Origin of the sequence: Pseudomonas sp. 18-147, from assembly GCF_051048045.1 — a bacterium.
In the GTDB taxonomy this organism is placed as follows: Bacteria; Pseudomonadota; Gammaproteobacteria; order Pseudomonadales; family Pseudomonadaceae; genus Pseudomonas; species Pseudomonas aeruginosa.
Map to the genome: position 1 here is coordinate 2165207 of NZ_CP182296.1, position 223920 is coordinate 2389126.

The following is a 223920-nucleotide window of genomic DNA, read 5'->3' on the forward strand; positions in this document are numbered from 1 at the left end:
TCGACGTCTCCGAATTCATCACCCATGCCGGTCCGTCCACCAGCCTGGAGCGCGAGGCGTTCTGGAAGGAGTGGGGGATCGATACTCGCCTGGAAGCTCGCGGCGGCATCGCCGGGGTCAAGGCCGAGGTGCATCCGGCGGCGCGCCAGGTGTTCCTCCTGCAACGCAAGAAGAGCAAGGTCGGCGACGGCCTCGGCAAGACCACCGGCTGGATCCATCGCGCCGGCCTGAAGAACAAGCAGGTGCAGATGGTGAATGCCGTGGAGTATCTCGGGATCGACGACGCCGGCCTGCATATCCGCGTTGCCGAGGGCGAGCCGCAGGTGCTGCCGGTGGATACCGTGATCGTCTGCGCCGGCCAGGACCCGCTGCGCGAGTTGCAGGACGGCCTGCTGGCGGCCGGCCAGAGCGTGCACCTGATCGGTGGCGCCGACGTCGCCGCCGAGCTGGATGCCAAGCGCGCCATCAACCAGGGTTCGCGCCTGGCCGCCGAACTCTGAGAGCCTTTCCGCGATCTGTTGCGTAGCGGAGAAACTGCGTTGAAAACGGCTTTTCTCCAGCTCGCACAGGTTCTGCGTATCGCCCCTGTCCGCCCTCGTCGGCGCGGCGGGGCGCTGTGCACCGGTTCGGTGAACGGTGGCGCTCTGCCACGGTGATCTCCGTCCGCTCAAAACCCGACCGCTTCACAATTTCTCCTACCGCTCGGCGGGCCGTCCGGCATCGCCCGGGTGTCTGCCAACCCAGTCACATTGCCCGCGACATTTTTTCCCCTAGACTTGCCCGAACAACGAGATAGCGCCTGTTTTTCAGGTGACATGCCAGATGGGTACTGCCGGATGCGGGCCGCCTCGCCAGGCGTTCGAGGGTTAGCGATGAGCATGCAGAAAAAGCCACAGATGGCGGAGGCCGTGCTGTTCTTCAACGACAGCGGCGTCTGCAAGGAAATGCTGTATCCCGAATTCGAGGCGCTGCTCGATGGCCTGGTGCGCATGCCGGAATACGCCGACCGGCAGATGCACCTGGCCTATGTGTTGATCAATCCGCGCCTGCAGGCGCGGGCGGCGGTGTTCTTCTATCTCGATTTCGACGAGCAGGGCGGCGCCGACACCGGCTGGAACCTGCCTCTGCGCAACCTCGCCGAACGCGCCGGACGCGGCCCCGACATGGGCGGCGGGCCGATCCGCCTGGCCTGTCGCAGCCAGTGCCCGGTGTCCTGGCACCAGATGCACCTCTGGGACCCGGAGAGCAGCGCCGGACGCAACCATTTCGTGCTCATCCGCGACGCGCTCAGGCGCAACCAGCTGGGCCTGCTGGTGGACGAAGAGCCTGCCGCGGTGGAGCCGCAGCGGCTGCAGATGGCCGCCGAAGAGCAATGGTACGCCGCCGGTCCCGCCGCCCCGAAGGCACCGCCCGCGGAGCCTCCGCGCAAGCAGGAGGACGAGCAGACGGCGCGCCTGGCGCAACTGGTCAAGCAGCAGCGACAACAGCTCGCCGCCCTGGCCCGGCAGCAGGAGCAGCGCCTGGCCGGGCTCGCCCGGCAGCACGAAGAGGAACTGGCCAGGCGCGAACAGGACGCCCGCGGGCAACTGGACATCCTGCGCAGCGAAGTGCTCAGCCTGCAACAGGCCCTGGAACGGCAGGCGCGGGAGAACGCCGAATTGCAGCAGCGTCTGCTGGAACAGGGCGAGCAGTTCCAGCGCAACCGCGAGGAACTGACCCGGCAACTGCGTTTCATCGAGAACCAGGGGCGCAACGAGACCGACCTGCTGCGCTCGGAGTTCGCCGACGAACTGGAGGCTCGGGTGGCGGCGGCGGTGGCCGGCTACAAGGAGCAGGTCTCGATCCGCGACGTCGAACTGGCCTACCGCAACGAGCTGGACCAGCAACTGGAGCAGGAACTGGCCGAGCTGCGCGCCGAGCGCGACCGTCTGGCCGCCCAGGGGCCGGAGCAACTGCTGGAGCGTCTATCCGGCCAGGGCGTGGTATTCGTCGCCTACCATCCCGGCGCCGGGCACCTGACCATCCCCTTGCAGGACATCCCGCGTTACCAGGACAATCCGCTGGCCTACGCGGCGGCCAAGTGCTTCGTCTCCGAGAGCCAGTACCGCCAGTGGCTGGACCACTTCCAGCAGCCGCGCTGCGAGGCGCTGCTGCCCGGCGGCGAACGCTGCAACCTGCCGCTCGACCGGGTCGACAACCCGGCGCGCTTCGTCGCCGGTGACACCAACTGCTGCGCCCGGCACAAGACCACGGGGCGCCTGCGCACCGTGAGCTGACTCCTTGCCGTTTCCCCACTGGTCACCGCATACACCCTTGCAGCGTCTCGAACTCGACTGGCTGCAACGGGCCGGGGTCGAACTGGCGCTGCTGCGCCTGGACCAGGCCGATCCGCTGATCTCCGGCAACAAGGGGTTCAAGCTCGCGCCACACCTGGCGCTGGCCCACGAGCAGGGGCTGGACGGCCTGATCAGCCTCGGCGGCGCCCATTCCAACCACCTGCACGCGCTGGCCGGCGCTGGCGCGCGTTTCGGTTTCCGTTGCGTCGGCCTGTTGCGCGGACACGAAGTCGATACGCCGACGGTGCGCGACCTGCGCAGTCTCGGCATGGAACTGCACTGGCTCGGCTACGGCGGCTATCGCCAGCGGCATGCCGCCGGCTTCTGGCTTCCCTGGCGGGAACGTTACCCAGGCTTGCTGCCGGTCGCCGAGGGCGGTGGCGGGCTGCTGGGCGCGCGCGGTTGCATCGGGCTGGTGGAGCGCATAGCGACCCAGTTGCCGACGCTCGGCTGGGACGATTACGACGCGATCTGGGTGGCCGCCGGTACCGGTACGACACTGGCCGGCCTGGTGCTCGGCGAGGCCGGGCGGCATCCCGTGGTGGGCGCGCTGGCGGTGCCGGAGGACCACGGCGTCGCCGCCCAGGTCGCGGCGACCCTTGCCGAGGCGGGCTGGGCCGATGCCGGCTATCGCCTGCTGGACGCCAGCCGTGGCGGTTTCGCCCGCCTCGATGGGAAATTGGCGCGGTTCATCGTCGAGTTCGAGACGGCCAGCGGCGTCGCCCTCGAACCGCTGTACACCGGCAAGCTGCTGCTCGCCCTGCGCGAGGCCGTGGAGAGCGGCGCGGTGGCTCGCGGCAGCCGGCTGGTGGCGCTGCACAGCGGAGGTCTGCAGGGCCGCCGGGCATTGCAGGAGCGTTTGCTGGCGTTGCTCTGATCAGGCATCCGCGGCCTGGCGCGCGCTACCCCACAAGCTGAGCCCCGGTGGCCAGTCGTCGCTGGCCAGGAACAGGCGCTCGGCCTCTACCCAGTAGCCGTCGCGCGGCACCACCCTTACCAGCATTTGCGGACGTGCCTCGTCGGCGAAGGCGATGTTCCAGCAGGCGCCGTCGCGCGGTGGGTCGAGCGGGTCCTGCCGCCGCATGGCCGGCGCCAGCCAGTGCTCGCGCGACAGATGCAGCCAATGCTGCCCGGTCTGCGGTCCGGCCAGGCTGGCCAGGTACGCCGGCCAGTCGCGCTGGCGGAGCCAGCGGCCACGCAGATGCCGTGGCTCGATGTCGGCGGGCAGGCTGCCCGGCCCGGGCCAGGGATGGAACAGGTAGCCGCTCAGCCATAATGCGGAAACGGCCGATTCGGCGCCATGGGCGGCCAGCACCTGGCGACCCTCGCGGGTCGCCGCCAGCGGCAACTGGTGTCGGCAGAGGTGTTCCAGCTTGCGTGACAGGCGGTCCTGGCCGCCGGGCCCGAGCCAGTCGCCGGGGCCGGACTGGGGCCCCAGGTAGAGTTTGATCGCCAGTTCCAGGTGGTGGATGCCGTCGTCGTCCCGCAGCAGCAGGTCGAGTTCGCCAAGGGTATGCCCGCCGTCGCGCACCGGCAGGTTGGCGGCGATCAGGCGCACGTCCGGGGCTTGTTCCAGGGCGAATTGCCAGAGATGTTCGTAGTACAGGCCGAGACGCTGCCGTGGCCACTGCGCGAGCCAGGCGGCGAGGTGCTGCGGCTGTCGCTCCTGTTCGCGCAACCAGGCGGCCAGGCGCTCCGGTTCCTGGCGCCAGCGGCTGGCGGCGAGCGGATGGCGCTGCGGCTCCGGAGTCCGGCGCAGCAACGGCGGGGCGAGCAGGGTCCAGGCCAGGTCGCGGACGGCCGGGTGGTGCAATTCGTCGAGCAGTTCGGTCAGCAGCGTCATACCCTGAGGTTAGCCGGGTTGCGCCACTCGCGGCGATTTCCCGTACATGCGCGGGTTTGCCGCTGTCCGCGGCTTTCGCCCATAATCCGCTCTATCCCGCCCGCCAGCTTTTCGCAGGAACCGCATGGAACCCTTTCGCAATATCGGCATCATCGGCCGCCTCGGCAGCACCCAGGTGCTGGACACCATTCGCCGGCTGAAGAAATTCCTGATCGATCGCCACCTGCATGTGATCCTCGAGGACACCATCGCCGAAGTCCTGCCCGGACACGGCCTGCAGACCTGCTCGCGGAAGATCATGGGCGAGATCTGCGACCTGGTGGTGGTGGTCGGCGGCGATGGCAGCATGCTCGGCGCGGCCCGCGCGCTGGCCCGGCACAAGGTGCCGGTGCTGGGGATCAACCGCGGCAGCCTGGGCTTCCTCACCGACATCCGCCCGGATGAACTGGAGGCCAAGGTCGGCGAGGTGCTGGACGGCCAGTACATCGTCGAGAGCCGCTTCCTCCTCGATGCCCAGGTGCGTCGCGGTATCGACTCGATGGGGCAGGGCGATGCGCTCAACGACGTGGTCCTGCACCCGGGCAAGTCGACCCGGATGATCGAGTTCGAGCTGTATATCGACGGCCAGTTCGTCTGCAGCCAGAAGGCCGACGGCCTGATCGTCGCCACGCCCACCGGTTCCACCGCCTACGCGCTGTCCGCCGGCGGTCCGATCATGCATCCGAAGCTGGATGCCATCGTCATCGTGCCGATGTACCCGCACATGCTTTCCAGCCGCCCGATCGTGGTGGACGGCAACAGCGAGCTGAAGATCGTCGTGTCGCCGAACATGCAGATCTACCCGCAGGTCTCCTGCGACGGGCAGAACCATTTCACCTGCGCCCCCGGCGATACCGTGACGATCAGCAAGAAGCCGCAGAAGCTGCGCCTGATCCACCCCATCGACCACAACTACTACGAGATCTGCCGGACCAAGCTCGGCTGGGGCAGCCGCCTGGGCGGAGGCGACTGATGCAACTCGACCCCGGACGTGGCTACGACCTGATCGGCGATGTCCACGGCTGCGCGCATACCCTGGACCGCCTCCTCGACCTGCTCGGCTACCGCCTGCAGGGCGGTGTCTGGCGCCATCCGCGGCGCCAGGCGCTGTTCCTCGGCGACATCGTCGACCGCGGCCCGCGCATCCGCGAGGCCCTGCACCGGGTGCACGCGATGGTCGACGCCGGCGAGGCGCTGTGCATCATGGGCAACCACGAATTCAACGCGCTCGGCTGGAGCACCCCGGCGGCGCCCGGCAGCGGCCGCCAGTACGTCCGCGAGCATACGCCGCGGCATGCCCGGCTGATCAAGGAGACCCTCGAGCAGTTCGAGGGCCACGACGCCGACTGGCGCGACTTCCTCGGCTGGTTCCAGCAACTGCCGCTGTTCCTCGATGCCGGGCGCTTCCGCATGGTCCATGCCTGCTGGGACGGCGAGCTGATCGCGACCCTGCGCCGGCAGTTCCCCGACGGGCGGATCAGCGAAGCCTTCCTGCAGGAGTCGGCGGAGCCCGGCAGCTTCGCCGACCTGGCCTGCAACCGTCTGCTGCGCGGCACCGACATGCGCCTGCCGCACGGTGCCACCCTGACCAGCAGCGATGGCTATACGCGCGCCTTCTTCCGCACCAAGTTCTGGGTCGAGGACGAGGCGCCGCGCACCTACGGCGATATCGTCTTCCAGCCCGACGCGTTGCCCGAAGCGATCGCCCGCGAGCCGCTCAGCGAGGAGCAGAAGTCCAGCCTGCTGACCTACGGCGCCGACGAACCGCTGTTGTTCGTCGGCCACTACTGGCGACGCGGCACGCCGGCGCCGATCCGGCCGAACCTGGCCTGCCTGGACTACAGCGCGGTGATGTACGGCAAGCTGGCGGCCTACCGCCTGGATGAGGAAACCCGCCTGGACCGGCACAAGTTCGTCTGGGTCGAAGTGAAGCGGCCGGAGGCTGACGAGTGAGCGCGGTGCAGGTCCTGAAGTTTCCCCTGTCGGTCGACCTGGCCGGCTTCGTCGGCCTGCTGCGGCGTCTGAACGTGCCGCACCGGGTCAGCGAGGAATCCGGCCAGCAGGTCCTCTGGGTGCCCGACGAGCGGCTCGCCGAGCAGGTCCGCGAGTTGTACCGGCGTTATCCCGAAGGCGATCCGCAGGCGACCCTGGAGGCCGCGCCGCGACCGGCGGGGCAGGGTTTCGTCCGGCAACTGCGGATGAGCCCGATGACCGCCGCGGTGTTGCTGCTGACCTTCGTCGTCGCCGCTGTCACCTACCTTGGCGACAACTTCGCGACGATGCGCTGGCTGACCTTCCAGGACTTCCGTATCCAGGGCCAGTACGCGCTGTTCACGCCGTTGGCCGAGAGCCTGGCGGCGGGTCAATGGTGGCGGCTGTTCACGCCGATGCTGATCCACTTCGGCTGGCTGCACCTGGCGATGAACGCCATGTGGTTCTGGGAGCTGGGCCGGCGCATCGAATTCCGCCAGGGCCGTCCGATGCTGCTCGGCCTGACCCTGCTGTTCGGCCTGGTGTCCAACGTGGTGCAGTACGCGGTGAGCGGCGCCAGCCTGTTCGGCGGGTTGTCCGGGGTGCTCTATGGCCTGCTCGGGCACTGCTGGATCTTCCAGTACCTGGCGCCGAACCAGGCCTATCGCCTGCCCAGGGGCGTCGTGGCGATGATGCTGATCTGGCTGCTGGTGTGCCTGTCCGGGGTGATCGACCTGCTCGGTTTCGGCTCCATCGCCAACGGCGCGCACGTTGGCGGGTTGCTGGTCGGGTGCCTCAGCGGTTTGCTGGGCGGCCTGCTGGCGCGGCGTCGCCGTTGAGCGAGGGGCTGCGGCAGCTTCGATGTGCGCCGCCGGCCCCGGCCCGGTAGAATGGCCGGTACGCCTTTTCACCGGAGCCGGCCATGTCGTCCTTCAACCAAGCGATCGAGAACATCACTCCAGAGATCTACCAGAACCTCAAGCTGGCCATCGAGATCGGCAAGTGGCCGGACGGCCGCAAGCTGACCCAGGAGCAGAAGGAACTCTGCCTGCAGGCGGTGATCGCCTGGGAGCTGCAGAACCTCCCCGAGGAGGAGCGCACCGGCTACATGGGCCCGCAGCACTGCTCCTCGCATTCCGACGAGCCGATCCCGAACATCCTGTTCAAGTCGGACTCCGTGCACTGATGGAAGAAATCGCCCGCGGCGCGCTGAGCAAGATGACGGCGCGCCTGGAAAGCAATGCTCCCGTGCAATACGCCTTCCGCCTCGACGACCGCGAAGTCGCGGTGAACCCGCTGATCGGCCGGCCGCTGCGCCTGGAGTACCTCGGCAGCATCTTCTGCACCCATTGCGGCCGCAAGACGAAGAAGAGTTTCAGCCAGGGCTATTGCTATCCCTGCTTCACCCGGCTGGCGCAGTGCGACAGTTGCATCGTCAGCCCGGAGAAGTGCCACTACGAGCAGGGCACCTGCCGCGAACCGGAGTGGGGCGAGCGGTTCTGCATGACCGATCACGTGGTGTACCTGGCCAACTCCTCCGGGGTGAAGGTCGGCATCACCCGCGCCAGCCAGATTCCCACCCGCTGGATCGACCAGGGCGCGCGCCAGGCGCTGCCGATCCTGCGCGTGGCCACCCGCCAGCAGTCCGGCCTGGTGGAAGACCTGCTGCGCAGCCAGGTCGCCGACCGCACCAATTGGCGGGCCATGCTCAAGGGCGAAGCCGAGCCGGTCGATCTGGCGGCAGTCCGCGAGCAGTTGTTCGACCAGTGCGCCGACGGCCTGCGCGAATTGCAGCAACGTTTCGGCCTGCAGGCGATCCAACCGGTTATCGACCTCGATCCGCTCGAGATCGCCTACCCGGTCGAGGCCTACCCGAGCAAGGTCGCCAGCCTCGACCTGGAAAAAACGCCTATCGTCGAAGGCACGCTTCGCGGTATCAAGGGCCAGTACCTGATCCTCGACACCGGGGTGATCAACATTCGCAAATACACGGCCTACCAGATCGCCGTGCATCACTGAGCAGAAGGGCCACAAGCCATGCGCACCGAGCAACCGAAAGTCATCCACCTCAAGGACTATCAGGCGCCGGACTACCTGATCGACGAGACCCACCTGAAGTTCGAACTGTTCGAAGACCACAGCCTGGTACACGCCGAGTTGAAGCTGCGGCGCAACCCCGAGCGCGGCGCCGGCCTGCCGCCGCTGTTGCTGCATGGCCAGCAACTGGAGCTGCTGGCGCTCGAACTGGACGGCCAGGCTCTCGGCGCGGACGACTACCAACTGGACGACGAGCAGCTCGGGGTGCAACCGCGGCAGGCCGAATTCGTCCTCAGGAGCACGGTGCGTATCCATCCGGAGAGCAACACCGCGCTGGAAGGCCTGTACAAGTCCGGCAAGATGTTCTGCACCCAGTGCGAGGCCGAGGGTTTCCGCAAGATCACCTATTACCTCGACCGTCCCGACGTGATGAGTCGCTTCACCACCACCGTCAGCGCCGAACAGCAGCGCTACCCGGTGCTGCTCTCCAACGGCAACCCGGTGGCCAGCGGTTCCGAAGGCAACGGCCGGCACTGGGCGACCTGGGAAGACCCGTTCAAGAAGCCGGCCTACCTGTTCGCCCTGGTTGCCGGCGACCTCTGGTGCGTCGAGGACAGCTTCCGCACCATGAGCCAGCGCGACGTGGCGTTGCGCATCTACGTCGAGCCGGAGAACATCGACAAGGTCCAGCACGCCATGGACAGCCTGAAGAAGTCGATGCGCTGGGACGAGGAGGTCTACGGCCGCGAGTACGACCTGGACATCTTCATGATCGTCGCGGTCAACGACTTCAACATGGGCGCGATGGAGAACAAGGGCCTCAACATCTTCAACTCCAGTTGCGTCCTGGCCCGCGCCGAAACCGCCACCGACGCCGCCCACCAGCGGGTCGAGGGCGTGGTGGCGCATGAGTATTTCCACAACTGGTCGGGCAACCGGGTCACCTGCCGCGACTGGTTCCAACTGTCGCTCAAGGAAGGCTTCACCGTATTCCGTGACTCGGAGTTCTCCGCCGACATGAACTCGCGCACGGTCAAGCGCGTCGAGGACGTCGCCTTCCTGCGCACCAACCAGTTCGCCGAGGACGCCGGGCCGATGGCGCATCCGGTGCGCCCCGACTCGTTCATCGAGATTTCCAACTTCTACACCCTGACCGTCTACGAGAAGGGCTCGGAAGTGGTGCGGATGATCCACACCCTGCTCGGCGCCGAAGGCTTCCGCAAGGGCTCGGACCTGTACTTCCAGCGCCACGACGGCCAGGCGGTGACCTGCGACGATTTCGTCAAGGCCATGGAAGACGCCAATGGCGTCGACCTGACCCAGTTCAAGCGCTGGTACAGCCAGTCCGGCACTCCGCGCCTGGCGGTGGAAGGCGAGTACGACGCCGCCGCCCGCCGCTACACCCTGACGGTGCGCCAGAGCTGCCCGCCGACTCCCGGCCAGCCGAGCAAGGAACCCTTCGTCATCCCGCTGGAGCTGGGCCTGCTCGACGGCCAGGGCCACGAACTCCCGCTGCGCCTGGAAGGCGAGGCCGCGGCCCAGGGCGGCAACCGCGTGCTGGCGGTGACCGAGGCCGAGCAGCGCTTCGTCTTCGTCGAGGTGCCGGAGCAGCCGCTGCCATCGCTGCTGCGCGGCTTCTCCGCGCCGGTGAAACTGAGCTTCCCCTACAGCCGCGACCAGTTGCTGTTCCTCATGCAGCACGACAGCGACGGCTTCAACCGCTGGGAGGCCGGCCAACAGCTTTCGGTGCAGGTCCTGCAGGAGCTGATCGGCCAGCACCAGCGCGGCGCGCAACTGGTACTCGACCCGCGCCTGATCGAGGCCTACCGCACCCTCCTGGCGGACGAGGCGCTGGACCAGGCGATGGTCGCCGAGATGCTCTCGCTGCCCAGCGAGGCCTATCTCACCGAGATCAGCGAAGTCGCCGATGTCGACGCGATCCATGCCGCCCGCGAATTCGCCCGCCAGCGTATCGGCGAAGCGCTGTTCGAGCCGCTGTGGCAGCGTTACCAGGCCAACCGCAAGATTTCCCGCGACACCGCCTACCTCGCCGAAGCCTCGCACATCGCCCGGCGCAGCCTGCAGAACATCGCGCTGTCCTACCTGTCGCTGTCGGGCCGGGAGGAAATCCTCGCCGCCTGCCTGGAGCAGTACGAAGGCTGCGACAACATGACCGAGCGCCTGACCGCCCTGGCGGTGCTGGTCAATTCCGGCTTCGAGGCGGAGAAGGGCAAGGCCCTGGCCATGTTCGCCGACTACTTCAAGGACGACCCGCTGGTGATGGACCAGTGGTTCAGCGTGCAGGCCGGCTCGCCGCTGCCGGGCGGGCTGGAGCGGGTCCAGGCGCTGATGCAGCACCCGGCCTTCACCCTGAAGAACCCGAACAAGGTGCGCGCGCTGATCGGCGCGTTCGCCAACCAGAACCTGGTCAACTTCCATCGTCCTGACGGCGCCGGCTATCGCTTCCTCGCCGACCAGGTGATCGTGCTCAACGCACTCAACCCGCAGATCGCCTCGCGCCTGCTGGTGCCGCTGACCCGCTGGCGCAAGTACGACGAGGCGCGGCAGGCGCTGATGCGCGGCGAGCTGGAACGTATCCTGGCCTCCGGCGAGCTGTCCAGCGACGTCTACGAAGTGGTGAGCAAGAGCCTGGCCTGATCCGCCAGCTTCTCCCGGAAGAGGGTGTTACTGGCCACTGGCTGGTAACGCCCTTTGTTACTTCTGGGAATCGCTTCACTGTTTTCCATTGATGGAGTCCGCTTAATCGTGTTTCGCGAACCTCCCTGCGCAGGCTCTGCGAAGGGACTTTTCGCGCCACCGGCGAAATTCGCCTGGCGCGTTTTGTCGGACACTTCCTGTTTTCTGGTCAGTGAATGAACAGTCATCCCGCAGGAAGTCCTGTTTTTTTCGCAATCCATTGAATTGCCTGGAGGATTCCGTTGAATTGGCATCCCGGTTGCACTGCCTCGTCGCGCGGTTCCCTTTCGTCGATGCGAGGCCGGTGACGCCGCGACCACCCATAACAAGGCCGCAGAGAAACGGCCGAACGGCGAACCGCCCGCAGTGGCGGCGCCCAACGCATGACCACATGGAGTGAGTTCCCGATGTACATCCCCAACCGCCAGCCCCGGCTGCGCTCCGCGCCGGCCCGGGCCGGCTTCGCCTTCGCCGGGCTGCTGCCGCTGCTGGGCGGCCAGGCCCAGGCCGTCGAATTCAGCTTCCTCGACAACGAGGTGTCCGGTTCGCTCGACACCACCCTGTCCTACGGCACCCTGTGGCGGGTGCAGGGGCAGGACAAGAGCAACAATGACATCAACACCAACGACGGCAACCGCAACTTCGATACCGGCCTGGTTTCCGAGGTCTACAAGATCACCTCGGACCTGGAGGCGACCTGGCGCAACTATGGCGTGTTCATCCGCGGCACGGCGTTCTATGACACCCAGATCATGGACAAGCGCAACGACTACTACAGCCACAACGATCCATCGCAGCCGAGCCAGAGCTATCCCCACGACGACCGTTTCACCAGCCAGACCCGCGACATCGCCGGGCACAAGGCGGAAATCCTCGACGCCTACGTCTACGGCAGCTGGGACATCGGCAACATGCCGCTGAGCGCGCGCTTCGGCCGCCAGGTGTTCAACTGGGGCGAGGGCATCTTCTACCGTGGCGGGGTCAACACCACCAACCCGGTGGACGCCGCCAAGTACCGCCTGCCCGGTTCCGAGCTCAAGGAAGTGCTGATGCCGGTGGAAGCGCTGAGCTTCAACATCGGCCTGACCGACAACCTGTCGATGGAAACCTTCTACCAGTGGAACTGGAAGGAAACCCGCCTCGACCCGGTCGGTACCTTCTTCTCCGAGACCGACCTGTTCGCCGACGGCGGCAACACCGGCTACAGCGACTTCACCGGTACCGCGCTGGACACCCCGGTGCCCGGCTTCGGCAACGTCATCGGCCTGTACCAGGCGCTGGGCAACAATCCGCTGCTCAGCGGCGCGCTGAAGAACACCGGCCTCTATGCCAACGGCGTGACCCCGGCCTACGGCAACGTGATGAAGGTGTCGTCCATCGGCAAGGACATCAACGCGCGCAACGACGGCCAGTTCGGCGTGGCCTTCCGCTACATCGCCGAGGAACTGAACAGCACCGAGTTCGGCTTCTACTTCGTCAACTACCACTCCAAGGAGCCGACCCTGTACGCCGACATCGGCGACTATGCCGGGGCCGACCTGGCGGCGCTGGCCAACACCCTGCGGCCGATCGCCGGTAACCTCGCCGAAGCCCTGGCCAACGGCCTGGTGACCGCCGACGTGATGGGCAACATCAATGCCCGCCGCGAGTTCGCCGAAGACATCCGCATGTACGGCTTCAGCTTCAACACCACGGTGGGCGACGCCTCGGTGTTCGGCGAGCTGGCCTATCGGCCGAACCTGCCGATCGGCATCGCCGCCACCAACGACCTGATCGGCGACCTCGCCCACGGTGCGGCGGAAGCCGCCAACGGCGGACAGATCAACGTCGGCGGGCAGATGGTCGGCCTCGGCGGGCAGATCCACAACTACGAGCGGGTCGAGGCGTTCAACACCTCCCTCGGGACCATCTACAACTTCGGCCCGTCGCTGAGCTTCGACTCGTTGACCGGCGTCGCCGAGCTGGCCTCGGAACACCTGCGTGGCAGCAGCCTGAAGTACACCGCCTACGACGGCAGCACCCGCTACTACGCCGGGCGCGGCAACAGCTCGTACGTTTCCGGCGGCGACCGTGGCGACCAGGTGAACCGCAACGCCTACGGCTACACCCTGCTGCTCAGCGGCACCTGGAACGACGTGTTCGCCGGGGTCAACGTGTCGCCCTACGTGGTCTACAAGGACGACTTCGAAGGCAACTCCTACCAGACCGGCAACTTCATCGAAGGTCGCAAGGCCTACACCCTGGGGATCAAGGCCACCTACCTGAACAGCCTGGAAGGCGAACTGCAGTACACCGAGTTCTACGGCGGCGGGCAGAACAACAACATCCGCGACCGCGACAACATCGGCCTGACCGTGAAGTACTCCTTCTGACCGAACCGATAACGACACGGGCGCCGCGAGCGCCCGGCACCTCACACGGAGAACCCTCATGTTGAACAAGCACCTGCTGATCGGCGCTTCCCTGGCGCTGGCACTGGGCAGCGGCGGCGCGCTGGCCGGCGTTTCCGCCGGCGAGGCGGCGCAACTGAAGTCGAGCCTCACCCCGCTGGGCGCGGAGAAGGCCGGCAACGCCGCCGGCAGCATTCCCGCCTGGACCGGCGGCATCACCCAGGCGCCGGCCGGCTACAAGCCGGGCCAGCACCACCCGGACCCGTTCGCCGCGGACAAGCCGCTGTTCACCATCGACAAGGCCAACCTGGAGCAGTACAGGGAACACCTGACCCCGGGCCAGCTGGCGCTGTTCAAGACCTACCCGGACAGCTTCCGGATGCCGGTCTACCCCAGTCGCCGTTCCGGTTCGGCGCCGCAGTGGCTGTACGACAACACCTTCGCCAATGCCACCAGCGCCAGGCTGCTGGACGGCGGCAACGGGTTCGCCGACGCCTATGGCGGGGTGCCGTTCCCGATTCCGAAGAGCGGCGTGGAGGCGCTGTGGAACCACGTCGCCCGCTACCGCGGCACCTATGTCGTGCGCCGCGCTTCGGAAGTCGCGGTACAGCGCAACGGTAGCTACTCGCTGGTGACCTCGCAGCAGGAAGCGCTGTTCAAGTACTACCTCAAGGGCGGCAGCTTCGCCGACCTGAACAACCTGATGTTCTACTACCTGTCGTTCACCAAGAGCCCGGCGCGCCTGGCCGGCGGCGCGGTGCTGGTGCACGAGACCCTCGACCAGGTCAAGGAGCCGCGCCAGGCCTGGGGCTACAACGCCGGCCAGCGCCGTGTGCGGCGTGCGCCGAACCTTGCCTACGACACGCCGATCGCCGCCGCCGACGGCCTGCGCACCGCCGACGACACCGACATGTTCAACGGCGCGCCGGACCGCTATGACTGGAAGCTGCTGGGCAAGAAGGAAATCTACATTCCCTACAACAACTACAAGGTCAGCAGCCCCGAGGTGAAGTACGAGGAACTGCTCAAGCCGGGCCACCTCGATCCGCAATACACCCGCTACGAGCTGCACCGCGTGTGGGTGGTGGAAGGTACCCTGAAGCCGGGCGCGCGGCATATCTACTCCAAGCGCACCCTGTACCTCGACGAGGACAGCTGGAGCGCGGCGGTGGTCGACCAGTACGACGGTCGCGGCGAACTGTGGCGGGTGTCGATGGCCTACCTGAAGAACTTCTACGACCTGCCGTACACCTGGAGCGCGCTGGATGTGTTCCACGACCTGCAGGCGCGTCGCTACCACGTGCAGAACCTGGACAACGAGGAGCCGGGTACCATCGACTTCACCCAGGCGATACCGGACGACTCCTACTTCAAGCCCTCGGCCCTGCGCCGCCGCGGCACCCGCTGATCGCTCCGCTCGCCGGCGCCGACCGCTTCCCTCCGGGGAGGAGGGCGGCGCCGATCCCCCGTTACAGACGGCTTACACGCTTAACAAAAGATAACGTGGCTTCAATTGTCTCCGTCGCCAAACGCTGGCTATATAACGCTCACCACGAACCACTAATAACAACAACGGGGACGGTATCCATGCGTGAGCCCATGACGTGGCGCACTTCGCCCGGCCAAACCGCGGACGCTTCGCGGCATCCGGCCATTCCTTCCAGATCGCCCCTGGCCAGCAGGGCCCTGTCGTTTCTCGGGGCACTTTCTCTTCTGACCTTCGCCGCCACCCCGGTCCTGGCCGAGTCGACGCCAACCGCCGCGCCGCCGCAATTCGCCGTGGAGTCGCCGAAGGCCGCCAGCAGCCTGCTGCTCAGCGTCGCCCATGCCGGCAAGCGGCTGGTCGCGGTCGGCGACCGTGGGCATATCCTGCTCTCCGACGACGACGGCAAGACCTGGACCCAGGCCAAGGTGCCGACCCGCCAGTTGCTCACCTCGGTGTTCTTCGTCAACGAGCGCAAGGGCTGGGCGGTCGGGCACGATGCGCAGATCCTCGTCAGCGACGACGCCGGCAGCACCTGGGCCAGGCAGTTCGAGGACCTCGGCCGCGAAGCGCCATTGCTGGACATCTGGTTCGCCGACGAACAGCACGGCCTGGCCGTCGGTGCCTATGGCGCGCTGCTGGAGACCCGCGACGGCGGCCAGCACTGGGAAGACGTCAGCGAGCGCCTGGACAACGAGGACCAGTTCCACCTCAACGCCATCGCCGCGGTCAAGGACAACGGCCTGCTGGTGGTCGGCGAAGCCGGCAGCCTGTTCCGCTCGAAGGACTGGGGCGCCACCTGGGAAAAACTCGAAGGCCCCTACGAGGGCTCGCTGTTCGGCGCCATCGGTACCGCCGATGCGGGCGGCGTGCTGGTCTACGGCCTGCGCGGCCACCTGTTCCGCTCCGCCGATTTCGGCGACAGCTGGGAAGAGATACCGCTGAAGGCGGCGTCCGGCGACCTGGAATTCGGTCTCTCCGACGGCGCGCTGCTGGCGGACGGGCGTATCGTCGTGGTCGGCCACGGCGGCAGTGTCCTCGAAAGCACCGACGGCGGGCGCAGCTTCAGCGTGTTCAACCGTCCCGACCGGCTGTCCCTGGCCGGCGTCAGCGCCACCGGCGACGGCCACCTGATCCTGGTCGGCCAGGGCGGCGTGCACCTCGCTGCGGCGAACGGTGCCGCGCTCGAACAACAACAATAAGGCGGGGGTCGCATGAGTGCCATGAACCAGCATCAGCAAAACAAGGCGAGCCTGCTCGAACGCCTGATCTTCAACAACCGGCCGGTGGTGATCTTCCTCTGCCTGCTGGTCAGCGTCTTCCTGTTCTACCAGGCCACCCAGGTGCGGCCGTCCACCAGCTTCGAGAAGATGATCCCGCTGGAGCACCCGTTCATCCAGAAAATGCTCGAGCACCGCAACGACCTGGCCAACCTCGGCAACACCGTGCGCATCTCGGTGGAGGCGGTGAACGGCGACATCTTCACCAAGGAGTACATGGAGACGCTCCGGCAGATCCATGACGAGGTGTTCTACATCCCCGGCGTCGACCGTTCCGGCCTGAAGTCGTTGTGGAGCCCCAGCGTGCGCTGGACCGAAGTGACCGAGGAAGGCTTCGCCGGCGGCGAGGTGATCCCGCAGACCTACGACGGTTCGCCGCGGGCGCTGGAGGAACTGCGCAACAACGTGCTCAAGTCCGGGCAGATCGGCCGCCTGGTGGCGAACAACTTCAAGTCGAGCATCGTCGACGTACCGCTGCTGGAGATGTACCCGAATCCGAAGAACCAGAGCGAACTGATCAAGCTCGACTACCGCCAGTTCTCCCATGAGCTGGAAGAGAAGATCCGCGACAAGTACCAGTTGCAGAATCCCAACGTGAAGGTGCACATCGTCGGCTTCGCGAAGAAGGTCGGCGACCTGATCGACGGGCTGGTGATGGTGGTCGGCTTCTTCGGTATCTGCCTGCTGATCACCCTGGTCCTGCTGTACTGGTTCACCAAGTGCATCCGCAGCACCATCGCCGTGCTGATCACCACCCTGGTCGCGGTGCTCTGGCAGCTCGGCCTGCTCAACCTGGTCGGTTTCGGCCTCGATCCCTATTCGATGCTGGTGCCGTTCCTGATCTTCGCCATCGGTATTTCCCACGGCGTGCAGAAGATCAATGGCATCGCCTTGCAGTCCAGCGGCGCCGACAATGCGCTGATGGCGGCGCGGCTGACCTTCCGCCAACTGTTCCTGCCGGGGATGATCGCGATCCTCGCCGACGCCGTCGGCTTCATCACCCTGCTGGTGATCGACATCGGGGTGATCCGCGAGCTGGCCATCGGCGCCTCGATCGGCGTGGCGGTGATCGTCTTCACCAACCTGATCCTGCTGCCCGTGGCGATCTCCTACATCGGCATCAGCAAGAAGGCGGTGCAGCGCAGCAAGGATGACGCGGTGCGCGAGCACCCGTTCTGGCGCCTGCTGTCGAACTTCGCCAGCCCGAAGGTGGCCCCGGTGTCCATCGCCATCGCCCTGCTGATGCTCGGCGGCGGCCTCTGGTATGGCAAGCACCTGAAGATCGGCGACCTCGACCAGGGTGCGCCGGAACTGCGTCCCGACTCGCGCTACAACCTCGACAACGACTTCATCATCCGCAACTACTCGACCAGTTCGGACGTGCTGGTGGTGATGGTCAAGACCTCCCCGGAAGGCTGCTCCACCCACCAGGCCCTGGCGGCCATGGACGAGCTGGCCTGGAAGCTGGAGAACACCGAGGGCGTGCAGTCGGCGATCTCGATGGTCACCGTGTCCAAGCAGGTGATCAAGGGGATGAACGAAGGCAACCTGAAATGGGAGACCCTGTCGCGCAACCAGGACGTGCTGAACAACTCCATCGCCCGTGCCGACGGTCTCTACAACACCGACTGCTCGCTGGCGCCGCTGCTGGTCTTCCTCAACGACCACAAGGCCGAGACCCTCGACCGCGCGGTGGCGGCGGTGCAGGCCTTCGCCGCGGAGAACGACAAGGACGACCTGCAGTTCCAGCTGGCCGCCGGCAATGCCGGGATCGAGGCCGCCACCAACGAGGTGATCAAGCAGTCCGAACTGATCATCCTGGTGCTGGTGTACATCTGCGTGGCGGCCATGTGCATGATCACCTTCCGTTCCTTCGCCGCGACCCTCTGCATCGTCCTGCCGCTGATCCTCACCTCGGTTCTCGGCAACGCGCTGATGGCGGCGCTGGGCATCGGCGTGAAGGTCGCGACCCTGCCGGTGATCGCCCTCGGCGTCGGCATCGGGGTGGACTACGGGATCTACATCTACACCCGCCTGGAGTCTTTCCTGCGCATGGGCCTGCCGTTGCAGGAGGCCTACTACGAGACCCTCCGCTCCACCGGCAAGGCGGTGCTGTTCACCGGCCTGTGCCTGGCGATCGGCGTGGCCACCTGGATCTTCTCGGCGATCAAGTTCCAGGCCGACATGGGCCTGATGCTGACCTTCATGCTGCTCTGGAACATGTTCGGCGCCCTCTGGCTGCTGCCGGCCCTGGCGCGTTTCCTGATCAACCCGGCCAAGCTGCAGGCCAGGAAGGCCTCGGTGTTCGCTCACTGAGTCGCGCCGAGCCTCGCCAAGACCGCGGCCCAGGCCGCGGTTTTTTTGTGCGGAGGAAGGCCGTCGCGCTTCAGTCCGGCGTGGCGGGGAACAGCAGCTCGCAGCGGAAGCGCTGCTCGTCGCTGCTGTAATGCAGGCGCCAGCCGCTCTTCTGGCACAGGCGCTGGACCAGGTCGAGGCCCAGGCCATAACCGAACGCCATCGACTCCTCCGTGCCCTGGGCCGCACCGATGGGGTTGCTGATCAGCAGGCTGCGGTCGCGCACGACGATTTCCACCACGCCCTCGTCGCTGTACTGCAGGGCGTTGCGCAGCAGGTTGCCGATGATGATCCGTGCGCGGGTCTGCGGCAGGCTGTGTGGCTCCACGTCGAGGTGGAAGGTCAGGCCGCGGCGCTGGCTCAGCGCCTGCTGTTCCTCGAGCAGTTCCTCCAGCAGGCGGCCGACCTCGATGTGTCCGTCGTCGCGCAGTTCGCCGCTCTCGCGGCTGAGCCAGAGCAAGGTCTCGGTCATCTGCTGCATGCCCAGCGCCGAGCGGCGGATGCGTTGCAAGGCATGCGGGGAGGGCGCGCGGCCGGGTTGGTCGAGCAGCTCCAGGTTCATGCCGATCACCGCCAGCGGGGTGCGCAGCTCATGGCTGGCGTAGCGCAGGAAGCGTTCCTCGCGCTGGCTGAAGTCCTTGATCCGGGTCACGCTGTTCCACAGGGTATCCGCCAGCACGTTGAGTTCGCGGTAGTTGAAGCGCGGCCGCTGGCTGTCCGGGGCGAGGTCGTCGAGGGTCATCGACCAGCGCGTCAGCTTGCGCAACGGCGCGACGATGAACCAGACCAGCAGGCCGACGGCGGCCAGCGAAGGCAGGGTGACCGATAGGGTGACGATCCAGGTCTGCCTGACGCGGGCGTCGATGATGGCGTCGGACAGCGGCGTGTCGATGCTGCCGGCGGCGTCGTTGTCGTAGAGGTAGAGCGTCTTGCCGTCGGCCAGTGGCTGGCGGACCACCACGTAGGCATCGTCGCTGGGCGCGTCGTCATCCTCCTCTTCGTCATCGTCGTCCCAGTTGCCGAGCAGTTGCATGGCGCCGATGCTCTTGTAGGGCGGGGTGTCGAGCATCTCCCTGAGTTTCGGCGGCAGCCCCGCGGTGCCGACGCTGCCCTTGAAGTAGTAGCTGTCCGGCGCCGGCGTAGCCGGGTCTTCCTGGTAGCGCTGGGCGAAGTACAGCCCTTCCTCTTCCATCATCATGCTGAGCAGGTAGAGGGCGCCGGTCTCGCCGTAGTCGCCGAGCATGCGCGTGTAGACCAGCAACACCCCGGCGAGGATCAGGGTGACGCCGCCGCCGACGATGGGGATCAGGCTCAGGCCGCGTTTCATTTGCGCTCCAGCTGGAAGCCGACGCTGTGCAGGGTATGGATCAGAGGGGTGGCGAACCCCTTGTCGACGGTGCTGCGCAGGTGGTGCATGTGCACGTTGAGGGTGTTGCTTTCCGGCGGTTCGTCGCCCCAGACGCTGCGCCCCAGCTGCTCGCGGGTGACCAGCGCGGGGCTGGCGCGCATCAGGCACTCAAGGATCTTCCAGGCGGTGGGGGACAGCGCCAGGGGCGTGCCGCCGCGGCTGGCCTGGCGGCTGTCGAGGTCCATCACCAGGTCGTCGACCTGCAGGCGCTGGGCCTGGCCGCTGCGGCGCCGGCTGAGGGCTTGCAGGCGGACCAGCAGCTCCGGCAGTTCGAAGGGCTTGAGCAGGTAGTCGTCGGCGCCGGCGTCGAAGCCGTCGAGCTTGTCCTGCAGGGTATCCAGGGCGGTGAGCATGAGTACCGGGGTCTGCAGGCCGGCTTCGCGTAGCTGGCGACAGACCTGCCGGCCGTTGATGCGCGGCAGCATGATGTCCAGCAGGATCACGTCGTAGCGGTTGGCGCGCGCCAGGTTGAGGCCGGCCTGGCCGTCGCGGGCGTGATCGCAGACCACCCCGGCGGCCTCGAGGTAGTCGATGACGGTGCCGGCGAGATCGAAGTTGTCTTCGACGACGAGTACGTGGATATGCATGGTATCTGTTCGCATGACGGATGGGACGCTGTGCCTGGTTCGCCGCGGGCGTTGCCCGCGCCTACTTGAGCACCTTGATCGGCTTCACCGGGGTGCCGTCGCTCCACTGGCCCATGCCGGTCTGCTCCGGCGTAGCGCCCAGGGCGTACTGGCGGTTGCGGTTGTAGAACGCCGCGTCGGTGAGGCCATCGAACAGCTTCCAGGTGCCGTACCAGTCGAGGGCGTCGATCACCAGCGGGTCGTGGCCGGTATAGCGGCCTTCGGCCTGCTGGACTTCGAGGCGCTTCTCGACGCGGTCGAGCAACCAGTCGCTGTCTTCTTCCTTCGGATACTGCGGGCCGAATACCGGCGCGGTGGGTGCCGCGTGGTTGGCCAGCAGCGGCGGAGCGCCGTGGCGATCGCTGCGCAGCAGCAGCAGGTTCTTGTCGCTGGGCGGAATGTGCCGGCTCTGGCGGTAGATGCGCTTGGCGTCGGTGCAGGCCACGTGGCTGTCCTCGTCGCCGCAGACCGCCAGCAGCAGGGTGCCCTTGGCCAGCCCCGACAGGCGTTCCTGGGCCACGCCGTCCCAGCGCTTGCCCTGGCTCTTGCCGGGCTCGACCACCATCAGCGCCTTCGCCGCCGGCAGCTTCAGGCGTTCGCTGGCGGCCGCCAGGTTGGCGGCGAGCAGTCCGCCGGCGGAGTGGCCGAGGTAGGCGACCTGGTTCAGCCGCGGGCGCACCCCCAGCTCGCCGGCCTGCAGGCGCCTGAGGGCGTCGCCGAGGGCGCCGGCGGCATTGTCGAGGAAGTCTGCGTTGGGCGTCTTCAGGTCCGGCTGGTAGCGTGGGTAGACCACCACCATGCCGCGGCGGACGATATGGTCGATCCAGGCGCGGTAGAGGTCCGGCTGCATCACGCTCCAGCCGTGCAGGAAGATCACCAGCGGAGCGTTGCCGGGGACCGGTTGCTCGGGGGTGAACACCCAGTATTCGCGAGCGCCTTCGCCGAAGTGCCACTGATGCACGCTGGCATGGCGATAGTCCGCGCCGCCCGGCCCTTCGGCCGGCTGCGTCGGCGGCGTGGGCGCGGTCGGCGGTTCGGCGGCCGTCGCGGCGTGGCCCAGGAGCAGGCCGCACAGGACGAGGTACAGGGTACGGAAGCGCATGCGGGCCCTCTTGCGGAATCGGAATGTCGTGCCAGTCCTAACCATAGCGCCGTTCAGCGCGGATAGAGCGGTGGCAGGCCGCCATTGTCGACCGCTCCCGCCGGCGCTTGTTCCGTGGTGGGCAGGGCGCGGATCGCCCGCCACAGGTCCTCGCCCTGCCAGGAATGGCCGCTCTCGCTGTACAGCGCGCCGTTGAGGCCATCCAGGGCGTCGGACAGCGGTACGAAGCGGGCCGCCATGTCGGCCAGGGTATCGGGTTGCTGACGGGCCCAGGCGTCCAGGGCCTGGCGGGTCGCCTGGGGATCGTTGGCCAGGCAGGCGCGGCGCAGCTCGTCGAGCAGGCTGCGGCTGCTCGGGCCGTTGGCCGCGGCGCGGATCACCGCCGGCAACTGGCGGGCGCGCCACCAGAGGCCGAAGCCGAGCAGGGTGGTCAGGGCCAGCACGGCGGTAGCCAGTTGCCAGGGCCAGAGCGTCGGCTCCAGGCGTTCGCCGAGCGGCAGCGCCGCCGCCGGCGGCTCCGCCTCGGCCTGCGGCGCGGCGGCCACTTCCAGGGTGCGCGGTGGCAGGCTGGTGCGCTCCAGGCGGTCTTCGCGGGTGTTCCACCAGACCACTTCGAGCGCCGGCAACTCGATGCGCCCGGCCTGCTCGGGCACCAGCGCCTCGCGCTCCTCGCGACTGCCGATGAGGCCCTGGTCGGTGCTCTGGTCGGCCAGCTGCGGTTGGTCCGGGTAGCGCCGCAGGCCTTGCACGTCGGGCAGCGGCAACGGCGGAAGCTGGGTGCCGGAAAGCCCCTCGACCTTCAGCAGCACGTTGCGCGTCAGCGATTCGCCGACCTGTGCCTGCTCCGGCTGCGGGCTCCAGCTTTCGCTGATGCTCAGCGCGCGGGCCGGCATCCAGGGCGCGTCGGCCGGATAGTCGGCGGGCTTGGGCCGGACCTGCAGCGGGATGCTCGGCGAAGTCACCCGCATCTGCCGGCCGGGGCGCGGGCCGAAGGGGTTGTAGTCGTCGCTGCCACGGTCGACCAGGGTCGCACTGAAGGCTTGCGCAGGAATCTCCAGGGTGCCGCTCTTCTGCGGGAAGATCGCGTAGCGCACCTCGATCACGCCGTGGCGGATGCCGTTGATCTCCTTCTCGTAGGTGCGCGCCTCGCCGAGCTGTTCGACCTTCGCGTCGTTCATCGCCAGCGGGGTCAGGCTGCTGTCGTCGTATAGCGACACCGAGTGGTAGATGCGCAGGGTGAGGATCGCCTGGGCCTGCACGTAGACTGTCTCCTGGTCGACGCTGGCATCGATGAAGACCGGCGCCAGCTTGCTGCTCTTGGCGCGGTCGCGCGCCTCCAGTACGTGCAGCCTGATCGGCTGGGTGCTGCTGGCGCCGAGGCTGATCGGCGGGATCGCCACGTAGCCGCTCTGCTTCGGCAGGAGGGTGACGATCCAGCGGGTGGTGGCCTGGGCCCGGCCGTTCTGCGTGGCGAGACGGTTGACCTGGCGCGTGCCGAGGACCTCGAAGAGGGCGTCCAGCGGGCTCAGGTCGGGTTTGCCGAAGAGGGTCGGGTCGTCCGATTCCAGCGTCAGTTCGACGCTTTCCCCTTCGGTCAGGCGGGCGCGGTCGACGCTGGCGCTGAAGCTGGCATGGGCGGAAACGCAGAGGAGCGCGAGAAGCAGGCTGCAGAACAGGCGGATCATGGCGTGGCTTCCTGGCGTTGCTGCTGTTGGTACCAGAACTTGCGCCGCAGCAATTCGGCGGGATCGTCGGGAATCTGTCGCAGCCATTGCTCGAGGGCCTGGCGACGTTCGTCGTCGAGTCCGTCGTCGGCTTCCTCGTCGCCCGTCCGCTCGTCCTCGGCGTTGGGCTGCGGCTGCGCTTGGCCGGGTGCTCCGGCGGTCTTCTCGCCTTCGTCTTCCGGCAGGCTGGTCGAGGGCGCCGCGGCCTGGGCCTTCTGCGCATCGACGGTCGCCGCGTCGCGCGGCGGCCGCTGGCTGCTTCCGGATGGCGGGCTCTGCTGGCTCGCTTCCTGGCGCTGTTCCTTGTTCTCGCCGGCCTGCTGCTGCGCCGCCTGTTCCTGGCGTTGGCGCAGCAGTTCCTCGACCAGGGCCTTGTTGCGTTGCGCGGCGACCAGTTGTGGCTGGCGCTCCAGGGCTTGTTCGTAGGCGTCGACGGCGGCTTCCAGTTCGCCCTGGCGGGCCAGGGCGTTGCCACGGTTGTAGTGATCGTCGGCCTGGTCGCCTTGGGCGAAGGCCTGGGCCGCGGCGGCGTAGTCGCGGGCCTGGTAGAGCGACAGGCCTTTCCAGCGGAAGTCCTCGAAGCGCTTCGCCGCCTCGTCCGCCTGGCCCCGTTGCAACAGGCGCTGGCCTTGCTGGTCCGGACGCAGCCAGAGGTCTTCGAACTGGAAGGCCATGGCCGGTTGCGGCAGGCTCAGCATCAACAGCGGCAGGCAGAACAGCCAGCCGCGCCGTCCGGCACAGGCGGCCAGCAGGAGCAGCGGCAGGAGCAGCCAGTAACCCTGGTCGGCCCAGCGCTGCAGGCGCAGCAGGGCGTTCTCGCGATCTTCCTCCAGCGTGCCGCCGCGGGCCAGCAGGCCGAGGCTGTCGAGGTCGCGGTCGTTCGGCCGCAGGCGCTGGTAGCCGGCGCCGATCTCCGCGGCGAAGCGGCGCAGCCCGCTTTCGTCGAGCCTGGGCAGGAGGATGCCGCCCTGGTCGTCCTTGAGGAAGCTGCCATCCTCCTGCTGCACCGGAGCGCCCTTCGGCGTGCCGACGCCGAGCACGGCGAGGCGCGCCGCCCGGTGCTCGAGGGCGCTGCGGATGCCCTGGCGCTCGGGTTCGCTCAGCTCGCTGGTCAGCAGCAGCAGGCGGCCGCGGCCCTGGGCGCCCTGTTCCAGCAGGTCGAGGGCCTGGCGCACGGCGAGGTCGGCGCGCTGGCCGGGCTCGGGCATGATCGAAGGTTTCAGGGCGTCGAGCAGGTTGCGCGCGGTGAGCTGGTCGTCCGACAGCGGCACCAGGGTATGCGCGCTGCCGGCGTAGACGACGATCGCGGTCTGCGCGTCGTTGCGCGTGCGAAGCAGGTCGAGCAGCTTGCGCCGGGCCTGCTCCAGGCGGGTCGGCGACAGGTCGCCGGCAAGCATCCCGGGAGTCAGCTGGAGGATCGCCACCAGCGGGTCGCTACGCTTCATCGAGGGCTGTTCCAGTTGCTGCCAACTGGGCCCGAGCAAGGCCAGCAGGGCCAGCAGCCAGGCGATGCCGAGGCAGATCCAGGGCATGCGGTTCTGCCGCCCGGCGCCGCCGACCAGCAGCCAGGGCTGGAAGGCCGTCGGCAACAGCAATTGCCAGCGTCCGGCACGACGCTGGCGATGCAGCAGCTTCCACAGCAACCAGCCAAGCAGCGGCGCCAGCAGCAGCCAGTAGGGGCGCAGCCAGTGCGGCCAGGCATCCAGCAACAGGTTCATGGTTGCCTCCCGGAACGGCGGCGCGGCCAGGTCCGGTTTTCCCGTGGCCAGAGTTCCAGCGCCACCAGCAGCACACTCAGGCCGAGGGCGGCGGCCAGCGGCCAACTGTACAGCGCCAGGGCCGGGCGCGCCCGGGTAGTCTGCTGGGCGACCGGTTCGAGGCGGTCGAGGGTCGCGGAAATGCTTTCCAGCTCGGCGCTGGATCGCGCGCGGAAGTATTCGCCGCCAGTGCTCTCGGCGATACCGCGCAGGGTCGGCTCGTCGAGATCGAGCCCCGGGTTGAAGCCGAACAGGCCGGGCACGCCGCCTTGCTGCGGGTCGGCGCCGATGCCGATGGTGTAGATCTTCACCTGTTGCTCGGCGGCCAGTTGCGCGGCGATCTGCGGGGCTATCTGTCCGCCGGTGTTGGCGCCGTCGGTGATCAGCACCAGCACCCGGCTTTCCGCAGGCCGCTGGCGCAGGCGCTTGACCGCCAGGCCGATGGCGTCGCCGATCGCCGTGTTCTTGCCGGCGATGCCGATCTGCGCCTCGTCCAGCCAGACCCGCACGGTGTGCCGGTCGAAGGTCAGCGGCGCCTGCAGGTAGGCCTGGCTGCCGAACAGGATCAGGCCGACGCGGTCGCCACGACGGTCTTCGATGAAGTCGCCGAAGAGTTTCTTGATCAGTTCCAGGCGGCTGATCTCGTCGTCCTGCCAGCGCATGTCGCGGTAGTCCATGGAACCGGAGACATCCACCGCGAGCAGCAGGTCGCGGCCGCTGGCGGGTAGCGGCAGGGGGTCGCCGACCCACTGCGGGCGGGCCGCGGCGAGCAGCAGGAGGAACCAGAGCAGGGCGAAGCGCACCTGCTGCCGCCAGGCCGGCAGGCGTGCGCGGGCACGACGCCCGGCGAGGCTTTCGAGTTCGTCGAGGAAGCTCACCTTGAGCGCCGCCTCGCCGCTGTCGGCGGCCGGCAGCACCAGGCGCAGCAGCCAGGGCAACGGGGCGAGGGCGAAGACCCAGGGCCAGGCGAACTCAAACATGCTTGCGAATCCAGGTGGCGACGGCGGCGTCGAGGCCGTCCACGGCCTTGTCGTCGAGGGTGCAGTCGGCGCGGTAGCCGCCTTCCACCAGGATCATCCAGCGGGTCAGGCCGGCGGCCGGGCAACGGTTGTCGAGGAACGCCAGCCAGGCGCGGCCGCTGAGGGCGTGGCTGCCGCTATCTGGCCAGCGCGCCCTGCAGACCCGCTTGAGCAGGCCGTTGATGGCTTGCAGCCAGGGTCCGGCGGAAGCCCTGCCGTAGGGCTTGGCAAGCGCGGCCAGTTCGGCCAGGGCCGCTTCGCGCAGCGGATCCAGCGGCGCTTCGCCGCGGGTGGCGATGGTGCGCCGCGGCAGGTGCCGGCGCAGTCGCCAGAGCCCCCAGCCGAGCAACGGCAGCAGGGCGGCCAGCAACCACCAGCCGGGCGCCGGCGGCCACCAGCCGACGGGCGGGGGGGCGATCAGCGGTTCCAGCCGGTCGAGCGGGTTCATGCGCGATACCCCGGCTGGTGTTGTTCCAGCAGGTCCCGCAACTGCTCCACCAGGTCTTCCTGGGTCGACAGCGGCAGCAGCGGCACGCCCAGTCGCTGGGCCAGCCGCTGCCAGCGCGCGCGGCGCGCCTCGGCCAGTTCGCGATAGGCCTGGCGCAGCTCGTCGGCGTGGGTGTCCAGCTCGAGGTCGGCGGCGCCTTCGCGGAAGCGCAGCAGTCCGGCGGCGGGAAGGGCATGGTCGAGCGGGTCGGACAGCGGCAGCAGCACCAGGTCGGTATGGCGTGCGATCAGGCTGAGTTGCTGCTCGGCGACGTCATTGAGGGTGCGCTCGTCGCACAGCACCAGGATCAGGCTGCCCGGGCGCAGCACTTCGCGGGCGCGGCGCAGGGCCAGGCCGAACAGTTCGCCAGGCCGCTCGGCCGGCGTCTCGCGCAGCTCGCGATTGGCCCGCAATAGCTGGTTGAACAGTTGCAGCAGGCTGTGCTTGCTGCGTCGCGGCTTGATTTCGTGGCAGTCGCGGTCGCTGAATACCAGGCCGCCGATACGGTCGTTGTGGGCCAGCGCCGACCAGCCGATGAAGGCCGCCGCGCGTGCCGCCAGCACCGCCTTGAAGCACAGGCCGGAGCCGAAGAACAGGCGCTGGCTCTGTTCGACCAGGACGAACACCGGTCGCTCGCGTTCCTCGTGGAACAGCTTGGTGTGCGGCTCGCGGGTGCGCGCGGTGACGCGCCAGTCGATGGTCCGTACGTCGTCGCCGGGCTGGTAGATGCGCACCTGGTCGAAGTCCACGCCGCGTCCGCGCAGGCGCGAGTGATGCAGGCCGACCAACGGGCTGCGGCGGTTCTGCGAGGAGAACAGGCGCGCTTCGTGGAGCCGGTGGCGCATTTCCAGAAGCTCGTCGAGGCCCAGTTCGACGCCCGGGGCGGCGCTCAGCATGGCGGCGGCCTCAGGCCACGGCGACCACGTCGAGGATGCGCTGCACGACCCGGTCCTGGTCGATGCCGGCGGCTTCCGCCTCGAAGGTCAGGATCAGGCGATGGCGCAGCACGTCGAACAGCACCGCCTGGATGTCCTCGGGGCTGACGAAGTCGCGTCCGCCCAGCCAGGCGTGGGCGCGCGCGCAGCGGTCGAGGGCGATGGAGCCGCGCGGGCTGGCGCCGTAGGAGATCCATTCGGCGAGTTCCGCGTCGTGCTTGGCCGGGGTGCGGGTGGCCATGATCAGTTGCACCAGGTATTCCTCCACCGCGTCGGCCATGTACAGGCCGAGGATTTCCTGGCGCGCGGCGAAGATGGTTTCCTGGGTCACCCGGCGCTCCGGCCGGGCCTCGCCGTTCAGTGCCTCGCCACGCGCCTGCTGGAGGATGCGGCGTTCCACCGAGGCCTCCGGGTAGCCGATCTTGACGTGCATGAGGAAGCGGTCGAGCTGGGCTTCCGGCAACGGGTAGGTACCTTCCTGCTCGATCGGGTTCTGTGTCGCCATCACCAGGAACAGCTGTGGCAGGTCGTAGGTGCTGCGGCCGACCGAAACCTGGCGCTCGGCCATGGCTTCGAGCAGCGCCGACTGCACCTTGGCCGGGGCGCGGTTGATCTCGTCGGCCAGCACCAGGTGATGGAAGATCGGGCCTTGCTGGAACACGAAGGTGCCGGTCTCCGGACGGTAGATCTCGGTGCCGGTGATGTCGGCGGGGAGCAGGTCGGGAGTGAACTGGATACGGTGGAACTCGGCTTCGAGGCCTTCGGCGAGGTCCTTGATGGCCTTGGTCTTGGCCAGTCCCGGCGCGCCTTCCACCAGCAGGTGGCCGTCGGCTAGCAGCGCGATCAGCAGGCGGTCGACGAGTTTTTCCTGGCCGAGGATCTGGCTCGACAGGTAGCCCTTCAGTCCCTGCAGGGCGCTCTTGTGCTGCGTGCTTTCTGGCTCGTTGCTCATTGTCTGGACTACCGGTTCCAAGGCCTGCTGGGGTGTCGCTCGGTGGCGCACGGCGAGGCCGGCGCGCGCGGGCGGGGAGAAGGCTCCGCTCTGCGGCGGATGACGCCCCCCGATCCCGCACATGTTAGCGCACGGCGACTGCCTAGCGTACTCTCCGACGCTCGTGCCGCGCCTATTCGTGAACCCGCGCGGGTATGCCGGTGAAAAGCCTCCGCCTCTCGCCGTGACCTGCCTCGCGAAGCGCGGCGGATCGACGCGCCCGGGGAACTTCGCCGGCGCAGGCGGGTCGGTTTCCGCGATGCGAACAGCGAATGGACAGAGCGTTTGTCAGGAGCGACATTGCCGGGGCTTGCCCGGCGCAAGGGGGAGGGCCGCGCCCGGCGTGGGTGGCGGCGCTGGGTCGGTGGGCTGCTGTTGCTGCTCGGCGCGCTCGCCAGCGGATGTTCGAACGCGCCGCGCAACGCCGCCGGCGAGGACACCAGCCAGGGTTCGATGCGCGCTGGCGAATTCCTCCAGACCGATGCCGATCGCATGGCCACCCTGGCCATGCGCGACAACCTGCAAAGCCTCTACCAGTTGCTCTGGAAGCTGTACAAGCGCAATCCCGCCGAATGGAAGAAGACCGGCCTGCCGAGCCAGGCCGACGCCGAGCTGGCGATCCGCCGGGCCATCGAGCAGAACCGCGAACTCAGCGACCTGGGCGGCCGCCGCGACATCGCCGCACTGTCCTACTCCCTCGATCCGGCGTTCAAGGGCGACCGCGTCGGTGCCTTCATATACTCCCTGGCCAGCATGCTGATCACCGCCCATGGCGGGCGCACCGAGTTCTACGTCTACCAGGGGATCGACGCGCAGTACGTCTACAACGCCGCGCGCAACGTCGAGGTCGCCACCTGGATGCTGGCTACCCGCAAGGACGACAAGGGTGCCCCGTTGCTGCTTTCCAACGCCCTCACCGACGACGCCAGCAACCTCAGCTACGCCCGCGAGTTCGCCAAGATCGTCGCGCGCCTGGACCTGCTCGCCGAGGTGCTCGGCGAACGCTACCGGCGGATCAGCGTGAACTACGCCCAGGGACTGCTGTTCATGCATTTCCTGCCGGTGCAGTGAGCCGATGCTCCCGGGGTGAACGAATATGTCGCAGCACGGTAAGTGTTTTGCCTTGCCGGCTCGTTAAGCTCTGTCGGATATGACCGGCGGGTCGCTCGCCGAAAAAGGGCGGTTCCCGGTCAGCCTTTGCTGTGCGCCTGCCTGCCTGGATTAATGCTCAGCTTCTGCTGAACTTCATGGACGCAGCGAGGGTCGGTCCGAAGGTGCGTTGCTCGCGACCTTTCCCGCGAACCGCTCGCCTCCATGAAATAACAAGCCAAGCGGAGTACAACCATGGCGTTCTTCACCGCGGCCAGCAAAGCCGATTTCCAGCATCAACTGCAGACGGCACTGGCGCAGCACCTCGGCGACAAGGCGTTACCACAAGTCACGCTGTTCGCCGAACAGTTCTTCAGCCTGATCTCCCTCGATGAACTGACCCAGCGTCGGCTTTCCGACCTGGTCGGTTGCACCCTTTCCGCCTGGCGCCTGCTAGAGCGCTTCGACCGCGACCAGCCCGAAGTCCGCGTATACAACCCCGACTACGAGAAGCACGGCTGGCAATCCACCCACACCGCGGTGGAAGTGCTGCACCCGGACCTGCCGTTCCTGGTCGACTCGGTGCGCATGGAACTGAACCGCCGCGGCTACAGCATCCATACCCTGCAGACCAACGTCCTCAGCGTGCGCCGCTCGGCCAAGGGCGAGCTGAAGGAAATCCTGCCCAAGGGTAGCCAGGGCAAGGACGTCAGCCAGGAATCGCTGATGTACCTGGAGATCGACCGCTGTGCCCACGCCGGCGAACTGCGGGCGCTGGAGAAGGCCCTCCTGGAGGTGCTCGGCGAAGTGCGCGTGACCGTCGCCGACTTCGAGCCGATGAAGGCCAAGGCCCTCGAGCTGCTGGCCTGGCTCGGCAAGGCCAAGCTGAAGGTGCCGGCGGAGGAGCTGAAGGAAGTGCGCAGCTATCTCGAATGGCTGCTGGACAACCACTTCACCTTCCTCGGCTACGAGGAATTCAGCGTCGCCGACGAGGCCGACGGCGGGCGCATGGTCTACGACGAGAAATCCTTCCTCGGCCTGACCCGTCTGCTGCGCGCCGGCCTGAGCAAGGATGACCTGCACATCGAGGACTATGCCGTCGCCTACCTGCGCGAACCGGTCCTGCTGTCCTTCGCCAAGGCTGCCCATCCGAGCCGTGTGCACCGCCCGGCCTACCCGGACTACGTGTCGATCCGCGAGCTGGACGGCAAGGGCCGGGTGATCCGCGAGTGCCGCTTCATGGGCCTGTTCACCTCCTCGGTGTACAACGAGAGCGTCAACGACATCCCCTTCATCCGCGGCAAGGTCGCCGAAGTGATGCGGCGCTCCGGTTTCGACACCAAGGCCCACCTCGGCAAGGAACTGGCCCAGGTGCTGGAAGTACTGCCGCGCGACGACCTGTTCCAGACCCCGGTGGACGAGCTGTTCAGCACCGCCCTGGCGATCGTCCGCATCCAGGAGCGCAACAAGATCCGCGTGTTCCTGCGCAAGGACCCCTACGGTCGCTTCTGCTACTGCCTGGCCTACGTGCCGCGCGACGTGTATTCCACCGAGACGCGCCTGAAGATCCAGCAGGTCCTGATGGAGCGCCTGCAGGCCAGCGACTGCGAGTTCTGGACCTTCTTCTCCGAGTCGGTGCTGGCCCGCGTGCAGTTCATCCTCCGCGTCGACCCGAAGTCGCGCATCGACATCGACCCGGCGCGCCTGGAGGAAGAAGTGATCCAGGCCTGCCGTTCCTGGCAGGACGACTACAGCAGCCTGGTGGTGGAAAACCTCGGCGAGGCCAAGGGCACCAACGTCCTGGCCGACTTCCCGAAAGGCTTCCCGGCCGGCTACCGCGAGCGCTTCGCCCCGCACTTCGCGGTGGTCGACCTGCAGCACCTGCTCAGCCTCTCCGAGCAGCGCCCGCTGGTGATGAGCTTCTACCAGCCGCTGGCGCAGGGCGAGCAGCAACTGCACTGCAAGCTGTACCACGCCGACACCCCGCTGGCCCTGTCCGACGTCCTGCCGATCCTGGAGAACCTCGGCCTGCGCGTGCTCGGCGAATTCCCCTACCGCCTGCGCCACCAGAACGGCCGTGAATACTGGATCCACGACTTCGCCTTCACCTACGCCGAAGGGCTGGACGTGGACATCCAGCAGCTCAACGAGATCCTCCAGGACGCCTTCGTCCACATCGTCAGCGGCGACGCCGAGAACGACGCCTTCAACCGCCTGGTGCTGACCGCCAACCTGCCGTGGCGCGACGTCGCCCTGCTGCGTGCCTACGCGCGTTACCTGAAGCAGATCCGCCTGGGCTTCGACCTCGGCTACATCGCCAGTGCGCTGAATGCCCACACCGACATCGCCCGCGAGCTGGTGCGGCTGTTCAAGACCCGCTTCTACCTGGCGCGCAAACTCACCGCGGAAGACCTGGAAGACAAGCAACAGAAGCTGGAGCAGGCGATCCTCGGTGCCCTCGACGAAGTCCAGGTGCTCAACGAGGACCGCATCCTGCGGCGCTACCTCGACCTGATCAAGGCGACCCTGCGGACCAACTTCTACCAGCCCGACGGCAACGGCCAGAACAAGAGCTACTTCAGCTTCAAGTTCAACCCGAAGGCCATTCCGGAGCTGCCCAGGCCGGTGCCCAAGTACGAGATCTTCGTCTACTCGCCGCGCGTCGAGGGCGTGCACCTGCGCGGCGGCAAGGTGGCTCGCGGCGGCTTGCGCTGGTCGGACCGCGAGGAAGACTTCCGCACCGAGGTGCTCGGCCTGGTCAAGGCCCAGCAGGTGAAGAACGCGGTGATCGTGCCGGTCGGCGCCAAGGGCGGCTTCGTCCCGCGCCGCCTGCCGCTTGGCGGTAGCCGCGACGAGATCCAGGCCGAGGCGATCGCCTGCTACCGGATCTTCATTTCCGGCCTGCTCGATATCACCGACAACCTCAAGGAAGGCGAAGTGGTGCCGCCGGCCAACGTGGTCCGCCACGACGAGGACGATCCCTACCTGGTGGTCGCCGCGGACAAGGGCACGGCGACCTTCTCCGACATCGCCAACGGCATCGCCGCCGAGTACGGCTTCTGGCTCGGCGACGCCTTCGCCTCGGGCGGCTCCGCCGGCTACGACCACAAGGGCATGGGGATTACCGCCAAGGGCGCCTGGGTCAGCGTGCAACGGCACTTCCGCGAACGCGGTATCGACGTGCAGAAGGACAACATCAGCGTCATCGGCATCGGCGACATGGCCGGCGACGTGTTCGGCAACGGCCTGCTGATGTCGGACAAGCTGCAACTGGTGGCCGCCTTCAACCACATGCATATCTTCATCGACCCGAACCCGGACGCCGCCAGCAGCTTCGTCGAGCGCCAGCGCCTGTTCAACCTGCCGCGTTCGAGCTGGGCCGACTACGACGCCAAGCTGATCTCCGCCGGCGGCGGGATCTTCCTGCGCAGCGCCAAGAGCATCGCCATCACCCCGGAAATGAAGGCGCGCTTCGACATCCAGGCCGACAGGCTGGCGCCCACCGAGCTGATCCATGCGCTGCTCAAGGCGCCGGTCGACCTGCTCTGGAACGGCGGGATCGGCACTTACGTGAAGTCGAGCAAGGAAACCCACGCCGATGTCGGCGACAAGGCCAACGATGGTCTGCGCGTCGACGGCCGCGAGCTGCGCGCGAAGGTGGTGGGCGAGGGCGGCAACCTGGGCATGACCCAACTGGCGCGGGTCGAGTTCGGCCTGCACGGCGGTGCCAACAACACCGACTTCATCGACAACGCCGGTGGCGTGGACTGCTCCGACCATGAGGTCAACATCAAGATCCTGCTCAACGAAGTGGTGCAGGCCGGCGACATGACCGAGAAGCAGCGCAACGCGCTGCTGGTGAAGATGACCGACGCGGTCGGCGCCCTGGTGCTGGGCAACAACTACAAGCAGACCCAGGCGCTGTCCCTGGCGCAACGTCGCGCCCGCGAGCGGATCGCCGAGTACAAGCGGCTGATGGGCGACCTCGAGGCGCGTGGCAAGCTCGATCGCGCCCTGGAGTTCCTGCCTTCCGACGAGGAGCTGGCGGAACGCATCAGTGCCGGCCAGGGGCTGACCCGCGCCGAGCTGTCGGTGCTGATCTCCTACAGCAAGATCGACCTCAAGGAATCGCTGCTGAAATCGCTGGTGCCGGACGATGACTACCTGACCCGCGACATGGAGACCGCCTTCCCGGCATTGCTGGCGGAGAAGTTCGGCGACGCCATGCGCCGCCATCGCCTGAAGCGCGAGATCGTCAGCACGCAGATCGCCAACGACCTGGTCAACCACATGGGCATCACCTTCGTGCAGCGCCTGAAGGAGTCCACCGGCATGAGCGCGGCCAACGTCGCCGGGGCCTACGTGATCGTCCGCGACGTATTCCACCTGCCGCACTGGTTCCGCCAGATCGAGAATCTCGACTACCAGGTGCCCGCTGATATCCAGCTGACCCTGATGGACGAACTGATGCGCCTCGGCCGCCGCGCCACCCGCTGGTTCCTCCGCAGCCGCCGCAACGAGCTGGACGCGGCGCGCGACGTGGCCCACTTCGGCCCGCGCATCGCCGCCCTCGGCCTGAAGCTCAACGAGCTGCTCGAAGGGCCGACCCGCGAGCTGTGGCAGGCGCGCTACCAGACCTACGTCGACGCCGGCGTGCCGGAACTGCTGGCACGCATGGTGGCCGGTACCAGCCACTTGTACACGCTGCTGCCGATCATCGAGGCGTCCGACGTGACCGGCCAGGACACCGCGGAAGTGGCCAAGGCCTATTTCGCCGTGGGCAGCGCGCTGGACCTGACCTGGTACCTGCAACAGATCACCAACCTGCCGGTGGAGAACAACTGGCAGGCGCTGGCCCGCGAGGCGTTCCGCGACGACCTCGACTGGCAGCAGCGGGCGATCACCGTCTCGGTGTTGCAGATGCAGGACGGACCGAAGGAGGTCGAGGCTCGCGTCGGCCTGTGGCTGGAACAGCACCTGCCGCTGGTCGAGCGCTGGCGGGCGATGCTGGTCGAACTGCGTGCCGCGTCGGGTACCGACTACGCCATGTACGCCGTGGCCAACCGCGAGCTGATGGACCTGGCGCAGAGCAGCCAGCACGGTGTCTGCATCCCCTGATGCGACCGGACTGACGGCAAGCAAGAGCCCCGCCCTAGTGCGGGGCTCTTTCATTTCAGCTGTCGTGCCGTCGGTCGGGTCCCATGGCGGGCGGCGTTGGATGTGTTATTTTGCTATTAAAATATAGCTATGATTATGTAGATAAATATGCCCACCAACCAGGATCTCCAACTGGCAGCGCATCTGCGCAGCCAGGTCACCACCCTGACCCGCCGCCTGCGTCGCGAGGCGCAGGCCGATCCGGTGCAATTCTCGCAACTGGTCGTGCTTGGCGCGATCGACCGCCTTGGCGGCGACGTCACACCTTCCGAGCTGGCCGCCGCCGAGCGGATGCGCTCGTCGAATCTGGCCGCGCTGCTGCGCGAACTGGAACGCGGAGGGCTGATCGTCCGTCACGCCGATCCGCAAGATGGGCGCAGAACCCGCGTGTCGCTGAGCTCGGAGGGCCGGCGAAATCTCTACGGCAACCGCGCCAAGCGCGAAGAATGGCTGGTGCGTGCCATGCACGCCTGTCTCGACGAGAGCGAGCGCGCCCTGCTGGCGGCGGCCGGTCCGTTGCTGACACGCCTGGCGCAATTCGAGGAGCCCTGAATCCAGGGCTTTGGGTTCCGGCAGATGGAAGAGGAGTTCCCGATGAACACAGCACTGATCGGTCTCGACTACATCGTCGATATCATGCATCCCGACGGTAGGATTGCCCGCTGTGCAGAACAGGCCGCCTTGCGTGGCGTGGTCGCGCGTTTCAACCGCGCTCTCGCCGTCGCCGAGCAGCGTGGCTGGCTGCGGATCGCGGTGAGGGTGGGCTTCGAGCCCGGCTATCCGGACCTGCCGGAACATTCGCCGATCTTCGCTGCCGCGCAGGCACTCGGCGCTCTCGACCTCTGCGGGCGCGGTTGCGCATTTCATCCTGACCTGAAGCGGGATGCCGTGCAGATGGAAGTGCTCAAGCCGCGCATCAGCGCCTTCTATGCCACGCGCCTGGAGGCCGTGTTGCGGGCGAGGCGGATCGAGCGCCTGGTGCTCGCCGGTGTCAGTACGACCTGGGCTGTGCAGGCCGCCGCGCGCGATGCGCACGATCGCGACTACCAAGTGCTGGTGTTGGAGGAGGCCTGCGCGGCGGCCAGCGACGAGGAGCACCGGCGCTCCATCGAGGTCCTGGGCGGCATCGCGCGGATCGTCACGCTCGACCAGTTGGCAGCGCTCTAGGCGGCGCGTCGTGTGTGCGCCTCGCTGACACGCCTGTTCGACGGCCGCGCCATGGGGCGCGCGCTCGCCGTGTCGCTGCCGCTGTTCGTGCTCTACAGCGCCAGCGGCGATGCCAACTGGCTGCTGGCGAATATCGCGACGATCTCCGTGGCGGTCGTCGTCGAGCGGGTCGGTAGCGCACCGCTCGCGGCGCTCGGCCAGGGGGTGGCGATCATCCTCGGCTTTCTCGGCCTGTCGTTCGCGCTCGCCTGGGGAGCGGCGTTTGCCATCGCTTGCGCAGCGCTCGCCGCTGCTGCTGTCGCGCTATCCGGCCTGGATACGCGCTTGCGCACGCTGGGCAATTTCGTCTTTATTCCTGTGCTCTATCTGGCCTGCGAGGTTGCCGCGACGCACCGCGCTGCGCTGTCCCTGGTGCCGTATCTCGTCGTCGCGACGCTACCATCGGTGGCGCTCGCCGGTGTCGATACCTTGCGCCACGCAGCGCTCGCACGCCGTTACGGCACCCTGCTGCGCTGGCGTGGGGCGCACTTGACGGGCCACGCGGCCGCGCATGACGAGCTGCTCCAGGCTGTGTTGGCGGTCACACTCGCCGTAGCCTGCAGCGCGACCTTGGTGGCGTGGCGGCACATCGAATACGGCCAGTGGGCGATCTGGTCGTCCGCCAGCGTGGTTACCGGCAATGCCTCCAGCGCGCACCTGAAGCTGCGCGATCGCGGGCTTGGCGCGCTGCTCGGCGTACCGCTCGGCCTCGTGGTAGGGGCCGCTCTACCACATGTTCTATTGGTCCACACCTTGGCGACTCTTGCCTCGGTCCTCACCCTCGTCGGATTCCGTCACTACGCGACAGGTTTTGCCGCGCGTTGCGCGTGCATCGCCTGCGCCTCCTGGGCGATTCAGCAGTCGCCCCTGGTCGCCTCGCTGCGGGTCGCCGAAGTACTGGCGGGTGGGGCGATAGGCGTCGCCTCGGTGTGGCTGGTGCGGTTCCTCGCACGCAACTGAAGGCGGTGCGACCGCACGCGCGTGCGCCAAATGCCCGGCGCCTTTCGTTGGCCGGAAAAGACAACCTGTTTCACGGATTTAATAAATATTTAGTTATTAGCGAACGGCGTCTACCGAACCGATGGGTCTAGACGAAGTGACTTCCGGGGGCTTCCGGAGGGCCGTCGACTTTCCTGATGAAGTGCGTGAAACCTGGGCTTTCCACTTTGCCACACCGGTGTCTCGGAAAGCGCGGAGTTGACCTGCAAAGCGTCACGGGCAGGCAAAAGGACACCATGGCGTCATGTATGTGCCTAAAAATTGACAGTTTCCGCTTAAAAATTTAGCAATTAGCATATTTAGTCATTAGATTGACGTTAATCGCCTGCGGCTGCTTTGGCTGTGCCCGCACTGTCAGGGATTCGACGTTGCCACCGGAAACCGCATCCATGCTTCCGACCTGCCGCTTCGGTCGGTATCGACCCTGCCGCGTAGGCTGGGCATGCGGTTCAGCAAGAAAGGAATCGCCGTGCTGCGTCTGCCGTCCCGCCGTAACACCCTTCGACCCATCGAGCGCCCGCTCGCCTGGCTTGCCGGCCTGGCGCTGGCGCTTTGTGCCGGCACTGCCGCAGGGGCTGCCGGCGGGCCGTCCAGCGTGGCGTTCTGGTACGCCGAGCGGCCGCCGCTGGCCGAGCTTTCCCAGTTCGACTGGGTGGTGCTCGAAGCGGCGCACCTCAAGCCGGCCGATGTCGGGTATCTGAAAGAGCAGGGCAGCACGCCCTTCGCCTATCTGTCGGTCGGCGAGTTCGACGGCGACGCCGCCGCCATCGCCGACAGCGGCCTGGCCCGGGGCAAGAGCGCGGTCCGCAACCAAGCCTGGAACAGCCAGGTAATGGACCTCGCCGCGCCGAGCTGGCGGGCGTACCTGCTCAAGCGCGCCGCGGAGCTGCGCAAACAGGGCTACGCCGGCCTGTTCCTCGATACCCTGGACAGCTTCCAGCTACAGGCCGAGGAGCGCCGCGAGGGCCAGCGCCGGGCGCTGGCCAGTTTCCTCGCCCAGCTGCATCGCCAGGAGCCGGGCCTCAAGCTGTTTTTCAATCGCGGTTTCGAAGTGCTGCCGGAGTTGCCCGGCGTCGCGTCGGCGGTGGCCGTGGAGTCGATCCATGCCGGTTGGGACGCCGCTGCCGGGCAATACCGCGAGGTGCCCCAGGACGATCGCGATTGGCTGAAGGGCCACCTGGATGCCCTGCGCGCCCAGGGCATGCCCATCGTCGCCATCGACTACCTGCCGCCGGAGCGGCGTGACGAGGCGCGCACGCTCGCTGCGCGCCTGCGTAGCGAAGGCTACGTGCCGTTCGTCAGCACCCCGGCGCTGGACTACCTGGGGGTGAGCGACGTCGAGGTGCAACCGCGGCGCATCGCGCTGCTCTACGATCCGCGCGAGGGCGACCTGACCCTGAGCCCCGGTCACGTCTACCTCGGCGGCCTGCTCGAATACCTCGGTTATCGGGTCGACTACCTGCCCACCGACCAGCCGCTGCCCGAACGTCCGCTGAGCGGTCTCTACGCCGGGGTAGTCACCTGGATGACCAGTGGTCCGCCGCTGGCCAGCGACGCCTTCGACAACTGGATCGCTGCACGTCTCGACGAAAAGGTGCCGGTGGCGTTCCTCGCCGGCCTGCCTACCGAGAACGACGGCCTGTTGCAGCGCCTGGGTATTCGCCGACTGTCGCAGAAACTCAAGGTCAAGCCGAGCACCGAGACCCACGACCAGGCGCTGCTTGGTTCCTTCGAAGCGCCGCTGGTGATCCGGATCCGCGACCTGCCGGCGCTCACCGTACTCGATCCGGCGCGGGTGACCCCGGCGCTCAAGCTCAAGGGCGACGGCAAGGAGTACGTGCCGGTGGCGACCGCCGACTGGGGGGGCTTCGCCCTGGCGCCCTATGTGCTGGAGGAGGGTAGCGAGCACCGGCGCTGGATCCTCGATCCGTTCGCCTTCCTGCGCAAGGCCTTGCGTCTTGTGCCGCTGCCGAGTCCCGACGCGACCACCGAGAATGGCCGGCGCATCGCCACCGTGCACATCGATGGCGACGGCTTCGTCTCCCGTGCCGAGGTGCCCGGCAGTCCCTATGCCGGCCAGCAGGTGCTGGAGGACTTCATCAAGCCCTATCCGTTCCTCACCTCGGTCTCGGTGATCGAAGGCGAGGTCGGGCCGAAGGGCATGTACCCGCACCTGGCCAGGGAACTGGAGCCGATCGCCCGGCGCATCTTCGCCGACGACAAGGTCGAGGTCGCCAGCCATACCTTCAGCCATCCGTTCTTCTGGCAGCCGCAACTGGCCGAGCAGGGCGAGAACTTCGAGGCCCAGTATGGCTACAAGATGGCTATCCCGGGCTACGACAAGGTCGACTTCGTACGCGAGGTGATCGGCGCCCGCGACTACATCGAGCAGCGCCTGACCACCCCGCGGAAGCCGGTCAAGATGATCTTCTGGTCCGGCGACGCGCTGCCCGACGCCGCCACCATCAAGCTCGCCTACGACGCCGGGCTGATGAACGTCAACGGCGGCAACACCGCGCTGACCCGGGCCTTTCCCTCGCTGACCGGACTCTACCCGCTGATCCGGCCCACCCGCGGCGGCGTGCAGTACTACGCGCCGATCATCAACGAGAACGTCTACACCAATCTCTGGCAGGGGCCGTACTACGGCTTCCGCGGCGTCATCGATACCTTCGCCCTGACCGACAGCCCGCGCCGCCTGCGCGGCCTGCACCTGTACTACCACTTCTATTCGGGGACCAAGCAGGCCTCGATCCGCACCATGCACCAGATCTACGCGGCGATGCAGGCGGAGCATCCGTTGTCGCTGTGGATGAGCGACTACATCCCGCGCCTGGAAGGCCTGCATCGCGCCAGCCTGGCCAAGCGTGCCGATGGCAGTTGGCAACTGCGTGGCTTCGCCGCCCTGCGCACCCTGCGCCTGGACCCGGCGCTGGGTTGGCCGGACCTCGGCCGCTCCACGGGAGTCGCGGGCGTGCGCGACCTGCCCCAGGGGCGCTATGTGCACCTGAGTGCGGCGAATGCGCGCCTGGTCCTGCGCGACAGCCGCGATCCGCGGCCGGCGCTGGAGGAGGCCAACCTGCCGCTGAAGCACTGGCGCTACCGCGACGATGGCCGCGTCGAGTTCGCCTTCGCCGGGCACCTGCCATTGCGCCTGGTGGTGCGCGCGGCGGGCGATTGCCGGCTGAGTGCGGCCGGCAAGGCCTTCCCGGGAAAGGCCGGCAACGGCCTGTGGACGTTCGAGTTGCCGATGGAGCAGGTGCGCGATGGCCAACTCGTCTGCCGCTGACAAGCATCCCAAGGCGCGCCTGCTGAATCCCTGGGCCCTGCTGCCGGTCGCTCTCGGGGTGGCGCTGGTGCTGTGGCTGACCTTCAACAGCGAAGAGGTATTCATGCCCAGCGGCGATGGCGAGCCCGACGCGGTCTCGGTGAACTACGCCGAACTGCTGTTGCAGGCGCACCCGGAGAACGACGCGCTGCGCCTGACCCTGATCGACCTGCTGGTCAAGCTCGGCGACTTCGAGCAGGCGCGTCATCACCTCGCCCGTCTGCGCGGCAAGGACCGCCTGGCAACGCCGTTCTACGAGGTGGAACTGGACATCCTTGGCGCCCTGGCCAGGCCCGAGGGCATGGATGAGGAGCAGACGCGCCGATTGCTGGAGCGCCTGCGCAAGATCGAGCATGTTTCGTTGAACGACGCCATGCTCGAACGACTTGCCCGTCATGCCCTGGCCCTGGACGCGCCGGACCTGGCGGCGCGGACCTTTGCCGAACTGGCCGGCCGCGACCCGCAGGGCCGGCAGCGCTGGCTGGACGAGGCGGCGCGCTGGTACCTGGCTTCCGGCGAGCCGCTGCCGGCGGCGGACATCCAGCGGCAACTGGCCGAAGCGCAAACCGAGCCGGCGAAGCGCCTGGCCTATCTGCGCCAGGCCTTCGCCAGCCTGCTCGCTGGCGAGCGCGGCGAACAGGCGGCGTTGTTGCTGGACGAGCGGCTGGACGCCTTGCCGGAGGATGAATCGACCCTGGCCTGGCTCGCCGAGGGCGTACGCGCCGCCGAAGGCAGCCAGCGCTACGACCTGGCCGAACGCTTCATCCGGCGCTGGCGCGAATTGCGCCCCGAGGACCATGAGGCGCTGGCCGCCGACCTGCGCCTGAACATGGCCGCCGGGCGGATCGAGCGGGCCTGGGAGGTCGGCCAGGAGCTGCTGGCCCTGCGCCCGGAGGACAGGACGCTGCTGGCCGATCTCGCGCGCCTTGGCGAATGGACCGGCAACGGCCCGCGGGCGCTGGGCCTGTGGAAGCAACTGCTGGCCGGCGCCGATGACCCGGCCCTGCGCGAGCATGCCTGGCGCCTGTCGCTGCAGATGTTCGATTTCGACAGCGCCATCGAGCTGCTGGCGCCCATCGGTGCGCAGCGACAGATGACCGACGAGGAACTCGATGCGCTGGTCTACAGCCATGAAACCCGCGGCACGCCGGAAGAGGGCGAGGCATGGCTGCGCGGCTACGTGCAGCGTTATCCGAAACAGCGCCTGGCCTGGCAGCGCTTGCAACAGATTCTCGAACACACCCAGCAGTTGCAGGAAGAGACCGGGGTCTGGGCGCGGATGGCCCGGCATTTCCCGCTGAGTGTCAAGGAACGTATGCAGTGGGCGGAAACCCACTGGAACCTGTTCGATCCGCGCCAGGCCTGGAAGGTCCTCGCCGGCGTGGATACCCGCACGATCCGCGAGCCGGAGTTCTGGCGCCTGCGCGCGGCGCTGGCCTGGGCCCTGGAGCAGGACGACGATGCCCGCGCCGCCTACGAGCGCATGCTGGCCCTGGACATCCGCCTGAACAGCAGCGACGAGGACCAGTTGATCGCCCTGTACCGGGACAGCAATCCGAAGCAGGCCTTGCAGGTGCTTATCGGCAGTTGGCAGCGCAGCCGCGATCCGCGGCGCCTGGCCAGCGCCCTGCAACTGGCGGAGAACCTCCACGACTGGCCGGCCCTGAAGAGCCTGCTGGCCGAGGCCGAAGGCCTGCCGGAAGCGCAGGGCAGCCCCTATTACTGGGTGGCCAGGGCGCGGCTGGCGGAACAGGAAGGCCATGGCGACGTCGCCGAGCGTCTGTACCGGGAAGCCCTGGTGCGTTTCCCCGGCGAGAACCTGGTGCGCGAACGCCTGCTCTGGTTCTACATCGACCGTGGCCGTCGCGACAGCCTGGCGCCCCTGTTGGCGCAGTGGCATGGCCTGGCGCTGCGGGACAGCACGCTGTGGCTGCCGTTCGCCAGCGCCAGCCTGCTGCTCGAGCGTAACGACCAGGCGCTGGCCTGGTTCCGCCTGTACCTCAAGTCCAATCCCAACGACTGGCTGGTGCAGGCCGCCTACGCCGACGCACTGGATGCCAGCGGCTACCAGGACAAGGCCCTGCGCCTGCGCCGACTACTGCTCCGGCGGCTCGACCGCGAGGCGGTCAGGGCCACCCCGGACAGCTTCGCCGCCTACCTGCGCCTGCTCGCCGTGGCCCAGGGGCCGCTGCTCGCCCAGGGCGAGGCGCGGCGGGCCTGGAATGGCGAGCCGGCGATGCTGCAGCTGTGGTTCGAGCAGTTCCTCGACCAGCTCGCCGCCACCAACCAGGAGCCGCTGAAGGATGACTGGCTGGCCTGGGCGCGCGGCCGGGGCCTGAAGATCGGGCGCAACGAAGAGATCCAGGCCGCCCTGCGCAGCCAGAATCGCGCCGCCCTGCAACGCCTGCTGGAGCGCGGCGAGCTGGATCCGGCGCAGCGGGTCGAGGCGCTGGTGCGTCTCGGCCATGGCGGCGAAGCGCTGGGCGAGGCCCTGGGCGCACTGGGCGACGGCCACTCGCGCGACAACCGCGAGCAGCTGCGGCGGCAGGCGGCGGAAATCCTCGAACGCACTCCCCAGGGCCTGCAACTGGGTTGGAACAAGCGCGACTTCGGCGGTCTCGACTTCAAGGGGCCGACGCTGCGCGCGGCGCGCCACCTCGGCGACGACTGGTACGCCGATCTCGAACTGGGCAGTGGCCGCTATCACGGCGATGCGCTGGATAGCTCGCTCCTCGGTAGCGAACGCAACGCCAGGCTGACGTTGCGGCGCGAACTGGCCGATGGCTTCGCCGCGGCGACGCTCGATGGCAGCTGGCGCGACGACGAGGACCGCCACGGTCTGGGGGTGCTGCGCAATTGGCGGCTGAGCTCGCGCGACGAACTGGAAGCGGGCCTCGACTGGCACCGCGAGACCGACGAGACCGGCCTGATGCGAGCCCTCGGCATGCGCGACAGCCTACGGCTCGGCGGCCGCCACACCCTCAGCGGGCGCGACCAGTTGAGCTGGTCGCTGGCGCACAACCGCTTCTCTACCCGCCAGGGCGACGACCTCGGCAACGGCGAGGCGCTGTCCCTGGAATGGGCCCACACACTGTTCTTCGACGGCCCGGCCTGGCAACTGCGCGGCGGCATCGACTACCAGCGCAATCGCCTGGAGAACCGCGTGCCGGACGACCTGCTGGCGGCCCATGGCGGTGCGCTGGCGCTCGATGGCGCGCGCAGCCAGGACCTGCTGCAGGACCGCTATGGCCAGGTCTACCTCGGCAGCACCTGGCGCCGTGGCTTCCCTGGCGCGCTGAACCGCAGCCGTCCGCAATACACCTGGATCGTCGACACCCTGGCCGGCTGGCAGTGGACAGAGAAGGAGTTCAACTACGGCATCGATCTCGGCATCGGCATGGAGCTGCTGGGCGACGACGAACTGGCGTTCACCTTCGGCTACCAGTCGGCTCCCCAGGGCGGCGGCGGCGATGCCGGCGGCACGCTCGGGGTGACCTACAGCACGCGCTTCGGCCGCTGAACGCGGCCCGGATACGGAATTCAACAGGAGGAACACAACATGCAATCCATCCGCTGCCTGGCTCTCGCGGCCGTCGCCCTGTTCATGGCGGGCTGCTCCAGCTTCACCAGCGAAAGCGCTACGCCGCTGGCGCGCGGCGCGCAGTGGGGCCTGGTGCCGCTGCTCAATTACTCCCAGGCGCCGCAGGCCGGCGAGCGTGCCGAGCAGATCCTGCTCAGCGTGCTGGCCGAGGAGGGCGTGCGGCCGCGCCTGTACCCGGCGCAGCCGCAAGGCGACCTGCAACTGGTCGACGACCGCGAGCGCCAGCAGCGCGCGCTGGACTGGGCACGCCAGCAGAAGCTGGCCTACGTGGTCACCGGCAGCGTCGAGGAGTGGCAGTACAAGAACGGCCTCGACGGCGAGCCGGCGGTGGGCGTCAGCCTGCAGGTGCTGGAGCCGGCCTCCGGGCGGGTGCTCTGGAGCACCAGCGGGGCGCGCGCCGGCTGGTCCCGGGAAAGCCTGGCGGGCGCCGCGCAGAAAGTCCTGCGCGAGCTGGTCGGCGACCTGCGGCTCGAGTGACGGCGATGTCCGCGCACAAGGATTTCGCCCTCGCACCGCGCGCCAGCGGCAGCGTCTCCTGGGTCGAGACTCTGGTCATCAGCGCACTCGCGCTGGGCCTGGGCTGGTGGTTCAGCCCGGACGACCCGCTGCAGGTCAACGCCACCTTTCCCTGGGTGATCCTCGCGCCCCTGTTGCTGGGCATGCGCTACGGCTTCGTCCGCGGGTTGGCCAGCGCGGCGCTGCTGGTGGCGGCGCTGTTCGCGTTTCGCGTCCAGGGCGTCGAGGCCTATGCCCAGGTACCGGCGGCCTTCATCGTCGGCGTGCTGCTCTGCGCCATGTTGGTGGGCGAGTTCCGCGACATCTGGGAACGCCGCCTGGAGCGCCTGGAGCTGGCGAACGAGTACCGTCAGTTGCGCCTCGACGAATTCACCCGCGCCCATCACATCCTGCGCATCTCCCACGATCGCCTGGAACAGCGGGTCGCCGGCAACGACCAGAGCCTGCGCAGTTCGCTGCTCGGTCTGCGACAACTGCTGCGCGAGCTGCCGGGCGATGAGGCACCGCTCGATGCGCTGGCGGAAACCGTGCTGACGCTGCTGGCCCAGTACGGTTCGCTGCGCATCGCCGGACTCTACCGGGTGCGCCACGACCGCACCCCGGAGCCGCAACCCTTGGCGACGCTCGGCGAGATGCCGGCGCTGGACGCCGACGATCTGCTGGTGCGCACCTGCCTGGAGCGCGGCGAACTGGCCAGCGTGCGCCAGGAACTGCTGGAGCGTGGCGAGCAGCGTGCGCACAGCGCGCTGCAGGTGTGCGTGCCGCTGGTCGACACCGATGGGCGGATCCTTGCCCTGCTGGCGGTGGAGCAGATGCCGTTCTTCGTCTTCAACGAACGTACCTTCAGCCTGCTGGCGATCCTCGCCGGGCACATCGCCGACTTGCTGCAGAGCGACCGTCGCGCACTGCAACTGGCCGACATCGACGCCCAGCGCTTCTCCCAGTACCTCAAGCGCTCCCTGCTGGACGCCCGCGACCATGGATTGCCGGCCTGCCTGTATGCCTTCGAGTTGACCGATGCGCGCTACGGCGAAGAGGTCCAGCGTCTGCTGGAAGGCAGCCAGCGTGGCCTCGACGTGCAGTTGCGACTGCGCAACGACGAGGGCCGGCGGGTCCTGCTGGTGTTGTTGCCGCTGACTTCCGCCGAAGGCTCCCAGGGGTATCTGCAGCGCCTGAGGATTCTCTTCGCCGAACGCTTCGGCCAGGCCCGCGAGCTGGAGTCGCTGGGCGTGCGCATCCGCCAGTACGAACTGGACGCCGGCAACGATCGGCAGGCGCTGGGACATTTCCTTTTCAACGAGTGCGGCCTGAATGATCAGCAAGTGGCTGTTTAGCGGCGCCTTCCTGTTCGAGCTGAGCAGTTGGGCGAGCGTCTTCGCCGACCTGCCGTTCGGCCAGGCGCTGGCGCTCTACCTGTTCGCCCACGGCCTGGGCAGCGCGCTGCTGTGCGTCGGCGTATGGCTGCTGCTGCCGCGGCGCTACAAGTTCCCGCTGCCGTGGAGCCCGCTGTTCCTCTTCAGCCTGGCCTTCTTCGTGCCGCTGATCGGAGCGGTCGGCGTCGCTGCGGCGGTATTCCCGGCGCTGTACCTGCCGCGCCAGCGTGGCGAGCAGGCCTGGCAGGCGATGGGCGTCCCCGAGCTGCCGTTCCGGCCGAAGGAAAAGCGCCTCGACATGATGTTCAGCGACGGCGGTCTGCAGGACGTCCTGCGCCATGCGCCGGACCCGAACCAGCGGCTCACGGCGATCTTCGCCACCCGGCGGATGCCCGGCAAGGAGGCGATCCCGATCCTCAAGCTGGCCCTGCGCGACCCCGCCGACGACGTCCGCCTGCTGGCCTACTCGATGCTCGACCAGAAGGAAAGCCGGATCAACCAGCGCATCGAGGCCGCCCTCGGCCGCCTCGCCGGCGCCACGCCGGCGCGACGCGGCGCGCTGCACGGAACCCTGGCGCGCTGGTACTGGGAACTGGCCTACCTGGGGTTGGCCCAGGGCAGCGTGCTGGAGCACATCCTCGAGCAGGCGCGCGAGCATACCGACCAGGCGCTGCGCGGCGCACCCTCGGCCGACCTGCATCTGCTGGCCGGGCGCATCGCCCTCGAACAAGGCCGCCTGGAGGATGCCGGACGCGCCCTCCAGGCCGCCGAGGAGGCGGGAATCGATAGCGCCCAGCTGGCGCCGTTCCGCGCCGAGGTGGCGTTCTTCCAGCGGCGCTACCGGGACATCCCCCGGCTTCTCGCCGGAATGCCCGACGACATGCTGCAACGGCCGCCCTTCGCGGCCCTGGCGAGATACTGGACATGACCGAACACACCGCTCCGACGGCGCCCGTCGCCGATGTCTGCCTGCTGCTGGAGGGCACCTGGCCCTATGTCCGCGGCGGCGTCTCCAGCTGGGTCAACCAGTTGATCCTCGGTCTCCCCGACCTGACCTTCTCGGTGTTCTTCATCGGCGGCCAGAAGGATGCCTACGGCAAGCGCCACTACCCGATCCCGGACAATGTGCTGCACATCGAGGAACACTTCCTGGAAACCGCCTGGAGTTCGCCGAACCCGCAGACGCGACAGGGCAGTAGCGAGACCGAAAAGGCGTTGCGCGATCTGCACCGTTTCTTCCACTACCCGGAGACGCCGGACGTGGAGGAGGGCGACGCGCTGCTCGACCTGCTCGCCGAGGGCCGCATCGGCCGCGAGGACTTTCTCCACAGCAAGGCCAGTTGGGAGGCGATCACCGCAGGCTACGAGCGCTATTGCACCGATCCGTCCTTCGTCAATTACTTCTGGACCCTGCGCTCGATGCAGGCGCCGGTGTTCATGCTCGCCGAGGCGGCCCGGCGGATGCCGCGGGCGCGCATGCTGCACTCGATCTCCACCGGCTACGCCGGCCTGCTGGGCTGCATCCTGCAACGTCGCTGGGGCTGCCGCTACCTGCTCAGCGAGCACGGCATCTACACCAAGGAGCGCAAGATCGACCTGGCCCAGGCCAGTTGGATCGCGGAGAACCCCGACGAGCAGCTGAGTACCGGACTGGATGCCGAGGTCAGCTACATCCGTCGCTTGTGGATCCGCTTCTTCGAGCGTGTCGGCCTGCTCACCTATCGCGCCGCCAATCCGATCGTCGCCCTCTACGAAGGCAACCGCCAGCGCCAGGTACTCGATGGCGCCGAGCCACGGCGCACCCGGGTGATCCCCAACGGCATCGACCTCGATGCCTGGGCCGGCGCCCTCGAACGGCGGCCGCCGGGGATTCCGCCGGTGGTCGGGCTGGTCGGCCGGGTAGTGCCGATCAAGGACGTGAAGACCTTCATCCGCGCCATGCGCGGGGTGGTCAGCGCGATGCCGGAGGCGGAGGGCTGGATCGTCGGTCCGGAGGAGGAAGACCCGGACTATGCCAGCGAATGCCGCAGCCTGGTGGCCAGCCTCGGCCTGCAGGACAAGGTGAAGTTCCTCGGTTTCCGTCGGATCGGCGAGGTCCTGCCGCAACTCGGCCTGATGGTCCTCACCTCGATCAGCGAAGCGCAGCCGCTGGTGATCCTCGAAGCCTGGGCTGCCGGCGCCCCGGTGGTGAGCAGCGACGTCGGCTCCTGCCGCGAACTGATCGAAGGCGCCGACGCCGAAGATCGCGCCCTGGGTCGCGCCGGGGAGGTGGTGGCGATCGCCGACCCGCAGGCCACTTCGCGGGCGATCCTCGCCCTGCTGCGCAATCCGCAGCGCTGGCAGGCGGCCCAGGCGGTCGGCCTGCAACGGGTCGAACGCTACTACACCGAGGCGCTGATGCTCGGACGTTACCGCGGGCTGTACCGCGAAGCCACGGAGATTGCATGACATGGCCGGCATCGGCTTCGAACTGCGGAAGATCCTTTCCCGCGATTCCTATACGGCGACCCTGCGCGCCTACCTCTACGCCGGGCTGATCAGCTCCGGTCCCTGGGTGCTGTCGATCGTCAGCGTGATGCTGATCGGCGTGCTGAGCCTCGGCGTGGTGGTGCCGGACGTGCTGGTCCGGCAGTTCCTGATCACGGTGACCTACCTGATGGCGCTGTCGCTGATCTTCACCGGGGGACTGCAACTGTTCTTCACCCGCTTCATTTCCGATCGCCTGTTCGAGCGCAAGCACGAGGCGATCCTGCCCAACCTGGTGGGCGTGCTGTTGCTGGTGACGTTGGCGGCGGGCCTGCTCTCGGCGATATTGCTGGCGACCCTGTTCGATGAGCCGTTCGCCTACCGCCTGCTGGTGATGGCCAACTTCGTGGTGCTCTGCAACCTGTGGCTGGTGATCATCTTCCTGTCGGGAATGAAGGCCTACAAACGCATCCTGCTGGTGATGTTCATCGGCTACGCGCTGATGGTCGCCTGTGCCTACCTGCTGCGTTTCATGCAGATGGACGGCCTGCTGCTGGCATTGCTGATCGGCCACGCCAGCCTGCTGTTCGTCTTCCTCTACGACATCCTCCGCGAGTACCCGGCCAGGCGCATGGTGGCCTTCGACTTCCTCGACCGCCGGCAGGTCTTCGTCAGCCTGCTGCTGACCGGCCTCTGCTACAACCTGGGGATCTGGATCGACAAGTTCATCTTCTGGTTCAACCCCTCCACCTCGGACCTGGTGATCGGCCCGCTGCGCGCCTCGATCCTCTACGACCTGCCGATCTTCCTCGCCTACCTGTCGATCATTCCCGGCATGGCGGTGTTCCTGGTGCGCATCGAGACCGACTTCGCCGAGTGGTACGAGCGGGTCTACGAGGCGATCCGCGGCGGAGAGACCCTGCAGCACATCGGCCTGCTCAAGGAGCAGATGATCCTCGCCATCCGCCAGGGCCTGCTGGAAATCTGCAAGGTGCAGGGGCTGGCGGTGGTCCTGCTGTTCCTGCTGGCGCCGCAACTGCTCGGCTGGCTGGGAATTTCCCGCTATTACCTGCCGCTGTTCTACATCGACCTGATCGGGGTGAGCATCCAGGTAGTGTTCATGGCCTTGCTCAACGTCTTCTTCTACCTGGACAAGCGCCGCATCGTCCTCGAACTCTGCGTGCTGTTCGTGATCGTCAACGGCGCCCTGACCTTCGTCAGCCTGCTGCTCGGACCGAGCTTCTTCGGCTACGGCTTCACCCTGTCGCTGCTGGTCTGCGTGCTGGTCGGGCTGTACCGCCTGACCACCGCGCTGGACGACCTGGAGTACGAGACCTTCATGCTCAATCGCTGAGGGGTTTCGCCGGCGGCAGGGTCTTTCAGAAAGGGCCGATTCACCCGGTTGAATCGGCCCCTTTTTTTGCTTCCTCGATGCGTTTTTGCAGCTTCTGCATATCCACCAGGCGTTGCGTACCGAAGGTTCGCATCGGCAGGTCGCCGCTCTCTATCCAGGCGTAGAGCAGGTCCGGCCGGTCGCTGAGGCCGGTCAGGAAGGCGAAACGCATCAGGGTTATATAGCGGGGGCACTCGGCGAAACCCTCTTGGGGGAGTTCTTCCACTTTCATCAGGCGTCCTGCACCATGGTCCGATGTTGGAGGGGAACCCTCGGTCTAGAGGGCTTGGATTCATATTGATCTACTAACAGTTAGTGAATCAATATGCATAGGGAACCATCAGACGCGGACTACACATGGTAAAGAATCGACGTTTGTTCACTGCTGGCAAGCGCTTGCGCGCCCTGCGCGAGCTGATGGGCTTGAGCCGTCCGCAGTTCGCCGAGTTGGTGGGGATGACGGCCAAGCGCCTGGAGAACATCGAGAACGAGCTGCAGCGCATGCACGACGAGGACTTCGAGAAGGTCTGCGGAACCTTCCCGGAGTTCAGCGACTGGATCGCCTATGAGGGCAGCATCGAGCCGCAGTCGATCGCCTGGAAGGTCGCCGACTCGGCGCAGGCGGCCGCGGTCTACCTGGTGGAGCGCAACCCGGTGCTGCTTGAGCAGCACGGCATCGACATGCAGGCCTGGCGCGAACGTCACCGCGAGATACGCGAGGCGCTGCTGGCGGCGGAACAGGCGCCGGAGGCGGAGCCGGCGCCCCTGGAAGAGCCGCCGGAACCCAGGCGCCAGCGGAAGAGGAAAACGCCCGCGAGCGGCAAGGGCGACTGAGGCGCATCGCGCCAGAAACGAAGGGAAGTATCTGTACATGGTCTATGTAGTGAGGAAGCGCTGCCTGTTTCGCGCCGGCGAGCGCCTGTTCGGGTTGCGCGGGCTGACGGGGTTGAACCGACCGCAGTTTTCCGAGGTGGTCGGCATGGATCCCAAACGCCTTGAGAACATCGAGAGTGGCCGGCAGCGCATGCACGACGAGGATTTCGAGAAGGTCTGCGGGACCTTCCCGGAGTTCAGCGACTGGATCGCCTATGAAGGCAGCATCGAACCGCAGTCGATCGCCTGGAAGATCGCCGAGGCCGCCCAGGAAGCGGCGGTCTATCTGGTGGAGCGTAACCCCGAGCTGCTCGAACTCCACGGTCTCGACGTGCCGGCCTGGCGCGAGAAGCATCGGGAAATCCTCAAGAAGGTGCGCAAGCGGGAGTTGTCGCCGCCACCCGAAAAACCACCGAAACCCAGGCGCAAGCGCAAGCCGAGAAGCAACCTGCCCACACCCACCGACGGTACCTGAGACCGGCTCCCTCTCCCCAGCCCTCTCCCGCAAGCGGGAGAGGCAACGGGGCTCCCGAAGCCCAGCGGTAGGGCGGATAACGCGCAGCGTTATCCGCCGTCAGCCCCAGGTGGGCCTCAGAACACCACTCCTACCGGATAGACGAAGGCGTTCACGTCGTAGAACGGCGTGCGCTGGTAGAACCATTGCAGGCGCGCCTGCGGATCGGCGGCGAAGGCCTTGTCCTCGCGCAGGCGTTTGTCGAAGGCGGCCTTCAGCGCCGGGTCTTCCGCCAGCATCTTGCGCGCCATCGGCTCCATCACGTATTCCTCCGGCTCCTCGGCGGCCACCAGGGTGGAATTGAAGAAGCCCCAGGACCAGAAGGAATCCGGACTCTGCGGTTGCAGCAGGTCGATGGCCAGGACGCCCAGCGGCTGGGCGGTGTCGATCGACAGCGAGCCGGCCGGGAAGGTCTGCAAGCGCTGGAACGGCTTCGGCGTGCCGCTGACCAGCAGGCGACCTTCGTAGCCCGGAATCCGGTTGCCTTGCACGCGATCCGGTTCGAAGCCATCGGCGAGCTTGATGTCGTCCATGCGGTACAGGGTCACGGCGATTTCGGTCGGACGCTCCAGGGTGCTATAGCGGATGCCATGGGCCTTGATCCGGGCGATCACCTCGTGCCACTGCGCCGGGACGATGAAACGCTGGGGACGCGGCACCACCAGGTCGGGTACGCCGTTGTCGGTCCCCGGTAGTTTCAGCGTCTTCGGCCGGTTGCTCCAGACGATGGTGCGGGCTCCGGTGACCGGCGATTGCTCGTAGCGGTAGTCGCCCACCACGAACGGCGTCTCGGCGGCCTCGCCCGGCTTCCAGGTGAGGATCACCTCCTTCTGCCGCAGCAGGCGCTCGCGGTCGCTGGCGATGGCCTGGCGCAGGCTGGCGGCCTGCTCGCCGATCACCTCGAACATCGCCTTGAGCATCACGTAGTTGCCCAGCACCTGGGTCTTGTACGGATGCAGGGCGTGTTGCTCGATGAGGATCGACGGCACGTTGCGGATGTCGCCGTACTGGTTGGAGAAGCGCGCCAGGTCGGTGCGGTAGGGGTAGTAGCCCTGGGTCGGATCCTGGTTGTCGTTCAGGCTGATGCATTCATGGACCATGTGCCCGAGGCTTTCCAGCGCCTGGTACACCGGCTTGCGCATGACCTGGTCCATCCAGGCGCTGCTCGCCGGTGACCAGCCGTTGCCGTTGTGGCAGTAGGAGCTGTCGTAGGGATACATGGCGCCGTCGGTGGAGTGGGTGTCGGCGAAGAAGCTCAGCTCGTAGTGGTTGAACACCCAGGCGACGTTGCGGATCTCCGCGCTGTCGAGCTTGGTGAAGTCGCGGTTGAGATTGAGATTGCGGCCGTTCACCCGCCAGCCGGTCTCCTGCGGGCCGTTCTGGTTGATCCGCCCGTAGGCGCTGCGGCGCAGGTCGCCGTCGACGTTGACCACCGGGATGAACAGCAGGTTGATCTTCTCCAGCAGCCCGGCGAGCGGGCGGTCGGCAGCGCTCATGTCGCGCAGCAGCATGAACATGGCGTCCTTGCCGTTGGCCTCGCCGGGATGGATCTCGGCTTCCACCAGCAAGGTCGGCTTGGCGGAGCGCTTCAGGCCGGCGGCGGACTTGTCGGCCTCGGTGGAGGCGGTCACCAGCAGCATCGGGTGACCCTCGGCGCTGCGCTCGGGCAACTCGCGCAGGGCGATGCGGCCGGAGGAGGCGGCTACCAGTTTCTCCAGGTAGGCGCGGGTCTCACGGTAGTCGCTGGTGCGCTGAAAGTCGCTGCTCTCGGCCTGGGTGATCAAGGGGTCGCCGGGCTTGGCGAGGTAGCGCAGGCTGCCCAGCCTCTGCTCGAACATCGGTGGCAGGATGCGCTGGCGGGCCGCGGCCGGGTAGGCGCTGTCATCGATGTAGGCGGGCGCGTGGGGCAGCTCCGCGTGAGCGGGCAGGGCGCTCGCCAGCAGGACGCCGGCGAGTAGCGAACGGGGTAGGCAAGGGAACACGATGAACCTCCATGTGGACGGGAACGGCCGCGGCGTGGGCGGGCCTGCGCGACGCGAGCCACGCGTCGTCGCGCAGCCAGTGCAGTGAAACGCCGGCGGCAGGCATCGGTGTTGACGCCGGGCAAGGCGCGGCGAAGCCGATGGCGAGAGCGCCGCCGGTGGATGGTTCAGGGCTGGGTTTGCAGACCCTCCAGCAGTGCCTGGTGGAAGCGTTCCGGAGCCTGTATCTGCGGGGTATGGCCAAGGTCGGGGAATTCCACCAGGGTCGCCTGGGGAATCCGTCTGGCGGCGTCCTTGCCCAGTTGCGCGTAGTTGCCCAGCCTGGCTTTCAGTTCTGCCGGCGCGGCGTCCTTGCCGATGGCGGTGTTGTCTTTCTCGCCGATCAGCAGCAGGGTCGGCATCTGCAACCGGTCCAGTTCGTAGACCACCGGCTGGGTGAAGATCATGTCGTAGGTCAGCGCCGAGTTCCAGGCCACCGACTCGCGCCCCTTGCCGCGATACATGCCGGCCTGCATCTGTACCCAGCGATCGAACTCGGGGCGCCATTCGCCGGCGTAGTAGGTGGCTTGCTGGTATTGGCGAATGCCTTCGGCGCTGGTCTGCAAGTCGCGCCTGTACCAGTCGTCGACGCTGCGCCAGGGCACGCCCAGGGCCTTCCAGTCCTCCAGACCGATGGGGTTGACCAGCACCAGTCGTTCGACCTGCCGCGGATAGAGCAGGGCGTAGCGGGTAGCGAGCATGCCGCCCATGGAGTGGCCGATCACGCTGGCCCGGGCGACGCCGAGCTGTTCCAGCAGGGCGTGGGTGTTGGCTGCCAGTTGCTGGAAGCTGTACTGGTAATGGGCCGGCTTGCTCGACTTGCAGAAACCGACCTGGTCGACGGCGATCACCCGGTAGCCGGCGTCGGCGAGCACGTCGATGGTGCGCTCCCAGGTCCCGGCGCAGAAATTCTTGCCGTGCATGAGCAGGATGGTGCGGCCGTTGGCTTTCTTCGGCGCGACGTCGAGGTAGGCCATGCTCAGCGGCTGGCCCTGGGAGGTGAAGTCCAGATAATGCACCGGATAGGCGTAGTCGAAGCCTTCCAGGCGTTCGCCGTAGACCGGCGCCTGGCTGGCCAGCGCCGGCCCGCAGGCGAGGGCGAGACAGAGGCTGAGGCGGGGTAGGGACATGCGATCGCTCCTGTGTGGGTCTGCTGGAGGATGCACGTCAGGGCGCGAGCTGGCCAGTCCTGGCCGGTTGCCTACAGTTGCTTCAGATACTTCACCACGTCTGCCGCGCCCGCCGCCCGCAGACCTTCGCCGAGGGCATCGGCGCGTTCGTCGTTGCGGGGCAGCAACAGGCATTCCGGGGTTTCCGGGGTGAACAGGGCGAGTCGCGCATAGGGCAGGCCGGTATCCAGCAGCAGGCTCATGAAGGTCGGCTCGGACCAGGCCTGGGTCGGAATCCGCAGCATGTGGTAGCGCCGTTCCAGTTCGTCCAGCGCGCCGGGCTCCAGTTCGTAGCGTTCCAGGTGTGCCGGCAGCTTCAGTTCCAGTTCGCGGCGGCGGGCGTAGACGATCGCCGCGGCGAAGGCGCAGGCCTGGCGTTCGCCCGCCCAGAACAGGCGCTCGCCGTGCCAGGCGGCCTGGCGCAGGCGGATGCTGTCGCCGTTGGTGAAACGCGGCAGGGCCAGGCTCAGGGCCTTGACGAAATCCTTGTAGCTGATGATCCGTACGCCCCGGCAGACCTCGGCCGTGGCCAGGTCTTCCAGGCGTGGGCAAGGTGCCTGGACGAGGATCTCGCGGCTGCATACGCCTTCGATGGTCTTCAGGTCGACCGACTCCAGGGTGGAGTGGCTGACCCGCACCAGGCGCTTGAGGACCGCGTGGGCTTCCGCCTTGTCTTCCTGGACCGGGCCGGACAGCGCGCCGCGCGGCAGGTCGACCAGGGTGTGCAGGGGCGGTCCGGCCTGCCACCAGACGCTCGGCTCCGGCCGTCGCAATGGCTGGAACGGCAGCTCGAGGGCGGCCGCCCGTTCGCGCAGCTCCCGCCCATCGCTTCGCGCGGCACCCAGGCGCAGGCGGTTGGCGAGTGCGGAAAGGCGACCGGTGAAGGTGCTGTTGCTACGCGAGTTGGAACTCATGATCGACGGAGGGCTCCTCGGGCTCGGCGACCGACGCGGAAAGGGGTGGGAGGGGACGGCGACGGTCCGTCCATTGAAGCACAGGTTCGGGCGTGACATTCAACCGCGTGGTTTGTGGCAAGCTGTCGTGGTTCATTCAAGCGGGGGGCTCCATGCCCAGTCTCATCATGGATATCGCCCTGTCCGGCGAACGCCTGCAGGCCATCTACGGCGGCAGGGCCAATCGGGTCCTGCTGCGCAGCCGCGACGGTCGCCGGGTGAACCTGCCGGCCCATCACCTGCGTCCGTTCATCGGCCACGATGGCGTGCATGGCACGTTCCGCCTCGATTTCAGCGAGGATGGCCGCCTGCTGGCGCTGCAACGCCTCGCCTGAGCGGGCGCTCGACGGCTATAATCGGCACCCTTCATTCTGCCGACCGATACCCGACCATGTACACCCTGGCCCGCCAGCTGCTGTTCAAACTGTCCCCGGAAACCTCCCACGAACTGTCCATCGACCTGATCGGGGCCGGCGGCCGCCTGGGCCTGAACCGCCTGCTGACGCCCAAGCCGGCCAGTCTGCCGGTCTCTGTGCTGGGCCTGGAGTTTCCCAACCCGGTGGGGCTGGCCGCGGGCCTGGACAAGAACGGCGACGCCATCGACGGGTTCGGCCAGCTCGGTTTCGGCTTCATCGAGATCGGCACCGTCACTCCGCGACCGCAGCCGGGCAATCCCAGGCCGCGCCTGTTCCGCCTGCCGCAAGCCAACGCGATCATCAATCGCATGGGTTTCAACAACCACGGCGTCGACCACCTGCTGGCGCGGGTGCGTGCGGCGAAGTATCGCGGCGTGCTGGGGATCAACATCGGCAAGAACTTCGATACCCCGGTGGAGCGCGCGGTCGACGACTACCTGATCTGCCTGGACAAGGTCTACGCCGACGCCAGCTACGTCACCGTCAACGTCAGCTCGCCGAACACGCCCGGCCTGCGCAGCCTGCAGTTCGGCGATTCGCTCAAGCAACTGCTGGAGGCACTGCGCCAGCGCCAGGAAGCGCTGGCGCTGCGGCATGGCCGGCGGGTACCGCTGGCGATCAAGATCGCCCCGGACATGACCGACGAAGAGACCGCGCTGGTCGCCGCGGCGCTGGTCGAGGCGGGGATGGACGCGGTGATCGCGACCAATACCACTCTCGGCCGCGAAGGCGTGGAAGGCCTGCCGCATGGCGACGAGGCGGGTGGCCTGTCCGGCGCGCCGGTGCGGGAAAAGAGCACGCACACGGTGAAGGTGCTGGCCGGCGAACTGGGCGGACGGCTGCCGATCATCGCCGCCGGCGGTATCACCGAGGGCGCGCACGCGGCGGAGAAGATCGCCGCCGGGGCGAGCCTGGTGCAGATCTATTCGGGTTTCATCTACAAGGGACCGGCGTTGATCCGCGAAGCGGTGGACGCCATCGCCGCATTGCCGCGGCGGAATTGAAAAGGGCTCCTTGCGGAGCCCTTGGGCTTGCGCCCGCCGCCCGGATGGGGCGTGCCTTGGGGAAATCGGTGCTATCCGTGTTGTCGCTTACACGTGCTGGAGTTGATTGAGACGTTGTAAGCCGGCCGTGCCAGTGAGGCCGTCCCAGTTGTCGCCACGGCCCTCGCGCCAGCCGTTGAGCCAGGACTGCCGCGTCGTAGGATGGGTGAACGGACAAAGATCACGAGATTTACCGGTTATGCCGTTCTGATAACCACGCAAGAAGGCTCTTTCCAACGGATCACGCTTAAGTCTTCTCATAGGGTGTTGCCCTCACTTGTTGACTGTTATGTCCCGTTGGCCCCCAGGGGAGGCCTGGCGAAGCTTTCGCCGAAAGGGGTCGTTGCCGGCGTGACGACCCTCGCCCGACACCGTTGCGGTGGCGGATTAACTGGAGTTCTAACCAAAGCGTTCAGGCGTGTGAATGACCGATTTGTCATAAAGACTTAACGCTTTCGTCGATAGGGCCATATGTTGCAGGCTCATGACGCCTGGTTTCCGGCGCTAACGCCGCAGGGTCGCGGGGTTGCGCCTTATAACGATTTGCACCCCCACCAATTGAGATTTCCTCGCATTCCGACGAAGGGTCGCCCAGACTGCGACTCGGGGTCGCAGCGAGCAACGCCGGGAGCGTTCCGGCAATCGAACCACGGCACCTGGTGCCAAAGAAGTGCCCATGAGGGTGCTTCCACTGACAAGGGCTACGGCCCGGGAAGGCGATATGGCTGATGTTTACGAATTGTTTCTGACCTGCCCGAAAGGCCTGGAAAGCCTGCTCCTCGAAGAGGCGCAGGGGCTCGGCCTGGACGAGGCGCGCGCCCAGGTGTCGGCGGTGCGCGGGCAGGGCAGCCTGGAGGTGGCCTATCGCCTCTGCCTGTGGTCGCGCCTGGCCAACCGGGTCTTGCTGGTGTTGGCGCGATTCCCGGTGGAGAACGCCGAGTCCATGTACATGGCGGTCCACGCGGTGAACTGGGAAGACCACCTGGACGCCGGCGGCACGCTGGCGGTGGAGTTCAGCGGCAAGGGCTCGGGCATCGACAACACCCATTTCGGGGCGCTGAAGGTCAAGGATGCGATCGTCGACAACCTGCGCGAGCGCTCCGGCCGACGTCCGTCGGTGGACAAGGTCAATCCGGACGTGCGCGTCCACCTGCACCTCGACCGCGGCCAGGCGACCCTTTCCCTGGACCTCTCCGGGCATAGCCTGCACCAGCGCGGCTATCGTCTGCAGCAGGGCGCCGCGCCGCTGAAGGAGAACCTGGCGGCGGCGGTGTTGATCCGTGCCGGCTGGCCGAAGATCGCCGCCGAGGGCGGTGCCCTGGCCGACCCGATGTGTGGCGTCGGCACCTTCCTGGTCGAGGCGGCGCTGATGGCTGCCGATATCGCGCCGAACCTCAAGCGCGAGCGCTGGGGCTTCAGCAGTTGGCTGGGGCACGTGCCGGCGCTGTGGCGCAAGCTCCACGAGGAGGCCCAGCAGCGCGCGGCGGCCGGCCTGGCCAGGCCGCCGTTGTGGATTCGCGGCTACGAGGCCGACCCGCGCCTGATCCAGCCGGCGCGCAACAATATCGAGCGTGCCGGAGTGGCCGACTGGGTGAAGATCTACCAGGGCGAACTGGCGACTTTCGAGCCGCGCCCGGACAAGGGCCAGACCGGCCTGGTGATCTGCAACCCGCCCTATGGCGAGCGCCTCGGCGACGAAGCCAGCCTGCTGTATCTCTACCAGAACCTCGGCGAGCGCCTGCGCCAGAGCTGCATCGGCTGGAGCGCCGGGGTGTTCACCGGGGCGCCGGAACTGGGCAAGCGCATGGGTATCCGCAGCCATAAGCAATACGCGTTCTGGAACGGCGCGCTGGCCTGCAAGCTGCTGATGATCCAGGTCGAGCCGCGCCAGTTCGTCACCGGCGAGCGTGGCGAACGCAACGACGAAGGCCTGGCGCGGGCGCCGAGCGAGCCGGCACGGCTGAGCGAGGGCGGGCAGATGTTCGCCAATCGCCTGCAGAAGAACCTCCGGCAACTGGGCAAATGGGCGGGCCGCGACAAGATCGAGTGCTATCGCCTGTATGACGCCGACATGCCGGAGTATGCCCTGGCGGTGGATATCTACGGCGATTGGGTTCACGTCCAGGAGTACGCCGCGCCCAAGTCGATCGATCCGGCAAAAGCCCAGGCGCGCCTGTTCGACGCCCTGGCGGCGATTCCGCAGACCCTGGGCGTTGCCCAGGAGCGGGTGGTGGTCAAGCGCCGCGAGCGCCAGGCTGGCAAGAAGCAGTACGAACGGCAGAGCAGCGAGGGCAAGTTCCTCGAGGTGGGCGAGGGCGATGTGCGCCTGCTGGTGAACCTGACCGATTACCTGGATACCGGGCTGTTCCTCGATCACCGGCCGATGCGCCTGCGCATCCAGAAGGAGGCGGCCGGCAAGCGCTTCCTCAACCTGTTCTGCTATACCGCCACGGCCACCGTGCATGCGGCCAGGGGCGGCGCGCGCAGCACCACCAGCGTCGACCTGTCGAAGACCTACCTGGACTGGGCGCGGCGCAACCTGTCGCTCAACGGCTTTTCCGACAAGCAGCGCCTGGTGCACGGCGACGTGATGGAGTGGTTGCGGGAAGACGATGGCCAGTACGAACTGATCTTCATCGACCCGCCGACCTTCTCCAACTCCAAGCGCATGGAAGGCGTATTCGACGTGCAGCGCGACCACGTCGAACTGCTCGACCTGGCCATGGCGCGGCTGGCGCCGGGCGGGGTGCTGTATTTCTCCAACAACTTCCGCAAGTTCGAACTGGACGAGAGCGTGCAGGCCCGCTATGCGGTCGAAGAGATCACTGGCGAAACCCTCGATCCGGATTTCGCGCGTAATCCGAAGATCCATCGGGCCTGGAGAATCACCGTTCGCTGAGGCGAGCGGCATTCATGCAAAAGGCCGCCGGCGGGCAACCGCTGGCGGCCTTTTTTTCGTACTGCGCCTTATTTCCGCGCGTGCAGGCTCAGCAGTACCTGGTCGAGGATCGCCGAAGCGCCCCACGGCCGCGGGCTGTTGAGGATCGCCACCACCACCCAGTTGTGGCCGCTGGCGTCGCGGCTGAAGCCGGCGAGGGCGCGCACGGTGTTGAGGGTGCCGGTCTTCACGTGCGCCTCGCCGACCAGTGCGGTGCGCCGCAGGCGTTTGCGCATGGTGCCGTCGAGGCCGGCCAGCGGCAGCGAGGAGATGTACTCCGCTGCATAGGGGCTGTGCCAGGCGGCTTGCAGCATCGCCGCCATCTCACGGGCGCTAACCCGTTCCTGGCGCGACAGTCCCGAGCCGTTCTCCATCACCAGGCGCGGCGCGGTGATGCCCTTGCGCGCCAGCCACTGCCGCACCACCCGCTGCGCGGCCTGGGCGTCGTCGCCGTCGGCACTGTTGCGGAACTGCGCGCCGATGGAGAGGAACAACTGCCGGGCCATGGTGTTGTTACTGTATTTGTTGATGTCGCGGATGATCTCGACCAGGTCTGGCGAGAAGGCCTTGGCGATCAGCGTGGCGTTGCGCGGTACGCTGCCCTGGCGGTCCTTGCCGAGGATGCTGCCGCCCAGCTCCTGCCAGATGCCGCGCACCGCGCCGGCGGTGTAGCCGGGGTGGTCGAGCAGCGACATGTAGGTCTGCGCGCTACAGCCCTGGGGAATCTGTCCGGTGGCCAGCAGGGTGGTGCCGTCGAACTGGGTCACCGGGCTGAAGCGCAGCTTCGGCCAGGCCGGGCAGGTGGCCGGCGCGGTCATCTTCACCTGGTTGTCGATGCGTACGTTGGCCAGCGGCGGGTCCATCTGCACGTTGACCTTGTTGCCGTCGGTGCGCACCACCATGCGCACGCTCTTCAGGTTGACCAGCAGCGAGTCCGGACCGACCAGGAACGGCTTGGTGTCGTCGCCGCCGTCGTCGTTGAATACCGGCAACTGCGGGATGTTGAAGTAGCTGCGGTCGAGTACCAGGTCACCTGTGACCTTGGTCACGCCATTGGCGCGCAGGTCGCGCATCAGCAGCCAGAGCTTCTCCATGTTCAGTTTCGGATCGCCGCCGCCCTTGAGGTAGAGGTTGCCGTTGAGCACTCCGTTCTTGAGCTGGCCGTCGGTGTAGAACTCGGTCTTCCACTGGTAGGTCGGGCCGAGCATTTCCAGGGCGGCATAGGTGGTGAACAGCTTCATGGTAGAGGCCGGGTTCACCGATACGTCGGCGTTGTAGTAGGTGGGGTTGCCCGGGCCGTCGAGCGGAATCAGCACCAGCGACAGATCGTTGCCGGTCAGCTTGTTGGTCTGCAGGGCTTTCTGCACGTTGGCCGGCAGGGTGGCGTTGACCTGGGCGAGGGTGGGAAGGGCGAAAGGCAGGAGCGTGGCGAAGGCAAGAGTACGCAGCGACTTGAACATTAATGAAGAACCCTTGAAGACGGAGGGTAGAAAATGAAATGAAGATGAAAAACGAAGCGAACCTGAAAAAAGAGACGGACATCACGCGAAGAGGCCGTCTTGCTCATTATGCCGCAAGGCGGATAACGATGCGCTGGAGTTTCGCGGAGTTCGCCGTCATATCGCCGAATGGTCGGAACTGGTAGAGTGCGCCGGCAATCCGGCCGCGCCGCGCGGAGCTTGCCGGGGTTCGCCCGCGGCTCCAGCGGCGTCGGCTACTGTCTGTAATGCGAGGCTCCGCCAATGGAGCGTCAATCCAGGAGATGCCGCCATGGCTACTAATCGTTCCCGCCGCCTGCGCAAGAAATTGTGCGTCGATGAATTCCAGGAGCTGGGTTTCGAATTGAACTTCCACTACAAGGAAGGCGTGGATGCCGATGCGGTGAACGCTTTCATGTTGCGCTTCATCGATCAGGCGATCGAAGCCAACGAACTGACCTATGGCGGCTGCGACGAATTCGGTTTCGTCTGCCTGGCGCGCCGTGGCTCGGTCAATGAAGAGCAGCGGGCCCTGATCGAGGCCTGGTTGAAGCAGCAACCGGAACTGGCCAGCGTCGAGGTCGGCGCGTTGGTCGACGCCTGGTACCCGGAACAGCCTGTCCTGCCGAAGCTCTAAGCGATAGCGCCGCCATCCCGCCCGAGGATGGCGGTCGCGTCTTCCCTCCCTTTCAATCCTGCTCCGGCGCTATCTGGCCCGGCGCCCGTCGTGCTTCCCTTTGCCCTGCCAAGGCATGTCGGCGGCTTGTGGCCGTACATGCGGATAGCAATACTCCGAAACCCCTGACGAACTATTCAACTCGCTCTGGCAGATAACGAGCCGGGAAGGCGCGTATATATGCGGGTGTTTTTCATGCAGATAACCAGGCCAATTGCTTGGCAATATACGAGGTTTTGAATTCGCCGTAAGAAATAAATTAAGTTTCCGTGAGAATATTCCTTAAAGTATATGAGTTGCCATCGAGTATCTCGACAATATGGCTCCCGTCTATATCTTGCTCAGGAGAATTTTTTCTGAATTTTTATTGGCAAGGAAATCAGACAATGAGCCGTATCCTGATAGTCGACGATCACCCCGTGATTCGCATGGCCATGAAGATGTTGCTGGAAGCCGAAGGGCACCAGATCGTCGGCGATACCGATAATGGCGTGGATGCCATCAGCCTCGGGCGGGAGCTGAAGCCGGACCTGGTCATCCTCGATATCGGCATTCCCAGGCTGGACGGCCTCGAGGTCATCAGCCGCCTGATGGTGCTGGCGTTGCCCCTGAAGATCCTCGTCCTGACCGGCCAGAGCGCCTCGCTCTTCGCCCTGCGCAGCATGCAGGCGGGCGCAGCCGGGTTCGTCTGCAAGCAGGGCGGACTGGCCGAACTGGTGACGGCGGTGAATGCGGTCGCCTCGGGATACAGTTACTTTCCCAGCTCGGCCATGCGTCCTGTGCAACAGGGCGCCTATTCCGACGATGTGGAATTGCTCGGACGCCTGTCCGATCGCGAAGTATCGGTATTGCAATACCTCAGCCAGGGTTATTCGAACAAGCAGATATCCGAGCAGATGTTTATCAGCAACAAGACCGTCAGCACTTACAAGGCGCGCTTGTTGTTGAAGTTGAACGCCGGCTCGCTGGTGGATCTCATCGAGTTCGCCAAACGCAATACGCTTATCTAAGGGCCGGAACCGAATGAAGTTCCAGAAACGCAGTGCGTGCATGCTCGGCCTGCTTCTCATATTCGCCTGCATGGCGGGATATGCCGTTCCGGCGAGGGCGACGGCTGGCGAATATTCTTCCATGCTCCGGATTCCCGCTCCGGATCGTCCGGGGGACGCCGATGTGGTCGACGAAGCGCCGCTACGCCAGGCTGCCGACGGGCTGCGCTCGCCATCCCCTTCCAGCCTGGTGCTCGGCCTGCTGGTGGCCTGCCTGGTCTGCGTCGGATGCCTGGGCTGGAATACCGTCCTGCAGCTCAGGCTCAGGCGTTGGCAACGTACCGAAGCCGACCTGAGCGGCCGCCTGGCATTGAAGCAGGCGCTGGTCGACGGGATTCCCTACCCGGTGAGCATCCGCACGCTCGACGGTCGCCTGCTGGCCTGCAACCGCAATTACCTGGAAAGCCTGCGGATGACCCGTGAGCAGGCGCGCGGCACCCTGTTGACCGATTCCGACTGGGTCGAGGGCAGCAAGGCACGGCTCATGCACCAGCAGTGCCTGGCGGTGGCTCGGGGAGGAACGGCGAGCTTCACCGACATGGCGGTGCGCATCGGCGGGCAATTGCTGGAGATCCACCATTGGGTCACGCCCTACAGGGATCGCCAGGGCCGGGTGCTCGGCCTGATGAACGGCTGGATCGACATCACCGAACGGGAGCGCCTGGCCCGCCAGTTGCGCGAGGCGATGCGCCAGGCGGACGAGGCGAATCGGGCGAAGAGCGTCTTCCTGGCGACCATGAGCCACGAGATCCGTACGCCGATGAATGCGGTCATCGGCATCCTCGAACTGGTCCTGCAGCGCCTGGCGCCGGAGCAGCGCGAACGCGCCTCGCTGGAGGTCGCCTACGAGGCAGCGGGGTCGCTGCAACTGCTCATCGGCGACATCCTCGACGTCGCCAAGATCGAGTCCGGTCACCTGACCCTCACGCCCGAGCGGGTTCGCCTGCGCCATGTCGTGGAGTCGGTGCGCCGCATGTTCGAAGGCCTGGCCCGGCAGAAAGGCCTGAGGCTCGTTGTGGAGCTGGACGATGCCCCGGGACGGGACGTGCTGATCGATCCCCTGCGCTTCAAGCAGGTGCTCTCCAACCTGGTGAGCAATGCGATCAAGTTCACCGAGCGGGGACAGGTGACGATCCGTCTCCAGGAAAGGAGCCTGGACGAGGGGAGGGCGATCGTCCGGGTGGACGTGGAGGATTCCGGTATCGGTATCGCTCCGGCGGACCAGGCGCGCCTGTTCCAGCCTTTCATCCAGGTGGCCAAGGGACGCACGGTGCAGGGCGGGACCGGCCTTGGGCTGGCGATCTGTCGGAAGTTGGTGGACCTCATGGGCGGCGATGTCGAGATGCACAGCGAGCCGGGCAAAGGCACCCGGGTGTCGCTCGACCTGCTCTTGCGCCAGTGCGGGCCGAAAATGCCTGAATCCGGCCAGGACCCGCTGGCAGCATCCATGGAGCCGTCTCGCCGCCTGCATATCCTCATCGCCGACGACTATCCGCCCAACCGGGTACTGCTGCGCCAGCAACTGGAATTTCTCGGCCACCGGGTGGCGGAAGCGGAGGATGGCCAGGTGGCGCTGGAACTCTGGGCCGACGAGCGCTTCGAGGTGCTGATCAGCGACTGCAACATGCCGCGCCTGAACGGCTATCAGCTGGCACGCAGGATACGCATCCAGGAACGGTGCGAGCGGCGCGCGCCGATCCTGATCCTCGGCTATACCGCCGACGCCGAGCCGGACGAGGTACAGCGCTGTCGCGACGCGGGCATGGATGATTGCCTGTTCAAGCCGCTCGGCCTGGAGACCCTGCGCAACTACCTCGCGACCTCTTTCGGCCGCGACGCCGCGCAGCCCCGGGGGCTCTATGACGCGGACGCTCTCAGCAGCCTCGGCGGCGGCCGCCCGGAACGGCTGCGCGAACTGCTGGAGACCCTGCTAGGCAGCAACCGTCAGGACCTCCAGCGCCTTGCCATCCTCCTGCGCGAGGGCGACAGGGCCAGGCTCGCCGAGCATGCCCACCGCATCAAGGGCGCCGCGCGGATGATCGGGGCGCGTACCCTGCTGGAGGCCTGCGAGGCCCTGGAGGACGCCTGCCGGCGAAGTGGCGACGGGGAGTGCCTGCAGGCGCCTGGCGAAAGACTCCGGCTGGCCCTGGAGGCGTTGCAGGAGGAACTCCAGGAGCAGTTGGCGGCCGCTGCGGTATGAGCCCTTCCGTTCAGGAGGGGCTCGAGCGTCCGGTCATTTCCCTGGCCATTTCCGTGGCGTAGCTGTCGGTCATGCCGGCGATGAAATCGATCACCTGGAGGAAGGCGCGGTACAGCGGCCACTGCGGGTCGGGCGCGTTGCGTCCGAGCAGGTCGAGGATGCGCCGGTTCTTGAACGACGGCGTATGCCCGCCGTATTGCTCCAGCGCGGCGCCACAGAAGGCGTTGAGGAGGATCTCCAGAGTGGTGTAGGCGCCGATCTCGTGGAGGGTCTTGCGCTTGTCCTGGAAGATCTTTTCCCGGGCGATGGCCTTGGCCCGCTGCACGCAGAGCTTGGCCGGGCCATGCATGTGTTCCACCAGGTCGCCGGCAAGCTGCCCGGCGAGCAGGGCCTGCTGCTGGTCGACGAAGGCACGGGCGGCGGCATTGGTCAGGTGCTCGATGGCCTTGCCGCGGAGGATCGCCAGCTTGCGCCGGCGGGAGTCCCTGGGGCCGAGTTGGCGATAGGTGTCGGGCAGGTCGTCGCCGACCAGGCCGAGCAACAGCGCCTCGACCTCGCTGTATTCGAGCAGCTCCATTTCCAGGCCGTCTTCGAGGTCGATCAGGCCATAGCAGATGTCGTCCGCCGCTTCCATCAGGTAGACCAGCGGATGGCGAGCCCAGCGCTCGTCGTCGAGTTGCGGCATGCCGAGCTTATGGGTGATCTGCTCGAGCAGCGGCAGTTCGCTCTGGTAGCAGCCGAACTTGTGCTTCTTGTAGCCCAGCGCTTCGGCGTGGCGCGAGGTCCAGGGGTACTTCAGGTAGGTACCCAGGGTTGCGTAGGTCAACCGCGTGCCGCCGTCGAACTGGTGGTATTCCAGTTGGGTGAGGACCCGGAAGCCCTGGGCGTTGCCTTCGAAGTGGAGAAAGTCGGAACGCTCGGCGTCGCTCATCTCGTCCAGCCAGCCACGTCCGGCGGCTTGCTGGAACCAGTTGCGGATCGCGTCTTCGCCGGAGTGCCCGAATGGTGGGTTGCCGATGTCGTGGGCCAGGCAGGCCGACTGGACGATGACCCCGAGGTCGCTGGGGTCGCACCACTCGGGTAGTTCCTCGCGGAGGATCTCGCCGACCCGCATGCCCAGCGAGCGGCCGACGCAGGCGACTTCCAGGGAGTGGGTCAGGCGGGTGTGGATGTGATCGTTGCTGGAGACCGGATGGACCTGGGTCTTGCGTCCGAGGCGGCGAAACGCGCCGGAGAAGATGATCCGGTCATGGTCCTTGTGGAAGGCGCTGCGGCCCAGTTCATCGTTGCTGTGTACCGGCTTTCCGAGCCGTTCGCGGGTGAGCAGGGTCTGCCAGTCCATCGGGAATTCCAGGGATGCGCTGAGGCGATGCGGACACGCTAACGGTTTGCCTTGGCAAGCTCAATCGTCGCGTTGGGGAAACGGAGGGCGCCGACCGTTGCCGGTCGGCGCATCCTTCAACGGCCTTTCTGCTTGCGCAGGCCGAGCAACAGCGGGGCCAGGGCGACGCCCAGGCGCAGCAGACGCTGCCAGCGTCCGCCCTTGCCAAGCAGTACGCCCAGCAGTGCGGCTCCGCCGGCGCCCCAGAGCGCCGCATTGCCACCGCCGAACAGTTGCTGGCTGAGGTTGTGGCCCAGCCCCTGGGCCTGGCGGAAGGGTTGCACCAGCAGTTGGCTTTCGCGGCGCAATTGCTGGCGCTGCATTTCCAGGCGCAGGCGGATCACCGCCTTGCGCAATTCGCGACGCGACAGGCCGGTCGCGTTCACCGGTAGTTGGCTCATGCGCGTTTCCTTGTCATGGCAGCAGTCGCTCGCGGTCGTTGGCCAGTTCTTCCAGGGTGGCGCTGAACGGCGAGCTTTCGTCGTTGATCGACTGGTACAGGCGCCAGCCGCAGAACAGCGAGCCGATCACGTAGAACAGGCACAACCCGAGCGCCGCTGCGAGCCGGTTGGTGTCCCAGAACACGATCAGCACCAGCAGCGACAGGCCGACCAGCAGGAGCAGGGCGAATACCAGGGCCAGCCCGGCGAACAGCAGCAGGCGCAGGGTGTTGGCCTTCTGTTCCTGCAGCTCGATGCCGAACAGCTCGACGTGACCGTGCAACAGGCCGAGGAAGGCGGCGCCGAAGCGCCGCAGGGAGGGGCGGCCGTCCGCCGGGTCCTTTCCTTCGCTCATGGCTCAGCGCCGGCTGACCAACAGGCCAAGCAGGAAGCCGACGCCGGCGGCGATGCCGATGCTCTGCCAGGGGTGTTCGCCGACGTACACCTCGGTGGCGTCCACCGCGGCCTGGCTGCGTTCGCGGACGTTGTCCTTCAGCGAGTCCTTGGTGTCGCGCAAGGTATCGCGAGCGCGCTTGAGGCTGTCGTGGATCTTGCCGCGGATTTCTTCGGCCTGGTCGCCCGCCACGTCGGCGGTGCTTTGCAGGAGTTTCTCGGTATCGGCGACCAGTGCCTGGAATTCAGCCAACAGTTCATCCTTTGCAGCGTTTGCAGTGGTCTTGCGGGGCATGACGAGCTCCTCTGGTCATGGGGTGTGTTTTTTTCGAGCCGAGCGCGGGGCGGAAGGTTCAACCGGTGGGTAATTTCCGCGCGTTGCCGGTCGCTCCCGGCGTTCCTTTCATTAAAGACTGCCACAGCGTGCCTGTCGGCGCGGCTGCGGCGAGATGACGCCCATCCGGCTGCCTCGCAACGGGGCGCGAACTGGTATGGCGCTTGCAATTCCCTGGTGCGCACGTCGGCCGGAATGCCCCTTGCGAGGGCGCCAGGCGCTCCCGGAGGGTACTTCGGGATGAACGTCCAACCCAATGAAAATCAAGGAAAGTCCGGGAGCTTTCCATGCTGCCTCAGGCACCTTGCGAAACGTCTGCCGAAGAAAAGCGGCGGTTCGCACGACGACTACTGCTTCGTCATGGTGCGTTGAAGGGCGGGCGTGGGCGTTTCTGGTGCTTTCTCTCTACGCGCGAAGGCTGCCTCAATCCATGGATAACCTGAATAGTGCGGTGCAAGTCCTGATCCACGGCTCCAATACCCTGTTCATCCTGCTCGGAGCGGTGATGGTGCTGGCGATGCACGCCGGCTTCGCCTTCCTCGAGGTGGGCACCGTGCGCCTGAAGAACCAGGTCAACGCCCTGTCGAAGATTCTGTCCGACTTCGCCATCTCGGCGCTGGCCTATTTCTTCGTCGGCTACTGGATTGCCTACGGCGTGACTTTCTTCCATCCGGCGGCGGCGCTGACCGTGGACAGTGGCTATGCGCTGGTGAAGTTCTTCTTCCTGCTGACCTTCGCCGCGGCAATCCCGGCGATCATCTCCGGCGGCATCGCCGAGCGTGCCAGGTTCGGTCCGCAGTTGTGCGCCACGGCGCTGATCGTGGCCTTCGTGTACCCGTTTTTCGAAGGCTTGGTGTGGAACGGCAATTTCGGCTTGCAGGAATGGCTGAAGCTGGAGTTCGGCGCGCCCTTCCACGATTTCGCCGGCTCCGTGGTGGTGCATGCGCTGGGCGGCTGGCTGGCATTGGCGGCGGTGCTATTGCTGGGCAGCCGCAACGGCCGCTATCGCGACGGCAAGCTGGTGGCGATGGCGCCGTCGAGCATCCCGTTCCTGGCACTGGGGTCGTGGATCCTGATCATCGGCTGGTTCGGCTTCAACGTGATGAGCGCCCAGACCCTCGCTGGGGTCAGCGGGCTGGTGGCGGTCAACTCCTTGCTGGCGATGGTTGGCGGCACCATGGCGTCGCTGCTGATCGGCCGCAACGACCCGGGTTTCCTGCACAACGGTCCGCTGGCCGGGTTGGTGGCGGTGTGCGCCGGTTCCGACCTGATGCATCCGATCGGCGCGCTGGCTACCGGCCTGGTGGCGGGGGCCCTGTTCGTCTGGGCGTTCACCGCGACCCAGGTGCGCTGGAAGATCGACGACGTCCTCGGTGTCTGGCCGTTGCACGGTCTTTGCGGGGTCTGGGGCGGGATTGCCTGCGGCATCTTTGGCCAGCAGGCATTGGGTGGGCTCGGCGGGGTGAGCCTGGCCAGCCAGGCGCTCGGCAGCCTGCTGGGGGTGACGGTGGCTTTCGCCGGCGGCCTGTTGGTCTATGGGCTGATGAAGGCGCTGCTGGGCATCCGCTTGAGCCAGGAGGAGGAGTACTACGGCGCGGACCTGTCGATCCACAAGATCGGCGCGATCAGCCACGAATGAGGGGGCGGACTTCCTTGGTCCGGTGGGGTATCGGCGGATAACGCCCCAGGCGCTATCCGTCCTGCACGCTGCGAGCGAGGCATCCCGCCATGAAAGAGGCCACCCAAGGGTGGCCTCTTCGTTCCGCCGCGGGGCTCTGGGGAGGGGCGGATGGCCGTAGCGCGGCTATCCGCGGGGCCTGCCGTTACCAGAGCGGCAGCGTGTAGCTGACGATCAGGCGATTTTCGTCGTAGTCGTTGGTGTAGTTGGTGCGCATGGTCGCGTTGCGCCACTTCACCCCGAGGTTCTTCAACGGGCCGCTCTGGAACACGTAGGCGATGTCCATGTCGCGTTCCCATTCCTTGCCTTCGCCCGAGGTGGTCAGCAGGTCGATGTTGTCGCCCTTGACGTAGCGGGTCATGAAGGTCAGGCCGGGAATGCCGACGCCGGCGAAGTTGTAGTCGTAGCGCGCCTGCCAGGATTTCTCGTCCTTGTTGGCGAAGTCGCCGATCTGGATGAAGTTCACCAGGTAGGGGTCGGCGCCGTTGATGTAGGCGAAGCCGGTGTCGCCGCTCATCTTCTGGTAGCCGACGCCGAAGGCGTGGTAGCCGAGGCTGTAGGTGAACATGGCGTTGAGCGCCTTGTTGTCGACGTTGCTGGAACCGTCGTCGGTGGAGCGCGCCCAGCGGATGTCGGATTTCAGCGACTGCTTGTCGGCGATCGGCAGGGTGTGCACCAGGCCGAGGTAATGCTGCTTGTAGAAGTTGTCGAGCTTGCCGTAGTGGTAGCTGGTGCTGAGGTTGTCGGTCCACTTGTAGCTGCCGCCGGCGAAGTCGAACTTGTCCGAAGTCAGCCCGGAACGGACCACGATGTTGCGCTTGCCGCCACCGGTGATGGTCATGTCCTCGTTGTCCGAGGAGTCGCGCTGGTTGACCTTCTTCAGGCGCCCGGCGTCGAGGGTCAGGCCGTCGATCTCCATGGAGTTCAGCGCGCCGCCCTGGAAGGTCTGTGGCAGCAGGCGGCTGTCGTTGGGCATGATCACCGGCAGCTTGGGGGTCAGGGTGCCGATCTTCAGGGTGCTCTTCGACGCCCGCAGCTTGGCGGTGATCCCTGCCTCGCCATAGTCGTCCTGGGCGCGGCCGGTCTCGCGGTCGCGCTTGAGCAGGCCGGTGCCGCTGCGGTCGGGGCTGGAGTCGAGCTTCACCCCGAGCAGGCCGATGGCGTCGACGCCGAAACCGATGGTGCCCTCGGTGTAGCCGGACTCGTAGCGCAGGAGGAAGCCCTGAGCCCATTCCTCGGCCTTGGACTGGCTGGCGCCTTCCTGGCGGAAATCACGGTTGAAGTAGAAGTTGCGGAGTTCGATGCTGGCCTTGCTGTCCTTGATGAACTCGGCATGGGCCAGGGTTGGGACGGTAATGCTGGAACCCAGCGCGGCAAAAGCCACGGCACGGGCGATCGGGGTCATGCTCATTGTTATTGTCTCCTCGAGCGCTTGGGGCAGGCCGATGGCGGCGGCGTGACGCCACGTCGGCCTGTGACAGCCCGGTTACTTAAGCACTACAGGAAGACGGCCACTGTTAGACATTAGTCGAGGGTGGCCGCGAATTGGCACGAACCCTGTCTAGGACGGGCTTTCCCACTATTCCAGCCAGTGCGGGAAGTAGCCCAGGGCGGCCTGGACCCGCGCATCGTGCGCCGGAATCACGCTCAGGCGCGGGTCGCTGCGGAGCAGCAGGCGGATCTTCGCCAGTTGCGCGAGGGTGCGCGCGGGATCGCGATCGACCAGGGCGCGGCCGGCGAAGAATTTCTGCCGTGGGCCTTCGACGCCTTCGAGTCGCCAACTGGTGTCGCCGCTGAAGAACAGCCGGCGCCCGCTGTCGAGGGTGACGAACAGACCGACCGAGCCGGGCGTATGGCCGGGCAGGGGGACCAGCACCAGGCGGCCGTCGCCAAACAGGTCGAGGCTTTCGTCGAAGCCCATGAACGGCCGCGGATCGAAGCTGTAAGGTCGCCAGCGCACGCCATGGCGGAATTGGCTGGGGAAGGCGGCCGGCGGGGTGGCGATGCGGCTGAAGGCGATCTCCTCGTAGGGTGCCCAGACCGGTACTTCGGGGAAGTCGACCAGGCCCGAGGCGTGATCCCAGTGTGCGTGGGACAGCAGGATGCGATCGACGCGGATACCGGCTGCGTCCAGTTGGTCGCGCGCCGGGACGACTTTCTGGTAAGCGAACAGCGGCGCTGCCCACCAAGGCATGTCGGCACGGAACTGGGCGTCGATGTCGCGCCCCAGGCCAGTGTCGAAGAGCAGGGTGGCGGCGTGGTGCTCGATCAGCACCGCGGTATGGCTGAGCGGCACCCGGCGCACCCAGGAGCCGCCGTCGACGGTGAGCGCATCGAGGGTTTCCACTCCCGAGGTGCGCAACAGGGCGACTCGCATTTCCGCCGCCTGCACCGGCAGGACGAGGAGGGCGATCAACAACGAGGCAAGGCGATACAGGAAAGGCATCAAGATTCACCGGCAGGAAGAAAAGGGGATGGCTGGGGCTCGCCGAATGCCAGCGGCAGGCGGCCGCGCCGCCAGCGCCAGCCTGCGGGGCGCAACGCCAGCAGGCGCTCGGCGCCGGCGGGCCAGGGGATGGATGGCTGCGAACCCGGCCAGAACAGCTCGGCCTCGGCGTGCAGGTGCAGCAGGTCGCCATTGTCGAAATCGATGAACAGGAGGCCGCAGCGAGGGTCCTGGAGCAGGTTGCCGAGGGTATTGAACAGGCGGTTGCCGGCATAGTCGGGCAACCACAGGCGGCCATCCGCGCCGAGCCGGAGAAAGCCCGGCGGCCCGCCCCGATGGGAGACGTCGACGCCGCCTCTGAGCGGGTCGGCATGCTGGCTGGCGATGAACAGCGTATCGCTGCGCGAGACCAGCGACAGCCAGCGTGGATCGAGTCCTTCGCCCTGCAACGCGGGACTTGCGATCCTGGAGACGGGCTGATGGCTGCGCGCCTGGATGTACTTGGGACAGTTTCCGAAGGATTGCTCGACGCCGACCGTGAAACCCTTTCCGTCCCGCGCCAGGACCCGTCCATTCATGCGGTTGCGGCGGCGGGTCGGCCATTCCAGGCCGAGGATGCCGAGGCGGGTGCCAGCCTCGAGATTGGCCGCCAGCGGATCGTCCGCTTGCGGCAGGTTGTCGATGCGCAGGCGGGTCGGTTCCGGCGAACGGGCGAAGCCGGGGGGGCCCCAGAGCACCGAGGCGCTGGGGTAGCCGTCGGCGTCGAGGCTGCCCACCAGCAACAGCGATAGCAGGGAGAAGAACTCCCGGTGCTGGTCCGGCATGAAGGTGCGGATCGCGCGGCTGCCGAAGCCGGCGACCTGTTCGCGAACGCCGGCGCGTTCCTGGATCGCCAGTTCGCCGGTGTGGAAGGGACTCTGTTCCTGGCTCATGCTGCCTCCTGCCGAGCTACAGGCCGGGCATCGGGATGTAGCCGGGCAGCGCGCGGATGCGGGCGATCCAGGCGTTCAGCGCCGGGTAGTGGTCCAGCGCCAGGCCGCCTTCGGGGGCGAGGGCCAGGTAGGGGTAGAGGGCCACGTCGGCGATGCTCGGCTGTTCGCCCTGGGCCAGCCAGCGATGCTCGGCCAGGTGCCAGTCGACCAGGCGCAGCACTTCCAGGCCTCGCTGGTGGGTTTGCTCGCGATCCAGCGGCAGGTTGAAGCGAGTGATCAGCCGGGCGCTGGCCGGGCCGTTCTGCACCTCGTTGGCCGAATAGCTGAGCCAGTAGGCGATGCGGCCCTGGCTGACGGGGTCGAGCGGATACCACTCGGGACCGGCATGGCGTCGTGCCAGATAGACGAGAATGGCGTGGGAGTCGCCCAGTTGCAGCTCGCCGTCTTCCAGCACCGGGATCTGTCCGCGGGGATTCATGCGGAGGAAGGCCTGGGTCTTGTGCTCGCGGTTGAGGAAATCGACCGGCCGCAGCGTCGCCTCGCGGCCGATGAGGGAGAGGAACAGGCGGACCTTGTAGGCGTTGCCGGAGAGATCCAGGTCATGCAGTTTCATCTGAGGGTTCCAGGCGGGTATTGGTGCCTGGATATTAGACAGACAGGTCTGTATATTTCAAGGCGCGCGTTCGCCTTTTTCCGTCGGTATTCGTCCGGGGAGCGACGCAGAGCGGTTCAAGGGGGCGCCAGGGTCGCGCATAATGGGCCGCTCAGGAGGCTTTCCATGACATCCCGCAAACGCGAGCAACTGCTCAGCACCGCCGTCGACCTGTTCTATCGCGAGGGTTACCACGCCACCGGCATCGACCGCATCCTGGCCGAGTCCGGGGTGGCGAAGATGACGCTGTACAAGCACTTTCGCTCGAAGGACGAACTGATCATGGCCGCCCTGGAGGTGCGTCGGCAGCGCACCGCCGAACGCATGCTCGAAGCCGAGGCACGGTTGCAGCCGCGAGCGGCGATCCTGGCGGTGTTCGATGGTCTGCAGGAGTTCCTCCAGGACGAGGCGTTCCGTGGCTGTGCCTTCATCCATGCCGCCGCCGAGTTCCATGAGCGCTCGCATCCGATCCACCGCCAGGCGGCCGAGCAAAAGGCCTTCGTCGAAGCCTACTTCCAGCGCCAGCTGGAGCGCCTGGGCGCGCGTTCGGCGGCACTGCTTGCGCGGCAGTTGCAATACCTGATGGAGGGCGCGCTGGTGATGGCGCACATCCATGGGCCGGCGGACCAGGCCCGCGAGGCCCGGCAGGCGGCCGAAAGTCTGTTGCAGGTCGCTGGCATCTGAGCGCGGGTGCTACCATCGCCGCGAAACACTGCACAGGTCCTTTCGATGCCCCCGGAATGCCAACTCTTCGGAACCCTCGGTTGCCACCTCTGCGAAGTCGCGGAGGCGGTGCTGATGCCCTTCGTCGAACATGGCCTGCTGGTCGAACTGGTGGACATCGCCGACGACGAAGCCTGGGTCGAGCACTATGGCCTGCGGATCCCGGTGCTGCGCCGCTGCGACAATGGCGCCGAGCTGAACTGGCCGTTCGAGGCCGAGCAGGTCGCAGCCTTCCTCAGCTGCTGATGCCTATTCATTCGCGCTAAGCGCGGCACCGCTGGTAACCCCGCGCTCTATGCGCAAACCGGACTGCGTTCCGCTTCCTTCCCCCATGCCGCGCGGTGCCTGGCTTCGGCGATGCTGGCGAAGCGATGCATAGGCGTTTCTCAATGGTTTTCATAGCCTGAGTCTATTGGCTCGGCAGGCTGCGTTCGGCTAGGCCTAAGGGCGATGGATAAACCCTGAGTTCCCTTCAGGACTGACTGGAAACAGCCGGGAACCCGCGTGGCGCAGGACGCGTCGCAGGTCGTTCGGTCCGCTGTCGCGGACCGCCGGGGTGTGGGGGTCGGGACGACGAGGCTCGGCGTTTCCTCATAACGAAAGAGGACGCCTGATGAAAACGCCCGCCTGGACGCGCCATGCCCTCTGGGTCATGCCGCTCGCCCTGGGGCTGCAATCCGCCGTGGGCGCGGGGGATGAGCAGCCAAGCAAGACTTCCAGCTATTCGCCGGTGGTGATCAATGAGGACTTCGCCACCATCATGAAGCGCATGACGGCGAACAAGCCGTCGATCGAACAGGCCCACAAGACGCTTCTCGAGCAGCGTTACGATCTCAGCGACAGGCCGGCCAAGGGCGCCAGCATGACGCGCGGCAAGCCGCTGCAGGAGGGGATCCGGGTGAAGCTGCCGGCCGGCACCAGCTGGGAGGAACTGGCCAGGCTGAGCCCCGAGGAAATCCGCAAGCAGGGGCTGTTCCCCGGTGGCTTCCTGCCGCTGCCGCACCCCAACCATGCCGAAGGCGGGATGGTCTTTCCCAAGTTCCTCATCGACGAGATCAAGCGCCAGGAAAGCCGCGACCTGACCCGTTTCGACCTCGACTACGACCTGCCGGACCACTTCCTGCCGGAATTCCCGGCACCGATGTTCCTTACCACCCGGCCTGACCTGGGCGATGTGTCCAAGGGCAAGCTGGTGACCATCGACAACTATTTCGAGTTGTTCAACGGGATTCTCAATCCCAAGCAGCTGGAAGGGCTGCGCCTGCTGCTAACGGCCTTTCCGCAGCAGCAGTTCAACCTCACCGACGATCGCCGTAGCGAGCATCCGAGCCGCGGCGTAGCCTGCTTCGACTGCCATGCGAACGGCCACACCAATGCCGCTACCCACCTGGCCGGCGATGTGCGCCCGCAGCCGTTCCGCCACCGCATCGACACGCCGACGCTGCGCGGGGTGAACATCCAGCGGTTGTTCGGCTCGCAGAGGGCGCTGAAGACCGTCGAGGACTTCACCGAGTTCGAGCAGCGCGCCGCCTACTTCGACGGTGATCCGGTAATCGCCACCAAGAAGGGGGTGAACGTGCTCGAGCGTGGCAGTCAAGTGCATTTCATGGGTGAGTTCCAGGCGCTGCTGGACTTCCCCCCGGCACCGAAGCTGGATGTGGAGGGGCGGCTCGATCCGGGCAAGGCCAGCGAGCAGGAATTGCGTGGCGAAAAGCTGTTCTACGGCAAGGCGGCCTGCGCCGGGTGCCATGCGCCGCCTTACTTCACCGACAACCTGATGCACAACCTGAAGGTGGAGCGCTTCTACGATCCGAAACTGGTCAATGGCGTGATGGCGTCCGCCGACGGGCCGATCAAGACCTTCCCATTGCGCGGGATCAAGGATTCGCCGCCGTACCTGCACGACGACCGCCTGCTGACCCTGGAGGACACCGTGGAGTTCTTCAACCTGGTGCTGGAGCGCAAGCTGTCCGCGGAAGAGAAGGGCGACCTGGTGGCCTACCTGCGTACCCTGTGAGAAAGGCCGAATCGCAGGCAATAAAAAACCCGCCGTTGAGGCGGGTTTTTCGGGATATGGTCGGAGCGACTGGATTCGAACCAGCGACCTTCTCGTCCCGAACGAGACGCGCTACCAAGCTGCGCTACGCTCCGTTTTGTTGGGGCGCATTCTACAGAAAAAGTTTTGGTACACAAGGGGTTAGATGAATTTTTTTTCGAGCCCCGGTTTCCCCGGGCGAAAAAGCAAAGACCCCGTCGCTCGTTCGAGTCGACGGGGTCTTCAGGAAAACCTGTTACGCGACGGTATCAGAGTTCCTTGACGGTGCGGACCTGGTCCTTGTTCACGCGGGCGCGCTTGCCGTCGAGCTGTTCGAACTCGTAGAAGCCGGAATCCTCGTCATAGGAAGGGGTGTCTACGGCCTGGATTTCACGTCCGTCGTTGAGGGTGATCACGGTAGGGCTGGAACAACCCGCGAGGGCGCCGAGGCCTACGGCGAGAAGGAGGGCGGGTAGCATCCGCTTGATCATTGCGCAGTTCTCCTGTGCGGTCAGACTTTGAAGTTACGAGTTTCTGACAGACGAGTTCTAGGAAGAGTTCCCCCCTAAAAACGAGTGTTCCCCCCACCTTCGAGAAAATTCGACTCGACGTCCCTTCCGTTTTACTTCAGTTCGCGGTGATTAGCCAACAGCTCGGGGGTGTTCAGGTTGGCCAGCCGCGGATCGCCCGCGGCCAGCTCGATGGCCTCCGCGCCAAGCGGCAACAGGACGTGGCGTGGGCTACGGTCGCCCTGGCGCCAGGCGTGTTCTATCTCTTCGGCCAGGTGCGTCGGGATCAGGCTGAACAGCGGTTCCCACTGGCCGCCGCAGCGCAGCATCCAGGGGCGCGCCGGTGTGCGGCCGGCGGCCTGCAGCAGGGTTTCCAGCAAGGCGCGGTCGATGCGCGGCGCATCGCAGGGCAGCACCAGCAGCCAGGGATGCCGGGCCACCGCCAGGCCGGCGCGGATGCCGGCGAGCGGGCCGGGGAAGTCTCGGCTGTCGTCGCTCACCAGGCGGTCGGCATAGGCCGCATAGCGTTCCTGGTTGCGGTTGCAGGAGACGATCAGGTCATCGGTGAGCGGGCGCACCAGGCGATGCAGGTGGGCGATCAGGGGCAGGCCCTGCCACTCGATCAGGCCCTTGTCGCGACCGCCCATGCGCTGGCCGCGGCCTCCCGCCAGGAGAAGGATGGAGCAGGGGGGCAGGGCGCTATCGGGCATCTGGGGTCTCCGTGTCGGGCCTGTGATATAACACCGCGATCACGTCCACAAGCAAGGGCCAACCCCATGAGCCACAAGGCCGAAACGGCATTCGTGCCGTTGAACATCGCCGTCCTGACCGTCAGCGATACCCGTACCCTGGAAACCGATACTTCAGGCCTGTTGTTCGTCGACCGCCTGACCGAGGCCGGGCACAACCTGGCCGCTCGCGTGCTGCTGAAGGATGACCTATACCGGATCCGCGCACAGGTCGCGACCTGGATCGCCGAGGATAGCGTGCAGGTCGTGCTGATCACCGGCGGCACCGGTTTCACCGGCCGCGACAGCACCCCGGAAGCGGTGGCCTGCCTGCTGGACAAGCAGGTGGACGGCTTCGGCGAGCTGTTCCGGCAGATTTCGCTGGCCGACATCGGTACCTCCACCATCCAGTCGCGGGCCCTGGCCGGGCTTTCCAACGGCACCCTGGTCTGCTGCCTGCCGGGCTCCACCAACGCCTGCCGCACTGCCTGGGAAGGCATCCTCGTCGAGCAACTGGACGCCCGTCATCGCCCGTGCAACTTCGTCCCGCACCTGAAACAGGCGGCGCCCTGCGAGAGCCGCGGGTGAGCGGCTGCTGCGAACAGCCGGGGCTGATGCCGGTCGAGACGGCGCTGGAACGGCTCCTCGAACTGGCCGCGCAAACGCCTATCGATACGTGTGAGCAGGTGCCCCTGGAGCAGGCTGGCGGCCGCGTGCTGGCGGTCGACCTGCTGGCCGGCCTGGACCTGCCGCCGTGGCCGAACAGCGCCATGGACGGCTATGCCTTGCGCCTCGCCGACTGGAACGGCGAGCCACTGCCGGTCAGCCAGAAGATCTTTGCCGGACAGGCGCCGGAGCCGCTGCAAGCGGGTACCTGTGCGCGGATCTTCACCGGTGCGCCGCTGCCCGAAGGCGCCGATCTGGTAGAGATGCAGGAAAACGCCGAAGCGCTCGACGATGGCCGCGTGCGCTTCACCCAGCCGTTGCGCGCGGGCCAGCATGTGCGCCCGCGTGGCCAGGAAATCCGCCAGGGCGACCTGGTCCTGCCGGCCGGCACGCGCCTGCGCTCCATCGAACTGGGGTTGGCGGCTTCGCTCGGCTACGCGGCCCTGGAGGTGCGACGCAAGCCGCGGGTGGCGCTGCTGTCCACCGGCGACGAGCTGGTCGAGGCGGGCCAGCCGCTGCAGGCCGGGCAGATCTACAACAGCAACCGTCCGTTGCTCAAGGATTGGCTGCAACGCCTGGGCTGCGACGTGCTCGACGCCGGCATCCTTCCCGACGACCTGGCACGTACCCGCGAGCGCCTGGCCGGGTTGGCCGGGGTGGACCTGATCCTGTCCACCGGCGGCGTATCGGTGGGCGAGGCCGACTTCCTCGGCATGGCGCTGCGCGAAGCCGGCGAGCTGACCCTCTGGAAGCTGGCGATAAAACCCGGCAAGCCGCTGACCGTCGGCCAGTTCCAGGGCATCCCGGTGATCGGCCTGCCGGGCAATCCGGCTTCGACCCTGGTCACCTTCGCCCTGCTGGCGCGTCCCTACCTGCTGCGCCGGCTTGGCGTGGCGCAGGTCGCGCCGCTGCGGGTGGAGGTACCGGCCGGCTTTGCCTGGACCAAGGCGGGGCAGCGTCGCGAGTACCTGCGTGGTCGCCTGGAGCAGGGCCGCGCGGTGCTCTATCCGAACCAGAGTTCCGGGGTACTGCGCAGCGCTTCCTGGGCCGAGGGGCTGGTGGAGGTCCGCGAGGGACGTACCCTCGTGGAAGGCGAGGGCGTGGCGTTCATTCCGCTGAGCGAACTGCTCGATTGAGCCGACGGCGGCCGGATGGCCGCCGTTCTCATTGCGCCGCCGGCTCCTTGCGCCGTTGCCGGTACTCGCCGGGCGTCTGCCCGGTCCAACCCTTGAAACTGCGATGGAACGAGCGCGACTCGGTAAAGCCCAGGTACTGGGCGATGTCCTGGATCGGCAGCTCGCTATGCAGCAGGTAGTGCTCGGCCAGTTCGCGGCGCAGTTCGTCGAGGGTCTGCTGGTAGCTGCTGCCGGCTTGCTGCAGGTGGCGTTGCAGGGTGCGTACGGTCATGCCGAACTTCTCCGCCACCCGTTCCTTGCGCGGCAGGCCGTCCTTGAGTAGCTGGCGCAGGGCGTTCTTCACCCGCAGCGGCAGCGGCTCGTCATCGTCCAGCTCGGCCATCAGCGCCAGGGCATGTTCCTCCAGAGTGCGCAGCAGCGTCGCGTCGGCCTGGCGCAGCGGCAGCGCCAGGTAGTCCAGCGGTACCAGCAGCGCCGAACAGGGTTGGGCGAAGCGTACCGGACAGCCGAAGAAGGTCTCGTAGTCTTCCACGCGGGTTCCGTCCGGCAGGTCGTGTTCCAGCCAGACCTCGTCCGGCGAACCTTCCAGGTCGGCGATCCAGCGCGCGTAGAGGACCCAGGAAGCCAGGACGTGCTCGACCATGTGGCGCCGTACCAGGGGTGTCTGGTGGCGGCAGTTCCAGATCAGCCGGACCTGCCCGCCGGCCGCCTCGATGCGGCTGGTGCCCATGTCGCCGACCAGCTTCTCGTAGGGCGTGATGCGGCTCATGGCCTCGCCCAGGGTGGCGCAGTTCATCGCGATGTAGCCGAGCACGCTCCAGGAGCCGGGCTGGACGAAACGCGCCGAATGCAGGCCGAACAGGGGATCGCCGGAATGCTCGCAGAAATAGCCGAGCAGGCGCTCGTGGGCTTCGCCCGGCAGGCGCTGGCGATTGTCGTTGAGCTGGTCGGCCTGGAGGCCGGCGGCGGCCAGGGCAGGGGCGATGTCCAGGCCGAGCCGTTCGGCATGGCGCAGGTATTTCAGCAGGGCCGGAACCGAGGTGGAGCCAAGGGTCTGCATGGTCGTTGTTCTTGTCGTGGCGGGTGGAACAGGCCGTCCGGCGTGCGTGCCGGCTGTCTTGATCGGTCACAGGGAGTGTCTCGATCCGACAGTGACAGGCGAGGGCGGCTGGCTAGTATAGGCAGCCAGAAAGGTTCCGATAAACAGGTTGCCGCGACAAGCGAGGGGAGAGGTTCATGCGCCGTTGGAATGGCTGGGGCGAAGAAAGCACCGTGGTCGAATTGCCGGACAGCGCCCGTGGGTTCCTGGCGGAACTGGTCGGGCAGGGCGCACGCTTGCCGGACGCCAGCCTGGAGGCGGCGCTGGCGAAGGTCCCGGCGTCGCGCCTGGAGGCCGATCCGCGCTACAGCATCGACCCCCGTGAGCGTCTGCTGCATGCCCGCGGGCAGAGCCTGCCGGACTGGCTGGCGATGCGCGAGGGCGACTTCGGCGTCTACCCGGACGCCGTGGCCTATCCGGAAACCGCCGAACAGATCCGCGAGTTGCTGGCCCTGGCCGACTCCCGCGACCTGCAACTGATTCCCTATGGCGGCGGTACTTCCGTGGCCGGCCATATCAATCCGCAAGCCTCGCGGCGGCCGGTACTGACGGTCTCGCTGGAGCGCATGAACCGCCTGCTCGATCTGGACCGCGAGAGCCTGGTCGCGACCTTCGGCCCCGGCGCCGCCGGCCCGCAGGTGGAGAGCCAGTTGCGTGCGCTGGGCTACACGCTCGGGCATTTCCCGCAGTCCTGGGAGTTGTCGACCCTCGGTGGCTGGGTCGCCAGCCGCTCCAGTGGCCAGCAGTCGCTGCGCTACGGGCGGATCGAACAACTTTTCGCCGGCGGGACCCTGGAGACCTTCGCCGGGCCGCTTGAAATCGCTACCTTCCCGGCATCCGCGGCGGGACCGGACCTGCGCGAACTGGTGCTGGGCTCTGAGGGACGCTTCGGGATCATTTCCTCGGTGAAGGTGCGGGTCTCGCCGCTGGCCGAGGACGAGCGCTTCTACAGCGTCTTCCTGCCGAACTGGCAGCAGGCCCTGCAAGCCACCCGCGAGCTGGCCCAGGCGCGCGTGCCGCTGTCGATGCTGCGACTGTCCAACGCCGTGGAAACCATGACCCAACTGGCCCTGGCCGGCCATCCCGGACAGATCGCCTGGCTGGAGAAATACCTGGCGCTGCGCGGCGCGGGCGAGGGCAAGTGCATGCTGACCTTCGGCGTGACCGGCAACCGCCGGCAGAACGGATTGTCGCTGAGCCAGGCGAAGGCCTTGCTGAAACGCTTCGGCGGGGTCTTCACCGGCACCCTGCTGGGGCGCAAGTGGGCGCAGAACCGCTTCCGCTTCCCCTACCTGCGCGAGGCCCTGTGGCAGGCGGGCTACGCCGTGGACACCCTGGAGACCGCCACCGACTGGAGCAACGTCGACGGCCTGCTGCAGAAGATCGAGGCCAGCCTGCGAGACGGCCTGGCCGCCGAGGGCGAGAAAGTCCATGTGTTCACCCACCTCTCGCATGTCTATGGCGAGGGGTCGAGCATCTATACCACCTACGTGTTCCGTCCGGCCGCGAGCTATGCGGCGACGCTGGAGCGCTGGAAGCGTCTCAAGCATGCGGCCAGCCAGGCGATCGTCGACAATCGTGGCACCATCAGCCACCAGCATGGCGTCGGCAAGGACCACGCACCCTACCTGCCCCGCGAGAAGGGCGAACTGGGCGTCGCCGCGCTGCGTGCCATGGCCGGTCACTTCGACCCGGCCGGGCGGCTCAACCGCGGCACCCTGCTGCAGGACTGAGCGGAATGACTTCAGCCTGGAACGAGGAGTGGCGTCGCCGCCGCCTGCCGGCGCTGGCGGGGCAGGAGTGGGACCTGATCGTGGTCGGCGGCGGCATCAGCGGTGCCGGCATCCTCCGCGAAGCCGCGCGGCGCGGCTGGCGCTGCCTGCTGCTGGAGCAGCGGGACTTCGCCTGGGGCACCTCGAGCCGCTCGTCGAAGATGGTCCATGGCGGCCTGCGCTACATCGCCAAGGGCCAGTGGCGGCTGACCCGCGACTCGGTGCGCGAGCGCCAGCGCCTGCTCGGCGAGGCGCCTGGGCTGGTGGAGCCGTTGAGCTTCGTGATGGCCCACTACCGCGGCGGCTTTCCCGGCCCGCGGCTATTCGGCGGCCTGCTGAGCGTGTACGACGCCCTTGCCGGGCGGCGCAACCACCGTTTCTACGACGCCGCCGCGTTGCGCTACCTGGCGCCGGGCCTGAAGGAACAACGGCTGCTCGGCGGCACGCGATTCTTCGATGCGGTGACCGACGATGCGCGCCTGGTGCTGCGGGTGCTGGCCGAGGCGCGTCACGACGGCGGCGAGGCATTCAACGGCATGCGTGTGCGCGAATTGCTGCGCGAGGGCGGCCAGGTGGTCGGCCTGCGCGCCGAGGACCGCGAGAGCGGCGAGCTTCTCGACTTTCGCTGCCGCGCCCTGGCGGTGGCCACCGGGGCCTGGGCCGATGAGTTGCGCCAGCCCGGCGGAAGCGAGCACATCCGCCCGCTGCGCGGCAGCCATCTATTGCTGCCGGCCTGGCGCCTGCCGGTGGCCCATGCCTTCAGCTTCATGCACGCCACGGACCGGCGACCGGTGTTCGTGTTCCCCTGGGAGGGTGCGACGGTGGTCGGCACCACCGATCTCGACCATCGCGACGGCCTTGGGGAGGACGCGCGGATCAGCCGCGCCGAACTCGCCTACCTGCTGGCGGCCTGCGCCCAGCAGTTTCCCGCCGCGGCCATCGAGGCGCGCGACGTGCTGTCGACCTGGGCCGGCGTGCGACCGGTGGTCAGCAGCGGCGACGACAGCGGCAAGCCTTCCGACGAGAAACGCGAGCATGTGCTCTGGCGCGAGCCGGGCTGCGTGACCCTGGCCGGCGGCAAGCTGACCACCTTCCGGCCGCTGGCGGTGGAGGTGCTACAAGCCTGCGCGCCGCTGCTCGGGCGCACGGTCACGGACGATGGCGCGGCGGTATTCGGCGCCTGCGAAGGTCCGCTCATCGACGGGCTCGGCAGTGGCCAGCGACGCCGCCTGGCCGGTCGCTACGGACGCGACCTGGTCCGCCTCAAGCGGCTGGTGGACACCCTCGGAACGGACTGCGTGGGTGCCAGCGAAACGCTCTGGGCCGAATTGGCGTTCGCCGCCGAGGCGGAAATGGTGCTGCATCTCGATGACCTGCTGTTGCGCCGCACCCGCCTCGGCCTGCTGTTGCCCGGAGGCGGCGCGGCATACCTGCCGCGTATCCGCGCGCTCTGCCAAGCGCGCCTGGGCTGGGACGACCCGCGCTGGGAACGTGAGCAACAGGCCTATCTGGACCTCTGGCGCCGGCACTACAGCCTGCCCGTCTGACCAGCCGAGACGAGAACGAGATGAACGACAAGAACTATCTGCTGGCGATCGACAATGGCACCCAGAGCGTGCGCGCCCTGCTGTTCGACCTGCAGGGCAACCTGCTGGGCAAGGGCAAGGTGGAGCTGGAGGCCTACTACTCGAAGCATCCGGGCTGGGCCGAACAGGACCCCGAGTACTACTGGGCGATGCTCGGCGAGGCCTGTCGGCGGCTCTGGGACCAGGTGGACATCGATCGCGGGCTCATCCGCGGGGTGTCGCTGACCACCCAGCGTGGCACGGTGATCCACGTCGATGCCGAGGGCAGGCCGTTGCGTCCGGCGATCCTCTGGCTCGACCAGCGCCGGGCGGAGGTCCGCGAGCGCATCAGGGGGCCTTGGGGCTGGCTGTTCAAGCTGGTCGGCGCCGAGGGCGCGGTGGAGCATTTCCGCGCCCAGGCCGAGGTCAACTGGGTGGCCCAGGAGCAGCCGGAGATCGCTGCGAAGACCGACAAGGTGTTGCTGCTTTCCGGCTTTCTCAGCCACCGCCTGACCGGCCGTTTCGTCGACTCGGTGGGGTGCTGCGTTGCCTACCTGCCGTTCGACTACAAGCGCCTGCGCTGGGCCGCGCCGCGCGACTGGAAATGGCAGGCGCTGGCGGTACGCCGCGAGCAGTTGCCGGAGCTGTTCAAGCCGGGCGAGCGGCTCGGCCAGATCAGCGCCGAGGCCAGCCGGCACACCGGCATTCCGCAAGGCCTGCCGTTGATCGCCGCGGGGGCCGACAAGGCCTGCGAGGTGCTCGGCGCAGGTGCGCTGGAGCCCACCATCGCCTGCCTCTCCTACGGCACCACGGCGACCATCAACACCACTCGCGCCCGCTACCTGGAAACCGTGCCGCTGATTCCACCCTATCCGGCGGCGATTCCCGATCATTTCAATACCGAGGTGATGATCTATCGCGGCTACTGGATGGTCAGCTGGTTCAAGCGCGAGTTCGGCTTGCGCGAGATGCAGCAGGCGCGCGAGCAGGGGGTCGAGCCGGAGCAACTGTTCGACGAACTGGTCAACGGCGTGCCGCCCGGCTCGATGGGCCTGACCCTGCAACCCTACTGGTCGCCGGGAATCCGCGAACCGGGACTGGAGGCCAAGGGGGCGATGATCGGTTTCGGCGACGTGCATACCCGGGCGCACATCTACCGGGCCATCCTCGAGGGCCTGGCCTATGCCCTGCGCCAGGGCAAGGAGCGCATCGAGAAGCGTTCGGGCACGCCGATCGTGCGCCTGCGCGTGGCCGGCGGCGGCTCGCAGAGCGACGCGGCGATGCAGCTCACCGCCGACATCTTCGGCCTGCCGGCCGAGCGCCCGCATGTCTACGAGGCGTCCGGCCTGGGTGCGGCGATCGACTGCGCGGTGGGGCTCGGCCTCTATCCGGACGTCGCCAGCGCGGTGGCCGGGATGACCCGCGTCGGCCGGGTTTTCCTGCCCCAGGCGGAAGCCCGGCAGATCTACCAGCGGCTCTATGGCGAGGTCTACCTGCGCATGTATCGCCAGTTGCGCCCGCTCTACCGCAGCATTCGCGAGATTACCGGCTACCCTGCCTGAACCGGGCGCCGCACTTCCGTCCCGGATACGCGGTCAATAGGCAAAGACAAGGCCACGACGAGGGGTTCGGTTCGATGGACAAGGACAAGGTTCTGCTGGTCCTGCACGGCAAGCAGGCGGGCAACGAAGAGGTTCGTGCCGCGGTCGCGGCACAGCGCGAGGCCGGGCGGGAGCTGGCGGTGCGGGTAACCTGGGAGGACGGCGACGCCCGGCGCATCGTCGAGGAGGCGCTGGCGGCCGGCTATGCGACGCTGGTCGCGGGCGGTGGCGACGGCACGCTGCGCGAGGTGGCCGAAGCGCTGGCGCGCGGGCGAGGCGAGGCGAGCCTGGCGATCCTGCCGCTGGGCACCGCCAACGATTTCGCCCGCGCCGCCGGGATTCCCCTGGAACCGGCCGCGGCGCTGGCGCTGCTCGACCAGACGGCGCGGCCGATCGACCTGGGCGAGGTGAACGGCAAGCTGTTCCTCAACATGGCCACTGGCGGCTTCGGTTCGAAGGTCACCGCGAATACCTCGGAGGACCTGAAGAAGGTTCTCGGCGGTGCCGCCTACCTGTTGACCGGGTTGACCCGTTTTTCCGAAGTGCATGCCGCCCAGGGCCGTTTCAGCGCCCCGGACTTCCAGTGGGAAGGCGAGTTCCTCGCCCTGGGCATCGGTAACGGGCGCCAGGCCGGCGGCGGGCACGTACTGTGTCCGCAAGCGCGAGTGGACGACGGCCTGCTGGACGTGAGCATCCTGCCGACGCCGCAGGACATGGTCGGTACCCTGGGCACCCTGCTCGGCGGTGGCAACGGAGTGGAAAGCCTGTTCGTCCGCGCGCGGGTGCCATGGCTGGAAGTGGAGGCGGCGGAAGGTCTCGACGTCAATCTCGACGGCGAGCCGCTGGAAGGACGCAAGCTGCGTTTCTCGGTTTCCCCGGGCGCGCTGCGCGTGCACTTGCCGGCCGGCTCGCCGTTGTTGCGCGAGCCGCCGCGCGAGGACTGAGGGCGGGGCCGACTGATCCGCTGCCTGGAGTGGCGTCTGTGTCTTGTCGGCCTTTCCCGCGACACCGTATAACAGCATCTTTCCACCAAGGATGCTGGTTCCATGTTCCGTCTCTCCGCGCTGTACCGCTATCCGATCAAGTCTTCCGCCGCCGAGTCCCTGGAGCGCGTCGCGCTCGATGCGCTGGGCGTGGTCGGCGACCGACGCTGGATGGCGGTGGACACCGAAACCGGACGTTTCTTCACCCAGCGCCTGCTGCCGCAGCTGGGGCGTATCCAGGCGCGCTGGGCGGCGCCGGAGGTCCTGCGGCTGAATGCGCCGGGGATGTCCGAGCTGAGCCTCGAAGTACCGGCAGCCGACGCCAACCTGCGTGGCGTCACGGTCTGGCGCGATACCTTGCAGGCGCCGGATGCCGGCGACGCCGCAGCGGACTGGCTGACGCGCTTCCTCGGCCGCCCGACGCGCCTGGTGCACATTCCCGAGGCGCGCGCGCGGCAGGTCGATACCGGCTACGCCGAACCGGGGCAGAAGGTGCATTTCGCCGACGGTTTCCCGCTGCTGCTGATCGGCCAGGCTTCGCTCGACGACCTCAGCCAGCGGGTCGGCCGGCCGTTGGAGATGCTGCGCTTCCGTCCCAACCTGGTGGTGGAAGGCAGCGCCGCGTTCGCCGAGGACGGCTGGAAACGCATCCGCATCGGCTCGGTCGAGTTCGTCGTGGCCAAGCCCTGTTCCCGCTGCATCCTCACCACCCTGGATCCGGCGACCGGCGAGCGCAACGAGGACCGCGAGCCGCTGACGACCCTGAAGACCTACCGGGAAAAGGATGGCGCGGTGCTGTTCGGGCAGAACCTGATTGCGCTGGGACAGGGCAGCCTGGAGGTGGGGATGCCGGTGGAAATCCTCGACTGAGGAACGGTCGCCCGCCGTTGCGGCGGGCGGCCCTTGCCGGCGATCAGAGCTTGGCGTCGACGCAACCGGTGCTCAGGCACTCGCGCTCGCGTTCGCGGAGGAAGTCGAGGCGCTGGCGGGTCTTCTCGGTGGCGCAGTCGAGGTTGACGAAATAACCGTTGTCCTTGCTTTCGCTGCAGGCCGCGTCGCGCTCCTTGATCCAGGCGATCTGGCTCTTCTTCAGCAGGGCTTTCTGGCCGTCGTTCAGGTGCTTGCGCAGGGTGCCGAACTGCTGGTTCAGCTCGCGGTCGGCCTGGGAAAACTCGCCGCTGCGGCAGTACACGCTGTCGAAGGCGTTGCGCGGCGTACCGCAGGCGTCGGCGGCCAGGGCGCCGTCGGCGAGCAGCAGGCTGGAGGTGGCGAGCAGGGCGGTGGCGAGGGGCTTGTTCATCTTGAGGTCCTTTTCAAGGTACTGGAAAGGCCCGGGCGTCCGGGCCGGGTTGGGGGTCAGAAATCGTCGAAGTAGCGTTCGTGCCAGTCGACGATGGGCTGCGGCGCATTGAGCTTCTGCCCGTAGATCACCGCATAGGACAGCACGTTCTGCACGTACTGGCGAGTCTCGTCGAACGGAATGGTCTCGATCCACACGTCGAAGGCCAGGTGGCGGGTATCTTTCAGCCACTGGCGGACGCGGCCCGGACCGGCGTTGTAGGCGGCCGAGGCGAGTACCCGGTTGCCGTTGAACTGGCTATGCACCTGGCTCAGGTAGGCGGCGCCGAGGCGGATGTTGACGTCGGGCACGATCAGTTGCTGGGTCGAGGCCAGCGGGATGCCGAACTTGCGCGAGGTCTCCTTGGCGGTGCCGGGCATCAGCTGCATCAGCCCGGTGGCGCCGACTCCGGAACGGGCATCGGACATGAACGCGCTTTCCTGCCGGGTGATGGCGAAGATCCAACTGGAGTGCAGGCCGCGGTTCTTCGCTTCGCGCACCAGGGTGGCGCGGTGCGCCATCGGGAAGCGGATGTCCAGGTCGTCCCAGTACTGCGCCTGGCTGATCGAGCGGATCGCCGGGAAATACCACTGCATGTCGTAGGCCAGCCTGGCCTGGGCGATCAGCTCGTCGCGATCGAACAGGCGCGCGGCGTGGTACCACTCGCGGCGGGCGTTGATCACTTCGCCACGGTTGAAGAACTCCATGGCCCGGCGCGTACTGGCGGCGTTGCGTACGCGTTGCAGGACGCGCGGGTCGATGTGCGCAGGACGGTTGCCGAGCTTGTACGGCACGCTCAGGCGGTCGGCGGCGAGGAAGCCGTAGAAGTCGCGCTCGCCGGCGAGCTTCTGGTACAGCGCGATCGGCTCCTTGCTGTTCGGCTGCGCCAGTTGCAGGCTGCGTGCCTGCCAATAGCGCCAGCGGCTGGTGGCGGCAAGATCCTGGGGCAGCTTGCGGGTCAGCGCGTAGGCTTCGTCCCAGCGGCCCAGGCGCAGCAGCAGGCGGGTGCGCCATTCGGTGACGGTGTTGTCGCGCAGGCCGGGATCGTACTGGGTCATCAGCGGCAGTGCGCGCGGATCGAAGCGCTTGGCCAGGCTGAGACCGATCTCGCGGGCGATGGCGACCTTCTCGTCGCTGGAGAAGGGTAGCGCCGAGCTGTAGTAGTCGAGCAGGCTAAGGGCCTTTTCCGGGTCCTGCCGCGCCAGGCGGCGCAGGCCGAGACCGACCACGTCGGCGGTGGCATGGTCGCGCTGGCTGAAGCGGCCGGTCTGGCTCAGCTGGGCGGGGTTCTGCGCCACGCTGACCATCAGCGCGCCCTGGTTGCCGAGGGTCGGCAGGCGCTGCGCGAGGTGCGAGGCGAGGCTGTAGTTGCGCGCTTCGGCGGCCAGCTTGAGGCGTTTCCAGACCTTTTCCTCGGTGAGCTGGCCTTCGCCCTGCCAGAGGCCGAACAGGGTGTCGCAGGCAGCCGGCTGCGACTTGCCGACCAGCCACAGGCGTTCGCTGGTGGCGTAGCCTTCGGCCTTCTGGCCGTGGCCCAGCTGGTACTGGCCATACAGGCAGTCGAGTTCGGTGAAGTTCAGCTTCGGATCGTAGTAGTTGACGAAGGTCTTCCAGTCGTCGCGGTCGGCCAGCAGGCGCAGCCAGCGCAGTTTCAGCCAGCCGATCTGCGGCAGGTCGCCGTGTTCGGTGAGGAAGCGCTCGACCTCCTCGTTGCTGGCGGACTTCAGCCGGTGGGTCAGTTCGTCGTAGGCCAGGTAGGGTTCCAGCGGGTAATCGCGCAGGGCGCTGCGCGAGGCCATGTAGGGCGCGCTGTTGCCCTTGGCCAGGGCGGCCTTGGCCTGGTCGTAGAGACGGCGTTGTTCGGTCAGGGAAGCGGCGTGGACCGCGTCGACGGAGGAAATACTGAGCAAAAGGCAGGAAACGAGAGTGAACAGGCGACCGCGCATGACTTATCCGGGCAGGTGATGTCGGGTAACGTCGGCAGGTCCGCAACGGCTGCCTACGGGCGTTTCGACCGCTCGCGGGACTGGCGCGCGACCGCTGTCGCGGGGCGCGCCCGAAGCCGGGCGGATGGCTCGCCTAAGCTTAGCCGTTGCGGCATGGCGGTGAAAGCGCCGTGCCATCCGATGCCTATCCGGCGTAAAATGCGCGCCCTGTTTCCGGAGGCGCCCATGACCCTGCTCAAGTTCACCGATGTATCCCTTGCCTTTGGCACCACTCCCTTGCTGGACAAGGTGTCGTGGCAGATCGGCCGTGGCGAGCGGGTCTGCGTGATCGGGCGCAACGGTACCGGCAAGTCCAGCCTGTTCAAGGTGGTCAAGGGCGAACAGCAGGCCGACGACGGCGAAGTCTGGCGCGCACCGGCGCTGAAGATCGGCGAATTGCCCCAGGAACTGCCGCGTGCCGACGAACGGACAGTGTTCGACGTGGTGGCCGAGGGTCTGGCGGAAGTCGGCAAGCTGCTCGCCGAGTACCACCACCTGAGCCTGAACATCCATACCGACGATGACCTGGCGCGCCTCTCGCGGGTCCAGCAGGAACTCGAGGCGCGCGATGGCTGGCGCCTGCAGCAACTGGTGGACAGCACCCTCAGCCGCCTGCAGTTGCCGGCCGACAAGACCCTCGCCGAACTCTCCGGCGGCTGGCGTCGGCGCGTGCTGCTGGCCCAGGCGCTGGTCGCCGAGCCGGACCTGCTGCTGCTCGACGAACCGACCAACCACCTGGACATCGGCGCCATCGCCTGGCTCGAGGAAGCGCTGCTGGGCTTCAACGGCGCGGTGCTGTTCATTACCCACGACCGCGCCTTCCTGCAATCCCTGGCGACCCGCATCCTCGAGCTGGATCGTGGCCACCTGATCGACTGGAACGGCGACTACGCCAGTTTCCTGGTGCACAAGGAACAGCAACTGGCCGCCGAAGAAGCTGCCAACGCATTGTTCGACAAGCGCCTGGCCCAGGAAGAAGTGTGGATCCGCCAGGGCATCAAGGCCCGCCGCACGCGCAACGAAGGGCGGGTTCGGGCACTGAAGGAAATGCGTCGCGAACGCGCCGAGCGCCGCGAGCGCCAGGGCAAGGCCAGCTTCCAGCTGGAAAGCGCGGACAAGTCCGGCAAGCAGGTGATCGTGGTGGAGCACGTCAGCTTCGCCCATCCCGGCGGCCAGCCGCTGGTACGCGACTTCTCCATGGTCCTGCAGCGCGGCGACCGTATCGGCCTGCTCGGCGCCAACGGTACCGGCAAGACCACCTTGCTCAAGCTGCTGCTTGGCGACCTGCAGCCGACCTCGGGCAAGATCGAGGTGGGCACCAAGCTGGAAGTGGCCTACTTCGACCAGTTGCGCCATCAGCTCGAACCCGAGCAGACGGTGATCGACAATATCTCCGAAGGCCGCGAGTTCATCACCATCGACGGCCAGAACCGGCATGTGCTCAGCTATCTCGGCGACTTCCTGTTCAGTCCGCAGCGCGCCCGCACCCCGGTGAAGGCGTTGTCCGGCGGCGAGCGCGCGCGCCTGTTGCTGGCCAAGCTGTTCAGCAAGCCGGCCAACCTGCTGGTGCTCGACGAACCGACCAACGACCTCGACGTGGAAACCCTGGAACTGCTGGAGGAAGTCCTGCTCGGCTTCCAGGGCACCGTGCTGATGGTCAGCCACGATCGGGCCTTCCTCGACAACGTGGTGACCAGCACCCTGGTCTTCGAGGGCGAGGGCAAGGTTCGCGAATTCGTCGGTGGCTACCAGGACTGGCTGCGCCAAGGGGGCACGCCGCGCCTGCTCGGCGTGAGCGAGTCGAAGAGCGGCAAGGCCGAGCTGAATACCGCGCTGGCGCCCGCCGCCGAACCCGCGCCGGCTGCTGCGGCGCCGAGCGAGGCGCCGGCGAAGAAAAAGCTCAGCTACAAGTTGCAGCGCGAGCTGGAGGCTTTGCCCGGGCAGATCGACGCGGTCGAGGCGGAGCTGGCGGGTGTCCAGGAAACCATCGCGCAGCAGGATTTCTATCTGCGCCCGCAGGACGAGCAGCGCGAAACCCTGGCGCGGCTGGACGCGTTGCAGCAGGAACTCGATGCCTTGCTCGAGCGCTGGGCCGAACTGGAAGACTGATCTATCTCGAAAAAGTGAGCTGCATCAATGTGATAGCGGCTCATCTCGATGATCCTTGCGGGCCTTGCCGGCGGTGGGTGCAGTCCCCCGTCGGTCCCTCTGGCTGGCGTCATTGACGGGCCGGCCGTCTCCCGAGAAAGGATCAGTCCATGGCAATCGAGTACCGCATCACGCTGGACGACCAGCATCAGCTCAACTATCGCATCGAGCTGGAGCGGCACTACGACCCGCAGGCGGCTGCCGCAGCGCCGCGCTGGACGCGCCTGGAACACAATCGCTGCAGCAACTGCCCGCTCGATCGCGAACGCTACAGCCATTGTCCGGCGGCGGTCGACCTGCATGGGGTGATCGAGGATTTCCGCAACCTGCCGGCGTTCCGCAAGGCCGGCATCTGCGTGCGCACGCCGGAGCGCGAGTACATCAAGCAGGCGGGCCTGGAGGAAGGACTGCGCGCGCTGATCGGCTTGATCATGGCCAGCAGCGCCTGTCCGCTGCTGGCGCCGCTGAGGCCGATGGCCATGCAGCACCTGCCGTTCGCCAGCAACCAGGAGTTCGTGCTGCGGGTGGTGCCGCTGTACCTGATGCGCCAGTACTTCAACTTCCGCGAGGGGCGGCATGCCGATTGGGAACTGAAAGGGCTGGTGCGGCTGTTCCAGCAGTTGCAACTGGTCAACCAGGCGTTCTGGCAGCGAATCCACGACACCTGTGTCAGCGATTCCAACCTGAAGGCGTTCCTGACCTTCTTCTCGCTGTCGTCGAGCATCAGCTATTCGCTGGAAACCCAGTTGCAGAAGATCCGCCCGCTGGTGATGAGCGCCGAGGAAACGCTCGGCTGAGGCGCAGGCCCCGGCCGAGCGGGGAGAGATCAGGCTTTCTTCAGGTGCACCGCGAGCACGTCGCAGGGCGCGCCGTGCAGCACGTCGTTGGCAGTGGAACCGAGCAGCAGCGCCAGGCCGTGGCGACCGTGGCTGCCGACCACGATCAGGTCGCAGGCCTGTTCCGCGGCGAGGCGGTGGATTTCCTGGCGCGGTTGCCCGTAGACCAGGTGGCGCTGCTCGCTGCCGAGGTCCGGATAGCGTACGGCGAAGGCATCCAGGCGTTCACGGGCCTGGTCGAACTGCTGCTGCTGCAACATCGACAGGTCCATCGGCACGTCCCCACCGAAGGCCATGGCCATGGGCTCGACCACATGCACCACCGAGAGCCGGGCCTGGTTGCTGGTGGCCAGGGCCGCCGCACGCTTCATCACCGGGTCGCATTCGTCGGTCAGGTCGACGGCGACCAGAATGTGTTGATAGGGCATGAACGTCTCCTCCCAGAAGGGGATAGTGTTTTCATTATGGACTTTCGCGCCGCGCGTGGAACCTGTTCCGTTGCGCTGGGCAAAAAGCTGCTCCGCCGTGGTCGCATTCGCCTGTAAACTGCGCCTCCCTTGGCGACTGCGACCGATCCTGCCTGTGCGCGCGGATCGAGGCAAATGCCTTAACCGTTTTTCGAGTGTCCGTTCCTTATGACCACTTGGCTGGTGATCCTGCTGCTGGCTGTCATGCTCAGTCCCCTGGCCTGGCTGATGCCGTCCAACAGGCAGCGCGGCAAGATGGCCCTGCGCCTCGAGGCGCGCCGTCTCGGCCTGGCCATGCAGCTCGCGCGCCAGGATTGGCCGCATTGGCTGGAGAGCGCTCCGCCGACGTCCTGCGCGCAGTTCCACTGCCCGCGCCGACGCGGCCGGGAGGCCTGGTGCTATTGGCAGAATACCCCGGGCCAGTGGCTGAACCAGTGGCGCGAGCCGTGCGCGGACGATGAGTTGCTGGACGCCCTGCGCAGCCTCCCCGGGGATGTCTACAAGGTGGAGGCGACCGCCCAGTTCCTTGCCCTGTATTGGGGCGAGCGCGGCGATAGCGCCGACCTCGGGCGCATCGCCGAGTTTCTCCGCCAGCGCGCCTGAGGCGGCGCGCCGAGGTTCATTGGTTGCGCGCGGCATACAGCGCGGCGACCTTCTCCAGGCCATCGATGATCCGGTCTGCATTCTTGTTGACCAGGAACGGCACGCTGTTCTGGTTGTAGTTGCGCAGGGACTTCTCGATGTAGTGCCACTTGATCGCCACGCTGCGCAGCGCCCTGGCGATCTCCTCGTCGTTCTGCGGCGCCTGCTGCAGCTTCAACAGGTTGACCGAAAAGCGGCTGGCCAGGTCGTCCAGTGGACGCTCCTCGCCGCCGCCGAAGAAGCTGGCGCCCACCGACGCGTTGCGCGAGGCATAGTCCAGAGCAATGTCCTGCATCAGCAGGCTCTGTTCGCGGCTCTGCTCGGTGAGCGTCGGCACCGTGGCGGCGTTTTCCCGTTGCAGGCTGCGATACAACTGGCCGCCGAGGTCCATCAGTTGCTGGTTGCGTCGTGCCAGGTCGGCGACCGGTTGCAGGTCGCTGTAGCCCTTGTTGCGCACCGCGCCGGTCAGCTTGTCGAGGTCTTGCGCATAGTCCCGCCATTGCTCGCGAAGCTGGCCCAGCAGGCGCCGGGATTCGCTGCCGTTCACGCCGTCGAGTCGCTGCAGGCGGGCTTCCGCCGTCTGCGCCGAGCTTTCGATCAGGCTGGCGTAGCGTTGATCGCCTTCCTGGCCGACGTACATGAAGAAGGCGTTCAGGGATTTCTGCGTGGCGAGCCGCATCTGGTGCAGGGCGAGCAGGTCATCGGCGGTCCCTGCCGCGAAGACGGGGAGGCTCAGCAGGCCGAGCAGGGCCAGACAAAGAGTGAACGGACGGCAGATCATGGGTTCCATCTCCATGTGGCCCTGGAGGCCTTCTTGTTGTTCTTTTGTAACGGCCCGTGGCCGATCATGCATGGCGATCTGCGGCGACTCTAGCCTGCCTTTCCGCACCGGGACAAGCTCCCACGGCGCCGATCATCGAACATCTGAATGGTCCGACAGAGGCTGGCTGAATGGCCCTGCGCAGAGGGCCTGGAGGAGGGCAGGTGTTTTCCGGATGGCTGATTGACAATTCCCGGCTTTTGCCGGAATGTGTGCGCACCCAAGTCAAACGGGCGTATGAATCGAGCGTTTGCCTCGCGCAGGCCTCGACAATAGAGACCCGGTTATCGCGTCGGCGGGTGTGCCGAAGGGTTTGGGACTATGCTCGGCGGTTGCCGAAAGGGTCCCGACACGGCGTCCGATGTGTAAGTTCAAGCTTCCATAATAGCGTGGAGATCAGTTGATGATTTACCAAGGTAAAGCCATCACGGTTAAGCCTCTTGAGGGCGGCATCGTCGAGTTGAATTTCGATCTCAAGGGCGAGTCCGTCAACAAGTTCAACCGTCTCACCCTCAGTGAGTTGCGTGCGGCAGTCGATGCGATCAAGGCCGATGCATCGGTCAAGGGCGTGATCGTGACCAGCGGCAAGGACGTGTTCATCGTTGGTGCCGACATCACCGAGTTCGTTGACAACTTCCAGCTGCCCGACGAGGAACTGATGGCGGGCAACCTCGAAGCCAACAAGATCTTCAGCGACTTCGAAGACCTGGACGTACCCACCGTTGCCGCGATCAACGGCATCGCCCTCGGCGGCGGCCTGGAGATGTGCCTGGCCGCGGACTTCCGCGTGATGAGCGCGACCGCCAAGGTCGGCCTGCCGGAAGTCAAGCTGGGCATCTACCCGGGCTTCGGCGGCACCGTCCGCCTGCCGCGCCTGATCGGCTGCGATAACGCCGTCGAGTGGATCGCCTCGGGCAAGGAAAACAAGGCCGAGGACGCCCTGAAGGTCGGCGCCGTCGACGCCGTGGTCGCTCCCGAGCAACTGCAGGCCGCTGCCCTCGACCTGGCCAAGCGCGCCGTCGCCGGCGAGCTGGACCACAAGGCACGGCGCCAGCCGAAGCTGGAAAAGCTGAAGCTGAATGCAATCGAGCAGATGATGGCCTTCGAAACCGCCAAGGGCTTCGTCGCCGGCCAGGCCGGTCCGAACTACCCGGCGCCGGTGGAAGCCATCAAGAGCATCCAGAAGGCCGCCAACTTCGGCCGCGACAAGGCGCTGGAAGTCGAAGCCGCCGGCTTCGTCAAGCTGGCCAAGACCTCGGTCGCGCAGAGTCTGATCGGCCTGTTCCTGAATGACCAGGAACTGAAGAAGAAAGCCAAGAAATACGACGAAGTCGCCAAGGACGTGAAACTGGCCGCCGTGCTCGGCGCCGGCATCATGGGCGGCGGCATCGCCTATCAGTCGGCGCTCAAGGGCACCCCGATCCTGATGAAGGATATCCGCGAAGAGGGTATCCAGATGGGCCTGAACGAGGCCGCCAAGCTGCTCGGCAAGCGCGTCGAGAAGGGTCGCCTGACCCCGGCGAAGATGGCCGAGGCGCTCAATGGCATCCGTCCGACCATGTCCTATGGCGACTTCGGCAACGTCGACATCGTCGTCGAAGCCGTCGTCGAGAACCCCAAGGTCAAGCAAGCCGTGCTCGCCGAAGTGGAAGGCGCGGTGAAGGAAGACGCGATCATCGCCTCCAACACCTCGACCATCTCCATCAGCCTGCTGGCCCAGGCGCTGAAGCGTCCGGAAAACTTCTGCGGCATGCATTTCTTCAACCCGGTGCACATGATGCCGCTGGTGGAAGTGATCCGTGGCGAGAAGACCGGTGAAACCGCCATCGCCACCACCGTCGCCTACGCCAAGAAGATGGGCAAGAGCCCGATCGTGGTCAACGATTGCCCCGGCTTCCTGGTCAACCGTGTGCTGTTCCCGTACTTCGGCGGCTTCGCCAAGCTGCTGAGCTTCGGCGTCGACTTCGTGCGCATCGACAAGGTGATGGAGAAGTTCGGCTGGCCCATGGGCCCGGCCTACCTGTCCGACGTGGTCGGCATCGACACCGGCCACCATGGCCGCGACGTCATGGCCGAGGGCTTCCCGGACCGCATGGCGGTCGAGGGCAAGACCGCCGTCGACGTGATGTACGAGGCCAACCGCCTGGGCCAGAAGAACGGCAAGGGCTTCTACGCCTACGAGACCGACAAGCGCGGCAAGCCGAAGAAGGTCACCGATCCGCAGGCCTACGAAGTGCTCAAGCCGATCGTGGTCGAGCAGCGCGAAGTGACCGACGAGGACATCGTCAACTTCATGATGATCCCGCTGTGCCTGGAAACCGTGCGTTGCCTGGAAGACGGCATCGTCGAGACCGCTGCCGAGGCCGATATGGGCCTGATCTACGGCATCGGCTTCCCGCCCTTCCGTGGTGGTGCTCTGCGCTACATCGATTCGATCGGTGTCGCCGAGTTCGTGGCCCTGGCCGACAAGTACGCCGAGCTGGGCGCGCTGTACCACCCGACCGCGAAGCTGCGTGAAATGGCCAAGAACGGTCAGAAATTCTTCGGTTAATCGCGGAACGACTAGAGCGAGAGTGAATTTATGAGCCTGAATCCGAGAGACGTCGTCATTGTCGACTTCGGCCGCACCCCGATGGGTCGTTCCAAGGGTGGCATGCACCGCAACACCCGCGCCGAGACCATGTCGGCGCACCTGATCAGCAAGCTGCTGGAGCGTAACCCGAAGGTCGACCCGGCCGAAGTGGAAGACGTGATCTGGGGCTGCGTCAACCAGACCCTGGAGCAGGGCTGGAACATCGCGCGCATGGCGTCGCTGATGACCCAGATCCCGCACACCAGCGCCGCGCAGACCGTCAGCCGCCTGTGCGGTTCGTCGATGAGCGCGCTGCACACCGCCGCCCAGGCGATCCAGACCGGCAATGGCGATGTATTCGTCATCGGCGGCGTGGAGCACATGGGCCACGTCGGCATGATGCATGGCGTCGACCCGAACCCGCACCTGTCCCTGTACGCCGCCAAGGCCTCGGGCATGATGGGCCTGACTGCGGAAATGCTCGGCAAGATGCACGGTATCAGCCGTGAGGCGCAGGACAAGTTCGGCGCGCGTTCGCACCAACTGGCCTGGAAGGCCACCCAGGAAGGCAAGTTCAAGGACGAGATCATCCCGATGGAAGGGTATGACGAGAACGGTTTCCTGAAAGTCTTCGACTTCGACGAGACCATTCGTCCGGAAACCACCGTCGAGACCCTGGCCGAGTTGAAGCCGGCGTTCAATCCGAAAGGCGGCACCGTGACCGCGGGGACCTCCTCGCAGATCACCGACGGTGCCTCCTGCATGATCGTGATGTCGGCCCAGCGCGCCCAGGACCTGGGCATCCAGCCGATGGCGGTGATCCGCTCCATGGCCGTGGCGGGTGTCGACCCGGCGATCATGGGCTACGGCCCGGTGCCGTCGACCAACAAGGCGCTCAAGCGTGCCGGCCTGACCATCGCCGACATCGATTTCGTCGAACTCAACGAAGCCTTCGCCGCCCAGGCCCTGCCTGTGCTGAAGGACCTCAAGCTGCTCGACAAGATGGACGAGAAGGTCAACCTCCACGGCGGCGCCATCGCCCTGGGTCACCCGTTCGGTTGCTCCGGTGCGCGCATTTCCGGCACCCTGTTGAACGTGATGAAGCAGAACGGCGGTACCCTTGGCGTGTCCACCATGTGCGTGGGCCTGGGACAGGGTATCACCACCGTCTTCGAGCGCATCTAAGCGTTCGTCGAAGGGGAAAGCCGGGGCCTCGTGCCCCGGCTTTCGTTTTTCAGTGTCAGTCGTTTCCGGCTGTATCGAGCGAATGACGCCCCGGGAGCGCGGGTTTGCCTATTGTGCGATCCGTGCCTATACCGGGCTGTTGTATGTCGGCATTGTGCCGTTGTTTTCCGATTTTCGAGACAAGGTAAGGAACATGGACCTGCAGGCTGGGCTCTATCGTCATTACAAGGGACAGAACTACCGGGTCCTGGGTGTCGCGCGGCATTCGGAGACGGAAGAGGCGCTGGTGATCTACCAGGCGCTGTACGGCGAATTCGGTCTCTGGGTGCGTCCGCTGGAGATGTTCACCGAGGCCGTGGAGGTCGATGGCGAGTGGGTGCCGCGCTTCGTCCTGGTGAGTCCCGAGGCCGATCCCCTGGGCTTGCAGAAAGCTCCCGGCGGGGAAGACCGCGCTTGACCTTGGCTCGTTCGCCACTATATATAGCGGTGCCGCGCTAGTCGCTCCCTCCTTTATATTCATCTTTTCGACGCAGGAACCTTCCGATCCATGGGTAAATCGCTGGTCATCGTGGAATCCCCGGCCAAGGCCAAGACCATCAACAAGTATCTGGGCAGCCAGTACGTGGTGAAGTCGAGCATCGGCCACATCCGTGACCTGCCCACCAGTGGTTCGTCGAGTTCCAAGGAGCCGGCGGCCAAGGGCCGCAAGAGCGCCTCCGAGGCGCCGGCGCTGTCACCGAAGGAGAAGGCCAGGCGCCAACTGGTCTCGCGCATGGGGGTCGACCCCGAGCATGGCTGGAAGGCCAAGTACGAGATCCTGCCCGGCAAGGAAAAGGTCATCGACGAGCTGCGCCGCCTGGCCAAGGACGCCGACACCGTCTATCTCGCGACCGACTTGGACCGCGAAGGGGAGGCCATCGCCTGGCACCTGCGGGAAGCCATCGGCGGCGACGAAAGCCGCTACAAGCGCGTGGTATTCAACGAAATCACCAAGAAGGCCATCCAGGAGGCCTTCTCCCAGCCCGGCGAGCTCGATATCAACCGGGTGAACGCCCAGCAGGCGCGGCGTTTCCTCGACCGCGTGGTCGGCTACATGGTCTCGCCGCTGCTCTGGCAGAAGATTGCCCGTGGGTTGTCCGCCGGCCGCGTGCAGTCGGTGGCGGTGAAGCTGGTGGTGGAGCGCGAACGCGAGATTCGCGCCTTCGTCCCGGAAGAGTACTGGGAAGTGCATGCCGACCTCGGTACCGCCAAGGGCGCCAACGTGCGCTTCGAGGTTACCCGTGAGAAGGGCGAGGCCTTCAAGCCGCTCAACGAAGCCCAGGCCATGGCGGCCCTGGAAAAGCTCAAGGCCTCGGCCTATAGCGTCGCCAAGCGCGAGGACCGGCCGACCTCCAGCCGACCCTCGGCGCCGTTCATCACTTCCACCCTGCAGCAGGCGGCGAGCAACCGCCTGGGCTTCGGGGTGAAGAAGACCATGATGATGGCCCAGCGTCTCTACGAGGCCGGCTACATCACCTACATGCGTACCGACTCGACCAACCTGTCGGCCGATGCCATTGGCATGGTCCGCGGTTTCATCGAGGACGAGTTCGGCCAGAAGTACCTGCCGGGCAAGGCCAACGTCTACTCGAGCAAGGAGGGCGCCCAGGAAGCGCACGAGGCGATCCGTCCTTCCGACGTCAACCTCAAGCCGACCCAGCTGTCCGGCATGGAGCGTGACGCCGAGCGCCTGTACGACCTGATCTGGCGCCAGTTCGTGGCGTGCCAGATGACCCCGGCCGAATACCTCTCGACCAGCGTGAGCGTCACCGCCGGCGATTTCGAGCTGCGCGCCAAGGGCCGCATCCTCAAGTTCGACGGTTATACCCGGGTACTGCCGCAGCAGAGCAAGCCGGGCGAGGACGACGTCCTGCCGGAAATGAAGGAAGGCGAGAACCTCAAGCTGATCAAGCTCGATCCGAGCCAGCACTTCACCAAGCCGCCGGCGCGCTACTCCGAAGCGAGCCTGGTCAAGGAACTGGAGAAGCGCGGTATCGGCCGCCCCTCGACCTACGCGGCGATCATCTCCACCATCCAGGAGCGCGGCTACGTAACCACCCACAACCGCCGCTTCTATGCGGAGAAGATGGGCGACATCGTCACCGATCGGCTCAACGAGAGCTTCGCCAACCTGATGGACTACGGTTTCACCGCCGGGATGGAGGAGCATCTCGACGACGTGGCCCAGGGCGAGCGCGACTGGAAGCACCTGCTCGACGAGTTCTACGGCGATTTCAAGAAGAAGCTCGAGGTGGCCGAAGTCAGCGAGAAGGGGATGCGCGCCAACCAGCCGACCCTGACCAACATTCCCTGCCGCGAGTGCGGCCGGCCGATGATGATTCGTACCGCCTCCACCGGCGTGTTCCTCGGCTGCTCGGGCTACAGCCTGCCGCCGAAGGAGCGTTGCAAGGCGACCGTCAACCTGATTCCCGGCGACGAGATCGCCGCGGACGACGAGGGCGAGTCCGAGTCGCGGGTGTTGCGTGGCAAGCATCGCTGCCCGATCTGCAGTACCGCGATGGACGCCTACCTGCTGGACGAGAAACACAAGCTGCATATCTGCGGCAACAACCCCGACTGTCCGGGCTACGAGATCGAGGAAGGCCAGTACCGGATCAAGGGCTACGAAGGGCCGAGCCTGGAATGCGACAAGTGTGGCAGCGAGATGCAGTTGAAGACCGGCCGTTTCGGCAAGTTCTTCGGTTGCACCAATCCGACCTGCAAGAACACCCGCAAGCTGCTGAAGAATGGCGAGGCGGCGCCGCCGAAGATGGACGCCATCCGCATGCCTGAATTGAAGTGCGAGAAGGTGGACGATATCTACGTGCTGCGCGACGGCGCTTCGGGCATGTTCCTGGCCGCCAGCCAGTTCCCGAAGAACCGCGAGACCCGCGCGCCGTTGGTGAGCGAGATCATCCCGCACAAGGCCGAGCTGGATCCCAAGTACCATTACCTCTGCGACGCCCCGCAGAAAGACCCGGACGGCCGTCCCGCGGTGATCCGTTTCAGCCGCAAGACCAAGGAGCAATACGTGCAGTCCGAGGTCGATGGCAAGCCCACCGGCTGGCGCGCCTTCTACGATGGCGGCAAGTGGAAGGTCGAAGACAAGCGCTGATGGATGGCGCGCCCGCTTGCATGGGGCGCGCTTATACTGCGCGAAGGCCGGGCGCTGACCTGGCCTGCGCTCCGCATTCCTTCCAGTTTTAATCGGGAGTACCGGCATGGCCCAAGAGCTTTATACCCGCACCAACCAGAAGCTGTATTTCGCCGGGTTGGCTCTGGAGGCCTGGAAGCGAGCCGATGCCGAGCGGGCGATGAATGCCCAGGCGATCATCCAGGGGGAGCGCGAGTCGGCGCTGTTCCACCTTTATGGCGCAGTGCTCGGTGTATGCCATGAGATCGCCGGTTACTACCGTCTGCCGCAGGCTGCCGCTCCTCGCGTGGATGCATTGCTGAATGCCGAAGTGCTGGCGGCCGCGCCCAGCCCCGAGCTGGCTGAACTGGTGGAGTTGGCGTCGCAGCCGGAAACCTGGCTGGGCCAGTTGCTGGGCGCCTACTCCGAGCTGTTCCTGCCGCCGCGACCGACCAAGGCAGCGAAGATCGACCCCAGCACACCGTTGATCGTTGCCGTGAGTATCGACGAAGAAGCCCCCTTGCTTTCTCGCGAAACCCTCGAGGAATGGCGGCAGTCGCTGAAGCAATTGGTCCTGCGTTTTCGCGAGAGCCTGACGGAGCTGTAACGCCGTCGTCATTCGCCGATCAGCGGTAGGACATTTTCCTACCGTTCCACTCGGTTGATTTGCCAGCAAAAAAATTTAGCGGATGCCGTCCGGGCGCTCTGGAACCGCCGTTACAGGCGCGAGAGGGGAACCGGAAGGCGGATGCGGGCTAGGGATGCACTGGATGGGCTGTTACAATGTCGCGTCTTCGTAGAGAGCGTCTGTCATGCCAACATCCTTCCTTGAAATCGTAGAAATGCCCGACGGGCGCATCGTGCTGCGTCGCGCCGATGACGAGGAGGCGTTGGTGACCCTGGAGTTCTCCGGGGACGCGAAGAATTTCCTGCAAGGCCAGCATGTCGAAGTGGCCAAGGCCATGTTCAATGTCGGCGTGCAAATGGCCGGTCGTCTTGCCGAGGGCGAGATGGAACACGACGAAGGCCCCCGCGTCCTGCACTGAACGCTGTCCCCCGCCGTTTTTTCAACCCAGACGAATATTCAGGCTCTGTGCTTGGCCCAGTTGGGCGGCGCGGGACAGTTGCTTGCGCGCCGCCCGGCTCAGCGGCTCCAGCCAACTGACCACGGTGTGGCTGCGGCCCAGGCGCAAGGCCTCGCAACTGAGCGCCAGGGCAGCGGCGTTGTCCTTCGCCTGCAGTAGCAGGATGCGCTCGCGGTTCAGGCCGGCGCGGCGCAGCCATTCATGGGTCAGGCTCGCCGGCGGAGCGATCAGGGTCAGCCAGCGGGCATCCTGTTCCTCGCTGAGCTCGCGGAGAATCGGTGCGAGCAGGGTCAGGCAGTGCCCCGGCAGGCCGCTGAGCGAAAGTTCGCTAAAGGCAGCGGGTTCCTCGATGGAGGCGCTGGAAGGGCTGTCGATGACATCGTCGAGCAAGGGTGCGCCGTTGCTGGCCCAGAACGCTTCCTGGAACAGTGGCAACTGGGCGCTGGGCAGCGAGTGGGAGGTCTGCATGGTATCTCCTGTCAGCGCCGGATCACGCCGACGCTCAAGCCTTCGATGATCAGTTCCTGCTCCTTCAGATCGACTTCGATCGGAGCGAACTCAGGGTTTTCCGCCAGCAGCCAGACCTTGCTGCCTTCGCGCTTGAAGCGTTTCACCGTGACCTCCTCGCCGATCCGCGCGACCACCACCTGGCCGTTGCGCGCTTCGCGGGTGACGTGGACGGCCAGCAGGTCGCCGTCGAGGATGCCGATGTCCTTCATGCTCATGCCGCGCACGCGCAACAGGTAGTCGGCGCGAGGATTGAAGAAGGCGGGATTGATCCGGCAGGATTCCTCGATGTTCTGTTCGGCGAGGATCGGTGCGCCGGCGGCGACCCGTCCGATCACCGGCAGGCCCTCATCGTCGTTGGCGGCATGCGGTTCGAAGCCGGGAATGCGGATGCCGCGAGAGGCGCCCGGAGTCATTTCGATGGCGCCCTTGCGTGCCAGCGCCTTGAGGTGCTCCTCGGCGGCGTTCGGCGACTTGAAGCCGAGTTCCTGGGCGATTTCCGCCCGGGTCGGCGGAAAGCCGTGGTCTTCCAGGCAGCGCTTGATGAAGGAGAGGATCTCGGCTTGGCGGGGCGTCAGCTTCTGCATGTCGTCGCTCTGTGTTTTTATCCAGTGACTGGGATTATATACAGTGAGCGGGGCGTGGCAATGATTTTCCGCATGACATTTCGTCCTGCGTCACGATGAAGTTGGCCAGTGTCTTGCTTCCGTTTTTCGGGACTTCTCTGTAATTTTCCTGACTGGTGCGTCATCTGCCGCTTGACAAGGGATGTGGCTGAAACGTATGTTTCAAACAAGTGTTTGTCAGGCGGAGAAACCATGGCCCAGTCGGAAACCGTCGAACGCATTCTCGATGCGGCGGAACAGCTGTTCGCGGAAAAAGGCTTCGCCGAAACCTCGTTGCGTCTGATCACCAGCAAGGCCGGGGTCAACCTGGCGGCGGTGAATTATCACTTCGGTTCGAAGAAGGCGCTGATCCAGGCGGTGTTCTCGCGCTTCCTCGGGCCATTCTGCGCCAGCCTGGAAAAGGAGCTGGATCGTCGCCAGGCCAAGCCCGAGGCCCAGCACGCCACCCTGGAGGACCTCCTGCACCTGCTGGTGTCCCAGGCGATGGCGGTGAAGCCGCGCAGCGGCAACGACCTGTCGATCTTCATGCGCTTGCTCGGCCTGGCCTTCAGCCAGAGCCAGGGGCACCTGCGCAAGTACCTGGAGGAGGTCTACGGCAAGGTCTTCCGGCGCTACATGCTGCTGGTCAACGAGGCTGCGCCGAAGCTGCCGCCCATCGAGCTGTTCTGGCGCGTGCACTTCATGCTCGGCGCGGCCGCCTTCAGCATGTCGGGGATCAAGGCCCTGCGGGCGATGGCGGAAACCGATTTCGGCGTGAACACTTCCACCGAGCAGGTGATGCACCTGATGGTGCCGTTCTTCGCTGCCGGCATGCGCGCCGAGAGCGGCATCGACGATCCGCTGCTGGCCGGGGCGCAACTGCGCCCGCGGAACAAGACGCCCGCCAAGGCCTGATCGCAGACGGCGCCCCAGGGCGCCGTTTTCTTTTCTCCTTTCTCTGTGCTCCGGGCGGAACTCCATGCGCCAGGCCGGCTCCATTGGCAGGCGCGCGGTACCGCCCCGGGACTTAAGTCTTTCTGCCGGGTGCAGTACAGTGTGCGCTGTCTGAGGCCCGTGACGGCGGGCTTCGCTGATTTCCAGGCCATAGGACTCTTCATGCAAGGCTCTCTGATGCTCGACATCGGCGGCACCTGGCTGACCGCCGAGGACCGCCAAATCCTGCGCCACCCCGAGGTGGGCGGGCTGATCATCTTCGCTCGCAACATCGAGCATCCTGCCCAGGTTCGCGAACTGTGTGCGGCCATTCGCGCCATCCGTCCCGACCTGTTGCTGGCCGTCGACCAGGAAGGAGGGCGCGTGCAGCGCCTGCGCCAGGGCTTCGTGCGCCTGCCGGCGATGCGCGCGATCGCCGACAACCCCAATGCCGAAGAGCTGGCCGAGCATTGTGGCTGGCTGATGGCGACCGAGGTGCAGGCGGTCGGCCTCGACCTGAGTTTCGCGCCGGTGCTGGATCTCGATCACCAGCGCAGCGCCGTGGTCGGTAGCCGCGCCTTCGAGGGCGACCCGGAGCGTGCCGCGCTGCTTGCCGGTGCTTTCATTCGCGGCATGCATGCCGCCGGGATGGCCGCCACCGGCAAGCATTTTCCCGGTCACGGCTGGGCCGAGGCCGATTCCCATGTGGCGATTCCCGAAGACGCGCGCAGTCTCGAGGAAATCCGGCGCAGCGACCTGGTTCCGTTCGCCCGCCTGGCCGGACAGCTCGACGCGCTGATGCCGGCCCATGTCATCTATCCGCAGGTCGACCCGCAGCCCGCCGGCTTTTCCCGGCGCTGGTTGCAGGAGATCCTGCGCGGCGAGCTGAAGTTCGACGGGGTGATATTCAGCGACGACCTGTCGATGGCCGGCGCCCATGTGGTCGGCGACGCCGCCAGCCGCATCGAGGCCGCCCTGGCCGCGGGCTGCGACATGGGCCTGGTGTGCAACGACCGGGCTTCCGCCGAGCTGGCCCTGGCTGCCCTGCAACGCCTGAAGGTGACCCCGCCGTCGCGTCTGCAACGCATGCGTGGCAAGGGCTACGCGAATACCGACTATCGCCAGCAGCCGCGCTGGCTGGAAGCACTGTCCGCGTTGCGCGCCGCGCAACTGATTGATTGAGGGAGCTGTCGATGAGTGTCTACGCGATTATCGGAGGAACCGGCCTGACCCAGCTGGAAGGGCTGACGCTGGGCGAGTCCCTGCCGATCGAAACGCCGTATGGCGCGCCGTCCGCGCCGCTCCAGCGTGGCCGCTACGCCGGGCGCGAGGTGCTGTTCCTGGCACGTCACGGTCATCCGCACCGCTTCCCGCCGCACCAGGTGAACTACCGCGCCAATCTCTGGGCGCTGAAGCAGGCGGGTGCCGAGGCGGTGATCGCGGTCAACGCGGTGGGTGGCATCCATGCGGCGATGGGAACGGGGCACCTGTGCGTGCCGCACCAGTTGATCGACTACACCTCGGGACGCGAGCACACCTATTTTGCCGGCGATATCGAGCATGTCACCCATATCGACTTCAGCCACCCCTATGACGAGCCGTTGCGCCAGCGCCTGATCGAGGCGTTGCGTGCGTTGGGGCTGGCGCACAGCAGCCATGGGGTCTACGCCTGCACCCAAGGGCCGCGCCTGGAAACGGTGGCGGAAATCGCCCGGTTGGAGCGGGACGGCAACGATATCGTCGGCATGACCGGCATGCCCGAGGCGGCACTGGCCCGCGAGCTGGACCTGCCCTACGCCTGCCTGGCGCTGGTGGTCAATCCCGCGGCGGGCAAGTCGGCGGGGATCATCACCATGGCCGAAATCGAACAGGCGTTGCACGATGGCATCGGCAAGGTGCGCGAGGTGCTGGCGCGGGTCCTGGCCGGCTAGGCGGCCATCGCAACGAAAAAAAGGCCGCTATTGCGGCCTTTTTCGCTATTGCGCAGGAGGTGCGGCGTCGAAGCCGCCTTCGACGGGGGGCGCGTCCGCCGGTGCCTGCTGTTCTTCCATTTCCATGGGATTGGGGGCGGCGGGACGGGCGCCGACCGGCACCACCTTGATCAGGATGCCCAGGCTCGGATGGTCGAGATAGGTCAGTTCGCCATTCTTCAGCCGCGTGCCCTGCCTGATGTGCTGGCTGCCGGCGAGGAAACCGTCGTCGCCGAAGCGATTGACCCAGAAATCGGCCTCCATGTCGACGAAGCGCACCTGGCTGAGGGTCAGCGTACCTTCCACCGGGAAATGATGATCCTGTTCCTGGCCTTCGCTGAGGGCGATCTTCACCGGGGTCTCGCCGATGTCCTGGCGCCAGGCCTTGTGCAGCAGCACGGTGTAGCCGTTGTCCTGGCTGAGCTTGGCGAGCTGGTTGTCGAGCGCGGTGGCGCGCAGGGCGTCGCTGGCCAGCGGCTGTGCGCCGGTGGCCCAGTCGTCCGGGGCCGGCTGGCTGGACGGCACGGCATCGCCGGCCTGGCGGAACACCACCAGTTCCACCTGGTAGGGACCGCCGGCGAATGCCGCGGGGGCGGCCAGTGAGAGCAGCAGGGCAAGGCAACGGAACAAGCGCATAGGCTAATCCTTAGGTGGTTTGCGGTGTCAGGCGCTCGAACAGCGCCTCCAGGGTATTGAAGCGTTCTTCCGGTCGTTCCATGGGCACCTGGAAGCGGAACAGGGTTGCGCCTTCGAACTTGTAGCGGTTCGGTTGGCCCTGGATCAGCTTGATCAATACCAGCGGGTCGACCTGGGTATCGGCGGCGAATTCTATACGACCGCCCTGCGGTCCGGCATCGACCTTGAGGATTCCAAGTTTTTCCGCCTGCAGCTTCAGAAGGGTCAGGCGCATCAGGTTCTTCGCCGGATCGGGCAGGAGCCCGAAGCGGTCGATCATCTCCACCTGCAACTCGCGCAAACCTTCCTCGTCAGGGGCGTTGGCGATGCGCTTGTAGAGGATCAGCCGGGCATGCACGTCGGGCAGGTAATCCTCGGGGATCAGCGCAGGCACCCGCAGGTTGACCTCCGGCCCACCGCCCAGCGGCTGCTCGAGGTTCGGCTGCTCGCCCTTGCGGATGGCCTTCACCGCCCGTTCGAGCATTTCCATGTAGAGGGTGAAGCCGACCGCCTGGATCTGCCCGCTCTGGCCGTCACCGAGCAACTCGCCGGCGCCGCGGATCTCCAGGTCGTGGGTGGCGAGGACGAAGCCGGCGCCCAGGTCCTGGGCGTTGGCGATGGCTTCCAGGCGTTTCTCGGCGTCCGGGGTCATCTGACGGCGCGGCGGTGTCAGCAGGTAGGCGTAGGCCTGGTGGTGGCTGCGACCGACGCGGCCGCGCAACTGGTGCAACTGGGCCAGGCCGAACTTGTCGGCGCGCTCGATGAGGATGGTGTTGGCGCTGGGCACGTCGATGCCGGTCTCGATGATGGTCGAGGCCACCAGCACGTTGAAGCGCTTGTGGTAGAAGTCGCTCATCACCTGTTCCAGCTCGCGCTCGTGCATCTGTCCGTGGCCGATGCCGATGCGCGCCTCCGGGACCAGTTCGGCGAGGTCGCGGGCGCACTTCTCGATGGTCTTCACTTCGTTGTGCAGGTAGTACACCTGGCCGCCGCGCAGCAGTTCGCGGAGCAGCGCTTCCTTGATCACCGCGTTCTGCTGCTCCATGACGAAGGTGCGCACCGACAGGCGGCGCGCCGGCGGCGTGGCGATGATGGACAGGTCGCGCATGCCGGAGACGGCCATGTTCAGGGTCCGCGGGATCGGCGTGGCGGTGAGGGTGAGGATGTCCACTTCGCTGCGCAGGGCCTTGAGCTGCTCCTTCTGGCGCACCCCGAAGCGGTGTTCCTCGTCGATCACGACCAACCCCAGGTTGGCGAACTTCACGTCTTCCTGGAGCAGCTTGTGGGTCCCGATGAGGATGTCGATCTTGCCTTCGGCCAGTAGCCGCGCAGCATTCTCGACTTCCTTGGCGCTCTTGAAGCGGCTCATCACCTCGACGCTCACCGGCCAGTCGGCGAAGCGGTCGCGGAAGCTGTTGTAGTGCTGCTGGGCGAGCAGGGTGGTGGGCACCAGCACCGCCACCTGCTTGCCGCTATGCACGGCGACGAACGCCGCGCGCATCGCCACTTCGGTCTTGCCGAAGCCGACGTCGCCGCAGACCAGGCGGTCCATGGGCCTGGGCGCGAGCATATCGGCGACCACCGCCTCTATGGCGCTTTGTTGGTCCGGCGTCTCCTCGAACGGGAAGCCGGCCGAGAAGGTCGCGTAGTCGGCCTGCGGATCCTTGAACGCGAAGCCTTCGCGGGCGGCGCGGCGGGCGTAGATGTCGAGCAGCTCGGCGGCGACGTCGCGGACCTGCTCGGCGGCCTTGCGCTTGGCCTTCTGCCAGGTTTCCGAGCCGAGCCGGTGCAACGGCGCCAGGGCGTCGTCGGCGCCGGTGTAGCGGGCGATCAGGTGCAGGTTGGCGACCGGCACGTAGAGCTTGGCGTCCTCGGCGTATTGCAGCATGAGGAATTCCGCCTGCTGGTTGTCCACCTCGAGGGTGATCAGGCCCAGGTAGCGGCCGACGCCATGGTCGATGTGCACCACCGGCGCGCCTTCGCGCAGCTCGGTGAGGTTCTTGATCACCGCGTCGCCGCCGTCGCGGGTCTTTTCCCGGCGCCGGCGCTGCATGACGCGCTGGCCGAACAGCGGGCTTTCGGCGACCAGGGCGAGGGCCGGATGGTCCAGCAGCAGGCCCTCGTCCAGCGGCGCGATGCTGATCGCCAGGCGTGCCTGGCTGGCGAGGAAGGCCGGCCAGCCGTCGACTTCCTCGGGGCGCAGCTTCAGTCGGGCCAGCAGCTCCAGCAGGACTTCCCGGCGTCCGGCCGATTCGGCGCAGAACAGTACGCGGCCGGGGAACTCCTCGATGAACCGGCGCAGCGCGGCCAGCGGCTCGGCGGCCTTGGCTTCGATCGCCAGGTTCGGCAGCGGCAGGGCCGGGAAGCGCTCGCGCCCGACGCCCGGCTCGACGTCCTCCTGGCTGGCGACCACCCGTGGCCAGTTCTTCAGCCGGGCGAAGCAGTCTTCCACCGGAAGGAACACTTCCGCCGGCGGCAGCAATGGCCGTTCCGGATCGACCCGGCGGTCCTCGTAGCGGCTGCGTACGTCATTCCAGAACTGCTCCGCGGCCTGTTCGATGCCGGGCAGGGAGAACACCTGGGTGTCTTGCGGCAGGTAGTCGAAGAGGGTCGCGGTTTCCTCGAAGAACAGCGGCAGGTAGTACTCGATTCCCGAGGGTGTCAAACCGCTGGCGAGGTCCTGGTAGATCGGGCAGCGCCGGTAGTCGACGTCGAAGCGCTCGCGGAAGCGGCCGCGGAAGCCGGTGACCGCTTCCTTGTTCAGGGGGAATTCGCGTGCCGGCAGCAGGCGGATCGACTCGACCTTGTCGATGGAGCGCTGGGTCTCCGGGTCGAAGGTGCGCAGGGTCTCGATCTCGTCGTCGAACAGGTCGATACGGAAGGGCAACTCGCTGCCCATCGGGAACAGGTCGATCAGCGCGCCGCGGACGGCGAACTCGCCGTGCTCGTAGACCGTGTCGACGCAGCGGTAGCCGGCGCCTTCCAGGCGCAGGCGCATCCGCTCGACGTCGAGTTTCTGGCCGACGTCGAGGACCAGGCTGCTGCCGAGCAGGAAGCGGGTCGGCGCCAGGCGGTGCAAGGCGGTGGAGATCGGCACCACCAGCACGCCGTGCTTGAGCTGCGGCAACTGGTAGAGGGCGGCGATGCGCTGGGAAATGATGTCCTGGTGCGGCGAAAAGACGTCGTAGGGCAGGGTTTCCCAATCGGGGAAATGCAATACCGGCAGGTCGGGGGCGAAGAACCGCAGTTCCTGTTCCAGGCGTTCGGCATTCTGGCTGTCGGCGGTCAGCAGCAGGGTGAAGCGCTTGGCGGAACTGGCGGCCTCGGCGACAGCCAGGCTCAGCGCGGCACCGGGGAGGTTGCCCCAGTGTTGCTTGCCGGCGCTGGCCGGCAGGCTGGGAAGACGCAGTACGGACACGGGCAAGCTGGGCTCCGGTCGGGAATTTGACCCGCCGGATTGTAACTTTCCCGACTGCTGGATGTCAGTCTTCCGACTGCTGCAGATTGCCGAGCCTGGCCGGCGCGGTCATAATGTAGCCCCTTTTTTCATCCCCTACATGTGGAAGGTATTGCCCGTGACTCAGAAGCCCGACCAGTGTCTCGGTGAATGGATCGATCGTGAAGCCATCGCGGAAGCCATGATCCCGCTGATTGGCCAGCTCTACCGCAATAACAATGTGGTGACCTCGATCCATGGCCGTGGTCTGATCAACCGCTCGGTGATCGCGATCATGAAGGCGCATCGTTTCGCCCGTCATCGCATGGCTGATGACGCCGAGCTGTCGGTTCACGAGACGTTCCCGATCCTCAAGGCGATGAGCGAGCTCAAGCTGGGCGCCGCTTCCGTCGATCTGGGCAAGATGGTCGCCAAGTTCAAGGCAGAAGGTAACGGCCGCAGCATCGAGGACTTCGTCAAGGCCGAGCTGGCCGAGGTGGTCGGCAAGCAGAACGGCGATGCCCGCGAAGGCACCGACGTCGTGCTCTACGGCTTCGGCCGCATCGGCCGCCTGCTGGCGCGCATCCTGATCGAGAAGACCGGCGGCGGCGACGGCCTGCGCCTGCGCGCGATCGTCGTGCGCAAGGGCGCCGAGAACGACCTGGTCAAGCGGGCCAGCCTGCTGCGTCGGGACTCGGTGCACGGTCCGTTCGACGGCACCATCACCATCGACGAAGAAAACAACACGCTGACCGCCAACGGCAACCTGATCCAGGTGATCTACTCCAACGATCCGGCGTCGATCGACTACACCCAGTACGGCATCAAGAACGCCCTGCTGGTCGACAACACCGGCAAGTGGCGCGACGCCGAAGGCCTCGGCCAGCACCTGAAGTGCCCGGGGATCGATCGCGTGGTCCTTACCGCTCCGGGCAAGGGTGCGCTGAAGAACATCGTGCACGGTATCAACCACACCGACATCGGCGCCGACGACAAGATCATCTCGGCCGCCTCCTGCACCACCAACGCCATCGTGCCGGTGCTGAAGGCCGTCAACGACCAGTACGGCATCGTCAACGGTCACGTCGAGACCGTTCACTCGTACACCAACGACCAGAACCTGATCGACAACTTCCACAAGGGCAGTCGTCGTGGCCGCAGCGCGCCGCTGAACATGGTGATCACCGAGACCGGTGCCGCCACCGCCGCGGCCAAGGCCCTGCCGGTGCTGAAAGGCAAGCTGACCGGCAATGCGATCCGTGTGCCGACGCCGAACGTGTCCATGGCGATCCTCAACCTGAACCTGGAAAAGGCCACCACCCGCGAAGAGATCAACGAGTACCTGCGCCAGATGGCCATGCACTCGGACCTGCAGAAGCAGATCGACTTCGTCAGCTCCCAGGAAGTGGTTTCCACCGACTTCGTCGGTTCGCGCCATGCCGGCGTGGTGGACGCCGAGGCGACCATCTGCAACGACAACCGTGTCGTCCTGTACGTGTGGTACGACAACGAGTTCGGCTACAGCTGCCAGGTAGTGCGCGTGATGGAAGACATGGCTGGGGTCAACCCGCCGGCCTTCCCGCGTTGATGCGCAAGGCGTAGAGGAAAACGGGAGCTCTCGGGCTCCCGTTTTTCATTTCTGTGGATAACCAGAACAAGAAACTACTCACTTCGATTTAGGGTTTTTCAATGGATGGTCAACATCTGCACCAGGGCGAGCTGAAGCGTGGCCTGAAGAATCGCCACATCCAGTTGATCGCGCTGGGCGGGGCGATCGGCACCGGGCTGTTCCTCGGCTCGGCGGGCGTCATCAAGACGGCCGGCCCGTCGATGATCCTCGGTTACGCCATTGGCGGCTTCATCGCCTTCCTGATCATGCGCCAGCTCGGCGAGATGATCGTCGAGGAGCCGGTGGCCGGCTCCTTCAGTCACTTCGCACACAAGTACTGGGGCGGATTCGCCGGTTTCCTTTCCGGCTGGAACTACTGGGTGCTGTACATCCTGGTGGGCATGTCGGAGCTGACCGCGGTGGGCAAGTACATCCAGTATTGGTGGCCGGACGTGCCGACCTGGGCGACGGCGGCGGCGTTCTTCGTGCTGATCAACGCGATCAACCTGGCCAACGTGAAAGCCTTCGGCGAGACCGAGTTCTGGTTCGCGATCATCAAGGTAGCGGCGATCGTCGGCATGATCCTGCTCGGTATCTACCTGCTGGTCGGCGGCGGTGGCGGACCGCAAGCCTCGGTGAGCAACCTGTGGGACCGCGGCGGCTTCTTCCCCAACGGTCTCAGCGGCCTGGTGATGACCCTGGCGATCATCATGTTCTCCTTCGGGGGGCTGGAGTTGGTGGGTATCACCGCCGCCGAGGCGTCCGAGCCGCGGAAGGTGATCCCGAAGGCGATCAACCAGGTGATCTACCGGATCCTGATCTTCTATATCGGCGCCCTGGCGGTGCTGCTCTCGCTGTATCCATGGGACCAGTTGGTGGAGACCATCAACGCTTCCGGCGACGACTACAGCGGCAGCCCGTTCGTGCAGATCTTCTCGTTGATCGGCAGCGGCACCGCGGCCAACATCCTCAACTTCGTAGTACTCACCGCGGCATTGTCGGTCTACAACAGCGGCGTCTACTGCAACAGCCGGATGCTCTACGGCCTGGCCGCCCAGGGTGACGCGCCGAAGGTGCTGATGTCGGTGGACCGCCGGGGCGTGCCGGTGCTGTCGATCCTGGTCTCGGCGCTGATCACCTTCCTCTGCGTGATCGTCAACTACGTATTGCCGCACAAGGCGCTGGAGCTGCTGATGTCGCTGGTGGTGGCGGCGCTGGTGATCAACTGGGCGATGATCAGCCTGTCGCACCTGAAGTTCCGCGCGGCGATGAAGCGCCAGGGCGTGGACACCTTCTTCAAGGCGCTCTGGTCGCCGTTCAGCAACTACCTGTGCCTGGCCTTCGTGGTGTTCATCCTTGGCATCATGCTGATGATCCCCGGGATCAACATCTCGGTGTACGCCATTCCATTCTGGCTGCTGCTGATGTGGTTGTGCTACCGGGTCAAGCTGTCGCTGGCGGAAAGGCGCGGGCTCGGCCAGCAGGCCTGAGCCTGCGGGTGGCGCAGGACGGGAGCTTCGGCTCCCGTTTTTCATTTCGCACGGGCATGTTTTTCTGTCGTTTTCTGTTACGCGTTTCAAGACCCGGTGTGCGGCTTGGGTGGCTCCCGGGGAGGTGGCTCTTTATAATCCCGTGGTTACCTTGCGGGGCCATTCATCAATCGTGCCAATTCAGTACGTTGCGCGCGATGATGGTCATTTTCTGACTTGGGCCTCGTCTTTTCTGTCCACGACCACTAGGCACTAGACATGATCAAGATAAAACGTGGCCTGGACCTGCCCATCAGCGGCGCCCCCGAACAGCGCATCGAGGCAGCACGCCCGGTACGCAGCGTGGCGTTGATCGGTTTCGACTACCACGGCATGAAGCCGACCATGGCGGTGCAGGTAGGCGACCGGGTGAAGCTGGGGCAGGCGCTGTTCACCGACAAGAAGAATCCCTCCGTCAGCTATACCGCACCCGGCGCCGGTGTGGTCAGTGCCATCCATCGTGGCGAGAAGCGCGTCCTGCAATCGGTGGTCATCGATCTCGACGGCGACGAGCAACTGGAGTTCGCCCGTTATCCCGCTGACAAACTCGCCACGCTGAGCGCCGAGCAGGTTCGCGACAACCTGTTGCAGTCGGGCCTGTGGACCGCGCTGCGGACCCGGCCGTTCAGCAAGGTGCCCGATCCCGAGTCCAGCCCCAGTTCGATTTTCGTCACTGCCATCGATACCCAGCCGCTGGCCGCCGATCCGCAGGTGGTTATCGCGGAGCAGGGCGAGGCCTTCCAGGCCGGGCTGACGGTGCTCGGGCGCCTGGCCCGGGTATTCCTGTGCAAGGCGGAAGGCGTTTCGCTACCCGGCGAGGCGCTCTCCGGCGTGACCGCGCAAGCATTCTCCGGTCCGCATCCGGCGGGCCTGCCCGGCACCCATATCCACTTCCTTGACCCGGTGGGTGCCGGCAAGAGCGTGTGGAACCTGAACTACCAGGACGTGATCGCCATCGGCAAGCTGTTCACGACCGGGCAATTGTGGACCGAGCGGGTGATCGCCCTGGCCGGTCCGGTGGTGGAAAAGCCGCGTCTGGTGCGCACCCGCTTGGGCGCCAACCTCGACGAACTGGCCGCCGGCCAGTTGCAGCCGGGCAACAACCGGCTGATCTCCGGCTCCGTGCTGGGCGGTCGCACCGCCCATGGCGCCTACGCCTACCTGGGGCGCTACCACCTGCAGTTGTCCTGTCTCAAGGAGGGCGACCAGCGCGAGTTCCTCCACTACCTGCGCGCCGGGGTGGAAAAGCATTCGCTGCTCAACGTGTTCGTCTCCAGGCTGCTCGGCGGCAAGCGCTTCGCCTTCACCACCAGCACCAACGGCAGCCCACGGGCGATGGTGCCGGTAGGTAACTACGAGGCGGTGATGCCGCTGGATATCCTGCCGACTCAACTGCTGCGCTACCTGATCGTCGGCGACACGGAAATGGCCCAGAAGCTCGGCGCCCTGGAACTCGACGAAGAGGACCTGGCGCTGTGCAGCTACGTCTGCGCCGGCAAGTACGAATACGGCCCGATTCTGCGGGACAATCTGGCACGCATCGAGCAGGAGGGCTGAGCCATGGGTTTGCGTAACCTGCTCGACAAGGTCGAGCATCATTTCGAGAAGGGCGGGCGCTACGAGAAGTGGTACCCGCTGTACGAAGCCGTGGACACCTTCCTCTATCGTCCCGGCAGCGTCACCCGCACCACTGCGCACGTGCGCGACGGCATCGACCTGAAGCGCATGATGATCATCGTCTGGCTATGCACCTTCCCGGCGATGTTCTTCGGCATGTACAACGTCGGCCACCAGGCCAACCTGATCTTCGCCCAGAGCCCCGACCTGTTGAGCGCCCAGGATGGCTGGCGCTTCGCCCTGATCGGCGCGCTGGCCGGGTTCGACCCGAACAGCTTGTGGGATTGCCTGGTCCAGGGCGCCGCGTACTTCCTGCCGGTGTACCTGACCACCTTCATCGTCGGCGGTTTCTGGGAGGTGCTGTTCGCCAGCATCCGCCGCCACGAGGTCAACGAAGGCTTCTTCGTCACCTCGGTGCTGTTCGCCCTGACCCTGCCGCCGTCCGTCCCGTTGTGGCAGGTAGCCCTGGGGATCAGCTTCGGCGTGGTGCTGGGCAAGGAAGTGTTCGGCGGCACCGGGAAGAACTTCCTCAATCCGGCACTGGTCGGCCGGGCCTTCCTGTTCTTCGCCTACCCGGCGCAGATGTCCGGCGACGCGGTATGGACCTCGGTGGACGGCTTCGCCGGCGCCACCTCGCTGAGCCTGGCCGCCGCCGGCGGCGTGGACAACATCCTCGGCCACGGCTTGACCTGGATGGATGCCTTCCTCGGCCACATGCAGGGTTCGATGGGCGAGACCAGCACCCTGGCGATCTTCATCGGCGGCGCCGTGCTGCTGCTGACCCGCATCGCCTCCTGGCGCATCGTCGCCGGGGTGATGCTGGGGATGGTCGCCATGAGCTACCTGTTCAACGCCATCGGCTCGGCCAGCAACCCGATGTTCGCCATGCCCTGGTATTGGCACCTGGTCACCGGCGGCTTCGCCTTCGGCATGATCTTCATGGCCACCGACCCGGTCTCGGCGTCCATGACCGATACCGGCAAGTGGCTGTTCGGCGCCCTGATCGGAGTGATGGTCATGCTGATCCGGGTGGTCAACCCGGCGTTCCCGGAAGGCATGATGCTGGCGATCCTGTTCGCCAACCTGTTCGCACCGCTGATCGACCATTTCGTCGTTCAGGCCAACATCAAGCGGAGGCTGGCGCGCAATGGCTAATCAAGAATCCACCACCCGCACACTGCTGGTAGCCCTGGTGGTGTGCCTGGTCAGCTCGGTGTTCGTCGCTGGCGCGGCGGTGGCGCTGAAGCCGACCCAGGCGGAAAACCGCCTGCTCGACAAGCAGCGCAGCATCCTCGCCATCGCTGGTCTCGGCGAGCCGGGCATGTCCGGCAAAGAGGTCAAGGCGCTGTTCGACAGTCGCATCACCGCCAAGGTGGTCGACCTGCAGAGCGGCACCTTCAGCGATGCCCAGGACCCGCTCGGCTACGACCCGCTGAAAGCGGCCAAGGACCCGGCGCTGTCGGATGCGCTGCCCGCCGCCGAGGACATCGCCTCGATCAAGCGCCGCGAGCGCTATACCACGGTCTACCTGGTGGAGACCGACGGCAAGCTCGACACCCTGATCCTGCCGGTGCGCGGCTACGGTCTGTGGTCGACCCTCTACGGCTTCCTGGCGCTCAAGGGCGACCTCAATACGGTCGCCGGCTTCGGCTTCTACCAGCATGGCGAGACCCCCGGTCTCGGCGGCGAGGTCGACAATCCGAAATGGAAGGCGCTGTGGGTCGGCAAGACCCTCTACGACGCCCAGGGCGATCTTGCCGTACAGATCATCAAGGGCTCGGTGGACCCGCAATCGGCGAAGGCGACCCACCAGGTCGACGGCCTGGCCGGCGCCACCCTGACCAGCAAGGGTGTCGACAACCTGCTGCATTTCTGGCTCGGCAAGGACGGTTTCGACGCCTTCCTCGCCAATCTGCGCAAAGGGGAGGCGTGATGGCTGCTCAACCCACGATCCGCGAAGTCCTGTTCAATCCGGTCTTCCAGAACAATCCGATCGGCCTGCAGATCCTCGGGATCTGCTCGGCGCTGGCGGTAACCTCGAACCTGAAGACCGCTACCGTCATGGCCATCGCCCTGACCCTGGTGACCGGCTTCTCCAACCTGTTCATCTCGATGATCCGCCGGCAGATTCCCAGCTCGATCCGGATGATCGTGCAGATGGTGATCATCGCCTCGCTGGTGATCGTCGTCGACCAGGTGCTCAAGGCCTATGCCTATAGCCTGAGCAAGCAGCTCTCGGTGTTCGTCGGGCTGATCATCACCAACTGCATCGTGATGGGCCGCGCCGAAGCCTTCGCCATGGCCAACCCGCCGCTCGTGTCGTTCTTCGACGGCATCGGCAACGGTCTCGGCTACAGCGCCATGCTGCTGGTGCTGGGCTTCGTCCGCGAGCTGTTCGGCGCCGGCAAGCTCTACGGCATCAGCGTGTTGCCGACGGTCAACGATGGCGGCTGGTACCAGCCGAACGGCCTGCTCCTGCTGCCGCCTTCGGCGTTCTTCCTGATCGGCCTGATCATCTGGGCCCTGCGGACCTGGAAGAAAGACCAGGTCGAGGCCCCGACCTACAAGATGGCCCCGCAGGTATCCAGCAAGGAGGCTTACTGATGGAGCACTACATCAGCCTGTTCGTGAAGGCCGTGTTCGTCGAGAACATGGCGCTGGCGTTCTTCCTCGGCATGTGTACCTTCATCGCCATCTCGAAGAAGGTGGAGACCGCCATCGGCCTGGGTATCGCGGTGATCGTGGTGCAGACCATCACCGTGCCGGCCAACAACCTGATCTACACCTACCTGCTCAAGGACGGCGCGCTGGCCTGGGCCGGGCTGCCCGAGGTGGACCTGAGTTTCCTCGGCCTGCTCAGCTACATCGGGGTGATCGCCGCCATCGTGCAGATCCTCGAGATGCTCCTCGACAAGTACGTACCCAGCCTCTACAACGCGCTGGGCGTGTTCCTGCCGCTGATCACGGTGAACTGCGCGATCATGGCCGGCTCGCTGTTCATGGTCGAGCGCGACTACAACCTTGCCGAGAGCACGGTGTACGGCGTCGGCTCGGGCTTTTCCTGGGCGCTGGCGATCGCCGCGCTGGCGGGTATCCGCGAGAAGCTCAAGTACAGCGACGTCCCCGAGGGCCTGCAGGGCCTGGGGATCACCTTCATCACCATCGGCCTGATGTCGTTGGGCTTCATGTCGTTCTCCGGCGTGCAGTTGTAAGGAGAGGCCCGTGATCGGATTCGAGATTTTCCTGGCCATCGGCATGTTCACCGCCATCGTCCTGGGCCTGGTGGCGATCATCCTGGTCGCCCGCGCCAAGCTGGTGTCGAGTGGCGACGTGACCATCCAGATCAACGGCGAGCACAGCCTGACCGTGCCGGCCGGCGGCAAGCTGCTGCAAACCCTGGCGGCGAACAACGTGTTCCTGTCTTCCGCCTGCGGCGGCGGCGGCACCTGCGCGCAGTGCAAATGCGTGGTGGTCGAGGGCGGCGGCGAGATGCTGCCCACCGAGGAGTCGCACTTCACCCGGCGCCAGGCGAAGGAAGGCTGGCGCCTGTCGTGCCAGACGCCGGTCAAGCAGGATATGCAGATCCGCGTGCCTGAAGAGGTCTTCGGGGTGAAGAAATGGGAGTGCACGGTGGAGTCCAACCCCAACGTCGCCACCTTCATCAAGGAACTCACCCTGCGCCTGCCGGACGGCGAGAGCGTGGACTTTCGTGCCGGCGGCTACGTGCAGCTGGAATGCCCGCCGCACGTGGTCGAGTACAAGGACTTCGATATCCAGCCGGAATATCGCGGCGACTGGGACAAGTTCAACATGTGGCGCTACGTGTCGAAGGTCGACGAGACGGTGATCCGCGCCTACTCGATGGCCAACTACCCGGAAGAGAAGGGCGTGGTCAAGTTCAACATCCGCATCGCCTCGCCGCCGCCGGGCAGCGACCTGCCGCCGGGGCAGATGTCGTCCTGGGTGTTCAACCTCAAGCCGGGCGACAAGGTCACCGTGTACGGGCCGTTCGGCGAGTTCTTCGCCAAGGACACCGAGGCCGAGATGGTCTTCATCGGCGGCGGCGCCGGCATGGCGCCGATGCGTTCGCACATCTTCGACCAGTTGCGCCGGCTCAAGTCGAACCGCAAGATCAGCTTCTGGTACGGCGCGCGCTCGCTGCGCGAGGCCTTCTATACCGAGGAGTACGACCAGCTGCAGGCGGAGAACCCCAACTTCCAGTGGCACCTGGCGCTGTCCGACCCGCAGCCGGAGGACAACTGGACCGGCCTGACCGGTTTCATCCACAACGTGCTGTTCGAGAACTACCTGAAGGACCACCCGGCGCCCGAGGACTGCGAGTTCTACATGTGTGGCCCGCCGATGATGAATGCCGCGGTGATCAAGATGCTCACCGACCTGGGCGTGGAGCGCGAGAATATCCTGCTGGACGATTTCGGTGGCTGAGCGTTTCCGTCCGCTTGCCATGGCCGGACTGGCAGCGCTGGCGCTGGTCCTGGCCGGTTGCGGCGACACCCTGGAAAGCTTCGGCGGCCCGACCATGGGCAGCACCTATTCGATCAAGTACGTGCGCGGCGCCTCGGCGCCCGACGTCCAGACGGCGAAAGCCGCGGTGGAGGCGATCCTCGCCGAGGTCGACCGGCAGATGTCCACCTACCGCGACGACTCCCTGGTCTCGCGTTTCAATGCGCTGCCGGCGCAGTCCTGCATGGAGCTGCCGCCACCGATGCTGGAGTTGCTGCGCTACGGCGGCGAGCTGTCGGAGCAGAGCCAGGGCGCCTTCGACATGACCGTCGAGCCGCTGATGAACCTCTGGGGTTTCGGTCCGCAGGCGCGGGTGGAGAAGGTTCCCAGCGCCGAGCAGATCGCCGCGGCGCGCCGTGACGTCGGCCATCGACACCTGCGCATCGACGGCCAGCGCCTGTGCAAGGACGCCGCCGTACAGCTGGACTTCGACAGCATCGCCGCTGGCTATACGGTGGACGCGGTAGGCGAACGCCTGAAGGAGCTTGGCGTGCGCAGCTACCTGGCGGAAATCACCGGCGAGTTGAAAGCCGAAGGGCGCAAGCCGGACGGCACGCCCTGGCGCATCGCTATCGAAGCGCCGCGCGAGGGCCAGCGGGTCGCCCAGCAGGTACTGGCGCTGGACGGCTACGGCGTCTCGACCTCGGGCGATTACCGCAACTATTTCGAAGAGAACGGCCAGCGCTATTCGCACACCTTCGACCCGCGCACCGGCGCGCCGATCGACCATCACCTGGCTTCGGTCACGGTGATCGATCCGTCGACGCGCAACGCCGACGGCCTGTCGACCCTGCTGATGGTGCTCGGTCCGGAGGAGGGCTACCGTTTCGCCGAGAAGCACCGACTGGCGGCGCTGTTCGTCAGTCGCCAGGGCAACGGTTTCGACAGCCGCACCACGCCACGCTACGAGCAACTGTTCGGCAACCAAGGAGAACGTCCATGACCTGGCTACTGGTCTTCGTCATCATGCTGCTGGTGGTCTTCGGCATGTCCATCGGCGTCATCATGGGCCGCAAGCCGATCGCCGGTTCCTGCGGCGGCATCGCCAACCTGGGGATCGAGAAGGAATGCTCGATCTGCGGCGGCGACCGGCAGAAATGCGAGGAAGCCAACCGCGACGAATCTGTAGTGCCCGGAAAACTCGCCTACGACGCGACCAAACGCTAATGTGCGACATTTCGCACAGGGCGTAACATATGCCCGCCTCGAGGTCGGACCGAGCCTTGCCCGGCGAATGCCGTCGTTCGCACCGACCCGATGATCGAATCGATCCGCCGCGCACATGTTGTGCAGCGGCTTTGCCGGAGGCGCCAGTGGGCGCCTCGGCCTGTTCTGAGGAGTACGCATGGCTGTCTACAACTACGACGTGGTGATTTTGGGCACGGGTCCGGCGGGCGAAGGGGCGGCGATGAACGCCTCCAAGTACGGACGCAAGCTGGCGGTAGTCGACAGCCGTCGCGTGGTCGGAGGCAACTGCACGCACCTCGGCACCATTCCTTCCAAGGCCCTGCGCCACTCGGTGAAGCAGATCATCGAGTTCAACACCAACCCGATGTTCCGCCAGATCGGCGAGCCGCGCTGGTTCTCCTTCCCCGACGTGCTGAAGAGCGCCGACCGGGTGATCTCCAAGCAGGTCGCTTCGCGTACCGGCTACTACGCGCGCAATCGCATCGACATGTTCACCGGCACCGCCAGCTTCGTCGACGAACGCACCGTCGAAGTGGTGACGCCGAGCGGCGCGGTGGAGCGCCTGGTCGCCGACCAGTTCGTGATCGCCACCGGCTCGCGCCCGTATCGTCCTTCGGACATCAATTTCAACCACCCGCGGGTCTACGACAGCGACACCATCCTGTCCCTGAGCCACACCCCGCGCCGGCTGATCATCTACGGAGCCGGGGTGATCGGCTGCGAATACGCGTCGATCTTCAGCGGCCTGGGCGTGCTGGTGGACCTGATCGATACGCGCGACCAGTTGCTCAGCTTCCTCGATGACGAGATTTCCGATGCGCTGAGCTACCACCTGCGCAACAACAACGTGCTGATCCGCCACAACGAGGAGTACGAGCGCGTCGAGGGGCTGGACAACGGTGTCATCCTGCACCTGAAGTCGGGCAAGAAGATCAAGGCGGACGCGCTGCTCTGGTGCAACGGCCGGACCGGCAACACCGACAAGCTCGGCCTGGAGAACGTCGGCATCAAGGTCAACAGCCGTGGCCAGATCGAGGTGGACGAGAACTACCGCACTTCGGTGAGCAACATCTTCGCCGCCGGCGACGTGATCGGCTGGCCGAGCCTGGCCAGCGCTGCCTACGACCAGGGCCGCTCGGCCGCCGGCAACATCGTCGAGAGCGACAGCTGGCGCTTCGTCAACGATGTGCCGACCGGCATCTACACCATTCCGGAGATCAGCTCGATCGGCAAGAACGAAAGCGAACTGACCGCGGCGAAGATTCCCTACGAAGTGGGCAAGGCGTTCTTCAAGGGCATGGCCCGGGCGCAGATTTCCAACGAGCCGGTGGGCATGCTGAAGATCCTGTTCCATCGCGAGACCCTGGAGATCCTCGGCGTGCACTGCTTCGGCGACCAGGCTTCGGAAATCGTCCATATCGGTCAGGCGATCATGAACCAGCCGGGCGAGCTGAATACCCTGAAGTACTTCGTCAACACCACCTTCAACTACCCGACCATGGCGGAAGCCTATCGGGTAGCGGCGTTCGACGGCCTCAACCGGCTTTTTTGAAGGACTCCGGCCGGCGGCCTGAGCCGGCCGGAGGGGATGTGCTCAGCGATTCCCGAGGGTGGCGCTGGCCAAACCGGGAAAGTCTGTGATCAGGCTGTCCACGCCGAAGTCGGCGAGCCGGCGCATCAGCGCCGGTTCGTTGACCGTCCACACCGAGACGTGAAGCCCCTGGCGCTGGGCCTTGAGCAGGCGTTCCGGGGTGCATAGGGTCCAGTTCAGGGCGAGCAGGGCACAGCCATAGTGCTGGGCGACCTTCAGCGGGTCGAGCCAGGCGTATTCGGCGACCAGCCCGCGCGACAGCTCTGGGGTCAGTTCGTTGAGGGCCTTGAGCACGGTCCGCGAACCGCTGGTGACGGTGACCTTGTCGCGGTTGCCGAAGCGCTCGGTCAGCTCCCTGATCCGCGTTACCGTCCGCGCCGCGCGTTCGCGCGAGGCGCTCTTCACTTCCAGCTGCCAGTGCTCGAACGGGCACTTCTCGAACAGCTCCTCCAGCCGCGGGATCGGCGTCGGCCGTACCCAGCCGGGGCCGCCCTTGCGCGCGTCGTAGGTGACCAGGGTGGCCGCGTCGTGTTCGGCGACCTTGCCGCGGCGGCCGGTGGTGCGCTTCAGGGTCGGGTCGTGGATCACCATCAGTTCGCCGTCGCGGGACAGGTGCAGGTCCAGTTCGCAACGGTTGACGCCATGCTCCAGGCAGCGCTGGAAGCTGGCCAGGGTGTTTTCCGGCGCTTCGCCCTTGGCGCCGCGATGTCCATAGATGAGAGTCACTGTGGCTCCTTGTTCGAGGGTTGCGCGGGATTCCGCGGCCGATGATGGCGAACGCTGTCGAGCACCCGGCCGCTTTCGAAATATACCGAGAAGTCGCGGTAATCCCAGCGCACGATGGGCGGCTGGCCGACCGCGGGATGTTCCTCGTCGGCCAGGCCGAAGCGTTGCAGCACGGCTTCGCGGCTTTCGCCGTGCGCGGGCAGGGCGACCCGGGTATCGCCCTGGGCGCCCAGCGGAATGCTCAGGGTGTCGGCGAGCAGCGGCGGGGCGAGGAGGAGGGAGCACAGCAGTAGCGAACGGAGCATCGGCACATCTCAGGTCGAAGAAGGTTTCAGGTCGAAGAAGGTTGGCCCGGCTCGCCGAGCGGGCCCTGTCCGGCCCGTGCCAGGCGGCGCTGCTGGGCCTGCTTCTGGAGGATATGCCGGGCCAGCAACTGGCGCTGTGCGTCGCTCAACGCTTCGAACTCGGTGCCGATCTCGAATTCGTCGTCGTGTGGCTGGGCGTGGATTACCCGGGCCCGCAGTTCGAGGCCGAACCCCTGCGGCAACAGGACCATGCGCAGGACGAGCAACTGGCCGACCGGCAATGCGCGGTCGTGGCGGAAGCTGACTCCCCCCTCGGACAGGCTGACCTTGCGCGGTTCGCCGATCTCCTTGAGCAGGCTCTGCACCATGACCTGGCCAAGCAGGTCGATGCGCTTGTTCATCACCTTCAGGTAGTTGGCCAGCGTGCGGTCGCGTTCGCTGATGTGGCGCAGAAGGTGCTGCGACTCGTAATCCATCAGGTGGAGGTCGCTGAGCAGGCTGAACAGGGTGGCCCCCGGCTCGCTCTCCAGGCCGTCTTCGACGGCCCCGGCAGGGCGAAATTCCAGTGCGAGGGTATCTTCGATACGGTAGTATTCGCGGCGGTCATCCGCGTCACGAGTGGACATGGCGAACCCACGGCGGCAGTGATGGTCAGAGTGTAAGGCCGCCGGCGATGCCTCGCCACTTCGCCATCCCGACGCATCCATTTTCTGCCAGCTAAGGGCGACATGTTCAGACCCCTGTCCGTTTTCATCGGCACGCGCTATACGCGGGCCAAACGTCGCAGCCATTTCGTCTCCTTCATTTCGCTGACCTCGATGATCGGCCTGGCACTGGGCGTGCTGGTGATGATCGTGGTGCTCTCGGTGATGAACGGCTTCGATCGCGAAATGCGTACCCGCATCCTCGGCATGGTGCCGCAGGCCACCGTCGAGTCGTACCAGCCCATCGATGACTGGCGCGCCCTGGCCGAGAAGGTCAAGGCCCACGAGCATGTCACCGCGGTAGCGCCGTTCACCCAGATGCAGGGCATGCTCAGCGCCAATGGCGCGGTGCAGACGGTGATGGTCGATGCGGTCGATCCGCTGGAAGAGGCCAAGGTCTCGATCATTCCCGATTTCTTCAAGCAGGGCTCGCTGGCGGAACTCAAGGCCGGCGGCTTCGGCATCGTCATCGGCCAACTGGCGGCGCAGAAGCTCGGCGTCGGCATCGGCGACAAGGTCACCCTGATCCTCCCCGAGGTGGCGGTCACCCCGGCCGGGGTATTCCCGCGGATGAAGCGTTTCACCGTGGTCGGCACCTTCCGCGTCGGCGCCGGCGAACTGGATGGCGGCCTGTCGCTGATCCACCTGGAAGACGCCGCGCGCCTGCAGCGCTGGAAGACCAACCAGGTACAGGGGCTGCGCCTGAAGCTCGACGACCTGTTCCAGGCGCCGCGGGTGGCCTGGGAGATCGCCCGGACCCTGACCGACAATGACTTCTACGCCCGCGACTGGACGCGCAGCCACGGCAACCTGTACCAGGCCATCCGCATGGAAAAGACCATGATCGGCCTGTTGCTGCTGCTGATCGTCGCGGTCGCCGCGTTCAACATCATTTCCACCCTGGTGATGGTGGTCACCGACAAGAAGTCGGACATCGCCATCCTTCGTACCCTCGGCGCCACGCCGGGGCAGATCATGGCTACCTTCATGGTCCAGGGCACGGTGATCGGGGTGATCGGCACGCTGGTCGGCGGGGTCCTCGGGGTGGTCGCGGCGCTCAACGTCAGCGCCTGGATTTCCGCCCTGGAAAAGCTGCTGGGCCACCAGTTCCTCGCGTCCGACGTGTACTTCATCGATTACCTGCCGTCGCAACTGATGCTCGACGATGTCGTGCTGGTCTGCGGCGCGGCCCTGGTCCTCAGCTTCTTCGCCACTTTGTATCCAGCCTGGCGTGCGGCGCGCACCCAGCCTGCGGAGGCTTTGCGTTATGAATGACAAGTCGGTGCTGAGTTGCCGCAACCTGAGCAAGAGCTACGACGAGGGGCCGCAATCGGTGCAGGTGCTGTCCGGCGTCGAGTTGAACCTGCTGCCTGGGGAGCGGGTGGCTATCGTCGGCAGCTCCGGTTCGGGCAAGAGCACCTTGCTGAACATGCTCGGCGGCCTGGACACGCCCTCCGCCGGCAGCGTCTGGCTCGCCGGCGAGGAACTCTCGGCGCTGAACGAGACGGCCCGCGGGCTGCTGCGCAACCGCGCGCTGGGCTTCGTCTACCAGTTCCACCACCTGTTGCCGGAGTTCACCGCCCTGGAGAACGTCTGCATGCCGCTGTTGATCGGCCGCACGCCGATCGCGGAAGCCCGCCAGCGGGCGGCCGAGCTGCTGGAGCGGGTCGGGCTGGGTCATCGCCTGTCGCACAAGCCGGCCGAGCTGTCCGGCGGCGAGCGCCAGCGGGTGGCGATCGCCCGCGCGCTGGTCAACCGTCCGCAGCTGGTACTGCTCGACGAGCCCACCGGCAACCTTGACCAGCATACCGCCCAGGGTATCCAGGAGCTGATGCTGGAACTGAGCCGTTCGTTGCAGACCTCGTTCCTGGTGGTAACCCACGATCTCCAGCTGGCCGGGCACATGGATCGCATCCTGCGCCTGGAAGAAGGCCGACTGATCGCCGCGTAGCGGGGCGACGGCGTGCCCGCCGTCCGCTCCCGTCCGGCGAATCCCCCATCGACTCGGTGCATCCGCGACATGTTCAGACCGTTACCGTTCTTCATAGGCCTGCGCTACACCCGCGCCAAACGCCGCAACCACTACATCTCGTTCATCTCGCTGACCTCGATGATCGGCCTGGCGCTGGGCGTGCTGGCGATGATCATCGTGCTCTCGGTGATGAACGGCTTCCAGAAGGAAATGCGCACGCGGATCCTCGGCATGGTGCCGCATGCCACCATCAGCGCGGCGCAGCCGCTGGACGACTGGCAGACCGTCGCCAACGCGGCGCTGCGGCACCGCGAGGTGGTCGGCGCGGCGCCGTTCGCCGAACTGCAGGGCATGCTGTCGTACAAGGGCAATATGCTGCCGGTGCTGGTCAACGGCATCGACCCGCAGGAGGAGCGCAAGGTTTCCATCGTCGGTGAGCACATCGTCCAGGGCAGCCTGGACGACCTCAAGCCTGGCGAGTTCGGCATCGTCCTCGGCGAGATCACCGCGCGGCGCTTCCATGTCAATGTCGGCGACAAGCTGACCCTGATCGTCCCGGAAGCCACCAGCGCGCCGGGCGGCATCACTCCGCGCATGCAGCGATTCACCATCGTCGCCCTGTTCAAGGTCGGTGCCGAACTGGACAACTCGCTGGCGCTGATCGACATCGCCGATGCCGGCCAGTTGCTGCGCCTGCAACCGGGCCAGGTGCCGAGCGTGCGCCTGGAGCTGAAGGATCTCTACCAGTCGCCGCAGGTCGCCGCCAAGGTGGTCAAGGAGTTGGGGCAGGGCTTCAGGTCCAGCGACTGGACCAGGACCCAGGGCAGCCTGTTCAACGCGATGAAGATGGAAAAGACCATGATCGGCCTGCTCCTGCTGCTGATCATCGCGGTCGCCGCCTTCAACATCATCGCCACCCTGATCATGGTGGTCGCCGACAAGCGCACCGACATCGCGATTCTTCGTACCCTCGGCGCCACGCCGCGGCAGATCATGGCGATCTTCATGGTCCAGGGCACCGTCATCGGCGTGATCGGGACGGTCATCGGCGGGGTACTCGGGGTGTTCGCGGCGTTGAACATCACCGGGATGATCGACCGCATCGAACGGTTGGTCGGACACAAGGTCTTCAGCTCGGATGTGTACTTCATCAACTACCTGCCTTCCGACCTGCAGGTGCTGGACGTGGTGCTGATCTGCAGCGCTGCATTGCTGATGAGCTTCCTCGCCACCCTGTACCCATCCTGGCGCGCGGCGCGGACACAACCGGCCGAGTCGCTGCGCTACGAGTGAGCGAGAAGGCCTGCGCCAGTCCCAGCACGGGGCGGACAAGGCCCACGAAAAAGCCGCCTTCGAGGCGGCTTTTTCATGTCCGGCGGATTACTTCGCGGCGACCCGTTCGCGACGTTGCCGGCAGCGTCGGCTCCAACTGCGCTGCACCCACCAGCGCCAGTAGAGCATCGTCAGCGCGTAGCCGAGGATGGCGGCGATGATGCCGCACACCACCGAACCGAGCAGGAAGGGCTGCCAGAGGCTGGACAGCTCCTGGCTGATCCATTCCCAGGTGAGATGGTCCGGCAGGGTGCGCGGCGGCACCTGCATCAACCAGGCGCCCAGCTTGTAGGTGCAATAGAAGACCGGGGGCATCGTGATCGGATTGGTCAGCCAGACCAATCCGACGGAGATTGGCAGATTGCTCCGAATCCACACCGCCAGACCGGCCGCCAGCAGCATCTGCATCGGCATCGGGATGAAGGCGGCGAACAGCCCGGCGGCCATGGCGCGCGATACCGAGTGGCGATTGAGATGCCAAAGGTTGGGATCGTGCGTCAACTTGCCGAGAAAGCGCAGCGACTTCTGCGAGCGGATGCTTTCCGGATCGGGCATGTAGCGCTTGAACAGGCGACGCGGCATGTGGGCTCTCGGTGGATATAGGCTTGCGTATTATGCCAAGCAAGATGACAGGATTTCGTTGCCCATTGTATGACCCCATGTGACATGTCGGGGAGCGGAGGGCACGCCACGGGGATGGGAGGAACCGTTCATGCGCCTGGGATTGCCAGCCCTCGCCGCGGGGCTGCTGGCCCTGCGCTTCCTGGCGGAATTGCCGTCGGTCGGCTGGCTGCTGGGCATGGCCGCCGCCGGACTGTTGCTGCTGTTCGGCCGGCTGTACTGGCTGGGGTTGTTCCTGCTCGGGTTCGCCTGGGCCTGCGGCTCGGCGCAAGTCGCCCTGGACGGACGCCTGGCCGCCGAGCTGGATGGTCGCACCCTTTGGCTGGAGGGGCGTGTGGTCGATCTGCCGGCGAGCGGCGAGGGCGTCACGCGCTTCCGGCTGGAGGAGGTCAGCGCTGCGCGGGGCGTGCTTCTTCCCGAGCGTCTGCGCCTGAGCTGGCGCGGCGCGCCGCCGCTGATGGGCGGCGAACGCTGGCGCCTGGCGGTGACCCTGAAACGCCCCCGCGGCCTGGTGAACGCGGCGGGTTTCGACTACGAGGCCTGGTTGTTGGCGCAGCGGGTCGGTGCTGTGGGCACGGTGAAGGCGGGCCAGCGCCTGCAGCCGGCCAGCGGCCTGGATGCCTGGCGCGATGCCTGGCGCCAGCGCCTGCTGGCGGTCGACGCACAGGGGCGCGGCGCCGCCCTGGCGGCGCTGGTGCTGGGGGATGGCTCGGGGTTGAGCGCGGCCGAGTGGCGAATGTTCCAGGACACCGGCACCGTGCATCTGATGGTCATCTCCGGTTCGCATATCTCGTTGCTGGCGGGGATGCTCTATGGCCTGGTGGCGGCCTTGCATCGCCTGGGCTGCTGGCCGCGGCGCCTGCCCTGGCTGCCCTGTGCCTGCGCCCTGGGTTTGCTTGGTGCCTGGAGCTACGGGTTGATGGCGGGTTTCGAGGTCCCGGTGCGGCGCGCCTGCCTGATGGTCAGCCTGGCGCTGGTCTGGCGCCTGCGTTTCCGCCACCTGGGCTTGCTGACCCCGCTGCTGGCAACGCTGGTGCTGGTCTTGCTGGTCGAGCCGCTGGCCAGCCTGCAGGCGGGGTTCTGGCTGTCGTTCCTGGCGGTTGCCCTGCTGCTCTGGCTGTTCGCCGGGCGCCTTGGGCGCTGGCGCTGGTGGGCGGCCTGGGGGCGGGCGCAGTGGGGGATGGCGCTGGGGCTGGCGATGCCGCTGCTGGCGCTGGGCCTGCCGTTGAGCCTGAGCGGAGCGCCGGCCAACCTGCTGGCGGTGCCTTGGATCGAACTGCTGGTAGTGCCCCCGGCCCTGGCGGGGAGCCTGCTGCTATGGGTGCCCGGGCTGGGCGAGGGGCTGCTTCGCGCCGCTGGCGTTTCGCTGGACCTGCTGTTTCGTGCGCTTGGCCTGCTGGCGGGCCTGGCCGAGGCCTGGCAGCCACCCGCCGCAGCGGCCTGGAGCGTAGCGCTGGGCATGCTCGGCGCGCTCTGCTGGCTGGCGCCGGCTGGCTTGCCGTTGCGTGCCCTCGGTGCCGCGTTGCTACTGCCGGCATTGTTGCCGTCATCGCCGCCTGTCGAATGGGGGCGGGCGGAAGTGCGGGTGCTGGACGTCGGCCAGGGGCTGGCCGTGCTGGTGCGTACCCGGGAGCATGTCTTGCTCTATGACAGCGGTGCGCGGCAGGGGGCGTTCGACATGGGTGAGCGGGTGGTGGTGCCGGTGCTGCGCAGCCTGGACCTGCGGCGCCTGGACGGCCTGTTGCTGAGCCATGCCGACAACGACCATGCAGGCGGTGCTCCTACGGTCGCTTCCCGATTCCCGCCGGTTTGGCTGGTCAGCGGCGAACCCGCGCGCCTGCCTTCGCCGTTGTTCGCGGACAGCTGCGACGAGCGGAGCTGGTCCTGGGATGGCGTGGTTTTCGAACAGTGGGCATGGGCACAGGCCGGCGACAGCAACGACCGCTCCTGTGTGCTGAGGGTCGAGGCCGATGGCGAAGTCCTGCTGCTGACCGGGGACATCTCGCGTGCGGCCGAGCATGCCTGGCTGGCGCGACAGGCCGATCCCCGGGTCGACTGGTTGCTGGCGCCGCATCATGGCAGCCGCAGTTCCTCCGGAGTCGCCTTCGTGTTGCGTACGCGGCCTCGCCATGTGCTGGTCTCGCGAGGTTGGCGCAACGCCTTCGGCCATCCCCATGGCGAAGTGATGGAGCGTTACGCGAGGGTCGCCGCGCAGGTCCACGACACGGCACGCGACGGTGCCCTGACGTTTCTCCTCGGAAGCCGTGGCGGCGCACGCCGGGAGCGTGATTCGGCGCACTTCTGGCGGGAAAAATGAGAACCGTGGCGGTCGGCGGAAAAGGGTCGCTGTGCTAGAGTGGCGCCACTTTTTTTTCGGGGATATGCCACTGTGTGGGAACTGGTTCAAGCCGGCGGCTGGATGATGCTGCCGATCATTCTGAGTTCGATCGCCGCCACCGCCATCGTCGCGGAGCGCCTGTGGACGCTGCGCAAGAGCCGCGTCGCGCCGCCCGAGCTGCTCGGCCAGGTGTGGAAGCAGATCAAGGGCAAGCAACTGAGCGCCCAGAAGCTCAAGGACCTGCGCGCCAACTCGCCGCTGGGAGAGATCCTCGCCGCCGGTCTGGCCAACTCCAAGCACGGTCGCGAGATCATGAAGGAGTGCATCGAGGAGGCTGCTTCCGGTGTCATCCACGAGCTGGAGCGCTACCTCAACGCCCTCGGCACCATCGCCGCGATGGCGCCGCTGCTGGGCCTGCTGGGTACGGTGTTCGGCATGATCCAGATCTTCGGCGCCTTCATGGACAACGGCATGGCCAACTCGCCGATGCTTGCCGCGGGCATCTCCAAGGCATTGATCACCACCGCCGCCGGCCTGCTGGTGGCGATTCCGGCGGTGTTCTTCCATCGCTACCTGCTGCGGCGGGTCGACGAACTGGTGATCGCCATGGAGCAGGAGGCCATCAAGCTGGTGGAAGTGGTGCAGGGCGATCGTGAAGTCGACTACGTCGAGGAAGGCAAAGCGTGAAATTCCGCCGCAGACGGGCGGGTGCCGCCCGTGAAGACGTCTTCATCAACCTGGCGTCGCTGATCGACGTGATCTTCGTCCTGCTGCTGTTCTTCGTGGTCAGTACCACCTTCACCCGCCCCGAGCAGCTCAACATCGAGCTGCCATCGGCGGAGAGCGGCGAAACCGCCGGCACCGAGCAGAAGCAACTGGAACTCTCGGTGGATGCCGAGGGGCACTACGCCTTGAACGGGCAGGCGCTGGCCAAGAGCGACCTGGCCACCCTGATGGCGGCGATGCAGCGTGAATCGGCGGGCGACAACAACCTGCCGGTGGTGATCAGCGCCGATGCCAAGTCCACCCACCAGTCGGTGGTCACGGCGATGGACGCAGCGGGCAAGCTGGGCTTCGTCCACCTGCGCATCACCACGGTCGAGAACACGGCGGCCAAGCCCTGATGTCGTTCTCCGAGCGACTGCTCGCCGCCTGGTACCAGGGGCATCCGGCGCTGGCGCTGCTGCGTCCGCTGGAGGCTCTCTATCGTCGGGTGGCGAACGGCCGCCGGGCGGACTTCCTGTCCGGGCGCAAGCCCGCTTACCGGGCACCGCTGCCGGTGCTGGTGGTAGGCAATATCACCGTCGGCGGAACCGGCAAGACGCCGATGATCCTCTGGATGATCGAGCACTGCAGGGCTCGCGGCTTGCGGGTTGGCGTGATCAGCCGCGGCTATGGTGCCCGGCCGCCCACCACGCCGTGGCGGGTGCGGGCCGAGCAGGACGCCGCGGAGGCTGGCGACGAACCGCTGATGATTGTCCGGCGCAGCGGCGTGCCGCTGATGATCGACCCGGATCGTCCGCGCGCCCTGCAGGCGCTGCTCGCCGAAGAGCAGTTGGACCTGGTCCTCTGCGACGATGGCTTGCAGCACTATCGCCTGGCGCGCGATCTGGAACTGGTGCTGATCGATGCCGCGCGCGGTCTCGGCAATGGTCGTTGCCTGCCGGCCGGTCCGTTGCGCGAACCGGCGGAGCGTCTGGAAAGCGTCGACGCGCTGCTTTACAACGGCGCCGACGAGGATCCTGACGGCGGTTACGCATTCCGCTTGCAGCCTACTGCGCTGATCAACCTGCAGAGCGGCGAGCGCCGACCGCTGGAGCATTTTCCCGCGGGCCAGGAGGTCCATGCCCTGGCCGGGATCGGCAATCCGCAGCGTTTCTTCAGGACGCTCGAGGCGCTACACTGGCGGGCGATTCCGCATGCCTTCCCGGATCACGCGACCTACACGGCGGCCGAACTGGCGTTCAGCCCGCCGCTGCCGCTGCTGATGACCGAGAAGGATGCCGTTAAATGCCGGGCTTTCGCAGCGGCCGACTGGTGGTACCTGGCGGTCGATGCGGTGCCTTCCCCAGCATTCGTCGCCTGGTTCGACGCCCGACTCGAGCATCTCCTGGCGCGCTGACCGGCGGCCGTGCCGCCATTGTATGAAGGACTCCGCCATGGACCCGAAACTCCTCGATATCCTTGCCTGCCCGTTGACCAAGGGCCCGCTGGTGCTCAGCGAAGACAAGACCGAACTGATCAGCAAGCAGGCCGGCCTGGCCTATCCGATCCGCGACGGCATCCCGGTGATGCTGGAGAGCGAGGCTCGCTCCCTGAACGTGGACGAGCGGCTGGACAAGTAATGACCCAGGCGTTCACTGTCGTCATTCCCGCCCGCTACGCCTCCACTCGTCTGCCCGGCAAGCCATTGCAGGATATCGCCGGCCAGCCAATGATCCAGCGCGTCTGGAACCAGGCCCGCAAGAGCGCCGCCAGCCGCGTGGTCGTCGCCACCGACGACGAACGCATCCTGGCGGCGTGCCAGGGGTTCGGCGCCGAGGCGCTGCTGACACGTGCCGAGCACAACTCCGGCACCGATCGCCTGGAGGAAGTCGCTTCCCGGCTCGGCCTGGCCAGCGATGCCATCGTGGTCAACGTCCAGGGCGACGAACCGCTGATCCCCCCGGCGCTCATCGACCAGGTGGCGGCCAACCTGGCGGCGCACCCGGAAGCCGCCATCGCTACCCTGGCCGAGCCGATCCATGAGGTCTCCGCGCTGTTCAATCCGAACGTGGTCAAGGTCGCCACCGACATCGGCGGCCTGGCCCTGACTTTCAGTCGTGCGCCCTTGCCCTGGGCTCGCGACGCCTTCGCCCGCGATCGCGACAGCCTGCCGGAGGGCGTGCCCTATCGTCGCCACATCGGCATCTACGCCTATCGCGTGGGTTTCCTTGCCGATTTCGTCGCCTGGGGACCGTGCTGGCTGGAGAACGCCGAAAGCCTTGAGCAATTGCGCGCGCTCTGGCACGGGGTGCGAATCCATGTGGCCGATGCCCGCGAAAACATGCTTCCGGGCGTGGATACGCCGGAAGACCTCGAACGCGTTCGCCGCGTGCTGGGGGGCTGATGCGCGTCCTGTTCGTCTGCCTGGGCAACATCTGCCGGTCGCCCACCGCCGAAGGCGTGTTCCGGCGCAAGGTCGAGGAGGCCGGGCTGGCTTCCCGCATCCATGTCGATTCCGCCGGTACCGCCGGCTGGCATGTCGGCAAGGCGCCTGACCAGCGCACCCGCCTGGCCGCGCAAAGGCGTGGCTACGACCTGTCGGCACTGCGTGGACGCCAGGTCGGCATCGAGGATTTCTCCCGCCATGACCTGATCCTGGCCATGGACCTGTCCAACCTGGCTGACCTCGAGACCCTGCGTGCCGGGCGCGGTGCCGCCGAACTGGATCTGTTCCTGCGTCGCTACGGATCCGAGCGGGACGAAGTGCCCGATCCCTACTATGGCGGCGAAGAAGGCTTCGAGCAGGTCCTCGACCTGATCGAACATGCCTGCGACCGTCTGTTGATCGAAGCCAAGGGGCGACTGTGAGCCTGGAACTGCAAGAGCATTGCTCGCTGAAGCCCTATAACACCTTCGGCATCGACGTGCGCGCCCGCCTGCTGGCCCACGCCCGGGACGAGGCTGATGTGCGCGAGGCCCTGGCCCTGGCTCGGGAGCGTGGATTGCCGCTGCTGGTGATCGGTGGTGGCAGCAACCTGCTGCTGACCCGTGACGTCGAGGCGCTGGTTTTGCGCATGGCCAGCCAGGGGCGGCGAATTGTTTCCGATGCCGCGGATTCGGTGTTGGTCGAGGCGGAGGCGGGCGAGGCCTGGGACCCATTCGTACAATGGAGCCTGGAGCGGGGCCTGGCCGGTCTGGAAAATCTCAGCCTGATTCCCGGCACCGTGGGTGCGGCGCCGATGCAGAACATCGGCGCCTATGGCGTGGAGCTGAAGGATGTCTTCGACAGCCTGACGGCGCTGGATCGCCAGGATGGAACCCTGCGTGAGTTCGATCGCCAGGCCTGCCGTTTCGGCTACCGCGACAGCCTGTTCAAGCAGGAGCCTGATCGCTGGCTGATCCTCCGCGTGCGCCTGCGCCTGACACGGCGGGAGAGGCTGCACCTGGACTACGGGCCGGTACGCCAGCGCCTGGAGGAGGAGGGCATCGCCAGTCCGACGGCCAGGGACGTAAGCCGGGTAATCTGCGCCATTCGCCGGGAGAAGCTGCCCGACCCCGCCGTATTGGGCAATGCCGGCAGCTTCTTCAAGAACCCGCTGGTGGATGCGACGCAGGCCGAGCGCTTGCGTCAGGCCTTCCCGGATCTGGTTGGCTATCCGCAGGCGGACGGTCGGTTGAAGCTGGCCGCAGGCTGGCTCATCGACAAGGGCGGCTGGAAGGGCTTTCGCGATGGCCCGGTGGGGGTGCACGCGCAGCAGGCGCTGGTCCTGGTCAACCATGGCGGTGCCACCGGTGCCCAGGTCCGGGCATTGGCGGAGCGTATCCAGGAGGACGTCCGTCGGCGTTTCGGCGTCGAATTGGAGCCTGAACCCAATCTCTACTGAGGGTGCGGCTGGAGAATGAAAAAGGGATGCCGGCGGCATCCCTTTTTCATTGTGCGTGTTCGGCGGCTCTGGTCATGACGGGCGGTATGCCGGAGTGCCGCGGAATGACACGCAAAAAAAAGGGATGCCATGGCATCCCCTTTTTTCAGTCTGTCACTCAGGCATGCGGGCGCGAGGTTTCGCTTTCCTCGGTCTTTTTCGCGTGCTCCGTGTCGGTGGCGTCTTCGCCGGAAGCTTCAGGCTCGGCCTGTACCGCTTCCTGGGCTTCGTCCGCCTGGGACGGAACGTCGGCCTGGGCGATTTCTTCAGCCTGGGGTGCAGCAGGTTCCTCCTGGGCCGACGCTTCCTCGCTCGCTACAGCCGGGACCTCCTCGACGGCGGGAGCGGCCTGAGCTGCCGCTTCGGCTGCTGCTGCGGCTTCGCGTGCCAGACGCTCGGCTTCGCGTTGCAGGCGACGTTTTTCCCGTGGGTCGTTGAGGGCACGGCCGGTCGCGTTGGCCGGCACCGCCGCGATGGCCGGGGTCGGCTCCTCGGTGGTTGCGGGCTCGCTAGGGGCTGCTGCTTCGACGGGCACCGGGGCGGCAACTTCTTCGGCCGCTTCCGTTGCCGGTTGCACGGCGCTCTCGGCGTCTTCGCGGCTTTCCACGCTTTCGCTGGCGAAGGGAGCTTCTTCAGTGGCTTGCGCGACCAGCAGGGTGCTCTGGTCGGCTTCGTCCCGGACCACGCTGACGGTCACCGGCGCTTCGATGTCGGCGGTTTCGCCGGTATTGGCCTCGCTGTCCGCGCCCTGGGTTTCGACGGCTTCGCTGGTCGACGCGTCGGTCTCATCGCTTGCCGTGGTTTCGCTGGCAGCCTCGCTGGTAGTGGCCGGGGCTTGCTCCACGTTTGCTTCTACGGCTTCGCTGGCGACAGCGATACCGGCAGCGGCGGCGGCTGCGACTGTGTTCAGCGGCGCGGCGGCGTTATCGGTCGCCTCGCTGCCTTCCACCTCGCCGCTGACCTCGCGCTGGCGTTCGCGGCGGTTGCTGCGACGACGCTGGCCGCGGGAGCGGCGGCGCGGGCGCTCGCCATCGGTATCGTCCTGCTCGTCCTGCTCCAGGCTCTCGTCGTTCGGCAATGCCTCGGCTTCCAGGGCCGCGGCGTCGCGAGCCTGGCGATCCTCGCGCGGCTGGCGCTCTTCGCGGGCCGGGCGCTCGGCGCGTTCTTCACGGCCTTCGCGGGGTTGGCGCTCTTCGCGGGCCGGGCGTTCGGCGCGCTCTTCGCGGCGGCGTTCGCTGCGTTCCTCGCGACCTTCGCGGCCTTCGCGCGGCTGGCGCTCTTCGCGGGGTGTCCGCTCGGCGCGCTCTTCACGGCCTTCGCGCGGCTGGCGCTCCTCGCGAGCCGGGCGCTCGGCGCGCTCTTCGCGGCGACGTTCGCTGCGCTCTTCGCGGTTCGGGCGTTCGGCGCGCTCTTCGCGCGGTTGACGCTCTGCGCGTTCCTCGCGGGGCTTGCGCTCTTCGTCGCGGCGATTGCCATCGCGGCCATCGCGGCGGCGGTTCTGCTGGCGGCCGTTGCGACGCTCGTCCTGGCGGGTTTGGCGCTCGGCAGCCGGCTTGCTGGTTTCAGCAGGCTTGGCGGCAGGTTGATCCTTGCCTGCGAACAGGCCGACCAGGGACTTCACCAGGCCCTGGAACAGGCTCGGCTCGGGCATCGGCTTGGCCGGCTCGACCGGTGCTTCGGTGTGTTGCGGTGCGGGCTGCTGGGGAGCGACGGTCTTGACTGCTGCTTCCTGGCGGACCAGGGTGCGGGTCGAGCTGACCGGCTGGGCTTCTTCGTGCTCGACGGTGGCCATTTCGTAGCTGGTCTGGCCGGCAACCAGTTCGGGGCTGTCATCGCGCAGACGCTGGACTTCGAAATGCGGGGTTTCTAGATGATCGTCCGGCAGGATGAAGATGCGCGCGCGGGTACGCAGTTCGATCTTGGTGATGGCGTTGCGCTTCTCGTTGAGCAGGAAGGCGGCGACCTGGAAGGGCACGCGGGCGCGGACTTCCGCGGTGCGGTCCTTCAGGGCTTCTTCCTCGATCAGGCGCAGGATGGCCAGCGACAGCGACTCGACGTCGCGGATGATGCCCTGGCCGTTGCAGCGCGGGCAGACGATGCCGCTGGTCTCGCCGAGGGACGGACGCAGGCGCTGGCGGGACATTTCCAGCAGGCCGAAGCGCGAGATGCGACCGACCTGGACGCGCGCGCGGTCGGCCTCGAGGGCTTCGCGGACACGCTCTTCCACGGCGCGCTGGTTCTTCGCCGGGGTCATGTCGATGAAGTCGATGACGATCAGGCCGCCGATGTCACGCAGGCGCAGCTGGCGGGCGATTTCCTCGGCCGCTTCCAGGTTGGTCTGCAGGGCGGTTTCCTCGATGTCGCCGCCCTTGGTGGCGCGCGCCGAGTTGATGTCGATGGAAACCAGGGCCTCGGTCGGGTCGATGACGATGGAGCCGCCGGACGGCAGCTTCACTTCGCGCTGGAAAGCGGTCTCGATCTGGCTCTCGATCTGGAAGCGATTGAACAGCGGAACGCTGTCCTGGTACAGCTTCACCTTGCTGGCGTACTGCGGCATCACCTGGCGGATGAAGTTCAGGGCTTCTTCCTGGGCGTCGATGCTGTCGATCAGCACTTCGCCGATGTCCTGGCGCAGGTAGTCGCGGATGGCGCGGATGATGACGTTGCTTTCCTGGTAGATCAGGAAGGGCGCGCCACGTTCGCCGGACGCTTCCTTGATCGCGCTCCACAGTTGCAGCAGGTAGTCGAGGTCCCACTGCAGTTCCTCGGTGCTGCGGCCGAGGCCGGCGGTGCGCACGATCAGGCCCATGTCGGCCGGTGCGTTGAGGCCGTTCAGGGCCTCGCGCAGCTCGTTGCGCTCTTCGCCTTCGATACGGCGGGAGATGCCGCCGGCGCGCGGGTTGTTCGGCATCAGCACCAGGTAACGGCCGGCCAGGCTGATGAAGGTGGTCAGGGCGGCGCCCTTGTTGCCGCGCTCTTCCTTCTCGACCTGGACGATGACTTCCTGGCCTTCGCTCAGGACTTCCTTGATGTTGATCCGGCCTTCGGGGGATTTCTTGAAGTATTCGCGGGAGATTTCTTTGAGGGGGAGGAAGCCGTGGCGTTCGGCGCCGAAGTCGACGAAGGCGGCTTCGAGGCTGGGTTCGACGCGAGTGATGCGGCCTTTGTAGATGTTGGCCTTCTTCTGCTCGCGGGCGCCCGACTCGATGTCGAGGTCGAACAGGCGTTGGCCGTCGACCAGTGCAACACGCAACTCCTCGGGTTGAGTCGCGTTGATCAGCATTCTTTTCATGTAGTACCAATGGTTTCCGGGGCTACCGGAAACGGCGATCGGCACACACGACTCTCACGGTCGGTGCTCGGGCGCGTATTCAGGAATGGCGGGCCATTCCCGTGTCCAGCGGCGCTCGGCACTGGGTGCCGGTCCGCGACTACGTCTCCTGCTTCCTGTGTTTCAGAAGCACTTGAGTCAGGAGGAGGAATCGGCTGTCGGAGGCGGACGAAAAATGCGTCTGGATCAAGCTAGAAGCTACGCAGTCCAACAGCCGTACATCTCCACCCTACACATGTTCCTTAAGAATCGGGCGCCGCTCGCAGTATCCGGAGCGGGTTGGCATCTCGCGCTCACCGAAGTGGTCGCGGCTCATGTTTCAAGGCTTTGGTTTCGAGTCGTTAGCGGGTTGGAAATTTTCGTATTTCCGCTGAAACGCCTCTGTAGGACGGCCTGACGTCCGTTCAAAGTGTTTGCAGGCGAGGGGGAAATGCAGGTTGGCAATCATCCGCAGGCCAGGCCGCTTATGGCGGCTTCCCGACTATAGCAGCAATGATTAAGTGCTTCAATTGAATGAAAAATTGTTATGATGTACGGATGACTACTCCCGCCTCTCCGACCACCGGTGTCCAGCTGCTCGATGTGCCGCCGGAACTGGCTGGTCAACGTATCGACAATTTCCTTATCGCCCGTCTCAAGGGTGCGCCCAAGACCCTGATCTATCGCATCCTGCGTAAGGGCGAAGTGCGCGTGAACAAGGGGCGGATCAAGCCCGACTATCGGCTCCAGGCCGGAGACCAGGTGCGCGTGCCGCCGCTGCGCCTGGCCGAGCGTGATGAGCCGGCGCCGCTGGCGCAGGGGCTGCTGGAGCGGATGGAGGCGGCGATCGTCTACGAGGACAAGGCGCTGATCGTGGTCAACAAGCCCGCCGGGATCGCCGTGCATGGCGGCAGCGGCGTGAGCGCCGGGGTCATCGAGGTGTTTCGCCAGTTGCGCCCCGATGCCAAGGATATCGAATTGGTGCATCGTCTCGATCGCGATACCTCCGGCCTGCTGATGATCGCCAAGAAGCGCAGCATGTTGCGTCACCTGCATGAGGCCCTGCGGGGCGAGAAGATCGTCGACAAGCGCTATCACGCCCTGGTCCGTGGCCACTGGCCGGCTGGCAAGAAGAACGTGCGCGCGCCGCTGCTGAAGAACAACCTGCGTTCGGGCGAGCGAATGGTAGAGGTGAACGTCGAGGGCAAGGACGCGCTGACCGAGTTCCGGGTGCTGCGTCGCTTCGGCGATTTCGCCACCCTGGTGGAAGCACGCCCGATCACCGGGCGGACCCACCAGATCCGTGTGCATGCCAAGCACGCCGGGCATGCCATCGCCGGCGACCCGAAGTATGGCGACGAGGATTTCTCCCGCGAGATCCGCGAGCTGGGCGGCAAGCGCCTGTTCCTGCATGCCGCGCAGTTGCGCGTGCCGCTGCCCGACGGGCAGGTGCTGGAGCTGGAGGCGCCGGTGGACGAGATGTGGCAGCGTTCGCTGGAGCGTTTGAATGACTGACTACGCGTTGCTGGTATTCGATTGGGACGGCACCCTGGTCGACTCGATCGCGCGCATCGTCGATTCGATGAAGGCGGCGGCGCGGGAAACCGCTCTGCCGGAGCGGGACGATACCCGGATCAAGGGCATCATCGGCCTCGGCTTGCCCGAGGCGATCGCTTCGCTCTATCCGGAGGTTGGCGATCCTGCTCTGGTCGAGCGTTTCCGGTGTGCCTACAGCGAGCATTACCTGGCGCAGGAAGCGCAGCCGTCGCGGTTGTTCCCCGGCGTGGCCGAAGCCATGGTGCATTTTCGCGAGGCCGGGTTCCGCCTGGCGGTCGCCACCGGCAAGAGTCGGCGCGGCCTAGACCGGGTGCTGGCGGGGCATGGCTGGAGCGATTTCTTCGATATCACCCGCTGCGCCGACGAAACGGCCAGCAAGCCGGACCCGTTGATGCTCCACGAGATCCTGGCGCACTGCCGGGTCGAGCCGGGGCGGGCGCTGATGATCGGTGATTCGCCGTTCGACCTGGAAATGGCGCGACGGGCGGGGATGGATTCGGTTGCGGTGGCCTATGGCGCCCAATCGCTGGAGCAGTTGCGGCCTTATGCGCCGCGGCTGGAAGTTGAGCATTTCACCGAGTTGCGCGCCTGGTTGGGCGGTGCTCGACGTGAGGCGGTTTCAGGAGTGGTTGAGCATGTCTGACGAGTGGAAGTCGGAAACGCCGAAGGCGAATGACGACAAGAGCTGGAAGCTGCTGGAAAAGGCGGTCCTCGCCGGGGTCCAGGAGCAGCGGCGGGCGCGGCGCTGGGGGATATTCTTCAAGTCGCTGACCTTCATCTATCTCTTTGTCGTGCTGCTGGCCTTCAGTCCGTTCGGCAGCCTGGAGAAATCGGCCTCGCGCAGCGGTAGCCACACGGCGCTGATCGAGGTGAAGGGCATGATCGCCGACGATGAGCCGGCCAGTGCCGACAATATCGTCACGGCCTTGCGCGCGGCGTTCAAGGATGAGGGTACCAAGGGGATCGTCCTGCGGATCAACAGTCCGGGCGGCAGTCCGGTGCAGTCGGGCTATATCTATGACGAGATTCGTCGCCTGCGCGGCGAGCACCCGAACGTCAAGGTCTATGCGGTGATCAGCGACCTGGGTGCCTCCGGCGCCTACTACATCGCCAGCGCCGCCGACCAGATCTACGCCGACAAGGCCAGTCTGGTCGGTTCCATTGGCGTGACGGCGGCCAGCTTCGGTTTCGTCGGCACCATGGAGAAGCTCGGTGTCGAGCGGCGCGTCTATACCTCCGGCGAGCACAAGTCGTTCCTCGATCCTTTCCAGCCGCAAAAGCCCGAGGAGACCCAGTTCTGGCAGCAGGTGCTGGATACCACCCACAAGCAGTTCATCGACAGCGTGAAAAAAGGGCGCGGCGACCGGCTCAAGGTCGAGGGGCATCCGGAGCTGTTCTCGGGTCTGGTCTGGTCCGGCGAACAGGCATTGCAGCTGGGTTTGATCGACGGCCTGGGCAATGCCAGCTATGTGGCGCGCGAAGTGGTGAAGGAGAAGAAGATCGAGGACTACACCGTGCAGGAGTCGCCTTTCGATCGCTTCGCCAAGAAGTTCGGTGCCAGTGTGGCGGAGCGCCTCGCGCTGTGGATGGGCTGGCAGGGGCCGGTACTGCGCTGAGGGTGTTTCCCTTCCTTATATAAAGAAGCCCGGCCGAAGCCGGGCTTCTTTATATGGAATGCCGGCTCAGGGGATTTCGACGCCTTCCTCGAGGAGCATGTCGACCAGGCGGATCAGCGGCAGGCCCACCAGGCTGGTGGCGTCCTCTCCTTCGGTGGAGCGGAACAGGCTGACGCCCAGGCCTTCCGCCTTGAAGCTGCCGGCGCAGTCCAGCGGGCGTTCCGCTTCGACGTAGCGGCGGATGCGGCTCTCGTCGAGGTGGCGGAAGTGCACGGTGAACGGCACGCATGCCACCTGGATGCGTCGGCTGGCGCTGTTGAGGAGGGCCAGTCCGGTGAGGAAGGTCACGCTCTTGCCGCTGGCGTCCCGTAGCTGCTGGATGGCGCGTTCGGGGGTGTGCGGCTTGCCGAGGATGTTGCCGTCGAGTACGGCGACCTGGTCGGAGCCGATCACCAGGTGTTGCGGATAGCGTCCGGCCAGCGCTTCGGCCTTGCTGGCGGAAAGGCGGCGCACCAGTTCCTCGGCACTTTCCCCGGCGCGATGGCTTTCGTCGATATCGGGGCTGGCGCTTTCGAAGGGAAGGCGCAGGCGGGTCAGGAGTTCGCGTCGGTAGGGGGAGCTGGAGGCGAGGATCAGGTCGGGCATGAGGTTCTCCATGGCGAGCGGCCGATTTTAACGAAAAGACTCGTCCTTACAGCGGTTTATGGCTAATTTCCTTTGACAGGCGCGGGGGCGTCCCTATAATGGCGCGCTTATGTTGAATGGGCCGATTCCACCTCATATCGATCCGCGCAAGTTGGTCGACCGCGGCGCCACCCTCGAGGGTGTGTACGCGCTCGCCGATATGCCGCGTGTATGCGAGCAACTGACCAGCGATGCCGGTGAGGTGCGCGTGAAGGTTTCCTTCGAGCGCGACCACCAGAAGCTGGCGGTCATGCATATGCAGCTCGATACCGAGGTGAGCATGGTATGCCAACGCTGCCTGGATGCGGCGGCCATTCCCGTGCATGGCGAATATACCTACGCCATTCTTCGGGAAGGTCAGTCCGCCGACGGTCTGCCGAAGGGGTACGATGCGCTGGAAGTGGGGGAGGAACCCCTGGACCTGCTGGCGCTGGTCGAGGACGAGCTGTTGCTCGCCTTACCCATCGTTCCGGCCCATGACCCCGAAGTATGTCAGCACCCGGCTGGATTCGTCGTCGAAGACGAGCCGGAGTCGAGCGAAGTCGAGGACAAGCGTCCTAATCCGTTCAGCGTACTGGCACAGTTGAAGCGTGACCCAAACGTTTAGGAGTTAATCAATCATGGCTGTTCAGCAGAACAAAAAGTCTCGTTCCGCTCGTGACATGCGTCGTTCCCACGATGCGCTCGAGTCCAATGCTCTGTCCGTGGAAAAGAGCACCGGTGAAGTCCACCTGCGCCACCACGTATCCCCGGACGGCTTCTATCGCGGCCGTAAGGTAGTAGACAAGGGCTCCGACGAGTAATCCTTGTCCGCACCAATCATCGCGATTGATGCAATGGGTGGGGACTTCGGTCCCCACTGCGTTGTTCCGGCCTCTATTGCCTTCCTGGCCGAGAATTCCTCTTCGCAACTGATCCTCGTCGGTCAGCCTGCCCTCCTCGAAGAACTCCTTTCCCGCTATCCGTCGCTCGACCGGCAGCGCCTGCGTGTGCATGCGGCCAGCGAAGTGATAGGTTCAGACGAACGTCCCTCCCAGGCCTTGCGTGGCAAGCCGGACGCTTCCATGCGCGTGGCGCTGGAGCTGGTCCGCGACGGCCGGGCGCACGCGTGCGTCAGCGCCGGCAATACCGGGGCGTTGATGGCGCTGTCGCGGCACCTGCTGAAGACCCTGCCCGGTATCGACCGCCCTGCGATGGTGACGGCGGTTCCGACCGAGAAGGGGCATTGTCATCTGCTCGACCTCGGCGCCAACGTGGATTGCAGTGCCGAGCATCTCTATCAGTTCGCGGTGATGGGCGCGGTGGCGGCAGAGGCCTTGGGCTGCGTCTCGCCCCGGGTCGCCCTGCTCAACGTGGGGACCGAGGAGATCAAGGGCAACCAGCAGGTCAAGCTGGCGGCGAGTCTGTTGCAGAAGGCGCAGGGGTTGAATTTCAGCGGATATATAGAGGGCGATGGCCTGTATCGCGGCGAGGCCGACGTGGTGGTCTGCGACGGTTTCGTCGGCAACATCCTGCTGAAGGCCAGCGAAGGCCTGGCTGCCATGGTGTCGGCGCGGATCGAACAGCGCTTCCGCGATGGACTGGCGGCGAAGCTGGTCGGTGCGCTGGCGTTGCCGCTGCTGCGCCGGCTGCGCGGCGATATCGCTCCGGCACGCTATAACGGCGCCAGTTTCCTCGGATTGCAGGGGATAGTGGTGAAAAGCCATGGGTCTGCCGCCGAGGAGGGTTTCCAGAGCGCCTTGCGTCGCGCGGCACTGGAAGTCCGGGAAAACCTGCCGCAACGATTGCATGGCCGTCTCGAGCATCTGCTGCTCTAATGTGTGACCGGGCGGTCCAGGCAGCCATCCAACACTCAGTTTCCTGCGCCAGTCGCGGCTGGCGCGTTATCTCCGACGAGCAAAAGACCACAAGGGACCTATTCAATGTCTGCATCCCTCGCATTCGTCTTCCCCGGCCAGGGTTCGCAATCCCTCGGCATGCTGGCCGAGCTGGGCGCCCAGCAGGCGCTGGTGCGCGATACCTTCGCCGAGGCCTCCGAGGCGCTCGGTTACGACCTTTGGGCGCTGGTCCAGAATGGTCCTGAAGAGCACCTGAACCAGACCGACAAGACCCAGCCGGCCATCCTCACGGTTTCGATCGCGCTCTGGCGCCTCTGGCTGGCCGAGGGCGGTGCGCGCCCGGCGTTCGTCGCCGGGCACAGCCTGGGCGAATATTCCGCGCTGGTCGCGGCCGAAAGCCTGGCGTTCGCCGATGCGGTCAAGCTGGTCGAGCGTAGGGGCCAACTGATGCAGCAGGCGGTTCCGGCGGGGCAGGGCGGCATGGCCGCGATCCTTGGCCTGGAAGACGCCGATGTATTGGCGGCCTGTGCCGAGGCGGCCCAGGGCGAGGTGGTCAGCGCGGTCAACTTCAACGCGCCGGGGCAGGTAGTGATCGCCGGTGCCGCGGCTGCCGTTGAGCGTGCCATCGAGGCATGCAAGGCACGCGGCGCCAAGCGCGCGGTGGCGCTGCCAGTCAGCGTGCCGTCGCATTGCGAACTGATGCGTCCGGCCGCCGAGCAGTTCGCCGCCTCGGTCGAAAGCCTGCAGTGGCAGGCGCCGAAGATTGCGCTGGTGCAGAACGTCAGCGCCGCCGTGCCGGCTGATCTCGATACGCTGCGCCGCGACCTGCTGGCACAGCTGTACAGCCCGGTTCGCTGGGTGGAGAGCATCCAGCTGCTGGCGGAAAAGGGCGTCACCGAGCTGGTCGAGTGCGGGCCGGGCAAGGTCCTGGCAGGCCTCAACAGGCGCTGCGCGAAGGGCATCAATACCCATGGCCTGGATGGCGTCGAGGCGTTCGCCGCCACGCGCGCCGCCCTGGCCTGAGAGAGAGAAAGGAGAGAATCCCATGAGTCTGCAAGGTAAGGTCGCATTGGTAACCGGCGCCAGCCGTGGCATCGGCCAGGCGATTGCGCTGGAACTGGGGCGCCTGGGTGCCGTGGTCATCGGCACCGCGACCAGCGCGTCCGGCGCCGAGAAGATCGCCGAAACCCTCAAGGCCAATGGCGTCGAGGGTGCGGGCCTGGTCCTGGACGTTTCCAGCGACGAATCCGTAGCCGCGACCCTGGAGCACATCCAGCAGCATCTCGGCCAACCGCTGATCGTGGTCAATAACGCCGGCATCACCCGCGATAATCTGCTGGTGCGCATGAAAGACGACGAGTGGTTCGATGTGGTCAACACCAACCTGAACAGTCTCTACCGTCTGTCGAAAGCCGTTCTGCGCGGTATGACCAAGGCCCGCTGGGGGCGCATCATCAACATCGGTTCCGTGGTCGGCGCCATGGGCAATGCCGGGCAAACCAACTATGCCGCGGCGAAGGCCGGCCTGGAGGGCTTCACCCGTGCGCTGGCCCGGGAAGTCGGTTCGCGTGCCATTACCGTGAATGCGGTGGCGCCGGGCTTCATCGACACCGACATGACCCGCGAGCTGCCGGAAGCCCAGCGCGAAGCGCTGCTGGGCCAGATTCCGCTGGGTCGCCTGGGGCAGGCGGAAGAGATCGCCAAGGTGGTCGGCTTCCTCGCTTCGGACGGCGCAGCCTATGTGACCGGGGCCACCGTGCCGGTCAATGGTGGGATGTACATGAGCTGAATGTGACGTTACCTTTCTCGGGTCTGTCATAAGCGCTGTCTAGAATTCGTTGCGGAATTGCAGCCGGGTTATTAGATAGAATTATCGAAGTGGCCGTGGGAAGGTGAGGCGTTCAGCTTGAAAAGCAGAAAACCCTTTCTATACACTTACCCGCAGCCCAGCTGCTCGGATTTTCCATAGGAGTGAAAACAAGGTATGAGCACCATCGAAGAACGCGTTAAGAAGATCGTCGCTGAACAACTCGGCGTGAAGGAAGAAGAAGTCACCAACAGCGCTTCCTTCGTCGAAGACCTGGGCGCCGACTCCCTTGACACCGTCGAGCTGGTGATGGCTCTGGAAGAGGAATTCGAGACCGAAATCCCTGACGAGAAAGCTGAAAAGATCACCACCGTTCAGGAAGCCATCGACTACATCGTTGCTCACCAGCAATAAGTAGTCGTCGGATTTTCCGACGTGGAAAAGCCGCACAGCCTGTAAGGGCGTGCGGCTTTTCTTTAGCGCCTTACCTACTCTGGTAGTCTGTCGGCGCAACCCCGTGAAATGAGAAAGAGGAAGTCGTAGTGTCGCGTAGACGCGTCGTCATTACTGGCATGGGCATGCTGTCGCCGCTGGGCCTGGATGTCCCGAGCAGTTGGGAAGGTATTCTCGCCGGTCGCAGCGGGATCGCCCCGATCGAGCATATGGACCTGTCCGCCTATTCCACCCGCTTCGGTGGTTCGGTCAAGGGTTTCAATGTCGAGGAATACCTGTCCGCCAAGGAAGCCCGCAAGCTCGACCTGTTCATCCAGTACGGTCTCGCCGCCAGCTTCCAGGCCGTTCGCGATTCCGGCCTGGAGGTCACCGACGCCAATCGTGAGCGTATCGGCGTATCCATGGGTTCCGGTATCGGCGGCCTGACCAATATCGAGAACAACTGCCGATCCCTGTTCGAGCAGGGGCCGCGGCGCATCTCGCCGTTCTTCGTGCCCGGTTCGATCATCAACATGGTTTCCGGCTTCCTGTCGATCCACCTGGGTCTGCAGGGGCCCAACTACGCCCTCACCACCGCCTGCACCACCGGTACCCACAGCATCGGCATGGCTGCTCGCAACATCGCCTATGGCGAGGCCGACGTGATGGTCGCCGGCGGTTCCGAAATGGCTGCCTGCGGTCTCGGCCTGGGTGGTTTCGGCGCGGCTCGCGCGCTCTCCACTCGCAACGACGAGCCGACCCGTGCCAGCCGTCCGTGGGACCGGGATCGCGACGGCTTCGTCCTGTCCGACGGTTCCGGCGCCCTGGTGCTCGAAGAACTGGAGCACGCCCGTGCCCGCGGCGCGCGGATCTATGCCGAGCTGGTTGGCTTCGGCATGAGCGGCGACGCCTTCCACATGACCGCGCCGCCGGAAGACGGCGCCGGTGCCGCCCGCTGCATGAAGAACGCGCTGCGCGATGCCGGCCTGGATCCTCGCCAGGTCGATTACATCAACGCCCATGGCACCTCCACCCCGGCCGGCGACATCGCCGAGATCGCCGCGGTGAAGAGCGTGTTCGGCGAGCATGCCCATGCGCTGTCGATGAGTTCGACCAAGTCGATGACCGGCCACCTGTTGGGTGCCGCCGGTGCGGTGGAGGCGATCTTCAGCGTGCTGGCCCTGCGCGACCAGGTCGCCCCGCCGACCATCAACCTGGACAACCCGGACGAAGGTTGCGACCTCGACCTGGTGGCCCATGAAGCCAAGCCGCGCAAGATCGACGTGGCCCTGTCGAACTCGTTCGGTTTCGGCGGGACCAACGGCACCCTGGTGTTCCGCAGGTTCGCCGACTGATGCTGGACTGGGTCGACGGCCGGCCCGCCGCCGAGCTGTCCGTGCGCGATCGCGGACTGGCCTATGGCGACGGGCTGTTCGAGACCCTGGCGGTGCGCGCCGGCACGCCGCGTCTCCTGGAGCGCCACCTGGCGCGCCTGGAAGAGGGGTGTCGGCGCCTGGCGATCCCTCTCGACGCCGCGGCGTTGCGCCAGGAGTTGCTGGCGTTCTGCGCGGCGCTGGGCGACGGTGTCGCCAAGCTGATCGTCACCCGCGGCGAGGGTTTGCGTGGCTACGCGCCGCCTGCCGAGGCCTCGCCGCGGCGAATCCTCTCCGGATCGCCGCGTCCGGCCTATCCCGAGCGCCACTGGCAGCAAGGTGTGCGCCTGTTCGCCTGCCGCACGCGCCTGGCCGAGCAGCCCCTGCTGGCCGGCCTCAAGCACCTCAATCGCCTGGAGCAGGTCCTCGCCCGTGCCGAGTGGAGCGACGCCGGGCATGCCGAAGGGCTCATGCTGGACGTGCACGAGCGGGTAGTGGAGGGCGTGTTCAGCAACCTGCTGCTGGTTCTCGACGGCACCCTCGTGGCGCCTGACCTGCGGCGCTGCGGCGTCGCGGGAGTGATGCGCGCGGAATTGCTCGAGCGCGCCGAAGGAATCGGCGTCCCGCTGGCGATACGGGATGTTTCCATGGCTGAACTGGCGACGGCCGACGAGGTCTTTCTGTGCAACAGCCAGTTCGGCATCTGGCCGGTCCGGGCATTGGACGAGCACGTCTGGCCGGTCGGCGAGCTGACCCGTAAACTGCAAGACCAACTTCGCGACGACCTGGATTTCTGACTTTGATGCGCAAACTGCTGGTGCTGCTGGAGAGTGGCCTGTTGTTCGTTGGCCTCTGCGTCGGCCTGGCTGCATGGCAGCAGCAGCGGGCGCTGGAGCAGCCCCTGCAATTGACCGAGGAGCGCCTGCTGGACGTTTCCTCGGGCTCCACGCCGGGCGGCATGCTCGCGCGTCTGGAGCAGGAAAAGGTGCTCCATGGCGCGTTCTGGCTGCGCCTCTACTGGCGTTTCAACCTGCCGGGCCAGGCCCTGCACAGCGGCGAATACCGCCTCTTGCCGGGGATGAAGGGCGCCGACCTGCTGGAACTCTGGCGTGAAGGCGAGGTGGTGCAGTACAGCCTGACCCTGGTCGAGGGCTGGAGTTTCCGCCAGGTGCGCGAAGCGCTCGCCAGGCAGGGCAAGCTGGAGCAGACCCTGGCCGGCCTGAGCGACGGCGAGATCATGCAACGCCTCGGCAAGCCCGACGAAGTGGCCGAAGGGCGCTTCTTCCCCGATACCTACCGCTACACCCGTGGCATGCGCGACATCGACATACTGCGCAAGGCCTACCAGCGCATGCAGACCATCCTCGCCAAGGAATGGGATGGCCGCAGCCAGGACCTGCCTTATCGCGACGCCTACCAGGCGCTGATCATGGCCTCGCTGGTGGAAAAGGAAACCGGCGTGCCGGAAGAGCGTTCGCAGATCGCCGGCGTCTTCGTCCGCCGCCTGCAGCGCGGCATGCTGTTGCAGACCGATCCGACGGTGATCTATGGCATGGGCGAGCGCTACAACGGCAAGATCACCCGCGCCGACCTGCGCGAACCGACCCCATACAATACCTATGTGGTGCCGGGCATGCCGCCGACCCCGATCGCCCTGGCCGGGCGCGAGGCGATTCGCGCCGCGCTGCATCCGGCCGAGGGTGAGACCCTGTATTTCGTGGCGCGCGGCGATGGCAGCCATGTGTTCTCCAGCAGCCTGGACGAACACAACAAGGCGGTCCGCGAGTACCAGTTGAAGCGTCGCTCGGACTATCGCTCCAGCCCCGCGCCCATCACCCCGCCGCCACAATGAGCGGCGCAGCCAAGATAAGGAGTGCCGTGTGACCGGCCTGTTCGTCACCCTGGAGGGCCCGGAAGGGGCCGGCAAGAGCACCAACCGCGACTACCTGGCCGAGCGCCTGCGCGAGCGCGGCATCGAGGTGCAGTTGACCCGCGAGCCTGGCGGCACGCCTCTCGCCGAGCGCATCCGTGAACTGCTGCTGGCGCCCAGCGACGAGCCGATGGCCGCCGATACCGAGCTGTTGCTGATGTTCGCCGCGCGGGCCCAGCATCTCGCCGGGGTCATCCGCCCGGCGCTGGCGCGCGGGGCCGTGGTGCTCTGCGATCGCTTCACCGATGCCACCTATGCCTACCAGGGCGGCGGGCGCGGTTTGCCGGAGGCGCGCATCGCCGCGCTGGAAAGCTTCGTCCAGGGCGACCTGCGGCCCGACCTCACGCTGGTCTTCGACCTGCCGGTGGAAATCGGCCTGGCGCGGGCGGCGGCGCGTGGCCGGCTCGACCGTTTCGAGCAGGAGGACCGACGCTTCTTCGAGGCCGTGCGTCAGACCTACCTGCAGCGCGCCGCGCAGGCCCCGGAGCGTTACCAGGTGCTCGATGCCGGGTTGCCGCTGGCCGAGGTGCAGGCTGGCCTGGATCGGCTGCTGCCGAATCTGCTGGAGCGTCTGAATGGCTGATATCTATCCCTGGCAGCAGGCGCTCTGGAGCCAACTGGGCGGCCGCGCCCAGCACGCCCACGCCTATCTGCTCTACGGTCCCGCCGGGATCGGCAAGCGTGCCCTGGCCGAGCATTGGGCCGCCCAACTGCTCTGCCAGCGGCCCGCCGCCGCTGGCGCATGCGGCGAGTGCAAGGCCTGCCAGTTGCTGGCCGCCGGTACCCATCCGGACTACTTCGTGCTGGAGCCGGAGGAGGCGGAGAAACCGATCCGGGTCGATCAGGTCCGCGACCTGGTTGGCTTCGTGGTGCAGACCGCGCAACTGGGCGGGCGCAAGGTCGTGTTGCTCGAACCCGCCGAGGCGATGAACGTGAACGCCGCCAACGCCCTGTTGAAAAGCCTTGAAGAGCCGTCGGGCGATACCGTGCTGCTGCTGATCAGCCACCAGCCCAGCCGCCTGTTGCCGACCATCAAGAGCCGCTGCGTGCAGCAGGCCTGCCCTTTGCCGGGCGCGGCGGCGAGTCTGGAATGGCTGGCGCGGGCCCTGCCCGACGAGCCGGCCGAGGCCCTGGAGGAACTGTTGGCGCTTTCCGGCGGCTCGCCGCTCACCGCCCAGCGCCTGCACGGCCAGGGCGTGCGCGAGCAGCGCGCGCAGGTGGTCGAGGGGGTGAAGAAGCTGCTCAAGCAGCAGATCGCCGCCAGCCCACTGGCCGAAAGCTGGAACAGCGTGCCGTTGCCATTGCTCTTCGACTGGTTCTGCGACTGGACGCTGGGCATCCTGCGCTACCAGTTGACCCACGACGAGGAGGGGCTGGGGTTGGCCGACATGCGCAAGGTGATCCAGTACCTGGGCGACAAATCCGGGCAGGCCAAGGTGCTGGCCATGCAGGACTGGCTGCTGCAACAGCGGCAGAAAGTGTTGAACAAGGCCAACCTCAACCGTGTCCTGCTTCTCGAAGCCCTGCTGGTGCAGTGGGCAAGCCTGCCCGGGCCGGGCTAGAATCCCGCTGATATTCGACTGGCAGGAACCTGCATGAGTTTGCCACCCAATCTGGGGCCGCGTAACGGCATCCTGTCCTTGACCATCAAGGACAAGTCCGTGCTGTACGCCGCCTACATGCCGTTCATCAGGAACGGCGGGCTGTTCATTCCCACCAACAAGAACTACAAGCTCGGCGACGAAGTCTTCATGCTGCTCAACCTGATGGAAGAGCCGGAGAAGATCCCGGTGGCCGGCAAGGTCGTCTGGATCACCCCGAAGGGCGCCCAGGGCAACCGTGCGGCGGGCATCGGCGTGCAGTTCAACGACGGTGACAACACCGCCCGCAACAAGATCGAAACCTACCTGGCCGGGGCGCTGAAGTCGGACCGGCCGACCCACACGATGTAACGCTAGACAGGATCATGCTGGTCGATTCCCACTGCCACCTCGATCGCCTCGACCTGGCCGCCCATGGCGGCTCGCTCGATGCGGCGCTGGATGCCGCGCGAGCGCGTGGCGTCGGTCAATTCCTCTGCATCGGCGTCAGCGCCGACAATGCCCAGGCGGTGAAGGCCCTGGCCGAGCGCTATGCCGACGTGCACTGTTCGGTGGGCGTGCACCCGCTGGACCTGGAGCCCGGAAGCGCGCCAGCGCTGGACTGGCTGCTGGGCGAACTGGCGCATCCGCGGGTGGTGGCGATCGGCGAGACCGGCCTCGACTACCACTACGAACCGGAAGCCGCCGAGTTGCAACAGGAGGCGTTTCGCCTGCACCTGGAAGCCGCGCGGATCACCGCCAAGCCAGTGATCGTGCACACCCGCGAGGCGCGCGCCGACACGCTGGCGCTGCTGCGCGAGGCTGCGTTGCCGCAGGCCGGCGTGCTGCATTGCTTCACCGAGGACTGGGAAATGGCGCGATCGGCGCTGGACCTGGGCTTCTACATTTCCCTGTCCGGCATCGTCACCTTCCGCAATGCCGATGCCCTGCGCGAGGTGGCTCGCCAGGTACCGGCCGACCGGCTGTTGGTGGAGACCGACTCGCCCTACCTGGCGCCGATTCCCCATCGCGGCAAGCCGAACCTGCCGGAATACGTGCGCGATGTCGCCGAATTCCTCGCGACGTTGCGTGGCGTCAGCCTGGAAACCCTGGCGGAGCAGACTACCGCCAATTTCCATCGGCTATTTCCGTTGGCCCGCTAGGCCGGCGCACGGATAAAAAAAACCCGGGTTCTGGGGGATGAATCCGGGTCAAGACCATTAGGAGTGGAACAAAGGTACGCATTCCTCGGTACCTTCACTGGCTGGGTACTTGGGGGGAGATACCGCGCGCCAGTACCTTTCAGTATTGGTCATGTTCGTGGGGCGTCCAGACAGGGCTGGCGGTTTTTTAAACAGATTTGGAATACCCTTGCCGTCCTTGAGTACCTAGGTGCCTGCGACCTGGCGCAAGATCGCCAGGGTATCGTCGATCACCGTCGAACTCGTGTAGAAGTGCGGGGAAAAACGGATACCTCCGCCACGCTGGGCGCAAATGACCCGTTCCTGGCGAAGCGTTTCGAAGAGTGTCCGATTGTCCTGGCCGTCCAGGCTGAAGGTCAGGATGCCCGCGCGTCGGCTCGGGTTCCGCGGGCTGTGCAGGCGTACCCCGGGAATTCCCGACAGACCGTCCTGTAGCCACTGGACGCGCTCGGCGATGTCTCTGCCGACCCGCTCCATGCCGACCTCCTCCAACAGCCCCAGGCTGGCCTCCAGGGCCATCGCGCCGAGCATGTTCGGGCTGCCGCATTCGAAGCGCCGGGCGCTGCGCGCCGGCCGCCAGTCGCGACGCTCGTAATCGAGGGCATGTTCCAGCATGTGCCAGCCATATTCGTGCAGCGCCAGGCGCTCGCGCTGCTCGGGATGGCAATAGAAGACGCCCAGCCCTTCGGGGCCGAGCATCCACTTGTGCCCATCGGCCATGGCGAAGGCACAATCGTAGGCCTGTACGTCGAAGGGCAGGGCGCCGAGCTGCTGGATCGCGTCGATGCAGAACAGCACCCCGCGGCGGCGACATCCCGCGCCGATGCGCTCCAGGTCAAGGCGCAGGCCGCTGGCGTACTGCACCGCGCTGATCGACAGCAGGCGGGTGCGCGGGCCGCAGGCGGCGAGCAGGGCGCTCTCGGGATCGTCGCCGGCGAGACCGACCTCGACCACTTCGACGCCGCGCGGGCGCAAGGCTTCCCAGACCACTCTATTGGAGGGGAACTCCTCGTTGCCGATGACGACCTGGTCGCCCTCTCGCCAATCCAGGCCGAAGGCTACGAAGGAAAGCGCCTCGGAGGTGTTCTTGACCAGGGCGAGGTCGCTGCCGGCGCGCGCATTGAGCAGTCGGGCAAGGCGCTCGCGCAGGCGATGTTCTATCTTCAGCCATTCCGGATAGTCGCTGGCGCCGTGGGCGACGTTCTCCCGGGCGAAGGCGCTCACCGCGTCGGCGGCGCGTCTAGGCCAGGGTGCGACCGCTGCGTGGTTGAGGTAGCGCAGACCGTTGGTCTGGTCGAATTCGTCCTGGTAACAATTCATCGTCGGATGTTCCGTGCATTTTCGTGCTGAATAGGCATAATACGCGGCTTCGATTTTTGACTCATTTTGACCTGACAGTCTTTTTATGCAGAAAGAGCCTCGCAAAGTTCGTGAATTTCGTCGCCGTGAACAGGAGATTCTCGATACCGCCCTCAAGCTGTTCCTCGAACAGGGGGAAGACAGCGTAACGGTCGAGATGATCGCGGATGCCGTCGGCATCGGCAAAGGCACGATCTACAAGCACTTCAAGTCCAAGGCGGAGATCTACCTGCGCCTGATGCTGGACTACGAGCGCGATCTCGCCGCCCTGTTCCATTCCGAAGACGTAGCCCGCGACAAGGAAGCCCTGTCGCGTGCCTACTTCGAGTTCCGCATGCGCGATCCGCAGCGCTACCGCCTGTTCGACCGCCTGGAAGAGAAGGTGGTGAAGACCAGCCAGGTGCCGGAGATGGTCGAGGAGCTGCACAAGATCCGCGCCTCCAACTTCGAACGCCTGACCCAACTGATCAAGGAGCGTATCGCCGACGGCAAGCTGGAGAACGTTCCGCCGTACTTCCATTATTGCGCTGCCTGGGCGTTGGTGCATGGCGCCGTGGCGCTGTACCACTCGCCGTTCTGGCGCGAGGTGCTGGAAGACCAGGAAGGTTTCTTCCACTTCCTGATGGATATCGGCGTGCGCATGGGCAACAAGCGCAAGCGCGAAGGCGACGCTCCCAGCGCCTGATACCTGTGGTGCCGGGACGCAGTCACTGCGCCCCGCGCACTCTTTGCCGGCAGGGATATACTCGTCGCCCATCGATCCGCCGGCGGGACGTCGGCTGCCCATTTCCGGCGAATCCGCCGGTGGCACCGTCCCGGTGGCGGCTCCACGTTCGTTCAGGAGTTCTCCGATGAGTGTCCGTGAATTCCCCATCCACTACATCGAACCGGTGTTCCGGCCCCCGAGCGAGGCGCATTCGCTGATCCTCCCGGTGACCAATGGCTGTTCCTGGAACAAATGCGGCTTTTGCGAGATGTATACCCAGCCGCAAAAGAAATTTCGCGCCCGCGACGAGAACGAGGTACTGGAGGAGATCCGCCGCTGCGGCGAGCGCCTGATCGTCAAGCGGGTGTTTCTCGCCGATGGTGACGCCCTGGTATTGCCGACCCGCCGGCTGCTCGCGGTGCTGCAGGCGATTCGCGAGCACTTGCCGGAGGTGGAGCGGGTATCCAGCTACTGCCTGCCGCGCAACCTGCGCAGGAAGTCGGTCGACGAGTTGCGCGAACTGGCCGACGCCGGGCTGCGAATGGCCTATGTCGGCGCCGAGTCCGGCGACGACGAAGTGCTGGCACGGGTCAACAAGGGCGAGACCTATTCCTCTACCCTGGATGCGCTGGAAAAGCTTGGCGAGGCGGGGATCAGTCGTTCGGTGATGATCCTCAACGGTCTGGGCGGAATGACCCTGAGCGCGCAGCACGCGGACAACTCCGCGCGCCTGATGAACGCCGCCCAGCCGGAGTACCTGTCGACCCTGGTGGTGAGTTTCCCTACCGGCGAGCAGCGTTTCCGTGCTGGCTTCGCCGATTTCGAGGCGCTGGATCGGCGTGCCCTGTTCGTCGAGGTCGAACGCCTGTTGCAGGGATTGGAGCTCGAAGACACGGTATTTCGCAGCGACCACGCTTCCAACTATCTGGTGCTCAAGGGCGAGCTGGGTGCCGACAAGGCGCGCCTGCTGGCCGAGGTCCGCCAGGCCATCGAGCAGCCGCAGCACGCTGCCCTGCGCCAGGAGTGGCAGCGTGGCCTGTGATGGCGCGGAAGCTGCATCGGCTCGTCATTCGCCGGTTTTCCGACGCCGGCAGGGGAGATGACCGATGTTGCACCTGTTCCGTATCGCCCTGGCGATGCTCCTCCTGGGCAGCCTGTCCGCCTGCATGAAGCCCAGCGACCTGGCCGACGGCGCCGACTACTACCTGCGCGACGCCGGGGTGCTCGATCACAGCGCCAGCCAGCGCAGCAACAACCGGCGGATCCAGGCCGACTCCTTCATCTACATCGGCCAGGGCCCGTTCGTGCCGCCGGGCTACCGGTACGCGCGGCCGAACGTGGTGGCCGAGCAGGCCTTCGAAGGTTTCGTCGAGTATTTCCCGCTGGTGCGCCGCGCCAAGGCGCCGCTCGGTCTGGACGACGCGATGCGCGAGGCGCGTGCCGCCGGCGCTCACTACCTGCTGTACTGCCGTTTCGCCCGGGGCGACAACAGGATCGGCAACTGGGAGGAGTGGGAAGACGAAGAGGAACTCGGCCGGGTCGGGCGCGATCGCAGTGTCATCCAGGTCATGCTGATCGAGACCAGCACCCGTTTCCTGGTGGACAGCGCGACCATCCGCAGCCGCGGCGGTTTCCTGACGTTCTACGACGCCACCCCGGAAGACCTGCTGCGTCCCCCGCTGGAGCAATACGCCCAGGAATTGCTGGGCCTGAACAGTCGAGGAACAGGCTATGAGTGATACCGGCAAGGCCAACGACCTGCTGGCGCAGATCCCCAGGGGCGAAAAGAAGGGCCTGCCGCCCGTGCACCTGTGGAATCCGCCGTTCTGCGGCGACATCGACATGCGCATCGCCCGCGACGGCACCTGGTTCTACCTGGGCACGCCGATCGGACGCAAGCCGATGGTGAAGCTGTTCTCCAGCATCATTCGCCGCGACGGCGACGACTATTTCCTGGTGACTCCGGTGGAAAAGGTCGGTATCCGCGTCGACGATGCGCCCTTCGTCGCGGTGACCCTGCAGGTGCAGGGCGAGGGCGGGGCGCAGGTACTGCGCTTCGCCACCAACGTCGAGGACGAGGTCGAGGCGGACGCCGGGCATCCGCTGCGCGTCGAGATCGACCCCCGCAGCCAGGAACCCACGCCCTACCTGCGGGTGCGCGACAACCTCGAGGCGCTGGTGCATCGCAACGTGTTCTACCAGCTGGTCGAGCTGGCGGTGCCGCGCCGGATCGACGGCATCGAATGGCTCGGCGTCTGGAGCCACGGCGAGTTCTTTCCCATCGGCCCGCAGCCGGACTGACAGGCGCAGCATGAAAAAAGGCTCCCGAGGGAGCCTTTTTCGTTTGCCTTACATGTTGGGGTAGTTCGGCCCGCCGGTACCTTCCGGCGCCACCCAGGTGATGTTCTGCGCCGGGTCCTTGATGTCGCAGGTCTTGCAGTGCACGCAGTTCTGCGCGTTGATCTGGAAGCGCTTGCTGCCGTCGTCGTTGGCCACCACTTCGTACACGCCTGCCGGGCAGTAGCGCTGGGCCGGCTCGTCGTAGAGCGGCAGGTTCTTCTCGATCGGAATGCTCGCATCGGCCAGCTTGAGGTGGATCGGCTGGTCTTCCTCGTGGTTGGTATTGGAGAGGAACACCGAGGACAGCTTGTCGAAGCTGAGCTTGCCGTCCGGCTTCGGGTAGTCGATCTTCGGCGCTTCGCTGGCCTTTTTCAGGCAGGCGTAGTCCGGCTTGTCGTCATGCAGGGTGACGGGGATCTTGCCGCCGAAGATGTTCTGGTCGATGAAGTTGAACGCGCCGCCGCCGATAGCGCCGAACTTGTGGATGGCCGCGCCGAAGTTGCGGCTGCGGAACAGTTCGTCGTACAACCAGCTGGCCTTGAACGCATCGACGTAGCTGGACAGCTCGTCGCCGCCTTCGCGGCCGGCGGCCAGGGCCTCGGCGATCGCGTCGGCGGCGAGCATGCCGGACTTCATCGCGGTGTGGCTGCCCTTGATCTTGGCGAAGTTCAGGGTGCCGAGGTCGCAACCTATCAGCGCGCCGCCGGGGAAGACCATCTTCGGCAGCGAATTCAGGCCGCCCTTGCAGATGGCCCGGGCGCCGTAGGCCACGCGCTTGCCGCCTTCCAGGTACTGCTTGACCACCGGGTGGTGCTTGTAGCGCTGGAACTCGTCGAACGGCGACAGGTGCGGGTTGCTGTAGGACAGGTCGATGATCAGGCCGACGAACACCTGGTTGTTCTCCAGGTGGTAGAGGAACGAGCCGCCGGTATTTTCGTCGTTCAGCGGCCAGCCGGCGGTATGGACCACCAGGCCGGGCTTGTGCTTGGACGGGTCGATGTCCCAGATTTCCTTGATGCCGATACCGTAGTGCTGGGCATCGGCCTCGCTGTCCAGGTTGTATTTCTTGATCAGTTGCTTGCCGATGTGCCCGCGGCAGCCTTCGGCGAACAGGGTGTACTTGGCCCGCAGCTCCATGCCGGGGGTGTAGTAGCCTTCTTTCGGGTTGCCTTCGCGGTCGACGCCGAGGTCGCCGGTGACGATGCCGCGGACCACGCCGTTCTCGTCGATCAGCGCTTCCTGGGCGGCGAAGCCCGGATAGATCTCCACGCCCAGTCCTTCGGCCTGCTGGGCCAGCCAGCGGCAGAGGTTGCCCAGGGAGATGATATAGTTGCCCTCGTTGTGCATGGTCTTGGGCACGAAGAAGTTGGGCACCTTGGTAGCGCTCTCGGCGCTCTTCAGGACGTAGATGTCGTCGCCGGTCACCGGGGTATTGAGCGGCGCGCCGAGTTCCTTCCAGTCGGGGAACAGCTCGTTCAGCGCGCGCGGCTCGAACACCGCGCCGGAGAGGATGTGGGCGCCCACTTCGGAACCCTTCTCGACCACGCAGACGCTGATCTCTTGACCGGCTTCGGCGGCCTTCTGCTTCAGTCGGCATGCGGCGGACAGACCGGCGGGGCCGGCGCCGACGATGACGACGTCGAATTCCATGTATTCGCGTTCCACTATCGATCTCCTACTCAAGGCTCACGGTATCTGTTTATTGGTGGCTGAGATCTTTCCCTGATCAGAGCGGGCGCATTATATATAGCTGCATGGGCAGGTCCAATACAAACGTTTGTTTGAATTCTTTGGAAGCCTGATAGAATCGGCATTCGAGGGGGGGAAACCACCCTTTTGCCGTATTGACCGAAAAGGGTGATCCGGTCAAGATACGGGCGGTTTTGCGGTCGCTGTCTAGCAGAGTGTCGGTTTCCGGCCGGCGAGCATCACCGGCCAGGCCTGTCTGGCGACATCCTTATTCACCGGAGAATAACGAGGAATCCATGAAGGTTCTTGTAGCAGTCAAACGAGTGGTCGACTACAACGTCAAGGTCCGCGTCAAGGCGGACAACTCCGGCGTCGACCTCGCCAACGTCAAGATGTCCATGAACCCCTTCTGCGAAATCGCCGTGGAAGAAGCCGTGCGCCTAAAAGAGAAGGGCGTGGCTACCGAGATCGTCGCTGTCTCCGTCGGCCCGACCGCCGCCCAGGAGCAACTGCGCACCGCGCTGGCGCTGGGCGCTGACCGTGCGATCCTGGTGGAGAGCAACGACGAGCTGAACTCCCTGGCCGTGGCCAAGCTGCTCAAGGCCGTGGTCGACAAGGAGCAGCCGCAGCTGGTGATCCTCGGCAAGCAGGCCATCGACAGCGACAACAACCAGACCGGCCAGATGCTCGCCGCGCTGACCGGCTACGCCCAGGGCACCTTCGCCTCCAAGGTCGAGGTCGCTGGCGACAAGGTCAACGTGACCCGCGAGATCGATGGCGGTCTGCAGACCGTCGCGCTGAACCTGCCGGCCATCGTCACCACCGACCTGCGCCTGAACGAGCCGCGCTACGCGTCGCTGCCGAACATCATGAAAGCCAAGAAGAAGCCGCTGGACGTGGTGACCCCGGACGCCCTGGGCGTTTCCACCGCTTCCACCGTGAAGACCCTGAAGGTCGAGGCGCCGGCTGCACGCTCCGCTGGCATCAAGGTCAAGTCCGTGGCTGAACTGGTAGAGAAACTGAAGAACGAGGCGAAGGTAATCTAATGGCTATCCTGGTTATCGCTGAGCACAACAACGCGGCCCTGGCGGCTGCCACCCTGAACACCGTTGCCGCTGCCAAGGCCATTGGCGGCGACATCCACGTGCTGGTCGCCGGACAGAACGTTGCCGCCGTGGCCGAAGCCGCCGCCAAGGTCGAGGGCGTCTCCAAGGTGCTGGTCGCCGACAACGCCGCCTACGCCCATCAACTGCCGGAAAACGTCGCACCGCTGATCGCCGAGCTGGGCAAGAACTACAGCCACGTGCTGGCCCCGGCTACCACCAACGGCAAGAACTTCCTGCCGCGCGTCGCCGCGCTGCTGGACGTCGACCAGATCTCCGAGATCGTCGAAGTGGTCAGCCCCGACACCTTCAAGCGTCCGATCTACGCCGGTAATGCCATCGCTACCGTGCAGTCCTCGGCTGCGGTCAAGGTGATCACCGTGCGTACCACCGGCTTCGACGCCGTCGCCGCCGAAGGCGGTTCGGCTGCCGTCGAGCAGGTTTCCGGCCCGGCCGATGCCGGCAAGTCCGCCTTCGTCGGCGAAGAGCTGGCCAAGTCCGACCGTCCGGAACTGACCGCTGCCAAGATCGTGGTCTCCGGCGGCCGCGGCATGCAGAACGGCGACAACTTCAAGATCCTCTACGCCCTGGCCGACAAGCTGGGTGCCGCAGTCGGCGCTTCCCGCGCCGCGGTCGACGCCGGTTTCGTGCCGAACGACATGCAGGTCGGCCAGACCGGCAAGATCGTCGCCCCGCAGCTGTACATCGCGGTAGGTATCTCCGGTGCCATCCAGCACCTGGCGGGCATGAAGGACTCGAAGGTGATCGTCGCGATCAACAAGGACGAAGAGGCGCCGATCTTCCAGGTCGCCGACTACGGCCTGGTCGCCGACCTGTTCGACGCCGTACCGGAGCTGGAAAAGGCCGTCTGAGCCCGATTCCAAGCCGACAAGACCCGCTCCCCGGAGCGGGTTTTTTTATGTCCGGGCTGCGACGCGTGACCCTTTGGTCACGATTCCTGCCTTCGGTCCGCCCAAGCGGAGGTGTCTCATTTACAATGCGCGACGTCTCTAGCTCCTGAATGTGCTTTTCCGGCATCTAGCAACCGAGGTTTTCATGATCATCAAACCGCGCGTGCGTGGCTTCATCTGCGTCACTACCCATCCGGCAGGCTGCGAGGCCAACGTCAAGCAACAGATCGACTACGTCGAGGCCAAGGGCCCCGTCGTCAACGGACCGAAGAAGGTCCTGGTCATCGGTTCCTCCACCGGCTATGGCCTGGCTGCCCGCATCACCGCCGCGTTCGGTTCCGGCGCCGATACCCTCGGGGTGTTCTTCGAGCGTCCGGGCAGCGAGAGCAAGCCGGGCACCGCCGGCTGGTACAACTCGGCGGCCTTCGAGAAGTTCGCCCACGAGAAAGGCCTGTATGCCCGCAGCATCAATGGCGACGCTTTCTCCGACGAGGTGAAGCGGCTGACCATCGAGACCATCAAGCGCGATCTCGGCAAGGTCGACCTGGTGGTCTACAGCCTGGCCGCGCCGCGCCGTACCCATCCGAAGAGCGGCGAAGTGTTCTCCTCGACCCTCAAGCCGATCGGCAAGTCGGTCAGCTTCCGTGGCCTGGACACCGACAAGGAAGTGATCAAGGACGTGGTCCTGGAGGCGGCCAGCGACCAGGAGGTCGCCGATACCGTTGCGGTGATGGGCGGCGAGGACTGGCAGATGTGGATCGACGCGCTGCTGGAGGCCGACGTGCTGGCCGACGGCGCGAAGACCACCGCGTTCACCTACCTGGGCGAGAAGATCACCCACGACATCTACTGGAACGGTTCCATCGGCGCAGCCAAGAAGGATCTCGACCAGAAGGTCCTCGGTATCCGCGACAAGCTCGCCCCGCTGGGCGGCGACGCGCGCGTGTCGGTGCTCAAGGCGGTGGTGACCCAGGCCAGCTCGGCGATCCCGATGATGCCGCTGTACCTGTCGCTGCTGTTCAAGGTGATGAAGGAGCAGGGTACCCACGAAGGTTGCATCGAGCAGGTCGACGGCCTGTACCGGGAGAGCCTGTACGGCGCCGAGCCGCGCCTCGACGAGGAAGGCCGCCTGCGTGCCGACTACAAGGAACTGCAGCCGGAAGTGCAGTCCCGTGTCGAGGAGCTGTGGGACAAGGTAACCAACGAGAACCTTTACGAGTTGACCGACTTCGCCGGCTACAAGAGCGAGTTCCTCAACCTGTTCGGTTTCGAGGTCGCTGGGGTCGACTACGAGCAGGACGTCAACCCGGACGTGCAGATCGCCAACCTGATCCAGGCCTGAGGCCTGTATCCGAGCCGTCCTCGCGACGGCTCCCGCTCCCCCGCACCGGCGCCCAGGCGCCGGTTCGCGTTTTCAGCGACCGGCCACCTGGGCGTTCCGTACGCCGTCGAGGAAGGCCTGGTAGTGCTGCGCGGTTTCCTCCGGGCGTTCGACCATCGGCACGTGTCCGCAGTTTTCCATGATCACCACGCTGGGCCGCTTCAGCAGCGGACGCATCACCTCGATGCTGGAGACGTCCAGCACGCGGTCGCGGTCGCCCCAGAGCAGCAGGGTCGGTGCCTCGATCTTCGGCAGTTCCGGCTCCAGCGGGATGTAGCGCTGGCGCAGTTGTTCGAATATCTGCGCGTTGAACGCCGACGCGGCTACCGCGCGTTCGCCGAGGTAGCGCTTGAGCGGCGCCGGCAGCGGCGGTTGCTGGACGAACACGAAGTCGAGCAGCTTCTGGAAGTCTTCCGGCTGGCGCACCACCAGGGGATTCTCGCCGCGCTCCAGGTCCTCGAACAGTTCGCTCTTGCGCGCCGGCATCACCCCGGCGTTGTCGATCAGCGCCAGCGATAGCACCTGTTCCGGATGGCGCGCCGCGTAGAGCGCGGCGATGTGCCCGCCCATGGAGTTGCCGGCCAGGTGCAGGCGGCGCACGCCGATGGCGGCGGCGAAATTGGCGACTCGCTCGGCCTGGGTGCCGACGTCGTAGCTGGCCTGTTGCGGCTTGCTGCTGTCGCCGAAGCCGGGCAGGTCGAGGGCGACCACATGGTAGCGCTCGGTCAGCGGCCGGGCGAAGCGCAGCCAGTTGTCCTTGTCGGCGCCGAAGCCGTGGATCAGCAACAGGGTCGGGTTCTTCTCCGAGCCACCTTCCAGGTAGGCGATCTCCAGGTTGTCGACCTGCACGCTGTGCTCGCTGAGACCGGCGAGACCGCGCTCGACGGTGCGTACGCTGGTGAGGAGGGTAGCCGGGACGAAGTAGAGGACGCCGGCGGCGACCGCCAGCAGCAGAACCAGACCGAGGAGGAATCGTTTCATGGGTGTCCGAAGGCTTCAGGAAAAAAGGGGCCAGCGCTGAACGCTAGCCGTGCCGGCCCGCTGTCGCAAGCCTTGTGACGAGTCTAGGCGTGCTGCCGGTGGTCGGCGCCGAACCTAAGGACGGCGGTTCATTCGCCGGGTCGATAGAGATGTCGATGCTCGGCGCGGTACAGCGAAGAGTCGGCGAAGCCTTCGGCGGCCAGCACCTCGCCGACCAGGATCAGCGCGGTGCGGCGGAAATTCCTGGCGGCGACCTTGGGCAGGATGTCGCCGAGGGTGCCGCGAACCTGTTCCTGGTCGGGCCAACTGGCCCGGTGGATCACCGCGACCGGGCAGTCGGCGCCGTAGTGCGGCAGCAGTTCCTCGACGATCTTCGCCAGGTGGGCGACGCCCAGGTGGATCGCCAGGGTCGCCCGGTGCCGCGCCAGGTCACCCAGGCTCTCGCCTTCCGGCATCTTCGTGCGTGCGGCGTAGCGGGTCAGGATCAGCGTCTGGGACACTTCGGGCAGGGTCAGCTCGCAGCCGAGCAGGGCGGCGCAGGCGGCGGTGGCGGTGACCCCGGGGACGATCTCATAGGGGATGCCGAGTTCGCGCAGGTGGCGGATCTGCTCGCCGATGGCGCCGTACAGGGAGGGATCGCCGGAATGCACGCGGGCTACGTCGAGGCCGCGGCGATGGGCTTGCGCGAGTAGCTCGACGATCTGTTCGAGGTCCAGCTCGGCGGTGTTCACCACCTGGCCGGCCTGGTGCCCCTCGAGCAGCGCTTGCGGAACCAGCGAGCCGGCGTAGAGGATCACCGGGCACTGGCGGATCAGGCGCTGCCCCTTGACGGTGATCAGGTCGGGGTCGCCGGGACCGGCGCCGATGAAATAGACGGTCATGGGAGTTCTCGTTCGGTGAGAAGACGTGCCAGGGCTATGCTCGCCCGATCGTCGCTGCGTTTCGCGCCGAGCAGATCGGCGCGACCGCCACCCAGGCGTTCGGCCAGGGCCAGGGCGGCGGCCTCGGCGACGCTGGAGCAGCCGGTTTCGCGCAGCGCGACGGCGGAGGGGCTGAGCAGGCGCGGCTCGTAGTCGTGCAGGACGGCGGGTGCGAGGAAATGCACGGGGCGTTCGAGCAGCGCGGCCAGTTGCCGCAGGCCGGGTTCGTCGCGTTTGCCGTCGATGCTGGCGAGGGCGTCCAGCTCGGCCAGGCTGCGCCCGTGTTCGCCCAGCGTTCGCTCCAGCAGCGCGCGCAGATGCTCGGCGCTACAGCCTCGGCGGCAGCCGATGCCGGCGATCAGCAGGCTGGGGATGGGCAGGGGCATGCGCGCACCGGAGGAAATGGAAGGAGAGGCACTATGGACCCGCGACCGGCAAGGGTCGCGGGTGGCAGGCGGTCAGGCGTCGACGCCGCCCCGGTTGCGCCGGAACAGCCAGGCAGCGGCCAGGCCGAGGGCGGCCCAGAACAGCGCATTGCTGACCAGCGAGGCGACCACGAAACGCTGGGCCAGGGCTTCCGGCGCCAGGCTGGCATGGACCTCGGGCTGCGGCGCGCCGAACAGGTGCGGCAGCGCCAGCAGGACGGCGCCGACCAGCTTCAGCGGCCAGTTGCCGCCGAACACCAGCAGGGCCAGGCCCACCGCGGTGGCGGCGGCGGTGGCGATCCACCAGTACTGGCGTTGCACCAGGTCGGCCGCGGCGGTACCCGGCAGCTCCGGCGGCAGGCCCAGCGACGGCGCCAGGCAGAACACCGCGTAGCCGGCCAGGCCCCAGAGCAGGCCCTGCCAGGTCTGGCCCGGCGCGCGCAGGGTGAAGAGGCCGGCGAGCATCAGGGCGAAGCCGACCGCCACCACCAGGTTGCCGCCGGTGGTGGAGAGGGTACGCTGCCAGCCGTCCTCCGGCTCCCAGGCCTCCTCGTCGTGGACATGGGCGGCGACGCCGGGGGCGTGTTCGTGGGGCTGGGCCGCGACCGGCTCGCTCTTCTCGTAGGTCTCCGCCTCGAGGATCAGCGGGGTGACCCAGAGAATCTGCAGCAGGGTCAGCAGCAGGGCGGCGAGCAGGCCGGCGAAGCCGGCGGTCTGGGCGATGCGCTTGATCATTCTGGTTCCCTCGCGACTCAGTGGCAGGGGAAGCCGGAGCTGTGCCGGGTATCGTGGGCGGCGTTGTGTACCGCGTCGATGTGCGAGAAACCGGCGAAATAGACCAGCAGCGCGCCGAGCAGGCCGGCGCCGATGGCCAGGCTCAGTCGCTTCGACAGGGAGGTGGTGGAGCTGGCGTGCGCCAGGGTGCTGCTGGACATGGTGCGTTCCCTCTGGATTGGCATGGGCGTGGCAGAGGAGTACGCACGAGGAACAGGCCCGGACGGCCCGCTTCACGCTTGCGCCCGCCCACCGCGGGTGAATCAAACGAAAGGTTCCAGGCCGGTCTCCGGGCTCGCGCGCGATGCGCTTACCGTTGCGGGGGCAGCGCCGGACTGGCTCGGAGAGCGTCACCGGCTTCCCGTTTCACCTCGTGCGCGCCGGCACGAGACACCTGGGACAACCCGCCTAGGACAGCATGAAGGACCGCCGGGCGTCAACCGGCCCGATTGACCCTGGCCCGCGCACTGCGTAGCCTTGCCGGTTCGAGGTTCCTCGCCGGCGACGGCGGGGCTAAGAGGGAACGCGGTCGATGCCGCGGCTGCCCCCGCAACTGTGAACGGCGATCGTTCCCCAATGCCACTGCGTGACGCGGGAAGGCGGGGAACCGGCGGAGACGCCAGACCGTGAGCCAGGAGACCTGCCTCGTCGATCCCGTGGCGCGATGCCCGGGGACAAGACTTCCATACAACCGGGCGGGGTGATCCGGTGGCGAATCCGTTGCGCGGCCCCTGCGTCCGCGCCACTCGTCCGCATGCCCGCCGAGCTGAACAAGGGCTGCCCATGAAAACCCTGGCGAAACTCCCCGTCACCATCGTCACCGGCTTCCTCGGCGCCGGCAAGACCACCTTGCTCCGGCACATGCTGGACAACGCCGAAGGCCGGCGCATCGCGGTGATCGTCAACGAGTTCGGCGAACTCGGCATCGACGGCGAGATCCTCAAGCAATGTTCCATCGGCTGCAGCGAAGAAGAGGCGCAGGGCCGCGTTTTCGAGCTGGCCAACGGTTGCCTGTGCTGCACCGTGCAGGAAGAGTTCTTCCCGGTGATGCGCGAGCTGGTGGCGCGCCGCGGCGACCTTGACCAGATCCTCATCGAGACCAGCGGCCTGGCCCTGCCCAAGCCGCTGGTGCAGGCTTTCCAGTGGCCGGAAATCCGCAACGCCTGCACGGTCGACGCGGTGATCACCGTGGTCGACAGTCCGGCGGTGGCGGCCGGTACCTTCGCCGCCCATCCCGAGCAGGTGGACCAGCAACGCCGCCAGGACCCCAACCTCGACCATGAATCGCCGCTGCACGAACTGTTCGAGGACCAGTTGGCCAGTGCCGACCTGGTGATCCTGAACAAGGCCGACCAGCTCGACGCCGAGGCCCTGGCGCGGGTCCGCGCGGAGATCGCCGGGGAGCTGCCGGCGGCGGTGAAGATCGTCGAGGCGAGCCGGGGCGAGCTGCCGCTGCCGGTCTTGCTGGGACTCAACGCCGAGGCCGAGCTGCACATCGACGGCCGGCCGACCCACCACGACCACGAAGGCCACGAGGACCACGACCACGACGAGTTCGACTCCTTCCACGTCGATCTCCCCGAGGTGGAGGAAGCTGCGCTGCTCGAGGCCCTCGGCGAGCTGGTGGAGCGTCACGACATACTTCGCATCAAGGGTTTCGCCGCCATTTCGGGCAAGCCCATGCGCCTGTTGGTACAGGGCGTCGGCAAGCGCTTCGACAGGCATTTCGACCGCAAGTGGCTGGCCGACGAAGTCCGCAGCACCCGGCTGGTGGTGATCGGCCAGGAGCTGGACCAGGCCGCCATTGCCAACCAGCTGCGCACAGCGCTTGCCTGATCCGTGATCCCCGGCCGGGGCCGGCGATGGCGATTCGCCGGCCCCAGCTTCTTGCGTCCTACCGGTAGAACGTCCATGCACCTGTTGCGCACCCAACCCGGCGGCTTCGTTCCCGACGACGGCATCGCCCACCTGGCCCAGACTCCCGCCGAGCTGGTGATCCTCTGCAGCGGCGATTCGCACCTCGCATTGCTGGCCGAGGCCGCCCGTGCGCTGCCGGACGACTACCCGAGCCTGCGCCTGGCCAACCCCATGCAGTTGCAGAACCACGCCTCGGTGGACCTCTACGTCGAGGAAGTGCTGCGGCACGCGCGGGTGATCCTGCTTTCGCTGCACGGCGGCATCGGCTACTGGCGCTACGGCGTGGAGCAACTGGTGGCGCTGGCCGAGCGCGGCGCGCTGCTGATCCCGGTGCCCGGCGACGACCGCCCCGACCCGGAGCTGAGCGCCCTTGGCAACCTGCCGGCGGAGCAGGCCGAGCGCTTCTGGCAATACTTGCGCCAGGGCGGCCTGGAGAACGCCGGGCAGTTCTACCGCTGCCTGGCCAGCCAGTGCCTCGGCCGCGACTACGCCTGGCGCGAACCGCAGGCGCTGCCGCGGGTGGCACTGTTCCATCCACGGCATGCCGAGGTGACCCTGGAACACTGGCGTGCCGACTGGCAGGCCGGGCGTCCGGTGGTCGCGTTGCTGTTCTATCGCACCCACCTGCAGGCAGCCAACACCGCCTTCATCGCACGCTTCTGCGAACGCCTCGCGGCGCAGGGGCTCAACCCGTTGCCGATCGCGCTGGCCAGCCTCAAGGAAAGCGCCTGCCTGGCGCAGGTGGAAGACTGGCTGGAGCGCAGCGACGCCGCGCTGATCGTCAATACCACCGGTTTCGCCCAGTCCAATCCGGAGGCGCCCGAGTTGCGTCCGTTCCGTCGCGACGTGCCGGTATTGCAGGCGATCTGCTCGCTGGACAACCGCCCGCTCTGGCTGGACAACCCGCAAGGCCTGGGGCCGCGCGACCTGGCCATGCACGTGGCGCTGCCGGAGCTGGACGGGCGCATCGTCACCCGGCCGATCAGTTTCAAGGGCCTGGCCTGGCGCAGCGAACGCAGCGAGAGCGACGTGGTCTGCTATCTCGCCGACGACGAGCGCATGGATTTCGTCGCCGAACTGGCGCGGCGCTGGGCCGAGCTGGCGCGCAAGCCAAACGCGGAAAAACGGGTGGCGCTGGTGCTGGCCAACTACCCGACCCGCGATGGCCGGATCGGCAATGGCGTCGGCCTGGACACCCCGGCGGCGGCGCTGAACATCCTTCGTGCCCTGCGCCAGCAGGGCTATCCGGTCGACGGACTGCCCGCCAGCGGAACCGAGCTGATCCGCCAGTTGCTCGGCGGCGTCAGCAACGACCTGGAGCATCTCGACCTACGGCCCTGCGCCCAGAGCCTGGCGCTGGACGACTACCTGGCCTGCTTCGCACGCCTGCCGGAGCGCAATCGCCAGGCGGTGCTGGCGCGCTGGGGCGAGCCGCAACAGGACCCGATGTTCCGCGACGGACGGATGATGGTCGCCGGCCTGCGCTATGGCCTGACCTTCGTCGGCATCCAGCCGGCGCGCGGCTATCAGCTCGATCCGGCGGCGGTCTACCACGATCCCGACCTGGTGCCGCCGCACGGCTACCTGGCGTTCTACTTCTGGCTGCGCCACGCCTACCGCGCCGATGCCCTGCTGCACGTCGGCAAGCACGGTAACCTGGAATGGCTGCCGGGCAAGGGAGTCGGCCTGTCCGCCGAATGCTGGCCGGACGCGTTGCTCGGTCCGCTGCCGAACATCTATCCGTTCATCGTCAACGATCCGGGGGAGGGCGCCCAGGCCAAGCGCCGCACCCAGGCGGTGATCATCGACCACCTGATGCCGCCGCTGACCCGCGCCGAGAGCTACGGCCCGCTGCGCGACCTGGAGCGCCTGGCCGACGAGTTCTACGATGCCTCGCTGCTCGACCCGCGCCGCGCCGAACAGTTGCGCGGCGAGATTCTCGTCCTCCTGCGCGACAACCGTCTCGACCGCGAGATCGGCTTGCAGCTCAGCGACGATCCGGACAGCTGGCTGCCGCAGCTGGACGCCTATCTCTGCGACCTGAAGGAGTCGCAGATCCGCGACGGCCTGCATGTGTTCGGCGAGTCGCCGAGCGGGCGATTGCGCCTGGATACCCTGCTGGCGCTGCTGCGGGTTCCGCGCGGCGATGGCAAGGGCGCCAACGCCGGGTTGCTGAAGAGCCTGGCGGACGACCTTGGCCTGGGCTTCGATCCGCTGGCCTGCGACATGGGCGAGGCCTGGCAGGGCGCGCGGCCTGCCTGCCTGGAAGAGCGGGGCGGGGAGCCCTGGCGTACTCTCGGGGATACCCGCGAACGCCTGGAATTGCTGGCGTTGCACTGGATAGAACGCTGCCTGGGCGGCGAATCGCCGCCTGCCACCTGGCGTGCCAGCGGCGAGGTGTTGCGCGGCTTGTGCGAACAGGTGGCACCGACCCTGGACGCCTGTGGCGGGGCCGAGATCGACGGGCTGCTGGCAGCCCTCGAAGGGCGCTTCGTACCGGCCGGTCCGAGCGGCGCGCCGAGTCGCGGGCGACTCGACGTGCTGCCCACCGGACGCAACTTCTTCTCAGTGGACGTGCGCAACCTGCCGACCCCGACCGCCTGGCGCATCGGCTTCCAGTCGGCCAACCTGCTGCTCGAGCGTCACCTGCAGGAACATGGCGATCACCTGCGCCAGCTCGGCCTCTCGGTGTGGGGCACGGCGACCATGCGCACCGGCGGCGACGACATCGCCCAGGCCCTGGCCCTGCTCGGCGTGCGACCGGTCTGGCAGGCCGGCAGCCAGCGCGTCGCCGATTTCGAGATCCTCCCGGTCTCCCTGCTGGACCGCCCGCGGGTCGACGTGACGCTGCGGGTCTCCGGGTTCTTCCGCGACGCCTTCGCCAACCTGATCCGCCTGTTCGATGCGGCGGTGCAGGCGGTCGCCGAGCTGGACGAGGCGGAGGAGCTGAACCCGCTGGCCGCTCGCGTACGCCTGGAGCGCCAGCGCCTCGAGGCGCAGGGCACGGCGCCGGCGGAGGCGCGCCGGCAGGCCGGCTGGCGGATCTTCGGCGCCAAGCCGGGTGCCTACGGCGCCGGCGTGCAGGGCGCAATCGAAGAGCGGCTGTGGGAGACCCGCGCCGACCTTGCCGAGGTCTACCTGAACTGGGGCGGCTACGCCTACGGTGCCGCCGACGACGGCACGCCGGCGCGGGAACGCTTCGCCCAGCGCCTGGAACGCCTGCAGGCGGTGCTGCACAACCAGGACAACCGCGAGCACGACCTGCTCGATTCCAACGACTACTACCAGTTCCAGGGCGGCATGCTGGCGGCGGTGGAAACCCTGCGCGGCGCGCCGGTGGCCAGTTACCACGGCGACCACAGCCAGCCGGACAACCCGCGCATCCGCACGCTCAAGGAAGAACTCAACCGGGTGGTGCGGGCGCGGGCGGTGAATCCGAAGTGGATCGCCGGGATGAAGCGCCACGGCTACAAGGGCGCCTTCGAACTGGCGGCGACGGTGGACTACCTGTGCGCCTTCGATGCCACCAGCGAGCTGATCGACGACCACCAGTACGCGCTGCTGGCCGACGCCTACCTGCTCGACGCGGAGACCCGCGAGTTCGTCCGCCAGCACAATCCGCAAGCCTTGCGCGACATGGCCGAGCGCCTGGTGGAGGCGCAGCGGCGCGGGCTCTGGCAGGAGCCGGGGGCCTATCGCGAGGCCCTGGAGAACCTGCTGCTGGACGTCGAAGAGGAATAGCGGAGCGGCATGGCCGCTCCCACCGCTTTCAGCGCCGCTCGGCGAGCCGCCGGGCGGCGTCGCGGAGAATCCGCTCGGTGCCTTCCCAGCCGAGGCAGCCGTCGGTGATCGAGACGCCGTAGCGCAGTTCGCCGCCAAGCGCCTGGCAACCGTCGAACAGGTGGCTTTCCAGCATTACCCCGACCAGGTCGCTGGCGCCGGCCAGGCGCTGGTCCAGCACGCTGGCGAGGACGCCGGGCTGGTTCAGCGGGTTCTTGCCGCTGTTGGCGTGACTGCAATCGACCATCATCCGCGTGGCGATGCCCTGGCTTTCCAGGGCCTGGCGCACGGCCTGCACCTGCTCGGGGCCGTAGTTCGAACCGTGGCGGCCGCCGCGCAGCACCACATGGGTGTCCGGATTGCCGCGGGTCTCGATCAGCGCCGGGTGACCGTGCGGGTCGAGGCCGAAATGGCGGTGGCCGTGGGCCGCCGAACGGATCGCGTCGCAGGCGATGCCGACGCCGCCGTCGGTGCCGTTCTTGAAGCCCACCGGCAGGCCGAGGCCGCTGACCAGCTCGCGGTGGATCTGCGATTCGCTGGTGCGCGCGCCGATCGCCGCCCAGCTCAGCAGGTCGTCGAAGTAGCCGGCGGCCAGCGGTTGCAGGAGTTCGGTGGCCAGCGGCAGGCCGAGGCGCAGCATGTCCAGCATCAGTTGCCGGGACAGCGCCAGGCCGGCGGCCATGTCGTCGCTGCCATCCAGGTGCGGGTCGTAGGCGAGGCCCTTCCAGCCCACCGTTGTGCGTGGCTTTTCCACGTAGGCGCGCATCACCAGGAGCAACTGGCCGTCGAGTTCGTCGCTCAGCGCCGCGAGGCGTTCGGCGTATTCGAGGGCGGAGCGGGGATCGTGAATCGAACAGGGACCGACTACCACCAGCAGGCGCGGGTCGTCGCCGTCGAGGATGGCGCGGATGGCGTCGCGGCTGGCGGCGACCTGGCTGGCCAGCTCCAGCGGCAACGGCTGGCGGGCCTTGAGTTCGAGCGGGCTGGGCAGGCGTTCCAGGGCGGTACGGGCGGTGGCGCTGGGCAGGGCGACGGCCTGGACGTTCGGCGAAAGGGTGGTCAGTGCGGATACGGATGAGTTCATGGTCTGGCTTCCTGGGCTGGCGGCGGGCGTCCCGCGCGCGTCGTGCCCTATCGAGGTGTTCGGCAATGTCGTGGGTTGGCGAGCGGCTGGCGGCCGTCGCTAAATCGCCAGGTGTTGAGCGGGTAGCCAGTGCGGTAGCGGTATGCGGTCATGATCGATGTCCTGTGCGTTGGTCTGTGGTTGTGGCCTTGTGGGCCGGAAAAACGGGCCGGAAAAACAAAACCCCCGGTCGGGGAGCCGACCGGGGGTTTGCGTGTGCAGGGTAGGCGTCCCGTATACCGTGGGCGCCGTTGGGGTATCAGGCGCCGGAGTGGCTAAACCAATACCCGAAGAAATACGCGGCACGGGGTGCCTGCGGCGCACGCGCGCGCAACGACAAGCCAGGGCGCGAGGCACTGGAATGCAGGTGCGGATGGCGGGTGTGCGGCATGGGTTTCTCCCGTGAACGAGTCCCGAGCTTACTGCAAGCGAGGCGGCCGGTTCAACGACTGTTTCACGGTTCGATACCGGCGCCGCCGGCCTGATAGACTTGGCGGTCCGTATTTCCGTCCGTCCGCCGCAGGAATCCCCATGAGCGCTACCGTGCATTACCCCCTGTCCGCCGTGGTCGCCGCCGACGAACTGAAGCTGGCGCTGTGCCTGGCCGCGGTCGATCCGGCGATCGGCGGGGTACTGATCGAGGGGCCGCGCGGAATGGCCAAGTCGACCCTGGCGCGGGGCGTCGCCGAACTGCTGCCGGCGGGCGAGTTCGTTACCCTGCCGCTGGGCGCCAGCGAGGAGCGCATCGTCGGCAGCCTCGACCTGGACGCCGCCCTCGGCGAAGGTCGCGCGCGGTTTTCCCCGGGCGTGCTGGCCAAGGCCGACGGCGGCGTGCTCTACGTCGACGAAGTGAACCTGCTGCCGGACCACCTGGTGGACTTGTTGCTCGACGTCGCCGCCAGCGGCGTCAACCTGGTCGAGCGCGATGGCATTTCCCACCGGCATCCGGCGCGTTTCGTGCTGATCGGCACGATGAACCCGGAAGAGGGCGAACTGCGCCCGCAACTGCTCGACCGTTTCGGCCTCAACGTGCGTCTCGACACCCAGCCGCCGCCGGCCGAGCGGGCAGAGATCATCCGTCGCCGGCTGGCCTTCGATGCCGACCCGCAGGCCTTCGTCGAACGCTGGGAAGGCCAGCAGGACACCCTGCGCCGCCGTTGCGCCGAGGCACGCCGGCAACTGGCGCGGATTCCCCTGGACGATGCGGCGCTGGACAGCATCGCTCGACGCTGCTTCGAGGCGGCTGTCGATGGCCTGCGCGCCGACCTGGTCTGGCTGCGCGCGGCGCGCGCCCATGCGGCCTGGCGCGGCGGCGAGCGGATCGAGGCGGAGGACATCGATGCGGTGGAACATTTCGCCCTGCTGCATCGCCGTCGCCAGTCGAACCCGCCATCATCGGCGGCCAATCCACCGCCACCGCCCGCGGCGGCCCCTGTCGCGCTCCCGGAGCGCACCGGCGACGGCGAAGGGCAGTGGGGCGAATTGCCGGCTCGGCCGGTGGCCATGGGGACCGCCCGCGAGCTGCCGCGCTGGCCAAAAAAGCCCTGAGCATCCGCCCGCGCTCGGTCATGGGTGCGGATGCCAGGAGCAGACCCGGAGCCCTGCGCGGCGGACTTGGCGGCGCCCTGAGCCAGGGTGCGGAGGGCGCCATCCAATGGTTGCCGACCCTGCTGCGTGGACGTCCCCGACAGCGTCGCGACCTGCTTCGCCAGCCGCGCAGCCGGCGCCCGGGCGAACTCTGGCTGGTGATCGTCGATGCCTCCGCCAGCACCCGCCGGTACGGCGCCCTGGCCCAGGCCAAGGGAGTGTTGGCGACGCTGTTCGAGGAGGCTTATCGGCAGCGCATCCGCCTGGCCGTGCTGCATGCCACCGGGCAGCAGGCGCAATGGCTCTGGCAGGGGCAGAAGGCCTCGCGGGAGTTGCAGGACTGGCTGCGCCAGCTGGGCGCCGGCGGCGGTACGCCGCTGCTCGACGCCCTGCACCAGGCCGCTGGCTGGCTGGCGCGCCGACAGCGGCAGAAACCCGCCGAGCATCAGCGTCTGCTGGTGCTTACCGACGGCCGTCTGCGCGACTGGCCGGCGCTGCCGGAGGCTGCCTGCCCGAGCCTGCTGGTCGACCTCGAAAGCGGCCCGTTGCGCCTGGGCAAGGCCGAGCGCCTGGCCCGGGAACTGGGGGCCGAGTATCGGCATATCAGTGAATTGAACGAAGTCTGAGGGCGTTTCGGCGAGTCCTGCGGCTTTTTCGGTCAAATTGTATTTCGACTGTAATTCAATAAATATTATGCGCGTAATATCTTCCTGCGATCCAGCCAATCCATCTCACGGAGATATCCTCATGTCGCCGATTTCAGTCGTTATCGCCGGTTACGCCCGTTCGCCGTTCCACTTCGCCAGGAAAGGCGCGCTGGTCGATATCCGCCCGGATGACCTGGCCGCCGCGGTGCTCAAGGGGCTGGTGGAGAAACTCGATCTCGACCCTGCGCTGCTGGAGGACGTGGTCATGGGCTGCGCCTATCCGGAGGCGGAACAGGGCATGAACATCGCGCGCATCGCCAGTTTCCGTGCCGGCTTCCCGCAGAGCCTCGGCGGTGCGACCCTCAACCGTTTCTGCGGTTCGTCCATGAGCGCCGTCCACTACGCCGCCGGGCAAGTCCTGCTGGGCGCCGGAGAAGCCTTCATCGCCGCCGGGGTAGAGTCGATGACGCGGGTGCCGATGGGCGGCTTCAACCTGTCGCCCAATCCCGCGTTGCTGCAGGACTATCCGGCGGTATACATGAGCATGGGGCAGACCGCCGAGAATGTCGCCGAGCGCTACGCCGTCAGCCGCGTCGAGCAGGAAGAGATGGCCGTACGCTCCCACGCCAAGGCAGTCGCCGCGCGCGAGGCCGGCTTGCTGCGCGAGGAGATCGTCGCCATCGACACCCCCGCCGGCCGGGTCGCCGAGGATGGCTGCATCCGCCCGGGCACCAACCTGGAGAGCCTGGCCCAGTTGAAGCCGGCGTTCGGCGGCAGCGTCACCGCCGCCACCTCGTCGCCGCTCACCGATGGCAGCGCCGCGCTGCTGGTCTGTAGCGAGGACTTCGCGCGCCGCCACGGGCTGGCGATCCTGGCGCGGATCAAGGCGGTGGCGGTGGCCGGTTGTGCGCCGGAGATCATGGGCATGGGGCCGGTGCAGGCGACGCGCAAGGTTCTGCAACGGGCCGGGCTGGGCATCGCCGACATCGACCTGGTGGAGATCAACGAGGCCTTCGCCAGCCAATCCATCGCCTGCATCCGCGAACTGGGGCTGGACATGGACAGGATCAACCTGGATGGCGGCGCCCTGGCCATCGGTCATCCGCTGGGCGCCACCGGCGCGCGGATCACCGGCAAGGCCGCTGCGTTGCTGCGGCGCACCGGCGGGCGCTATGCCATCGCCACCCAGTGCATCGCCGGCGGCCAGGGCGTGGCGACCCTGCTGGAAGCGGTGGAGTGATCGCGCGCCGATGAAAAAAGGCCCGGTGGATGAGCCGGGCCTGGATGGGGAACCTGCGCCGGCGGCCCGGCGCAGGGTAGTCGCGGTTACTTGATGAAGTCGTGACCCCAGCGTTCGATCTGGCTGGCGCTCTTCTGCATCTGCAGCGACCGCGATTGTACTTTCTGGCCGGCGGCGGCGATCTCGTCGTCGACCACCTTGGTCGACAGCGACAGCCAACTGGTCACGAAGGCCATGGCGTCGCTGTGGATCTCCAGGGCGTCCTGGTTGATGTTGGCGATGCCGTCGCACTTGCTGTGGTAGCACTCGTCGTAGGCCTTGCCGGCGGTGCCGCCGTACTTCTGCGCCTGCTCTTCGGTCTTCAGGCCCTCGGCGCCGGTGAACAGGCCGCCGAAGGCGATGCCGCTGTTGAAGAACTCGGCGTAGTCGGAGCGGAAGTCGATCTCGGTGCCTTCCGATTGCTGGCCGCGCAGGCGGAAGTAGGCTTCGAACAGGCGCTCGATGGCGGCCGAGCCGGGCGGACCCTGGAGGCCGAAGTCGGAACCGTCGCCGTCATAGATGAAGTTGCCGAAGTTCGGCGAGCCGATCATGTCGAAGTTCAGGTAGGCCTTGATCTTCTTCTTCTCTTCCGGGGCGAGGTTCTGCACGTAGTGGGTCGAGCCCACCAGGCCGGCTTCCTCGGCGCCCCACCAGGCGAAGCGCACCTTGTTGACCGGCAGCGCCTTGGCCAGCAGCACGGCCATCTCCAGTTGGGCGGCGCTGCCCGAACCGTTGTCGTTGATACCGGGGCCTTCGAACACCGAGTCGAGGTGCGCGCCGACCATCACCACGTTGTTCGGGTTGCCGCGACGGGTCTCGGCGACCACGTTGTAGGTCTCGGTCTTCTTGCGTACCACGTCGACCACCAGGTGCAACTGCAGGTCCGGGGTCTGCGACCAGGCCACGCCGTTGTCGTAGGTGGCGAAGATCACCGGGATGCCGCCCTCGTAGGACTCGCCCACGGTGACGTTCTCCAGGCCCTTGCGGTCGTCGGTGTTGCCCTGGTTGAAGATGATCACCCCGGCGGCGCCGGCGGCCGCGGCGTTCTCGGCCTTCTGCTCGAAGTTGCAGGTGCCGCGCTGGATCAGCGCGATCGAGCCGGCCGGGAAGTTGGCGAAGTCTTCCGCCTCGCAACCGCTGGTGGAGGTGTTGCCGGCGCCGAGGGACAGGTCCACCGGGACCACCTTGGCGGTGACGTCGCCTGCCTCGGTCTGCGACAGGTAGGTGAAGTCCTTCTCCCATTCGTAGGTGACCGGCTGCGGCACGGTGGCGCTCAGGCTACCCGGGCCTTTCGGGTAGTAGGCGGTGAACGGGAAGGGCTGCACGCTGACCTTGTAGCCGGCTTTCTGCAGGGTCTGCTTCACGTAGTCGACGGAGGCCTGGTAGCCCGGCGTGGCGGCGGCGCGGTTGCCGTCGTTGAGACTGGCGATGTCCTCCAGCTTCTGCAGGCGCTTGACCACGTTGCTGGCTTGCAGGCAGCGCGGCAGGCCAAGCGGGGTGCTGACCAGCAACGGCGATTTGCAGATCGACGGGTTGGGTTTGCCGGGCGTCCAGAACTCGGTGAACTGTTGCGCTTCCGAAGGTGCCGCCAGGGATGCGGCGGAAACCGAGAGGGCGAGGGCGCCGAGTGCGTATCTGAGATTGTTCTTGTTGCTCATGAGACTCCGTTCCTTGTGAGGCGATGATCGATAAGCCGTTGATGGCATGGCGCTATTGCCCGAAATGCCGCCTCGGGCACGGCCTGACTGCCAGACTAGGAGCGCTTTCCGGGCTGTCCTGGCGTAATTCCTGAAATGTGAATTTCATCAACTTTTTGTGGAAGAATTGCTGATAGCTCGCTGGCGGGATGGAGGGCGGCTTTCTATCGTTAATGCCCTTCGGCGCGGGCCCATGGCCGTTGGTCGGGGCTGGGAGGATGGTGCAGCAGGAAGGAAACCGTCTGGCGCGCGGATAAGCGCGCGAGCGGAAGTGGCTGGCACCAGCGCTGTCACAGATTTGTCGGAAATTTTGTATACATTTGTCTGGATATTTTCGGATCGAATTGTCTACAGTGTGCGCACAACAATAAAAGCGAGAACAGCGCACCATGAAAACGACGTCCTCCGGAACCCCACCCGTTCCACGGCCTGAAGACGAGAACCTCGGTGTCGGCGCCAACATGGCCTACGGCCTGCAACATGTGCTGACCATGTATGGCGGTATCGTCGCGGTCCCCCTGATCCTCGGCCAGGCCGCCGGCCTCGCGCCCGGCGACATCGGCCTGCTGATTGCCGCTTCGCTGTTCGCCGGCGGCCTGGCGACCCTGTTGCAAACCCTCGGCGTGCCGTTCTTCGGCTGTCAGTTGCCGTTGGTCCAGGGGGTGTCCTTCGCTGGCGTGGCGACCATGGTGGCGATCATCGGCAGCGGTGGCAGCGGCGGCATTCCCGCAGTGCTCGGCGCGGTGATGGCGGCCTCGCTGATCGGGTTGCTGATCACGCCGATCTTCTCGCGCATCACCAAATTCTTCCCGCCGCTGGTGACCGGCATCGTCATCACCACCATCGGCCTGACCCTGATGCCGGTCGCCGCGCGCTGGGCGATGGGCGGCAACAGCCACGCGCCGGACTTCGGCAGCATGGCCAACATCGGCCTGGCGGCGATCACCCTGGTCATCGTGCTGCTGCTGAGCAAGCTCGGCAGCGCCTCGATCTCGCGCCTGTCGATCCTCCTGGCGATGGTCATCGGCACCGTCATCGCGGTGTTCCTCGGCATGGCCGACTTCTCCAAGGTCACCGAAGGCCCGCTGGTGGCGTTTCCCACGCCGTTCCACTTCGGCATGCCGACCTTCCAGGTCGCCGCGATCATCTCGATGTGCATCGTGATCATGGTGACCCTGGTGGAAACCTCGGCGGACATCCTCGCGGTAGGCGAGATCATCGACACCAAGGTCGACTCGCGGCGCCTGGGCAACGGCCTGCGCGCGGACATGTTCTCCAGCATGCTAGCGCCGATCTTCGGCTCCTTCACCCAGAGCGCCTTCGCCCAGAACGTCGGCCTGGTGGCGGTGACCGGGATCAAGAGCCGCTACGTGGTCGCCACCGGTGGGTTGTTCCTGGTGATCCTCGGCCTGCTGCCGGTGATGGGCCGGGTGATCGCCGCGGTGCCCACCGCCGTGCTCGGCGGCGCCGGCATCGTGTTGTTCGGCACGGTCGCCGCCAGCGGCATCCGCACCCTGTCGAAGGTGGACTACCGCAACAACATGAACCTGATCATCGTCGCCACTTCGATCGGCTTCGGCATGATCCCGATCGCCGCGCCGACCTTCTACGATCACTTCCCCAACTGGTTCGCCACCATCTTCCATTCCGGCATCAGTTCCTCGGCGATCATGGCGATCCTGCTCAACCTGGCGTTCAACCACTTCACCGCCGGCAACTCCGACCAGCAGTCGGTGTTCGTCGCCGCCAGCGAGCGGACCCTGCGCTACCAGGACATCGCCGCCCTGCACGAAGGCGACTATTTCCTCGACGGCAAGCTGTACGACGCCCAGGGCAACGAAGTGCCGCTGGCCGGCGACGACAGCCATGGCGCGCCGCCGCGACGGCGCAGCGAAACCGCTGAAGCCGGCAGCGCCTGAGCCGCGCCGCGATGAACGACGGCCCTCCTTGCGAGGGCCGTTTTCGTTGTGCGCTTCAGAACAGCGCCTTGCCGCGGTCCAGGCGCTGGTCCACCAGCCATTTGCCGTGGGCGATGGAGGCGCGCTGGGCGTTTTCCAGGTCGGCGAGGAAGGCGAAGCGCACGGGCAGGGCGATGCGCTTGCTGGTGTGGCCTTCGGGATCGGTGATGTGGCAGCCACCGGCCCAGGGCGTGGGAATGCCCGGATGCTCGACGACGTCGGCGGTGATGGTGTAGCTGCGGTGCTGGCAGTGCAGGCTGGCCATGGCATGCTCCTCTCTGTCGGAGGCCGACCCGGCTACCTGCGCGACGCCTGTGGTTGCCACGGAGGAGCCTCGGGGCGGCGAGGTTTTCCCTGCGTGTCCCTACCTCTATAGCAGATCGTCGCCGGTCCGCCGCGAGAGCCGACGAAGGGCCCCGCTCAGCGGCGCTGGCGACGGCCGAGCATGCGCTCCAGGGTGCCGTCGCGGCGGACCCACTGGTGATAGCCGGCGGCGAGCGCATGGAGCAGCACCACCGAGGTGCTCAGCCACAGGCCGACCATGCGGTGAACGGCGTCGAAGGGCTTCTCGAATGCCTCCCAGCTCAGGTTCCAGGTTTGCGAAATCCAGGCGAACAGCGCGGTGTCCTTGAAGCTGGGTACCACGAACAGGCCGAAGTCGGTGGGCAGGCGGGTGCCGACGTAGCCGGTGAGCGGCATCACCAGCATCAAGGCATACAGCGACAGGTGCGCGTAGTGCGCCAGGCAGTGCTCCAGCGGCGTCCCGGGGACCGCTGGCAGGCGCGGCCCGCGCAGCCGCGAGACGATCCGAGGGATCAGCAGCAGGCCGACCAGCAGGCCCAGCACCCAGTGCAGGTTGAGTACCGGCAGGCGCTGTGGGTGGTCGTGGCCGAGCACCCAGATGACGAAATAGGCCAGCACGATCGCGCCGATGAAACAGAACGCCATGCTCCAGTGCAGCAGGCGGGTGGACAGGCTGTAGACGGTCGCTGGATGCGTCACGGGAATGCCTCGCAGAGAGTGAAGGCGTGCAATCTATGAAACGTCCGGAGAGCGATCAAACGTATTTATGGATAATCGATAACGGAAAACTTAATCGAAACTTTCAAATGTGACGTTATTGCACCGAAACAGTGCTGCGAGTCGCTTTTTTCCGAAGCGGAAGCTACTTGGCGGAATAATTCCGGGTCGGGATCATTGTAAGTTGGTTTTTCCTTCGCCCCGGCACTCGCGCCACGCCGGCAGAGCCTGGGGCGGGGCGCGGCTGACCCTCAAGCATTATCGGGAAATATATTCCGTTGTCTTTCCGCTGACGTTTTGCCGACAGCAAGCTGACACAGATGTAATTGAACTCGATCGCTTCGTTTCTATAGTCTTCGAACACTTCGCCGTGCACTTTCAAGGACGGCAAGTGCATATCCTGCGTCTTTTCCGCCATGACGATTCTCGAGGTGAGAGCATGAGTAGTGAGCACGATGGCAAGGACCAGGACGACCTGTTCTCCCCGTTGCCTTACCTGCTGGTTTCCGGCGCTGTCGTGCTCATGACCCTGCTGCTGCGCTGCCTGTTTTGCCCGGGCGAGCAGTTCTGATCGCCCGGACCGGGACGACTCAGCGACCGCGGCTGAGGAAGTCGATCACCAGGCGATTCATCGGCGCGGCGCACTCTTCCGGCAGCCAGTGGCCGCAGCCGGGCAGGACATGGCCTTCGACGTCCTCCGCATAGGCTTTCATCTGCTCCAGCTGGAACGTGCCCATGCCGCCGTGGCCGCCGCCGGCGAGGGTCATGGTTGGCATCTGCAGGCGGGTCTTCGCCAGTTCGGCGTTCTGCCGCACGCTCTCGTTCAACGCGCGGTAGTACTCGAACGAGGCGTTCAGGCTGTGCGGCTTGGCGTACGACCTGGCGTACAGATCCAGCAGGCGCTCGCTGAACACCTCGGTGTTGCTGGCATGGGACTTGATGAAGTGCTCGAGGAAGAAGCGTTCCTTGCCGGCGATTAGGGTTTCCGCCAGGTGGTCGTCGGCGGCGAAGAAACTGAAGTGCCAGACCAGCGACTCGCCCTGGGCGGTGAAGGCCGGGAAGCGGTAGATCCGCGCGTCCGGGATCGGCGCTTCCATGTACACCAGGCGGGCGATGTCGGCCTGGTTCTTCACCACCATCGGGTAGGTGTTCCAGATACCGATGTCGTGGGCCACCAGGTCGAACGGGCGATCCGGGCTGAATTGCCGGGCCAGCTTGTGCAGGTAGACGGCGACCTGTTCGCCGCTATAGCCGGTCTTCGGCGGCTCGGACTGGCCGAGGCCGGGCAGGTCCGGCGCGATCACGGTGAAGCGCTTGGCCAGTTCCGGCATCAGTTGGTGCCATTCGTACCAGGTCTGGCCGAAACCGTGTACCAGCATCACCAGCGGCCCCTGGCCGCCTTTCACGTAGTGCAGCTTCACGCCGTCGACTTCCCGGTAGGCGCTTTCGAAGCCATTCGGGACGGGGAATTCCTCGGCGGCGAAGCCGCCCAGGGAGAAGGTCAGGGCGATGCCGGCCAGGAGGCCGCGGCAGAGTCTATCGAGGATCATGGTTGTGCTTCCTTGGTGGGCTCAGTGAGGGATTTGGCCGCCGAGGGACGGCTCGGTGGCAGCTTGGCGTGGCGCCAGCATCAGCAGCAGGGCCACGGCCATCGCCGCCAGGCAGACCAGCGCGCCGACCTCGCCGAGCGGCGCCAGGCCGCTGCCGTCGATCACCCGGCTGCCGGCGAGGGCGCCGATGCCGATCCCGGCGTTGCAGGCGGAGATGTTCAGCGAGGCGGCGAACGCCGGGGCCCGCGGCGCGGACTTCATCACCCGCACCTGGCCGACGATGAACAGTGCTGCCTGGGCCACGCCCCAGGTCGCCAGGGTGGCGGCGAGCAGCCAGGCGTTGCCGAGGGTCGGCACCAGGGCGAGCATGCCCAGCGCCATCAGCAGGACGAACAGCAGGGTTGCGCCCAGCGGGCTGCGATCCACCAGGCGCCCGCCGAGCCAGTTGCCGAGCAGGCCTACCGCGCCGAAGCCCATCAGCGTCCAGCCGACCAGCGAACCGCTGAAGCCGGCCAGGCGCTGGAGGATGTCGGCCAGGTAGGTGTAGGGGGTGAACATGCCGGTGAAGACCAGCAGCGACAGCAACAGGTGGCCGAGCACCAGCGGTTGGCGCAACACGCTCGCCTGGCTGCGCAGCGAGATGCCCGGCCGTCCGGGAATGCGCGGCAGCCAGGCGGCCAGCAGCAGCGCCTTGGCCAGGGCCAGCGCGGCGAGTGCGGCGAATGCCAGGCGCCAACCCCAGGCGTCGGCGATCAGCGTGCCGATGGGAATGCCAAGTACGGTGGCGGCGACGATGCCGAAGAACACCAGCGCCACGGCGCGCCCTTCGCGCGAGGGGCCGGCCAGGTGCGCGGCGGTTTCGCTGGCCATGGCCCAGAACACCGGGAGCGCCAGGGCCGGGACGAAGCGCGCCACGGCCATCGTCCAGATATCGCCGGCCACGGCGGCCAGCGCATTGGCCGCGGCGAACAGCAGCAGGCAGGCGACGAACAGCCGCTTGCGTTCGACGCCCGCCAGCGCGGCGGTGAGGAACGGACCGAAGGCGGCGACGCTGAAGGCGAACAGGCTGACCAGCAGGCCGGCCTGGGCGACGCTGACCTGGAGGTCTGCGGCAAGCGCCGGGAGCAGGCCGACGATGACGAACTCGGTGGTCAGGATGGTGAAGCCGGCGGCGGCCAGCAGGAGGATCGGCAATAGCACGGCAAGACTCCTCCGCGAGCGCAGCCGTGGCCGCGCCCGGGAACGATGCATGGGAGGGAAGGGAATCAGGCCGTAGCGGACTGGCCGAGGGTCGGGTAATCGGTGTAGCCGGCAGCGTCGCCACCGTAGAACCGCGCCTGGTTGGCCTCGGCCAGCGGCGCGCCGAGACGGATCCGCTCGACCAGGTCGGGGTTGGCGATGAACGGCCGGCCGATCGCCACCGCGTCGGCCAGTCCGGCCTGGAGTATCGCTTCGGCACGCTCGGCGTCGTAGTTGCCGCAGACGATCAGCGGCGCGCGGAAGCGTTCGCGCAGGCGCTCGCGGAAGCCTTGCGGGTAGGCCGGGCCGCCGCTCCATTCCCACTCGGCCAGGTGCAGGTAGGCGATGCCGCGTCGCTGCAGGGCTTCGGCGAGGTAAAGGGTCATCGCTTCCGGCTCGTCGTCGTGCATGTCGTTGATCGTGCCCCAGGGCGACAGGCGCAGGCCGACGCGCTCGGCACCGACCGCGGCGACCAGCGCGTCGACGATCTCCAGCAGGAACCGCGCGCGGTTCTCCAGGCTACCGCCATAGGCATCGCTGCGCCGGTTGCTGGCGCTGGCGAGGAACTGGTCGATCAGGTAGCCATTGGCGCCATGCAGCTCGACCAGGTCGAAGCCGGCGTCGAGCGCGTTGCGTGCGGCGCGGACGAATTCGTCGCGGACCCGGCGGATGTCTTCCAGGGTCATTTCCCGCGGCGCGTCGGCGGGCGCCATGGACCCGCCGCCCTGGCCATCGGCGATGAACACCTGGGCCTTGGCCTGGATCGGCGAGGGCGCGATCGGCGCCTCGCCGCCGGCCTGCAGCGAGCGATGCGACATGCGCCCGACATGCCAGAGCTGCGCGGCGATCAGTCCGCCGGCGGCGTGCACCGCCTCGGTGACCTGGCGCCAGCCGGCCAGTTGCGCCTCGCTGTAGATACCGGGGGTGTAGGCGTAGCCCTGGCCGAGGCGGGAAATCTGCGTGCCCTCGCTGACGATCAGCCCGGCGCCGGCGCGCTGCGCATAGTAGAGAGCGTTCAGGGCGGTCGGCACGTCGCCCGGCTGTTGCGCCCGGGAGCGGGTCATCGGCGCCATGACGATGCGGTTGCGCAAGGCCAGGTTGCCTACGGCGAGCGGGGAGAGGAGCAGGTTGGACATGGTCTTTTCCTTTCGAAGGCGGCAGGGAGATGGCTTGAATATCTGTATCGGTCGCTAAATAATATGGCGATGGCAACGCTCGTCAAGTAAATTTATAGTGATCGATATAAATAATGGAGGTCAGGATGGCAACGCGAGGCAGGCCACGGGCATTCGACAGGGACACCGCCCTGCAGCGAGCCATGGACGTGTTCTGGGTGCGTGGCTACGAAGGCGCTTCGCTGGCGGCCCTGACCGAGGCGATGGAAATCAGGCCGCCCAGCCTGTACGCCGCCTTCGGCAGCAAGGAAGGGCTGTTCCGCGAAGCCCTGGCCCACTATCTCGGCCAGCACGGCCGCTATCGCCGGGATGTCCTCGATGGCGCGCCGAGCGCCCGCGAGGGCGTGGCCGAGCTGCTCCGCGAGACCGTCGCGCGCTTCTGTTCCGACGAGTTCCCGCGCGGTTGCCTGGTGGTGCTCGCGGCGCTGACCGGAACCCCGGAAAGCGAGGCGGTGCGGGACGCGTTGAGCGCCGAGCGCGGCGAGTCGATCCGCCTGTTCCGTGAGCGCATGCGGCGCGGCATCGCTGACGGCGACCTGGCGGCGGACACCGACGTGGAGGAGTTGGCGACCTTCTATGCCACCGTGCTGTTCGGCCTCAGCGTGCAGGCCAAGGACCGGGTGCCTTGCGAGCGCCTGCTGGCGGTGGTCGAACGGGCGCTGCGCGCCTGGCCCTGAGCGGGCCGCATCAGGCCGCCGCGCTGCGGCGCAGCCATTCCAGCAGCAGCGTGGCAGGCTCTCCGGCCTGCAACGGTCGCGGGGTCAGCAGGTGATAGCTGCTGCCGTCGGCGAGGAATCCCAGTGGCGCCGCCAGCAGGCCGGCGGCCAGATCGTCGCGCACCAGTTGCCAGGGACCGATGGCCACGCCGAGTCCGGCGCCGGCCGCCTGCAGGCTCAGGTAGAAGTGCTCGAAGCGCTGCCCTTCGGTCGTCGCCGGCGCCTGTCCGGCGAGACGGGTCCAGGTGTTCCAGGCTTGCGGGCGGGTCGCCGTGTGCAGGCGCGGTGCGACGGCGCGAAGCCCGGGCGGGCCTGCATCGAGGTGGAAATGCCGTTCGACGTCGCTCGCCCGGCAGACCGGCCCGACCTGCTCGTCGAACAGCCAGTGGGCATGGCTGCCGGGCGGCCAGGGGAAGTCGTTGCGGCGGATCGCCAGGTCGATGCCGCGGCCGAAGGCGAACGGCCCGCCGCCGGCGACCAGTTGGATCGACAGTCGTGGCTGTTCCTGCATGAATCCGGCGATCCGCGGGATCAGCCAGCGCATCAGCAAGGTCGGTTCGCAGGACAGCACCAGCGCGGTGGGGCCGGCCTCCGCGCGCAGGGTCTCGCCGGTGCGCTCGATCAGGTCGAGGGCCGGGCCGGTGCCGGCGAGCAGGCGCCTGCCGGCCTCGCTGAGGAAAACCCGCTGGCCGCGGCGTTCGAAGAGCGCACAACCGAGTTCCTCCTCCAGGGTCCGCACGGCGCGGCTGATGGCACCGTGGGTCAGGCACAGGGCCTCGGCGGCACGGGAAAAGTTCTCCAGGCGGGCGGCGGCCTCGAAGCAGCGCAGGGCGTTCAGCGAGGGCAGGCGACGGCGCCTGAATGGTGAGTTTTCCTCACCATGATTGTCAGTATTCATCGTTCTCGCTCGGCGCTGGAGACCGGTAGATTGTGTCGTCCATTCTACCTTGGAGCCTTCCAGGCATGACAGAGTTGCTAGCTTTCCTGACCATCACTGTGCTTGCGGTGATCAGCCCCGGCGCCGATTTCGCCATGGTCTCGCGCAACAGCCTGCTGTATTCCCGCCGCGCCGGCCTGCTCACCGCGCTGGGCATCGGCGCGGGGGTAACGGTACATGTCGGCTACAGCATCCTCGGCGTCGGCGTGCTGGTGCGCGAGTCGCTGGCGCTGTTCACCGCGCTGAAGCTGGCGGGCGCCGCCTACCTGGTGTTCCTCGGCCTGCGCATGCTGCTGGCGCGAGAGGACTCGGTGGCGGAGGAGGCGGCGGGCGGCGCCGGGGTTTCGTCCTGGGCGATGTTGCGCAGCGGCTTCCTGACCAATGCGCTCAATCCGAAGACCTGCCTGTTCGTGGTCAGCCTGTTCATGCAGGTGATCGATCCGCATACCGCGTTGCCGGCGCAACTGGGCTACGGGGCCTTCATCGCGCTCGCCCACGTGGCCTGGTTCGGCCTGGTCGCCTGCTTTCTCTCGAGCCCGGCGGTGCGCGGCCGGCTCCTGCGTTTCCGCCGGCGCATCGACCAGTTCTTCGGCGCCCTGCTGGTTGGTTTCGGCGTCCTGCTGGGGGCGAAAAGCCCATGAGCATGGACCACTGATGGCCGCTTGCCGCCTTTGAAGCGAGGCCGGCGGCTCCCTAGAATGCGCCGTTCATGCCGTCGCTAGTTGAGGGACGGTCCCAGGATCGCGGGACGCATGGGAGTTGCATGAAGAAGGGAGCGACGCTTTTCGCCGTCCTCTGGGCGGTACTCGGCCTGGGCCTGCTGGTCGGTTTGCCGGTGGCCATCCATTTCATTCTCGGCCAGTACGACGAGGCCGGGTTCAGCGGGCCGCAACTGGTCTTCGAGGAACAGGGCCATTCCTACCTGGCGTTCACCCTCGACGACTATCGCGCCAACGAAGTGGACAACGGCGTGGTACACGGCAGCAGCCGCAGCTATGCCCAGGTGGTCGACCTGGAGGACGGCAGCCTGCGCTGGAGCATGCGCCTGGATGCCGACAACGAGCGCGGCGACGACTGGGGTTCCGGCGAACTGCTGGGCCAGTCGTCGCGCTACCTGTTCTTCCTGCGCAACGAACTCTACGTACTCGACCGGCGCGACGCCGCCCCTGCGCTGGCGTTCGACGAGCTGGAGCGGCGCACTGGCGGCCTGCCGTTGAAGTCGGCGCCCTGGGGGAAGGACGCCTATCGCTACGACGAAGGCCGGGGCGGATTGCTGATGCTCGCGCTGGACGGCCGCGTCTGGTTCCTCGACGGCGACAGCCTGGCCCTGCGCGAAGCTCCGGAAGTCGATGCCGCGCGGTATTTCCAGGGCGACCCGCCGCCGCCGGCGAATGCCGGGATCGACTGGCAGGCGCCGGGCCTGACGCGCCTGCCCGACGGACGCCTGCTGATCCTCGCCAGCGATCACGAGGCCCGAGCGCTGGAGCGTGGCGAGGCGCTGCCGGCAGCGAACCAACGGGCGCGACGCCAGCGCCTGTCACTGGGCACCCTGGATTGGCGGTCGCCGGCGGAGAATCGACTGCGTCCGCTGCTCGACGCGGCCTTCCTGCAGGCTGGCCTGCTGCCCGATCCAGCCGCTGCCGAAGAGCCGCAGCGGCTGCTCGAGCGACCGTCCGAGCGGCAGCGCCAGCGTCCGTCGCTGCCGCCCGAGCCGCAGCCGCCGGAAGAGTTCGACGAGCGCGTGGAGCGTTTTCCCAGTACCCGTGCGTTCCTTGCGGCGCGTGACGCCTACCGCCAGGAACGGCGACGCTGGATCGCCGCGCACGATGCCTGGCGGGAACGGGTCGCCGACCTGGAGGCGGCGGCGGATGCCGAGTACCGTCGCCGGCGCGACGAGCAGACGCGCGAGGAGGCGTTGTACCGTCGCTATGCCTCGGCGCTGCCGGGCGGCGATTCCAGGTTGGCGCGCCGTCCCTGGCGAGTCGACGGCAACTGGCTGGTGCTGCACCGGCGCAGCCTGGCCGAGCGTAGCGAGCTGCTGCTCAGCTCGGTGTCTGGCGACGGCAGCTTGCTCTGGACCCTGGAGCTGCCCATCGAGCGTCCCGAGCGGCTGTTCCGCCTGGATGCCCACAACCTGCTTCTCAGCGGCCGTGGAGAGGAAGGCGGGCGGTTGGTGCGGGTCGATCTGCGCCGGGGCAGCGGCATCGTCCATCGCCTCGGGCGCGGCGGCGCGCCATTGCAGCGGGTCGAGTGGCCCGAAGGCCAACCGTGATCGCCTGCGCCCGGCCTGGGTGTCTGCCCAGCGGGGCGGGGGGCCGGGCGCCGATTCAGGGGTTCCTGAAGACGAATACGCCGCTGTCCACCAGGCGCGTCAGGCGGATGCGCAGCAGCAGGGTGCGGTGGGCTGCGAGGAAGCGCGGCACCTGCGCCAGCGGAATTGCCAGGCCTTCGCTGTCGCCGGGGCCCACCGCGGTATAGCCGACCGGCTGGCGCGGCGGATCGAACGGCGGCTGGGCCGACACGCTGAGCGACAGGGTGTCCACGGCGAAGCCGGCGAGCAGGTCGTCGAGGGACTCGATCGACAGGTACAGCGAGCGGTAGGCGGGGTTGTCCTCGTAGGGATGGACGTCTGCGATGACCTGCTCGTAGAAGCGCTGTTCGAAACGCCGGTCGCTGTTCAGCTTGCGGAAGAACTGGATGAAGTAGTCGCGCACCTCCTGGTCGAGGTCGTCGCAGACGTGGCTGACCAGGTTCAGGTAGCGCGGCGAGCGGCGCTCGATGCCGGGGTCGAGCTGATCGATGCGGCGCTGCCAGGGGAAGCTTGCGCCGCTGCTCCGGTAATCGGCGTCCTCGACCTCCAGCGCGGCGCGGATCAGCTCCAGGGTATGCGGGTTCTTCGGTCCGCGGTCCTTCAGCGCCACGCTGGCGTGGTTCTCGCCGTCGACGATGGCGAAGGCGATCTCGCCGCGCGATTCTTCCAGGCGCCAGCCGGGCCTGGCGCGCTGGCGGACATCCAGTTCGAGGCTCAGGCGGCAGGCGTTGAGGTTCGCCGTGGCGATCCGCACCGTGCCGTCGCCGCCGGCTTCGTTGGCGATGGCTTCGACGCCGCTGTAGCCGGCATTGCCCACCAGCACCGTGGCGAGCAGGCGGCCGGCGCCGTACCAGGCCTCGGCGCCGAACAGGTCGCGCTCGGCGAGTTGCCAGGAGTACGGCGAGCCCAGCTCCAGTCCCTTCAGCACCTTGGTGCCGGTCTGCCCGACGAAGCGGTTCCAGCCTTTCAGTACGCGACCGATGAAGGAGCGTCCCTTGTGCGCCAGCGGCGAGCCGAAGTTGGCCGGGGCGAGCATCAGGAAGCGCTTGACCGGCGCGCTGGCGGGGTCGAAGTGGCGGGTCAGCCAGTCGCGCAGCACCAGGGCGCCGGTGCTGTGCACCACCACGTCAACCGTGCGCGGTGCCCGCGACAGTCCCTGGGCGGTCCAGGCGCGATCCAGGGCGGCGGCGAGGTCGGCGTAGGTGACGTCGTCCTGCAGGGAGATCCAGTCGGCGAGGCGGATCTGCGTCGGCGCGCTGCCGAACCAGGCTTCCAGCTGCTCGGCGAGGCGGCGGAACGACTTCGAATCGTCGCTCCAGCCGTGGACGATGACGATCGAACGGGGCATGTCCGGCATCCTCTGGGGCTGATCCGGGCGACTATAGATCATGCGCCGCTGCGACGTGCCCTGACCTGTGAAAACGTCTAGGATGCGGCGGTCGCCCCCGACTGCCGCCGGCGCGGCATCGCCAGCGCGTTGCTGCGGCAGGCGCGGGACGACTGTCGCGGCGACCGCCTGTTCACTTCCTGCAACCGCTCCAACCTGCCGATGCGGCGCCTGCTGGAGCGCGAGGGATTCCAGCCGAGCGGGGTGATCGACAACCTCGACGAAGGCGATCCGGAGCTGGTCTTCGTGCGTTTCCTCGCGCCGTCGCGCTGAGTCCCGGGCTCATTTCAGGTTGCCGGCGAGGAACTGGCGCAGGCGCTCGCTGCGCGGCGCGCCGAACACCTGGTCCGGCGTCCCTTGCTCTTCGATCACGCCCTGGTGGAGGAAGATCACATGGCTGGAAACCTGGCGGGCGAAGGCCATCTCGTGGGTGACCAGGACCATGGTGCGACCTTCCTCGGCCAACTGCTGCATGACTTTCAGCACTTCGCCGACCAGTTCCGGATCGAGCGCCGAGGTCGGTTCGTCGAACAGCATCACCTGCGGCTCCATGGCCAGGGCGCGGGCGATCGCCACGCGCTGTTGCTGGCCGCCGGAGAGTTCGCAGGGATACTGCCGTTCGACCTTCTCCGCCAGGCCGACCTTGGCCAGGTAGTGGCGCGCGCGGGCCACGGCGTCGTCGCGGTTCATTCTCAGGACGTTGACCGGGCACTCGACCACGTTCTCCAGCACCGTCAGGTGGCTCCACAGGTTGAAATGCTGGAAGACCATCGCCAGCCGGCTGCGGATCCTCTGCAACTGCCGGGGATCGGCGGCGCGCAGCTCGCCCAGGGCGCCGGGACGGGTGCGCAGTTCCTCGTCGCCGACGCGGATGCGCCCGGCACAGGGCTTTTCCAGGAAGTTGACGCAGCGCAGGAAGGTGCTCTTGCCCGAGCCGGAGGAGCCGATGATGCTGATCACGTCTCCCTTGCCGGCCCTGAGCGAAACGCCCCTGAGCACCTCATGGCTGCCGTAGCGCTTGTGGATGTCTTCGACCTGCAGGCTGTACATGCGCGTGTCTCCGGGAGAGGTCAGTGGGTTTGCGGTCTGAGGTAGGCCAGCCAGCGCAGCTCGCCGCGGCGGAACAGCCAGATCAGCAGGAAGGCGGTGCCGGCGTAGAGCGCGCCGGCGATGCCGAAGGACAGGAACGGCGCATAGGTGGCGGAATTGACGTCGCGGGCCACCTTGAGCAGGTCCGGCACGGTGGCGGTGAACGCCACCGAGGTGGAGTGCAGCATCAGGATCACTTCGTTGCTGAAGTACGGCAGTGCCCGGCGCAGCGCCGAGGGCAGGACGATGCGCCGGTAGAGGGTGAAGCCGCCCATGCCGTAGGCGCGCGCCGCTTCCACTTCGCCGTGGGGCGTGTTCCTGATCGCGCCGGCGAAGATTTCCGTCATGTAGGCGCAGGTGTTGAGGACGAAGGCCAGCACCGTGCAGTTGAAGCCGTCGCGGAAGAACGCGTTGAGAAAGTCCTGGGCGCGTATGGCATTCAGGCTGTAGACGCCGGTGTAGAAGAACAGCAACTGGATGTACAGCGGGGTGCCGCGGAACACGTAGGTGTAGAGCCAGACCGGGTAGCGCAGCAGCGGGTTGCCGCAGGTCCGCGCCACTGCCAGCGGGATGGCCAGCAGGAAGCCAAGCGCCACGGCGAGGATCAGCAGCCACAGGGTCATCGCCAGTCCGGTCAGTTGCAGGCCGTCGGTCCACAGGTAGGCCTGCCAGTATTCGTCGAGTACCGCGTTCATGGCAGCGGCCTCCTGACGCCCAGCGAGCTGCGCCGCTCCAGCCACAGCAGCGCGGCGTTGGAGATTGCGGTGATGGCCAGGTAGATCAGCCCGCAGACCAGGGTGAAGTGGAAGAACTGCAGGGTGCCTTTGCCGGCGTCCTGGGTGGCCTTGACCAGGTCGCCGAGGCCGATGATCGAGACCAGCGCGGTGGACTTGACCAGCACCTGCCAGTTGTTGCCGATGCCCGGCAGGGCGTAGCGCAGCATCTGCGGCAGGAGTACCCGGCGGAACACTCGCCAGCGCCCCATGCCGTAGGCTTGCGCGGCTTCGACCTGGCCGGCCGGGACCGCCTGGAAGGCGCCGCGGAAGGTTTCCGTGAAGTAGGCGCCATAGATGAACGCCAGGGTGACGCAGCCGGCGGCGAACGGGTCGATGTCGACCTGGCCGATGCCGAGGGCGTCGGTGACGCGGTTGAGGAGGATCTGCAGGCTGAAGAACAGCAACAGCATGATGACCAGGTCGGGGACGCTGCGGATCAGCGTCGTATAGCCGCTGGCCAGGGCGCGCAGCGGGCGGTTGGCGGCGAGCTTGGCGCTGGCGCCGAGGAGGCCGATGAGCACGGCGCCGAGCAGGGAGCCCAGCGCCAGTTTCAGGGTCACCAGGGTGCCGGCGAGTATCTGCGGGCCGAAGCCGTCGAGGAACATTTCACTCTCCATTGCTTGTTGTTGTCGGTCGAGGTGAAAAGCGGCCGGACGCCGTTCAGGGCGTGCCGTAGAGGTCGAAATCGAAGTAGCGGGCGTTGATTCGCGCGTAGGTTCCGTTGGCGCGGATCGTCGCCAGCGCCTTGTTCAGGTCCTCGCGCAGCGCCACGTCCTCCTTGCGCAGGCCGATGCCGTCGCCGACCCCGAAGTAGCGAGGGTCGTCCAGCACCGCTCCGGCCAGTTCGAAATCCTTGCCGACCGGCTTGTCGAGGAAGCCGTAGCTGGCCTGCACCGCGCCTTGCAGCGAGGCGTCGAGGCGGCCCATGACGAGGTCGGCGTAGACCTGTTCCTGGTTCTGGTAGGAGACGACCCGCACCCCCTTGGCGGCCCATTCGGCCTTGGCGTAGGCCTCCTGGTTGGAGCCCTGGCCGACCCCCACGCGCTTGCCGCGCAGGCTCTCGGCGTCGGGCAGGAGCGCCGAGCCACGGCGTACCACCAGGCGGCTCGGCGCGTTGGAGACGCGGTCGGTGAAGGCGATGTGCTGTGCGCGTTTCGGCGTGATGGTCATCGACGAGACGATGGCGTCGATCTTGCGCGACAGCAGCGCCGGGATGATGCCGTCCCAGTTGCTTTCGACCCATTCGCAGCGGGCTCGCAGCTCCGCGCAGAGGGCTTCGCCGATCTCGATGCCGAAGCCTGCCAGGCGGCCGTCCGGCTGCTTGTATTCGAGCGGCGGGTAGGTCGGGTCGACGCCCAGGCGCAGGACCTTGCCTGTCCAGTCGGCGGCGCCGGCCGGTGCGGCGAGGAGGAGGGAGAGGGCGATGCTGCCGAGGGTTCTTGTCATTGTGGTTGTCCTCTGTCGATCCGCGCGCGCCAGGCCGCGCGCCCGTTGAAAACCCTGGCTCAGGCCAGGAAGCGCTCGGCCAGTCGCACCCAGTAGCTGGCGCCGACGGCCAGGCAGTCGTCGTTGAAGTCGTAGCCGGGGTTGTGCAACTGGCAGCCGCTCTCGCCCTGGCCATTGCCGATCACCAGGTAACTGCCGGGACAGCGTTCGAGGATGAAGGCGAAATCCTCGCTGGCGGTGAACGGCCGCAGTCCGTCGATCAGGCATTCCTCGCCCAGCCAGTCGCGGGCCACCTCGCGGGCGAACGCGGTCTGCCCGGGATGGTTGACCAGCACCGGATGGCAATGCCGGTAGTCGACCTCCGCCCGCGCGCCGAAGCTGGCGGCCTGGCCGCGGGCCAGTTCGCCGATGCGGCGCTCCAGCAGGGCACGGGTTTCCGCGGTCAGGGCCCGGACGCTGAGGATCATTTCGGCGCTGGCCGGGATCACGTTGGAGACCGTCCCGGCATGGATCGCGCCGACGCTGACGATCGCGGTGTCCTGCGGGTCGACGTTGCGCGAGACGATGCTCTGCAAGGCCAGCACGATGGCGGAGCAGACCACCACCGGGTCGACGGTGCGCTGCGGCACCGCGCCGTGGCCGCCGCTGCCGATCACGCGGATGACCACGGTATCGGCCGAGGCCATGAAGGGGCCGGGATGGAAGCCGAGGTGGCCGACGGGGTATCCCGGGACGTTGTGCATGGCGAAGATGGCGTCGCAGGGGAAGCGCTCCAGCAGCCCGTCGTCGAGCATCGCGCGGGCACCGCCGAGGCCCTCTTCGGCAGGCTGGAAGATCAGTTGCAGGGTGCCGCGCCAGCGCGGCGACTCGACCAGGTGCCTGGCCGCGGCGAGGAGCATCGCGGTGTGGCCGTCGTGGCCGCAGGCGTGCATCACGCCGTCCACCTGGCTGGCGTAGGGCAGGCCGGTGGCTTCCTGGATCGGTAGCGCGTCCATGTCGGCGCGCAGGCCCAGCGCTGGGCCCTCGCCGCGGCACAGGGTGCCGACCACGCCGGTGCGACCCACTCCACGGCTGACCTGGTAGCCCCAGGCCTCCAGGCATTCGGCGACCAGCGCGGCGGTTCGCCGTTCCTCGAAACCCAACTCCGGGTGGGCATGGATATGGCGGCGCAAGGTAACCATCTCTTCCCGCAGCGCCGCGATGGCGGGCAGGACGGCAGGCTCGGTCATTCTTCTTGTTCTCCTCAAGGGCTCCGACCGGTGGGCGGCGGGGCGTTGTCGAAGCCGATGGTAGGCAAGCGGGGGACTGGCGGGGAGGCTCGCTTTGGCTATGATGACAACCTTTCGTTGTCACCTCGGTAAGCCCGTGAAACTCCACCAGTTGCAAGCCCTGGTCGCCAGTGCCGACGCCGGCGGCATCCGCGCCGCCGCCCGCGTCCTGGGGATTTCCCAGGCGGCCGTGACCCGCGCGCTGCGCGAACTGGAAACCGAACAGCATCTGCCGCTGTTCGTCCGCACGCCCAGCGGCCTGACCTTCACCGAATACGGCAAGGCGCTGCTGATCCACGCCCGGCTGGTGCTCAAGCAACTGGAGCACGCGCAGGTCGAACTCGACCACCTGCGTGGCCAGGCCAGCGGCCGGCTGTGCATCGGGGTGACGCCTTGGGTGGCGCTGACCTTCCTCTCGGAGGCGGTGCAGGCGTTCCGCGAGCGCATGCCGGAGGTGCGCCTGGAGCTTTTCGAAAGCCTGATGGCGGTGGCCCAGCCATTGCTTCGCGACGGCAGCATGGATTTCGCCATCGGCCCGCTGCACGGCGCCCAGGCGGCCCAGGAGTTCGCCTGCGAGAAGCTGCTCGACTACGACACCGCGGTGCTGGTCCGCCAGGGGCATCCGCTGGCGGGTTGCGGCTCGATCCACGAGCTGCTGGAACAGGACTGGGCGTTGAACTACACCGGCGACGGCCACGACGCCCTGATGCGCGAGTTGTTCTGGCGCCACGGCGCCTTGATCGACGAGCGGCGCATCGTCCGCGCGCACTCCGTGGCGATCCTGCAGACCCTGGTGGAGCAGGCCGACATGTGCACCTGGGTGCCGGCGATCATAGGCGCCGCCCCGCCGTTGCTCGGCCGGGTGGTGCCGCTGGCGCTGCGGGAAACCTTCGAGCCACGACGGCTGGGCATCATCACCCGGCGCGGCGGAGCCCTCAGCAATCCGGCGCAATGCTTCGTCGAGTGCCTGCTGCAGGTGATCCGCCGCCACGCCCGCTCGGCGAAGAAGGATGACCGGCGCCTGTTCGAAACCCTGCGCCTGCTAGTCTGATTCCTACTGGCACGGACGTACGGTCGCTCAAGATCGGTCGTGCTGCGACCGATAGCCTGGAAAGCCACGAGCGAGGATGCCGGCATGCTGCAATGGTTCGCTAACCTGTCGTTCCGCAGGAAAATCGCCCTGCCCATCCTCCTGCTGGCGGTGCTTCTGCTGCTGGTGGGCGCGCTCGGCGTGCATGGCATCGCCCAGCTGAACGAGTCCAACCAGCGCCTGGGCAAGCGTTTTCTCCCCGGCATCGCCCTGCTACTCAACGCCGACCGCGATCTCTACCAGGCCTTCGTCGCCGAGCGCAGCCTGCTCGAGGGCCACCTGAGCGCCGAGCAGATCGCCGGCCTGAGGAACGATCACGCGGAAAACCTGCAGCAGGCCCTGGATCGGGTGCGCCAGTACGCGGCGATGCAGCCGGGCGAGGCGGAACTGGCCAAGGTCGCCGAGTTCGAGCGCGGCTATGCCCTCTGGAGCGCGACCTCGGCGCGGGTGCTGAGCCTGGCGGCCAGCGGTCCGAGCGCCGCGGCGCAGCTCAGCTACGGTGACAGCGATCGCCAGTTCGGGGCGATGCGCGAGGTGATCAACCAGCTCGACGAGATGGAAGAGGCGGCCGCGGCCGCCGACGGCGAGGCGTCCTCCGCGCTGGGCGAGCGCCACCGCTGGCAGCAGGTGGCGCTGGTGGCGTTCGGCCTGCTGGTGTGCCTGTCGCTGGTGCTGGTGTTCCCCGGCCTGGTGACCCGTCCGTTGCAGCGTCTGCTGCAACGCCTGGAAGAGATCGCCAACGGCGATGGCGACCTGCGCGTGCGCCTGGAGGTCACTTCGCGCGACGAACCCGGCCGCCTCGGCAGCGCCTTCAACGCCTTCCTCGACAAGTTGCAGCCGCTGATCCGCGAGGTCGGCCGGGTCACCGGCGAGGTCGCCGATTCAGCCGGTTCGCTGGCCGGCATGACCGCCGCCAACGATCGTCTGATCAACAGCGAGCACGCATCGGTGGACCAGGTCAGCACCGCCGCGACGCAGATGAGCAGCGCCGTCCACGAGGTGGCGCGCAATGCCCAGAGCGCCGCGCAGGTGGCCGATGACGCCCGCCGGCAGGCGCGCGAGGGCGCCAACGTGGTGGAAGCGACCATCGAGGTGATCCGCCAGTTGGCGCAGGAAGTGGAGAGCAGTTCCGAGAGCATCCAGCAACTGGCCCAGGAAACCGCCAGCATCGACGCGGTGCTGACGGTGATCAAGGGCATCGCCGAACAGACCAACCTGCTCGCCCTCAACGCCGCCATCGAAGCCGCGCGGGCCGGCGAGCAGGGGCGCGGTTTCGCCGTGGTGGCCGACGAGGTGCGGGCGCTGGCGGCGCGCACCCAGGATTCGACCAAGGACATCCAGGCGCGCATCGAGCGCCTCCAGGCCGGGGTGCAGAACGCCGTGCGGGCCATGCAGTCGGGCAGCCTCAAGGCGCGCGACAGCGTCGAGCGCGCCGCCGGGGTCGACGGCGTGCTGGCCGCCACCGGCGACGCGGTGGGGCGGATCAACGACCTCGCCGCGCAGATCGCCTCGGCCTGCGAGGAGCAGAGCCGGGTAATCGACGAAATCGCCCGCAACATCAGCGAGGTGCGCGAGCTTTCCGCCCAGGCGGCGGAACATTCGGAGCAGGGTACCGGGGCCAGCCGCCGGCTGTCCGAGCTGTCCTCGGAACTGGCGCGGCTGGTCGGCCGTTTCCGCGTCTGAAGCGCCGCCGCCTAGCGCGGCGCCAGCCAGATCGCCACGCCGGCCAGTGCCGCCGGGACCAGGAAGACCAGCAGCAGGATCGGCAGTTCTTCGCGCAAGCCGTAGCCAGCGTGCTGGACGCCGACCCACAGGTTGACCAGCGCGACGGCCAGCCAGGTCGGCAGGAACAGGCCGGCAGCGAGCGCCGGCCCGGCATCCCAGAGTTTGCCGAAGAGCAGGAACAGGCCGAGCAGGACGATGCCGCCGGCGATTACCAGGGTCACGTGCATGAAGGGTTTCCGCAGGCAGGCAGCGACCGCCGTGGCGGCCGCTGCGTGGCTCACTTGGTGGAGAAGCCGCCGTTGATGAGGATGGTCTGGCCGGTGATCCACCAGCCTTCGCTGACCAGGTGGCGGATGAACGGCACCACGTCGTCGATGTCGGTCAGGCCGGTTTTGGAGAACGGCGACAAGGCCGCGGCGTTCTTCAGGTAGTCCACCGCATCGGCACCTTCGGCGGGGTAGAAGAAGGGCGTGTCCATGGGGCCCGGGCCGACCGCGGTGACCGAGATGCCGCGCGCGCCGAACTCCTTGGAAGCGGCACGGGTGAAGTGCTCCACCGGCGCCTTGGTGCCGGCATAGGCGGCGTAGTACGGGGTATAGGCGCCAAGCAGGGAGGTCACCAGGGTGCAGATCTTGCCGTTGTCGTTGACGTGCTTGCCGGCTTCGCGCAGGAAGAAGAACGCAGATTTGGAATTGACCGCGCTCATCTCGTCGTATTCGGTCTCGCTGATCTCGGTGATGGGTTTCTTCAGCACCTTGCCGACGGTGTTGATGGCGATGTCCGGCTTGCCCACCGCGGCGATGGCGTCGGCGAACAGCTTTTCCATGGCCGCGGCGCTGGTGAGATCGCCCTGCAGCGCTACCGCCTTGGCTCCGGCTGCCTGCAGCGCGGCGACGGTGGCGTCGGCATCGGCCTTGCTCGCGGCGCTGTTGTAGTGGATGGCGATCGCCTTCGCGCCGTGGGCGGCGAGATCACGGGCGATCAGCCCGCCCAGGTTCTTGGCGCCGCCGGTGATGAGGACGGTCTTGCCTTTGATGGAGTGGTCGACCATGGGGTGTTTCTCCTGCGGTGAGTGGAGAACCCAGTCTAGGGAGGGCGGCCTTGCGGAGTAATCGCGGCGGCCTGGATAGATTGTCCAGAAACGCCGATCAATTCCCGCCTCCGGAGGAGCGCAGCCGCCTGCACGAATCTTCTAGAACCCCGGGACGGGCGCGTTATAGTCGCGGCGACGAAACCAACGAGTGGGAAGACCTGACGCACGATGGGGAGCCGAGACTGGATCGACCTGGCCCGCGACGCCGAGACCGGGATCGAGACCCTGCGCGCCCATTTCGAGGGCCACGCCTACGATCCGCACTGGCACGACAGCTACCTGATCGGCTACACCGAGATCGGCGTGCAGCAATTCAACTGCCGCCGACGCCGACACGACAGCACCGCCGGCCAGGTATTCCTGGTCGAACCGGGGGAGATCCACGACGGTCGCGCGCCGATCGCCGGCGGCTTCACCTACTCGATGCTGTACCTGCAGCCGGACTGGCTGCGGCGCGAACTGCGGGCGACCTTCGACGATGCGCCCAGCGACCGCGACCCCGGCTTCCACGCCAACCTCACCGAAGACCCGCGCCTGACCCTGGCCATCGCCCAGGCCTTCCGCGTCCTGCATGGCCGCGAGCTGCGACTGCTGCGGCAGACCGCCCTGGAGCTGGTGCTGGAGCGGCTGCGCGTGCACCTCGGCTGGCGCGAGGCGAAGCCATTCGATCCGCGCCTGCCGCTGGTGGCGCAGAAAGCCCGCGACTACCTGCATGCGCACTTCTACCAGGACATCGGCCTGGACGAGCTGGCCAGCGCCTGCGGCACCGACCGCTTCCGCCTGAACCGTGCATTCAAGGCCGCCTACGGCTTGCCACCCTACGCCTACCTGGTCCAGTTGCGCCTGGCCAAGGCGCGGCAGATGCTCGCTGTCGGCGGGCAACCGGCGGACCTCGCCAGCGCTCTCGGTTTCGCCGACCAGAGCCATCTCGGCCGCTGGTTCCGGCGCGCCTACGGGATGACCCCGGCGGCCTACCGCCGGCAGTGCACCCAGCTTCCAGACTGAGGCCCGGCGCGTCGCCAGGATGAAGGCTCCCCCGCCACAGGAGCCCGTCCATGCAATCCCTCGTGCCCTTCCTGCTGTTCGCCGTCGTCGCCTCGATCACCCCCGGACCGACCAACATCCTGGTCCTGAGCAACAGCCAGCGCCACGGCCTGGCCGCCGCCTGGCCGATCGTGCTCGGCGCCTGCGCGGCGGTGGCGGCGCTGATCCTGCTGCTCGGGCTCGGCCTGGGCGAGTTGCTGCGACGCCATCCGCTGCTCCAGCAGGGGCTCGCCTGGCTCGGCGTCGGCTGGCTCAGCTACCTGGCCTGGAGCCTGTTCCGCAGCGCGGGCGGCATCGACGGCGCGGAGCCGCCGCGGCGCCTCGGCGTGCTCGGCGGCGCGGCGTTGCAACTGGTCAATCCCAAGGCCTGGATGATGGCCCTCGCCGCGCTGGCACTGTTCGCCGGGGAAGGCGCCGGACAGGCCGGGCGGATCGGCCTGCTGGCATTGCTGTTCTTCCTGGTTTCGCTGCCGTGCCTGGCCAGTTGGGCCTTGCTCGGCGTCGGCAGCGCGCGGCTGCTGCGCTCGCCGTCGCTGATGAAACGCTTCAACCAGGGCATGGCGCTGTTGTTGCTGGCATCGGCCTGGGCCGCCCTGCTGCTCTGAGGCGGTCCGGTAGCTTCCTGACAAACCTGTGGGTTGGTACGCCGGGCCCGGGTTGGCTATGGTGGGACGATCCGTAGCCATGGCGCGGTCGCCGTCAGCACGCCGCGCAAGGAACCTCCATGTTGAAACCCGACATCACTGCCTTCTTCGACCCGGCCACCTCCACCTACAGCTACGTGGTGCGCGACCCGTCCAGCCGCGCCTGCGCCATCGTCGACCCGGTGCTCGACTACGACCCGGCCGCCGGGCGCACCAGCCATGCCAGCGCCGAACGCCTGATCGCCCACGTTCGCCAGCACGACCTGCAGGTGGAATGGCTGCTGGAGACCCACGTGCACGCCGACCACCTGTCGGCGGCCATCTTCCTGCAGCGCGAACTGGGCGGGTGCCTGGCCATCGGCGCGCGAATCACCCAGGTGCAGGCGAAATTCTCCGGCCTGTTCAACCTCGGCGAGGCGTTCCCGGTGGACGGCCGCCAGTTCGAGCACCTGTTCGAGGACGGCGAGTCGTTCCGCATCGGCGCCCTGGAATGCCGCGCGCTGCATACCCCGGGGCATACCCCGGCGTGCATGACCTACCTGGTCGGCGACAGCGCCTTCGTCGGCGATACCCTGTTCATGCCCGACTACGGCACCGCCCGCTGCGATTTCCCCGGCGGCGACGCGCGCCAGCTGTATCGCTCGATCCAGCGCCTGTTCGCGCTACCCGACGCGACCCGCCTGTTCATGTGCCACGACTACACGGCTCCCGGCCGCGACGAGCACCGCTGCGAAACCAGCGTCGGCGAGCAGCGCCGGCACAACGTGCACGTCCGCGAAGGCGTCGACGAGGAGGCGTTCGTCGCCATGCGCCAGCAGCGCGATGCCACCCTCGGCATGCCGACCCTGATGCTGCCGGCGATCCAGGTCAACATGCGCGGCGGCAACCTGCCGCCGGTGGAAGGCAACGGGGTGCGTTACCTGAAGATCCCGCTGGATCTGTTCTGATCAGCTGCGGCGACGCAGCAGGAGAATGAAGAACAGCCCGCCGATGGCCGCGGTGGCGATGCCGATGGGCAGGTCCTGGGGGGCGATCAGGGTACGCGCGGCGACATCCATCCAGACCAGGAACAGCGCGCCGAGCAGGGCGCACACCGGCAGCAGTCGGCGGTGCTCGGCACCCACCAGCAGGCGCGCGGCGTGCGGCAGCATGAGACCGACGAAGCCGATGGCGCCGCTCACCGAGACCAGCACGCCGGTCAGCAGCGAGCAGCAGACGAAGACCCACAGGCGTACGCGACGGGCGTCCAGGCCGAGGGTCACGGCGGTCTGTTCGCCGGCCATCAGCGCGTTCAGCGCACGGCCCAGCCCGAGCAGTACCAGCAGGCCGCCGGCCACGCACAGCGCCGGCAGCCAGATCAACGACCAGCGCGCCAGGCCGAGGCCGCCGAGCATCCAGAACAGCACAGAGGAGGCGGCGCGGTGGTCGCCGAGGAACAGCAGCAGGTTGGCCAGCGCCAGGAGCACGAACGACACCGCGACCCCCGCCAGCAACAGCCGGTCGCTGCCCAGGCGGCCGCCGCGACTGGCCACGCCGAGCACCAGCAGCATGCTGCCGAGGGCGCCGAGGAAGGCCGCCAGCGGCAGGGTCAGCAGGCCGATCACCTCGCCGATGTAGAGCACCACCAACACCGCGCCGAGGGTCGCGCCGGAGGTGGCGCCGAGCAGGTGCGGATCGGCCAGCGGATTGCGCGTGACCGCCTGCAGGGCCGCTCCCACCAGCGCCAGGCCGGCGCCGACGCAGGCGCCGAGCAGTACCCGTGGGGCGCGGATCAGCCAGACGATGTGCTCCTGGCCGGCGCTCCAGGCACCGGGCTCCGCCGCCACGCCGAACAGGCGCTGGAGGACGATGCGGCCGACCAGGCCGCTGTCCAGTCGCGCCGGACCGAAGCCGAGGGCGACCACGCAGGACAGGCCGAGCAACATGACCAGGCTGCCCAGCAACAGGCAATAGGCGCGAGGGCTGCGGAACAGGGTCATGGACGTGGCGCCCGAGGGTGGAGGCCGGCGACCAGGGTTTCTATCGCCGCGGCGTTGCCGATGCCCGGCGTGGCCTGGTTATAGGGCAGGACGATGAAGCGTCGCTCGCGGATCGCGGTCAGGCTGCGCAGCGCCGGGTTCTCTTCGAGGAAGCGCTGCTTCTGCGCGGCGCTGGTCTCGCCGTAGTCGACGATGACGATGACCTGCGGATCGCGGGCGACCACGCTTTCCCAGTTGACCTGGGTCCAACTGGCCGCCACGTCGTCGGTCACGCTGCGGCCGCCGGCGGCCTCGATCAGCGCCTGCGGCATGCCCAGGCGGCCAGAGGTGAAGGGGCGGTCCTCGCCGCTGTCGTAGAGGAACACCCGCGGCGCCTCGGTGTTCGCCGGGATGCCGGCGCGGGCGCGCTCGATGCGTGCCTGGAGGCTGGCGACCAGGCGCTCGGCGCGCGGTTCGACGTCGAAGATCCGTCCCAGGTTGCGCAGGTCGCGGTACAGCTCGTCGAGGCTGGCGCGGCGCGGCTCGCCGATCTGCGCGCAGGATTCGCTCAGCTCGTAGACCTTCACCCCCAGCGGCTCCAGGCTGGCCGGAGTGAGGTCGCCGCCGACGCGCATGCCGTAGCCCCAACCGGCGAAGAAGAAGTCGGCGTCGACATCGAGCAGGGTTTCCGCCGTGGGGTAGCGCGCCACCAGCTCGGGCAGCGGCTTGAGCGCGGCGATCAATCCGGGATCGGCATTCTTCCACCAGCCGCTGATGCCGGTATAGCCGACCATGCGCGTCTGCAGACCGAGGGCGACCATCATCTCGGTGAGGTTGATGTCGTGGCTGACTGCGCGCGACGGCGCGCGCTCGAACGTCACTTCGCGCTCGCAGCTGCGCACGCTGAGCGGGTAGCGCTCGGCCAGCGCGGCATCGGCGCAGGCGAGCAGGGCGCCGAGCAGCAGGTGGTGCAGGATCGGGTGCTTCATGCTTGGGTAATCCAGGTCAGGCGCGGGTGGTCGGCGAGGGGGTGGCGGTCGACCAGGGCGCGGACGCCGAACACCCGCCACAGCAGGTCGGCGTCGAGCACCTCGGTCGGCGTGCCCTGGGCGACGATGCGCCCGCCGTCGAGCACGTAGAGGCGGTCGCAGAAGGCCGCCGCCAGGTTGAGGTCGTGGAAGCTCGCCAGGGTGCTCAGGCCGAGGCCGCGCAGCAGGCGCAGAAGCTCCAGCTGGTAGCGCGGGTCGAGGTGGTTGGTCGGTTCGTCGAGGATCAGCAGGCGCGGTTCCTGGACCAGCGCGCGAGCCAGCAGGGCGCGCTGCTTCTCGCCACCGGAGAGGCTGGCGAAGGGGCTCGCGGCACGCCCTTCGAGACCGACCTGGAGCAGCGCCTGGCGGACCCGCTGGCGGTCGTCCGCGCCGTGGCCGTCGAACAGGCCCTTGTGCGGCGTGCGGCCCATGGCGACCACGTCCTCGACGGCAAGGCCGAAGTCCTCGGGGAACTCCTGCAACACCACCGCGATACGCCGGGCGGCCCAGCGCGGCGGCTGGCGCCAGAGGTCGTCGCCGTCGAGCACCACCCGGCCGCGCTGCGGTCGCGCATAGCGGAAGGCGCAGCGCAGCAGGCTGGTCTTGCCGCTGCCGTTGGGGCCGATCAGGCCGACGAAGCTGCCGGCCGGGACTTCCAGGTGCACGCCGCGCAGCAACTCGGTGGAGGCGTCGGGCGACCAGTGCAGGGCATCGAGGTGAAGGGACGACATGGCTACTCGCAGGTCCGGTGGTTCAGCAGAGACGATTGCCGCGGTGCCGGCTTCAGAAACTGAAGTCGGCGGTGACGTTGAACGAGCGCGGCTGGCCCATGATCCATTGCTGGCCGTTGTTGTTGTCAGCCAGGGCGTACTGGCGGTCGAACAGGTTGTACAGCTCAAGGCCGAGGGTCAGGTCCGGCCGTACCCGCCAGCCCAGGTTGGCGTCGACCACCGTGTAGCCGGGCAGGCTGGCCTGGTTGGCGGCGTCGGCGTAGCGCCGGTCGACGTAGCGCAGCCCGGCGCCGACGCGCAGGGTCTCGGCGAAGGACTTGTCCAGCCAGAGGTTGGCGGTGCGCCGTGGCACGTTCCTGGGGCGGTTGCCGTTGCGCGAGTAGGTCTGCTTGTCGATCGTTTCGTCGAAGTCGTCGTATTCGGCACGCACCAGCGCGGCGTTCGCTGACAGCCGCCAGTCCTGGGCCAGGTTCAATTCCAGGCTGGCCTCCAGGCCGTCCGAACTCTGCTGGCCGACCTGCTGCGCGTCGTGCGGCGGCAGCGGGTTGGCGCTGAGCAGCTTCTTCTTGACGATATGGTAGGCGGCCAGGGTCCATTCGCCGCGACCGTCCGGGAACAGTTGCTTGAGGCCGACCTCGGTCTGCTTCGAGTGGGTCAGGTCCATTTGCTGCTGGGCCGCGTTGAGGGTGATCAGGTTGCTCACACCGTCTTCGCTGGTGGAGTACTGGCCGTACAGCGACAGTTCCGGGGTCAGCGCGAAGACCAGCCCGGCGCGCCAGTTGCCGCCCTGCAGGCTGCGGTCGCTGCGGGTGCCGGTGAGCAGGTCGTCGCGGTCGATATGGTTCTGGTCGCGGCGCACCCCGGTCACCAGCGACAGGCGCTCGTTGAGCTGCAGGCGGTTCTCGGCGAACAGGGCGAAGGTGCGGGTCTGGCTGCGCGAGTGCGGCCGGTAGGGCGAGCGGCTTTCGAAGTAGCCGGGCGCGGGATGCCAGGGGTCGATGTAGTCGCCGCCGACATCGGTATAGGGCGATATGTTGTTGGTCAGGCGGAAGCGGATGCGGTTGTACTCGGCGCCGACCAGGGTGCGGCTGTCGAGGCCGAACAGGGCGTGCTGGAAGGCGAAGGTCTGGCGGTCGCCGATCTGCTCCTGCTCGTGGCTGATGCGCAGGTAGTCCTTGCGCAACAGCTCTTCGCGCGGGACGTCCCATTCGTAGGTTTCGGCGTTGCGCCAGTGGCGGCGGGCCTTGATGTAGTACAGCTGGTTGCTCGCGGTGACGCTGTCGGAAAGGCTCCAGTCGCTGGTCAGGCGGGTCCACTGGTCGTTGTAGCGCTGCACGTCGTTGCGCACGTTGTAGTTCTTCTCGCGCAGGCGCTTGTGGTACTTGCCGCCGACCAGCGGGGTGCCGAAGTCGTTCATCGGCTCCTGGTCGCCATAGTCGTGGGCGAGGGTGAAGGCCAGATCGTCGCTGGCCTGCCAGCGCAGCGCCGCGCTGATGCCCAGGTTGCGCGAGTCGCCACGGTCGATCCAGCCGTGGCTCTGCTGCTGGTTCAGGTTGAGCCGGTAGCTGAGGCTGTCGGTCAGCGAGCCGCCGCTGTCCAGGGCCAACTGGCGGTTGTCGTAGGAGCCGTAGCCGAGGCGCAGGTGGTTGCGGATCTCGCCGGCGAAAGGCTTCTTCGGCACCACGTTGATCACCGCGCCGGTGGCGCCTTCGCCGTACAGCACCGAGGCCGGGCCGCGGATCACGTCGATGCGCTCGACCATCCACGGATCGCTGGGGAAGTTCACCGTGCCCATGCCGGTGTACAGGCGCGTGCCGTCGAACAGTTGCATCACCGATGCATGGCCGCTGAAGCCGCGCGCCGAGAGGCCGGTACCGCCATCTCCGGGGGTGCCGATGAAGCTGATGCCGGGGCTGCGGGTAACGGCGGCCTGGACGCTGGGGTTGTTGCGTCGGCGAACTTCCTCGCCGCTGATGCTGCTGGTGCTCGCCGGGGTGTCCAGGGCGCTGAGGCCCAGGCGCGAACCGGCACTGACCGGAGTGGCGAGGTCGATGTGGTCGAGTTCGGCGGGATCCTGGCGAACGCTGACCAACTGGCTGGGCAGGGCGAGGGCGGCTTCCTCGGTTTCGGCGAGGGCGGGCGGTACCAGCAGCAGGCTGGTGGAGAGGCCGAGGGCGAAAGGCTCGGTGCGCAAACGGCTGAAGCGGGGCATGGGCGTTCCATCTCATGACCGGGCAGGACGGAACGCGCAGGAAATCGCAGGCGCGACAGCGCCTCGAACAACCGGCTCGCTCCCGCCCACCGCGGGTGTGCCAACAGGGCGTTGCAGGCCGGTCTCCGGGCTTGCGAGGGTCGTGAAATCCTCGCCTTCCCATGCTGGAGCACAGTGGCCTGAAGAGGATTTCGCTCGCTTACCGTTGCGGGGGCAGCGCCGGACTGATCACCGAAGTGACGCACCGGCTTCCCGTTTCACCTCCTGCGCGGCGGCAGGAGGCACCTGGAACGGGCCGGATGGGAACATCCGCACCGTTTCCAGTCAAGCCTTGAACGATCTGGATTGAATAAAATGTTATACTATAACAATTCGCTTGTGCAGTCTTTCTTCGCCGGACCCCACGCCCTGGCGCAGCTTCCCGGGTCATCACATTTTCTTCACGCCGGCCTGCTATGCTGCCGGCCTTCCTTGGGGAGTAGCCTGCCGTCACCCGTTGACGGCGCGCTGGTCAACATTCTTGGCAACCTGCCATGGCCAGCGCATCCAACCGGATTGGTGAGACCAACGACATTCCTGCGCCGAAGCCGGGCCGCGGGGTCATGTCGTTGACTCATGCCCGGCTGGAGTATCCGCGTGAATCCCGTTTCCCTGATCTTCCTCGCCTTCGCCATGTCCACCGATGCCTTCGCCGCGGCCATCGGCAAGGGCTCCAGCCTGGATCGGCCGCGCCTGTCGGAGGCGTTGCGCACCGGGATAATCTTCGGCGTGATCGAGGCCATCACCCCTCTGGTCGGCTGGCTGCTTGGCCAGGCCGCCAGCCAGTTCGTCGCCGACTGGGATCACTGGATCGCCTTCGTCCTGCTGGTGCTGCTCGGCCTGCACATGATCCACAACGGCCTGCGCGCGGATCATGAGACGGAACAGGAAAAGCCCGGCCAGCATTCGTTCTGGATTCTCGCGGTGACGGCGCTGGCCACCAGCATCGACGCGCTGGCGGTGGGCGTCGGCCTGGCCTTCGTCGACGTCAACATCTTCCTCGCCGCCGGTGCCATCGGCCTGGCCACCATGACCATGGTCACCCTCGGCACCATGCTCGGCCGGGCGCTCGGCGCGGTGACCGGCAAGCGCGCGGAGATGGTCGGCGGGGTGGTGCTGATCCTGGTCGGCGCGACCATTCTCTACGAGCATCTCAGCGCGGCGTGAGCGGCGCCGGAGACGGAGGCGGGACAGGTCGCAGCGAGTGGGTGGGCGTTCGCTTCAGGCGCTTTCCCAATCGCGGATCGCCGTCAGCAGCGCCTCGCCGTCGGCGAACTCGCGGTCCGCCGGCGGCAGCGCCGGGCGCGCCAGGACCAGCACCGGCAGGCCCATTTCCCGCGCCACCTGGAGCTTCGGCTCGGTGGCCTGGCTACCGCTGTTCTTGCTCACCAGCACGTCGCAGGCGAGGCGCTCGAACAACGCCCGTTCGCCATCCAGGCTGAACGGCCCGCGCGCGCCGATCACCTTGGCGCGCGGCGCGGCCGGCTGGCCTTGCAGGCAGCGCACGGTCCAGTGCTGGTGCGGCGGGACCTGGCCGAGATGCTCCAGCGGTTCGCGGCCGAGGGTGAACAGCGGACGGCGGAAGGGTGCGAGGGCGGCGATCAGCTCGCGCCAGTCGGCTACCTCGCGCCAGTCGTCGCCGGGCCCGGCCTGCCAGCCGGGCCGGCGCAGCGCCCAGCAGGGCACTCCGGCCAGTCGCGCGGCGCGCACGGCGTTCTGGCTGATCCGTGCGGCGTAGGGGTGGGTGGCGTCCACCAGCAGGTCGAAGCCCTGCTCGTCGATGAACGCCGCCAGCCCTTCGGCGCCGCCGTAGCCGCCGACCCGGACCCGGCAGGCCAGGTCGCCGGGCACCTTGCCCAGCCCGGCGAGGCTGTAGAGATGCGCCGGACCGAGCCGGCGGGCGAGGGCCAGGGCCTCACCGATCCCGCCGAGCAGCAACAGGCGCTTCATCGGCGCTCCTCGCAGGCCTGGCCGACCAGGTTGCCCTGGCGGTCGATGGCGAAGACTTCCAGCGCCACCTCGGTGGGCACGATGCCGCGGGCGAAGCGCAGGGCGTGGGCGCAGACCGCATCGCCCAGGGCCACGCCTTCGGCGTGTGCCTGGGCCAGCGCCTGCTGGCTGGTGTTGGCGGCGCGCATGCTGTCCTGTAGCGCGGTGCTGGCACCGAGCGCGGCGGCCCAGCCGGCCAATTGCGGCAGGTCGATGCTGGAATGGCGGCTGTGCAGGTCGAGGTGGCCGCCGGCGAGCTTGCTGATCTTGCCGAAGCCGCCGCACAGGCTGAGCTTTTCCACCGGCGCCCTGCGCAGGTGCTTGAGCACCGCGCCGGCGAAGTCGCCCATCTCGATCAGGGCGATCTCCGGCAGCGCATAGCGCCGGCGCATGGCGTCCTCGCTGGCGTTGCCGGTACAGGCGGCGATGTGACGGACGCCGTTGGCGCGAGCGACATCGATGCCCTGATGGATCGAGGCGATATAGGCCGAGCAGGAGAACGGCCGGACGATGCCGCTGGTGCCGAGGATCGACAGCCCGCCGAGGATGCCCAGGCGCGGGTTCATGGTCTTCAGCGCCAGCTCGGCGCCGCCCTCCACGCCGATGGCGACCTCGAAGCCGCCGGCGTAGCCCCGTTCGGCGGCGAGCTGGGCGAGGTGGCGTTCGATCATCTGTCGCGGCACCGGATTGATCGCCGGCTCGCCGACCGCCAGGGTCAGCCCCGGGCGGGTCACCGTACCGACCCCGGGGCCGGCATGGAAGCGCACGCCAGGCTCGGCGCTCAGGCGCACCCGGGCGAACACCAGGGCGCCATGGGTGACGTCGGGATCGTCGCCGGCATCCTTGAGGGTGCCGGCTTCCGCGCCGTTTTCCCAGGCGCGGCAGAATTCCAGGCGCATCAGCACCTGCTGGCCCTTGGGCAGGACGATCTGCACCGCGTCGCTGATCGTGCCGCCCAGCAGCAGGCGCGCCGCCGCCAGGCTGGTGGCGGTGGCGCAACTGCCGGTGGTGTAGCCGCTGCGCAACGGCGCGGGCTGCTCGGGGGTTTCCTCACGCATCGCGGGGAGGCTTCCTGGCGGCGGGCTTGCGCAATTCCAGCAGGGTGATCGGCAAGGCCTGGCGCCAGGTGTCGAAACCGCCCAGCGGTCGCGCGTGGGCGACGCCGAGGCGGGTGAGGTCGCCACCCAGGCGTTGCTGCCAGTCGAGCAGCACCCGTTCGCTCTGCAGGGTGACCGCGTTGGCGAGCAGGCGGCCGCCGGGCCGCAGGCGCTTCCAGCAGGTTTCCAGCACGCCCTCGGCGGTGACCCCGCCGCCGATGAAGATGGCGTCCGGCTCGGGCAGTTCCAGCAGCGCCTCCGGGGCGCTGCCGGCGACCAGGTGCAGGGTCGGTACGCCTAGGGCGTCGCGGTTGTGGCGGATATGTTCCTGGCGCTCGTCGTTGGCTTCGATGGCGATCGCCCGGCAACTGGGGTGCGCGCGCATCCATTCGATGCCGATGGAGCCGCAACCGGCGCCGACGTCCCAGAGCAGCTCGCCGGGGCAGGGCGCCAGGCGCGCCAGGGTCACGGCGCGGACGTCGCGCTTGGTCAACTGGCCGTCGTGGCGATAGGCCTCGTCGGCCAGGCCCGGGGTCAGCGGCAGGCGCACGGCGCCGGCGCCGGCGCGGCATTCCACCGCCACCAGGTTGAGATCGGCGGCGCGCGGCAGCGACCAGTCGCCGGCGAGGCCGTCGAGACGGCGCTCGAGCGGCCCGCCGAGGTGTTCCAGCACGCTCAGGCGACTGGCGCCGAAGCCACGGGCGTTCAACAGGCGGGCGATGGCGGCCGGGCTGTCGCCGTCGTTGCTGAGGACCAGCAGGCGCCGGCCGTCGTGGACCTGTGCCTGCAGCGCCGCCAGCGGGCGCGCCACCAGCGACAGGCAGGCGACCTCCTGCAGGGCCCAGCCGAGGCGGGCGGCGGCCAGCGAGAGGGAGGAGGGCGCCGGCAGGACCCGCAGTTCGGTCGCCAGCAGTTGCCGGGCGAGACTGGCGCCGACGCCGAACAGCATCGGGTCGCCGCTGGCCAGCACGCAGGTCGGCTGGCCGCGCCGGGCCAGCAATGGTTCCAGGGAGAACGGCGTCGGCCAGGTTTCGCGGGCGGCGCCGATGCACGGCGGCAGCAGTTCCAGCTGGCGCGCCGCGCCGACGATCCGGCTGGCTTGCAGCAGGGCACGCCGGGCCTGCTTGCCGAGGCCGGGATAACCGTCCTCGCCGATGCCCACCAGGGTCAGCCAGGGCGGCGTCGAGTCTGCCGATGACACGGTTCCGATACTCCTGAAATGCGTCTGTGAAGGGCCCGCGACGGCTTCCGGACGGAATGGGTTTTCCCGGCCCCGGGCTGGGCGGCATAATAGCGCGTTCGTCGGTGCCCGGCCCTTTCGCGTTAGCGCGGGGCCAACGAGGGCCGAAGAGGGAACACGGAGCCGCGGTCTTTTCGAAGCCCGGGCCTAGCCGTGGCTGCCCCCGCAACTGTATGCAGCCTGTATTCGCGCCATTCGCCACTGGATTACCGGGAAGGCGGCGCGAAGCGGAGGTTCCTCCCCCGGGTGGAACGCCGGGCTGCGAGCCAGGAGACCTGCCGCCGAAACCAGTCGCGAGTGCCAACATCGGGCGGGGTGTACCGATGCCGTGGTCTGTCCCTGGGGGACAGCGGTGCGGTCGCCGCGACGCCGATTCGAGTAGCGTTTTTGAACGACGACCAGACCCCGGCGCCCCTGCCCGTACCACGTCCGTCGCCCTGTCCCGGCCTGCTGCGTATCGTCCAGGCGCTGGACGGCGGCATCTGCCGCATCAAGCTCGACGCCGGCCGCCTGGACGCCGCCCAGGCACGCGCCGTGGCGGCCGCGGCGCGGGATTGCGCCAGCGGCGTGATCGAGGCGACCAACCGTTCCAACCTGCAATTGCGCGGCGTCCGTCGCGGCGAGGAAGAGCGGCTTGTCCGCCGCCTGCTGGACGCCGGCCTCGGTCCCCGGCATGAGTCCCTGGCCGGCGCCGACGACGTGCGTAACCTGATGCTCAGCCCGGCCGCCGGGCTCGATCCGCACCTGTCGCTGGACGTGCGCCCGCTGGCCGCTCGGCTGTTGCTGCGGCTCCAGGCGGACAGCCGCTACCACGCGCTGTCGGCCAAGTTCGCCATCCAGCTGGACGGCGGCGAAGACCTGGCGATGCTCGAACATCCCCATGACATCTGGCTCTCGCCGATGCCCGCGGCGCCGACCGCGACGCTGGTCTTCGGACTCGCCGGCTGCCCGGCCCGCGACCGCCCCCTGGCGGCGTTGCCGGCGGAGCGGGGCGAGTCCCTGGTGCTGGCGCTGCTCGACCTGTTCCTCGAGCGCGCCCAGCCGCAACAGACGCGAATGCGCCACCTGTTGCAGGAGCTGGCCGGAGAACCCTTGCTGGAGGCCTTGCAGGCGCGCCTGGATTTCCCTCTGCGGCGTGACGAGCGGGTGGCGGCCTGGCGGCGTTCGCCGGGGCGTCCGTGGAGTCATCTCGGCGTCCAGCCGCAACGCCAGCCGGGCCTGGTGATGGTCGGCGCGGCGGCGCCGCTCGGCCGGCTCGACAGCGCTTGCCTGGAAGGCCTGGCCGAGCTGGTCGAACGCCATGGCGACGGCAGCCTGCGCCTGACCCCCTGGCAAAGCGTGCTCCTGCCGAACCTGGCGCACGCCGAGGCCGACCAGGCGCTGCTCGGCCTGCGCGGACTCGGCCTGCTGACCGAGCCCGATGCGCCGTTGGCGCGGCTGATCGCCTGCAGCGGTTCCAGCGCCTGCGCCAGGGGCCTGGCCGACACCAAGGGCGACGCCTTGCGCCTGGCCGAACGCCTCGGCCCGCGCAGCGACCTGCCGCAACTGCACCTGTGCGGCTGCGAACGGTCCTGCGCCGCCGCCCACCGCGCGCCGCTCACCCTGCTGGCGCGCAGCGGCGGGTTCTACGACCTGTACCGGCACGACCCATGCCACCCCGGATTCGGCCAGTTGCTGGCCAGCCGCCTGACTTTCGCCACGGCCGCCGACTACCTGGCGGCCCTGCCTTCCCAGCCCACTTCCGGAAAACCCGCATGATTGACTACATCCGCGATGGCCAGGCGATCTATCGCCAGTCGTTCGCCACCATCCGCGCCGAAGCGAACCTCGCCGGCATCCCGGCCGACCTTGAAAAGCTCGCGGTCAGGGTGATCCACGCCTGCGGCATGGTCGACGTGGTCGACGACCTGCGCTTCTCGCCCGGCGCCGGCGCCGCCGGCCGCGCCGCGCTGGCCGCCGGCGCGGCGATCCTCTGCGACGCGCGGATGGTCGCCGAAGGCGTGACCCGCTCGCGGCTGCCCGCCGCCAACCGGGTGATCTGCACCCTCAACGAAGCGGACGTGCCGGCGCTCGCCACGGAACTCGGCAATACCCGCTCGGCGGTGGCCCTGGAGCACTGGCGCGAGCACCTGGAGGGCAGCGTGGTGGTGATCGGCAACGCGCCGACCGCGCTGTTCTACCTGCTGGAAATGCTCGACGCCGGCGCGCCGAAACCGGCGCTGATCCTGGGCTTCCCGGTCGGCTTCGTCGGCGCCGCGGAATCCAAGGAGATGCTCGCCGCCGATAGCCGCGGGGTGCCCTACGTGATCGTCCGCGGTCGCCGTGGCGGCAGCGCCATGGCCGCCGCGGCGGTGAACGCCCTGGCCACGGAGCGCGAATGATGAGTGTCGTGAAGGGCCGCCTGCTGGGCCTGGGCGTCGGGCCCGGCGATCCCGAACTGATCACCCTCAAGGCCCTGCGCCTGCTGCGCGCGGCGCCGGTGGTCGGCTATTTCGTGGCCAAGGGCAAGAAGGGCAACGCCTTCGGCATCATCGAGGCGCACCTGGACCAGGCCCAGGTGCGCCTGCCGCTGGTCTACCCGGTGACCACCGAGAAGCTGGAACCGCCGCTGTGCTACGAGACCATCATCAGCGATTTCTACGACACCGCCGCCGAACAGCTGGCCGCGCACCTGGACGCCGGCCGCGACGTGGCGGTGATCTGCGAGGGCGACCCGTTCTTCTACGGTTCCTACATGTACCTGCACGACCGCCTGGCGACGCGCTACGAAAGCGAAGTGGTGCCTGGCGTCTGCTCGATGCTCGGCGGCGCGGCGGTGCTCGGTGCGCCGCTGGTGTACCGCAACCAGAGCCTCTCGGTGCTCTCCGGAGTGCTGCCCGAGGAGGAGTTGCGCCGGCGCCTGGCGGATGCCGACGCGGCGGTGGTGATGAAGCTCGGCCGCAATTTCGACAAGGTCCGCCGCGTGCTGGTCGAGCTTGGCCTCGAGCGCCGCGCGCTGTACGTCGAGCGGGCGACCATGGCCAACCAGCGGATCGTGCCGTTGGAACGGGTGGAGCCGATGGCCTCGCCGTACTTCTCGCTGATCGTCGTCCCCGGCGACAAGTGGCAGGGAGGGGCCGGCGGTGAGTGACGCCCAGCAGGTTCCGGCCATCGTCATCCTCGGCCAGGGCGCGCTGGATACCGCGCGGCGGGTCCAGGCGCGCTATCCCGGGGCGCTGGTCCACGGGCTCGCCGGGCGGGTCGAGGCCGACCGTTCCTATACGGACTTCGGCGACACCCTGCGCGAACTGTATTGCGCCGACCGCCCGATCGTCGCCCTGTGCGCCGCCGGCATCGTCATTCGCAGCCTGGCGCCGTTGTTGCAACGCAAGGGAGCGGAGCCGCCGGTGCTGGCCCTGGCCGAGGACGGTAGCGCGGTGGTGCCGCTGCTCGGCGGGCTGGCCGGGGTCAACCGGCTGGCGCGGGAAATCGGCGAGGTGCTGGCCGTGGCGCCGGCGATCACCACCAGCGGCGAGCTGCGCTTCGGCACCTGCGTGCTCAACCCGCCCGCCGGTTATGTCCTGACCGACCTGGAGCAGGGCAAGCGCTTCGTTGCCGATTTGCTCGGTGGCCAGCCGGTGCGCGTCGAGGGTGCCGCCGACTGGCTCGACGCGGCCCGTTTGCCGCGCGACCCGGAGGCAGCGCTGGCGATTCACGTGACGCCCTCGGCGCGTGCGCCGCGGGCCGAGGAACTGCTGATCCATCCGCGCTGCGTGCTGGCGGCGCTCGAACCTGCCGACGCGGCGGCGGACGCGGTGCGCCAGGCGCTGGTCGATGCCGGCCTGGCCGCGGCGGCGCTCGGCGGCTTGCTGGCCGACAGCGCGCGGATGGCCGATCCGCGCCTGCAGGCCGCCGCCGATGCGCTCGGCGTACCGCTGCGCTTCCTGCCGCAGGCCGATCCCGCTGCGCGCCTGCGCCAGGCCTTGCCCGCCGCCGAGCAGGTCGGCGACCGGCTGGCGGTGGCCGCCGCGCCCTTGGCGATGGACCGCATCGGCCAGCGTCGCGGCCGACTCACAGTGATCGGCCTGGGGCCCGGCTGCGCCGAGCTGATGGTGCCTGCGGCGCGGCGGGCACTGGACGAGGCCGAGGACATCCTCGGCTACCAGACCTACGTCGACATGGCCGGACCCTTCCGCGCCGGACAGGTGCTGCATGGCAGCGACAACCGCGAGGAATTGCAGCGCGCCCGGCATGCCTTCGAACTGGCGGCGACGGGCAGGGCGGTGGTGCTGGTATCGTCCGGCGACCCCGGCGTGTTCGCCATGGCCGCCGCGGTGCTGGAAGCCCTGCATGGCGCTGGCGAGCCGGCCTGGGACGCGGTCGAGCTGCGGATCTTCCCTGGCGTCTCGGCGGCCCTGGCCACCGCGGCCAGGGCGGGGGCGCCTCTGGGCCACGATTTCTGCCTGCTGTCGCTGTCCGACAACCTCAAGCCCTGGGAGGTGATCGAGCGGCGCCTGGACCTGGCCGGCGCCGCCGACCTGGCGATGGCTTTCTACAATCCGATCTCGCGGGCGCGGCCCTGGCAACTGGGACGGGCGCTGGAGATCGTCGCCCGCCATCGTTCGCCGCAGACCCTGGTGGTGCTCGGTCGCGACATCGGGCGGCCCGGTGAGCGCCTGCTGCGCACCACCCTGGGCGAGCTGCGTGCGGAGCAGGTGGACATGCGCACCCTGGTGATCATCGGCTCGTCCACTACCCGCAGCTTCCCGCGCGCCGACGGCGAAGCCTGGGTCTACACGCCGCGCTGGTACCCATCGGAATAGCGGGGCGGGAGCGCGCGCGGAAATGTGGCAGACTGCTGCGCGCATCCCTGTACCGCGGAGCCTGAATCCATGTCCTTTCGCTGTTCCCCGTGCCGCCTGGCCGGCATCCTGCTGGCGGCGCTGTTCGTTCCGGGGCTGGCCGCGGCGGCCGGCTCCTGCGAGCGCCTGGTGGCCACCGGCAACCCGGAGTACCCCCCCTACCTGTGGCGCGACCCGCAGGATCCGAAGCGCCTGATCGGAGCCAATGCCGACCTGTTGCAGCGCCTGGGCAAGGAGCTCGGCGTGCGCATCGACGTGCTCTACAGCGGCTCCTGGGAGGAGGCCCAGGAAGAGGTGACCAGCGGTCGCGCCGACCTGCTCGCCGGGGCCTACCTGACCCTGGCACGGCTCGGCAGCATGGACTATGTACATCCGCCGTTCCTGATGACCAGCGGGGTGGTCTGGGTGAACAAGGACGCCGCGTTCCCGTTCATCGGCCGCGACGACCTGATCGGGCACAAGGGCAGCGTGCTGGCCGGCAGCAGCCTGGGCGAGGAGTTCGACCGCTTCGCCAAGGCCAGTCTCGACCTGAAGCCGGTGCCGAGCCTGACCCAGGGCTTGCAGGACCTGATGCTCAAGCGCAGCGAGTTCCTCCTCTACCAGGCGTTGCCCGGGCAGGCCCAGGTCGAGGCGCTGGGCATGGCCGACGACCTGGAGGCGCTGGAACCGGTGCTGAGCAGCGAGGGGCTGTACCTGACGCTGTCGCACAACTCCGCCTGCAACGATCCGTGGCTGCGCGGACAACTGGCGAAAAAGATGACAGAATTGTCGGCTGCCGGCGTTCCCGTAACGCTCTTGCAGGACAATCTCGAACGCTGGAAAGCCCAGCAATTGCCGGCTTCCGGCGCCAGTTCGACTACGCAGGAAAGTGACTTGTGAGCATTCGATGGATGATGGCCGCAGGCCTCGCCGCGCTGACCCTGAGCGGTTGTGCGAGCAACGACCCGGCTCCGCTGGAGCAGATGCGCCTGACCGAACAGGCGCTGGAGCAGGCCAAGGCGGTGGGTGCCACCGACGACGTGGCCGAGCTGAAACTGGCCCAGGACAAGTACGCCGCGGCGCAGATCGCGATGACCGCGGAGTCCTACAAGAAGGCGCGCCTGTTGGCCGAGCAGGCCGAGCTGGACGCACGCCTCGCCGAGTCCAAGGTGCTGACGCAGAAGAGCAAGGACCAGCTCGGCGAGCTGGACAAGAGCCTGAAACGTCTGCGCAAGCAACTGGGGGAGACCGACTGATGCCGGGCAAAGCGACTCTCTTCGCCACCCTGCTGGCCTGCGCCGCGCTGGCTGGCTGCGCCGACCACAAGCTCAGCGAACAGTCGCTGGCCAAGGCGCAGAGCGAGTTCGACCAGGTCAAGGAAGATTCCGACGTGCTCCGCGCGGCGCCCAAGGATGTGATCCGCGCCGGCGAATCGCTGGCCCGCGCCGAACGCCTGTCCAGCTACTGGGGCAGCAGCAGCGACGTGATCCAGTATGCCTACCTGAGCCAGCGCTACAGCGAGATCGCTCGCCAGCACGCCTTGCTCAACCTCAACCAGGAGCGCCTGACCCGCCTGCAACTGGAGCGCGAGCGCCTGCAACTGGCCCTGCGCGAAGCCAAGCTGCTCAGCGTGCAGGAGCAGGGCCAGCGCCTGAGCGAGGAGATCGCCAGTCTCAGCACCGAGGAAACCGAGCGTGGCCTGGTGCTCACCCTTGGCGACGTGCTGTTCGACTTCAACCGCGCCGAACTCAAGCCGGCGGCCAACCGCACCGCGCTGAAGCTGGTGCAGTTCCTCCAGCTCAATCCGCGGCGGGTGATCCGCATCGAAGGCTATACCGACAGCGTCGGCGACAGGCAGGCCAACCTCGACCTGTCGCGCGAGCGCGCCCAGGCGGTGGCCGACGTGCTCGCCGATCTCGGCGTGGATCCCGCGCGCATGCAGGTGGTCGGCTACGGCGAAGCCTTCCCGGTCACCGACAACGCCTCCAACCGGGGACGGGCGCAGAACCGCCGGGTGGAGATCGTCTTCTCCAACGACAAGGGCCAGCTCAGCGCGCCGCGCTGAGAACCGCGCCGCCGCAGGAAGCCCCGGTACCCCAAAGGGTCCGGGGCTTTTTTCGTCTGGCGAACCGGGTGGCGCTGGATTTCTCTGTCAGAACTTGCGCAAGAGCGGGCTATCATCGGGATCGAACTAGTTCGAGCGGCAATCCGTGCAGCATAAGCACCTTGTATTTCGTTATAACGAGTAGAGAGGCGCCATGAGTTCGAACGAAACCCTGCCGGGGTTGGTGATCGCCGATTCCTTCCCGGTCATGCAGTGGGCGCTGCAGCGCTACCTCAGCGAGGAGTGCGGACGCCAGGTGCTGGCGGTGGTCGGCGATAGCGACAGCCTGGTGGAGCGCCTGGCCGACCTGCCGCCGGAAAGCATCCTGATCACCGAGCTGGGCTTGCCTGGCCAGCGCAGCCGCGACGGTATCCACCTGGTGGAATGGCTGACTCGGCACTGCCCGCAAATGAAGGTGATGGTCTACTCGGTGTTCAGCGCGCCGTTGCTGGCCAAGGCGGTCCTGCGCAGCGGCGCCTCGGCCTACATCAGCAAGCGCAGCCCGCTGGAGACGCTGAAGGCGGCGCTGGAGTGCATGGCGCTCGGACAGACCTTCCTCGACCCCGGCCTGCACCCGCAGCGGCATACCGGCAAGCCGCTGAGCCCCACCGAGGTGGACATCCTCCGGCGCCTGGCGCGTGGCGACACGGTCAGCGAGATCGCCCAGCGGACCATGCGCAGCGTGTCGACCATCAGCACCCACAAGAAGAACGCGATGGTCAAGATAGGCCTCAACAGTGACGCCGAACTGATCGCCCTGGGCGTGATGAACTGGCTCCACGAACTCGCCTGACCGGGTTCGAAACATCTCGACCGCCAGTTGCGGAACAATCCTCGCCAGCCCCCGGGAGCCATCCCGCCGCAGCCGAGGAATCCGCATGATCCGCCAGCCCCGCTTTGCCCGTTTCGTCCTGCCGTTGTTGCTGAGCCTGTGCCAGCCGTCCTTCGCCGCCGAACTCCGCGCGGTTGCCGAAGCACGCCGCCAGGAACTCCTGCTGGAGGACTCGCCGGTGGCGTGCGGCGAGGTGGGCTGCACGGCGCGGGAAAGCCTCAGCCTGGTGGCGTTGCAGGTGCAGGCCCGGGTTCTGGTCACCCGCCTCGGCCGCGATGATTTTTCCCCGGCCGCCCGCCAGCCCGCCGCCGTCCCGGACTACCGCCTGTTCGGCGATCTCGGCCTGGCGCCAAGCCCCTTCGCCTGGCAAGCGTTGACCGGCGAGAGCGCGGCGGCGGACGCGTTGCGTTTCTGACTTTCCCTATGGCCGCTCCCCAGGCGGCTCTTGGCGGACTGTTTCCCGCCCGCACCCGGCCGGTGGCGACCGACCGGGTTTTCTTTTCCTCGCGAACGCGCCGTCTCTGCGACCGACCCGTACAGTTTTGCGACTGTATGCCTGGTTGTCGGCCGAACTGTTCTGGAGCAGTTTCACGAATTGAGCTACTGTTTCGGTTCAATCGCCGAGGAAAACCCGCCATGACCAATCTGCTGCTTTACCAACGCATCGCCCAGCAGTTGGCCGAGGACATTCGCCGTGGCGTCTACCAGCCGGGCGAGCGGGTACCGTCGGTGCGCAAGCTCAGTACCCAGTTGAACGTCAGCCACGCCACCGTGCTGCAGGCCTACGCCACCCTCGAGGACCAGGGACTGATCCGCGCCCGTCCGCAATCCGGCTTCTACGTCCACCGCACCCCGGCGCTGACCGCGCCGACCCCGGATATCGCGCGGGTCGAGCGTCCCGGCCTGGTCACCCGCAGCAGCATCATCAACCAGGTGCTCGCCGAGTCCCGCCGCGAAGGGGTATTCCCGCTCGGCGCGGCGGTGCCGCACGTGGACTACCTGCCGGTGCGCGCCTTGCACCAGCAACTGGCCAAGGTCACCCGCTTCCAGAGCCCACGGGCGTTCAGCTACATGTTCAGCCCCGGTTTCGAGCCGCTGCGGCGGCAGGTGGCGATCCGCATGCGCGACGCCGGCGTGGTGGTCGACCCGTCGCAGGTGACCATCACCCACGGCTGCGTGGATGCGATCCACATGGCCCTGCGGGTGCTGACCCGTCCCGGCGACCTGATCGCCACCGAGTCGCCGAGCTACTACGGCCTGCTGCAACTGGCCGACGTGCTGGGCCTGAAGGTCATCGAGATCCCCAGCGACCCGCGCACCGGGATCAGCCTTGAAGCGCTGCAACTGGCGGCCAACCAGTGGTCGATCAAGGCCTTGGTGCTGACCGCGCGGCTGAGCAATCCCTTCGGCGGGACGATTCCCGAGGATCGCCAGAAGCAACTGCTGAAACTGACCGCCGAACACAACATCGGGGTGGTCGAGGACGACATCTACGGCGAACTGATGTTCGACCAGGGCCAGGCGCGCTCGCTCAAGTCCCACGACCGCGACGGCCGGGTGATCTACTGCTCGAGTTTCTCCAAGACCATCTCGCCCGGCGTACGCATCGGCTGGATCATCGCCGAGCGCTACCAGGAGGAGATCCGTCGCTTGCAGACCTTCACCACCCATTCGGCCTGCACCGTGACCCAGATGGGCGTCGCCGCCTACCTGGAGAACGGCGGCTACGACCGCCACCTGCGCTACATCCGCCAGGAGTACCGGAAGAACATGACCGCCTACCAGTTGGCGGTGCAGCAGTACTTCCCGGAAGGTACGCAGATGACCCGGCCCAAGGGCGGCTTCATCCTCTGGGTCAGCCTGCCGGCCAAGGTCAACACCAAGGAACTCCACGTGCGGGCCCTGGAGCAGGGCATCAGCATCGCCCCGGGGCTGATCTTCAGCAACACCGAGCAGTTCAACAACTGCCTGCGGCTGACCTGCGGGATTCCCTGGAACCGCGAGGCGGAGCGGGCGATCATGACCCTCGGCATGCTTGCCGGGCAGCTTTGCCAGGAAGGCCTTATCGCCGCCTGAGCGCGAGGCGCTCCCCTGGCTGAGGGGCGCCCCGCGACAGTCCGCGAAGAATTTTCCCGGGGATTAACCCGAATCCACCGACAGCTTCGTCTCAGCGGGTATCTCCGCTGCACGACGAGGTCGTCTCGATGTTTTTCCCGGCTTCCATCCGGACCGGCACTTTCGCCGAACTGTCCGACGCTGGAAAATGTCTACCGATAGCCGCTCCGGCCGCGCTTCTGGCGACGGCCCGGGCGTTTCGTGGCGACGCCGATGCGTGCCGCGAAGGATGTGGCCGATGAGCCTGCTCTCGGTCGCCTTTGACACAGGACAGGAGTCGACCAGCGGCATGCATGCCTCCACCAGCGCCACGACGGCCGCCGGCAGCGACGAAACGCTGCTGGCGCGTTACCGCAAGGGCGACAGCGCGGCCTTCGAGGTGCTCTACCAGCGCCATCGGCAGGGTCTCTACCGTTTTCTCTGCGGCCTGGCCGGACAGACCGAACTGGCCGACGAGATCTACCAGGAAACCTGGCTCAGCCTGATCCGCAGCGAGAGCCAGCCGCAGGGCCGGGCGAGCTTCCGCACCTGGCTCTACCAGATCGCCCGCAACCGCCTGATCGATCATTGGCGCAAGCATGGCCAGCGCCAGCCGTTGCAGGACAGCTACGACGAACAGTTGCACGCGCAACCCGACCAGGGCGCCGGCCCCGAGCAGCAGCTCAGCCTGAGCCGCGACGGCGAGCGCTTGCAGAGCGCGCTGGAGACCCTGCCCGAGGAACAGCGCGAGGTATTCCTGATGCGCGCCCACGGCGAACTGGAACTGGCCGAGATCGCCACGCTCACCCAGTCGCCGCTGGAGACGGTGAAGAGCCGTTTCCGCTACGCGGTGCAGAAGCTGCGCCGGCTGCTGGCCGAGGAGGTGGCGGTATGAACCCACAGAAGCATTCCGCGAGCGTCGCCGAAGAGCAGATGCTGGCGCATTTCCGCGCCCACGCGCCGCAGCAGCCGGCGCCGGCGCTGGACCAGGCGATCCTCGCCGCCGCGCGACGCCAGGCGGCGCATGTCGAACCCGCCCGGTCCTGGTGGCGGCGCTGGCTGGAAGCCTCCCGCAGGCCGCGTTGGCAGGCGGCTTTCGCCAGCCTGCTGGGCGTGGCGCTGGTGCTGGGGCTGGTCAGCCACAACGTGCTGGACGACGCCGAGCGCCAGGCCCGCCCCGAAGTGGCGTTCAGCGATGTGCCCCTGCGCGACGGAGTCGCCGGGGCCGCTGCGGCGAAGCGGGCCATGCGCGCGCCGGCGGCGCCGGCTCCGCTGTCCGGCGAGATGTCGGAGCCCCCGGCCTTGCTGGCCAGCTACGCATCGTCCGGGGAGGCGCCGCAACTGATGGCCGAGGCCGCGCCGCCGGCTCCGGCTGCCCTGGCCGACCGACCGCCGGCCCAGGCCGCGCAGCAGGCGAAGGTCCAGGCGGCGCTGGCCGGCGACTTCGTCGCCCAGGCCAGGGGCAAGGCGGTTGCGGTGAAGCCGGAGGTGCTCGACGAGGCGCTCGGGGCGGTCCTTGCCCTGCGTGAGCAGGGCAAGACGGAGCAGGCCGCGACCCAGTTGGCCGAGCTGCAGAAACGTTTCCCCGGAGAGAACCTGGTGGAACGACTGGAACGCCTCGCGACGATAGCCGCGAGCGCCAGGAAACGGCCGTGACGACCATGGCCCGCGACGCGGCGGCGGCGTCGCGGGCTGACATCAAGCGGTTATCCGCGCATGACAGGTTAGACATGGGGCGAACAACAGAGAGAGTGCCAGGATGACGATAGTGACCCCTTGCCTTGGTTGCAGTCTGCCGTCAGCATTGCCGCAATTGGCCATACCTGCGTGACTATGAAACGTCTTTGCCGAATTTGCGTCGTTGTTCTTTTCGGTTGCTTCCTGGCGGCCTGCGATGACGGCTCCAAGGCACCGGAAAAGAAAGCCCCGGAAGCACCGCCGCAGGAGCAGCGCGCCCCTGCCAAGCCAGTGAAGCCTGCACGAGCGGAGCCAGCGCCTGCCGTGCCTGCCGCGCCGAAAACAGCTTCGAAGAAGGTCGCGCCAGCCGCGGAGCAGGTTGCCGAACCCAAGCCGCCGGCCAAGCCGAAGCCTGCGGCTGCGCCGCCGAAGCCGGCCAGCAGGCCGGTCGCCAAGGACAAGCCGGCGCCGGCGAAGCGCGCTTCCACCGCTCGTCTAGACCCCGAGGTACGCAAGCCGCTGCCGAGCGCCAAGCTGGACCTGCGCCTGCCGAAGGAACTGGTGCAGAAGATGGCGCCGCCCGGCACGGAAGAGACCCATAAGCCCAAGCCGCTGTTGCCGCCGATGTTCGAGGAAAAGGACGACAGCGACTTCCGCCTCAACGGCCAGTTGCTCTATCGCGACCGCGAACTGGGCGTGTCGCGGCCCCTGGAAGGGGCCGAGTTGCAGTTCGAGTTCCGCCAGTAGGCCGCCACGGTGCTCAGAAGCGGTAGCGCTGCTCCTGCAACGCCTGGTACAGCTCCGCGTCCAGCGGCTGGTAGCCGGCGCTGCCGGGCAACCTGACGAAGAGTTTGTCGCTGACCCGCGCGGGATCGTAGGCGTCGCGCTTGAGGTCGGTCTTCTTGTACTTGAAGGTGCCGGTGGTCTCGACTTCGCGCAGCAGGCGCAGGAACACCGGTGTGGCATAGGCCGGCAACTCGCGGTCGAGGTGCGCGGCGAGAGCGTCGCGGTCCAGTTCGACGCCATCGGCCAGGCGCAGCGCGGCCATCCCGCAGCGGCCGTTGGTGCCGGGAATCTCCACGCCGTAGACCACCGCATCCTCGACCCCGTCGAAGGCGCCGAGGGCGTTTTCCACCTCGGTGGTGGAAACGTTCTCGCCCTTCCAGCGGAAGGTGTCGCCGAGACGGTCGACGAACTGGGTGTGCTTGAAACCGATGTCGCGCATCAGGTCGCCGGTGTTGAACCAGGCGTCGCCCTTCTTGAACACGTCGCGGAGGATCACCGCTTCGCTCTTGGCCGGATCGGTGTAGCCGTCGAACGGCCACTTCGCACTGATCTCGCTGATCAGCAGGCCGACCTCGCCCTTGCCGACCTTCTCCATGAAGCCCTTGGCGTCGCGCACCGGATGGTCGTTCTCCAGGTCGTAGCGGACGATGGCGTAGGTGGCTGGGGAGAAGCCCACCGTATTGTCGAAATTGAATACATTGGTGAAGCCGATGTTGCCTTCGCTGGAAGCGTAGAACTCGGTGATCCGCTGGATCTCGAAGCGTTGCTTGAACTCGGCCCAGATCGACGGGCGCAGGCCGTTGCCGATCATGCAGGTCAGGCTATTGCCGCGTTCCTCGGCGCACGGTGGCTGGTTCAGCAGGTAGCGGCAGAGCTCGCCGATGTAGCCGAAGCAGGTCGCCCGGTAGTGTTGCACGTCCTTCCAGAAACCGCTGGCGGAGAACTTGCGGCGCAGGGCCATGGCCGCGCCGCCGGCGAGCGCCGCGCTCCAGCAGACGGTCACGGCGTTGTTGTGGTAGCAGGGCAGGGTCAGGTAGAGCACGTCGTCGCGGCCCAGGCCCAGGCCGGAATGGCCGAAGCCGCCGTAGGCCTTGATCCACTTGCCGTGGCTCATGATCGAGGCTTTCGGCAGGCCGGTGGTGCCGGAGGTGTAGATGTAGAAGCAGGAGTCCTTGAGCCGCACCCTGCCGGTGTCCTCGAGGTTCTCCGAGGTCTGTCCCTGGGCCAGGCGCATCAGGTTGCGCCAGCCCATCGGCGGCGAGCCGGGATCGCCGAGGGTGTCGCCGTCGTCGACCCAGTAGCAATGGCCGGCGTTGCCGAGCACCTCCTGGCGGACTTCCTCGAACACCTCGCGCAACTCTTCGCCGACCACGAAGTGGCCGGGCTTCACCAGGTTCAGGCTGTGCACCAGGACCTTGCCGCGCTGGGTGGTGTTGACCAGTGCGCCGATGGCGCCGAGCTTGGCCAGGGCGGCGAGGATCGCCAGCAGCTCGACGCGGTTTTCCAGCATCACCGCGACCACGCTGCCGTGGCCTACGCCCTCGGCCTTGAAGGCGCGCGCCAGGCGATTGGCCCAGCCGTTGAACAGGGCGTAGCTGATCCGCCGCTGGCCGTCGAGCACCGCCGGGTTGTCCGGGTACAGGCGTGCCGCGCGCTCCAGCGCCCAGCCCAGGGACAGGCTCTTCTCGCGGTTACGGATCGCGGTGTAGTACAGGCCGCGCAGCATGCGCGGCACGCGGCCGAAGGTGGCAGGCAGGCGGGCAACGAAACGGTTGAAAGTGATCAGGTCGGCGTGGGTCATGGCTCTCGCGCTTGTCGTTGTTGT

General features: G+C 67.0%; 203 protein-coding genes, 1 tRNA gene and 5 riboswitches (1 of these 209 running past the window's edge). Of the genes, 131 read left to right on the forward strand and 73 right to left on the reverse strand.

The features are described 5' to 3' along the window. The 3 genes from ACM0M4_RS10495 to ACM0M4_RS10505 form a co-directional block, all read left to right on the forward strand. Positions 1 to 500: the 3' end of an NADPH-dependent 2,4-dienoyl-CoA reductase gene (locus ACM0M4_RS10495; protein WP_003103513.1), read on the forward strand. It extends 1540 nt beyond the left edge of the window; the window shows 500 of its 2040 coding nt (coding positions 1541–2040); the start codon falls outside the window, past its left edge; it ends in the stop codon at positions 498 to 500. Between the two features lie 336 nt (positions 501 to 836). Then, positions 837 to 2276, forward strand: a complete 1440-nt coding sequence (locus ACM0M4_RS10500; protein WP_003119759.1) for a hypothetical protein — start codon at positions 837 to 839, stop codon at positions 2274 to 2276. 37 nt (positions 2277 to 2313) lie between these two features. Beyond that, positions 2314 to 3213, forward strand: coding sequence for a 1-aminocyclopropane-1-carboxylate deaminase/D-cysteine desulfhydrase (locus ACM0M4_RS10505; protein WP_017001936.1), 900 nt, complete (start codon positions 2314 to 2316; stop codon positions 3211 to 3213). Here the strand turns inward: ACM0M4_RS10505 and ACM0M4_RS10510 are convergent, their stop codons facing one another. Next, on the reverse strand, positions 3214 to 4179 hold the full coding sequence (locus ACM0M4_RS10510; protein ID WP_019726529.1) for a DUF1853 family protein: 966 nt from the start codon (positions 4177 to 4179) through the stop codon (positions 3214 to 3216). A gap of 124 nt (positions 4180 to 4303) precedes the next feature. Here ACM0M4_RS10510 and ACM0M4_RS10515 point away from each other — a divergent pair, with 124 nt between their 5' ends. From ACM0M4_RS10515 to ACM0M4_RS10560, 10 genes are all read left to right on the forward strand, one after another. Further along, positions 4304 to 5191, forward strand: a complete 888-nt coding sequence (locus tag ACM0M4_RS10515; protein WP_003091343.1) for an NAD(+) kinase — start codon at positions 4304 to 4306, stop codon at positions 5189 to 5191. After that, positions 5191 to 6171: a metallophosphoesterase gene (locus tag ACM0M4_RS10520; protein ID WP_003091336.1), complete on the forward strand. Its 981-nt coding sequence runs from the start codon at positions 5191 to 5193 to the stop codon at positions 6169 to 6171. Before ACM0M4_RS10515 ends, ACM0M4_RS10520 begins: the two co-directional genes overlap by 1 nt. Then, positions 6168 to 7028 carry a rhomboid family intramembrane serine protease gene (locus ACM0M4_RS10525; protein ID WP_003104987.1) on the forward strand — a complete coding sequence of 287 codons (861 nt, stop codon included), beginning with the start codon at positions 6168 to 6170 and terminating at the stop codon, positions 7026 to 7028. The genes ACM0M4_RS10520 and ACM0M4_RS10525 overlap by 4 nt, the downstream gene beginning before the upstream one ends. Positions 7029 to 7111: 83 nt before the next feature. Further along, positions 7112 to 7375, forward strand: coding sequence for a YeaC family protein (locus ACM0M4_RS10530; protein ID WP_003104989.1), 264 nt, complete (start codon positions 7112 to 7114; stop codon positions 7373 to 7375). Beyond that, complete coding sequence (locus ACM0M4_RS10535) at positions 7375 to 8208, forward strand: DUF2797 domain-containing protein (protein ID WP_003091329.1); 834 nt, start codon at positions 7375 to 7377, stop codon at positions 8206 to 8208. Before ACM0M4_RS10530 ends, ACM0M4_RS10535 begins: the two co-directional genes overlap by 1 nt. An 18-nt stretch (positions 8209 to 8226) precedes the next feature. Further along, positions 8227 to 10884, forward strand: a complete 2658-nt coding sequence (gene pepN, locus ACM0M4_RS10540) for an aminopeptidase N (RefSeq protein ID WP_022580539.1) — start codon at positions 8227 to 8229, stop codon at positions 10882 to 10884. A 446-nt stretch (positions 10885 to 11330) separates the two neighbouring features. Further along, a complete protein-coding gene (locus tag ACM0M4_RS10545; RefSeq protein WP_003104994.1) occupies positions 11331 to 13295 on the forward strand; it encodes a DUF1302 domain-containing protein in 1965 nt (654 codons plus the stop codon). 58 nt (positions 13296 to 13353) lie between these two features. After that, complete coding sequence (locus ACM0M4_RS10550; protein WP_003091320.1) at positions 13354 to 14721, forward strand: DUF1329 domain-containing protein; 1368 nt, start codon at positions 13354 to 13356, stop codon at positions 14719 to 14721. A 179-nt stretch (positions 14722 to 14900) separates the two neighbouring features. After that, a complete protein-coding gene (locus ACM0M4_RS10555) occupies positions 14901 to 15998 on the forward strand; it encodes a WD40/YVTN/BNR-like repeat-containing protein (protein ID WP_004350939.1) in 1098 nt (365 codons plus the stop codon). A gap of 12 nt (positions 15999 to 16010) precedes the next feature. Continuing rightward, complete coding sequence (locus tag ACM0M4_RS10560) at positions 16011 to 18392, forward strand: efflux RND transporter permease subunit (protein WP_003104998.1); 2382 nt, start codon at positions 16011 to 16013, stop codon at positions 18390 to 18392. Positions 18393 to 18462: 70 nt separating this feature from the next. On the opposite strand, the gene cprS is transcribed toward ACM0M4_RS10560, so the two are convergent. The 9 genes from cprS to ACM0M4_RS10605 form a co-directional block, all read right to left on the reverse strand. Next, on the reverse strand, positions 18463 to 19758 hold the full coding sequence (cprS, locus tag ACM0M4_RS10565; RefSeq protein WP_003105000.1) for a cationic peptide sensor histidine kinase CprS: 1296 nt from the start codon (positions 19756 to 19758) through the stop codon (positions 18463 to 18465). Then, on the reverse strand, positions 19755 to 20426 hold the full coding sequence (gene cprR, locus ACM0M4_RS10570) for a cationic peptide response regulator transcription factor CprR (RefSeq protein ID WP_003091311.1): 672 nt from the start codon (positions 20424 to 20426) through the stop codon (positions 19755 to 19757). Before cprR ends, cprS begins: the two co-directional genes overlap by 4 nt. 61 nt (positions 20427 to 20487) lie before the next feature. Next, positions 20488 to 21567: an alpha/beta hydrolase fold domain-containing protein gene (locus tag ACM0M4_RS10575; RefSeq protein ID WP_003105002.1), complete on the reverse strand. Its 1080-nt coding sequence runs from the start codon at positions 21565 to 21567 to the stop codon at positions 20488 to 20490. Positions 21568 to 21620: 53 nt separating this feature from the next. Continuing rightward, a complete protein-coding gene (locus ACM0M4_RS10580) occupies positions 21621 to 23252 on the reverse strand; it encodes a BatD family protein (RefSeq protein ID WP_003113945.1) in 1632 nt (543 codons plus the stop codon). Continuing rightward, positions 23249 to 25009 carry a VWA domain-containing protein gene (locus ACM0M4_RS10585; RefSeq protein ID WP_003119769.1) on the reverse strand — a complete coding sequence of 587 codons (1761 nt, stop codon included), beginning with the start codon at positions 25007 to 25009 and terminating at the stop codon, positions 23249 to 23251. Before ACM0M4_RS10585 ends, ACM0M4_RS10580 begins: the two co-directional genes overlap by 4 nt. Beyond that, positions 25006 to 26028 (reverse strand): vWA domain-containing protein, encoded by a 1023-nt coding sequence (locus ACM0M4_RS10590; protein ID WP_004350938.1) that lies wholly within the window; start codon positions 26026 to 26028, stop codon positions 25006 to 25008. The genes ACM0M4_RS10585 and ACM0M4_RS10590 overlap by 4 nt, the downstream gene beginning before the upstream one ends. Continuing rightward, a complete protein-coding gene (locus ACM0M4_RS10595; RefSeq protein ID WP_003107434.1) occupies positions 26021 to 26515 on the reverse strand; it encodes a DUF4381 domain-containing protein in 495 nt (164 codons plus the stop codon). Before ACM0M4_RS10595 ends, ACM0M4_RS10590 begins: the two co-directional genes overlap by 8 nt. Beyond that, a complete protein-coding gene (locus ACM0M4_RS10600; RefSeq protein ID WP_003091295.1) occupies positions 26512 to 27450 on the reverse strand; it encodes a DUF58 domain-containing protein in 939 nt (312 codons plus the stop codon). The genes ACM0M4_RS10595 and ACM0M4_RS10600 overlap by 4 nt, the downstream gene beginning before the upstream one ends. Before the next feature lie 10 nt (positions 27451 to 27460). Further along, positions 27461 to 28441: an AAA family ATPase gene (locus ACM0M4_RS10605; RefSeq protein WP_003091294.1), complete on the reverse strand. Its 981-nt coding sequence runs from the start codon at positions 28439 to 28441 to the stop codon at positions 27461 to 27463. A gap of 339 nt (positions 28442 to 28780) precedes the next feature. On the opposite strand from ACM0M4_RS10605, the gene ACM0M4_RS10610 reads away from it, so the two are divergent. The 12 genes from ACM0M4_RS10610 to pelG all read left to right on the forward strand — a co-directional run bounded on the left by ACM0M4_RS10610 (position 28781) and on the right by pelG (position 49569). Beyond that, positions 28781 to 29551: a hypothetical protein gene (locus ACM0M4_RS10610; protein ID WP_003091293.1), complete on the forward strand. Its 771-nt coding sequence runs from the start codon at positions 28781 to 28783 to the stop codon at positions 29549 to 29551. Between the two features lie 273 nt (positions 29552 to 29824). Beyond that, the gene (gene gdhB / locus ACM0M4_RS10615; RefSeq protein WP_023096546.1) at positions 29825 to 34687 is read left to right on the forward strand and encodes an NAD-glutamate dehydrogenase GdhB; all 4863 of its coding nucleotides are present in this window, start codon (positions 29825 to 29827) and stop codon (positions 34685 to 34687) included. Between the two features lie 147 nt (positions 34688 to 34834). Next, positions 34835 to 35278 (forward strand): MarR family winged helix-turn-helix transcriptional regulator, encoded by a 444-nt coding sequence (locus tag ACM0M4_RS10620; RefSeq protein ID WP_003109601.1) that lies wholly within the window; start codon positions 34835 to 34837, stop codon positions 35276 to 35278. A 42-nt stretch (positions 35279 to 35320) separates the two neighbouring features. Further along, on the forward strand, positions 35321 to 35893 hold the full coding sequence (locus ACM0M4_RS10625) for an isochorismatase family cysteine hydrolase (protein WP_003103486.1): 573 nt from the start codon (positions 35321 to 35323) through the stop codon (positions 35891 to 35893). A gap of 12 nt (positions 35894 to 35905) precedes the next feature. After that, positions 35906 to 36892 carry an FUSC family protein gene (locus ACM0M4_RS10630; protein WP_054375742.1) on the forward strand — a complete coding sequence of 329 codons (987 nt, stop codon included), beginning with the start codon at positions 35906 to 35908 and terminating at the stop codon, positions 36890 to 36892. A gap of 481 nt (positions 36893 to 37373) precedes the next feature. Further along, positions 37374 to 40220: a bifunctional glycoside hydrolase 114/ polysaccharide deacetylase family protein gene (locus ACM0M4_RS10635; protein WP_023128214.1), complete on the forward strand. Its 2847-nt coding sequence runs from the start codon at positions 37374 to 37376 to the stop codon at positions 40218 to 40220. Then, entirely contained in the window at positions 40198 to 43779 is a 3582-nt protein-coding gene (locus ACM0M4_RS10640) for a tetratricopeptide repeat protein (protein WP_049308505.1), read from the forward strand. Before ACM0M4_RS10635 ends, ACM0M4_RS10640 begins: the two co-directional genes overlap by 23 nt. Before the next feature lie 39 nt (positions 43780 to 43818). After that, entirely contained in the window at positions 43819 to 44337 is a 519-nt protein-coding gene (locus ACM0M4_RS10645) for a pellicle/biofilm biosynthesis outer membrane protein PelC (RefSeq protein ID WP_003091288.1), read from the forward strand. A gap of 5 nt (positions 44338 to 44342) precedes the next feature. Continuing rightward, on the forward strand, positions 44343 to 45710 hold the full coding sequence (locus ACM0M4_RS10650; RefSeq protein ID WP_049308506.1) for a PelD GGDEF domain-containing protein: 1368 nt from the start codon (positions 44343 to 44345) through the stop codon (positions 45708 to 45710). Then, positions 45688 to 46677 carry a tetratricopeptide repeat protein gene (locus ACM0M4_RS10655; protein ID WP_003116464.1) on the forward strand — a complete coding sequence of 330 codons (990 nt, stop codon included), beginning with the start codon at positions 45688 to 45690 and terminating at the stop codon, positions 46675 to 46677. The genes ACM0M4_RS10650 and ACM0M4_RS10655 overlap by 23 nt, the downstream gene beginning before the upstream one ends. Then, positions 46674 to 48197, forward strand: a complete 1524-nt coding sequence (gene pelF / locus ACM0M4_RS10660) for a GT4 family glycosyltransferase PelF (protein WP_003452524.1) — start codon at positions 46674 to 46676, stop codon at positions 48195 to 48197. Before ACM0M4_RS10655 ends, pelF begins: the two co-directional genes overlap by 4 nt. 1 nt (position 48198) lies before the next feature. Continuing rightward, positions 48199 to 49569, forward strand: coding sequence for an exopolysaccharide Pel transporter PelG (pelG, locus tag ACM0M4_RS10665; RefSeq protein ID WP_003091283.1), 1371 nt, complete (start codon positions 48199 to 48201; stop codon positions 49567 to 49569). Between the two features lie 40 nt (positions 49570 to 49609). Here the strand turns inward: pelG and ACM0M4_RS10670 are convergent, their stop codons facing one another. After that, positions 49610 to 49840, reverse strand: a complete 231-nt coding sequence (locus ACM0M4_RS10670) for a hypothetical protein (protein ID WP_003091282.1) — start codon at positions 49838 to 49840, stop codon at positions 49610 to 49612. Between the two features lie 125 nt (positions 49841 to 49965). On the opposite strand from ACM0M4_RS10670, the gene ACM0M4_RS10675 reads away from it, so the two are divergent. Together ACM0M4_RS10675 and ACM0M4_RS10680 are read left to right on the forward strand one after the other, a co-directional pair. Further along, on the forward strand, positions 49966 to 50442 hold the full coding sequence (locus tag ACM0M4_RS10675; RefSeq protein ID WP_003143634.1) for a helix-turn-helix domain-containing protein: 477 nt from the start codon (positions 49966 to 49968) through the stop codon (positions 50440 to 50442). 37 nt (positions 50443 to 50479) lie between these two features. After that, a complete protein-coding gene (locus tag ACM0M4_RS10680) occupies positions 50480 to 50956 on the forward strand; it encodes a helix-turn-helix domain-containing protein (RefSeq protein WP_003115353.1) in 477 nt (158 codons plus the stop codon). A gap of 116 nt (positions 50957 to 51072) precedes the next feature. Here the strand turns inward: ACM0M4_RS10680 and ACM0M4_RS10685 are convergent, their stop codons facing one another. The 3 genes from ACM0M4_RS10685 to ACM0M4_RS10695 all read right to left on the reverse strand — a co-directional run bounded on the left by ACM0M4_RS10685 (position 51073) and on the right by ACM0M4_RS10695 (position 55099). After that, entirely contained in the window at positions 51073 to 52977 is a 1905-nt protein-coding gene (locus ACM0M4_RS10685; RefSeq protein ID WP_221345535.1) for a M14 family metallopeptidase, read from the reverse strand. A gap of 167 nt (positions 52978 to 53144) precedes the next feature. Next, a complete protein-coding gene (locus tag ACM0M4_RS10690; protein WP_003119777.1) occupies positions 53145 to 54146 on the reverse strand; it encodes an alpha/beta fold hydrolase in 1002 nt (333 codons plus the stop codon). Positions 54147 to 54217: 71 nt separating this feature from the next. Then, positions 54218 to 55099, reverse strand: a complete 882-nt coding sequence (locus tag ACM0M4_RS10695; RefSeq protein ID WP_003103225.1) for a DUF6685 family protein — start codon at positions 55097 to 55099, stop codon at positions 54218 to 54220. Between the two features lie 152 nt (positions 55100 to 55251). Between ACM0M4_RS10695 and ACM0M4_RS10700 the strand changes: the two genes are divergently transcribed. Together ACM0M4_RS10700 and ACM0M4_RS10705 are read left to right on the forward strand one after the other, a co-directional pair. Continuing rightward, the gene (locus ACM0M4_RS10700) at positions 55252 to 55473 is read left to right on the forward strand and encodes a DUF2835 domain-containing protein (protein WP_003103227.1); all 222 of its coding nucleotides are present in this window, start codon (positions 55252 to 55254) and stop codon (positions 55471 to 55473) included. Between the two features lie 56 nt (positions 55474 to 55529). Next, positions 55530 to 56558 carry a quinone-dependent dihydroorotate dehydrogenase gene (locus ACM0M4_RS10705; RefSeq protein WP_003103236.1) on the forward strand — a complete coding sequence of 343 codons (1029 nt, stop codon included), beginning with the start codon at positions 55530 to 55532 and terminating at the stop codon, positions 56556 to 56558. An 87-nt stretch (positions 56559 to 56645) separates the two neighbouring features. Here the strand turns inward: ACM0M4_RS10705 and rmf are convergent, their stop codons facing one another. Then, complete coding sequence (gene rmf, locus ACM0M4_RS10710) at positions 56646 to 56858, reverse strand: ribosome modulation factor (protein ID WP_003103238.1); 213 nt, start codon at positions 56856 to 56858, stop codon at positions 56646 to 56648. A 460-nt stretch (positions 56859 to 57318) separates the two neighbouring features. Between rmf and rlmKL the strand changes: the two genes are divergently transcribed. Then, a complete protein-coding gene (gene rlmKL / locus ACM0M4_RS10715; RefSeq protein ID WP_023089335.1) occupies positions 57319 to 59496 on the forward strand; it encodes a bifunctional 23S rRNA (guanine(2069)-N(7))-methyltransferase RlmK/23S rRNA (guanine(2445)-N(2))-methyltransferase RlmL in 2178 nt (725 codons plus the stop codon). A 68-nt stretch (positions 59497 to 59564) separates the two neighbouring features. Here the strand turns inward: rlmKL and dacB are convergent, their stop codons facing one another. Further along, complete coding sequence (gene dacB / locus ACM0M4_RS10720; protein ID WP_003091272.1) at positions 59565 to 60995, reverse strand: D-alanyl-D-alanine carboxypeptidase/D-alanyl-D-alanine endopeptidase; 1431 nt, start codon at positions 60993 to 60995, stop codon at positions 59565 to 59567. Between the two features lie 310 nt (positions 60996 to 61305). On the opposite strand from dacB, the gene ACM0M4_RS10725 reads away from it, so the two are divergent. The 3 genes from ACM0M4_RS10725 (at position 61306) to ACM0M4_RS10735 (ending at position 64938) form a co-directional block, all read left to right on the forward strand. Continuing rightward, on the forward strand, positions 61306 to 61650 hold the full coding sequence (locus tag ACM0M4_RS10725) for a YggL family protein (RefSeq protein WP_003091271.1): 345 nt from the start codon (positions 61306 to 61308) through the stop codon (positions 61648 to 61650). Positions 61651 to 62075: 425 nt separating this feature from the next. Then, positions 62076 to 62699 carry a response regulator transcription factor gene (locus ACM0M4_RS10730; RefSeq protein WP_003091268.1) on the forward strand — a complete coding sequence of 208 codons (624 nt, stop codon included), beginning with the start codon at positions 62076 to 62078 and terminating at the stop codon, positions 62697 to 62699. A 13-nt stretch (positions 62700 to 62712) separates the two neighbouring features. After that, positions 62713 to 64938, forward strand: coding sequence for an ATP-binding protein (locus ACM0M4_RS10735; RefSeq protein WP_024928970.1), 2226 nt, complete (start codon positions 62713 to 62715; stop codon positions 64936 to 64938). A 10-nt stretch (positions 64939 to 64948) separates the two neighbouring features. Here the strand turns inward: ACM0M4_RS10735 and ACM0M4_RS10740 are convergent, their stop codons facing one another. From ACM0M4_RS10740 to ACM0M4_RS10755, 4 genes are all read right to left on the reverse strand, one after another. Next, positions 64949 to 66280, reverse strand: coding sequence for a deoxyguanosinetriphosphate triphosphohydrolase (locus ACM0M4_RS10740; RefSeq protein ID WP_003091265.1), 1332 nt, complete (start codon positions 66278 to 66280; stop codon positions 64949 to 64951). Positions 66281 to 66396: 116 nt separating this feature from the next. Next, entirely contained in the window at positions 66397 to 66720 is a 324-nt protein-coding gene (locus ACM0M4_RS10745) for a hypothetical protein (RefSeq protein WP_003103249.1), read from the reverse strand. A 13-nt stretch (positions 66721 to 66733) separates the two neighbouring features. Continuing rightward, the gene (locus tag ACM0M4_RS10750) at positions 66734 to 67114 is read right to left on the reverse strand and encodes a phage holin family protein (protein WP_003091263.1); all 381 of its coding nucleotides are present in this window, start codon (positions 67112 to 67114) and stop codon (positions 66734 to 66736) included. A gap of 3 nt (positions 67115 to 67117) precedes the next feature. After that, positions 67118 to 67447: a DUF883 family protein gene (locus ACM0M4_RS10755; RefSeq protein WP_003091262.1), complete on the reverse strand. Its 330-nt coding sequence runs from the start codon at positions 67445 to 67447 to the stop codon at positions 67118 to 67120. Positions 67448 to 67916: 469 nt separating this feature from the next. Between ACM0M4_RS10755 and ACM0M4_RS10760 the strand changes: the two genes are divergently transcribed. Then, positions 67917 to 69125: an ammonium transporter gene (locus tag ACM0M4_RS10760; protein ID WP_003091258.1), complete on the forward strand. Its 1209-nt coding sequence runs from the start codon at positions 67917 to 67919 to the stop codon at positions 69123 to 69125. Positions 69126 to 69309: 184 nt separating this feature from the next. Here ACM0M4_RS10760 and opdQ read toward each other — a convergent pair whose 3' ends face one another. The 4 genes from opdQ to ACM0M4_RS10780 form a co-directional block, all read right to left on the reverse strand. Further along, on the reverse strand, positions 69310 to 70575 hold the full coding sequence (gene opdQ / locus ACM0M4_RS10765) for a porin OpdQ (protein ID WP_003091257.1): 1266 nt from the start codon (positions 70573 to 70575) through the stop codon (positions 69310 to 69312). A 168-nt stretch (positions 70576 to 70743) separates the two neighbouring features. Next, on the reverse strand, positions 70744 to 71610 hold the full coding sequence (locus ACM0M4_RS10770; RefSeq protein WP_003116469.1) for an MBL fold metallo-hydrolase: 867 nt from the start codon (positions 71608 to 71610) through the stop codon (positions 70744 to 70746). After that, positions 71610 to 72542: a pyridoxamine 5'-phosphate oxidase family protein gene (locus tag ACM0M4_RS10775; RefSeq protein ID WP_003119784.1), complete on the reverse strand. Its 933-nt coding sequence runs from the start codon at positions 72540 to 72542 to the stop codon at positions 71610 to 71612. The genes ACM0M4_RS10770 and ACM0M4_RS10775 overlap by 1 nt, the downstream gene beginning before the upstream one ends. A 16-nt stretch (positions 72543 to 72558) precedes the next feature. Next, positions 72559 to 73155, reverse strand: a complete 597-nt coding sequence (locus ACM0M4_RS10780; protein WP_115288746.1) for a glutathione S-transferase family protein — start codon at positions 73153 to 73155, stop codon at positions 72559 to 72561. A 165-nt stretch (positions 73156 to 73320) separates the two neighbouring features. Here ACM0M4_RS10780 and ACM0M4_RS10785 point away from each other — a divergent pair, with 165 nt between their 5' ends. The 3 genes from ACM0M4_RS10785 (at position 73321) to ACM0M4_RS10795 (ending at position 75934) form a co-directional block, all read left to right on the forward strand. Further along, complete coding sequence (locus ACM0M4_RS10785; RefSeq protein WP_003103255.1) at positions 73321 to 73878, forward strand: TetR/AcrR family transcriptional regulator; 558 nt, start codon at positions 73321 to 73323, stop codon at positions 73876 to 73878. Between the two features lie 45 nt (positions 73879 to 73923). Beyond that, positions 73924 to 74163, forward strand: a complete 240-nt coding sequence (locus ACM0M4_RS10790) for a glutaredoxin family protein (protein ID WP_003113967.1) — start codon at positions 73924 to 73926, stop codon at positions 74161 to 74163. Positions 74164 to 74530: 367 nt separating this feature from the next. Further along, the gene (locus tag ACM0M4_RS10795) at positions 74531 to 75934 is read left to right on the forward strand and encodes a cytochrome b6 (protein ID WP_012613897.1); all 1404 of its coding nucleotides are present in this window, start codon (positions 74531 to 74533) and stop codon (positions 75932 to 75934) included. 57 nt (positions 75935 to 75991) lie between these two features. Here the strand turns inward: ACM0M4_RS10795 and ACM0M4_RS10800 are convergent. From ACM0M4_RS10800 to mobA, 3 genes are all read right to left on the reverse strand, one after another. Continuing rightward, positions 75992 to 76068 (reverse strand) — tRNA-Pro (locus ACM0M4_RS10800). 153 nt (positions 76069 to 76221) lie between these two features. After that, positions 76222 to 76443: a YgdI/YgdR family lipoprotein gene (locus ACM0M4_RS10805; RefSeq protein ID WP_003091247.1), complete on the reverse strand. Its 222-nt coding sequence runs from the start codon at positions 76441 to 76443 to the stop codon at positions 76222 to 76224. Positions 76444 to 76574: 131 nt separating this feature from the next. Further along, positions 76575 to 77171, reverse strand: a complete 597-nt coding sequence (mobA, locus tag ACM0M4_RS10810) for a molybdenum cofactor guanylyltransferase MobA (protein ID WP_003109495.1) — start codon at positions 77169 to 77171, stop codon at positions 76575 to 76577. 66 nt (positions 77172 to 77237) lie between these two features. On the opposite strand from mobA, the gene moaB reads away from it, so the two are divergent. Both moaB and ACM0M4_RS10820 read left to right on the forward strand, forming a co-directional pair. Beyond that, positions 77238 to 77777, forward strand: coding sequence for a molybdenum cofactor biosynthesis protein B (gene moaB, locus ACM0M4_RS10815; RefSeq protein ID WP_003143644.1), 540 nt, complete (start codon positions 77238 to 77240; stop codon positions 77775 to 77777). Further along, complete coding sequence (locus tag ACM0M4_RS10820; protein WP_003143645.1) at positions 77774 to 78991, forward strand: molybdopterin molybdotransferase MoeA; 1218 nt, start codon at positions 77774 to 77776, stop codon at positions 78989 to 78991. Before moaB ends, ACM0M4_RS10820 begins: the two co-directional genes overlap by 4 nt. Before the next feature lie 28 nt (positions 78992 to 79019). On the opposite strand, the gene gliR is transcribed toward ACM0M4_RS10820, so the two are convergent. Then, positions 79020 to 80051: an AraC family transcriptional regulator GliR gene (gene gliR, locus ACM0M4_RS10825; RefSeq protein ID WP_003116474.1), complete on the reverse strand. Its 1032-nt coding sequence runs from the start codon at positions 80049 to 80051 to the stop codon at positions 79020 to 79022. 176 nt (positions 80052 to 80227) lie between these two features. Here gliR and ACM0M4_RS10830 point away from each other — a divergent pair, with 176 nt between their 5' ends. The 5 genes from ACM0M4_RS10830 (at position 80228) to ACM0M4_RS10850 (ending at position 86881) form a co-directional block, all read left to right on the forward strand. Further along, a complete protein-coding gene (locus ACM0M4_RS10830; RefSeq protein ID WP_003143646.1) occupies positions 80228 to 81823 on the forward strand; it encodes an FAD-binding oxidoreductase in 1596 nt (531 codons plus the stop codon). Between the two features lie 5 nt (positions 81824 to 81828). Beyond that, on the forward strand, positions 81829 to 83409 hold the full coding sequence (locus ACM0M4_RS10835) for a glycerol-3-phosphate dehydrogenase/oxidase (protein WP_004344729.1): 1581 nt from the start codon (positions 81829 to 81831) through the stop codon (positions 83407 to 83409). Between the two features lie 20 nt (positions 83410 to 83429). Continuing rightward, positions 83430 to 84989 (forward strand): FGGY-family carbohydrate kinase, encoded by a 1560-nt coding sequence (locus tag ACM0M4_RS10840; RefSeq protein ID WP_003160647.1) that lies wholly within the window; start codon positions 83430 to 83432, stop codon positions 84987 to 84989. A 74-nt stretch (positions 84990 to 85063) separates the two neighbouring features. Continuing rightward, positions 85064 to 85972: a lipid kinase YegS gene (gene yegS, locus ACM0M4_RS10845; RefSeq protein WP_003091230.1), complete on the forward strand. Its 909-nt coding sequence runs from the start codon at positions 85064 to 85066 to the stop codon at positions 85970 to 85972. Between the two features lie 102 nt (positions 85973 to 86074). After that, positions 86075 to 86881, forward strand: a complete 807-nt coding sequence (locus ACM0M4_RS10850; RefSeq protein ID WP_003113973.1) for an MOSC domain-containing protein — start codon at positions 86075 to 86077, stop codon at positions 86879 to 86881. A 43-nt stretch (positions 86882 to 86924) separates the two neighbouring features. Here the strand turns inward: ACM0M4_RS10850 and ACM0M4_RS10855 are convergent, their stop codons facing one another. Further along, a complete protein-coding gene (locus tag ACM0M4_RS10855) occupies positions 86925 to 87311 on the reverse strand; it encodes a lysozyme inhibitor LprI family protein (RefSeq protein ID WP_003118100.1) in 387 nt (128 codons plus the stop codon). A gap of 56 nt (positions 87312 to 87367) precedes the next feature. Beyond that, entirely contained in the window at positions 87368 to 89296 is a 1929-nt protein-coding gene (gene slt / locus ACM0M4_RS10860) for a lytic transglycosylase Slt (protein ID WP_023087166.1), read from the reverse strand. 225 nt (positions 89297 to 89521) lie between these two features. Between slt and ACM0M4_RS10865 the strand changes: the two genes are divergently transcribed. Next, positions 89522 to 91444 (forward strand): ATP-binding cassette domain-containing protein, encoded by a 1923-nt coding sequence (locus ACM0M4_RS10865; RefSeq protein ID WP_003091215.1) that lies wholly within the window; start codon positions 89522 to 89524, stop codon positions 91442 to 91444. A gap of 149 nt (positions 91445 to 91593) precedes the next feature. After that, entirely contained in the window at positions 91594 to 92280 is a 687-nt protein-coding gene (locus tag ACM0M4_RS10870; RefSeq protein WP_003091213.1) for a DUF6901 family protein, read from the forward strand. Positions 92281 to 92309: 29 nt separating this feature from the next. Here the strand turns inward: ACM0M4_RS10870 and ACM0M4_RS10875 are convergent, their stop codons facing one another. Continuing rightward, positions 92310 to 92747, reverse strand: coding sequence for a universal stress protein (locus ACM0M4_RS10875; RefSeq protein ID WP_003091210.1), 438 nt, complete (start codon positions 92745 to 92747; stop codon positions 92310 to 92312). A 207-nt stretch (positions 92748 to 92954) separates the two neighbouring features. On the opposite strand from ACM0M4_RS10875, the gene ACM0M4_RS10880 reads away from it, so the two are divergent. After that, complete coding sequence (locus ACM0M4_RS10880) at positions 92955 to 93389, forward strand: hypothetical protein (protein ID WP_003109487.1); 435 nt, start codon at positions 92955 to 92957, stop codon at positions 93387 to 93389. 16 nt (positions 93390 to 93405) lie between these two features. Here ACM0M4_RS10880 and ACM0M4_RS10885 read toward each other — a convergent pair whose 3' ends face one another. After that, positions 93406 to 94224, reverse strand: coding sequence for a hypothetical protein (locus tag ACM0M4_RS10885; RefSeq protein WP_003119795.1), 819 nt, complete (start codon positions 94222 to 94224; stop codon positions 93406 to 93408). Between the two features lie 427 nt (positions 94225 to 94651). Here ACM0M4_RS10885 and fadB point away from each other — a divergent pair, with 427 nt between their 5' ends. The 6 genes from fadB (at position 94652) to ACM0M4_RS10915 (ending at position 102223) form a co-directional block, all read left to right on the forward strand. Beyond that, a complete protein-coding gene (gene fadB, locus ACM0M4_RS10890) occupies positions 94652 to 96799 on the forward strand; it encodes a fatty acid oxidation complex subunit alpha FadB (protein ID WP_003091204.1) in 2148 nt (715 codons plus the stop codon). A 30-nt stretch (positions 96800 to 96829) separates the two neighbouring features. Next, the gene (fadA, locus tag ACM0M4_RS10895) at positions 96830 to 98005 is read left to right on the forward strand and encodes an acetyl-CoA C-acyltransferase FadA (protein WP_003113978.1); all 1176 of its coding nucleotides are present in this window, start codon (positions 96830 to 96832) and stop codon (positions 98003 to 98005) included. Between the two features lie 193 nt (positions 98006 to 98198). Beyond that, on the forward strand, positions 98199 to 98462 hold the full coding sequence (locus ACM0M4_RS10900; protein WP_003109484.1) for a DUF1653 domain-containing protein: 264 nt from the start codon (positions 98199 to 98201) through the stop codon (positions 98460 to 98462). A 90-nt stretch (positions 98463 to 98552) separates the two neighbouring features. Next, positions 98553 to 101159, forward strand: coding sequence for a type I DNA topoisomerase (topA, locus tag ACM0M4_RS10905; protein WP_003091201.1), 2607 nt, complete (start codon positions 98553 to 98555; stop codon positions 101157 to 101159). A gap of 106 nt (positions 101160 to 101265) precedes the next feature. Beyond that, positions 101266 to 101784 (forward strand): DUF6586 family protein, encoded by a 519-nt coding sequence (locus tag ACM0M4_RS10910; RefSeq protein ID WP_003113979.1) that lies wholly within the window; start codon positions 101266 to 101268, stop codon positions 101782 to 101784. Between the two features lie 205 nt (positions 101785 to 101989). Then, positions 101990 to 102223 (forward strand): hypothetical protein, encoded by a 234-nt coding sequence (locus ACM0M4_RS10915; protein ID WP_003109483.1) that lies wholly within the window; start codon positions 101990 to 101992, stop codon positions 102221 to 102223. A 21-nt stretch (positions 102224 to 102244) separates the two neighbouring features. Here ACM0M4_RS10915 and sulA read toward each other — a convergent pair whose 3' ends face one another. Then, positions 102245 to 102730, reverse strand: coding sequence for an SOS-induced cell division inhibitor SulA (gene sulA / locus ACM0M4_RS10920; protein ID WP_003091197.1), 486 nt, complete (start codon positions 102728 to 102730; stop codon positions 102245 to 102247). An 11-nt stretch (positions 102731 to 102741) separates the two neighbouring features. After that, the gene (gene lexA, locus ACM0M4_RS10925) at positions 102742 to 103356 is read right to left on the reverse strand and encodes a transcriptional repressor LexA (RefSeq protein WP_003091196.1); all 615 of its coding nucleotides are present in this window, start codon (positions 103354 to 103356) and stop codon (positions 102742 to 102744) included. 231 nt (positions 103357 to 103587) lie between these two features. On the opposite strand from lexA, the gene psrA reads away from it, so the two are divergent. The 3 genes from psrA to ACM0M4_RS10940 all read left to right on the forward strand — a co-directional run bounded on the left by psrA (position 103588) and on the right by ACM0M4_RS10940 (position 106238). Continuing rightward, positions 103588 to 104289 (forward strand): transcriptional regulator PsrA, encoded by a 702-nt coding sequence (psrA, locus tag ACM0M4_RS10930; protein ID WP_003091195.1) that lies wholly within the window; start codon positions 103588 to 103590, stop codon positions 104287 to 104289. 201 nt (positions 104290 to 104490) lie between these two features. After that, positions 104491 to 105489: a beta-N-acetylhexosaminidase gene (gene nagZ, locus ACM0M4_RS10935; RefSeq protein WP_003118092.1), complete on the forward strand. Its 999-nt coding sequence runs from the start codon at positions 104491 to 104493 to the stop codon at positions 105487 to 105489. Between the two features lie 11 nt (positions 105490 to 105500). Next, on the forward strand, positions 105501 to 106238 hold the full coding sequence (locus ACM0M4_RS10940; protein ID WP_003122475.1) for an S-methyl-5'-thioinosine phosphorylase: 738 nt from the start codon (positions 105501 to 105503) through the stop codon (positions 106236 to 106238). Between the two features lie 45 nt (positions 106239 to 106283). Here ACM0M4_RS10940 and ACM0M4_RS10945 read toward each other — a convergent pair whose 3' ends face one another. Continuing rightward, positions 106284 to 106913, reverse strand: a complete 630-nt coding sequence (locus tag ACM0M4_RS10945; RefSeq protein WP_003091190.1) for a CsiV family protein — start codon at positions 106911 to 106913, stop codon at positions 106284 to 106286. Positions 106914 to 106923: 10 nt separating this feature from the next. Then, the gene (gene mfd, locus ACM0M4_RS10950) at positions 106924 to 110370 is read right to left on the reverse strand and encodes a transcription-repair coupling factor (RefSeq protein WP_003113980.1); all 3447 of its coding nucleotides are present in this window, start codon (positions 110368 to 110370) and stop codon (positions 106924 to 106926) included. Between the two features lie 139 nt (positions 110371 to 110509). Here mfd and ACM0M4_RS10955 point away from each other — a divergent pair, with 139 nt between their 5' ends. From ACM0M4_RS10955 to sthA, 11 genes are all read left to right on the forward strand, one after another. After that, complete coding sequence (locus tag ACM0M4_RS10955; protein WP_010793199.1) at positions 110510 to 111976, forward strand: glyceraldehyde-3-phosphate dehydrogenase; 1467 nt, start codon at positions 110510 to 110512, stop codon at positions 111974 to 111976. 101 nt (positions 111977 to 112077) lie between these two features. Beyond that, complete coding sequence (locus ACM0M4_RS10960) at positions 112078 to 113487, forward strand: amino acid permease (RefSeq protein WP_003118089.1); 1410 nt, start codon at positions 112078 to 112080, stop codon at positions 113485 to 113487. Positions 113488 to 113745: 258 nt separating this feature from the next. Beyond that, on the forward strand, positions 113746 to 115083 hold the full coding sequence (locus tag ACM0M4_RS10965) for a Na(+)-translocating NADH-quinone reductase subunit A (protein ID WP_003105177.1): 1338 nt from the start codon (positions 113746 to 113748) through the stop codon (positions 115081 to 115083). Positions 115084 to 115086: 3 nt separating this feature from the next. Further along, positions 115087 to 116298: an NADH:ubiquinone reductase (Na(+)-transporting) subunit B gene (locus ACM0M4_RS10970; protein ID WP_003109478.1), complete on the forward strand. Its 1212-nt coding sequence runs from the start codon at positions 115087 to 115089 to the stop codon at positions 116296 to 116298. Beyond that, complete coding sequence (locus ACM0M4_RS10975; protein WP_003105182.1) at positions 116291 to 117076, forward strand: Na(+)-translocating NADH-quinone reductase subunit C; 786 nt, start codon at positions 116291 to 116293, stop codon at positions 117074 to 117076. The genes ACM0M4_RS10970 and ACM0M4_RS10975 overlap by 8 nt, the downstream gene beginning before the upstream one ends. After that, positions 117073 to 117747 (forward strand): NADH:ubiquinone reductase (Na(+)-transporting) subunit D, encoded by a 675-nt coding sequence (gene nqrD, locus ACM0M4_RS10980; protein ID WP_003119802.1) that lies wholly within the window; start codon positions 117073 to 117075, stop codon positions 117745 to 117747. Before ACM0M4_RS10975 ends, nqrD begins: the two co-directional genes overlap by 4 nt. Further along, on the forward strand, positions 117747 to 118355 hold the full coding sequence (gene nqrE / locus ACM0M4_RS10985) for an NADH:ubiquinone reductase (Na(+)-transporting) subunit E (RefSeq protein ID WP_003091182.1): 609 nt from the start codon (positions 117747 to 117749) through the stop codon (positions 118353 to 118355). The genes nqrD and nqrE overlap by 1 nt, the downstream gene beginning before the upstream one ends. 10 nt (positions 118356 to 118365) lie before the next feature. After that, positions 118366 to 119589, forward strand: coding sequence for an NADH:ubiquinone reductase (Na(+)-transporting) subunit F (gene nqrF / locus ACM0M4_RS10990; RefSeq protein WP_003113984.1), 1224 nt, complete (start codon positions 118366 to 118368; stop codon positions 119587 to 119589). Next, complete coding sequence (locus ACM0M4_RS10995; protein ID WP_003143661.1) at positions 119582 to 120610, forward strand: FAD:protein FMN transferase; 1029 nt, start codon at positions 119582 to 119584, stop codon at positions 120608 to 120610. Before nqrF ends, ACM0M4_RS10995 begins: the two co-directional genes overlap by 8 nt. Beyond that, positions 120607 to 120834, forward strand: coding sequence for a (Na+)-NQR maturation NqrM (gene nqrM / locus ACM0M4_RS11000; protein ID WP_003091178.1), 228 nt, complete (start codon positions 120607 to 120609; stop codon positions 120832 to 120834). Before ACM0M4_RS10995 ends, nqrM begins: the two co-directional genes overlap by 4 nt. Positions 120835 to 121012: 178 nt before the next feature. Further along, entirely contained in the window at positions 121013 to 122407 is a 1395-nt protein-coding gene (gene sthA / locus ACM0M4_RS11005) for a Si-specific NAD(P)(+) transhydrogenase (RefSeq protein WP_003091177.1), read from the forward strand. Positions 122408 to 122449: 42 nt separating this feature from the next. Here sthA and ACM0M4_RS11010 read toward each other — a convergent pair whose 3' ends face one another. The 3 genes from ACM0M4_RS11010 to ACM0M4_RS11020 are packed head-to-tail and all read right to left on the reverse strand — an operon-like array spanning position 122450 to position 124103. Beyond that, entirely contained in the window at positions 122450 to 123172 is a 723-nt protein-coding gene (locus ACM0M4_RS11010; RefSeq protein ID WP_003105190.1) for a glycerophosphodiester phosphodiesterase, read from the reverse strand. Then, positions 123169 to 123477 (reverse strand): hypothetical protein, encoded by a 309-nt coding sequence (locus ACM0M4_RS11015; RefSeq protein ID WP_054375736.1) that lies wholly within the window; start codon positions 123475 to 123477, stop codon positions 123169 to 123171. Before ACM0M4_RS11015 ends, ACM0M4_RS11010 begins: the two co-directional genes overlap by 4 nt. Positions 123478 to 123503: 26 nt before the next feature. Next, positions 123504 to 124103 (reverse strand): PilZ domain-containing protein, encoded by a 600-nt coding sequence (locus tag ACM0M4_RS11020; protein ID WP_003105196.1) that lies wholly within the window; start codon positions 124101 to 124103, stop codon positions 123504 to 123506. A gap of 102 nt (positions 124104 to 124205) precedes the next feature. Here ACM0M4_RS11020 and ACM0M4_RS11025 point away from each other — a divergent pair, with 102 nt between their 5' ends. From ACM0M4_RS11025 to ACM0M4_RS11035, 3 genes are all read left to right on the forward strand, one after another. After that, the gene (locus ACM0M4_RS11025) at positions 124206 to 125456 is read left to right on the forward strand and encodes a lipoprotein-releasing ABC transporter permease subunit (RefSeq protein ID WP_003091170.1); all 1251 of its coding nucleotides are present in this window, start codon (positions 124206 to 124208) and stop codon (positions 125454 to 125456) included. Beyond that, a complete protein-coding gene (gene lolD / locus ACM0M4_RS11030) occupies positions 125449 to 126132 on the forward strand; it encodes a lipoprotein-releasing ABC transporter ATP-binding protein LolD (protein ID WP_003091168.1) in 684 nt (227 codons plus the stop codon). The genes ACM0M4_RS11025 and lolD overlap by 8 nt, the downstream gene beginning before the upstream one ends. A gap of 69 nt (positions 126133 to 126201) precedes the next feature. Next, the gene (locus tag ACM0M4_RS11035; protein ID WP_003113987.1) at positions 126202 to 127446 is read left to right on the forward strand and encodes a lipoprotein-releasing ABC transporter permease subunit; all 1245 of its coding nucleotides are present in this window, start codon (positions 126202 to 126204) and stop codon (positions 127444 to 127446) included. Between the two features lie 87 nt (positions 127447 to 127533). Here ACM0M4_RS11035 and ACM0M4_RS11040 read toward each other — a convergent pair whose 3' ends face one another. Then, positions 127534 to 128067 carry a DUF2062 domain-containing protein gene (locus tag ACM0M4_RS11040; protein WP_003091165.1) on the reverse strand — a complete coding sequence of 178 codons (534 nt, stop codon included), beginning with the start codon at positions 128065 to 128067 and terminating at the stop codon, positions 127534 to 127536. A 130-nt stretch (positions 128068 to 128197) separates the two neighbouring features. On the opposite strand from ACM0M4_RS11040, the gene ACM0M4_RS11045 reads away from it, so the two are divergent. From ACM0M4_RS11045 to murB, 8 genes are all read left to right on the forward strand, one after another. Further along, entirely contained in the window at positions 128198 to 130423 is a 2226-nt protein-coding gene (locus ACM0M4_RS11045; protein ID WP_003113988.1) for a DNA internalization-related competence protein ComEC/Rec2, read from the forward strand. A gap of 72 nt (positions 130424 to 130495) precedes the next feature. After that, positions 130496 to 131131, forward strand: a complete 636-nt coding sequence (locus tag ACM0M4_RS11050) for a MotA/TolQ/ExbB proton channel family protein (protein ID WP_003091163.1) — start codon at positions 130496 to 130498, stop codon at positions 131129 to 131131. Continuing rightward, the gene (locus ACM0M4_RS11055) at positions 131128 to 131568 is read left to right on the forward strand and encodes an ExbD/TolR family protein (protein WP_003091161.1); all 441 of its coding nucleotides are present in this window, start codon (positions 131128 to 131130) and stop codon (positions 131566 to 131568) included. The genes ACM0M4_RS11050 and ACM0M4_RS11055 overlap by 4 nt, the downstream gene beginning before the upstream one ends. Continuing rightward, positions 131568 to 132566: a tetraacyldisaccharide 4'-kinase gene (lpxK, locus tag ACM0M4_RS11060; protein ID WP_003091159.1), complete on the forward strand. Its 999-nt coding sequence runs from the start codon at positions 131568 to 131570 to the stop codon at positions 132564 to 132566. Before ACM0M4_RS11055 ends, lpxK begins: the two co-directional genes overlap by 1 nt. 37 nt (positions 132567 to 132603) lie before the next feature. Then, positions 132604 to 132789 (forward strand): Trm112 family protein, encoded by a 186-nt coding sequence (locus tag ACM0M4_RS11065; RefSeq protein WP_003091157.1) that lies wholly within the window; start codon positions 132604 to 132606, stop codon positions 132787 to 132789. Further along, positions 132789 to 133553 carry a 3-deoxy-manno-octulosonate cytidylyltransferase gene (gene kdsB, locus ACM0M4_RS11070; RefSeq protein WP_054375735.1) on the forward strand — a complete coding sequence of 255 codons (765 nt, stop codon included), beginning with the start codon at positions 132789 to 132791 and terminating at the stop codon, positions 133551 to 133553. The genes ACM0M4_RS11065 and kdsB overlap by 1 nt, the downstream gene beginning before the upstream one ends. Continuing rightward, positions 133553 to 134017, forward strand: a complete 465-nt coding sequence (locus ACM0M4_RS11075) for a low molecular weight protein-tyrosine-phosphatase (RefSeq protein WP_003106924.1) — start codon at positions 133553 to 133555, stop codon at positions 134015 to 134017. The genes kdsB and ACM0M4_RS11075 overlap by 1 nt, the downstream gene beginning before the upstream one ends. Then, positions 134014 to 135033 (forward strand): UDP-N-acetylmuramate dehydrogenase, encoded by a 1020-nt coding sequence (gene murB, locus ACM0M4_RS11080; RefSeq protein WP_003106928.1) that lies wholly within the window; start codon positions 134014 to 134016, stop codon positions 135031 to 135033. The genes ACM0M4_RS11075 and murB overlap by 4 nt, the downstream gene beginning before the upstream one ends. A gap of 157 nt (positions 135034 to 135190) precedes the next feature. On the opposite strand, the gene rne is transcribed toward murB, so the two are convergent. Further along, the gene (gene rne / locus ACM0M4_RS11085) at positions 135191 to 138364 is read right to left on the reverse strand and encodes a ribonuclease E (RefSeq protein ID WP_034053614.1); all 3174 of its coding nucleotides are present in this window, start codon (positions 138362 to 138364) and stop codon (positions 135191 to 135193) included. Between the two features lie 576 nt (positions 138365 to 138940). Between rne and rluC the strand changes: the two genes are divergently transcribed. From rluC to sppA, 3 genes are read left to right on the forward strand one after another with little or no spacing between them, the layout of a single operon-like run. Then, complete coding sequence (rluC, locus tag ACM0M4_RS11090) at positions 138941 to 139897, forward strand: 23S rRNA pseudouridine(955/2504/2580) synthase RluC (protein ID WP_003104143.1); 957 nt, start codon at positions 138941 to 138943, stop codon at positions 139895 to 139897. After that, entirely contained in the window at positions 139890 to 140582 is a 693-nt protein-coding gene (locus ACM0M4_RS11095; RefSeq protein WP_003104140.1) for an HAD-IA family hydrolase, read from the forward strand. Before rluC ends, ACM0M4_RS11095 begins: the two co-directional genes overlap by 8 nt. Continuing rightward, a complete protein-coding gene (sppA, locus tag ACM0M4_RS11100) occupies positions 140575 to 141555 on the forward strand; it encodes a signal peptide peptidase SppA (RefSeq protein ID WP_003091146.1) in 981 nt (326 codons plus the stop codon). The genes ACM0M4_RS11095 and sppA overlap by 8 nt, the downstream gene beginning before the upstream one ends. Positions 141556 to 141621: 66 nt before the next feature. On the opposite strand, the gene ACM0M4_RS11105 is transcribed toward sppA, so the two are convergent. Then, positions 141622 to 142200 (reverse strand): Maf family protein, encoded by a 579-nt coding sequence (locus ACM0M4_RS11105; protein WP_003113992.1) that lies wholly within the window; start codon positions 142198 to 142200, stop codon positions 141622 to 141624. Positions 142201 to 142309: 109 nt separating this feature from the next. Between ACM0M4_RS11105 and ACM0M4_RS11110 the strand changes: the two genes are divergently transcribed. The 13 genes from ACM0M4_RS11110 (at position 142310) to ACM0M4_RS11170 (ending at position 152362) form a co-directional block, all read left to right on the forward strand. Further along, a complete protein-coding gene (locus ACM0M4_RS11110; RefSeq protein ID WP_003091144.1) occupies positions 142310 to 142846 on the forward strand; it encodes a YceD family protein in 537 nt (178 codons plus the stop codon). Positions 142847 to 142859: 13 nt separating this feature from the next. After that, positions 142860 to 143042 (forward strand): 50S ribosomal protein L32, encoded by a 183-nt coding sequence (gene rpmF / locus ACM0M4_RS11115; RefSeq protein ID WP_003091143.1) that lies wholly within the window; start codon positions 142860 to 142862, stop codon positions 143040 to 143042. A gap of 3 nt (positions 143043 to 143045) precedes the next feature. After that, the gene (gene plsX, locus ACM0M4_RS11120) at positions 143046 to 144056 is read left to right on the forward strand and encodes a phosphate acyltransferase PlsX (RefSeq protein WP_071533934.1); all 1011 of its coding nucleotides are present in this window, start codon (positions 143046 to 143048) and stop codon (positions 144054 to 144056) included. Between the two features lie 105 nt (positions 144057 to 144161). Next, positions 144162 to 145100, forward strand: a complete 939-nt coding sequence (gene fabD / locus ACM0M4_RS11125; protein ID WP_003104134.1) for an ACP S-malonyltransferase — start codon at positions 144162 to 144164, stop codon at positions 145098 to 145100. A 22-nt stretch (positions 145101 to 145122) separates the two neighbouring features. Continuing rightward, positions 145123 to 145866 carry a 3-oxoacyl-ACP reductase FabG gene (gene fabG / locus ACM0M4_RS11130; RefSeq protein WP_003091137.1) on the forward strand — a complete coding sequence of 248 codons (744 nt, stop codon included), beginning with the start codon at positions 145123 to 145125 and terminating at the stop codon, positions 145864 to 145866. A 195-nt stretch (positions 145867 to 146061) separates the two neighbouring features. Then, positions 146062 to 146298: an acyl carrier protein gene (gene acpP, locus ACM0M4_RS11135; RefSeq protein ID WP_003091135.1), complete on the forward strand. Its 237-nt coding sequence runs from the start codon at positions 146062 to 146064 to the stop codon at positions 146296 to 146298. Positions 146299 to 146426: 128 nt separating this feature from the next. Next, on the forward strand, positions 146427 to 147671 hold the full coding sequence (fabF, locus tag ACM0M4_RS11140; protein WP_003104132.1) for a beta-ketoacyl-ACP synthase II: 1245 nt from the start codon (positions 146427 to 146429) through the stop codon (positions 147669 to 147671). Then, a complete protein-coding gene (gene pabC, locus ACM0M4_RS11145; protein WP_003110198.1) occupies positions 147671 to 148486 on the forward strand; it encodes an aminodeoxychorismate lyase in 816 nt (271 codons plus the stop codon). Before fabF ends, pabC begins: the two co-directional genes overlap by 1 nt. A gap of 5 nt (positions 148487 to 148491) precedes the next feature. Then, complete coding sequence (gene mltG, locus ACM0M4_RS11150; protein ID WP_003104128.1) at positions 148492 to 149541, forward strand: endolytic transglycosylase MltG; 1050 nt, start codon at positions 148492 to 148494, stop codon at positions 149539 to 149541. 28 nt (positions 149542 to 149569) lie between these two features. Beyond that, entirely contained in the window at positions 149570 to 150202 is a 633-nt protein-coding gene (gene tmk / locus ACM0M4_RS11155) for a dTMP kinase (protein WP_003091125.1), read from the forward strand. After that, positions 150195 to 151181 carry a DNA polymerase III subunit delta' gene (locus ACM0M4_RS11160; protein WP_003104126.1) on the forward strand — a complete coding sequence of 329 codons (987 nt, stop codon included), beginning with the start codon at positions 150195 to 150197 and terminating at the stop codon, positions 151179 to 151181. Before tmk ends, ACM0M4_RS11160 begins: the two co-directional genes overlap by 8 nt. A 33-nt stretch (positions 151182 to 151214) precedes the next feature. Beyond that, positions 151215 to 151571, forward strand: coding sequence for a PilZ domain-containing protein (locus tag ACM0M4_RS11165; protein ID WP_003091119.1), 357 nt, complete (start codon positions 151215 to 151217; stop codon positions 151569 to 151571). A 14-nt stretch (positions 151572 to 151585) separates the two neighbouring features. Further along, the gene (locus tag ACM0M4_RS11170; RefSeq protein ID WP_003091117.1) at positions 151586 to 152362 is read left to right on the forward strand and encodes a TatD family hydrolase; all 777 of its coding nucleotides are present in this window, start codon (positions 151586 to 151588) and stop codon (positions 152360 to 152362) included. A gap of 225 nt (positions 152363 to 152587) precedes the next feature. Here ACM0M4_RS11170 and ACM0M4_RS11175 read toward each other — a convergent pair whose 3' ends face one another. Next, positions 152588 to 153721, reverse strand: coding sequence for an aminotransferase class V-fold PLP-dependent enzyme (locus ACM0M4_RS11175; protein WP_003118082.1), 1134 nt, complete (start codon positions 153719 to 153721; stop codon positions 152588 to 152590). A gap of 85 nt (positions 153722 to 153806) precedes the next feature. On the opposite strand from ACM0M4_RS11175, the gene ACM0M4_RS11180 reads away from it, so the two are divergent. The 4 genes from ACM0M4_RS11180 (at position 153807) to ACM0M4_RS11195 (ending at position 156767) form a co-directional block, all read left to right on the forward strand. Further along, positions 153807 to 154445 (forward strand): TetR/AcrR family transcriptional regulator, encoded by a 639-nt coding sequence (locus ACM0M4_RS11180; protein WP_003091114.1) that lies wholly within the window; start codon positions 153807 to 153809, stop codon positions 154443 to 154445. A 166-nt stretch (positions 154446 to 154611) separates the two neighbouring features. Next, positions 154612 to 155508, forward strand: a complete 897-nt coding sequence (locus ACM0M4_RS11185) for a radical SAM protein (RefSeq protein ID WP_003091113.1) — start codon at positions 154612 to 154614, stop codon at positions 155506 to 155508. A 64-nt stretch (positions 155509 to 155572) separates the two neighbouring features. Further along, on the forward strand, positions 155573 to 156205 hold the full coding sequence (locus tag ACM0M4_RS11190) for a DUF4823 domain-containing protein (RefSeq protein ID WP_003091112.1): 633 nt from the start codon (positions 155573 to 155575) through the stop codon (positions 156203 to 156205). Then, positions 156198 to 156767, forward strand: a complete 570-nt coding sequence (locus ACM0M4_RS11195) for a DUF1285 domain-containing protein (protein ID WP_003160628.1) — start codon at positions 156198 to 156200, stop codon at positions 156765 to 156767. Before ACM0M4_RS11190 ends, ACM0M4_RS11195 begins: the two co-directional genes overlap by 8 nt. Positions 156768 to 156815: 48 nt before the next feature. Here ACM0M4_RS11195 and ACM0M4_RS11200 read toward each other — a convergent pair whose 3' ends face one another. Continuing rightward, positions 156816 to 158471, reverse strand: a complete 1656-nt coding sequence (locus ACM0M4_RS11200; protein ID WP_003102932.1) for an electron transfer flavoprotein-ubiquinone oxidoreductase — start codon at positions 158469 to 158471, stop codon at positions 156816 to 156818. A 320-nt stretch (positions 158472 to 158791) separates the two neighbouring features. Here ACM0M4_RS11200 and ACM0M4_RS11205 point away from each other — a divergent pair, with 320 nt between their 5' ends. The 3 genes from ACM0M4_RS11205 (at position 158792) to fabV (ending at position 161851) form a co-directional block, all read left to right on the forward strand. After that, positions 158792 to 159541: an electron transfer flavoprotein subunit beta/FixA family protein gene (locus tag ACM0M4_RS11205; RefSeq protein WP_003091107.1), complete on the forward strand. Its 750-nt coding sequence runs from the start codon at positions 158792 to 158794 to the stop codon at positions 159539 to 159541. Continuing rightward, positions 159541 to 160470 (forward strand): electron transfer flavoprotein subunit alpha/FixB family protein, encoded by a 930-nt coding sequence (locus ACM0M4_RS11210; RefSeq protein WP_003091099.1) that lies wholly within the window; start codon positions 159541 to 159543, stop codon positions 160468 to 160470. Before ACM0M4_RS11205 ends, ACM0M4_RS11210 begins: the two co-directional genes overlap by 1 nt. Before the next feature lie 184 nt (positions 160471 to 160654). Next, complete coding sequence (gene fabV, locus ACM0M4_RS11215) at positions 160655 to 161851, forward strand: enoyl-ACP reductase FabV (RefSeq protein WP_003102929.1); 1197 nt, start codon at positions 160655 to 160657, stop codon at positions 161849 to 161851. 72 nt (positions 161852 to 161923) lie between these two features. Here the strand turns inward: fabV and ACM0M4_RS11220 are convergent, their stop codons facing one another. From ACM0M4_RS11220 to ACM0M4_RS11240, 5 genes are all read right to left on the reverse strand, one after another. Further along, positions 161924 to 162871, reverse strand: a complete 948-nt coding sequence (locus tag ACM0M4_RS11220; protein WP_023128757.1) for an alpha/beta fold hydrolase — start codon at positions 162869 to 162871, stop codon at positions 161924 to 161926. A gap of 128 nt (positions 162872 to 162999) precedes the next feature. Continuing rightward, complete coding sequence (gene cobM / locus ACM0M4_RS11225; protein ID WP_003102926.1) at positions 163000 to 163752, reverse strand: precorrin-4 C(11)-methyltransferase; 753 nt, start codon at positions 163750 to 163752, stop codon at positions 163000 to 163002. Continuing rightward, a complete protein-coding gene (locus tag ACM0M4_RS11230; protein WP_003102924.1) occupies positions 163749 to 164177 on the reverse strand; it encodes a cobalamin biosynthesis protein in 429 nt (142 codons plus the stop codon). Before ACM0M4_RS11230 ends, cobM begins: the two co-directional genes overlap by 4 nt. Before the next feature lie 72 nt (positions 164178 to 164249). Continuing rightward, on the reverse strand, positions 164250 to 164951 hold the full coding sequence (locus tag ACM0M4_RS11235) for a CbtA family protein (protein WP_003091061.1): 702 nt from the start codon (positions 164949 to 164951) through the stop codon (positions 164250 to 164252). Between the two features lie 17 nt (positions 164952 to 164968). Further along, the gene (locus tag ACM0M4_RS11240) at positions 164969 to 165151 is read right to left on the reverse strand and encodes a CbtB domain-containing protein (protein WP_003091059.1); all 183 of its coding nucleotides are present in this window, start codon (positions 165149 to 165151) and stop codon (positions 164969 to 164971) included. Positions 165152 to 165253: 102 nt separating this feature from the next. After that, positions 165254 to 165403: riboswitch (cobalamin riboswitch) on the reverse strand. 58 nt (positions 165404 to 165461) lie between these two features. Beyond that, positions 165462 to 165652, forward strand: a riboswitch (cobalamin riboswitch). Between the two features lie 121 nt (positions 165653 to 165773). Here ACM0M4_RS11240 and cobW point away from each other — a divergent pair. Next, positions 165774 to 166826 carry a cobalamin biosynthesis protein CobW gene (gene cobW / locus ACM0M4_RS11245; protein WP_023128759.1) on the forward strand — a complete coding sequence of 351 codons (1053 nt, stop codon included), beginning with the start codon at positions 165774 to 165776 and terminating at the stop codon, positions 166824 to 166826. A gap of 75 nt (positions 166827 to 166901) precedes the next feature. Continuing rightward, positions 166902 to 170648: a cobaltochelatase subunit CobN gene (gene cobN, locus ACM0M4_RS11250; protein ID WP_003122492.1), complete on the forward strand. Its 3747-nt coding sequence runs from the start codon at positions 166902 to 166904 to the stop codon at positions 170646 to 170648. Between the two features lie 28 nt (positions 170649 to 170676). Here cobN and ACM0M4_RS11255 read toward each other — a convergent pair whose 3' ends face one another. Then, positions 170677 to 171771: a 3-deoxy-7-phosphoheptulonate synthase gene (locus ACM0M4_RS11255; protein ID WP_003114000.1), complete on the reverse strand. Its 1095-nt coding sequence runs from the start codon at positions 171769 to 171771 to the stop codon at positions 170677 to 170679. Between the two features lie 570 nt (positions 171772 to 172341). Between ACM0M4_RS11255 and ACM0M4_RS11260 the strand changes: the two genes are divergently transcribed. The 3 genes from ACM0M4_RS11260 (at position 172342) to ACM0M4_RS11270 (ending at position 175284) form a co-directional block, all read left to right on the forward strand. After that, positions 172342 to 173358 carry an ATP-binding protein gene (locus ACM0M4_RS11260; protein WP_054375732.1) on the forward strand — a complete coding sequence of 339 codons (1017 nt, stop codon included), beginning with the start codon at positions 172342 to 172344 and terminating at the stop codon, positions 173356 to 173358. Between the two features lie 20 nt (positions 173359 to 173378). Continuing rightward, on the forward strand, positions 173379 to 174023 hold the full coding sequence (locus tag ACM0M4_RS11265) for a vWA domain-containing protein (protein WP_003119819.1): 645 nt from the start codon (positions 173379 to 173381) through the stop codon (positions 174021 to 174023). A gap of 121 nt (positions 174024 to 174144) precedes the next feature. Continuing rightward, complete coding sequence (locus tag ACM0M4_RS11270) at positions 174145 to 175284, forward strand: thiolase family protein (protein ID WP_003101465.1); 1140 nt, start codon at positions 174145 to 174147, stop codon at positions 175282 to 175284. A gap of 86 nt (positions 175285 to 175370) precedes the next feature. Here ACM0M4_RS11270 and paaP read toward each other — a convergent pair whose 3' ends face one another. Next, on the reverse strand, positions 175371 to 176981 hold the full coding sequence (paaP, locus tag ACM0M4_RS11275) for an aminopeptidase PaaP (protein WP_003119821.1): 1611 nt from the start codon (positions 176979 to 176981) through the stop codon (positions 175371 to 175373). A gap of 428 nt (positions 176982 to 177409) precedes the next feature. On the opposite strand from paaP, the gene ACM0M4_RS11280 reads away from it, so the two are divergent. Continuing rightward, positions 177410 to 178939, forward strand: a complete 1530-nt coding sequence (locus ACM0M4_RS11280) for a nucleobase:cation symporter-2 family protein (protein WP_031754642.1) — start codon at positions 177410 to 177412, stop codon at positions 178937 to 178939. A gap of 55 nt (positions 178940 to 178994) precedes the next feature. On the opposite strand, the gene ACM0M4_RS11285 is transcribed toward ACM0M4_RS11280, so the two are convergent. Both ACM0M4_RS11285 and ACM0M4_RS11290 read right to left on the reverse strand, forming a co-directional pair. Continuing rightward, positions 178995 to 179243: a hypothetical protein gene (locus ACM0M4_RS11285; protein ID WP_003091048.1), complete on the reverse strand. Its 249-nt coding sequence runs from the start codon at positions 179241 to 179243 to the stop codon at positions 178995 to 178997. A gap of 155 nt (positions 179244 to 179398) precedes the next feature. Next, the gene (locus tag ACM0M4_RS11290; RefSeq protein ID WP_023109459.1) at positions 179399 to 179980 is read right to left on the reverse strand and encodes a cytochrome b; all 582 of its coding nucleotides are present in this window, start codon (positions 179978 to 179980) and stop codon (positions 179399 to 179401) included. Positions 179981 to 180437: 457 nt separating this feature from the next. Between ACM0M4_RS11290 and ACM0M4_RS11295 the strand changes: the two genes are divergently transcribed. After that, on the forward strand, positions 180438 to 180569 hold the full coding sequence (locus ACM0M4_RS11295; RefSeq protein WP_003091046.1) for a hypothetical protein: 132 nt from the start codon (positions 180438 to 180440) through the stop codon (positions 180567 to 180569). A 19-nt stretch (positions 180570 to 180588) separates the two neighbouring features. Here the strand turns inward: ACM0M4_RS11295 and cif are convergent, their stop codons facing one another. The 3 genes from cif to ACM0M4_RS11310 form a co-directional block, all read right to left on the reverse strand. Beyond that, positions 180589 to 181548 carry a CFTR inhibitory factor Cif gene (cif, locus tag ACM0M4_RS11300; RefSeq protein ID WP_033998526.1) on the reverse strand — a complete coding sequence of 320 codons (960 nt, stop codon included), beginning with the start codon at positions 181546 to 181548 and terminating at the stop codon, positions 180589 to 180591. Positions 181549 to 181569: 21 nt separating this feature from the next. Further along, positions 181570 to 182748: an MFS transporter gene (locus ACM0M4_RS11305; RefSeq protein ID WP_003114005.1), complete on the reverse strand. Its 1179-nt coding sequence runs from the start codon at positions 182746 to 182748 to the stop codon at positions 181570 to 181572. 65 nt (positions 182749 to 182813) lie between these two features. Further along, positions 182814 to 183923, reverse strand: a complete 1110-nt coding sequence (locus ACM0M4_RS11310; RefSeq protein WP_003101455.1) for an alkene reductase — start codon at positions 183921 to 183923, stop codon at positions 182814 to 182816. 125 nt (positions 183924 to 184048) lie between these two features. Between ACM0M4_RS11310 and ACM0M4_RS11315 the strand changes: the two genes are divergently transcribed. Further along, positions 184049 to 184639, forward strand: a complete 591-nt coding sequence (locus ACM0M4_RS11315) for a TetR/AcrR family transcriptional regulator (protein WP_003119828.1) — start codon at positions 184049 to 184051, stop codon at positions 184637 to 184639. Positions 184640 to 184649: 10 nt separating this feature from the next. On the opposite strand, the gene ACM0M4_RS11320 is transcribed toward ACM0M4_RS11315, so the two are convergent. Further along, entirely contained in the window at positions 184650 to 185576 is a 927-nt protein-coding gene (locus ACM0M4_RS11320; RefSeq protein ID WP_003122498.1) for a LysR family transcriptional regulator, read from the reverse strand. Positions 185577 to 185641: 65 nt separating this feature from the next. On the opposite strand from ACM0M4_RS11320, the gene ACM0M4_RS11325 reads away from it, so the two are divergent. Both ACM0M4_RS11325 and ACM0M4_RS11330 read left to right on the forward strand, forming a co-directional pair. Continuing rightward, complete coding sequence (locus tag ACM0M4_RS11325; RefSeq protein WP_003114008.1) at positions 185642 to 186256, forward strand: LysE family transporter; 615 nt, start codon at positions 185642 to 185644, stop codon at positions 186254 to 186256. A gap of 122 nt (positions 186257 to 186378) precedes the next feature. Beyond that, complete coding sequence (locus tag ACM0M4_RS11330) at positions 186379 to 187887, forward strand: PA2928 family protein (RefSeq protein ID WP_033999387.1); 1509 nt, start codon at positions 186379 to 186381, stop codon at positions 187885 to 187887. 55 nt (positions 187888 to 187942) lie between these two features. Here ACM0M4_RS11330 and ACM0M4_RS11335 read toward each other — a convergent pair whose 3' ends face one another. Then, positions 187943 to 189274, reverse strand: a complete 1332-nt coding sequence (locus ACM0M4_RS11335) for an esterase/lipase family protein (protein ID WP_221345536.1) — start codon at positions 189272 to 189274, stop codon at positions 187943 to 187945. 129 nt (positions 189275 to 189403) lie between these two features. Here ACM0M4_RS11335 and ACM0M4_RS11340 point away from each other — a divergent pair, with 129 nt between their 5' ends. Then, on the forward strand, positions 189404 to 189586 hold the full coding sequence (locus ACM0M4_RS11340) for a hypothetical protein (RefSeq protein ID WP_003091037.1): 183 nt from the start codon (positions 189404 to 189406) through the stop codon (positions 189584 to 189586). 9 nt (positions 189587 to 189595) lie between these two features. Here the strand turns inward: ACM0M4_RS11340 and ACM0M4_RS11345 are convergent, their stop codons facing one another. Genes ACM0M4_RS11345 through ACM0M4_RS11365 form a run of 5 tightly spaced genes read right to left on the reverse strand, consistent with a single transcriptional unit; the run spans position 189596 to position 193853 of the window. Next, the gene (locus ACM0M4_RS11345; RefSeq protein WP_003091036.1) at positions 189596 to 190363 is read right to left on the reverse strand and encodes an ABC transporter ATP-binding protein; all 768 of its coding nucleotides are present in this window, start codon (positions 190361 to 190363) and stop codon (positions 189596 to 189598) included. A gap of 20 nt (positions 190364 to 190383) precedes the next feature. Further along, on the reverse strand, positions 190384 to 191097 hold the full coding sequence (locus ACM0M4_RS11350) for an ABC transporter permease (RefSeq protein ID WP_003091035.1): 714 nt from the start codon (positions 191095 to 191097) through the stop codon (positions 190384 to 190386). Next, positions 191094 to 191783, reverse strand: coding sequence for an ABC transporter permease (locus ACM0M4_RS11355; protein ID WP_003091034.1), 690 nt, complete (start codon positions 191781 to 191783; stop codon positions 191094 to 191096). Before ACM0M4_RS11355 ends, ACM0M4_RS11350 begins: the two co-directional genes overlap by 4 nt. A gap of 55 nt (positions 191784 to 191838) precedes the next feature. Then, entirely contained in the window at positions 191839 to 192624 is a 786-nt protein-coding gene (locus ACM0M4_RS11360; protein ID WP_003101442.1) for an ABC transporter substrate-binding protein, read from the reverse strand. 59 nt (positions 192625 to 192683) lie between these two features. Beyond that, positions 192684 to 193853, reverse strand: coding sequence for a M20 aminoacylase family protein (locus ACM0M4_RS11365; RefSeq protein ID WP_003101441.1), 1170 nt, complete (start codon positions 193851 to 193853; stop codon positions 192684 to 192686). 100 nt (positions 193854 to 193953) lie between these two features. On the opposite strand from ACM0M4_RS11365, the gene ACM0M4_RS11370 reads away from it, so the two are divergent. Further along, on the forward strand, positions 193954 to 194943 hold the full coding sequence (locus tag ACM0M4_RS11370; RefSeq protein ID WP_003119833.1) for a LysR family transcriptional regulator: 990 nt from the start codon (positions 193954 to 193956) through the stop codon (positions 194941 to 194943). An 84-nt stretch (positions 194944 to 195027) separates the two neighbouring features. Then, on the forward strand, positions 195028 to 196665 hold the full coding sequence (locus ACM0M4_RS11375) for a methyl-accepting chemotaxis protein (protein ID WP_031756501.1): 1638 nt from the start codon (positions 195028 to 195030) through the stop codon (positions 196663 to 196665). An 11-nt stretch (positions 196666 to 196676) separates the two neighbouring features. Here the strand turns inward: ACM0M4_RS11375 and ACM0M4_RS11380 are convergent, their stop codons facing one another. Both ACM0M4_RS11380 and ACM0M4_RS11385 read right to left on the reverse strand, forming a co-directional pair. Beyond that, positions 196677 to 196934, reverse strand: coding sequence for a hypothetical protein (locus tag ACM0M4_RS11380; protein ID WP_003101434.1), 258 nt, complete (start codon positions 196932 to 196934; stop codon positions 196677 to 196679). Positions 196935 to 196984: 50 nt separating this feature from the next. Then, positions 196985 to 197758 carry an SDR family oxidoreductase gene (locus ACM0M4_RS11385; protein WP_003101432.1) on the reverse strand — a complete coding sequence of 258 codons (774 nt, stop codon included), beginning with the start codon at positions 197756 to 197758 and terminating at the stop codon, positions 196985 to 196987. 210 nt (positions 197759 to 197968) lie between these two features. Here ACM0M4_RS11385 and ACM0M4_RS11390 point away from each other — a divergent pair, with 210 nt between their 5' ends. The 3 genes from ACM0M4_RS11390 (at position 197969) to ACM0M4_RS11400 (ending at position 200435) form a co-directional block, all read left to right on the forward strand. Then, entirely contained in the window at positions 197969 to 198805 is an 837-nt protein-coding gene (locus ACM0M4_RS11390) for an AraC family transcriptional regulator (RefSeq protein ID WP_003091026.1), read from the forward strand. A gap of 50 nt (positions 198806 to 198855) precedes the next feature. After that, positions 198856 to 199449, forward strand: a complete 594-nt coding sequence (locus tag ACM0M4_RS11395) for a LysE family translocator (RefSeq protein ID WP_003114018.1) — start codon at positions 198856 to 198858, stop codon at positions 199447 to 199449. Between the two features lie 119 nt (positions 199450 to 199568). Then, entirely contained in the window at positions 199569 to 200435 is an 867-nt protein-coding gene (locus ACM0M4_RS11400; RefSeq protein WP_003101427.1) for an MBL fold metallo-hydrolase, read from the forward strand. Here ACM0M4_RS11400 and ACM0M4_RS11405 read toward each other — a convergent pair whose 3' ends face one another. From ACM0M4_RS11405 to ACM0M4_RS11420, 4 genes are read right to left on the reverse strand one after another with little or no spacing between them, the layout of a single operon-like run. Further along, positions 200436 to 201467, reverse strand: a complete 1032-nt coding sequence (locus tag ACM0M4_RS11405; protein WP_003101425.1) for a FecCD family ABC transporter permease — start codon at positions 201465 to 201467, stop codon at positions 200436 to 200438. It abuts the gene before it with no gap. After that, positions 201464 to 202435, reverse strand: coding sequence for an ABC transporter substrate-binding protein (locus tag ACM0M4_RS11410; RefSeq protein ID WP_003118070.1), 972 nt, complete (start codon positions 202433 to 202435; stop codon positions 201464 to 201466). The genes ACM0M4_RS11405 and ACM0M4_RS11410 overlap by 4 nt, the downstream gene beginning before the upstream one ends. Beyond that, entirely contained in the window at positions 202432 to 203205 is a 774-nt protein-coding gene (locus ACM0M4_RS11415; protein ID WP_003091019.1) for an ABC transporter ATP-binding protein, read from the reverse strand. Before ACM0M4_RS11415 ends, ACM0M4_RS11410 begins: the two co-directional genes overlap by 4 nt. A 52-nt stretch (positions 203206 to 203257) precedes the next feature. After that, positions 203258 to 205417 carry a TonB-dependent receptor gene (locus tag ACM0M4_RS11420; protein ID WP_015649119.1) on the reverse strand — a complete coding sequence of 720 codons (2160 nt, stop codon included), beginning with the start codon at positions 205415 to 205417 and terminating at the stop codon, positions 203258 to 203260. Between the two features lie 99 nt (positions 205418 to 205516). Then, positions 205517 to 205721, reverse strand: a riboswitch (cobalamin riboswitch). A gap of 157 nt (positions 205722 to 205878) precedes the next feature. Continuing rightward, positions 205879 to 206047: riboswitch (yybP-ykoY riboswitch) on the forward strand. A gap of 6 nt (positions 206048 to 206053) precedes the next feature. Here ACM0M4_RS11420 and mntP point away from each other — a divergent pair. After that, on the forward strand, positions 206054 to 206623 hold the full coding sequence (mntP, locus tag ACM0M4_RS11425; protein ID WP_003122506.1) for a manganese efflux pump MntP: 570 nt from the start codon (positions 206054 to 206056) through the stop codon (positions 206621 to 206623). A gap of 54 nt (positions 206624 to 206677) precedes the next feature. Here mntP and ACM0M4_RS11430 read toward each other — a convergent pair whose 3' ends face one another. Genes ACM0M4_RS11430 through ACM0M4_RS11440 form a run of 3 tightly spaced genes read right to left on the reverse strand, consistent with a single transcriptional unit; the run spans position 206678 to position 209743 of the window. Next, complete coding sequence (locus ACM0M4_RS11430) at positions 206678 to 207406, reverse strand: cobalt-precorrin-6A reductase (RefSeq protein ID WP_016253210.1); 729 nt, start codon at positions 207404 to 207406, stop codon at positions 206678 to 206680. Continuing rightward, positions 207403 to 208503: a cobalt-precorrin-5B (C(1))-methyltransferase gene (locus ACM0M4_RS11435; protein ID WP_003114022.1), complete on the reverse strand. Its 1101-nt coding sequence runs from the start codon at positions 208501 to 208503 to the stop codon at positions 207403 to 207405. Before ACM0M4_RS11435 ends, ACM0M4_RS11430 begins: the two co-directional genes overlap by 4 nt. Further along, the gene (locus ACM0M4_RS11440) at positions 208496 to 209743 is read right to left on the reverse strand and encodes a bifunctional cobalt-precorrin-7 (C(5))-methyltransferase/cobalt-precorrin-6B (C(15))-methyltransferase (protein ID WP_016253211.1); all 1248 of its coding nucleotides are present in this window, start codon (positions 209741 to 209743) and stop codon (positions 208496 to 208498) included. The genes ACM0M4_RS11435 and ACM0M4_RS11440 overlap by 8 nt, the downstream gene beginning before the upstream one ends. Positions 209744 to 209828: 85 nt before the next feature. Continuing rightward, a riboswitch (cobalamin riboswitch) is annotated at positions 209829 to 210079 on the forward strand. Positions 210080 to 210169: 90 nt separating this feature from the next. Between ACM0M4_RS11440 and cobG the strand changes: the two genes are divergently transcribed. From cobG to ACM0M4_RS11505, 13 genes are all read left to right on the forward strand, one after another. Continuing rightward, on the forward strand, positions 210170 to 211540 hold the full coding sequence (gene cobG, locus ACM0M4_RS11445) for a precorrin-3B synthase (RefSeq protein WP_283859780.1): 1371 nt from the start codon (positions 210170 to 210172) through the stop codon (positions 211538 to 211540). Beyond that, positions 211537 to 212163: a precorrin-8X methylmutase gene (locus ACM0M4_RS11450; protein WP_003107929.1), complete on the forward strand. Its 627-nt coding sequence runs from the start codon at positions 211537 to 211539 to the stop codon at positions 212161 to 212163. Before cobG ends, ACM0M4_RS11450 begins: the two co-directional genes overlap by 4 nt. Further along, positions 212160 to 212912: a precorrin-2 C(20)-methyltransferase gene (locus ACM0M4_RS11455; RefSeq protein ID WP_003091011.1), complete on the forward strand. Its 753-nt coding sequence runs from the start codon at positions 212160 to 212162 to the stop codon at positions 212910 to 212912. The genes ACM0M4_RS11450 and ACM0M4_RS11455 overlap by 4 nt, the downstream gene beginning before the upstream one ends. Then, positions 212905 to 214584, forward strand: a complete 1680-nt coding sequence (gene cobJ / locus ACM0M4_RS11460; RefSeq protein ID WP_031756751.1) for a precorrin-3B C(17)-methyltransferase — start codon at positions 212905 to 212907, stop codon at positions 214582 to 214584. Before ACM0M4_RS11455 ends, cobJ begins: the two co-directional genes overlap by 8 nt. A gap of 69 nt (positions 214585 to 214653) precedes the next feature. Then, complete coding sequence (locus tag ACM0M4_RS11465; RefSeq protein ID WP_003117645.1) at positions 214654 to 215502, forward strand: substrate-binding periplasmic protein; 849 nt, start codon at positions 214654 to 214656, stop codon at positions 215500 to 215502. Next, positions 215499 to 215858 (forward strand): DUF4398 domain-containing protein, encoded by a 360-nt coding sequence (locus ACM0M4_RS11470; RefSeq protein ID WP_003091008.1) that lies wholly within the window; start codon positions 215499 to 215501, stop codon positions 215856 to 215858. The genes ACM0M4_RS11465 and ACM0M4_RS11470 overlap by 4 nt, the downstream gene beginning before the upstream one ends. Next, positions 215858 to 216667: an OmpA family protein gene (locus ACM0M4_RS11475; protein ID WP_003091007.1), complete on the forward strand. Its 810-nt coding sequence runs from the start codon at positions 215858 to 215860 to the stop codon at positions 216665 to 216667. Before ACM0M4_RS11470 ends, ACM0M4_RS11475 begins: the two co-directional genes overlap by 1 nt. A 193-nt stretch (positions 216668 to 216860) precedes the next feature. Further along, positions 216861 to 217499 carry a response regulator transcription factor gene (locus ACM0M4_RS11480; RefSeq protein ID WP_003091005.1) on the forward strand — a complete coding sequence of 213 codons (639 nt, stop codon included), beginning with the start codon at positions 216861 to 216863 and terminating at the stop codon, positions 217497 to 217499. A gap of 85 nt (positions 217500 to 217584) precedes the next feature. Next, on the forward strand, positions 217585 to 217953 hold the full coding sequence (locus ACM0M4_RS11485; protein ID WP_003114734.1) for a hypothetical protein: 369 nt from the start codon (positions 217585 to 217587) through the stop codon (positions 217951 to 217953). Positions 217954 to 218174: 221 nt separating this feature from the next. Next, on the forward strand, positions 218175 to 219614 hold the full coding sequence (locus ACM0M4_RS11490; protein WP_003091003.1) for a PLP-dependent aminotransferase family protein: 1440 nt from the start codon (positions 218175 to 218177) through the stop codon (positions 219612 to 219614). A gap of 328 nt (positions 219615 to 219942) precedes the next feature. After that, on the forward strand, positions 219943 to 220527 hold the full coding sequence (gene sbrI / locus ACM0M4_RS11495; protein WP_003119848.1) for an ECF family RNA polymerase sigma factor SbrI: 585 nt from the start codon (positions 219943 to 219945) through the stop codon (positions 220525 to 220527). Continuing rightward, complete coding sequence (sbrR, locus tag ACM0M4_RS11500; protein WP_003114735.1) at positions 220524 to 221288, forward strand: anti-sigma factor SbrR; 765 nt, start codon at positions 220524 to 220526, stop codon at positions 221286 to 221288. The genes sbrI and sbrR overlap by 4 nt, the downstream gene beginning before the upstream one ends. A gap of 345 nt (positions 221289 to 221633) precedes the next feature. After that, positions 221634 to 222056 carry a hypothetical protein gene (locus ACM0M4_RS11505; RefSeq protein WP_003091000.1) on the forward strand — a complete coding sequence of 141 codons (423 nt, stop codon included), beginning with the start codon at positions 221634 to 221636 and terminating at the stop codon, positions 222054 to 222056. 13 nt (positions 222057 to 222069) lie between these two features. Here ACM0M4_RS11505 and ACM0M4_RS11510 read toward each other — a convergent pair whose 3' ends face one another. Beyond that, entirely contained in the window at positions 222070 to 223896 is a 1827-nt protein-coding gene (locus tag ACM0M4_RS11510; protein ID WP_003117644.1) for a long-chain-acyl-CoA synthetase, read from the reverse strand. Positions 223897 to 223920: the final 24 nt, after the last annotated feature.

Excerpts from the sequence above, each read along its gene's own strand:
- ACM0M4_RS10500 (WP_003119759.1), top strand. The coding sequence starts at position 837 with ATGCGGGCCGCCTCGCCAGGCGTTCGAGGGTTAGCGATGAGCATGCAG.
- ACM0M4_RS10510 (WP_019726529.1), bottom strand. The coding sequence starts at position 4,179 with ATGACGCTGCTGACCGAACTGCTCGACGAATTGCACCACCCGGCCGTC.
- ACM0M4_RS10515 (WP_003091343.1), top strand. The coding sequence starts at position 4,304 with ATGGAACCCTTTCGCAATATCGGCATCATCGGCCGCCTCGGCAGCACC.
- ACM0M4_RS10520 (WP_003091336.1), top strand. The coding sequence starts at position 5,191 with ATGCAACTCGACCCCGGACGTGGCTACGACCTGATCGGCGATGTCCAC.
- ACM0M4_RS10530 (WP_003104989.1), top strand. The coding sequence starts at position 7,112 with ATGTCGTCCTTCAACCAAGCGATCGAGAACATCACTCCAGAGATCTAC.
- ACM0M4_RS10535 (WP_003091329.1), top strand. The coding sequence starts at position 7,375 with ATGGAAGAAATCGCCCGCGGCGCGCTGAGCAAGATGACGGCGCGCCTG.
- pepN (WP_022580539.1), top strand. The coding sequence starts at position 8,227 with ATGCGCACCGAGCAACCGAAAGTCATCCACCTCAAGGACTATCAGGCG.
- ACM0M4_RS10545 (WP_003104994.1), top strand. The coding sequence starts at position 11,331 with ATGTACATCCCCAACCGCCAGCCCCGGCTGCGCTCCGCGCCGGCCCGG.
- ACM0M4_RS10550 (WP_003091320.1), top strand. The coding sequence starts at position 13,354 with ATGTTGAACAAGCACCTGCTGATCGGCGCTTCCCTGGCGCTGGCACTG.
- ACM0M4_RS10555 (WP_004350939.1), top strand. The coding sequence starts at position 14,901 with ATGCGTGAGCCCATGACGTGGCGCACTTCGCCCGGCCAAACCGCGGAC.
- ACM0M4_RS10560 (WP_003104998.1), top strand. The coding sequence starts at position 16,011 with ATGAGTGCCATGAACCAGCATCAGCAAAACAAGGCGAGCCTGCTCGAA.
- cprS (WP_003105000.1), bottom strand. The coding sequence starts at position 19,758 with ATGAAACGCGGCCTGAGCCTGATCCCCATCGTCGGCGGCGGCGTCACC.
- cprR (WP_003091311.1), bottom strand. The coding sequence starts at position 20,426 with ATGCATATCCACGTACTCGTCGTCGAAGACAACTTCGATCTCGCCGGC.
- ACM0M4_RS10575 (WP_003105002.1), bottom strand. The coding sequence starts at position 21,567 with ATGCGCTTCCGTACCCTGTACCTCGTCCTGTGCGGCCTGCTCCTGGGC.
- ACM0M4_RS10580 (WP_003113945.1), bottom strand. The coding sequence starts at position 23,252 with ATGATCCGCCTGTTCTGCAGCCTGCTTCTCGCGCTCCTCTGCGTTTCC.
- ACM0M4_RS10585 (WP_003119769.1), bottom strand. The coding sequence starts at position 25,009 with ATGAACCTGTTGCTGGATGCCTGGCCGCACTGGCTGCGCCCCTACTGG.
- ACM0M4_RS10590 (WP_004350938.1), bottom strand. The coding sequence starts at position 26,028 with ATGTTTGAGTTCGCCTGGCCCTGGGTCTTCGCCCTCGCCCCGTTGCCC.
- ACM0M4_RS10595 (WP_003107434.1), bottom strand. The coding sequence starts at position 26,515 with ATGAACCCGCTCGACCGGCTGGAACCGCTGATCGCCCCCCCGCCCGTC.
- ACM0M4_RS10600 (WP_003091295.1), bottom strand. The coding sequence starts at position 27,450 with ATGCTGAGCGCCGCCCCGGGCGTCGAACTGGGCCTCGACGAGCTTCTG.
- ACM0M4_RS10605 (WP_003091294.1), bottom strand. The coding sequence starts at position 28,441 with ATGAGCAACGAGCCAGAAAGCACGCAGCACAAGAGCGCCCTGCAGGGA.
- gdhB (WP_023096546.1), top strand. The coding sequence starts at position 29,825 with ATGGCGTTCTTCACCGCGGCCAGCAAAGCCGATTTCCAGCATCAACTG.
- ACM0M4_RS10620 (WP_003109601.1), top strand. The coding sequence starts at position 34,835 with ATGCCCACCAACCAGGATCTCCAACTGGCAGCGCATCTGCGCAGCCAG.
- ACM0M4_RS10625 (WP_003103486.1), top strand. The coding sequence starts at position 35,321 with ATGAACACAGCACTGATCGGTCTCGACTACATCGTCGATATCATGCAT.
- ACM0M4_RS10635 (WP_023128214.1), top strand. The coding sequence starts at position 37,374 with ATGCGGTTCAGCAAGAAAGGAATCGCCGTGCTGCGTCTGCCGTCCCGC.
- ACM0M4_RS10640 (WP_049308505.1), top strand. The coding sequence starts at position 40,198 with ATGGCCAACTCGTCTGCCGCTGACAAGCATCCCAAGGCGCGCCTGCTG.
- ACM0M4_RS10645 (WP_003091288.1), top strand. The coding sequence starts at position 43,819 with ATGCAATCCATCCGCTGCCTGGCTCTCGCGGCCGTCGCCCTGTTCATG.
- ACM0M4_RS10650 (WP_049308506.1), top strand. The coding sequence starts at position 44,343 with ATGTCCGCGCACAAGGATTTCGCCCTCGCACCGCGCGCCAGCGGCAGC.
- ACM0M4_RS10655 (WP_003116464.1), top strand. The coding sequence starts at position 45,688 with ATGATCAGCAAGTGGCTGTTTAGCGGCGCCTTCCTGTTCGAGCTGAGC.
- pelF (WP_003452524.1), top strand. The coding sequence starts at position 46,674 with ATGACCGAACACACCGCTCCGACGGCGCCCGTCGCCGATGTCTGCCTG.
- pelG (WP_003091283.1), top strand. The coding sequence starts at position 48,199 with ATGGCCGGCATCGGCTTCGAACTGCGGAAGATCCTTTCCCGCGATTCC.
- ACM0M4_RS10670 (WP_003091282.1), bottom strand. The coding sequence starts at position 49,840 with ATGAAAGTGGAAGAACTCCCCCAAGAGGGTTTCGCCGAGTGCCCCCGC.
- ACM0M4_RS10675 (WP_003143634.1), top strand. The coding sequence starts at position 49,966 with ATGGTAAAGAATCGACGTTTGTTCACTGCTGGCAAGCGCTTGCGCGCC.
- ACM0M4_RS10680 (WP_003115353.1), top strand. The coding sequence starts at position 50,480 with ATGGTCTATGTAGTGAGGAAGCGCTGCCTGTTTCGCGCCGGCGAGCGC.
- ACM0M4_RS10690 (WP_003119777.1), bottom strand. The coding sequence starts at position 54,146 with ATGTCCCTACCCCGCCTCAGCCTCTGTCTCGCCCTCGCCTGCGGGCCG.
- ACM0M4_RS10695 (WP_003103225.1), bottom strand. The coding sequence starts at position 55,099 with ATGAGTTCCAACTCGCGTAGCAACAGCACCTTCACCGGTCGCCTTTCC.
- ACM0M4_RS10700 (WP_003103227.1), top strand. The coding sequence starts at position 55,252 with ATGCCCAGTCTCATCATGGATATCGCCCTGTCCGGCGAACGCCTGCAG.
- ACM0M4_RS10705 (WP_003103236.1), top strand. The coding sequence starts at position 55,530 with ATGTACACCCTGGCCCGCCAGCTGCTGTTCAAACTGTCCCCGGAAACC.
- rmf (WP_003103238.1), bottom strand. The coding sequence starts at position 56,858 with ATGAGAAGACTTAAGCGTGATCCGTTGGAAAGAGCCTTCTTGCGTGGT.
- rlmKL (WP_023089335.1), top strand. The coding sequence starts at position 57,319 with ATGGCTGATGTTTACGAATTGTTTCTGACCTGCCCGAAAGGCCTGGAA.
- dacB (WP_003091272.1), bottom strand. The coding sequence starts at position 60,995 with ATGTTCAAGTCGCTGCGTACTCTTGCCTTCGCCACGCTCCTGCCTTTC.
- ACM0M4_RS10725 (WP_003091271.1), top strand. The coding sequence starts at position 61,306 with ATGGCTACTAATCGTTCCCGCCGCCTGCGCAAGAAATTGTGCGTCGAT.
- ACM0M4_RS10730 (WP_003091268.1), top strand. The coding sequence starts at position 62,076 with ATGAGCCGTATCCTGATAGTCGACGATCACCCCGTGATTCGCATGGCC.
- ACM0M4_RS10735 (WP_024928970.1), top strand. The coding sequence starts at position 62,713 with ATGAAGTTCCAGAAACGCAGTGCGTGCATGCTCGGCCTGCTTCTCATA.
- ACM0M4_RS10740 (WP_003091265.1), bottom strand. The coding sequence starts at position 66,280 with ATGGACTGGCAGACCCTGCTCACCCGCGAACGGCTCGGAAAGCCGGTA.
- ACM0M4_RS10745 (WP_003103249.1), bottom strand. The coding sequence starts at position 66,720 with ATGAGCCAACTACCGGTGAACGCGACCGGCCTGTCGCGTCGCGAATTG.
- ACM0M4_RS10750 (WP_003091263.1), bottom strand. The coding sequence starts at position 67,114 with ATGAGCGAAGGAAAGGACCCGGCGGACGGCCGCCCCTCCCTGCGGCGC.
- ACM0M4_RS10755 (WP_003091262.1), bottom strand. The coding sequence starts at position 67,447 with ATGCCCCGCAAGACCACTGCAAACGCTGCAAAGGATGAACTGTTGGCT.
- ACM0M4_RS10760 (WP_003091258.1), top strand. The coding sequence starts at position 67,917 with ATGGATAACCTGAATAGTGCGGTGCAAGTCCTGATCCACGGCTCCAAT.
- opdQ (WP_003091257.1), bottom strand. The coding sequence starts at position 70,575 with ATGAGCATGACCCCGATCGCCCGTGCCGTGGCTTTTGCCGCGCTGGGT.
- ACM0M4_RS10770 (WP_003116469.1), bottom strand. The coding sequence starts at position 71,610 with ATGCCTTTCCTGTATCGCCTTGCCTCGTTGTTGATCGCCCTCCTCGTC.
- ACM0M4_RS10775 (WP_003119784.1), bottom strand. The coding sequence starts at position 72,542 with ATGAGCCAGGAACAGAGTCCCTTCCACACCGGCGAACTGGCGATCCAG.
- ACM0M4_RS10780 (WP_115288746.1), bottom strand. The coding sequence starts at position 73,155 with ATGAAACTGCATGACCTGGATCTCTCCGGCAACGCCTACAAGGTCCGC.
- ACM0M4_RS10785 (WP_003103255.1), top strand. The coding sequence starts at position 73,321 with ATGACATCCCGCAAACGCGAGCAACTGCTCAGCACCGCCGTCGACCTG.
- ACM0M4_RS10790 (WP_003113967.1), top strand. The coding sequence starts at position 73,924 with ATGCCCCCGGAATGCCAACTCTTCGGAACCCTCGGTTGCCACCTCTGC.
- ACM0M4_RS10795 (WP_012613897.1), top strand. The coding sequence starts at position 74,531 with ATGAAAACGCCCGCCTGGACGCGCCATGCCCTCTGGGTCATGCCGCTC.
- ACM0M4_RS10805 (WP_003091247.1), bottom strand. The coding sequence starts at position 76,443 with ATGATCAAGCGGATGCTACCCGCCCTCCTTCTCGCCGTAGGCCTCGGC.
- mobA (WP_003109495.1), bottom strand. The coding sequence starts at position 77,171 with ATGCCCGATAGCGCCCTGCCCCCCTGCTCCATCCTTCTCCTGGCGGGA.
- moaB (WP_003143644.1), top strand. The coding sequence starts at position 77,238 with ATGAGCCACAAGGCCGAAACGGCATTCGTGCCGTTGAACATCGCCGTC.
- gliR (WP_003116474.1), bottom strand. The coding sequence starts at position 80,051 with ATGCAGACCCTTGGCTCCACCTCGGTTCCGGCCCTGCTGAAATACCTG.
- ACM0M4_RS10830 (WP_003143646.1), top strand. The coding sequence starts at position 80,228 with ATGCGCCGTTGGAATGGCTGGGGCGAAGAAAGCACCGTGGTCGAATTG.
- ACM0M4_RS10835 (WP_004344729.1), top strand. The coding sequence starts at position 81,829 with ATGACTTCAGCCTGGAACGAGGAGTGGCGTCGCCGCCGCCTGCCGGCG.
- ACM0M4_RS10840 (WP_003160647.1), top strand. The coding sequence starts at position 83,430 with ATGAACGACAAGAACTATCTGCTGGCGATCGACAATGGCACCCAGAGC.
- yegS (WP_003091230.1), top strand. The coding sequence starts at position 85,064 with ATGGACAAGGACAAGGTTCTGCTGGTCCTGCACGGCAAGCAGGCGGGC.
- ACM0M4_RS10850 (WP_003113973.1), top strand. The coding sequence starts at position 86,075 with ATGTTCCGTCTCTCCGCGCTGTACCGCTATCCGATCAAGTCTTCCGCC.
- ACM0M4_RS10855 (WP_003118100.1), bottom strand. The coding sequence starts at position 87,311 with ATGAACAAGCCCCTCGCCACCGCCCTGCTCGCCACCTCCAGCCTGCTG.
- slt (WP_023087166.1), bottom strand. The coding sequence starts at position 89,296 with ATGCGCGGTCGCCTGTTCACTCTCGTTTCCTGCCTTTTGCTCAGTATT.
- ACM0M4_RS10865 (WP_003091215.1), top strand. The coding sequence starts at position 89,522 with ATGACCCTGCTCAAGTTCACCGATGTATCCCTTGCCTTTGGCACCACT.
- ACM0M4_RS10870 (WP_003091213.1), top strand. The coding sequence starts at position 91,594 with ATGGCAATCGAGTACCGCATCACGCTGGACGACCAGCATCAGCTCAAC.
- ACM0M4_RS10875 (WP_003091210.1), bottom strand. The coding sequence starts at position 92,747 with ATGCCCTATCAACACATTCTGGTCGCCGTCGACCTGACCGACGAATGC.
- ACM0M4_RS10880 (WP_003109487.1), top strand. The coding sequence starts at position 92,955 with ATGACCACTTGGCTGGTGATCCTGCTGCTGGCTGTCATGCTCAGTCCC.
- ACM0M4_RS10885 (WP_003119795.1), bottom strand. The coding sequence starts at position 94,224 with ATGGAGATGGAACCCATGATCTGCCGTCCGTTCACTCTTTGTCTGGCC.
- fadB (WP_003091204.1), top strand. The coding sequence starts at position 94,652 with ATGATTTACCAAGGTAAAGCCATCACGGTTAAGCCTCTTGAGGGCGGC.
- fadA (WP_003113978.1), top strand. The coding sequence starts at position 96,830 with ATGAGCCTGAATCCGAGAGACGTCGTCATTGTCGACTTCGGCCGCACC.
- ACM0M4_RS10900 (WP_003109484.1), top strand. The coding sequence starts at position 98,199 with ATGGACCTGCAGGCTGGGCTCTATCGTCATTACAAGGGACAGAACTAC.
- topA (WP_003091201.1), top strand. The coding sequence starts at position 98,553 with ATGGGTAAATCGCTGGTCATCGTGGAATCCCCGGCCAAGGCCAAGACC.
- ACM0M4_RS10910 (WP_003113979.1), top strand. The coding sequence starts at position 101,266 with ATGGCCCAAGAGCTTTATACCCGCACCAACCAGAAGCTGTATTTCGCC.
- ACM0M4_RS10915 (WP_003109483.1), top strand. The coding sequence starts at position 101,990 with ATGCCAACATCCTTCCTTGAAATCGTAGAAATGCCCGACGGGCGCATC.
- sulA (WP_003091197.1), bottom strand. The coding sequence starts at position 102,730 with ATGCAGACCTCCCACTCGCTGCCCAGCGCCCAGTTGCCACTGTTCCAG.
- lexA (WP_003091196.1), bottom strand. The coding sequence starts at position 103,356 with ATGCAGAAGCTGACGCCCCGCCAAGCCGAGATCCTCTCCTTCATCAAG.
- psrA (WP_003091195.1), top strand. The coding sequence starts at position 103,588 with ATGGCCCAGTCGGAAACCGTCGAACGCATTCTCGATGCGGCGGAACAG.
- nagZ (WP_003118092.1), top strand. The coding sequence starts at position 104,491 with ATGCAAGGCTCTCTGATGCTCGACATCGGCGGCACCTGGCTGACCGCC.
- ACM0M4_RS10940 (WP_003122475.1), top strand. The coding sequence starts at position 105,501 with ATGAGTGTCTACGCGATTATCGGAGGAACCGGCCTGACCCAGCTGGAA.
- ACM0M4_RS10945 (WP_003091190.1), bottom strand. The coding sequence starts at position 106,913 with ATGCGCTTGTTCCGTTGCCTTGCCCTGCTGCTCTCACTGGCCGCCCCC.
- ACM0M4_RS10955 (WP_010793199.1), top strand. The coding sequence starts at position 110,510 with ATGTGGAAGGTATTGCCCGTGACTCAGAAGCCCGACCAGTGTCTCGGT.
- ACM0M4_RS10960 (WP_003118089.1), top strand. The coding sequence starts at position 112,078 with ATGGATGGTCAACATCTGCACCAGGGCGAGCTGAAGCGTGGCCTGAAG.
- ACM0M4_RS10965 (WP_003105177.1), top strand. The coding sequence starts at position 113,746 with ATGATCAAGATAAAACGTGGCCTGGACCTGCCCATCAGCGGCGCCCCC.
- ACM0M4_RS10970 (WP_003109478.1), top strand. The coding sequence starts at position 115,087 with ATGGGTTTGCGTAACCTGCTCGACAAGGTCGAGCATCATTTCGAGAAG.
- ACM0M4_RS10975 (WP_003105182.1), top strand. The coding sequence starts at position 116,291 with ATGGCTAATCAAGAATCCACCACCCGCACACTGCTGGTAGCCCTGGTG.
- nqrE (WP_003091182.1), top strand. The coding sequence starts at position 117,747 with ATGGAGCACTACATCAGCCTGTTCGTGAAGGCCGTGTTCGTCGAGAAC.
- nqrM (WP_003091178.1), top strand. The coding sequence starts at position 120,607 with ATGACCTGGCTACTGGTCTTCGTCATCATGCTGCTGGTGGTCTTCGGC.
- sthA (WP_003091177.1), top strand. The coding sequence starts at position 121,013 with ATGGCTGTCTACAACTACGACGTGGTGATTTTGGGCACGGGTCCGGCG.
- ACM0M4_RS11015 (WP_054375736.1), bottom strand. The coding sequence starts at position 123,477 with ATGCTCCGTTCGCTACTGCTGTGCTCCCTCCTCCTCGCCCCGCCGCTG.
- ACM0M4_RS11020 (WP_003105196.1), bottom strand. The coding sequence starts at position 124,103 with ATGTCCACTCGTGACGCGGATGACCGCCGCGAATACTACCGTATCGAA.
- ACM0M4_RS11025 (WP_003091170.1), top strand. The coding sequence starts at position 124,206 with ATGTTCAGACCCCTGTCCGTTTTCATCGGCACGCGCTATACGCGGGCC.
- lolD (WP_003091168.1), top strand. The coding sequence starts at position 125,449 with ATGAATGACAAGTCGGTGCTGAGTTGCCGCAACCTGAGCAAGAGCTAC.
- ACM0M4_RS11035 (WP_003113987.1), top strand. The coding sequence starts at position 126,202 with ATGTTCAGACCGTTACCGTTCTTCATAGGCCTGCGCTACACCCGCGCC.
- ACM0M4_RS11040 (WP_003091165.1), bottom strand. The coding sequence starts at position 128,067 with ATGCCGCGTCGCCTGTTCAAGCGCTACATGCCCGATCCGGAAAGCATC.
- ACM0M4_RS11045 (WP_003113988.1), top strand. The coding sequence starts at position 128,198 with ATGCGCCTGGGATTGCCAGCCCTCGCCGCGGGGCTGCTGGCCCTGCGC.
- lpxK (WP_003091159.1), top strand. The coding sequence starts at position 131,568 with ATGTCGTTCTCCGAGCGACTGCTCGCCGCCTGGTACCAGGGGCATCCG.
- ACM0M4_RS11065 (WP_003091157.1), top strand. The coding sequence starts at position 132,604 with ATGGACCCGAAACTCCTCGATATCCTTGCCTGCCCGTTGACCAAGGGC.
- kdsB (WP_054375735.1), top strand. The coding sequence starts at position 132,789 with ATGACCCAGGCGTTCACTGTCGTCATTCCCGCCCGCTACGCCTCCACT.
- ACM0M4_RS11075 (WP_003106924.1), top strand. The coding sequence starts at position 133,553 with ATGCGCGTCCTGTTCGTCTGCCTGGGCAACATCTGCCGGTCGCCCACC.
- rne (WP_034053614.1), bottom strand. The coding sequence starts at position 138,364 with ATGAAAAGAATGCTGATCAACGCGACTCAACCCGAGGAGTTGCGTGTT.
- rluC (WP_003104143.1), top strand. The coding sequence starts at position 138,941 with ATGACTACTCCCGCCTCTCCGACCACCGGTGTCCAGCTGCTCGATGTG.
- ACM0M4_RS11095 (WP_003104140.1), top strand. The coding sequence starts at position 139,890 with ATGACTGACTACGCGTTGCTGGTATTCGATTGGGACGGCACCCTGGTC.
- sppA (WP_003091146.1), top strand. The coding sequence starts at position 140,575 with ATGTCTGACGAGTGGAAGTCGGAAACGCCGAAGGCGAATGACGACAAG.
- ACM0M4_RS11105 (WP_003113992.1), bottom strand. The coding sequence starts at position 142,200 with ATGCCCGACCTGATCCTCGCCTCCAGCTCCCCCTACCGACGCGAACTC.
- ACM0M4_RS11110 (WP_003091144.1), top strand. The coding sequence starts at position 142,310 with ATGTTGAATGGGCCGATTCCACCTCATATCGATCCGCGCAAGTTGGTC.
- rpmF (WP_003091143.1), top strand. The coding sequence starts at position 142,860 with ATGGCTGTTCAGCAGAACAAAAAGTCTCGTTCCGCTCGTGACATGCGT.
- fabD (WP_003104134.1), top strand. The coding sequence starts at position 144,162 with ATGTCTGCATCCCTCGCATTCGTCTTCCCCGGCCAGGGTTCGCAATCC.
- fabG (WP_003091137.1), top strand. The coding sequence starts at position 145,123 with ATGAGTCTGCAAGGTAAGGTCGCATTGGTAACCGGCGCCAGCCGTGGC.
- acpP (WP_003091135.1), top strand. The coding sequence starts at position 146,062 with ATGAGCACCATCGAAGAACGCGTTAAGAAGATCGTCGCTGAACAACTC.
- pabC (WP_003110198.1), top strand. The coding sequence starts at position 147,671 with ATGCTGGACTGGGTCGACGGCCGGCCCGCCGCCGAGCTGTCCGTGCGC.
- mltG (WP_003104128.1), top strand. The coding sequence starts at position 148,492 with ATGCGCAAACTGCTGGTGCTGCTGGAGAGTGGCCTGTTGTTCGTTGGC.
- ACM0M4_RS11160 (WP_003104126.1), top strand. The coding sequence starts at position 150,195 with ATGGCTGATATCTATCCCTGGCAGCAGGCGCTCTGGAGCCAACTGGGC.
- ACM0M4_RS11165 (WP_003091119.1), top strand. The coding sequence starts at position 151,215 with ATGAGTTTGCCACCCAATCTGGGGCCGCGTAACGGCATCCTGTCCTTG.
- ACM0M4_RS11170 (WP_003091117.1), top strand. The coding sequence starts at position 151,586 with ATGCTGGTCGATTCCCACTGCCACCTCGATCGCCTCGACCTGGCCGCC.
- ACM0M4_RS11175 (WP_003118082.1), bottom strand. The coding sequence starts at position 153,721 with ATGAATTGTTACCAGGACGAATTCGACCAGACCAACGGTCTGCGCTAC.
- ACM0M4_RS11180 (WP_003091114.1), top strand. The coding sequence starts at position 153,807 with ATGCAGAAAGAGCCTCGCAAAGTTCGTGAATTTCGTCGCCGTGAACAG.
- ACM0M4_RS11185 (WP_003091113.1), top strand. The coding sequence starts at position 154,612 with ATGAGTGTCCGTGAATTCCCCATCCACTACATCGAACCGGTGTTCCGG.
- ACM0M4_RS11190 (WP_003091112.1), top strand. The coding sequence starts at position 155,573 with ATGTTGCACCTGTTCCGTATCGCCCTGGCGATGCTCCTCCTGGGCAGC.
- ACM0M4_RS11195 (WP_003160628.1), top strand. The coding sequence starts at position 156,198 with ATGAGTGATACCGGCAAGGCCAACGACCTGCTGGCGCAGATCCCCAGG.
- ACM0M4_RS11205 (WP_003091107.1), top strand. The coding sequence starts at position 158,792 with ATGAAGGTTCTTGTAGCAGTCAAACGAGTGGTCGACTACAACGTCAAG.
- ACM0M4_RS11210 (WP_003091099.1), top strand. The coding sequence starts at position 159,541 with ATGGCTATCCTGGTTATCGCTGAGCACAACAACGCGGCCCTGGCGGCT.
- fabV (WP_003102929.1), top strand. The coding sequence starts at position 160,655 with ATGATCATCAAACCGCGCGTGCGTGGCTTCATCTGCGTCACTACCCAT.
- ACM0M4_RS11220 (WP_023128757.1), bottom strand. The coding sequence starts at position 162,871 with ATGAAACGATTCCTCCTCGGTCTGGTTCTGCTGCTGGCGGTCGCCGCC.
- cobM (WP_003102926.1), bottom strand. The coding sequence starts at position 163,752 with ATGACCGTCTATTTCATCGGCGCCGGTCCCGGCGACCCCGACCTGATC.
- ACM0M4_RS11230 (WP_003102924.1), bottom strand. The coding sequence starts at position 164,177 with ATGCCCCTGCCCATCCCCAGCCTGCTGATCGCCGGCATCGGCTGCCGC.
- ACM0M4_RS11235 (WP_003091061.1), bottom strand. The coding sequence starts at position 164,951 with ATGATCAAGCGCATCGCCCAGACCGCCGGCTTCGCCGGCCTGCTCGCC.
- ACM0M4_RS11240 (WP_003091059.1), bottom strand. The coding sequence starts at position 165,151 with ATGTCCAGCAGCACCCTGGCGCACGCCAGCTCCACCACCTCCCTGTCG.
- cobW (WP_023128759.1), top strand. The coding sequence starts at position 165,774 with ATGAAAACCCTGGCGAAACTCCCCGTCACCATCGTCACCGGCTTCCTC.
- cobN (WP_003122492.1), top strand. The coding sequence starts at position 166,902 with ATGCACCTGTTGCGCACCCAACCCGGCGGCTTCGTTCCCGACGACGGC.
- ACM0M4_RS11255 (WP_003114000.1), bottom strand. The coding sequence starts at position 171,771 with ATGAACTCATCCGTATCCGCACTGACCACCCTTTCGCCGAACGTCCAG.
- ACM0M4_RS11260 (WP_054375732.1), top strand. The coding sequence starts at position 172,342 with ATGAGCGCTACCGTGCATTACCCCCTGTCCGCCGTGGTCGCCGCCGAC.
- ACM0M4_RS11265 (WP_003119819.1), top strand. The coding sequence starts at position 173,379 with ATGGGTGCGGATGCCAGGAGCAGACCCGGAGCCCTGCGCGGCGGACTT.
- ACM0M4_RS11270 (WP_003101465.1), top strand. The coding sequence starts at position 174,145 with ATGTCGCCGATTTCAGTCGTTATCGCCGGTTACGCCCGTTCGCCGTTC.
- paaP (WP_003119821.1), bottom strand. The coding sequence starts at position 176,981 with ATGAGCAACAAGAACAATCTCAGATACGCACTCGGCGCCCTCGCCCTC.
- ACM0M4_RS11280 (WP_031754642.1), top strand. The coding sequence starts at position 177,410 with ATGAAAACGACGTCCTCCGGAACCCCACCCGTTCCACGGCCTGAAGAC.
- ACM0M4_RS11285 (WP_003091048.1), bottom strand. The coding sequence starts at position 179,243 with ATGGCCAGCCTGCACTGCCAGCACCGCAGCTACACCATCACCGCCGAC.
- ACM0M4_RS11295 (WP_003091046.1), top strand. The coding sequence starts at position 180,438 with ATGAGTAGTGAGCACGATGGCAAGGACCAGGACGACCTGTTCTCCCCG.
- cif (WP_033998526.1), bottom strand. The coding sequence starts at position 181,548 with ATGATCCTCGATAGACTCTGCCGCGGCCTCCTGGCCGGCATCGCCCTG.
- ACM0M4_RS11310 (WP_003101455.1), bottom strand. The coding sequence starts at position 183,923 with ATGTCCAACCTGCTCCTCTCCCCGCTCGCCGTAGGCAACCTGGCCTTG.
- ACM0M4_RS11315 (WP_003119828.1), top strand. The coding sequence starts at position 184,049 with ATGGCAACGCGAGGCAGGCCACGGGCATTCGACAGGGACACCGCCCTG.
- ACM0M4_RS11320 (WP_003122498.1), bottom strand. The coding sequence starts at position 185,576 with ATGAATACTGACAATCATGGTGAGGAAAACTCACCATTCAGGCGCCGT.
- ACM0M4_RS11325 (WP_003114008.1), top strand. The coding sequence starts at position 185,642 with ATGACAGAGTTGCTAGCTTTCCTGACCATCACTGTGCTTGCGGTGATC.
- ACM0M4_RS11330 (WP_033999387.1), top strand. The coding sequence starts at position 186,379 with ATGAAGAAGGGAGCGACGCTTTTCGCCGTCCTCTGGGCGGTACTCGGC.
- ACM0M4_RS11335 (WP_221345536.1), bottom strand. The coding sequence starts at position 189,274 with ATGCCCCGTTCGATCGTCATCGTCCACGGCTGGAGCGACGATTCGAAG.
- ACM0M4_RS11345 (WP_003091036.1), bottom strand. The coding sequence starts at position 190,363 with ATGTACAGCCTGCAGGTCGAAGACATCCACAAGCGCTACGGCAGCCAT.
- ACM0M4_RS11350 (WP_003091035.1), bottom strand. The coding sequence starts at position 191,097 with ATGAACGCGGTACTCGACGAATACTGGCAGGCCTACCTGTGGACCGAC.
- ACM0M4_RS11355 (WP_003091034.1), bottom strand. The coding sequence starts at position 191,783 with ATGTTCCTCGACGGCTTCGGCCCGCAGATACTCGCCGGCACCCTGGTG.
- ACM0M4_RS11360 (WP_003101442.1), bottom strand. The coding sequence starts at position 192,624 with ATGACAAGAACCCTCGGCAGCATCGCCCTCTCCCTCCTCCTCGCCGCA.
- ACM0M4_RS11365 (WP_003101441.1), bottom strand. The coding sequence starts at position 193,853 with ATGACCGAGCCTGCCGTCCTGCCCGCCATCGCGGCGCTGCGGGAAGAG.
- ACM0M4_RS11370 (WP_003119833.1), top strand. The coding sequence starts at position 193,954 with ATGATGACAACCTTTCGTTGTCACCTCGGTAAGCCCGTGAAACTCCAC.
- ACM0M4_RS11375 (WP_031756501.1), top strand. The coding sequence starts at position 195,028 with ATGCTGCAATGGTTCGCTAACCTGTCGTTCCGCAGGAAAATCGCCCTG.
- ACM0M4_RS11380 (WP_003101434.1), bottom strand. The coding sequence starts at position 196,934 with ATGCACGTGACCCTGGTAATCGCCGGCGGCATCGTCCTGCTCGGCCTG.
- ACM0M4_RS11385 (WP_003101432.1), bottom strand. The coding sequence starts at position 197,758 with ATGGTCGACCACTCCATCAAAGGCAAGACCGTCCTCATCACCGGCGGC.
- ACM0M4_RS11390 (WP_003091026.1), top strand. The coding sequence starts at position 197,969 with ATGGGGAGCCGAGACTGGATCGACCTGGCCCGCGACGCCGAGACCGGG.
- ACM0M4_RS11395 (WP_003114018.1), top strand. The coding sequence starts at position 198,856 with ATGCAATCCCTCGTGCCCTTCCTGCTGTTCGCCGTCGTCGCCTCGATC.
- ACM0M4_RS11400 (WP_003101427.1), top strand. The coding sequence starts at position 199,569 with ATGTTGAAACCCGACATCACTGCCTTCTTCGACCCGGCCACCTCCACC.
- ACM0M4_RS11405 (WP_003101425.1), bottom strand. The coding sequence starts at position 201,467 with ATGACCCTGTTCCGCAGCCCTCGCGCCTATTGCCTGTTGCTGGGCAGC.
- ACM0M4_RS11410 (WP_003118070.1), bottom strand. The coding sequence starts at position 202,435 with ATGAAGCACCCGATCCTGCACCACCTGCTGCTCGGCGCCCTGCTCGCC.
- ACM0M4_RS11415 (WP_003091019.1), bottom strand. The coding sequence starts at position 203,205 with ATGTCGTCCCTTCACCTCGATGCCCTGCACTGGTCGCCCGACGCCTCC.
- ACM0M4_RS11420 (WP_015649119.1), bottom strand. The coding sequence starts at position 205,417 with ATGCCCCGCTTCAGCCGTTTGCGCACCGAGCCTTTCGCCCTCGGCCTC.
- ACM0M4_RS11430 (WP_016253210.1), bottom strand. The coding sequence starts at position 207,406 with ATGAAGCGCCTGTTGCTGCTCGGCGGGATCGGTGAGGCCCTGGCCCTC.
- ACM0M4_RS11435 (WP_003114022.1), bottom strand. The coding sequence starts at position 208,503 with ATGCGTGAGGAAACCCCCGAGCAGCCCGCGCCGTTGCGCAGCGGCTAC.
- ACM0M4_RS11450 (WP_003107929.1), top strand. The coding sequence starts at position 211,537 with ATGATTGACTACATCCGCGATGGCCAGGCGATCTATCGCCAGTCGTTC.
- ACM0M4_RS11455 (WP_003091011.1), top strand. The coding sequence starts at position 212,160 with ATGATGAGTGTCGTGAAGGGCCGCCTGCTGGGCCTGGGCGTCGGGCCC.
- ACM0M4_RS11465 (WP_003117645.1), top strand. The coding sequence starts at position 214,654 with ATGTCCTTTCGCTGTTCCCCGTGCCGCCTGGCCGGCATCCTGCTGGCG.
- ACM0M4_RS11475 (WP_003091007.1), top strand. The coding sequence starts at position 215,858 with ATGCCGGGCAAAGCGACTCTCTTCGCCACCCTGCTGGCCTGCGCCGCG.
- ACM0M4_RS11480 (WP_003091005.1), top strand. The coding sequence starts at position 216,861 with ATGAGTTCGAACGAAACCCTGCCGGGGTTGGTGATCGCCGATTCCTTC.
- ACM0M4_RS11485 (WP_003114734.1), top strand. The coding sequence starts at position 217,585 with ATGATCCGCCAGCCCCGCTTTGCCCGTTTCGTCCTGCCGTTGTTGCTG.
- ACM0M4_RS11490 (WP_003091003.1), top strand. The coding sequence starts at position 218,175 with ATGACCAATCTGCTGCTTTACCAACGCATCGCCCAGCAGTTGGCCGAG.
- sbrI (WP_003119848.1), top strand. The coding sequence starts at position 219,943 with ATGCATGCCTCCACCAGCGCCACGACGGCCGCCGGCAGCGACGAAACG.
- sbrR (WP_003114735.1), top strand. The coding sequence starts at position 220,524 with ATGAACCCACAGAAGCATTCCGCGAGCGTCGCCGAAGAGCAGATGCTG.
- ACM0M4_RS11510 (WP_003117644.1), bottom strand. The coding sequence starts at position 223,896 with ATGACCCACGCCGACCTGATCACTTTCAACCGTTTCGTTGCCCGCCTG.